We start from the raw sequence: 230,686 nt of genomic DNA, 5'->3' as shown, positions 1-230,686 counted from the left end.
CGAGACGATCAAGCAATGCGGCAACCATGGGTCACTCCTTCAATTTCAAACAGAAAATTCGCACCGTCACACACACGGCGATCCAGGCCTTATTTGTAGCTGGCCCAAGACTTGCCAACAAACGACGATTAGGCGAGATATCATTCCGTTTATTCATGCAAAGAATAAAAAGAGGCGTGCCGTGCTGAACAAAAGACATTTGCCCTCGATCACTGCCCTGCAGTGCTTCGAAGCCGCCACCCGCCACCTGAGCTTTACCCGCGCCGCCGAGGAGCTGAACCTCACCCAGAGCGCCGTGAGCAAACAGGTGGCGCAGTTGGAAGAACTGTTGCAACACCTGCTGTTTCGCCGGGTGCGCCGCCGTTTGCAGATGACTCCGGCAGGCGACCTGTACCTGGTGGAAGTGCGCAAGATCCTCACCCAGGTGGAGATGTCCACCCACTACCTGCGTTCCTACGGCGGCGAGACCGAAGTATTGCGCGTGTCCACGCCCTACACCTTCGGCGCGCGCTGGCTGGTGCCGCGCCTCAAGGGCTGGCGCCTGCGTCACCCGCAGATCCACCTGGACCTGTGCAACGAGCAGGAGCCGGACGAACTGCTGCAAGGCAAGGCCGACATGGCCTTCTACTTCGGCCAGGGCTCACGCCCCGGTACCGAGAGTCTGAAATTGTTCAGCGAAGAGCTGGTACCGGTGTGTGCGCCGGAAAGCCTGCCGGCGCAGCCTTTGAGTGACCCCACGCAACTGAGCGGCCTGGTCCTGCTGCAAAACGCCTCGCGGCCCCAGGGCTGGCATGACTGGTTCGCCAGCCAGGGTTACCAGACCGAACACAGCTACCATGGGCCGCGCTTTGACACCTTCTATATGTGCATTCGGGCGGCGCAGGTGGGCTGCGGCGTGGCCTTGCTGCCGCGCTTCCTGGTGGAAGAGGAACTGGCCGACGGCAAGCTGGTGATCCCCTGGCAGCATGCGATGCCGAGCCAGGACGCGTATTACCTGGCCTACCCGGAGCATTCAGCGGAGGTGCCCAAGGTGCGTGATTTTGTGAAGTGGATGATGGAACAGGTCATTTAGTGCCTGGAATACCGCCATCGGGGGCAAGCCCTCGATGAGGTCAGTGGTCCCACTGAAAAAATCACTGGCAAAACCCCACAGGTCTATGCGCCACTAGCCCCCTTCCTTAATTGTGCGTAAAGGTCGGCGCCCATCGCCGTCCCGTCTGGAGATTCCCGTTATGAGCGAGAGTGTGTTTGCCGATCGCATCGTGCAGAACTTGCTCGACACCGACTTCTACAAGCTGACCATGATGCAGGCGGTGCTGCACAACTACCCCAACGTGGAAGTTGAATGGGAGTTCCGTTGCCGTAACAGCGAAGACCTGCGCCCGTACCTGGCCGAGATCCGCTACCAGATCGAACGTCTTGCCGAGCTGAGCCTGAGCCCCGACCAACTGGGTTTCCTGGAGCGCATCAGCTTCATGAAGCCGGATTTTTTGCGCTTTCTCGGGCTGTTCCGCTTCAACCTGCGCTACGTGCAGACCGGCATCGAGAACGGTGAGCTGTTCATCCGCCTGCGCGGGCCGTGGCTGCATGTGATTCTGTTTGAAGTGCCGATGCTGGCCATCGTCAGCGAAGTGCGTAACCGCTACCGCTACCAGACGGTGATCCTCGAACAGGCCCGCGAGCAGTTGTACCGCAAGTTCGACTGGCTGACCGCCAACGCCAGCAGCGACGAGCTGTCCGAGCTGCAAGTGGCCGACTTCGGCACGCGCCGGCGCTTCTCGTACCGGGTGCAGGAAGAAGTGGTCAGTGTGCTCAAGCATGACTTCCCCGGGCGCTTTGTCGGCACCAGCAACGTGCACCTGGCCCGCGAATTCGACATGAAGCCGCTGGGCACCATGGCCCACGAATGGATCATGGCCCACCAGCAACTCGGCCCACGCCTGATCGACAGCCAGATCGCCGCGCTGGACTGCTGGGTCCGCGAATACCGTGGCCTGCTGGGCATCGCCCTGACCGACTGCATCACCACCGACGCGTTCCTCGGCGACTTCGACTTGTACTTCGCCAAGCTGTTCGACGGCCTGCGCCACGACTCCGGCGACCCGGTGCAGTGGGCGGAAAAAGCCATCGCCCACTACCACAAGCTCGGCATCGAGCCGATGAGCAAGACCCTGGTGTTCTCCGACAGTCTGTCGCTGCCCAAGGCCCTGGAAATATTCCGCGCACTGCGTGGTCGGATCAATGTGAGCTTTGGCATCGGCACCAACCTGACCTGCGACATCCCGGGTGTCGAGCCGATGAGCATCGTGCTTAAAATGACCGCCTGCAATGGCCAGCCCGTCGCGAAGATCTCCGATGAAGCGGGCAAGACCCACTGCACCGACCCGAATTTCGTCGCCTATTTGCGCCACGTTTTCAAAGTACCTGCCCTATCCAGCAAGGAGTGAACCATGCAAGCCGTACAGCGTGAGATTGCGCAGCAGCTCAAGGTCCAAGCGCCGTTCAACGACCAGGCCGCACTTGAGGCCGAGGTTGCCCGTCGCGTGGGGTTTATCCAGGATTGCCTGCGCAATGCCGGGCTCAAGGCGCTGGTGCTGGGCATCAGCGGTGGTGTCGACTCCCTGACCGCCGGCCTGTTGGCCCAACGCGCGGTGAAAGAGCTGCGTGAAAATACCGGTGATGAGGCCTACCGCTTTATCGCGGTGCGCCTGCCCTACGAAACCCAGTTCGACGAAATCGACGCCACGGCCTCGGTGGACTTTATCGAGCCGGACGAGCGCCACACTGTGAACATCGGCCCGGCGGTCAAAGCCCTGGCCAATGAAGTGGCGGCGTTCGAAGGCAAGGCGGCGGTGTCCCGCGATTTCGTGCTGGGCAACACCAAGGCGCGCATGCGCATGGTGGCGCAGTACACCATCGCGGGCGCGACCGGTGGCTTGGTGATCGGCACCGACCATGCGGCGGAAGCGGTGATGGGCTTTTTCACCAAGTTCGGTGATGGGGCCTGCGATTTGGCACCGTTGAGCGGGCTGGTGAAGAACCAGGTGCGTGCGATTGCGCGGTACTTCGGGGCGCCGGAGTCGTTGGTGGAAAAAGTACCGACTGCGGACCTGGAAGACCTGTCGCCGGGCAAGCCGGATGAAGCGTCACATGGCGTGACCTACGCGGAGATCGATGCGTTCCTGCACGGCGAGCCGGTGCGTGAGGAAGCGTTCAGGATTATCTGCGAGACGTATCGCAAGACGGAGCACAAGCGGGTCATGCCGTTTGCGCCGTGAGGTAGGACGCCATCGGGGGCAAGCCCCCTCCCACACTTTGATTTGTGAACACATCCAAATGTGGGAGGGGGCTTGCCCCCGATGAACGGTGATGCGGTGTTACTTGACGGTCACAGTGCCTTTCATCATCGAGATGTGGCCTGGGAACGAGCAGAAGAACGCGTAGTCAGTCCCGGCGGCCAGCTTCGACACATCGAAGGTCACCGAGTCTTTCTCGCCAGCACCGATGATCTTGGTGTGGGCGATGATGCGCGTGTCGCCCTCTTTCAGGTAGTTCTTGTCGATACCGGCGGCCATGCCGTCAGTGGCAACCGGCTGCATGTCGGCGGCGCTGGTCAGCACCCAGTTGTGGCCCATGACGTTTTTCGGCAGGTTGCCGGAGTGCGTCAGCTCGACGGTGAATGTCTTGCAGCTCTTATCGATTTCGATGGCTTTGGTGTTGAAGGACATTTGGTCGGTGGAGTCGACAGTGACCTTGCACTCTGCAGCAAGCAACTGGCCACTTGCCAGAGTCAGCAGGGAAACAGCAACGAGTTTGGCAAACATGTGAATCTCCAAGGCAGGGTTTAAAAAACGCGTAATGCGACAAGGGTGCCTGAAGCAGGCAGAAATTCTTATGACCTGAATCAACAGATTGTATACAACTTTAGGCTATCAGACTTATCGACACAATCAACCAGCCAAAGTGCCGCACGCTGATTATGATCGGCCCATCACCCACTGGAGTCCGAGCCATGCACCTCAATCAACTGTTCAACGGCCTGCTGGCCGCCTACGCCTGCGGTAAGTGAAGGCCAAGCGCACCTTGAAGCTGCTACCATGTCGTCCCAAGGCAGCTGCGCGCCGCCACCCTCACCTTCGACCTTAGAGGATCGCCCATGGCCAAACCTAATTACTCCTTCGCCAAACGTCAGAGAGACTTGGCCAAGGAACAGAAGAAAGAGGAAAAACTGCAACGCAAGAAAGCCGCTGCAGACGAAGAAGCTGGCGCACTGAACCCGGACGCCGATGCTGAAGTAACGAGCGACGAGACCGAAACACCAAAAGATCCGGCTGAATAATTTTCTTTGTGCTGAGCCGGCTGTTCCGGCTCGGCACAATCAACCATCATTCCAGCGGCATCACCGTCACCCGCACCTCCGGGTCATGGCTCCCTCCCCCCAGAATCACCCCCCGCAACGGCGACACATCGGAAAAGTCCCGGCCCCAGGCCAGGGTGATGTGCTCCAGTGCCGGCTGCACATTGTTCGTCGGATCAAAATCCACCCAGCCTGAAACCGGGCAATACACCGAGACCCACGCATGGGACGCATCGGCGCCGATCAGCCGTGGCTGGCCGGGCGGTGGCTGGGTGAGCAGATAGCCACTGATGTAACGCGCCGCCAGGCCTCGGGAGCGCAGGCAGGCGAGCATCAGGTGGGCGAAGTCCTGGCACACGCCGCGACGGCGCTCCAGCACTTCCACCAGCGGCGTGGCCACCTGGGTGGCTTCGGCATCGAAGGTGAATTCGCTGAAGATCTTCTCCATCAATGCCCGCACGCCCAGCAGCAACGGCTTGCCAGGCGGGAAACAGCTTTCGGAGAACTCGACGAAGGTTTTCTTCAAGTGCACGTAGGGCGATTCGAAACGATAGCGGCAGGCTTCGATCAGCTCACCGGACATCGGCTGGCTGCTGTAGGTCAGGCGGTCGCGGGTCTGGTCCCAGGCCGGCGATTGCTGGAAATCCAGCACCGGCCGCGCCAGCACTTCCACGGTCAGCCCGGCATTCACCAGCAGTTCGTCATGGGGCCGCTCGAACGCCAGGCGGGTGATGGGGTTGCCGAACACGTCCAGCTCATCGCGGCGCGACGACGGCTGCGGGCTGATATCCAGTTGCTGCGAGCTGCAACGCTGCCAGGCGCACGTTCGTGGCCACAGGTGCGCCAGCTGCTGGGCCAGGGACACCGGGCTGTCGTAGTGGTAATGGGTATCGTGGAATATCTGGTAGCGCGCACTCATCACACCGACACCGTTTGCTGGCTGACATCATCCACATGGGCAAAATGGCGCAAGGCCAGGCGATCCGACACTTGCCCACTCTCATCGGCCACTGCTTGCAGCAGGTCGGCCAGGCCGTCCAGTGCGGCACGCACGCTGGACTCGCCGAACAATGGGTTCTCCAGGCAGCCCAGGTCGAAGCGCGCCAGGCGCTCCACCAACGGGCCGAGGCCGGTTTCACGCGGCACGCCAAAGTCATCGTTGAGACGGCGCAGGGTGCGGCTCACCAGTTTGAGCTGGAACAGCACCGCATGGGGGTTCTGTTCATCCAGCAGCAACAGATCGAGCACCGGGATCAACTGCGGCACCGCCAGGTAGCGCGAGCGATAGGTGATGCTGCTGTTGCCCAATTCCAACAACCACTCCAAGCCAGCCTGATCGAACACCGCCACGCCGCGCAGGAATGCCGCCAGGCTGCTGCTCAGGAATTGCAGGCGCTCGATGCGCCGGCCCATCATCAAAAAGCGCCAGCCTTCGTCGCGGGTCATGTCGTCCAGGGCGAACCCGGACAGCGCCGCCAGGGACATCACCAGGCGGTTGAGAAAGTCCAGCAATTCGCCAAAATCCGGGGTCTCGCTTTCCAGCTCCAGGGCTTCGCGTTGCAGCTCCACCAGGGCCTGCCAGTTCTCCCGGGACAGCTTGCCGCGCACCTGGGACGCCGCCCACTGCAAGCGTTGCAGGTTGGCGCGCAGGCTCGATGGCCAGTCATCGCCCAATAGTGCGGCCTGCAAGCGCTCCGGTAACTCGCCCTCTTCCGGCAACAGGCGCAGGTTTTCGCCCAGCTCGACGGCGGCCTGCAAGGCCAGTGGATCGTCGCCGTCCACATAACGCGCCAGTACGATGCGCAGCCAGCGCGCACTGTCGTCACAGCGTTCGCAGTAACGGCCGAACCAGAACAGGTTTTCCACTACGCGGGACGGCAGATAAGGGTCGCGGCGTACCAGGTCATGGGCGCCGATTGCGCGTTGCGCGCGCCAATGTTCACCACCGGATGCGCGCTCACCGAGCACCCAGGTGTCCTTGCTGGCGCCGCCGCGTTGCATCGACACCACTTCGGCATCGGCTTCAGCGGCGACCCGTGTCAGGCCGCCGGGCAACACGCGATAACCGTCATCGCTGGCCACGGCGTACACGCGCATGCCGATGGCGCGGTGTTGCAAATGATCATCCTCGGTGTGCCATACCGGCGCCTGGGACAGCTGCGCCAACTCCTGGGCGACGTACGCGTAGGGCCGCGCACGCATGCGCTCGGCCAGGGCTTCGCGCTGTTCTTCATTCAGGTCACGGCCAAATACCGGGGTGAAACTCTGCGACGGAAACGCAGGCTTGATCAGCAGCTCCGGCAGTTTTTCCAGAGCCTCGGCCAGTACCGGCGCTTCACCGCACCACCAGGTGGCGATGGACGGCAGGATCAGTTCTTCGCCAAACAGGAATTCGTTGATCTTCGGCAGGAAACCCAGCAAACCTGGGGACTCCAGCACACCGCTGCCCAAGGCATTGGCCACCAGCACGTTGCCTTGGCGCACCGCATCAAGCAGGCCGGGTACGCCGAGGGCGGAGTCGGTGCGCAGTTCCAGCGGGTCGCAGAAGTCATCATCCAAGCGACGCATGATCGCGTGCACCCGGCGCAGGCCGCTGAGGGTTTTCAGGAACACCGTGCTGTCACGCACGGTGAGATCGCCGCCTTCCACCAGCGGGTAGCCGAGCTGGCGGGCGAGGTAAAGGTGCTCGAAGTAGCTTTCGTTGAACCGGCCCGGCGTGAGCAGCACGATCAACGGCGGCTGGTCATCGCCGGGCGCTTGGCGGGCCAGGGTTTCCTGCAAAGTGCGGAAGAAACCGGTGAGGTGCTGCACCTGCAAGTCGCGGTAAAGATCCGGAAAGGCGCGGGACACGATGGTGCGGTTTTCCAACGCGTAACCGGCGCCAGACGGCGCCTGGGTCCGGTCGGCGGTGACCCACCAGCGGCCATCCGGCGTGCGCGCAAGGTCCACGGCGTACAGGTGCAAAAAGGCACCGTCCGGCGGCTGGATACCCTGGCACGGCCACAGGAAGTTGTTATGCCCGAACACCAGCTCGGCCGGCAGCAAGCCTTGCTTGATCAAGCGTTGCGGACCATACAGGTCGGCAAGCACGGCATTGAGCAAGCGTGCACGCTGGGCGATACCGGCGCACAGGTGCTGCCATTCATCGGCGGCCAGCACATGGGGCAGCAGGTCCAATTCCCAGGGGCGGTCGGCGCCCTTGGGGTCGGCGTAGACATTGTAGGTCACGCCGTTTTCCTGGATCTGCCGGGTCAGCAGCGCCTGGCGCTGGGCCAATTGCGCAGGCGTGCTGCGTTGCAGGTGGTCGAGCAGGCGCTGCCAATGGGCACGCACTGCGCCGCTGTCGTCCAGCAGTTCGTGATAAGTGCCCGCGGTCAGCGGGTAACGGTCGAGCAAGTCGGACATGGAACGCTCGGCAGGGACAAGGGGGCTCAGATTAACTCAAATTCACTGCAATCCACTGTGGGAGGGGGCTTGCCCTCTCCCACACTTAAACAGTGTTCAGTCATTTTTATTGGGGAAACGCCGCATATCCAGGGTCATCGGTAATTCATCGTTGACGGTTACCGTCGGTACGGGAAGCTTGCCGGGGCTATGCCCAAGCCGGAAAAACCGCGCCATCCGCCGGCTCTCCGCCTCATTGGCATTTACCGGCAAGCTGTCGTAATTGCGTCCACCCGGATGGGCAACGTGGTACTGGCAGCCGCCCAACGAGCGCTGCATCCAGGTATCCAGCAGATCGAACACCAAGGGCGCATGCACCGGGATGGTCGGTTGCAGGCAGTTGGCCGGTTGCCAGGCGCGATAACGCACGCCGGCGACAAACTCACCGACGCGCCCGGTCGCCTGCAGCGGCACCGGGATGCCGTTGCAGGTCAGCAGGTAGCGTTGCGGTGGCAGCCCGGTCAACTTGACTTGCAGGCGCTCCAGCGACGAATCCACATAGCGCACCGTACCGCCCACCGCGCCCTCTTCGCCCAGTACATGCCAGGGCTCCAGGGCCTGGCGCAGTTCCAGCTCGATACCGCTGACGGCGTAGTCGCCCACCTTGGGAAAACGGAACTCCAGGTGCGCGGCAAACCACTCGGCGCGCAGCGGGTAGCCGGCTGCGTTGAGCTCGACGATCACATCGGCAAAATCCTGCTCGATAAAGTGCGGCAGCAGGAAACGGTCGTGCAACTCGGTGCCCCAGCGCGCCAGCTTCGACGGTGCATAGGGCTCGCGCCAGAAGCGCGCGACCAACGCACGCAGCAGCAGTTGTTGGGTCAGGCTCATGCGTGCATGGGGCGGCATCTCGAATGCACGCAGTTCCAGCAGGCCCAGGCGGCCGGTAGCGCCATCCGGTGAGTAGAGTTTGTCGATGCAGAATTCGGCGCGGTGAGTGTTGCCGGTCACGTCGATCAGCAGGTTGCGCAGCAGGCGGTCGACCAGCCAGGGCGGGCATTCTTCGCCGGGAGCAGGCATTTGCGCGAAGGCGATTTCCAGCTCATACAGCGCATCGTTGCGCGCCTCGTCCACCCGAGGCGCCTGGGAGGTCGGGCCGATGAACAGGCCGGAAAACAGGTAGGACAACGAAGGATGGTTGTGCCAGTAGCTGATCAAGCTGCGCAGCAGATCGGGGCGACGCAGGAACGGCGAATCCTTGGGCGTGGCGCCACCGAGCACGAAATGGTTACCGCCACCGGTGCCGGTGTGGCGCCCGTCGATCATGAATTTCTCGGTGGTCAGGCGGGTTTGCCGCGCCTCTTCGTAGAGGAACTCGGTGCGCTCCACCAACTCGTCCCAAGAGGCGGATGGCTGCACGTTGACCTCGATCACACCCGGGTCCGGCGTGACGCGAAAGTTGCTCAGGCGCGAATCGGCCGGTGGCTCGTAGCCTTCGAGCAAGACCGGGCAGTGCAGTTCTTCAGCGGTGGCTTCGATGGCCGCCACCAGTTCCAGATAGTCCTCGACGCGCTCCAGCGGCGGCATGAACAGATAGAGCCGCCCTTCCCGCGCTTCGGCGCACAGTGCGGTGCGGGTCAGCCAGTCGGCGGACTCGTCCACCTTGGGCACGCGCTCATCACTCGGCGCAGGTTCGCCATGGCTTTGCAGTTGGGCGGTGGACGGCAGCTCGGGCTGATCCTGGTTAGGGTCCGTCGGGTGCACAAACGGATACTCGGCCGCCGTCACCCACGGCTGCGAAGCCAACGGCAGGCGATAGCCCAGGGGAGAATCTCCCGGCACCAAACGGCAGTGGTTATCGCGCAGGTACCAGCGCCCACTCTGCCAACGATCATTGGCAGGCGTACGCGCCAGCGGCAGTACTTGCCCGATGATTTTATCCAGGCCCTGGGCGAACACCTTGCGCAGGCGTTCGCGCTCCAGCTCATCGCCCAGGCGCGGGTCCTGGGCAGTGACGTTCTGCGGCAGCGCACCTTCGCGCCACAGGTAGTAGAAATTGTCTTCGAAGGCCGGGAACACAAAGCGTGCCGGCAGCTTAAGGCGCTCGGCGACGCTGGCCAGGAAACGCCCGGCCATCACGCCGTCCGCACCGTAATCCTCTCGCTCATCGGCGATCAACGCGCTGTTGTGCCAGATCGGCACGCCGTCACGGCGCCAGTAGCAGTTGAGCGACCAGCGCGGCAGTTGCTCGCCGGGGTACCACTTGCCCTGGCCGAAGTGCACCAGCCCTTTGGGCGCGTAGTGCTTGCGCATGCGCTGGAACAGCTCGGCGGACAGGCGGCGTTTGTCCGGGCCGAGGGCGGCGGTGTTCCATTCGGCGCCGTCGGGATCGTCGATGGAGACAAAGGTCGGCTCGCCGCCCATGGTCAGGCGGACATCGTCCTTGAGCAGGTCGCCATCGATCTGCCGTCCCAGTGCCTGGATCGCCAGCCACTGTTCCTCGGTGTAGGGCTTGGTGACCCGTGGGGCCTCCCAAATCCTCTCTACAGACATTTCGTGGGTGAATTCACACTCGCAGGGTTCCACCAGCCCACTGATCGGCGCGGCAGACGAGGGATCGGGACTACAGGCCAACGGGATATGCCCTTCACCGGCGAACAGCCCGGAGGTGGCGTCCAGGCCGATCCAACCGGCACCGGGCAAATACACTTCGCACCACGCGTGCAGGTCGGTGAAGTCCACTTCGGTGCCGGACGGGCCGTCGAGGGCTTTGACGTCGGCGGTCAACTGGATCAGATAGCCAGACACAAACCGCGCCGCCAAGCCCAGGTTGCGCAGCAATTGCACCAGCAGCCAGGCCGAATCACGGCAGGAGCCGGAGGCGTTTTCCAAGGTGAATTCCGGTGTCTGCACGCCCGGTTCCATGCGGATCAGGTAGCCGATGTCGGCCGCCAGGCGCTGGTTGAGGCCCACCAGGAAATCCACGGCCGGCAACGGCGTACGGTCGATGCCCGCAAGGTACGCGGCGAACTTCGGCGTCAGCGGCAGGGTTTCCAGGTACGGCGCCAGCTCGCGTTGTTCATCGGCGGCATAGCTAAAGGGGATTTTTTCGGCGTAGGGTTCAAGGAAAAAGTCGAACGGGTTGAACACCGCCATCTCGGCAACCAGATCGACCTCGATGCGCAGCTCATCGGTCTTTTCCGGGAACACCAACCGCGCCAGGTAATTGCCCTGGGGGTCTTGCTGCCAATTGATGAAATGCTGCTCGGGCAGCACTTTCAGCGCGTAGGACAGAATCCGCGTGCGGCTATGGGCGGCCGGACGCAACCGTACAATCTGCGGGCCGAGTTCGACAGCACGGTCGTAGCGGTAATGCGTAACGTGGTGCAACGCGACATGAATCGACACGGCGGCCTCCTGCGAGCCAGGGCATGGACACAAAGCGCGCAAGACTTATGCCAGAGCGGCGGTCATTGCGCTTTATCGTGGGACCCGGTGCAGTACAGCACCAAAACGGCGCCAACGGCGATGCTCTGGTGCATGTGACGCACATATTTGTGGCGCAGGTGTGAAGGTGGGTGGGGAATCTACCCAATCAGCCGGTTTTGCGCTTGGCGATCACGGCTTGGCGCAGGTGGCGTATTTCAAGCAGCTTCTGGCGCATCTCTCGTTGAACCTTGCTGTTAAGTGTCAATAATCCGAGCAATGGGAATAAAAGCGCCAACCCATAAAGAATTTTGTGAGGCTGGAATTGAATCATCGGAACTACAAACAGTAGACAGGCGACGTAGATGCCGACCATCACCCACACCCAGGAGGGGCGGCCCCGCAAAATCATAAAGTTGCTATGGACCGTCAACAGAATGAGCAGCGCCCCGGCAGACATGATCTTGAGCCCCACTTGAGCAATGGGCGCATCACGAAAATAGGTGATGAACGCCAACGCCACAGCCAACGCCAAAGAAAAACACGCAGCAAATACGCCGCCCATAAACGCCAGAAAGTATTGCCTGAAAAAGTCGCGTAGCGTCATTAACTCGTTCATTCGTTTATTTCCTCGTACAACCCAATCGCGATGGTATTGACGTTTCCGGAGTACGCGCTCCCGCCAAATCCTACGGTTGCGCCGAGGACGTCTTTGATCTGGGTGGTGGTGCTGTGCTTGAGCTGCGTAGGGGTGAAGCGCTTGGTGAGTTCGCCCGACGCCTGCCGCAATTTGAGCATCTTGGCGGTCAAGCTGGGATGGTTGATGCTCAGCAGCTCTTTCGTCAGCTTGGCTCTTTCCTGGCGATTCAAACCGCGAAGCACATCACGCAGGCTCTTGCCCGTCGATGCTTTGGCAGCCCTGACCAGCTTGACCGTCGTCAGGGCCGAACCGCCTACGCCAGCCAGTGAAACGGCGTCCAGCACAACGGATGCATTCTGGTACCAGCCCTCACTGTCGAGCCAATCGTTTACCTCCGGTTTGGCGACCTCAAGCGCTGTTCGAGCAATGCCGTTAAAGCACTGAAGCGTACTCGCGCCGGCAGCCGCATACCCCACTACAACGATGACGGAACTGGCGCCAGCGCTGAAAGGCACCAGAATGGTTCCACTGGCGATCGCAGCCCAACTGATGACCGCCCCCAAGCAGGAGATTCCGGTATTCACGGCTTCGCCAATCAGTCGCGACTCTCGAGGATTGCTCACGACATGTTGAGCAAACTGTGTTGGCGCAATGTACTTCTGCGCTTCACGTAAAATGATGCGCTTGGGCTTGATGCTGCAGATGGGCTTGAATTCGCGCAGGGTAATGACGTTGAAGTCGGCGTCGATGTATACGACGCCTGCGCCAACGATACCTGGATCGGCGTCGATGGCCGCAAACAGGCGCGGAAGGTTGATCTGGCTTTCGATGCGCTGGCGCGCCATGAACTGCGAGCGGTTGGAGTCCATGCCGATGGAGGCCAGGGGGTTAGCCATAAGTGTTCTTCCTTGAGAATGATGGTGACCAGGCGGGCCCCATCGCGGGCAAGCCCACTCCCACATTTGGAATGCATTCGCCTGTGGGAGTCGGGCTTGCCCGCGATGGCTTTCTAATGGGCGCCACCTTAGCAAACAGGTTACCCAACAGCTAGAAAGCAAAACGCCAGCACGAGGCTGGCGTCTGGCATGTTCAGGCTGCGATCAACGCGGCACGACCGGCTTGCGCGCAGGCTTGCCGCCCTTGCCCTTGGCCGCATCCGCGCGTTCCTTGGCGGCCTGCTTGTTGCGCGCCTGGGCCGCGGCCTTGGCTTGTTCACGCTTGTCCCATGGGTTGCTGCCGTCACTGCCGCGCGGCGGCAGGCCGGTGTGCTGGGTGAGGATCCTGGTGGTGGTTTCCTTGGCGACCTTGTGGCTGCCGGCCGGCGTCGAGTTCTTGCGACGGGCGCTCTGGTAGCTGTCGGTGCTCGGCTGGTGCAACGGGATCAACTGGTCCTTGCCCGGCCCGATCAGGTCGGCGCGGCCCATGCGGGTCAGTGCCTCACGCAGCATCGGCCAGCCTTTCGGGTCGTGGTAGCGCAGGAACGCCTTGTGCAGGCGGCGCTGCTCTTCGCTCTTGACGATGGTTACCGCGTCGCTCTTGTAGGTGACCTTGCGCAGCGGGTTCTTGCCCGAGTGATACATGGCCGTGGCGGTGGCCATCGGCGACGGGTAGAACGCCTGTACCTGGTCGGCGCGGAAGCCGTTGCCCTTGAGCCACAGGGCCAGGTTCATCATGTCTTCATCGGTGGTACCCGGGTGGGCGGCGATGAAGTAAGGAATCAGGTACTGCTCCTTGCCCGCTTCCTTGGTGTACTTCTCGAACATGCGCTTGAACTTGTCATAGCTGCCAATGCCCGGCTTCATCATCTGGTTGAGCGGACCTTCCTCGGTGTGTTCCGGGGCGATCTTGAGGTAGCCGCCGACGTGGTGGGTGACCAGCTCTTTCACGTATTCCGGCGACTCGACGGCCAGGTCGTAGCGCAGGCCGGAGGCGATCAGGATCTTCTTCACACCCGGCAACGCACGGGCGCTGCGGTACAGTTGGATCAACGACGAGTGGTCAGTGTTCAGGTTCGGGCAGATACCGGGGAACACGCACGACGGCTTGCGGCACGCGGATTCGATTTCCGGGCTCTTGCAGGCGATGCGGTACATGTTCGCGGTCGGACCGCCGAGGTCGGAGATCACGCCGGTAAAGCCGGGGACCTTGTCGCGGATCTCTTCGATCTCGCGAATGATCGACTCTTCGGAACGGTTCTGGATGATGCGGCCTTCGTGCTCGGTGATGGAGCAGAAAGTGCAGCCGCCGAAGCAGCCACGCATGATGTTCACCGAGAAGCGGATCATGTCGTAGGCCGGGATTTTTTCCTTGCCGTACGCGGGGTGCGGGACGCGGGCGTACGGCATGCCGAACACGTAGTCCATTTCTTCGGTGGTCATCGGAATGGGTGGCGGGTTGAACCACACGTCCACTTCGCCGTGCTTCTGCACCAAGGCGCGAGCGTTGCCTGGGTTGGTTTCCAGGTGCAGCACGCGGTTGGCGTGGGCGTAGAGCACCGCATCGCCACGGACTTTCTCCACCGATGGCAGGCGGATCACGGTCTTGTCGCGGGTCATCTTGGGGCTGGCCAGGATCTGCACGACCTTGGCTTCTTCCGGATCATCCTGCGGCCCTTTTTCCTGCTCGATGGCGCAGGCCTGGGTGTCCTGGGTGTTGACGTACGGGTTGATGATCTTGTCGATCTTGCCCGGACGGTCGATACGCGTGGAGTCCACTTCGTACCAGCCGGCCGGCGTGTCGCGACGGATGAACGCGGTACCGCGCACATCGGTGATGTCTTCGATCTTGTGGCCCCACGACAGACGCTGGGCGACTTCGACGATGGCGCGCTCGGCGTTGCCGTACAGCAGGATATCGGCGGTGGCGTCGATCAGGATCGAATTGCGCACCCGGTCCTGCCAGTAGTCGTAGTGGGCGATGCGACGCAGGGAGGCTTCGATGCCGCCGAGTACGATCGGCACGTTCTTGTAGGCTTCCTTGCACCGCTGGCTGTACACCAGGCTGGCGCGATCCGGGCGTTTGCCCGCCATGCCGCCTGGGGTGTAGGCGTCGTCGGAGCGGATTTTCTTGTCGGCGGTATAGCGGTTGATCATGGAGTCCATGTTGCCGGCCGCGACGCCGAAGAACAGGTTCGGCTCGCCGAGCTTCATGAAGTCGTCTTTGGACTGCCAGTTCGGCTGGGCAATGATCCCGACGCGGAAGCCCTGGGACTCCAGCAGCCGGCCGATGATCGCCATGCCGAACGACGGATGGTCAACGTAGGCATCACCGGTGACGATGATGATGTCGCAGGAATCCCAGCCAAGCTGATCCATCTCCTCCCTGCTCATCGGCAGGAATGGCGCTGGACCGAAACATTCGGCCCAGTACTTGGGATAGTCAAATAACGGCTTGGCTGTTTGCATGACGGTGACCGGTGTTGAGATGGAAAATCGCGGGCGCGGAATATAGCACAAATTTTGACCAATTCCGACGGCAATGGTCGGCTTTTACCCTGGCATCACTTTTCCCCGGTACTCATAGCCGGATTTGCAGGGGGCAAGGGCCTAATCCGCTAGCCCCATCCCCGGAAACACCCTGGATAGGCTGTCAGGATTCAACCAGCCTTTTCATGGAAACCCAGATGAGCAGTAATCCCGCGCCTCCACTGGTAACACCCGACGCCCACGCCGCCTTCATCCAGACCCAACTCCCCACTTGGCTCACCGACTCCCCCGCAGACACCCGCGCAGCCCTGCGCGCCAACCTGCTCAAGAGCAATCAATCCAGGCACAAGATCCAAGAACTCCTCAGGCAACTGCAAAGCCCCGAGGCGTTCGCTTTTCCGCTGTTTGAGCAGGCGCTGCGCCGCGAATACCTGACGCTGCTGAATGCGAAGACTTCGGTCCTGGTGCGCGAATGGAAAAACCATCACCTGTTCGGGCTGCTACGCACCCACGCACGCACCACTGAACAATCCCTTTTGGAGGCGGCCCTGCAGAACTTCGAGGCTTCGGAAGCAGAGGACGGCGGCATGGAGACCGGGACCGAGCTTTTCAACATCACCCAGGACTCACGATTTCCTTCGTTGATTTCCGCGACGCTCTTCGCCGGTTTTTGCCGCAAACTGGACCTGGGCGGGCAATACCTCAAGCATATTCGCACGGTCATCAGCACCAATCTGTCGGTACGCCGGTTCTTTCGCGAGCACGAACAGCAGCGTTTCAACGTTGCCTTGCACCTGGCCTACCTCAAGAAGAAGATGCCGAAAACCCTTTACGAAGAATTGGTCGAGCTCTCCGAGCGCGGACACCACGTGTCCTTCGACTGCTTTCACCTGACGCTTGGTGGAGTGGTGTTGCCTGACGTCCTGGTCATCGTTGACGTCCGGGCAGAAACCGGACCGCTTCTCTACACACCTGAAGACCCGATCGAGGCACTTCGCCAGCACCCCTCGATGGACGACCTGGAAACTCAACTCGTTAAACGCCTGATGCGACCGGACTACCTGGCCTTCTTCAAGCGGCTGGCCCCAGTGCATCAGCGAGAATCGCTGCTGCATGTAAAGCCCATGTGGATTGATTGGCTGCCCATCGGCTCACCCGGGAAAATCAAGCCAGCGCAGCTGGACAAACCGCTGACCCTGACCAAAATCACCGGCAATCTGTTCCACGCCATCATCCTGCGACGGTTTTCCCAGATAGAAAGCGACGCTTGCGAAGTCGCGGTCCCGACGGCACAGGTTGATGCCATCAGCCGACAAAAACGCCTGCAGTTCTATGCCGACCTGGGTAAATCCCTGCTGTTCTTTGCCGCATCCTTCGTGCCAATCGTCGGGGAGGTTCTGCTGGTCGTTACCGCCGCCCAATTGATCGGCACGGTCTATAACGGCTTTGCCGCCTGGAGCCGGGGCGATAGCCAACAGGCGCTCGACGACCTGCTGGACGTGGTGGATAACGTTGCCATGGCCGTAGCGACCGCCGGCGTGATCAAGGCAGGACGCTTTACGGCGGGCCTCGTGAAAGTTCAGGTACGCAATCAGGGCTGGCGCCTCTGGCACTCTGACTTGGAACCCTACCAACACCCCGCGACATTGCCTGAACACGTGGTTGCCGATAAACAAGGTATCTATCAATACCAACAGCAGTCGTATCTAAAACTGGATGATCACCCCCATGCCATTCAGCGCTCACCCGATGGCACACGATGGGAGTTGTCACACCCCAGCGATCCGCACGCTTATGCACCTCCCCTGTTGAACAACGAAGCCGGCGGCTGGCGCCATGTGCACGAAACGCCAGAGGATTGGGACACGCTCAAACTGATCAAGCGCCTGGGCCCAGATGCGGCCAACATAACCCAACCGTCCGTAGAGCCCATCCTGCTGATCAGCGGGCTGGACAGCACCACATTGCGCCAAGCCCATCAAGAGATGGTGCGCCCTGCCCCCTTGCTATGCGATACGGTTACACACTTCAACCTGGACCAGGAAATCAATGATTTCAACCTGAGCCGTGCCGAGGGCACCTCCGTGACGGCTCACTCGCCGCTGATTCAAGCCCACCTGCTCACCTCGCTGCCCGAATGGCCCGCCACTTACGGGCTGAAGGTGGTCGACCAGCAGCAACAGACCGTGATGCAGTTCGGTCAGGGCAACGTCGAAATCAAGGTCAGCGAAGACCGTTTCAGAAAGGGCGAGTTATTGCATGCCATAGAGGCGCAAATGCCTCAGACCGCGTTCAATAATCTGCTGCCCTCCTCGCCTATCGACTACTTCAGTAAAACCGAAAACCTTGCCCTGAGATTGAGCAAGCAGGCCGCACAGAAAAAACAATGGCTGTTTTCTCAACTCAACGCGGCCAATGAAGCCGCGGTCACACCCACCGAAAAAAGTCTGCGCACACTGATGCCGCAACTGTCCAAACGACATCTTGAAGAGATAGAGCGCACACTCCCAGCAAGCAAACGCCAACGCTTGCAAGCGGGAGACAGCCTGGACCCCGTATCGCTCGAAGAAGCAGACCACTACACAAAGATGGCAAAGGTCGCCCAGCTGCAAGAGAGCATTTTCCTCAATACCTTGCGCAACCGGGAAAGCGTGCAATTGATGCTTTACACACTGGAGCAGATACCCGGTTGGCCTGGGTCGCGCCGGATTGATGTGTATGACGACAGTACCGAGGGGCCGCTTCTGGGGAGTATCGGTAACGCGGATGCCCCTTCGAGCCATACGCTGATCCGCAAAGGCGAGCTATACGCGCTTCACGCCTCACCAGATACCCTCCCCCCCCCACTGACCGATCTGCCTCACGCAATCGAGCAAACACTTTCCCCCTTGGAGCACCGTGCACTGCTGCGCCAATCGGGTGCGGATTCGTTTGAGCAGGCCCTGCACAAATCCGGCAAGTCACTGATGGCCAGCAGCCTTCCGCGTCTGCGCGGCAAGCCCCTTACCCTCGAAACCCGGCCCTCGGCAGGGTTGCCACTCGACCCCTTGTTCGCCGAACCAACCCCTCCGGCCGAACTGACAAGGCTGGCTGACCAGACCTTTCAAGCGCCGCCACTGCCTGACGGAAGTTTTCGCTATTACGTCCAGGACGAGCAGAACTACTACCAGATCAAAAAAGACCCGCAGGGATGGCGACTGGTCGATGCGCGTAGCCGTTTCCGGGCCTATTCGCCCTATCTGCGCAAAAACGCCAACGGGGGTTGGGAAATCGACCCCGCCAAAGGTGGGTTACCGGGCGGAGGGGGCTCGCCTGCGCCATCACTCGAAAGCGTCGACTCCATTGACGGGTATGGGTCGGCACACTCGTCCAATTCTTACGGATCAGCCGAGGAAGGCACTGTAGACGCGCTCTACACTCCTCAGGAATTGGCCTACATGCGCACCGAGCGCAGCTACCAGCACAGCCAGAACTATCGGCGTATTTATGACCGCGCCAACTGTGGCCGCTACCCACTGCGCGATGAAAATGGTCAGCCCATGCGGATCCGACTCATGCAAGTCCAAGGGAAGTCGTTAACGTCCGGCACGGTATTCAGCAAAGACCAGCTGCTGCCCTACATCCGCTGGGAAGGTTATGAAAACGTCGCGCGCCTGTATGAAGACAAGCTTGAGGTTTTACCCTTCACCGCCGCTCATCAAAAATTCCCCCAGGAGGCCGCAATGATCGGCGAAGCCACGGTCATCACGCGGCGCCCGCTGAGCAAGGGCGAAGCGCTGGGCGTGTATGGAGGGGACATCCTGCCGTTTTTCGTGGCGAAGGCGCGCCGAGATCCTTATCTGATGGCCGTCAAGGATGTGAGGCCTGTGTCGCCCCACGCGCTCAACACTCAGCCGGTACTGTCCGGCGACAACGCGTTGTCGAGGATCAATACCATTTTTGAATATGAGGCCGATGTTCCGGTGCGACAGGCCGCCTCGGGCTACAACGTTGAGGCGGCACAATTCAGGGTCCAGGCCCAGGTCGGCAACCGACAGGATCAAATGATACTCACCGGATTATTTGCCAGCGAATCTATTCCCGCCGGCACTGAGTTGCGCTGGAACTACCAATACGACGAAGCCACCATCCGTGCGCTGTTTGCCCGGCCGTAAGGCGCGTTATTCGTCGTCGTCGAAGTTGTAGCTGCCCGGGGCGAGGTTTTCGAAGCGTGTGTACTTGCCGATGAACGCCAGGCGGATAAAGCCGATGGGGCCGTTCCGCTGTTTGCCGATGATGATTTCGGCAATGCCTTTGTGCTCGGTCTCGGGGTGATACACCTCGTCGCGATACACGAACATGATGACGTCGGCGTCCTGCTCGATCGCTCCGGATTCCCGCAAGTCGGAGTTCACCGGGCGCTTGTTGGGGCGTTGCTCCAGGGAACGGTTGAGCTGGGACAGCGCCACCACCGGGCAGTTGAATTCCTTGGCCAGGGCCTTGAGGGACCGGGAGATTTCGGAAATCTCGTTGGTCCGGCTGTCGCCGCTGGAACCGGGGATCTGCATCAACTGCAGGTAGTCGATCATGATCAGGGCGATATCGCCGTGCTCGCGCGCCAGGCGGCGGGTACGCGCACGCATTTCCGAGGGGCTGATACCGGCGGTGTCATCGATGAACAGCTTGCGGTCGTTAAGCAGGTTGACCGCCGAGGTCAGGCGCGGCCAATCGTCGTCTTCCAGTTGGCCGGAACGCACCTTGGTCTGGTCGATACGCCCGAGCGACGAGAGCATCCGCATGATCAGCGATTCGCCTGGCATCTCCAGGGAGTACACCAGCACGGTCTTGTCGCTGCGCAACACCGCGTTTTCCACCAGGTTCATCGCGAAGGTGGTCTTACCCATGGAAGGACGGCCGGCGACGATGATCAAGTCGGAGGGCTGCAGGCCGCTGGTTTTCTCGTCGAGGTCGGTGTAGCCGGTGGAAATACCGGTGATGGCGGCGTCGGTGTTGAACAGGGTGTCGATGCGGTCGATGGCCTTGGTCAACAGCTCGTTGACGCCCACCGGGCCGCCGGTTTTCGGGCGGGCCTCGGCGATCTGGAAGATCTGGCGCTCGGCTTCGTCGAGGATCTCTTCGGCGGTGCGCCCTTCTGGGTTGAAGGCGCTGTCGGCGATCTCGGTGCTGATGCCGATCAGTTGGCGCAACGTGGCGCGCTGGCGAACGATCTGGGCATAGGCCTTGATGTTGGCGACGGACGGCGTGTTCTTCGCCAGTTCGCCCAGGTAGCCGAGGCCGCCGACCTGGGAGGTCTGGCCTTCCTTGTCCAGTTGTTCGGCCAGGGTCACCACGTCGATCGGCGAGTTCTGGTCGGCCAGCTTGGCGATGGCGCGGAAGATCAGGCGGTGGTCATGGCGATAGAAATCACCGTCCGAGACTTGATCCAGCACGCGTTCCCAGGCGTTGTTGTCCAGCATCAAACCACCGAGCACAGCCTGTTCGGCCTCGATGGAATGCGGCGGCACCTTCAGGGCAGCGGTTTGCAGATCGTATTGCTCAGGAGCTGAAATATCGTTCATGGCCACTTGGAATTTGGGGTGTGTAGAAAAACAAAAGGCACGACCTGTAAACAGGATCGTGCCCGATGTTAACCGCCTGGCACGCGAGGTGCCAGCCAGTTAGGTGCGGCTTAAGCTGCTACCACGACAACGCGTACGGTGGCTTCAACTTCGGCGTGCAGGTGCACGGCTACGTCGAATTCGCCTACGTTGCGGATGGTGCCGTTCGGCAGACGAACTTCGCTCTTCTGCACTTCAACGCCGGAGGCGGTCAGTGCATCAGCGATGTCGTGGGTGCCGATCGAACCGAACAGCTTGCCTTCGTCACCGGCGGTGGCAGTGATAGTCACTTCCAGCTCAGCCAGTTGGGCAGCGCGAGTTTCGGCCGAAGCTTTTTTGTCTGCTGCGGCTTTTTCCAGCTCGGCACGACGCTCTTCAAACGCAGCCAGGTTGGCAGCGGTTGCAGCGGTGGCTTTGCCGTATGGCAGCAGGTAGTTACGACCGTAGCCGGCCTTAACGTTCACTTTGTCGCCCAGGTTGCCCAGGTTGGCGACTTTTTCCAGAAGGATCAGTTGCATGTGAAAATCCTCTAACTTTTAACCTTCACCGTTCGCGTTATCGGCGTCTTTCGGCGCCAGACGACCGCGAAAATCAATCAGGCCGTCGACAATGGCCAGAACCACGAGTAACGGATAGATCAGCTGCATGAACAGCACCATTGTTACGTACATCCCCACCAGCCAGAACTTGGCCAGGCGCTTCTGCGCGACCAGCCCGTGAATCAGGGCCAGTCCGGCGAACACCAGCGGTACGCTGCAAAACAGCACCAGCAAGGTGGCTTGTGAACCGAAGTACGGTCCGACCACCATGAGTGCCAGCAGCAACATCGCCGGGCCCACGGGGATTCTGATACTGCGAAATTCGCGACCAAAACCACCCGGGTTGTACAACAACGCCTGCCAATATCGCCCAAGCATCAGGCTCAGCACGCTGACGATCTGCATCATTACCGCCATCAGGCCGATCAGGGCCGGTGCAATCAGTGTCGCAAGACGCGCTCGCTCATCTACCGAAAGCTGCTGGTAGAGTTCCCCGAGGGCCATCGGCAGGACCTTGACGATCTCTTGCGACAGCACCTCGATCTGCGGGCGGAAAGCCGCGTCGATCAACACCGAAAACACCAACCCCACTGCCACGCTGACCAGCAGCGTGCGGGCCCAGGACTCACTTGCGCGCAAAACCAACGCAAGGCTCGACGATCCCAGCAGTACCAGAAGTACCTTGGGTTCGCCCAGTTGCAGCCACCAGATCAAGGCGGCCAGCACTCCCAGGGCCAGGACGCCAAGGGCATCCTGCAAACCGCGCCGCAGCAGCACAAGGCAACCTGCGGCAGCACCCAACCAATACAACAACGGCAATGCTGCACATCCAGCCACTACGAGAGTGGCCTGCACGCGACCGCGCATGATGAACTCAGCTAAGGCGCGCATGCATTCAATCCCTTACTACTTGTCGACTGCCCGGTCTCAGCGGCCGTGGCTGTCGGTGTAGGCCAGCAGGGCCAGGAAGCGGGCGCGCTTGATAGCGGTGGCCAGCTGACGCTGATAACGTGCTTTGGTACCGGTGATACGGCTTGGAACGATTTTGCCGGTCTCGGATACGTAGGCTTTCAGAGTGTTGAGATCTTTGTAATCGATCTCTTTCACGTCTTCAGCGGTGAAGCGGCAGAATTTACGACGACGGAAGAAACGTGCCATTTGATAGGCTCCTTAAAAGGTCCGTGGATTACTCGTCAGCGTTATCGCTGTTGTCGCTGTCATCACTATCAGCGCTATCAGCGCCTTCGTGCTCAGGACGGTCGCGACGCTCACGGCGCTCACTGCGGTTTTCTTCAGCCTTGAGCATCTCGGATTGGCCGGTAACGGCTTCTTCGCGACGGATGACCAGGTTACGGATCACAGCATCGTTGTAGCGGAAGTTGTCTTCCAGCTCGGCCAGGGCCTTGCCAGTGCACTCAACGTTCAGCATCACGTAGTGAGCCTTGTGAACATTGTTGATTGCGTAGGCCAGTTGACGACGGCCCCAATCTTCCAGACGGTGGATTTTGCCGCCGTCTTCTTCGATCAGCTTGGTGTAACGCTCAACCATGCCGCCGACTTGCTCGCTTTGATCCGGGTGGACCAAAAAGATGATTTCGTAATGACGCATGAATGCTCCTTACGGGTTGTAGCCTGCCGCTCAAAAACGGTCAGACAAGGAGTGAATGACACTTATGGATCTTGCCGCAGGGAGGCACCTCGGTGCCCGCCAGGAAGGCAAGGGGCGCAATTGTAGAGAAGGGGGAGGATGCGTGCAAGGTGATTGGTGATTATTTGAACAATCTTCCAGACACCCCAAAAACACTGTGGGAGGGGGCTTGCCCCCGATTACGAAGGATCAGCCACATCATCTGCAACTGACACACCGCTATCGAGGGCAAGACCCCTCCCACATTTTGATCACTTCTTCGTTTTGGCCTTGGCCTTTGCGCCACGCTGGCGCTGGGCTTCGAACAGGCAGACGCCGGTGGCGACCGACACGTTGAGGCTACTGACACTACCGGCCATCGGCAGGTGCACCAGGTAATCACAATGCTCGCGGGTCAGGCGGCGCATACCTTTGCCTTCGGCACCCATGATCAGGATGGTCGGGCCGGTGAGGTCCTGGTCATAAATGCTGACCTCGGCCTCTCCCGCCGTACCCACGACCCACAGGCCGCGCTGCTGGAGCTTCTCCAGGGTGCGCGCCAGGTTGGTCACGGCCACCAGCGGAATCACTTCGGCTGCGCCACACGCGACTTTACGCACCACCGGCGTCAGCGTCGCCGATTTGTCTTTAGGCACGATTACCGCCAGCGCACCGGCAGCGTCCGCCGAGCGCAGGCAGGCGCCGAGGTTGTGCGGGTCGGTCACGCCGTCCAGCACCAGCAACAACGGCGCACCTTCGGTGCGGTCGAGCAGCTCGTCGAGCATCGCCTCGCCCCAGACCTGACTCGGGCTGACATCCGCCACCACGCCCTGGTGAACGCCCTCTACCCACACGTCCATTTCACGACGCTCGGCCTGGCCGATGGCAACCTTGTTTTGCGTGGCCAATTCAACCAGCGCTTGTACGCGCGGCTCGCTGCGCCCTTCCGCCAGCCAGACTTGCTTGACGCGCTTGGGGTGGTGACGCAGCAGTGCTTCTACGGCGTGGACGCCGTAGATTTTTTCCAGACTCATGACTTAGCCTTAGGTTTGCGCGACCCGCCGCTTTTCGCGGGAGCCGAGCCCGCTTTTGGCGGGCCTTTACGGTGTTTACTGGGCTTGCTCGACGGTTTTTCCGCCCCGTGGGACTTTCCCCCAGACGCCGCTTTACCACCGCTTTTGGCTTCATTGAGCAACTGCTGCTTCAACTCACGGCTCTTGCGCAGTTCAGCGTTTTTCGCCGCTGCATCGCTTGGGCGGTAGGCTTCGGGGGCCTTTTCCTTGGTCGATGAACGACGACCGGCCTTGGCTGGCGCAGGTTCGACGGTCGCTGCTTTGGCAGGCGCGGCCTTGCCTTTGCTGGTCGGTTCGCTACCACGCTTTTTACGGCTGCCCGGCGATTCGGCTGGCTTATCGGACATGCCGAAGTCGATCTTGCGTTCGTCGAGATCGACGCGCATGACCTGCACTTCAACGGTATCGCCAAGGCGGAAGCTGCGACCGGTGCGCTCGCCCGCCAGGCGGTGATGCACAGGGTCGAAGTGGTAGTAGTCGCCCGGCAAGGCGGTGACGTGCACCAGGCCTTCGACGTAGATATCGGTCAGCTCCACAAACAGACCGAAGCCGGTCACGGCGGTGATCACACCCGGGAACGATTCGCCTACGCGATCCTTCATGAACTCACACTTGAGCCAGTTCACCACGTCGCGGGTGGCTTCGTCGGCGCGGCGTTCGCTCATGGAGCACTGCTCGCCCAGCTGTTCCAGGGCCGCTTCGTCGTACGGATAGATCCGCGCCTTCGGAATGGTCATGGCACCGGCGCGCTTGACGTGCGGGGTGTTCATCTTGGAATGGATCACGCTGCGGATCGCACGGTGCGTGAGCAGGTCCGGGTAACGGCGGATCGGCGAAGTGAAGTGGGTGTACGCCTCGTAGTTCAGGCCGAAGTGGCCCTGGTTATCCGCGCTGTACACCGCCTGGCTCAGGGAGCGCAGCATGACGGTCTGGATCACGTGGTAATCCGGGCGGTCCTTGATGCTGGCCAGCAGAGCCTGGTAATCCTTCGGCGTCGGGCCGTCCTTGCCTTTGTGCAGGGACAGGCCGAGTTCGCCGAGGAACGCGCGCAGCTTTTCCAGACGCTCCGGCGGCGGGCCGTCGTGCACCCGGTACAACGCAGGGATCTCGTGCTTTTTCAGGAACTCAGCGGTGGCCACGTTGGCCGCCAGCATGCATTCCTCGATCAGCTTGTGCGCATCGTTACGGGTGGTCGGGGTGATCGCGGCGATCTTGCGCTCGGAACCGAAGACAATCCGGGTTTCCTGGGTTTCAAAATCGATCGCGCCTCGGGTGTGACGTGCGCCCAGCAACACCTTGTACAGCGCATAGAGCTGCTTGAGATGCGGCACGACATGGCCGTACTCACCACGCAATGCTTTGGCTTCGCTGGTTTTCGGCTGTTCCAGGATGGTGCTGACCTTGTTGTAGGTCAGGCGCGCCTGGGAATGAATCACCGCTTCATAGAACTGGTAATCGGTCATTTCGCCGGTTTTCGAGATAGTCATCTCGCACACCATGGCCAAACGGTCGACTTTCGGGTTCAGCGAGCACAGCCCGTTGGACAACTCTTCCGGCAGCATCGGAATCACGCGCTCGGGGAAGTACACCGAGTTGCCACGCACCTGGGCTTCGTTGTCCAGGGCCGAACCGATCTTCACGTAGCTGGAGACGTCGGCAATCGCCACGTACAACTTCCAGCCGCCGGAGAACAGACGCAGCTTGCCCGGCTTGGCTTCGCAGTAGACCGCATCGTCGAAGTCGCGGGCGTCTTCGCCGTCGATGGTGACGAACGGCAGATGGCGCAGGTCGATGCGCTTCTCTTTGTCCTTCTCTTCGACTTCCGGCTTGAGCTTGCGCGCTTCTTTCACGACGGCTTCAGGCCAGACGTGAGGAATATCGTAGGTACGCAGCGCGACATCGATTTCCATGCCCGGCGCCATGTAGTTGCCGACCACTTCAATCACATCACCCTGCGGCTGGAAGCGAGGGGTCGGCCAGTGGGTGATCTTCACCTCGACAAACTGGCCAACCTTGGCATTCGCATTGCGGCCCGGGGTGATCAGCACTTCCTGCTGCACCTTCGGGTTATCCGGCACCACAAAACCAATGCCGCCTTCTTCGAAGTAGCGACCGACGATGGTCTCGTGACCACGGGACACCACTTCGACGATCACGCCTTCACGGCGACCGCGACGGTCCAGGCCGGAAACACGCGCCAGGGCACGGTCGCCATCGAACACCAGGCGCATTTGCGCCGGGCTCATGAACAGGTCATCGCTGCCGTCGTCCGGGATCAGGAAGCCGAAGCCGTCACGATGGCCGGCGATGCGGCCGAGGATCAGGTCGAGCTTGTCCACTGGCGCGTAAGTGCCACGGCGGGTGTAGATCAATTGTGCGTCGCGCTCCATGGCGCGCAGGCGGCGGCGCAGGGCTTCGAGCTGGTCTTCGGTGGTCAGACCGAATTCTTCAACCAACTGCTCGCGGCTAGCAGGCGAGCCCCGATCGGCGAGGTGCGCCAGGATCAGTTCGCGGCTAGGAATAGGGTTTTCATATTTTTCCGCTTCACGAGCGGCCTCGGGATCGAGGGACTGCCAATCGGCCATTAGAGAGTTTTCACCTTGTCTATATGCGGGTTAGTTTGGCATACGCGTATTGAAACGGGAAATTTCAGACGTCAACAAGCCTTTTAAAGCCCTTTGCAGCCCGCAACAGGCACCTTGCACGACCACTGGCGAAATTTTCCAGGCTTTTTTCGTGGCGGGGGTTTACAGCTTAAAATCCCCTCCGTATAGTGCGCGCCATCGACGACGGCAACGTTGTTTGATAATGCCCAGGTGGTGAAATTGGTAGACACGCCAGCTTCAGGTGCTGGTGACCTTACGGTCGTGGAAGTTCGAGTCTTCTCCTGGGCACCAAATTCAGATCAAACCCGCGAAAGCGGGTTTTTTCGTTTCAAGGCTCTGATTTTTAACGGAAAACTTGATTTATTTTTTTGAATCAGGGGTTTACAGATCAAAAAGCCCTCCGTATAGTTCGCTCCATCAACAGCGCAAGCGTTGTTGATAATGCCCAGGTGGTGAAATTGGTAGACACGCCAGCTTCAGGTGCTGGTGATCGCAAGGTCGTGGAAGTTCGAGTCTTCTCCTGGGCACCAAATTCAGATCAAACCCGCGAAAGCGGGTTTTTTCGTTTCCGGGGTTTGAAAACTTCCCAGTCGATTTCCGTCTGCGTCCGCACCTGAGAAACTTTATCGTTTATCCTTGCAATGATTTGTTGCACACAAGCGAGGAAAACTTCGGATGACCATCCGCGATACCCGTCTCAAGACATCCCTTCTGCGTGGCCTGACCCTCACCCTGCTCGGCCTGACCTTGCTCTCGCCCACCGCCTATTCCGCCGACAAGGTCTCTCTGACCCTGTACAACGGCCAGCACAAAGAAGTCGGCGATGAACTCGCCAAGGCCTTCGAAGCCAAGACCGGCATCCACGTCAACGTGCGCAAAGGCAGCAGCAACCAGTTGGCCAGCCAAGTCGTCGAAGAAGGCGACCGCTCGCCCGCCGATGTGATCTACACCGAAGAATCGCCTCCGCTGAACAAACTCGGCGAGCAAGGCCTGCTGGCCAGGATCGACGCCAGCACCCTCGACGTATTGCCCAAGGATTATGTTGGCGCCAATGGCGACTGGATGGGCGTGACCGCGCGCACTCGCGTTGTGGCTTTCAACCCGAAGCTGATTGCTGAAAAAGACCTTCCCGAATCGGTACTCGACTTTGCCGGCCCCGAGTGGCAAGGCAAAGTCGGCTTCGTGCCAACCAGCGGCGCGTTCCAGGAACAAGCCGTGGCGATCATCAAGCTGCACGGTCGCGAAGCGGCTGAAGAATGGCTGACCGGCCTGCGCGCCTTCGGCAAGGTGTACAGCAACAACATGGTTGCGCTGAAAGCCGTCGAAAACGGCGAAGTGGCCACCGTGCTGGTGAACAACTACTACTGGTTCGCCCTGAAGAAAGAAAAGACCAATCTGGATTCCCAACTGCACTACTTCACCAATGGCGACGCCGGCGGCTTGATCACCGTGTCTTCCGCTGCCGCGCTGAAATCCAGCAAGCACCCCAAGGAAGCCCAGCAACTGTTGGCGTTCATGGCCAGTGAAGAAGGCCAGCGCGTGATCACCAACACCTCGGCCGAATACCCGCTGCGCAAGGGTATGGAATCCAATCGCGGCCTCAAGCCTTTCAGCGAACTGCAACCGCCGAAAGTCACCCCGGCCGACCTGGGCAACGCCGAAGAAGCCCTCGACCTGGAACGTGACGTTGGCTTGAACTGATGAACCCATCGCTACCCGCCCTGCGGCTCAGCCCAAGGCGCAAACGTCCGTCGATCTGGCTGTTGCTGCCGGTGCTGTTTCTGGTTGGCTTGAGCCTGTTGCCGCTGGCGTACGTCGGCACCAAGGCCTGGCAAGCGGGCTGGGCGGAAGCGGTGCATCTGCTGTGGCGACCTTATGTGTTTGGGTTGCTGCGCAACACCCTGGCGCTGATGGTGGGCGTGACGGCGGGCTGCGCAGTGATCGGCCTGTCCCTCGCCTGGCTGCTGGAGCGCAGCAACCTGCCGGGGCGACGTATCTGGGGCGTGATCCTGTGCCTGCCGTTTGCGGTACCGGCGTTTGTCAGCAGCTTTACCTGGGTGTCGCTGAGCGCCAGTTTCGAAGGGCTCGGTGGCGCCATCCTGGTGATGAGCCTGTCCAAATATCCGCTGGTGTTCTTGCCGGTGGCGGCAACGCTGCGCAATCTTGATCCCGCACTGGAAGAGTCGGCCCGCACCCTGGGACTGAATCGCTGGGGCATCTTTTTTCGTGTCACCTTGCCGCTGTTGTGGCCCTCGCTGCTGGCGGGGGCATTGTTGATCGCGCTGCATATGCTGGTGGAGTTCGGTGCGCTGTCGATCATTGGGTTGCAGACCTTCACCACCGCGATCTACCAGCAGTTCGAGCTGGAATTCAGCAATGCGAATGCTGCAATGCTGTCCGCCGTGCTGCTGGTGATGTGCCTGACGCTGCTGTGGCTGGAGCTGCGCGTGCGTGGCAAGGGCCGGCACGTGCGCATTGGCCAGGGCGCAGCGCGACATGCGGAGCAGGTGCGATTGGGTAAGTGGGCGCCACTGAGCCAGGTTTATTGCCTGGCGCTGGCGATCATCGGCAGCGGGATTCCGCTGGGGATGCTCGGTTATTGGCTGGCGGTGGGCTCTTCTGCCGCGTTCCCGGTAGTAGAGATCGGTGAAGCGTTGCTGTCCTCATTGGCACTGTCCCTCGGAGGCGCCGCGTTGTGCCTGGTACTGGCGGTGCCGGTCGGGTTACTGGTAGTGCGCTACAAAGGCCAACTGGCGGTATGGGCCGAGCGCCTGCCGTACCTGCTGCACGCCCTGCCCGGCCTGGTGATTGCGCTGACCCTGGTGTATTTCGCCCTGCACTACGTGCCGGCGCTGTATCAGACGTCAGCGTTGCTGTTGATTGCTTATGCGTTGCTGTTTTTGCCGCTGGCCCAGGCGCCGATTCGTACGGCTCTGAACAAGGCTGCGCCGCAGCTGGAAGAGGCTGCACGCACGCTGGGCGCCTCGCCGTTCAGTGCGTTTTGCAGAGTGACGTTGCCGATTATTTTCCCGGCATTGGGGGCGGCGTTTGCGCTGGTGTTCCTGGATGCGATGAAGGAATTGACGGCGACGTTGCTGCTCAGTCCGACGGGGCTGAATACCTTGGCGACTGCTGTGTGGGCGCATACCTCGAATATTGAGTTCGCGGCAGCAGCGCCATATGCGGCGCTGTTGATTTTGGTGTCGGGGTTGCCGGTTTATCTGCTGACAACCCGGATGTACCTGAGTCGTTAAGCCCTCAAACGCGCATATTCCCTAGTAACAAATTACAATGGATTTCAGCCATCCGAACGACTATTGTTCCTTCATTTTTTGAAGGTTAGAGATAGATGCCTTACGCCCCAGACATGAGAGCAGCAGCGAGACGACATCTGGAAGCAGCTGACATTCTAGACCCTACTAACCGCAGAGATGTTGCTGGTTACTTGTACGGAATTGCTGCCGAGTGCGGAGTAAAGGCATTGATGCTTGAAATCGGGTTCAGGCCACTCGCGAGCCGTGAAAATGACCCCTTTTTCGCACACTTTCCAACGCTGAAAACGCTACTCAGAAACAAGCTTGAAGGCAGAAATGCCACTGTTTTACGCAGACACGTTCTGAACGACAACTTTTTTTCAGATTGGGATATAACGATGCGCTACAGCAAAGGAAACCAAATCCCAACCAGACTGTTGGATCAGTGGAAAGCGCAGGCCGTTAGCGTAATTGGCTCTATTGGTACCTGAGGATTTATTGATGCGCGTTCACTTCGATGACAGCCTTAGAATACTTGCCACAACAGTGGCTAGACAGCTTGGAGATGAGGCACTTTCTGACGGTGTCGTATTACGCGACACCACCGGCAGATTGGCATTTTTTAGTAACTCGATTTTGTCTCCAGCGACTATCGAGCAACTATCGACATCACTGCGGTCGTCCCTTAAGCACTACGCCCGAGACGATCAACTGGTAGCTGACATTTCGGAATATGGAGTCAGTGATTTATTAATCGAAAACACGATAACTTCCCTTATCATAGAAGGGCGGAAAATTCGCCTAATAGATAGACGTCTGGTTGGAGCGGATTGGCTACGCGCCCCAGCCCCACCTAACTCAGCGCCGCCGCGCTTCGTCTTTTCAAGCATTAAAGGCGGAGTTGGGCGATCGACAGCGCTTGCAGTTGTAGCGGCGGATTTGGCTGCTCGCGGCTTAAAAGTTTTAGCTATAGATTTGGACATTGAGGCTCCAGGGCTCGGCGCTATTCTTCTGAACGATGACACGCTCCCTGAGTTTGGCTTGCTAGATGCCTTAGTTGAAAATGGACTTACAGCACTGGACGAAACTTTCTTGGCCGACTTAGTCAGCCCGTCACCATTGACTGGTAATAACGGCCGAATAGACGTTATACCTGTCTTGGGTCGGCGCTCAATAAATAATCCGTCTGAAGTCCTAGCAAAAATTGCTCGGGCTTACGCCGAGGACATTACCCCCGAAGGACAAGTAATTACGGTTCTTGACCAAATTTCATCACTAATCGACCAGTTTTCTGATCCGCGTCGGTATGACGTTATCCTGGTCGATGCTCGTGCCGGCCTTCACGAAACCACTGCTTCTGCGTTATTAGGTTTAGGGGCGGAAGTATTCCTTTTCGGACTAGATGAGCCACAAACCTTTCAAGGCTTTAGAATTCTACTATCCCATATGGCTAAGTTCACTAACGCCGAGCAATTGCCTGGCTGGCTAAGCCGATTCACAATTATCCAAGGCAAAGCTCCCGCAGAATCGGAGCTTCGCAAAGACTTTGCAGAACGTTGCGAAAGCTTGTTTACTACTATCGGACTAGGGCCTCACCAGAAAAGCCCAATTAACGAGATCAACCATGAGATCAGCGACTTTGATCAGTTGGAGTGGGACGATGAGATTTCCGACGCAGATGTGCTACCAGCTGAAGACCCTAATTATTTCACCCCTTTAGCAATCATCGACGACTCACGATACAAAAGCTTCAATCCTTTAATAAAACGCGACCTAATCGAAAACAGCATCTACAGCTCCTCCTATCAGGAACTACTAGACAAGATAAACAATAGCATCCCTCAGCTCCTGGAATAAAAATGAATCTTTCCCAAGACGACTTTCGAGCACTTCGTAACGCCGTCGCTCAATTCCCAGGCGACGTATCTAATGATGCGGTTGGCGCCCATGTGGCAAAAATTGAGGACCTCTATGCACCAGAAAAACACGCTGTTGCGCTGGATCCAATGATTCCAATTGTTGTGGGATCGCGCGGCAGCGGCAAAAGTTTTTGGTCAAGTGTTCTTGGTCAGACTGAAACACTGAAGGAAGCAGCTATTGCTTATCCCAAGCTAGGCCTCTCTGAACTGATTGTTCGGTTTGGATACACTGGCGTCGGAGGCCCTGATGGCATATCTCATGAAGCGATTGATAAATATGTACCTGCTACCGCTGCGCTCGATGAAGCTAAAGCTTTTTGGTGGGCAACTATTTTAAGTGCAGCGGCTCAGTCAGCAGGAAAGCTTAGTAGCAGACCGGGGAAATTTATCAGTGCTGGAATGGATTGGGAGCTTCGAGAAGATCTGCTCATTGATCATGAGCACCGGCTTCGTGACGAAGGAAAAACTTTACTGATTGTCTATGACGCGCTCGATACCGTAGCACGCACATGGCCGCGGCGACGGCTGCTGACAGAGGCCCTTTTGGAAGTGGTATGGGCTATGCGCGCCTACCGCTCTATTCGCGTCAAACTTTTTTTACGTCCTGACCAGATTGAGGATGATGCACTACGATTCGTAGAACTTCCGAAACTCCGAACTGGGGCAGTCCGCTTGGCGTGGTCTTGGACAGACCTCTATGGCCTTCTGTATTCGCGACTAGCCTCATCAAGTAAGGAAGACACTCGTAAAGCGTTTAACAAGCTACTGACAGCTAATAATCTACCTAAACCCAGCAGGAAATCCATCTTGACTCGGCGGTGGTCTCTGATCCATGACGAGGAAGATCAGAAGAACTTGATGATTGAATTCTCCGGCCCATATATGGGAACTGGTAGCTATGCATTCAAAAAAGGCAGCACCTACGAATGGCCGTTGAGACATACTGCTGACGCCCATGCGGAAGTTACACCAAGAAGCTTCCTGGGACTGATGAATGCGGCAGCGAAATATGGTGTTGCGCCCCTAGACAAGGTTTTAACTCCTGATGGCATCAGACATGGCCTCCGTGAAGCCTCTAAGACACGTGTCGACCAACTGCATCAAGAATTCCCATGGATCAAGGGGGTCCTAGCGCCTCTAGCAGGCCTACTCTTGCCGCAAGATGATCATGCAGTATTTGACGTATGGAGAAAGGCAGGAACTATAAAGACATTAGTTGCAGACGCAAAACGTCACAGCTACCTTCTGCCCTTTAAAAACCAAGAGGCACATAAGGAGGAAGAACTCTCGAAGATGCTTGAAGAGATAGGTGTAATGTATCGGCGGAATGACGGTCGCTTAGATATGCCCGACCTTTTTCGAGTTGCGGCAAAACTATTGAAAAAAGGCGCATTGGCACCATCGCAGCATCGCTAACCCCATAATACTGAGACGATGCCCCCCAGCGCCAATATGCTTCCCTGGAGAACATTTGAATGAGTATGTAGCCAAATTCAAGACTAATTAGCCTGCCCGTCCATCTGGCTATCCACCTAGGCCCTGAACTGCCCAAGGCTCGCCTTCAACTGCGCCGCCAACCCATCCAGCACCTTGCCACTGGCGGTGGTCTCCACCACCGCCTGAGCGGCACGCTCGGCCTGGGCATGGATCACCTCGACCCGGCCGCGCACCGCATGGGCGCCCTGGGCCTGGTGCTCAGCCGCGCGCGTGGCCAAACCAATCGCGGCATGCACCTGCTCCACCGAGGCCTGTACTGTCTGCTGCAAGCGCACGCTGTCACGCAGCACCAGCAAGCCCTCATTCGCCTGACGTCCAGCCTTGCCGATGGTTTCCACCGCCTCCCGCGCGCCTTGCTGCAACGCCACGATATGCGCCTGGATATCGCCGGTGGAGCTTTGGGTCTTGCTCGCCAGAGCGCGCACCTCATCCGCCACCACCGCAAAACCGCGCCCGGTCTCACCGGCACGCGCCGCTTCGATCGCCGCGTTGAGGGCCAGCAGGTTGGTTTGCTCGGCAATACCGTGAATGACGGTCAGCACCACCTCGATCTGCTCGCTTTGCTGGGCGAGGCGCTCGATAACCGTGGAACCGGCCTGCACCTGCCCCGCCAGCGCCTCGATCAAACTGCCGACTTCAGCCGAGGTGCGCGAGTTCTCGTCCGTGGCCTGACGAATATCCACCACCTGTTGCAACGCCGCCTGCATGGCGTGGCTTTCAGCCTGAGCTTCATCTGCCATCTGCGACAGCGCACGCAGACTTTCAGCCACTTCATCACGCTGCAAGCCCGCGGCCGCATCGGCACCGGCGTTGCGCAAGGTCATGGCGCCGATTTCCACACCCGTTCGCTGGGCTACATCCCCCGCCTCACGCACGATGGGCTGCAACTTATCCACAAAGCGATTGACCGCCGAGGCCATGTCGCCGATTTCGTCCTTGCTGCTGATTTGTACGCGCTTGGTGAGGTCGCCCTCGCCCGCGGCCAGATCATCCATGGCCGCGATCAACAGCTTCAAGCGGTTGACCACGCGACGACCCAGCACAACAGCGATCAGCAGCAATACGCCAAGACCGACCAGCGCGAGCCCCATGCCAATGCGCCAGCGCAGGGTGCCGGCAGCGTCCTGGACGGCACTGGTGGTGTTGGCCGTCATTTGGGTGGCTGTGGCTTGCGCAGATTGCAGACGGGCGCCCATGGCCGCAGCACTGTCAGCCGCTGCGCCCTTGAGGCTGTCGCCGACCAGTTGATCACCACTGGCGATCAGCGCCGCGAAACGCTTGTCGAGCGCTTGCAAGTCAGCTTCAACCGCAGCTGTCGAAACCCCCATGCGCACCTTGCCGATCTCTACACCATTCGGGCTGATGGACGCTTCCACGTAGAACACAGAAGGATCATCCTTGGCCGCATCCAGCACTTTATCCAGGGCACGATCACCCTTGCCCTTTTCCAACAACGCCTGGTTGATCGGGTTTTCACGGTTCAGGTAGCGAGTCAGGTGCTCACCTGCCGCGTCGTCATACACCACAAACAGCACGTTGGGATTGCGCTGGGCGCGTCGGGCGAACTCCGACAACGTCGGCACGTCACTGTCCCACATGGCGCGGGGCGCCACTGAGGCGAGCAGCTGTGCCATGTCATTGGCGGAGTCTTTCAGGTCTTTTTCCAGGGTCGCACGCAGTTGCTTCTGCTCTTCCTGCAGGCGAGCCGAGAGCCCAGCGGTCAGACGTTGGCGAGTGCTTGTCGACAAGCTATCGAGACTGGACGTGACTTCCTTGCCAGCCTGGGCCAATTCGCCGGACAGCTTCTGGCTGTCGACACCCAGGCGATTGCCCAGATCAGCCTCCAGTGCTGTGACCGTGCTTCGCGTCAGGGCGACCGCCACCAGTACTTGCACCAAAAGAGCGATACCTAGGGTAACGAACACCGGCCGCAACAGACGGCTTTGTAACAATGAGAGAACGGCAGACATCGGGAATCCCTCCATCACGGGTGCCATTAATTTGATAGCACCGCGAAAGAAAGAACCAAAGCAAGGGTCGTGCCGCTCGGGCGACAGAAACGACAAAGGGCTCCCGAAGGAACCCTTTGCTATTTACATCAACAGCTTATTAAGCGAACGGATGACGCAGAACGATGGTTTCGTTGCGGTCCGGCCCCGTCGAAATAATGTCGATCGGCGCGCCAATCAGCGCTTCAACACGCTTGATGTACGCACGGGCATTCGCCGGCAGCTCTTCCAGGGTCTTGGCGCCCACGGTCGATTCGGTCCAGCCCGGCACTTCTTCGTACACAGGCTGCAGACCTACGTAGCTGTCAGCGTCAGTCGGGGCGACATCTTTACCTTCCGCATCTTTATAACCAGTGCAGATATTGATGGTTTCCAGGCCGTCGAGCACATCCAGCTTGGTCAGGCAGATGCCCGAAATGCTGTTCACGTCGATAGCGCGACGCAGGATAACGGCGTCAAACCAGCCGCAACGACGGGCACGGCCGGTGGTCGCACCAAACTCGTGACCTTGCTTGGCCAGGTGCGCGCCGACTTCGTCGAACAGCTCAGTCGGGAACGGACCCGAACCGACACGGGTGGTGTAGGCCTTGGTGATGCCCAGAATGTAGTCCAGGAACATCGGGCCAACGCCGGAACCCGTCGCCACGCCACCTGCGGTGGTGTTGGAGCTGGTCACGTACGGGTAGGTGCCGTGGTCGATGTCCAGCAGGGAGCCTTGGGCGCCTTCGAACATGATGTCCTTGCCGGCGCGACGCAGGTCGTGCAGCTCGGCGGTCACGTCCAGCATCAGCGGCTTGAGCAGCTCAGCGTATTCCTTGCACTCGGCCAGGGTCTTTTCGAACTCGATGGCCGGCTCTTTGTAGTAACCCACCAGCATGAAGTTGTGGTAATCCACCAGTTCACGCAGCTTGTCTTCGAAGCGTGGCATGTTGAGCAGGTCGCCCACACGCAGGCCACGACGTGCGACCTTGTCTTCGTAGGCCGGGCCGATGCCGCGACCGGTGGTGCCGATCTTCAGCTCGCCACGGGCTTTTTCACGGGCCTGGTCCAGCGCAACGTGGAAGGACAGGATCAGCGGGCAGGACGGGCTGATACGCAGGCGCTCGCGCACCGGTACGCCTTTTTCTTCCAGCTTGGTGATCTCACGCAGCAGGGCATCCGGTGCAACTACTACACCGTTGCCGATCAGGCACTGCACGCCTTCGCGCAATACGCCCGACGGGATCAGGTGCAAGACAGTTTTTTCGCCATCGATGACCAGGGTGTGGCCAGCGTTGTGGCCACCTTGGTAGCGCACTACGGCGGCAGCATGTTCGGTCAGCAGATCAACGATCTTGCCTTTGCCCTCATCACCCCATTGGGTGCCCAGGACTACGACATTCTTACCCATAACACTTGTCCTCATTCGCGCAAACTTGGTGCCGGCGATGGCCGGCAGGAAAACTCAAGAAGCCAGTGGCGATACTTGCCAAAGCCCGTTCTGCAGAATCAATTGCCGGTCGCAGTCCGCTTCACGGGCGGCGGCCAATGGCTGACCAGGCAAGGCCTGGACAACACGCTGACCCTCACTGCGCAACTGGCAAACCTGCTGCCAGAGTGCTGCGTCCGTACTGTCGGGCATCCAGATGCCACCAGACGGCAGCTCGACCTCAGCACGCCCCAGGGTCACCAGGGTTTTCAAATCAGTGGAAAAACCAGTGGCCGGACGCGCACGACCGAAGTCAGCGCCGATATCGTCATAACGACCGCCTTGGGCGATGGCCTGGCCAACACCCGGTACAAATACGGCGAACACCACACCGGTGTGGTAGTGGTAACCGCGCAACTCACCCAGATCAAAGTACAGCGGCAGCTCCGGGAAACGCGCCGATAGCTGCTCGGCAATTGCCAGCACGTCATCCAGTGCCGCCAGTACCGGCGCCGGCGCATTGGCCAGGCGCTCACGGGCTGCCACCAGCACTTCACGGCCGCCACACAGATTCACCAGTGCGCGCAGCATGTCGGCCAGATCGGCAGGCACGCCAGCCGTGAGGGCGATCACTTCATCGATGGCCTTGCGTTGCAGGGCATCGAACAGCTGTTGTTCAACTTCACCAGACAAACCGGCCGCACGGGCCAGGCCACGGTAGATACCTACGTGACCCAGGTCCATGTGGACATCCGGTACGTCGGCCAATTGCAGCATGGCCAGCATCAAGCTGATCACTTCAACGTCGCTGCTTGGGCTGGCATCCCCGTACAACTCGGCGCCCAACTGGATCGGGCTGCGGGACGACGACAACGCACGTGGCTGAGCATGCAGCACGCTACCGGCGTAACACAGGCGGCTCGGGCCTTCTCGGCGCAGGGTGTGCGCATCGATGCGCGCCACTTGCGGCGTGATATCGGCACGGAAGCCCATCTGACGGCCCGACTGCGGGTCGATGACCTTGAAGGTGCGCAGATCCAGGTCCTGGCCCGCGCCGGTCAGCAGGGATTCCAGGTACTCGATATGGGGGGTCACGACAAACTCGTAACCCCAGCTCTGGAACAGATCCAACACCTGGCGGCGCGCTACTTCAATGCGCGCAGCTTCTGGTGGCAGTACTTCTTCGATGCCATCTGGCAGCAGCCAGCGGTCTACCGTTGCCATTACGCCATTCCCCTTTGATCCGGGCGGCCAGCCCTCGGCCGAGCCTTGAGTGAAGCAGAAAACACCCGCCCCCTGCATAAACCACGCGCAAGAGCGACGTGACGAACGGCCTGCAATCGGCCTCGTCGGGCACTTTCCTCGAAAAACCTGTCACGCCTGCCGAATCAAACATGCAGACGCAAAAAAGCCGGGAATTTCCCGGCTGCCGCATCATACACCCGTTTTCTGAAAGGATCACCCCGCCTGGCGTTTTAGCCGCCCGACGGAGTGCTTCCTACACAGTGACGAGCTGATTACTTGGCTTTTTCCAGGTAGCGGAAGAAATCGCTACTTGGGTCCAGCACCATGACGTCGGTTTTGTTCGCGAAGCTTTCACGGTAAGCACGCAGGCTACGGTAGAACGCGTAGAACTCCTGGTCCTGACCGTAGGCCTTGGCGTAGATCGCCGCGGCTTGAGCGTCGCCATCACCACGGGCCTCTTCAGACTCGCGATAGGCTTCAGCCAGCAGTACACGACGCTGACGGTCGGCATCCGCACGGATACCCTCGGCCAACTCGTTACCCTTGGCGCGGTGCTCACGGGCTTCACGTTCACGCTCGGTGCTCATGCGCTCGAACACGCTGCGGTTCACTTCCTTCGGCAGGTCGATAGCCTTGACCCGGACATCGACCACTTCGATGCCCAGCTCTTTTTCCGCCATGGTGTTCAGCGAACGGGTGATGTCAGCCATCAGCGCGTCACGCTCACCGGATACCACCTCGTGCAGGGTGCGCTTACCAAACTGGTCACGCAGGCCCGATTCCAGACGACGCGACAAACGCTCGTCGGCAATCTGCTTGAGGCCGGAGGTCGCGGTGTAGAAGCGCTCGGCATCCTTGACGCGCCACTTGGCGTAGGCGTCAACCATCACGGCTTTCTTTTCCAGGGTCAGGAAGCGCTGTGTCGGTGCATCCAGGGTCATCAGGCGGGCGTCGAACTTGCGTACCTGGTTGACGTAGGGGACTTTCACATGCAGGCCCGGCTGGACATCCGCCTGGACCACGCGACCGAATTGCAGCAGCACCGCACGCTCGGTCTGAGCCACGATGTAGAAGCAGTTCCAGGCAGCGATGACCACGACGACGCCCACAATCAGGGCGGTCAGCGATTTATTGCTCATCAACGACTCTCCCTGGTACGTGTTTGCTGTTGCAGCAAGTCGGCGGCCGCACGGGCGCTCGCTTCGTTGGCAGCGGCATTGGAACCGGTGGACGGTGCGCTGGTGCTGCTACGACCACCTTCGATCATCTTGTCCAGCGGCAGGTACAGCAGGTTGTTCTGCCCACCCTTGCTGCCGGTCACGAGAACCTTGCTGGTGTTGCTGAAGACTTCCTGCATGGTGTCCAGGTACAGACGCTCACGCGTGACTTCCGGCGCCTTGCGGTACTCGGCAACCAGCTTGGTAAAGCGATCCGCCTCACCCTTGGCGCGGGAGACCACTTCGTCGCGGTAACCGTTGGCATCCTCGAGGATGCGCTGGGCCTGACCACGGGCTTCCGGCACGACGCCGTTGGCGTAGGTTTCAGCCTGGTTGCGCGAACGCTGCTCGTCTTCACGGGCGCGGATCACGTCGTCGAAGGCTTCCTGTACTTCACGCGGTGCGGCTGCGCTCTGTACGTTCACCTGGGTGACGGTGATACCGGTGCGGTAGGTGTCGAGGAACCGTTGCAGGCGCTCCTTGATCTCGCTGGCCATCAATTCACGACCTTCGGTCAGCACCTGGTCCATCGCGGTCGAACCCACGACGTGGCGCAGGGCACTTTCGGTGGCGTGTTGCAAGCTGATTTCCGGCTGGTCAACGTTCAGCACGAAGTCCTGCAGGTTGCTGATCTTGTACTGCACGGTCAGCGGCACTTCGACGATGTTCTCGTCTTCGGTCAGCATCTGGCCCTGCTTGGTGTAGGCACGCTCACGCGTGACGTTCTCCATGTACTTCTTGTCGATCGGCGGGAAATAGATGTTCAGGCCCGGTCCGACGGTTTCGTAGTACTTGCCGAAGCGCAGCACCACGGCCTGCTCCTGCTCGTCCACCACGTAAACGGCGCTGTACAGCCAAACGGCCGCCAGCACGACAAGACCCAGGCCCAGCAGGCCATAGCCACCGCCCTTGCTTGTGCGACCGCCGTCGTCACCACCACGTTTTTTCCCACCACCGAACAACCCATTCAGGCTTTCCTGCAGCTTTCGGAAGGCCTCGTCGAGATCTGGTGGCCCCTTGCGGTCGCCATTATTGCGGCGTTTACCACCCCAGGGATCCTGATTATTCGAGTTGCCACCCGGCTCATTCCAAGCCATAGCGCTCTCCATCTGATAAAGCAAAGACGCACCCACGGCGCGCCGACCAATGCTACAGAATGCCTGCCACTGCGGCACAACCGCTTTAGGAGGCTTTTATTGCAAAGTGTGTTGTTCGATGAACTCTGTCGGTACCACGCCTTCACGGCTGACCAGCCGATTCAGCTCCGAGCGCGGCAATCGAACGGCCAGCAAGCTGACACCCTCTTCGTCGTGTTCTTCTTTCTGTACCGCGCCCAACTCGAAAAACTGTGCACGCAGTCGAGCAAAACGCTGGGGCAAGCGCAAGGTGCCAACGAACAAATCGCTGCCGAGCAACTCGGCAATGGCTTGTTCAAGCAACTCAAGACCGCTGCCATCACGCGCCGACAGCCAGACCCGCTGGGGCTTGCCGTTCTCATCGCGCTGGATTTGTGGCTCAACGCCCTCAAGCAAATCGAGTTTGTTATAGACCTCGAGGATCGGCAAGTCCTGGGCGCCAATCTCGCCCAGCACCAGCATCACCTGTTCAATCTGCAACATGCGATCCGGTTCCGCCGCATCGATCACGTGCAACAGCAAGTCGGAATTGCTCGACTCTTCGAGCGTAGACCGAAATGCCTCGACCAGCTTGTGCGGCAAGTGACGAATGAAACCCACGGTATCGGCCAGGACAACCGGCCCCAGGTCGTCAAGATCCAGACGGCGCAGGGTCGGGTCGAGGGTGGCGAACAGTTGGTCGGCCGCATACACGTCCGACTTCGTCACGTTGTTGAACAGTGTGGATTTGCCGGCGTTGGTATAACCCACCAGGGACACGGTCGGGATATCCGCACGGGAACGGCCACGCCGCGATTGCTCGCGCTGGCTGCGCACCTTCTCGAGGCGGCCCTTGATCTGGCGCAGGCGAACCCGCAGCAGGCGTCGGTCGGTTTCGAGCTGGGTTTCACCCGGACCGCGCATACCGATACCGCCACCCTGGCGCTCGAGGTGAGTCCAGCCGCGGACCAGCCGGGTGCTCATGTGGTCAAGCTGGGCCAGTTCGACCTGGAGCTTGCCTTCATGGGTACGGGCGCGCTGGGCGAAAATATCGAGAATCAGACCGGTACGGTCGATCACGCGACACTCGAAGACACGTTCGAGGTTACGTTCCTGACTGGGCGTGAGGATGTGGTTGAAGATCACCAGATCGGCTTCTTCGGCGTGGACCAGGTCGCGCAGTTCCTCGACCTTGCCGCTGCCAATCAGGAATTTGGCGGTTGGCCGATGACGCGGCACGTTAAAAAACGCAACGGTCTCGGCGCCGGCCGAATTTGCCAACTCCTGAAACTCCTGCGGATCTTCGCGCGCCTCAGGGTCCTGTCCATCCAAGTGAACGAGGATCACTCGCTCACCACCACCGTGGCGCTCAAAGAACAAAGGAGACTCCTATCAGGCGTTACCTGCCTCAACATCACCCTGTTCATCACCCGCTGCGCTAGGCAGACGGATTGGACGAACTGGAACGACTGTCGAGATAGCGTGCTTGTAGACCATCTGGCTGACGGTGTTTTTCAGCAGGATCACGAACTGGTCGAACGACTCGATCGTACCTTGCAGCTTGATACCGTTGACCAGATAAATGGAAACCCCCACTTTCTCTTTACGTAAAGTATTCAAGTAAGGGTCTTGTAGCGAATGCCCTTTTGACATGTGCCGCACTCCTTTAAGGATCAATAATAAAAAATCGGAAAATAGATAGCTTATGGCCGTCACACCCCCAAGGATAGACGGCAATTGCAAGGACTCAGCTCAATATGGAGACCGTTCCCAAGTATTTCAAGGCGCGTGACAGATTGTCGCTGTCCAGGCTGTCCAGCCAGTGCAAATCGCTCCAGCTGCGCAACCAGGTGAACTGGCGTTTCGCCAATTGGCGCGTGGCAATGATGCCGCGCTCCTGCATTTCGGCTGACGTCAGCTTGCCATCCAGATGATCCCAGACTTGGCGGTAGCCTACGGCACGTATCGAAGGTAACCCTGGATGCAGGTCACCTCTGGAACGCAGAGCTACGACCTCGTCCACAAACCCCTGTTCCAACATAATTGTGAATCTTTGTGCAATTCGTTCATGCAGCACCTGGCGATTTGCCGGAGCGATGGCCAGATTCGCCACAGTATAGGGCAATTGTGACTGTCCCGAAGCGCCTGCGTCAGCACTTTGCGCACTTTGTTTGCGCCGGTGTTCAGTCATGGTCTGCCCGCTCACACGCCAGACTTCCAGGGCGCGGGTGAGGCGCTGGGGATCATTGGGGTGAATGCGTGCGGCGGAGACCGGGTCGACTGCCGCCAACTGGTCGTGCAGGGCTTGCCAGCCAAGGCGTGCCGCTTCTTCTTCGAGCTCGGCGCGCACCTGGGCGTCGGCCGGGGGCATATCCGCCAGACCTTCCTGCAAAGCCTTGTAGTAGAGCATCGTCCCCCCCACCAGCAGCGGAATATTGCCCCGAGCGGTGATGTCGGCCATGGCGGCGAGTGCATCGGTGCGAAAATCTGCAGCCGAATAGCTCTCGGACGGGTCGATGATGTCGATCAACCGGTGCGGATACTGGGCCAGAAGCTCTTTCGAAGGCTTGGCGGTGCCGATGTCCATGTCCCGGTAAACCAGGGCAGAGTCGACACTGATCAGCTCGCACGGCAACACCTTGGTCAGCTCGATGGCCAGGTCGGTCTTGCCGGCGGCCGTGGGGCCCATCAGGAAGATCGCGGGGGGCAAGGCGCTCATCAACGGCCGCGCAGGAATAGTTTGTCCAGATCGTCCAGGCCCATCTGGGTCCAGGTCGGTCGGCCATGGTTGCATTGCCCGCTGCGCTCGGTGTTTTCCATGTCGCGCAGCAAGCCGTTCATTTCCGGCAGAGCCAGGCGGCGGTTGGCGCGGATGGCGCCGTGGCAGGCCATGGTGCCGAGCAGCTCGTTGATGTGCGCCTGGATGCGGTCACTGGTGCCGTACTCCATCAGGTCAGCCAGCACGTCAGCCACCAGCCGGTTAGCCTCGGCCTGCTTGAGCAGCGCGGGAATCTGGCGGATGGCCAGGGTTTCCGGGCCAAGGCGTTGCAATTCAAAGCCCAGTTTCTGGAACACGCTGTGGTGCTCTTCGGCGCAGTCGGCCTCACGCTGGCTGACTGCCAGGGATTCCGGCACCAGCAGCGGCTGCCCACTGAGGCCTTCGCTGGCCATGGCAATCTTGAGGCGTTCGTACATGATCCGCTCGTGGGCGGCATGCATGTCCACAAGCACCAGGCCGTGGGCGTTCTCCGCCAGGATGTAAATGCCCTTGAGCTGCGCCAAGGCGTAACCCAGCGGCGGAATATCACCACCGCCTTCCGGCAAGGCAACCGGCGCCCCCGGCTCAGCCCCCGGCAGCGGTGCAAAAAACTCGCGATACGCAGCCTGGGCTTCGGCCACCGGCACCGCCGATTGCGGGCGCGGGGTGTATTGGTACTGATAACCCGAGCCGGAGCCAGCATTCGGCGCGGTATACGAAGGTTGCGGCTGTGGCGATTGCAGCAGGTTTGCCGCCAGGCTCATTTCGCCTTGAGGGCCGAACTCACCGGCTTGCGGGCCACTCGGCCGGACCACTGCCGTCACAATCGGTGCGGACAACTGATCATCCGGGCGCACATCCCCCAGGGTGCGGTGCAAGGTGCCATAGAGGAAGTCATGCACCATGCGTCCATCACGGAAGCGCACTTCGTGCTTGGTGGGGTGCACGTTGACATCCACCACCGACGGGTCGACCTCAAAGAACAGCACAAACGTCGGGTGACGCCCGTTGAACAGCACGTCGCGATACGCCTGGCGCACCGCATGGGCCACCAGCTTGTCGCGCACCGCGCGGCCGTTCACGAAGAAATACTGCAAGTCCGCCTGGCTGCGGGAGAACGTCGGCAACCCGACCCAGCCCCACAACCGCAAGCCATTGCGCTCGATTTCAATCGGCAGCGCCTGCTCCAGGAAGCCCGCGCCGCAAATAGCCGACACCCGGCGCGCTCGCGCAGCGTCATCGTTGGCTTCATGCAGGCTAAGGATGGTCTTGCCGTTGTGGCGCAGGTGGAAGGCCACGTCGAAGCGGGCCAGGGCCAAGCGCTTGATGACTTCCTGCAGGTGATCGAATTCGGTTTTCTCGGCCTTGAGAAATTTGCGTCGCGCCGGGGTGTTGAAGAACAGGTCGCGCACTTCCACCGACGTCCCGACAGGGTGCGCCGCCGGCTGGACCCGAGGCGCCATGTCGCGGCCTTCGGTTTCCACTTGCCAGGCCTGCTCGGCGCTGCGGGTGCGGGACGTCAGGGTCAGGCGCGCCACAGAGCTGATGGACGCCAGGGCCTCGCCGCGAAAGCCCAGGCTCATCACCCGCTCAAGGTCTTCCAGGTCGCGAATCTTGCTGGTGGCGTGACGCGCCAGAGCCAGCGGCAGGTCATCGGCGGAAATGCCGCTGCCATCGTCGCGCACGCGCAACAGCTTGACGCCGCCCTGCTCCACATCGACGTCGATGCGCTTGGCGCCGGAGTCGATGCTGTTTTCCAGCAGCTCCTTGATCACCGATGCGGGGCGCTCGACCACCTCGCCTGCCGCAATCTGGTTGGCGAGGCGCGGGCTCAGCAGTTCAATGCGCGACCCGCTGTTCAGGAGTGATTCACTCATTACTGCGCCGCCAATTCAGTGCCAGGGATGGTCAGCACCTGGCCGACCTTCAGTTCATCGGTTTTCAGGTTGTTCGCGCTGCGCAAGGTAGCGGCCGATACCTGGAAACGCACCGCCAGCATGGCCAGGGTGTCGCCCGGCTGCACGCGATGGTCACGCGGGCCCTGGGCGATTTTCCCCGAGTCACGCAGCCAGGCGATGTAGGTGCCCGGCGGCGGGTTCTGCTGGAAGAACTGGCGGATACCTGCACTGATCGAACGCGCCAGTGCCTGCTGGTGACTGGCGCTTGCCAGCTTCGAGGCTTCGTTGGAGTTGGAGATAAACCCGGTTTCCACCAGGATCGAGGGGATATCCGGCGATTTCAGCACCATGAACCCGGCCTGTTCCACACGCTGCTTGTGCAGCGAGGTGACCCGGCCGATGTTGCTCAGGACCTTCTGGCCCACGTTCAAGCTGGACGTCAGCGAAGCGGTCATCGACAGGTCCAGCAGCACGCCGGCGAGCATTTTGTCCTTGTCATCGAGGGACACGTTGCCGGCGCCGCCGATCAGGTCGGAACGGTTTTCACTGTCGGCCAGCCAACGGGCGGTCTCGGACGTAGCACCTCGATCCGACAGGGCAAACACCGAGGCGCCAAACGCGGCGGCCGAAGGCGCGGCGTCGGCGTGGATCGACACAAACAGATCGGCGCCTTTCTTGCGGGCGATTTCGGTACGGCCGCGCAGCGGAATGAAGTAGTCGCCGGTACGCGTCAGCTCGGCGCGGTAGCCCTTCATGCCATTGACCTGGCGCTGCAGTTCGCGGGCGATGGCGAGTACCACGTCTTTCTCATGCTGGCCGCGTGAGCCGGAAGCACCCGGGTCTTCCCCCCCGTGACCGGCGTCAATCACCACGATAATGTCACGCTTGCCGGCCGGGGCCGGTGGCGGCGGTGGCAGCTTGACCTGCGGTTGCGACGGGTTCACCGGCACCGCCGGCACCGTTGCTACGCTCGGGGTCGGCGCAGGCGGCGGCGCGGCATCGGCGGCGTTGTCGAACAGATCGACCACCAGCCGGTTGCCGTACTGGGCGTTGGGCGCCAGGGAGAAGCTTTTCGGGGTCACGACCTTTTTCAGGTCGATGACCACGCGCAAATCGGTCGGCGTACGCTGGGCCGAGCGCATGGCGGTAATCGGGGTGTTGGCGGTGGAGACTTTCAACGGCGCGGCCAGGGTCGCCCCGTTGATGTCGATCACCAGACGATCAGGCGCCGTCAGGGTAAAGACGCTGTGCTGGACCGGGCCAGACAGGTCGAACACCAGTCGCGTGTTATCCGGCGCTCGCCACAGGCGAACACTCTTCACCTGTGAAGCAGCCAGAGCATTGACAGTCATTGCCGCAAGCAACACCCCCACGACAGCAACCAACGCGCGAAAGCGCATACCTAACCCCACCAATTATTTGAATTCCAATGCCAAAGCCGCGCACCACGACTGGCCGCGCACGCTTTGGGGCAACAACTTCAACTGACGTCCATGCTCATGCGGCGTAATGGTAATGGTCAGGTCAGGCTTTGGCAAAAAGCCTGTGCCTTTATCTGGCCACTCGATCAGGCACAGCGCATCTTCGTCGAAGTAATCCCGGATACCCATGTATTCCAGTTCTTCGGGATCGACCAGGCGATAGAGGTCGAAATGGAACGCTCGCACGTCGCCGATTTCGTAGGGCTCTACCAGGGTGAACGTCGGGCTTTTTACCGCCCCCGTGTGGCCCAACCCGCGAATGATCCCCCGGGACAGCGTGGTCTTGCCCGCCCCCAGGTCGCCTTCCAGAAAGATCAGTCCCGCTCCCGCCGTGACCTGGGCGATGCGCTGGCCGAAGGCAACCATGGCCTCTTCATCGACCAGGAAAAGAATTACTTCAGACACGGTGACTGCTCCTCCAGCAATTGACGAATGGCAGGGATCAAGTCACTGGCGGCCAACCCGCGACCGAACGTGCCCTGGCGATCTCCCGCCGTTGCGTGCAACCACACGGCCAGGCAGCTTGCCTCATAGGCTGGCATGCCCTGGGCCAGCAGTGCACCCACCAGGCCGGCCAACACGTCACCCAGCCCTGCCGTGGCCATCGCCGGGTGGCCTTGGTCACAGCGTGAAACACGCCCGTCCGGGCTGGCAATCAAACTGCCTGCGCCCTTGAGAATAGCCACTGCGTTGAATTTCTGGCTCAACGCGCGCGCCACCTTAAGGCGATCGGCCTGAACCTCGGCTGTCGACAGACCCAACAACCGCGCCGCCTCCCCGGGATGCGGTGTGATCACGCAGTTGGCCGGCAAGCTGACGCTGCCGGTGGCGAGTTGATTCAAGGCGTCGGCGTCCCACACCTGCGGCTGGCTGGCGTTGGCGGCGACCGAAAGCAGGCTTTTGCCCCAAGACGCGTCACCGAGCCCAGGCCCGATCACAATGACCGAGATCTTTTCCAGCAGGCCCATCAGTTGGTTGGCCGAGGCGACGCCGACGGTCATGACTTCCGGCAGTCGCGCCAGGGCCGCGGGCACATGCTCCAGGCGCGTCGCCAGGGACACCATGCCCGCGCCGCTGCGCAAGGCGCTTTCGGCACTCAGCAGCGCTGCGCCGCCAAAGCCGCGGTCACCACCGATGACCAGCAAATGGCCGAACCGGCCTTTATGGGCGTCCGGGGAACGCGCAGCGAGTTGCGGCAAATGGCCGTGCAGCAGCGGTTGTACGTCGGTTATTGCGTGTTTTGTCTGCGGCATGCGTCTTCAAGCTCCGATGTCTGGCAGAATTATACCTATCTAACCTGCGGTTTCCCTTGTCTCATGCCTGCCATCACCACCGATCTGCCTGCCCTCGCCCAATCGATCAAAGACTGGGGCCGCGAGCTGGGCTTTCAGCAAGTCGGCATCAGCGGCCTGGACCTGGCCGAGCATGAACAGCACCTGCAACGCTGGCTCGACGCGGGTTACCACGGCGAGATGGACTACATGGGCGCCCATGGCAGCAAACGCTCCCATCCGGATGAGCTGGTGCCCGGCACCTTGCGCGTGGTGTCGCTGCGCATGGATTACCTGCCCGGCGACACACAGATGGCGCAACTGCTGGCCAAGCCGGAAAAAGCCTATATCTCGCGCTACGCCCTGGGCCGCGACTACCACAAGCTGATCCGCAAGCGCGTGCAGCAACTGGCCGACCGTATCCAGGCGCAAATCGGCCCCTTCGGCTTCCGTGCCTTCGTCGACAGCGCACCCGTGCTGGAAAAAGCCATCGCCGAAAAAGCCGGGCTGGGCTGGATCGGCAAGAACACCCTGGTGCTCAATCGCAAGGCCGGCAGCTACTTCTTCCTCAGCGAGCTGTTTGTCGACCTGCCGCTGCCGATCGACGCACCTCATAGCACTGAACATTGCGGGCGCTGCACCGCCTGCCTGGACATCTGCCCCACCAATGCCTTTGTCGGCCCCTACGTGCTGGACGCCCGTCGCTGCATTTCCTACCTGACCATCGAGCTCAAGACCGCAATCCCCGAAGACCTGCGCCCGTTGATCGGCAACCGCGTGTTCGGTTGTGATGACTGTCAGATCGTTTGCCCGTGGAATCGTTTCGCCCGCGCCACGGCCGAAGTCGACTTCAAGCCACGCCACAACCTGGATAACGCCGAACTGGCCGAGTTGTTTATGTGGGATGAGGATAAATTCCTCAGCAGCACCGAAGGTTCACCCCTGCGTCGCGCCGGCTATGAGCGTTGGTTGCGCAACCTGGCGGTAGGCCTGGGCAACGCACCGTCGAGCATTCCGGTGCTGGAAGCCTTGAAGGCGCGGCGCGAATATCCCTCCGAACTGGTGCGCGAACATGTGGAATGGGCGCTGAACCAGCACGCCAACCGCTAATGCACGTCGTCGTTGTAGACGAACTTGGGCATTTCCCAATGGAAACGGATCGCCAGCAAGCGCAGTAGAAAGCCGCTGAACAGCGTCAGCAGGATCGACTGCTCACTGGGCAGTTCCAGATACAGGCACAGCATGTAGAACCAGGCGGCCAGGAACGACACGCTGGCGTACAGCTCACGGCGGAAGATCAGCGGGATATCGTTGCAGAAGATATCCCGCAGGATGCCACCGAAAACGCCGGTGATCACGCCGCTGACCGAGGCCACCAGCATGCCGTGGCCCATCTCCAGGGCGGTCATGCAACCGATCAGGGTGAAGGCCACCAGGCCCAGGGCGTCCAATGCCAGGAACAACGAACGCAGGCGGCGCATCAGCGGGGCGATAAAGATCGTCACCAGCGCGGCGACGGAGGTCAGCACCAGGTATTCCGGGTGCTTGACCCAAGTCAGCGGGTAATGCCCCAGCAACACATCGCGCACCGAACCACCACCCAGTGCCGTCACGCAGGCGATCAGCACGACGCCAAACCAGTCCATGCCACGCCGCCCAGCCGACAGCGCACCGGTCATGGCTTCGGCAGTGATGGCGATGAGGTAGAGCATCAGCAGCATGAGGGCGATCCTTGCAAAACTGTGGCGAGCGGGCTAGCCCCGCGTTGGGCTGCGCAGCAGCCCCAAAGCCGGCAATGATATCTGTTTGGAGAGGTGTGTTGGCAGTATTAGGGCTGCTTCGCAGCCCAACGCGGGGCTAGCCCGCTCGCCACAAAAAACCGGCTCACCCTTGAAGGAATTCAAGCCTTGATGAAATGCTTGCGGTAATGCTGCAACTCGGCAATCGACTCGCGAATATCATCCAGCGCCAGGTGCGTGCTGCCTTTGTGGAAGCTGTCCTTCACTTCCGGCGCCCAGCGCGCCGCCAGCTCTTTAAGCGTGGACACATCCAGGTTGCGGTAGTGGAAGTAGCTTTCCAGCGCTTTCATATGCGTATAAAGGAAGCGGCGATCCTGGCAGATGCTGTTGCCGCAGATCGGCGACTTGCCCTTGGGCACCCATTTTTCCAGGAAGGCGATGGTTTCGGCTTCGGCTTCGGCCATGCTGATGCGGCTGTCACGCACGCGCTGGGTCAGGCCGGAATTACCATGGGTGCGGGTGTTCCACTCGTCCATGGTGGCGAGTACGGCATCGCTGTGGTGGATGGCGATCACCGGACCTTCGGCCAAGGTGTTGAGGTTGCTGTCGGTGACAATGGTCGCCATCTCGATGATGACGTCGGTGTCGGGGTTCAGACCGGTCATTTCCAGATCGATCCAAATCAGGTTCTGTGGGTTTTGCATGGGTTGATTCTCTTGGCACCTTGGCGTAGCTGCGCAGTTTAGCAGGCGGGGCCGTGCTAGACTCGCGACCGTTTTACCCAACCTTTGCATTATCGACACGGAACACCAATGGCCAAACGCCAGCTCAACCGTCGCCAAAACTGGCGCATCGAAAAGATTCAGGGCGAACGCGCCGCGCGCGCCGCCAAACGTGAATCCTCCGCCGTGGAAGCGCTCGAGGGCGGCGACCTCGGCCCTGAACAAACAGGCCTGGTGATCGCGCACTTCGGCGTGCAGGTCGAAGTCGAGGCGCTCGAAGGCGAACTCGCCGGCCAGGTGTTCCGCTGCCACTTGCGCGCCAACCTGCCGGCGCTGGTCACTGGTGACCGGGTTGTGTGGCGTGCTGGCAACCAGGGTATCGGCGTAATCGTCGCCCAACTGCCGCGCACCACCGAACTGCGCCGCCCCGATAGCCGCGGCCAGCTCAAGCCGGTCGCGGCCAACGTCGACATGATCGTGATCGTGTTCGCGCCGCTGCCCGAGCCCCATGCCAACCTGATCGACCGCTACCTGGTGGCGGCCGAACACGCCGGCATCCGCCCGCTGTTGCTGCTGAACAAATTCGACCTGATCGACGAACAGAATGCCCCGGCACTCAACGCCCTGCTGGCGGTCTATCGCACCCTGGGTTACCCGGTGCTGGAGGTTTCGGCGCATCACGGTAATGGCATGGAACAGCTGCAACAGCAGCTGGACGGGCGCATCAGCGTGTTTGTGGGCCAGTCCGGCGTGGGTAAGTCCTCGCTGGTCAACAGCCTGCTGCCGGAAGTCGACACCCGCGTAGGTCCGCTGTCGGAACTGTCCGGCCAGGGCACCCACACCACCACCACCGCGCGGTTATTCCACTTCCCCGGCGGCGGCGAACTGATCGACTCCCCCGGCATCCGCGAATTCGGCCTCGGCCACGTCAGCCGCAGTGATGTGGAAGCGGGCTTCATCGAGTTCAACGACCTGATCGGCACCTGCCGCTTCCGCGACTGCAAACACGACCGCGAACCGGGCTGTGCGTTGCTCAAGGCGCTTGAGGATGGGCGCGTGCAGCAGCAGCGGATGAACAGCTATCGATCGATTATTGCGAGCTTGCCGGAGAGCAGTTACTAAAACCGCCCTGCCTTGATACACATAAAGCACGGCACAGCATTGCCTCGTCCATTGATTTAACGGGGTCTGGCATCAAGAATTCAGGACAACTGGGCGGCCCACCGACACGAGCCAGCCTGAATTCGGAATTCCTGATGCGCATAATTGCTCCGTCACCAGCGCAAGCTGGCAGGAGTCTGGATCCTCTTCGGGGCTGATCCAGCGGCGCAGAAGGGGCGAAGCAAGCTCCATAGAAAGACGCGAGCCACAGGGCGGGAGTACTTCGTACCGCGCCTGCGCACCGATGACATGCGAGGCGTGATCAAAGGCGTCAAAGCCTACCTCCCGCTATGACTGCAAAAGAAAACGCCCCGATCAGTATCGGGGCGTTTTCATGAGTGAAGCAGCTTCGGCAGCTTAAGAACCCGTCTTGGGCACCGTAGGATCCTTCACCCCACCGTCATCAAACAGGTTCAGCTTCTGGCGCAACTCATGCGCCGGCAACGGCTCCTGCCCTGGCGGAATCGCGTTCGGGTCGGCCGGTACTTCACCCGGTGCGCCGGCCCCCGGAGTAGGTTGCGGCGCTGGCGGCTGGTCACCTTCAATCGCACGCTGGGCCTTTTTGGTCAGCACCACGATGTCGATCCGGCGGTTGACCGGGTTGAACGGGTCTTGATGATCAAACAGCTGCGACGAAGCAAAACCCACCACCCGCGCCACCTGCGCATCCGGATAGCTGCCGGCCACCAGCGCACGGCGTGCGGCGTTGGCGCGGTTGGCCGAGAGTTCCCAGTTGCCGAAATCCCCCTGGCCCGCGTAAGGCTTGGCGTCCGTGTGGCCGCTGATGCTGATCTTGTTGGGTACCGCTTTGATGGTATCGGCCATGGCCAGCAGGATGTCTTCGAAGTACGGCTTCAAGCGTGCGCTGCCGGAGTCGAACATCGGCCGGTTGGCGGCGTCGGTGATCTGGATGCGCAGGCCTTCAGGCGTGATTTCGAAGGAGATCTGGTCCTTGAACTTCAGCAGTTGCGGGTTTTCCTCGACCTTGTTCTGCAGCTCCTGCAGCAACAGCTCAAGGCGCTCCTGCTCGACCTGTTCAGCCATCGACTCGACAGTATCGCGCTCGATCGGGATTTTTTCCTGAGGCGCTTCAGTCTTGACTTCGGGGTTGATGGTGCGCTCAGGCGCCAACTGCGGCGAACCGCCCAAGTCGATCACAAAGGGCGTGCCGCTTTCCGAAAAGCCAATCGGGTCCTTGAAGTAACCGGCAATGGCGATCTTCTGTTCAGGCGTGGCGGTGGACATCAGCCAAAGCACCAGGAAGAACGCCATCATCGCCGTCGCAAAGTCGGCGAAGGCGATTTTCCAGGCGCCACCATGGTGCCCCGCAGCGAAGCGCTTGACGCGCTTGATGATTATCGGCTGGTTGTTTTCCATGGCTTAGCGACCGCGAACCGCTTGTTCCAGCTCGGCGAAGCTTGGGCGATGCTTGGGGTAAAGCACTTTGCGACCGAACTCCACCGCCAGCGACGGTGGCATGCCGGAAGCGGAAGCAACCAGGCTGGCCTTGATCGATTCGTACAGGTTCACTTCTTCCTTGGCGTCATGGGCCAGGGAAGTCGCCAGCGGGCCGAAGAAACCATAGGCCGCCAGAATACCGAAGAAGGTACCGACCAGCGCTGCACCCACGTGCATGCCAATAGCGGCCTGGTCGCCCTCACCCAGGGACGCCATGGTCACCACGATACCGAGTACCGCCGCGACGATACCGAAACCCGGCATACCATCGGCGATGCCGGTCACAGCGTGGGAGGGGTGCTCCAGCTCTTCTTTAAGGCTGAACAATTCCATGTCGAACAGGCCTTCCAGCTCATGGGGGGCCATGTTGCCGGAGGACATGATGCGCAGGTAGTCACAGATGTAGGCGGTCATGCGCTCGTCTTTGAGCACGGCCGGGTACTTGGCGAAAATCGGGCTGGCGGCAGCGTCTTCGATATCGGCTTCGATGGCCATCATGCCTTCACGGCGGCTCTTGTTGAGGATCTCGTAGACCAGGCCCAACACCTCCAGGTAGAAGGTATGGGTAAAGCGTGAACCGAACATGCCCAGCGACTTCTTGATCACGTGCATGGTCATGTAGCCGGGGTTGGCCTGCAGGAATGCACCCAGCGCCGCACCGCCGATGATCATCACCTCGAAAGGCTGGATCAGCGCAGCGATTTTACCGTGGGACAGGACGTACCCGCCGAGCACGCTTGCGAAGACGACGATGATGCCGATAATTTTAGCCATAGGAGATGAGTACTTGCGCCGTCGGGTTCATGGACATATTGGGTGTAGCAGAAAACTCTTGTTCTACTTATCGGCAAAACTGCGCCAGACTATAGCCCGTTAAGGCGAAAAGCCAGTTCGGCCCGCTCCGGGCGTGTAGACCGCAAGTGATGATCGCGCCCCAATCATGGCTAATGAAACGACAGTCCCAACTGCAAAACCCAACTCTCTCGCCGCTTGGATCAAGCGCCTGGACGAAGTGCTGCTGCCCGTTCCCCAGGCCAGTCACGACCGTGTGTGCAAAGGCATCCGCGATAACCGCAGTTCATTGCGGGATATTGCCGAACTGATGCAAAGCAGCCCGGCCCTGGTGCTCAGCGTGATGCGCGAGGCCAACAGCCACACCCATGGCAGCCTGGCGGAACCGGCGGAAAACCTGGAAGTGGCGCTCAACCGCCTGGGCCTCAAGCGCGCCGAAGAACTGCTGGCACGCCTGCCCTCGGTGCCGGCCAACGAGATCCCCGTGGCGTTGCGCCAACTGTTGCTGGTCAGCCAGCACGCGTCGCAGCAGGCCAACGGTCTGTTCGGCAGCCGCCTGGCGCGGCTGTGGCAAGACATCCACTGGGGCAGCCTGTTGTTCCTGTCGCCACTGTGGCCGATGGCGGTGGCCTACCCCAAGCTTCTGGAGGAGTGGGAGCTGCGGGTTATCCACAAGGGCCAATCAGCCCGCACGGTCGAGCAGGAACTGTTCGGCGTACGCCTGCTGGACCTTTGCGTCGGCCTGACCGAAGCCTGGCACCTGCCGATCTGGGTGTCCCAGGGCTATAAGTTGCTGATGAGCGAGCAGCGCCTGCTGGTCAAGGCCCTGCATATCGCTCGTGAAGACGACCCGCTGCGCCATCAGCAATTGCTCGACGCTGAACCCAATCTGCGGCGCTGGCTGAACCAGCCGGCCAATACCGTGTTGCTGGCCAACGGCCTGGCGATGTCGGCCCAGGAATCCTGGACCTGCCCGCACACCGAACGCTGGCAGTTGCTCACAGCGCTGTACCTGCAACAACCGTTGGATGAGGTGCAGCAACTAGTCCACCAACAAGCCGTCACCAGTGCCCGTACCACCCTGATGCCCGACCTCTGGCACCCGGCGCTATCGCTGATCTGGCCGTGGCATGTGGCGAAGATCCATCGCGGCCTGCTGCCGGCGCCACCGCCCACCGCCGAGGCCCTGGCCGTGTGGCGCAAGCGCTGCACTGAACTCTTGGTGGAACCGAGCCGCTTTGCCAACGCGATGCACCTGACCACCTGCGCCAAGGAGGCCTTGGTCGCCAGCGGCATGCAACGGGTCATGCTGTTGATGGCCGATCGCGCCATGAGCACCTTGCGCGTGCACCAGGTCGATGGCCTGCCCAAGGACGCCGCCAACTTGAGCCTGGACGTGGTCAACAGCACCTTGCTGCAACGTCTGCTGGAAAAGTCCGCCCAGGTGCGCCTCAACCCCGAAAACCATGCCCAGTTCTCAGCCTTGCTGCCGCCGATCCTGCGCCGCCTGTTCACCGGCGAACACCTGCTGCTGCGTTCCCTGAGCTGCAATGGCAAGGTGGTGATGCTGATGGTGGCCGACCAGGGTGGGGGGCCGTTCTCGGAAACCACCGTGCAGGCCTTCGGCAAAACCGCCCAATGCATCGAAAAAGCCCTGCACTGCTTTACCAACCGCAGTGCCTGATGCTTGCGCTACAATCGCCCTCTTTTATCGCCAACATTTGTGCCCAGGAGACCTCACATGCCTGACTTCTCTGGCTTGCCGCTGGTGATCGAGTCCAGCGACCTGATTGGTCGCCTCGGTGCCGAACACCTGATTCTGGTGGACCTCACCAGCGCTGCCCGCTACGCCGAAGGGCATATCCCCGGCGCGCATTTCGTTGACCCCAAGCGCACCCAACTGGACCAGCCGCCGGCGCCCGGCCTGCTGCCCAGCAAGGCGGACCTGGAAAAACTGTTCGGCGAACTGGGCCACACCCCGGATGCAACCTACGTGGTCTATGACGACGAAGGCGGCGGCTGGGCCGGGCGCTTTATCTGGATGCTCGACGTGATCGGCCACCAGAAATACCACTACCTGGATGGCGGCCTGCTGGCCTGGCTGGAAGAACACCACCCGGTCTCCACCGACGTGCCCGCGCCTGTCGGTGGCCCGGTCAGCCTCACGCTGCACGAAGGCCCCACCGCCACGCGTGAATACCTGCAAAGCCGCCTGGGTGCTGCCGACCTGGGCATCTGGGATGCTCGCGGGCCGCTGGAATACTCCGGCGAGAAGGTCCTCGCTGCCAAAGGCGGGCATATCCCCGGCGCGGTCAACTTCGAATGGACCGCGGGTATGGACAAGGCACGCAACCTGCGTATCCGCCGTGACATGCCGCAGATTCTCGAAGACCTCGGATTGACCAAAGATAAAGAAATCATCACTCACTGCCAGACTCACCACCGCTCTGGCTTCACCTACCTGGTGGCCAAGGCGCTCGGTTATCCGCGAGTCAAAGGTTATGCCGGTTCCTGGGGCGAATGGGGCAACCACCCCGACACCCCCGTCGAGATTTAAGGTTTAAGGACAGTTATGAAAAAGCAGTTGTTTATCCTCAGCCAATACTTGCTGCCGCACCACTTGCTGTCGCGCCTGGCAGGTTGTATCGCCGAGTGCCGCGTGCGCTGGTTCAAGAATGCCTTCACCGCCTGGTTTGCCAAGCGCTATCAAGTGGACATGTCCCAGGCCCTGGTTGAAGACCTGAGCGCCTACGAGCACTTCAACGCCTTCTTCACCCGCGCCCTGAAAGACGGCGCCCGCCCGCTGGATCAAACCCCAGGCGCGGTGCTGAGCCCTGCCGATGGCGCGGTCAGCCAACTGGGCCCGATCGAACATGGCCGCGTATTCCAGGCCAAGGGCCACAGCTTCAGCGTGCTGGAACTGCTGGGTGGCGATGCGGCCGTAGCTGCACCGTTCATGGGCGGCGACTTCGCTACCATCTACCTCTCGCCGAAGGACTACCACCGCGTGCACATGCCGTTGGCCGGCACGCTACGCGAGATGGTCTACATTCCTGGACGCATCTTTTCGGTCAACCAGACCACCGCTGAAAACGTACCCGAGTTGTTCGCACGTAACGAGCGCGTTGCCTGCATCTTCGACACCGAACGCGGCCCGATGGCCGTGGTATTGGTGGGCGCGATGATTGTGGCGTCGATTGAAACCGTATGGGCCGGCTTGGTGACACCGCCAAAGCGCGAGCTGAAAACCTTCCGCTACGACGAAGCTGCACGTGCGCCGATCCACCTGGAAAAAGGTGCCGAGCTGGGGCGCTTCAAGCTGGGATCGACGGCGATTGTGCTGTTCGGGCCGGATCAGGTGAAGTGGGCTGAAGAATTGGCGGCGGGTACGCCAGTGCAGATGGGCCAGGGTATTGCACTGCCAAAAGCCTGATTTGAATTCAGTACAGAGCAAATGTGGGAGGGGGCTTGCCCCCGATTGCGGTGTATCAGCTGAAACATGTGCTTGCTGACACTCTGCTATCGGGGGCAAGCCCCCTCCCACATTTTTAACTGTATTCCTACTGTGAGATCGAGTTACAGCTGACCGTCGCGATCGCGAAAGCCCAGCAGATACAACACACCGTCCAGCCCCAGCGTCGAAATCGCCTGCTTGGCCGATTGCTTTACCAACGGCTTGGCCCGGAACGCCACACCCAACCCGGCAATCGCCAGCATCGGCAAGTCATTCGCCCCGTCGCCGACTGCAATGGTCTGCTCCAGACGCAACCCTTCCTTGTGAGCCAATTCCTTGAGCAGATCCGCTTTGCGCTGCGCGTCGACAATCGGCTCCACCGCCACGCCGGTCACCTTGCCATCCACCACTTCCAGCTCGTTGGCGAACACATAGTCGATACCCAGCCTGGCCTGCAATTGCTTGGCGAAGTAGGTGAAGCCGCCGGACAGAATGGCGGTCTTGTAGCCCAGGCGCTTGAGTTCGGCGAACAGGGTTTCGGCGCCCTCGGTCAGGCGCAGGGAAGCGCCGATGGAGTCCAGCACGCTCACGTCCAGGCCCTTGAGCAGCGCCAGGCGTTCCTTGAAGCTGGCGCGGAAGTCGAGTTCACCGGCCATGGCGCGCTCGGTGATTTGCGACACCTGCTCGCCAACACCCGCGGCCTTGGCCAGCTCGTCGATGACCTCAGCCTCGATGAGAGTCGAGTCCATGTCGAACACTGCCAGGCGGCGGTTGCGGCGGAACAGCGAGTCCTCCTGGAAGGCGATATCGACGTTCAGCTCCTGGGCCACGCTGAGGAACTCGGCACGCAGGGCTTGCGGGTCGGCCGGTTCACCGCGCACGGAGAACTCGATGCAGCCCTTGCCCTTGTCGGCCGGCGTGTCCAATGGCATACGACCCGACAAACGGTCGATATGGTCGATATTCAGGCCATATTGCGCGGTGATGGAGCTGACGCGCTGCAGTTGCTCGGCGGTGACCTTGCGGGTCAGCAGCGTCACGATGTGGCGTTTCTTGCCCTGGCCGGCAACCCATTGCCGGTAATCCTCTTCGGACACCGGAGTGAAACGCACCTGTTGGTCCAGCTTGTAGGCCGTAAACAGGATGTCCTTGAGCACCGAAGACGCCTGCTCGGTGCTCGGGATCTCGACCAGGATGCCGAACGACAGGGTGTCGTGGATCACCGCCTGGCCGATGTCGAGAATGTTCACACCACCCTGGGCCAGAACGCCGGTAATGGCTGCGGTCAGACCCGGGCGGTCTTCCCCAGTGATGTTAATCAGGACAATTTCGCGCAAGGCGCACCCCCAGGCTGGAAAAAAACCGCATTCTACCCACTTTCAGTGACCATCGGGCACAGCCAGCGCTTTGCCGGTCATGGGGCTGTCGCTATACTGCGCGTCAACTTCACGGACCAAGAGCCGAGCGCAAGTGAACCGGCCCACGCCAGTAAAAACCGATAACTTCTTCCTGCTGATCTTCCGGGCACTGCGCCACCGCCGTGTACCGATCGCATTACGCATCGCCAGCCATAACGTGATCCTGGTCGCCCTGGCCCTGGTGATCTACGCCTGCGTGATGGGATTGCAGTTCAAGCAGGCCATGCACGAACAAGCCGACGCCCTGGGCGAGAGCCTGACGACCCAGACCGCCACCTCGGCGACTGAGTTGCTGGTGTCCAACGACATCCTCAGCCTCAACGTACTGCTCAACAACCTGACCAAGAACCCGCTGGTGGCCCACGCCGCCATCTACAGCGTGGACAACCGGATCATGGCCGAAGCCGGGCAACGCCCGAAAAACGGCCTGCTGGGTGAAGCCGAAGGCCTGTATTCGAGCAATATTACGTTTCAGGATGTGAAGGCCGGCCAACTGCGCATCAGCCTCGACATGCAGCAATTCCAGCAGCCGATGACCATCAGCCTGCAAAGCATGGGCATTCTCAGCGCTATCCTCCTGGCCCTGGCCCTGGCTCTGAGCCTGCGCCTGGGACGGCATATCTCTACGCCCTTGATGCAACTGCGCATCTGGCTGCGGGACATCGACGAACATACTCCGGCCACTGATCGCCAGGACGAAATAGGCGACCTCGCTCGCCAGCTGCACGCCAGCTTCGCCCCGGAACCGGTGGTGCGCGAGATTGAGCCCGAGCCTGAGTTCGACGATGAGCCTGAGTTTGAAGTGGAAGACGCCCCGGTCGCAGGCCTCAAACCTGCCACTCGCCAGGCGTTCAAAGCCGAAGAGGACGAGCTGGACGACGAAGACCCGTTCGCCGATCTGCGCGACACCTCGGCCAGCGCCCCGGCCGTCGCCGCCAAACCAGCTCCGGTAAAGAGTGCAGAACCCCAGTACAGCGCCGTTCTGGCGGTGCAACTGGGAGCACAGGATCAACTCCGTCGCCTGCCACGCGCACGCCTGACCGAGTTGCTGGAACGCTACCGTGACTGCCTCGACCAGGCCGCTTCGCTGTACCAGAGCGAATTGCACACCCTGAACGATGGCAGCACGCTGATGCTGTTCCACAGTGAAGACAGCGGTGAAGACTACCTGACCAACGCCATCTGCTGCGGCGAGTTGCTGCGCGCCCTGGGTCATGAATTGCAGATCGAAGTGGCGGACAGCGGCATTACCCTGCAACTGCAGCTTGGCCTGACAGTGGGCGACGATCTGTTCGGCATAAGTCAGATCGACCTGCTGCTCACCGAAATCGCCCAGGACGCCCTGGCCCTGTCCCAACACAGCCGCAACCTGCTGCTGGTGGAGCGCAAGATCAGTGAAGACACGCTGATCCGCCAACGCGCGCGTATCCGCCCGATTGCCAGCCCTGAAGGGGCCAGTTGTGTGGAGCGATTGATGGAGCCGTATCCGTCGATGCTGGAGCGGCAGTTGGCGCGGATGCATGAGACCCGCGCCAAATAAAACGGTAGGACTCATGTGGGAGGGGGCTTGCCCCCGATAGCCGAGTATCAGTTAACACATCATTAACTGAACTACCGCTATCGGGGGCAAGCCCCCTCCCACATTGGGTCCGCAGCCTGGCTCAAATTGCGCACAAACAAAAAGGCCCGCTGAATCAGCGGGCCTTTTTGTTTGTGCGCGATTCAGATCAGAACCTGAACACTTCCATATCCGTACGGATCGGCGTAGCCATCGGCATCTTCGGCTTCTGCGGCTCTGCCGGCCTGGCCTGCGCCGGCGCGCTTTGCTTGCGCGGCGCTTCGGCAATCGGCGGTTGGTTGGCCAATGGCTTGAGCGCCACCGACAACTGCTGCGCCAAATGCTGCAACAACACGCCCTGGGCCTGGACCTGGGACGCAGTGGAACCGGTGTGCTGTTCCTGCAAGTGCACGATACGGTTATCACGCACCTGCCCACGACGGTCGATCAAGCGCCATTGCGCATCAAGGATGGCCGGTTGCGACGTGCCGGAGTCAAGCCGGGTAATGGTCAGCAACACCTGTACATCAGGCGTGAACCCGGAGGGCCCTGGTGCCAGGACCACCCGCTGGCTGTCCAACTGACCCGCCACCTGGCGCAACATCAACTGATTGATATCAGAGGACAAACTCCCCGCCCAACGGCCATCGGTGGAACCTTGCAGGCTTCCATCGTTCTGACGTTGCAGGAGGGTTTCGCGTTGCAGGTAGTCGGCTACGACCACCGGGCCGAGCAGGACGGCCATGCCGGCGGACTGTGCAGGTTGAGCCGGACTTCCGCTGTCCAGCTGGTACAGCGACACCGGTTGGTGTGTGCTGCAACCCGCCAGCCCCAAAAGGCCAGCGAGCATGAAAATAAAAGGAAGGCGTGGAGCAGTCATCATCCCATCCAGGTGGCTGCCACAAGGCGAACCACAATGTAATACTAAAAATAACCTAAATACGCTCGGCCACGCCGGCGCTGGAAAGGCCATATCATCCGTGAATATGCGCCATGACTCCAGCGCCAAAGCATCGATCTACGCGTTAAATCGTAGATCGAGAGCTCTAAAACGCGTTAAACCGGCGCTTCTACCAGCAAGGCATCCACTCGCTGGAAGCCTCGAGGCAGTTTGTTACCACGCCGACCACGTTCACCCTTGTAATGTTCAAGGTCGTCAGGGCGTAGCGACAGCGTACGCTTGCCGGCCTGGAGCACCAGGGTCGCGCCTTCCGGGATCACCGCGATGTCGGTCACGTACTCTTCGCGACTGGCCACCCGCTCGCCGGGAATACCGATGATCTTGTTGCCTTTACCTTTGCCCAACTGCGGCAGGTCGCTGATCTTGAACACCAGCAAACGCCCTTCGGTGGTCACCGACGCCAGCCAGTTGCTCTCACGATCATCCACCGGCCGCGGCAGGATCACCTTGGCGTTGTTGGGCAAGCTCAGCAACGCCTTGCCCGCCTTGTTCTTGGCCTGCAGGTCTTCACCCTTGACCACGAAACCGTAACCCGCGTCGGACGCGATCACATACAGCGCATCGTCGTCCGGCAGCAGCACACATTCGAAATTCGCCCCTGGCGGCGGCGTCAGACGCCCGGTCAACGGCTCGCCCTGTCCCCGTGCGGATGGCAAGGTGTGAGCCGGCACCGAATAACTGCGCCCGGTGGAATCGATAAACACCGCAAACTGGTTGGAACGCCCGGCCGCAGCGGTCTTGAACCCGTCACCGGCCTTGTACGACAGACCAGTGGCGTCAATATCATGCCCCTTGGCGGATCGAACCCAACCCTTTTCCGACAGAACGACAGTAATTTTCTCGTTTGGCAGCAGCTCGGTTTCTGTCAGGGCTTTCGCCTCGGCACGCTGCACAATTGGCGAACGACGGTCGTCACCGTAGGTTTCGGCGTCTTTGATCAGCTCGCTGCGCACCAGTTTCTTCAGCTTGGCCTCACTGCCCAGCAGGGCTTGCAGCTTGGCTTGCTCCTTGAGCAGCGCGTCCTGTTCGTCGCGCAGCTTCATCTCTTCCAGTCGCGCCAATTGACGCAAGCGGGTGTCGAGGATGTAGTCAGCCTGGATCTCGCTCAGCTCGAAACGCGCAATCAACTCGGCTTTCGGGTGCTCGGCGGTACGGATGATGTGGATCACTTCATCCAGGTTGAGGTAGGCAATCAGCAAGCCGTCCAACAGGTGCAGGCGGCGCTCGACCTTGTCGAGGCGGAACTGCAGGCGGCGACGCACGGTCTGCACCCGGAATTCCAGCCACTCCACCAGCAGGTTGCGCAGGTTCTTCAACTGCGGCTTGCCGTCCAGGCCGATGATGTTGACGTTGACCCGGTAACTGGACTCCAGGTCCGTGCTGGCGAACAGATGCTGCATCAACACTTCGTGGTCGACCCGGCTGTTGGTCGGGATGATCACGATGCGGCATGGGTTCTCGTGGTCGGACTCGTCACGCAGGTCGGCCACCTGCGGCAGTTTCGACGGTTTGGCCTGCATCAGCGCGGCGATCTGCTCCAGCACCTTGGCGCCCGACACCTGGTGCGGCAGTGCGGTGACGATAATGTCGCCATCCTCGATGTGGTAAACGGCGCGCATGCGCACCGAGCCCTTGCCGGTTTCGTACATTTTCAGCAGGTCGGCGCGCGGTGTGATGATTTCCGCTTCGGTCGGATAGTCCGGGCCCTGGATGTGCTCGCAGAGCTGTTCAACCGTGGCTTTGGGCTCATCCAGCAAACGCACGCAGGCCGTGGCGACCTCACGCAGGTTGTGCGGCGGTACGTCAGTGGCCATCCCCACCGCAATGCCGGTGGTGCCATTGAGCAGGATATTCGGCAAACGTGCCGGTAACACCAGTGGCTCGTCGAGCGTGCCGTCGAAGTTAGGCCCCCAGTCGGCGGTGCCCTGCCCCAGTTCGCTCAGCAAGACTTCCGAGTAACGCGACAGGCGCGCTTCGGTGTATCGCATGGCAGCGAAGGACTTGGGATCATCCGGCGCACCCCAGTTACCCTGGCCGTCCACCAGCGTGTAGCGATAGCTGAACGGTTGGGCCATCAGCACCATGGCTTCGTAGCACGCCGAGTCGCCGTGGGGATGGAACTTACCGAGTACGTCACCGACGGTACGCGCCGATTTCTTGTGCTTGGAATCAGCGTCCAGGCCCAACTCACTCATGGCGTAGATGATGCGCCGTTGTACGGGCTTCAGGCCGTCGCCGATATGCGGCAAGGCACGGTCCATGATCACGTACATGGAGTAGTTGAGGTAGGCATTTTCGGTGAAGTCAGCCAGCGACCGGCGTTCTACGCCGTCTAAGCTGTCTGCGAGGATGTCACTCATGCGGGCCTCATCATGCTTGGGTATGGCGCAGCGGAAATGCCACGGCACCGGGTCAATTCAAAAAAGTGTTGGCTCATGGCTTGGCGCTCCAGCCACCGACAGGGGCGGCAAAACGATAGACCATGGGGCGTTTTTCACCATCGGCACGTGGGCCGAAATTGTTGTCCAGACCGATCCAGGCGCCATCGGCGTCCACCACCAACGCTTCGGCCAGGCCGTAGGGCTGATCGTAGCGGCGTTGCGGCGTGAGCATCTCGGAAGCAAATGACCAGCATTGCTCGACAGCCCCCGTGACGGCATCGCGGCGGCACAGCTGGTATTGGCTGCTTTCGAGCGTGAACAACTTGCCCTGAAACAGCGCCACATCCGAAAAATTCCTGGCGACCGCCTTGGCCTTTGGCACCTGGGCAGGCTGCATCTCGGTGCCCGCCTCACTCAATAACACGCACGGGCCATCGCAGTCCCACAGGCTTTGCGGACGCTTGATGGAAATCAGGCCACGCCGTTCACGCTCAGCCGCCAGCCAGATCTGATTGCCTTCAGGGTTGATCGCCAGGCCTTCAAACAATGCATTGAAGTGCAGCAACAGGCCGCTGGCCCGGGCCTCACGCACCATGCCCGGCGCGATCCTCAACCAGTCCGGCGCCCCCGTTACCGGCACTTGCAGCACCGCCGCATGGGCTTCGCTGACAATGTAGCGGTTACCGGCGGCATCGCAGGTGATACCTTCAAAATCCAGGTCACCACCGCGAATGAGCGAGGCTGCCTTGGTGCGCGAACGCAACCCCCAGGGCAAGCCAGACTCGGGCACCGGCGGCACGTCGATATTCACGGTTTCGGCCTTCCAAGTCGTCTCGCTTGTATCCAGGCGGTAGATCTGGTCGTCATCACGATCGGAAACCGTCCACAACTCGTTACCGCACAACGCCAGGCCCGACAGGTTGCCGCCGCGCATGCCGTCTACCGGGTGTTCGGACACCAGCTTTAGCTCGGCCGCAGGCGCGGCAGCCACCTGGGCGGCCGCCAAACTGCTCAACATCAGGATCGCCAGGGCGAAACCTGTGCGCATCAGCCCAGAACCTCGGCCAGGTTGCCTTTGGATTCCAGCCAGGACTTGCGGTCCGGCGCGCGTTTCTTCGCCAGCAGCATGTCCATCATTTCCGAGGTGGCGGCGAAATCGTCGCCCAGCGTCAACTGCACCAGGCGCCGGGTGTTCGGGTCCATGGTGGTTTCGCGCAGTTGCGGCGGGTTCATTTCACCCAGGCCTTTGAATCGCGTGACCTGTGGCTTGCCGCGCTTCTTCTCGGCCACCAGGCGGTCGAGGATGCCATCGCGCTCGGCTTCATCCAGGGCATAGTAAATCTCTTTGCCCAGGTCGATGCGGTACAGCGGCGGCATGGCGACGTAGACGTGGCCGGCATCCACCAGCGGGCGGAAGTGCTGGACGAACAGCGCGCACAACAGCGTGGCGATGTGCAGGCCGTCGGAGTCGGCGTCGGCGAGGATGCAGATCTTGCCGTAGCGCAACTGGCTCATGTCCGCCGCGCCCGGGTCTACCCCAATGGCCACGGCGATGTTGTGCACTTCCTGGCTGGCCAGGACTTCGCTGCCATCGACTTCCCAGGTGTTGAGGATCTTGCCGCGCAACGGCAGGATCGCCTGGAACTCCTTGTCCCGCGCTTGCTTGGCGGAACCGCCGGCGGAGTCACCTTCCACCAGGAACAGCTCGGAGCGCATCGGGTCCTGCCCGGCGCAATCGGCCAGTTTGCCGGGCAATGCCGGGCCCTGGGTGATGCGTTTGCGCTCGACCTTCTTGCTGGCCTTCAAGCGACGGCCGGCGTTGTTGATTGCCAGCTCAGCCAGGGCCAGGCCCAGTTCAGGGTGCTCATTGAGCCACAGGCTGAACGCATCCTTGACCACCCCAGAGACAAACGCCGCCGCTTCACGGGACGACAGGCGCTCTTTGGTCTGGCCGGAGAATTGCGGCTCCTGCATCTTCATCGACAGCACGAACGCAATGCGCTCCCACACGTCTTCCGGCGCCAGCTTCACCCCGCGTGGCAGCAGGCTGCGGTATTCGCAGAATTCGCGCATGGCATCGAGCAGGCCCTGGCGTAAACCGTTGACGTGGGTGCCGCCCTGGGCCGTGGGGATCAGGTTGACGTAGCTTTCCTGCACGCTATCGCCGCCCTCGGGCAACCACAACAGCGCCCAGTCCACGGCTTCTTTATTACCGGCCAGGCTGCCGCAGAACGGCTCGTTGGGCAGGCGCTCGAAGTCGCTGACGGAGTCTTCCAGGTACGAACGCAGGCCGTCTTCGTAATGCCACTCGACCTTCTCGCCGGTGCCTTTGTCTTCAAAGGTCACCAGCAGGCCCGGGCACAGCACGGCCTTGGCCTTGAGCACATGCTTGAGGCGGCTGATGGAGAATTTCGGCGAATCGAAGTATTTCGGGTCCGGCGCGAAGTACACGCTGGTGCCGGTGTTGCGCTTGCCAACGGTGCCGATCACTTCCAGGTCGGTGGCTTTGTAGCCATCGGCAAAGGTCATCTGGTACTCGTTGCCGTCGCGCTTGACCTTGACCCGCACCAGCGTGGACAGGGCGTTGACCACGGAAATACCCACACCGTGCAGGCCACCGGAGAACTGGTAGTTCTTGTTGGAGAACTTGCCACCCGCGTGGAGCTTGGTGAGGATCAGCTCGACGCCCGGCACCCCCTCTTCCGGGTGGATGTCCACCGGCATGCCGCGACCATCGTCGGACACTTCCAGGGAGTGGTCAGCGTGGAGAATGACATGCACCGACTTGGCGTGCCCGGCCAAGGCTTCGTCGACGCTGTTGTCGATGACTTCCTGGGCAAGGTGGTTCGGCCGACTGGTGTCGGTGTACATGCCGGGGCGTTTGCGCACCGGGTCGAGGCCCGAGAGGACTTCGATGGCGTCGGCGTTATAAGAGCTAGCGCTGGGAGTGGCCATGGGGTCTCGTCGTGAGTCGTTCGATTAAAAAATGACCTGCGACTTTACAGTGCAGCAAAGTCGAAGGATTGATACTGATCTGCGCCAATACCGGCAAAGCTCAAGATCGCCGGTAATTGCCGGGCGAAACCCTGGTAACCATGGTCGCCGCCGGCCTGGATGCGCAAGGCACAGGCCCGGTAATACTGCTGGGCGAGGCGATAATCCAGGGTTTCATCCCCGGTCTGCAACCACACCTGATACCGCGCGGCGTCCTGGGGCGCCGGCACTTCCAGTTCGGCCAGGGCCGTCACGTGGTCGTGGGTCAGCTCCCAGGTTTCATCGGTGTAGAGGTTCTTCTGGGTGCCCAGGTAACCGTCGAACATCCGATGGGGGCTGACCGCCGGGTTCACCAGCAATGCCTTGAGGCCATGGCGTTCGGCAAGATGGGTTGCATAGTAGCCGCCGAGTGAGCTGCCGACCAGCAGTGGCCGACCCAGTTCGGCAATCGCGGCTTCCAGTTGAGGAATCGCCTGACGGGGATGGTGATGCAGGGCCGGTACACGCAGTTGCCCGGCCAGGCCAAGGTTGTCCATCACGGTGATCAGCTGGCTGGCCTTGTTGGACGCCGGCGCGCTGTTGAAACCGTGGATATACAGGATCGAAGCGGACATGCCGGGCTCTCCATGACTCAGCCAAAGAGGCGCAGTTTACAGGGATCGAAGCCGTGTGTGATGACCTCAGCCCTCAATACACCGAAGATACAATGTGGGAGGGCGCTTGCCCCCGATAGCGGAGTGTCAGGCACTGTTAGATGTGACTGATCCACCGCCATCGGGGGCAAGCGCCCTCCCACAGTCAATAGCCGTTGCTGCCGTAGTCCACGGTAAATTCGAAGCCCTGGACACGCTCCACCCCGGTCTCCAACCGTCCGTCGGCATGCAGGCGCAGCCAGCGGTAGCCCGGTGCCTGTTCACTGACCTTGAAATCCTCGCTACCCGGCGCGAACTGGATGCAGGTGGACGGCGACGCCAGCAGGCGCACGCCGTTGCGCTCGTGGTCGATTTCCTGGTGCACATGCCCCCACAGTACCGCCCTCACCTGCGGGAAACGGTCGAGCACCGCAAACAGGGCCTCCGGGTTGCGCAGGCCAATGGGTTCCATCCAGGCGCAACCAATGGACACCGGATGATGGTGGAAGCACACCAGATGGTGACGGTTCGGCGCTTCGCTCAGGGCCTGGGCGAGCAGTTGCAATTGGCTGTCCTGCAAGTAACCGGGCACAGAGCCGGGTACGGCGGAGTCCAGCAGGGTGACACGCCAATGGCCGATATCGACCACCGGTTCCAGCAAGTCGCTGTGCACGGCGGCGTGGGCCATGATCTGCGGCTCGTCGTGATTGCCAGGAATCCAGCGCGTCGGGGCGCCAATGAGCGCAGTCATATCGCGAAACTGCTGATAAGACTCCAGCGTGCCGTCCTGGGAAATATCCCCCGTAGCCAATAGCAGGTCGATCCGGGGCTGCTGCGCACGCACCAGCTCGATCACCCTTTGCAGGCTGTCACGGGTGTTCATGCCCAACAGCGTGCCATCGGCCTCGGCAAACAGGTGGCTGTCGGACAGTTGCACCAGCAAGGCCGGTGCATCGGGGCTCACGGTGGATACGCTCGGCAAGGCGCTCTCCCAAGGCAATCACAGGAATGGACGTTTGGCGTGATTATGCTGGGGCAGGACACAAAGAGGAAACCCAGGAAGCGGACGCAGTTCACATCTACCGAACGGCTTCGAACTCATGGCCCAGGGCCAGGCAGTGACTCAACCATTCACCGAGGAACACATTCAGTTGTGCTTTCTCGTCGGGCTGGTGCATGAACACGTTGGGGTAAGGATAGATGCTGCGAAAGCGCCGCGCATGTTCGGCGCTGATCACTTCGGCCATGCGTGCGTCGTGGTACACCTGCACTTCCAGCTGCGGCACCGGCAGCCAAGGCAGGCTGTGTTCCTGGCGCACGCGCAGGGTGGTGGTGTACGGGCAGTTGACGATCACTTCCAAGGCCAGCACGCCGAGCATCTGGTCGCCATGGGTCACGCCGATACGCCGCGCCTCGGGGGCGTGGCGCATGTCGGGGAGCAGGCGCATCAGCCGCGCATAGTTGGCCTCGCAGGCGGCTTGCAGCCCGATCAGGTCGACTCGATAACGTTCCCGTGCCTTTACTGCCATAACCCCCTCACTTCCGCGCGATTAAGCGCAAGCCACTGCAGGGCGATAATGCTGGCTGCGTTGGAAATTTTGCCGTCGCGCACCGCTTGCAGGGCATCTTCGAAGGCCCACACGGTGACGCGGATATCTTCAGCTTCTTCTTCCAATCCATGGACGCCCCCCGCACCCGAGCTGTCGCAACGGCCCAGGTACAAGTGGACAAATTCGGTACTGCCACCGGGCGACGGGAAATATTTGGTGATCGGCCACAGCGCGGAGAATGTCAGCCCAGCTTCCTCCTCGGCTTCGCGGTGTGCAACCTCCTCCGGCTCTTCATCCTTGTCGATCAGGCCGGCGACCATCTCTACCAGCCACGGGTTGTCGGTACGCCCCATGGCGCCGACGCGGAACTGCTCGATCAGCACCACTTCATCACGCTGCGGGTCGTAGGGCAGCACGCACACGGCATCATGACGAACAAAGACTTCGCGGTTGATCACCCGGCTCATGCCGCCATCGAACTTCTCGTGGCGCAGTTGCACGCGATCAAGCTTGTAGAAGCCCTGGTAGGCATTGTCGCGCTGAACAATCTCGATTGTGCTCGGCGTCGATTTTGCAAAATCCGTCATATCCCTTCCTCGTTGAGCCTGCGCAATTGGCGCCATCCTAACGCGCTCATGCCTCTGGATGCAGCCCCTTTCCAGTTGCCGGGATAGACGGCGGGCGTCAAACACACTCTAATCAGCTTAGTGGCGAACTGACTGCCGTGCTGGCAGTCGAAGCTCCACAAATTTCGCTCTTATCGATAGACGAAGGACTTACATGTCGCTTTTAAAAATCGCCTCCGTGGCCTGCATCGCAATGACCCTCGGCGCGTGCCAGAGCCTGTTCCAGCCGAGTTACAAAGCCCCGGTGGAAGCCACCCGCGACGCCACCGAGCAAAGCAAGCCGGGCTGCGCCAGCGCCGATTGCCCGCTGGTGAATATCGACACCGTGCACTTTGCCAAGGAACCCAAGCTGGACGCATTGATTGAACAGCGCCTGCTGGAAATGACCCAAAGCGATCCCCTGCCGACGAGCCTGGAGACCTATCGCGAGCAATTCCTGAAAACCGCCGCTCCACGCAACAGCATGTACTTGCAGGCCAAGGTACGTGAACAGCATGACGGCTTGGTGATCATCGAATTGTCCAGCTACCTGGACCAGGGCGCCACCCACGGCGAGCCCGGCCGCGCGTTCATCAACTATTCGCGCCAGCGGCAAAAGGCCCTGACACTCACCGACATGCTGCTGCCCGGCAAGGAAGATGCGTTCTGGAAAGCCGCCCAGGTGGCCCACAACAGCTGGCTGATCAGCACCCGCCTGAGCCTGGAGCCGGAGTATGTGAAGACCTACCCCTTCCAGAAAACCCCGAACGTGGCACTGACCTATGGGGGCGTGATCCTCAAGTACCCTACCAACACCATCGCGCCGTACGCCCTGGGCCACGTCGAATTGCAGATTCCCTACTCACGCCTGGACGGCATCATCCAGCCTGAGCTGGTGCCTGCACGCCGCTGAAGGCTTTAGACAGAATTAACTGCAACAGCCCTGCCAGCACCAGCGCCGGCAGGGTCGCGCCGATGTCCGGATACAGATTGGCCAACAGGTGATACGTCGCGACGCCGCCCAGCCAAGCCAGCAGCGCCGGCCAACGCAGGTTGGCGACAGCGCCCTGGCCACGACGACGCAGGATAAAGTGATCCACCAGCACCACGCCGAACAGCGGCGCGAACACCGAGCCGATCAGCAACAGGAAGTTCTGGTATTGCGCCAACGGTGCAAAGCAGGCGATAAGCGTGCAGATCATGCCGATGGCCAACGCCAGGTGCTCCACCTTAAAACGCAACAGCATGCCGCTGGAAACCGCCGCCGAGTGAATATCGGCAAAGGCATTTTCCGACTCATCCAGCAGGATCAGCAGCAGCGGAATCCCCAGGCCGGCCCCGGCCAGCGCCAGCAACAGCGCATTCACCTCGCCGCTCGGCGCAAACGCCAGGGTGTAGGCCACGCCCAGGCTCATCAGCCAGAAATTACCGATAAAGAACCCCAGCGCCGTGCCGCCGAACACGCTTTTGGCGCGCTTGCCGAAGCGCGAGTAATCGGCGATCAGCGGCAGCCATGACAGCGGCATGGCAATCGCGATATCAACGCCCACCGCGAACGGCATCGAACTGTCACCGGCGTTGGCCCAGAGTGCGGTGAGGTCGGCTTTGGCGAACAGGTTCCAGGTCAGCCACAGGCAGGCGGCGAGCAGCAGCCAGATGCCCCATTTGCGCAGGATCTGACGCACAAACGTCAGTGGACCGCTGACCGCCAGCAAGGTCGCCAGACCGCCGAAGAACAGCGTCCACAGCAATGGGCTGGCCAACAGGCTGCCGTCGCTGAATGCCCGCGCGCCCAACAGGCTCGCGGCGTCACGCATCACGATGATTTCGAACGAGCCCCAGCCGATCAGTTGCAGCAGGTTGAGCAACGCCGGCAGGCTGGCGCCCTTGGCACCCAGGCTGAGCTTGAGCGCGGCCATGGCGGACAGGCCGGTATCGCTGCCGATGACGCCAACGGCGGCCAGCAGCAGGACGCCGACCAGGGTGCCGAGGAAAATCGCCAGCAACGAACCGGACAAGCCCAGGCCCGGCGCCAGCAAGGCGCCGGTCTGCAGGACCATCAGGCCGATGCCGAGGGAGAACCACAGGGAGAACAGGTCGCGGGCGCCGGAGACTCTTTTGTCGCTCGGCACTGAGATATCGGGGGAGTAAGTACTCGGTTGAATGCTCAAGGGTGTTATCTCTGAGGGGCATTTGTTGTTTGCTGGATCGCTATCGGGGGCAAGCTGAACTGGCCTAATGATTTTGGACACTTCAATCGGGCGCTATGATAGCGCCCAAATCTGAGGTGTTTGGATATGCGTAAATCTTATTCGAGTGAGTTCAAGCTCAAGGCTGCCAGCATGGTGCTGGATGAAGGTCAGCCGGTTACCGAGGTCTGTGCCAGCCTGGATATTGGTCCTACTGCTCTGCGCCGTTGGGTCGATCAAGTGCAAAAAGAACGCTTGGGCTCGACTCCGGTGGGAGCCAAGGCAATTACCGCTGATCAACGAGAGATCCAGAGACTCAAAGCCCTGCTCAGGGAGAAAGACCTGGACATTGAAATCTTAAAAAAGGCCAGTGCTCTCCTGCTTTTGGACGCCAAAGATCATTCACGCTGATCGATGAGCTGGACGAGCAGTACGGCGTTAAAAGGTGTTGCCGGGCGTTCGGGGTTAACCGCAGCAGCTTCTATGCCTGGCGCCAGCGCCAGGGCAGAGCAAATCCTGAGCGGGAAAAGCTCAAAGCCGCGCTGGTCAGGCACCACAAGGCGTCGAGAGAGTCGGCGGGCGCACGTACCTTGTCCAAGGAGCTGCAAGCCAAAGGACATCGTGTCGGACGTTACATGGCTCGCAATTTGATGCGCGAGGCTGGCATCGCTAGTCGTCAGCGCAGGCGCCATAAGTACAAGTCGCCGGGCGTGGAGGCCTTGGTGGCGCCGCATGTGCTCAAGCGGAAATTTGATGTGACGGCGGTTAATCAGGTGTGGTGTGGCGACGTAACGTACATCAAGGTCGGCAAGCGTTGGATGTACTTCGCCGCCGTTCTGGATCTGTACGCTCGCAGGATCGTAGGCTGGTCGTTCTCGATGATTTCGGATGCCAACCTGACCTGCGAGGCACTACGCATGGCAGTTGAGCTACGCGGCCATCCCGAGGATGTGTTGTTTCACTCTGACCAAGGTTGCCAGTACACCAGCCATAAATTCCGAAACGCGCTTGTGAAGCATGGGTTTAGGCAAAGTATGAGCCGTAAAGGCGAGTGCTGGGACAACGCCCCGATGGAGCGTTTCTTTGGTAGTTTGAAATCCGAGTGGGTTCCTGAAACGGGCTACAAACTGGAGCATGAGGCCCGGGCAGATGTGCAGCGCTATGTCTCGCGCTACAACATCAGCAGGCCTCACAGCTACAACGACTACCGGTCGCCGGTCGCGAAGGAAAGGTTGGCGGCATGAACCTTAATCGGTGTCCAAGATTACTTGACCAGTTCAAGCCCCCTCCCACAGTTTGAGTCATGTGGGAGGGGGCTTGCCCCCGATAAGGCCGGTACAGACGTCTTGAATCAGACCTTCTTGTAGAGCTGGCTGCCTTCCTGCTTGAACCGCTCCGCCTGCTCCGCCAGGCCCTTGGCCACGTCCACGTCCACCGCTTCAATGCGCTGGTTGGCCGCGTACTCACGCACTTCCTGGGTGATCTTCATCGAGCAGAACTTCGGCCCGCACATCGAGCAGAAGTGCGCGACCTTGGCCGAGTCCTTCGGCAGGGTTTCGTCGTGATAGGAACGCGCGGTGTCGGGGTCAAGGCCAAGGTTGAACTGGTCTTCCCAGCGGAACTCGAAGCGCGCCTTGCTCAAGGCGTTATCGCGGATCTGCGCGCCCGGATGACCTTTGGCGAGGTCCGCCGCGTGGGCGGCGATCTTGTAGGTGATGATCCCGGTCTTCACGTCATCCTTGTTCGGCAGGCCCAGGTGTTCCTTGGGCGTGACGTAGCAGAGCATGGCGCAACCGAACCAGCCGATCATCGCCGCGCCGATGCCGGAGGTGATGTGGTCGTAGCCTGGCGCGATGTCGGTGGTCAGCGGGCCGAGGGTGTAGAACGGCGCTTCGTCGCAGCACTCGAGCTGCTTGTCCATGTTCTCCTTGATCAGCTGCATCGGCACGTGACCAGGGCCTTCGATCATGGTTTGCACGTCGTGCTTCCAGGCGGTCTTGGTCAGTTCGCCCAAGGTTTCCAGCTCACCGAATTGCGCGGCGTCGTTGGCGTCGGCAATCGAACCCGGGCGCAGGCCATCGCCGAGGGAGAAGCTGACGTCGTAGGCCTTCATGATTTCGCAGATTTCGTCGAAATGCGTGTAGGTGAAGTTCTCTTTGTGGTGCGCCAGGCACCACTTGGCCATGATCGAGCCGCCACGGGACACGATGCCGGTGACGCGCTTGGCGGTCAGCGGCACGTAGCGCAGCAACACGCCGGCGTGGATGGTGAAGTAGTCGACGCCCTGCTCGGCCTGTTCGATCAGGGTGTCGCGGAACAGCTCCCAGGTCAGGTCCTCGGCGGCGCCGCCGACTTTTTCAAGGGCCTGGTAGATCGGCACGGTGCCGATCGGCACCGGCGAATTGCGGATGATCCATTCGCGGGTTTCATGAATATGTTTGCCGGTGGACAGGTCCATCACCGTGTCCGAGCCCCAGCGAATGCCCCAGGTCAGTTTGGCCACTTCTTCTTCGATGGACGAACCCAGGGCGCTGTTGCCGATGTTGCCGTTGATCTTCACCAGGAAGTTACGGCCAATGATCATCGGTTCCAGTTCGGTGTGGTTGATGTTGGCCGGGATGATCGCGCGGCCGCGGGCGATTTCTTCGCGCACGAATTCGGGGGTGATGATCTTCGGCACGCTGGCGCCAAAGCTGTGGCCGGCGTGCTGCTGGTCGAGCAGGCCACTGGCGCGGGCTTCTTCGAGCTTCATGTTTTCGCGGATGGCGACGTATTCCATCTCGGCGGTGATGATGCCTTTGCGCGCGTAGTGCATCTGGGTGACGTTGGCGCCGGCCTTGGCACGACGCGGGTTCTTCACATGGGCGAAGCGCAACGCGGTCAACTCGGCGTCGCTGAGGCGCTGTTGGCCGAAGTGCGAGCTGAGGCCCGGCAGGCGCTCGGTGTCGCCACGCGCTTCGATCCACGGCGAGCGCACATCGCCCAGGCCTTTGCGCACATCGATGATCACGTTGGGGTCGGTGTAGGGGCCGGAGGTGTCATACACGGTAACCGGCGCGTTGATCTCACCGCCGAAATCGGTGGGGGTGACGTCCAGGCTGATTTGTCGCATCGGTACACGGATGTCCGGGCGAGTGCCTTCTACGTAGATCTTCTGCGAGCGGGTAAAGGGCTGCACGGAGCCGGAGTCGACTTTGGCCGACTCACTCAAATGCACGGTATTTTTTAATTTTGTAGTCATCACGGGCTCCAATATCCAGGCGGTGGATTATTGTCGGAGCGAACCTGTGACGGACGGACGCACTGGAACCAGTGCTGTGCTTGGCGCACGAGGCTGTTCGATTGTCGAACAACATCCCGGACGAAGCACAAGAGGACTCGCCGGGTGACGAGAAATCTTGTTCCCTACGCAGGCGCTAACCTGATCAGGTTCAACGGGATCCGGTATTTACCGATCTCAGCCTTCCAACAAGGCACCCCGACAAGAACGCGGCCAGTCTAGACCATGCCGTGGGCAAATTGCCAATGGCGGTGCATTCAGCGTGATGAATGGCGTGATTGCGGGATTGTTGCGCCGAGTCAGCACCACTACACTCGGTTGCCGCCACAATGCTTGACGCCAGGAATGGCCGGCCTTAGCCTTGGGCGCTAAATTATCACCGTAATATTCAAACTAGGGATCGCCTCATGCTGCGCAAACTTTCACTGGCTTTTGCCGTGTCTTGTGCGACCAACGGAATGGTCTGGGCAGCTGAAGCGCCCTTGTCCGCCAAAACCGACCTGGTCAGCGTCTACCAGGAAGCGGTGGACAACAACGCCGACCTGGCCGCCGCCCGTGCCCAGTACGGCGCGCAAAAGGAAGTGGTGCCCCAGGCCCGCGCCGGCCTGCTGCCGAACCTGACCGGCGGTGCCGATATCAACAACGTGCGCACCCAGATCGACACCCCGGCCGCCACCGCCAACCGCGATGCGCACTCCTGGCGCGCCACCCTGAGCCAGCCGCTGTTCCGTGCCGACCGCTGGTTCCAGCTGCAAGCCGCCGAGGCCACCAATGAGCAGGCGGCATTGCAACTGTCGGCCACCGAACAGAACCTGATCCTGCAAAGCGCCGAAAGCTATTTTGCCGTGCTGCGCGCCCAGGACAACCTGGCCTCGACCAAGGCCGAAGAAAACGCGTTCAAACGCCAGCTGGACCAGTCCAACGAGCGCTTTGACGTGGGCCTGTCGGACAAGACCGACGTGCTGCAATCCCAGGCCAGCTACGACACCGCCCGCGCCAACCGCATCCTGGCCCAGCGCCAGGTCGAGGATGCGTTCGAAGCGCTGATCACCCTGACCAACCGCCAGTACAACTCGATCCAGGGCATCGTCCACACGCTGCCGGTGCTGCCGCCGCTGCCGAACGACGCCAAGGCCTGGGTCGAAACCGCCGGCCGCCAGAACCTGAACCTGCTGGCCAGCAACTACGCGGTCACTGCCGCCGAAGAAACCCTCAAGCAGCGCAAGGCCGGTCACGCGCCAACCCTGGACGCCGTGGCGCAATATGAGAAAGGCGACAATGACGCCCTCGGTTTCAGCAACCCGAACGCTTTCGGCACGCCGTACCGGGGTGATGTGGAACAGCGCACCATTGGCCTGCGCCTGAGCATCCCGATCTACAGCGGCGGGCTGACCAGCTCGCAGGTGCGTGAGTCCTACTCGCGCCTGGGCCAGACCGAGCAGCAGCGCGAAGGCCTGCGCCGCCAGGTGGTGGAAAACACCCGCAACCTGCACCGCGCGGTGAACACCGACGTGGAGCAGGTACAGGCGCGCCGCCAGTCGATCATCTCCAACCAGAGCGCGGTGGAAGCCACGGAAATCGGCTATCAGGTGGGTACGCGCAATATCGTCGACGTGCTCGACTCACAGCGCCAGCTCTACGCGTCGGTGCGCAACTACAACAACAGTCGCTACGACTACATCCTCGACAACCTGCGCCTGAAGCAGGCGGCCGGCACCTTGAACCCGGGAGACCTGCAGGACCTGGCGCGCTACCTCAAGGCTGACTACAACCCGGACCGCGACTTCCTGCCGCCGGACCTGGCCAAGGCTGCCGCCGAGCAGCTCAAGGCCCGCCCCGGCAACTGAATCCACTGCAACCCCCCTCCCACATTGAGTCAGGTGCTGATTCAGTCAGCCAGCAGTCGACCCAGGCCATCCATTAAACGCTTCAACGCGCCCTGGTTGGCCTGCATCACCCTGAGCCCCGCCTGCGCCATCTTGCGCGCATCCTGCGGCAGTTCGAACAACTGGCGCACGGCTTCGGCCAACCCTTCTGCGTCGTCCACCGCGCGCAACGCCCCGGCTTCACGCATCATCGTGGTGATTTCGAGGAAGTTGAACACATGTGGCCCCATGATCACCGGCAAGGCCAGCGCCGCCGGCTCCAGTGGGTTGTGCCCACCGGTCGCCACCAGGCTGCCGCCTACGAACGCGCTATCGGCCAAGGCGTAGAGAAACAGCAACTCGCCCATGGTGTCGCCGAGCAGTACCGACGTGTTCGCGGTGACGGGTTCGCCACTGGAGCGACGCACCGTGGCAAAACCCTGCTGCTCGCACAGTGCGAACATCGGGCCGAAGCGCTCCTGATGGCGCGGCACCAGAATCAGCAGGGCGTTGGGGTAGCTGTCGAGCAGTCGGCGATGGGCGGCCAGCACCACCTCATCTTCACCTTCATGGGTACTCGCTGCGATCCACACCGGACGCTCGCTGGCACCCCATTGCGCGCGCAACGCGGCGGCGCGCACCGGCAACTGGGGGTCGATGGTCAGGTCGAACTTGATCGAGCCGGTGACTTCGACGGTTTCCGGCCGAGCCCCCAAATCCAGGAAGCGCTGCGCTTCGGCTTGCGTCTGCACAGCGAACAGGCTCATTTCGGCCAACATCGGCGCCGTCAGCCTGGCAAAGCGCCCATAGCCCTTGGCCGAACGCGCCGACAACCGCGCATTGGCCAATGCCACCGGAATCCCGCGCCGGGCGCAGGCGTGGATATGATTGGGCCACAGCTCGGTTTCCATGATCACCGCGAGCTTGGGCTGTACACGATCAAGAAAACGCTTGGCCGCGCACGGCAAGTCATACGGCAAGTAGCAGTGCTGGATTCGCGGTTCATTGGCGAACAACGCCTGGATACGCTCGGAACCGGTCGGCGTCATGCAGGTGACGGTGATCGGCAGCGTCGGATAACGCTCCAGCAACCCGCGCACCATAGGCGCAGCGGCAATGCTTTCGCCCACCGACACGGCGTGCACCCAGATCCCACCCGGCCGCATCACCGGCAAGCCATAGGAGAAGCGCTCGCCGACGCGCTTGGCATAGGCCGGCGCCTTGCGCGCGCGCAGCCACAGACGTAAAGCCACCAAGGGCAGCGCCAGGTAAAACAGACAGCTGTAGAGAGTTCTATTCATGGCGGCGGAGTTTATCGGCTTTTTCAGTCGATCGCCTGCAAGCACTCGGCAAATCGTTTGGCCAGGAAGCGCGCTGCCGGCCCCAGATGTTCGTCGCGCCGCCAGACCAGCTCGACCACCAGGGCCGGCGGCGTCCATTCGCTGTCCAGTTCGACCATCTGTTGCTGGTAGGTCGGGTATTGCACGATATGCCGCGGCAACCAGGCCCAGCCCAGGCCACTCATCAGCCATTCGGCCAGCACGTAGAAACTGTCGGCGCGCCACACCAGCGGGCTGGCGGCTTCGCTGCCGGGGTAGACACTGGTCTGGGTCGACATCAGCAACTGGCGGAACTGCGCCAGGTGCTGGCACGTTACATAGGTTTGCTTGGCCAGCGGGTGATTCACACCGCACACCGTGACCATCTCCACGCTGCCGACCACGCGCCGCTCCAGGGCTTCAGGGATCTGGTCGTGATAGAACAGCAGGCCCAGGTCAGCCTTGCGCTCCACCAGCTTGCGCGCCACATCACCCTGGGCCGCACTGGACAACTGTACCTCCAACAACGGGTACTGCCCGGCCAGTGCCTCAAGACTATCGAGCACTGGCTGGAACAGCATGGCTTCATCCTGGGCCAGGCGCAGGCAGGCCTCTTCACCACGGGTCAATGACAGTGCCCGGCCATTGAGTCGCTCGCACTGGCGCAGCACTTCGCGCGCTTCTTCCAGCAACACACTGCCGGCTTCGGTCAGCCGCGGCTGGCGGCCGCTGCTACGCTCGAACAGGCTGACGCCCAGGTCCGCCTCCAGCATGGCAATCCCATTGCTGACCGCCGATTGAGCCTTGCGCTGCTGGCGCGCCACCGCCGAAAACGAACGCTGCTCGGCGACGCTGACAAACAAACGCATCCGTTCCAGATCCCACTGTACGCTCATGCCTCAACCCATCTCTGATTCGGATAGGTAATGACTTTACCCCATCTGACATAACTCTAAAATGCCGGCCTTAACTGACCGCTTTATCCGAGGACTGCCCCCATGAACGCCGCCTACTGCTATCTGGCTATCGCCATCTGCTCGGAAGTGATCGCCACCGTTTCCATGAAAGCCATCAAGGGCTGGAGCACGCCTATCCCACTGCTGCTGGTGATCGTCGGCTACGGCGTGGCGTTCTGGATGCTGACGCTGGTGGTGCGCACCGTGCCGGTGGGCGTGGCCTACGCGGTGTGGGCTGGAATGGGGATTGTGATGGTCAGCATCGCGGCGTTGTTCATCTACGGGCAGAAGCTGGATATCCCGGCGATGCTGGGGATGGGCCTGATTGTGCTGGGCGTGGTGGTGATCCAGCTGTTCTCGAAAACCGCCGGACACTGACCACTCCTCAACAGCCTGTATACTGCGCCTCTTGTCTTGAACACTGAGGTCGCCCATGCCATCCGTTATTTCCACCGACGTTCTGATTGTCGGCGCCGGGGTTGCCGGCCTCTGGCTGAATGCGCGCCTGCGCCGCCAGGGGTTTTCCACGGTGGTGGTGGAAAACGCCACCTTGGGTGGCGGGCAGAGCGTGAAGTCCCAGGGGATCATTCACGGTGGTGCGAAGTACGCCCTGCACGGCGCGATCACCGGCGCGTCCGAAGCCATTGCCGACATGCCGCGTCGCTGGCGCGAAGCACTGGCGGGTAGCGGTGAGCTGGACCTGCGCGGCGTACGCTTGTTGTCCGAGGCGCATTACCTGTGGTCCCCCGGCACGCTCGCCGGCAACCTCACCAGTTTTTTCGCCAGCAAGGCCGTGCGTGGCCGTGTTGATCAGGTCAAGGGCGACGATTTACCCCCAGCGCTGCAAGACCGCCGCTTCAAGGGCAAGGTCTACCGCCTTGCCGAGTTGGTCATCGATGTACCGAGCCTGATCGAACGCCTGGCCCAACTGGCCGGCGATGGTTTGCTCGCCGGCCAGCACATCGAACCGTTGTTGGAAGGCGACACACTGGTGGGCTTGAAGGTGGACGGTCGCGAGATCCGCGCCCAGCGCATCGTGTTGAGCGCCGGCGCAGGTACGGCGGATCTGCTGACCGCGCTGGGCATCAGCCAGCCGGCCATGCAAAAACGCCCATTGCATATGATCATCGCCAAAGGGCCCGGCCTGAAGCCACTGTATGCCCACTGCCTGGGCGGCGGCACCAAACCGCGCATTACCGTTACCACTCACCCGGCGGCCGATGGCAACTGGGTGTGGTACATGGGCGGCGATATTGCCGAAGCCGATGGTGTGGCGCGCACCCCGCAGGAACAGATTGCTACGGCGCAAAAAGAGCTGGCGCAGTTGCTGCCCTGGATCGACATGAGCCAGACCCAATGGGCGACCCTGCGCGTCGACCGCGCGGAACCCCTGCAATCGGGCCTGACCCGGCCCGACAACGCCTTCATCGCCGAACAAGGCCGTCTGCTGGTGGGCTGGCCGACCAAATTGGCCCTGGCGCCGGACTTCGCCGATCGGGTGATCAACAGCCTGGAGCGTGACGGCATCCGCCCAAGTGTCGGCGAGCCGCTGCCGGACCTGCCACGACCCGCCATCGGCGTGCCTGCCTGGGAGCAACTGTTGCCATGAGCCTGCCCACCCTGCACGACCTGCACCGCCCCCTGGGCAGCACTGGCCTGTTGGTGTCACCCCTGGGCCTGGGCACCGTCAAGCTGGGCCGCGACCAAGGGGTGAAATACCCCAGCGGCTTCCAGATCCCCGGCGACGACGAGGCCCGCATGCTGTTGCGCCAGGCCCGTGAACTGGGCATCAACCTGATCGACACCGCGCCGGCCTATGGCATGAGCGAAGAACGTCTGGGGCCGCTGCTGCGGGGCCAGCGCAAAGACTGGGTGATCGTCAGCAAAGTCGGCGAAGAATTCGAGAATGGCGCGTCCAGCCACGACTTCAGCGCGGCCCACACCCGGATGTCGATCGAGCGCAGCTTGAAACGACTTGAAACCGATTTTATCGACCTGGTGCTGGTGCACTCCGACGGTAACGACCTGCATATCCTCAATGACTGCGAGGTCTACCAGACCCTGGCGGCGCTGAAACAGGAAGGCAAGATCCGTGGTTTCGGCTTTTCCGGCAAGACCGTCGAGGGCGGCGTAAAGGCTCTGGAACAGGGCGATTGCGCGATGGTCACCTACAATCTGAACGAACAGGCCGAGAAAGCCGTCATTGAATATGCGGCGGCCCACGGCAAGGGCATCCTGGTGAAAAAGGCCTTGGCCAGCGGCCACGTCTGCCTGGAGCCGGGAATGGATCCAATTCGCGCCAGTTTCATGTTGTTGTTTGCGCAAACAGGCGTTGCCAGTGCTATTGTCGGGACCATTAATCCGCTGCACCTGGCCCATAACGTGGCGACCGCTGCCCAGGTCATTCGTCAACTCTGATGCCGCCGACGCGGCCGACCCCGTCGCAAGAAGGAGCCGACATGCCGCGAACGCTCATAAGAAAAAACCCCAGCAACTTCAAGACACTGCCGCTGCACGTCGAAGCCACCCCCGAAGGCCTGAGCTACCAGAGCGTCGGCATGCCGCTCAACTTTGCCCAGACCCTGCAACGGCGCAAGCCGGTGGAGGTGGCAGACCCCGAGCGTTTCGCCCTGGAACTGGCCAACCTCGGCGTGTCGGTGCGCCTGACCCTGCATTGGCAAAACAAGGATTACTGGGTGCTGGTGCGCCAGCGCCGCCAGGACCGTGGCGACGTGGTACTCAAGCTGATCTCCGGCTACGTGCCCGCCCATGAGCTGAACCTGCCGCTGCACACCGCCATCCAGGAAATTGCCGAAGAATGCCTGCTGGAGACGCCGGAAGGCTGGCTCGGCGGGCGCTTCAACGACACATGGCTGCCGGCGCCCTACTCCGCCGCCCTGCATTACCGCGAAGCGCTGCCCTTTCGCCTCAGCCCGCTGTCCGGCGCGGCTCGCCCGGTGCGCTGCGCCACCACCCAGTTGATCGAACGCCCGCGCGCCTACGTGCACCTGCCCACGGCATCGCTGCAATTGATCTACGACCTGCGCCTGGAAGTGCCCAAGGAAGCCAAATCCCTGAGCCTGTTCCATGTGGACGAACGCCTCGAAGGCGACCAACTGGTCGCCCGCCTCGACCGTCAACGCCCGGACCTGTACCTGATGCCATTGAAAGACGGCCAGCCCCAGGCTGAGTTGTACACCGTCAAGAAAGACCAGTTGTACCCGGCGAGCACGCGAGGCTTGTACCTGGCGGAGAGCTTCGCCCAGCAGGAAGGCTGGCTGGTTCGTGAGGAGCGGATTCGCTGGAAGGATTGGCTCCGCCAGCAAGGTCTGGCGGAGCCTGAGAAAGAGTCGAAATTGAAACGCCTGGCCCAGCGGGTGCTGCGCAAGATCGTGCCGAAGAAAAAAACCAAGGCCTGACGCAAGCCAGCTCCCACAGTCGATGGCGTTCAGCCTTTGAGCAAGCGCTCCAGGCCCACCTTCAACGGCGTGGGCTCCGGCAGTGTGAAGCTCGCCAGCAACCGCTGGTTGTTCGCCCGCGAATGCCGGATATCGCCGGAGCGTGCCGGCCCGTAAGTCACCGCCGGCAGCTTGCCGACGATGTCTTCCAAGGCCCGCAGCACATCCTTGAGCGTGGTGGTGCGGTTCCAGCCGACATTGATTGCGCCCAGCGGAGCTTCAGGCGCTTCAATAGCCTGCACCAGCAAATCCACCAGGTCCCCCACGTACATGAAGTCGCGGGTTTGCTCGCCATCGCCAAACACGGCAATCGGCACGCCCTGTTGCACGCGCTCGCTGAAGATACTGATCACGCCGGAATACGGCGATGACGGGTCCTGCCGTGGCCCGAAGATATTGAAGAAACGGAAGATCACCGGCTCCAGGCCATGCTGGCGACGGTAGAAGTCGAAGTAGTGCTCGCCGGCCAACTTGTCGGACGCATAGGGCGTGAGCGGCGCCTTGGTGGTCTCTTCGTCGATCGAAGCCCCTTCGCCATTGTTGCCATATACCGCGGCGCTGGAGGCATACACCACACGCTTGACGCCGGCCTTGCGCATGGCTTCGCACACATTCAGGGTGCCGACGAAATTGCTCTGGTGCGTGCTGACCGGGTCATCCACCGAGGCCTGCACCGAGGCCACCGCTGCCAGATGCACCACCGCCGCTGCGCCGACAGCGGCACGGGCGACCCACTCGGCATCGGCAACATCACCTTCCAGCAGTTCGACGCGCGGATTGTCCAACGGCAAGTTACTGCGCTTGCCGGTGGAGAGGTTATCCAGTACCCGCACGCCGTAGCCTTTGGCGAGCAGCGCATCGACCAGGTGCGAGCCGATAAACCCCGCGCCGCCGGTGACAAGAACCTGCTTACTCATTGTTGCGGATCTTCTCGACAATGGCGGTGGTCGAGCTGTTCTCGACCAGGCCCAGCACCTTCACCTTGCCACCGTAGGCGCTGACGATGTCCGCACCCACGACCTGGTCGACAGAGTAGTCGCCGCCCTTGACCAGCACGTCCGGCTTGACCTGGGCCAACAGGTTTTCCGGGGTCGCTTCAGGGAAGCTGATCACCCAGTCCACCGCGCCCAGCCCCGCCAGCACCGCCATGCGCCGGTCGACACTGTTGATCGGACGGCCAGGGCCTTTCAGGCGGCTGACCGACGCATCGTCATTGACCGCGACAATCAGTCGATCCCCCTGGGCACGCGCCTGTTCCAGGTAGGTCACATGGCCGGCGTGCAGGATGTCGAAACAACCGTTGGTGAACACAATGCTTTCGTTGTGGGCGCGGGCATCGTCAATCGCCAGCAGCAATTGCTCGATGGTCAGCACGCCCCGCTCCGAGCCTTCGGAGCGCTGGATTGCACGGCGCAATTCAGGCGCGCTGATGGCAGCAGTACCCAACTTGCCCACCACGATGCCCGCCGCCAGGTTGGCCAGGGCCACGGCGTGGGGCAGTTCTTCACCGGCGGCAATCGAGGCCGCCAGGGTAGAAATCACGGTGTCGCCGGCGCCGGTGACGTCGAATACTTCACGGGCACGTGCCGGCAAGTGCATTGCCGGGTGGCCGGGGCGCAGCAGGGTCATGCCGTGCTCGCCGCGGGTCACCAGCAAGGCGCCGAGGTCGAGGTTGGCCATCAGCCTCGCGCCCTTGGTCACCAGGTCGTGCTCATCGGCGCAACCGCCGACGATGGCTTCGAATTCGCTGAGATTCGGCGTAATCAGGCTGGCTCCGCGATAAATCGAAAAGTCCTTGCCCTTGGGATCGGCCAATACCGGAATGCCCCGGGCCTTGGCGGCCTGGATCAGTTCCTGGTGGTTTTTCAAGGCGCCTTTGCCGTAGTCGGACAACACCAGCACCTTGATGCCTTCCAGCAACTGATCGACCTGACCACTCAAGGCCAGGGCGTCGGTGGCGAAGGGTTCTTCAAAATCGATACGCAGCAATTGCTGGTGACGGCTCATCACCCGCAGCTTGACGATGGTCGGCTGGTGGGCGATGCGCTGGAACAACGCCCGCACGCCGGCACCGCGCAGGCTGTTGGCCAGGCTGTCGGCGGCTTCGTCGTCGCCGGTGACGCCGACCAGCGAGGCCGGGGCGCCGAGCGCGGCAATATTGAGGGCAACGTTGGCAGCGCCACCTGGACGGTCTTCGATTTGCTCGACCTTGACGACCGGCACCGGCGCCTCAGGGGAAATCCGTGAGGTACCACCATGCCAGTAACGGTCGAGCATGACATCGCCGACCACCAAGACAGGGGCTTGATCGAATCGCGGCATGGACAACTTCATGGAGCAACCCACATACAAAATGAACAGGGGCGCGATATTAGCACAGGGTTGTGGGAGGTTTGCGGGAGGGTTTTGCAAGGAGCCGGCTTGCCGGCTCCTACAGGGAGGTTCAGGTGATGTCGGCGGAAATCGGCGCATCCAGGCCCATGGCATGCAGGCGGGCGTAATAGCCGTTCTGTGCCAGCAGCTCACTGTGCGTGCCACGCTCGACAATTCGACCGTCGTCCATCACCAGGATCAGGTCGGCCTTCTCGATGGTGGACAAACGGTGAGCAATCACCAAGGTGGTGCGACCTTGCATGACCTTGTCCAGCGCTGCCTGTATGTGGCGCTCGGACTCGGTGTCGAGGGCCGAGGTGGCCTCGTCGAGAATCAGCAGCGGTGCATTCTTCAGGAGGGCGCGGGCAATCGCCAGGCGCTGGCGCTGGCCGCCGGACAGCAACACACCGTTTTCGCCAACCTGGGTGTCGAAGCCCTTGGGCAACTGGTCGATGAAGTCCTTGGCATTGGCGTCCGCCGCGGCCGCTTCAACGTCCGCCCGAGGCGCACCCGCCAGGTCGCCGTAGGCGATGTTGTTGGTAACCGTGTCGCTGAACAAGGTCACATGCTGGGTCACCTGGGCAATGTGTTTGCGCAGGTTGAGCAGCTTGTAGTCTTCGATCTCGACACCATCCAGCAGGATTTCGCCACTTGCGTGGTGGTAGAAGCGCGGGATCAGGCTGGCCAGGGTCGACTTCCCGCTGCCCGAGCGCCCAACCAGGGCGATCATCTGCCCAGGCTCAGCGGTGAAGCTGATGTCCTTGAGCACATGGCGCTCGGTGCCCGGGTAGGTAAAGTTCAGGTTGCGTACGTCGAGACGACCGCTGACCTTGTCGCGCTCGATGGTGCCGTTGTCGACTTCGACCTCTTCGTCCAACTGTTCAAAAATGCTTTCGGCACCCGCCACGCCCTTCTGGATCGTGGAGCTGACTTCCGAGAGCTGGCGAATCGGCTTGGGCAGCAGGCCGGCCAGGGTGATGTAGGCCACCATGTCACCTGCCGATGCGTCACCGCGAAGATAAAGGACCAGGAACATCAGCACCGCCATCGCGGTGTAGATCACCAGTTGCAGTGCCGGTGTGTAGATCGCCCCGGTGCGGGTCATGCGCAGTTGCTTGTTGGTGTTGCTCTGGCTGGCCTTGAGAAAGCGTTTTTCTTCGTAGACCTCCCCCCCGAAGCTGCGCACCACGCGGTAGCCCTGGATGGTTTCGGAGGCCACGTGGGTCACGTCGCCCATCGCCACCTGGATCTTCTTGCTCTGCTTGCGGAATTTCTTGCTGGCCGTGCTCACCATCACTGCGATCAACGGCAGGATGGCAATCATCACCAGCGTCAGGCGCCAGTTCATGTACAGCAGCGAGGCGAACAGGAAGATCACTGTCATGCCTTCACGAATCACCACTTTGATCGCATCGGTCGCCGCCCCCGTGACCATGGTCACGTTGAAGGTGATGCGAGAAATCAGGTGCCCGGAGTTGTGGTTGTCGAAGTAGCGGTTGGGCAGCGTCAGCAAGTTGTTGAACAACTGCACGCGCAGGTCATGGACCAGGCCCAGGGAAACCTTGGCCAGCAGGTAGTTGCCCAGGAACGAACCCAGGCCCTGCCAGGCGGCGATCAGGATGATCAGCAGCGGCACGGCTTGCAGCAGTTGCAGGTCCCGAAGGAACGGCACGGTAGGGAATAGCACGGCTTCAGGGTTGGAAAGGCCGTCGACGAAGTACTTGAGGATGTACCCCAGCATCGGCTGGGTCGACGCGAAAATCAGAAATCCGACGATACTCAGCGCGAACAAGCCGGCGTAGGGCTTAACGTAACTGAGCAGGCGGAAGTATATTTTCAAGCTCGAAGGGCTTGCGCTCGGACTGGAGTCGGTCATATCACGCGGCGTTTTGAAAAAGGAGGCTGACTTTAGCACAGCTTCTCTGTTGTACTTGCACCCTGCATGACCCTCAAACCGGTTGGCTCCAACCGGCGACATTATATAGCCACTACTTTAAGATGGTCGGCTTTCTCAAATGGAATGGCTTTACTGTATGCACTCCAAGCGCCTGATCTATGGCTCAAATCGCGTTTTTGACTTCCTGGTCCTGTGGATCTTGCCCATTGGCTTGTTGCTGTTGCTGAGTTCGCTGTTCTTCGTATCCAACCGCAACGTGTTGCATCGAATCGTCTACATCCTGTTCAGCGTACCGACGCTCTTCATGTTGTGCATGCGCCCCCGGGAGCTGAAAGAGTTACTGCGCGAGCCCCTGGCGCTCGCCTTTCTGGTCTTCTCCGCATGGGCCTTGACCAGCCTGCTGTGGAGCCCGGAGCCCACCACCGACACCGACTTGTTCAAGCGCCCGCTCAATACCTTCATGTTGTTTGGTGGCTGCGGGCTGTTGCTGCATTACCGCAACGAACTGTTCAAGCCGATCTTCTTCAGTGCGGCGGTAATCGCACTGGTGGTGAGCCTGTGCAACCTGGTGGCGTTCGTCAAAGGCTTCGAACCGGGCATGCGCATGATCGGTGGGCGTGGCGCTCTCGACAATCCGCTGCTCAGTTCTCATCTATTCGGTTTCTTCTGCGTCTACTGGTTGTATGTCTGCATGACCACCCAGCGCCTGAAAGTCCTGTGGTTCAGCGCCCCGGCTCTGGCAGTCATGCTCGCGGCGGTTCTGGCTACAGGCTCGCGTACACCGCTGGTAGCCCTGACACTGACCATCCTGTGGATGACTTTCGTCAGCCGCAACCGCCGCTCGGTCCTGCTGATAGCAAGCCTGGTCCTGGGGGCTGCTGGATTGCTGCTGCTATATCCGGAATCCATTACCGAACGAGGCAGCTCATTTCGCCTTGAACTGTGGGGCATGTCACTGCAACGCATTGCCGAACATCCATGGATCGGCCACAGCTACGACTCCGAGCTCTACCTGACCCTGTCCGACGGCTATCAGCTGCGCGAGCCGCACAGCTTTGCCCTGGGCGTGTTGTATTACGTCGGCATCATCGGCTTTATCCCGTGGATCTTCATGATCGGCTGGGGGCTGTACAAGGGCCTGAAAGAACGCGCCCAGCCACTCTTCATCCTGGCTTCGTCGCTGCTGACCTATGGCATCGGCGCCGGGCTGACCGAAGGGGGTGGCATCCTGTCACGCCCGAAAGAGCACTGGTTCGTGCTGTGGATCCCGCTGGCGATCATTGCCGGCCTGAGCATCGCCCAGCGCCGCCACAGCCTGTTGCGCATGCCGGTACAAGCGATCAGGCCCGCGGCTTTCGATGAGCTGTGCAGCAATGCCCACGTGATCGAAGCCGACGGGCTGGGTCCGAAAGTCCTGCGCCTGGCCGACGGCCGCTTCCTGAAGATCTTCCGTGCGCGCCACTGGTACACCTCGGGCAGCTTCAACCCCTACTCCGAGCGGTTTGCCAGCAACGCCGAGCAATTGCGCACCCTGGGCATCCCCACGCCGCAGATTCTAGGCCTCTATAGCCTGCGCGATGCCAGCACTGCCGTCAGCTACGCGCCACTGCCCGGCCTGACTCTGCGCCAGGCCCTGCAAGGCCTGGACAACAGCCTGCGTGAGTCGCTGATCGAACGTTTCGGTCAGTTCATGGCCAAGCTGCATGAGCGCGGTGTGTACTTCCGCTCGCTGCACCTGGGTAACGTGCTGTTGATGGATGACGGTGAGTTCGCCCTGATCGATATCGCCGACCTGCGCATCTTCCCGTCGCCGCTGCGCAACGCGTTGCGCCAGCGCAACCTGCGCCATATGCAGCGCTACCCACAGGACCGCGCCTGGTTGTTCGAGACACACTTCGAACAGTTGGCCAAAGGTTATGCGTCCGTTGCCAGCCAAGGCGCCACGGCGAAGATCCGCGCGCAAGTGCAGGCATTGACCAGCCCCGCCACCTGATAAAAAAGGCGACTATCACTGCTGATAGTCGCCTTTTTCATACCCCCCGCCGCCTCATTTCCTGAGGGGCGCCAGGTACAACCGCACCAAGCCACGCAAGGTCTTGCGCCCCCAGAACTTCAGCGGGATCTGCTTGAGGATCTCCCGCGCCAGTGGCCGGTCACGATCAGCCGTCTTCAGGAACATCGAGTTCAGGAAGTTATAGCGCACCGCGTCATAGGCCGGATGCTCGCTGAAATGGGCATAGGTCTTGAGAATGTTCTGGATCATGTAGCGATGGTTCTTGTAGGTGTTGCTTGCGTGCTGCCGATACTGCGCCATCACCACGCCGAGCGCGTCAATGGTGTAGCCCGCGGCGGTGATCTTCAATTGGATCAGCAGGTCTTCCAGAGGGATCAATGGGTCGAAGCCACCGACTTCTTCCAGCACTTCGCGGCGAATCAACATGGTCGGTGCCGGCGGGAAGGGCTTGCGGTCCATGAACATGTCGTCGAAATCCAGGCTGCGAAACGGTACGTCGCGGCGCTGCTTTTTCTCCGGGTGCAGGTTGCCGTCACCATCGATCAACTCGATATTGCCAGCGCACATGCCCACCTTCGGCTTCCCTTCCATGTAGGCCACCTGGGTGGCGATGCGGTCCGGCAACATGATGTCATCGGAGCCGAAGGGCGCGATCAGGCTGCCCTTGGCGCGGGCGATGGCACCGTTGAGCGTGGCGGTCAGGCCCTGGTTCTGCTGCACCTGGAAATCAAAGCCGTGCTCGGCCTGCAGGCGCTGGATGCGCTCGACACTGTCATCCTTGGAACCGTCATCCACCACCAGCAGCTCGATGTTAGGGTACGTCTGGCCAAGCACGCTGAGGATGCTCTCCTCGATGTACCGGCCGTGGTTGTAGGACGCGATGATCACCGAGACCAGGGGTTGTTGTGCTGTCATGCTCTACCTACTTCTTTCAAACCGGTTTCGATGAGGTTCAGGTACTTTTGCTGGAACTCGGCCAGGGCGTGGTTTTCTTCCAGATAACGGAATACCTGTTCACCCTTGGCGCGCAATTGCTCGTCGCTCATGGCCAGATAAGTGTCCAGGGCCGCTGTCAGTTGCTCGACATTGCCAGGCTCGTGAGACAAGCCACCCGCCCCTTCCACCAGCGGCAGCATGGCCGGCCCGTTGGAAGCAATCACCGGCAGGCGTCCACTCATGCCTTCGAGCAGGGCCAGGCCCAGGCCCTCAAGCAAGGAGGGCATGGTCCAAATATCGAAGGCGCGTACATATTTGAGGCCATCCTCGCGAAAGCCCAACAAGTGCGCACGGCCAGTGAGGCCAAGGCGCTCGATGTCCGCGCGCAAGTCGGCTTCGGCACGGCCGGAACCAATGATGCCGACTTGAGCGTCAGGGTACTTATCCTTGAGGCGGGCAAACGCTTGCAGCAGGTGCGTATGGCCCTTGATCGGCACCAGTCGCCCCAGTGCGCCGATGACTCGCGCGTCAAGCGACAGCCCGAGCGCCTGGCGCGCCTGCTCGCGCGGCAACTGCAAGGCACTGGCCTGGGGAATATCGATGGCGTTGGTTACGAAAGTGGTGTTCTCGCGGGTAAAGCCGCAGTTGAGGCCGATCAGGTAATCCCTGACTGCCGCCGATACCCCGACAAAACGCCAGGCCGGGCTGACCAGGCGGCGCGTCTGGCGCCGGCGATACGCGCGTTCGTACTCGCCGAAACCGTGGGAGATGCCGATGCACAACGGGATCTTCAACCAACGGTTGAGCGACAGCATCATGTTCACCGACTTGAAGCGGTTACAGATGACCACATCGAATTTCTGCTCACGGCAGTACTTGTAGATTTCCCACATGGCGCCCAGGCGGATGCCTTTGAGGGCCTTCTCGGGAAACTCGAAATACTTGGAATGATCCGCCACGCTCAACGGCTGGCCCGGCTGCGGTCGACCGCTCAGGAAGGCGGACGTCACCTCGAATCGCTCCGTCGGCAACGCCTTGACGATCTGCTCGCCGAGATCAGCGAAATCATTGAGCTTGACGTTGTAGTCAGGCTGCAACTGCAAAACCTTGAAACGAGGCTTCATATCACTCCATGAGGCAATCGGGCTACTGCACGCGGGCAGCCCGACGAAAAAAGTCAATTTCAGTCCTGCTTCAGCACCCAAAGCAGCTCGTGGCGGCGCACGGCCTTGCGGAAAAACTCGTTCTCGCCGTAAGGCGATGGACCACGGCCAGCCAGCCATTGCTGCAACAGGCGACGCACCCGGCGCTTGAACGGTGCACGGGGCTGCAGATCATGCATCATGCCCAGCGCCATGGCCTTGTCCTGCTGCTGGTTCAAGCTGAGCACCCGGCAATAGGGCTCAAGTATCTGGGCGGCATCGAACTGCGGCGGCAAAGCGATGCCGGCGCCTGAATCACCCATGGGCCAACGGTCGTTATCATGCAGATGGTTGGCATAACCAAGCAACGTGGTCGGTTGCCACTCAAGCCCCTGCAGCGCCTGCACCACCGCGGTGTGCGCGCAGATATGGTCAGGGTGGGGGTCGAGCACTGGCGTCGGCAACACAATCACCTCGGGACGCGCCTTGAGCAACACCGCCCGCAGGTCGGCTATCAGGTTGTTCCAGGTCGGCGCACCGTCCACATCCCCCGGCAACGCCAAGGCATTGAACTGGCGGAACAGCCGCGTATCGTCCAACTGCGCTTCGCGCGATGCCTGGGGTTGATCGGGGGCGTCACGCATCGCCGGCAGTTGCAGGCAGAAGTAGCCCAATTGCACGCAGTGCGCCTCGGGCACGCCGGCCCAGCGCGGCACGGCAATGCTGTCCCAGGCGCGCAGGCGCCCTTTGATCCGCGCCGCTTCAGCCTTGGACAAGCCCATTCGCTGATAGTGCTCGGCCTCGATCTCACCCGCGGTCAGGGTCACGATCCAGCTTTCATCCGCCTGGCTGTACAGACCGAAGGCAGCCAGTTCAGCATCATCGGCGTGAGGGGCGATCACCATCACCCGCTGGCGGGCAGGATCTGGCTGGCGAAACACCCACAAGACCGGCTGGCCGATCACGCGACAAAAGCGCCCGCGCAGGCGCAGTTCACCGCCGGCCAATGCCGCCGCCGAACCGGTGAGATTGAGGTAACGTTTGCCGGCAACCCCGCGCTCGAACGCCTGGCGATCGTCCAGAAAATCAACTGCAGGATCAAACAAACGCCCCCAGAGGGTGCTCTTGAGCTGCACTTCGACGATCAGCGTTTCATCGCCAGCCAGCTCGAGCGGTGTCTCTACCAGCAACCTGCCGCCCTCCAGACGCAGCCCGACCTGCTGGCCACTCGACGCAAACCTGTATTGGTAGTCGTCGTTGGGCGAATAAAACAGGTGGTCGGCAAACCAGGCTTCATGGGCCACCCACAGCACGACCACGAGGATCAGCGGCAACCACCAGGCCACCAGCACACCGGTCGCGATCAACAGCAGCAGCCCGACCAGCAGCGCAATGCGTTTATTGCGCCGGTGGCGCTTGAGCAGTTGCTGTTTGCGGCTCATACGCTGAACACCGGCACCGGGTTGCACCAGCGCTCCTTGTACTCGCGGTCGGCACGCCCGAAGGAAAAACGCAGCGGTTTATCCACGGCCCGCGCCTGTTCCCAGGCGCTTTGGGTGTTGAGGAAGCTCAGCACACTGCCGGGGCTGAATGCCCGGGTTTCAGGGTCGACACCGCCATTGACGTACTCGATGCTGATCCACTCCGGCGCCTCGACGCGGTATACCAGTTGTACGGCAATCGGCGCATCGTTGAGAAACAGGACCGAGCCGATCAGGAACTCTTTGAGCAGCTCCAGCACCTCAGCCAGGCGCTCGGCGCCTGTGGCGGCAAAGCCCCAGCGGCGCTGGAACAGATCGCAGTAGATCGCCGCCAGCTCCACACTGGAAAACTCGCTCACCGCCCGCACCACGCCGCCCGCCTCTTCCAGCAGACGCAGTTCGCGGCGCTGGTTGTAGCGAAACTTCTTCGACAGGTCTTCGGGGGTACGCGCCATGGCCAACTGCTCGGCCTGGGACTTGAGGGTGCTGATGCGGCCCTCGTTCAGCGCTGACAGGTAGCGCCCGCGATGGCGCACCGGCAACTGGGCATCGGCAGTGATCGGCAGGATGATCTCGGCATTGCCCAGGTCAAACAGGCCTTTCTTGCCGCTGCGCTTGAGTACGTCCTTGGACAGGGCCAGGTCGCGCCCCCAGGTGGCAATCGCCCCTCGGAGTTCACCGTCCTGTTCCCAGCCCAGGTAACGCACCGGAATCTGCGCCAGGCCCGCCAAGCGCTCGACAACCTGCGGATGGGTTGCAACGCTGCCGCCAAACCGCTGCCAGGCCTGGGCGTAAACCTCGGCCTCGACAGGCGCCCAGCCACGCTCACGCCACGCCTGGAAGCGGTTCAGCATTTAGACCACGGCGTCATAAGGGTCCACGCCGTCCTTGACGACCAGAATGTCTTCCATGATCAGGTATTGCAGGTCGGAGCCGAAGAACATGTTCAGCGCGTCGGTCGGCGAGCAGATCATTGCTTCGCCGCGACGGTTGAGCGAGGTGTTCAGGGACACGCCGTTGCCGGTCAGCACTTCGAGCTCTTTCATCATGTCGTAGTAGCGCGGGTTGTACTCGCGCTTGAGCACCTGGGCGCGGGAGGTGCCATCTTCATGGACCACCTCCGGCACGCGGGTCTTCCACTCTTCGGCCACTTCAAAGGTGAAGGTCATGAAGGGTGCAGGGTGGTCGACCTTGATCATCTGCGGCGCGACGGTGTCGAGCATCGACGGGCAGAAAGGCCTCCAGCGCTCGCGGAACTTGATCTGATGGTTGATGCGGTCCGCCACGCCGGTGGCGCTAGGGCAACCGATGATCGAACGACCGCCGAGTGCACGCGGGCCAAACTCCATGCGGCCCTGGAACCAGGCCACCGGGTTGCCATCGACCATGATCTTGGCGATGCGCTGGGGCATGTTCTCGATCTTGCGCCAGTTCGGCTTGCTCTCGTGCTTGGCGCACGCGGCGATCACGTCTTCGTTGCTGTAGGACGGGCCGAGGTAGACGTGCTCCATCTTCTCCACCGGCACACCCCGGGCGTGGGACACGTAGGCCGCTGCGCCCACGGCAGTACCGGCATCGCCGGAGGCTGGCTGTACGAACAGCTCCTTGACGTCATCACGGGCGATGATTTTCTGGTTCAGCTTGACGTTCAGCGCGCAGCCGCCGGCGAAGGCCAGCTTGCCGGTGTCCTTGAGGATGTCGCCCAGGTAGTGATCGATCATCTGCAGGGCCAGCTTCTCGAACAGCGCCTGCATGCTGGCGGCGTAGTGGATGTACGGCTCGTCGGCGATATCGCCTTCGCGCTTGGGCCCCAGCCACTCGATCAGTTTTGGCGAGAAGTAGAAACCCTTGCCCTTCTCTTTATAACGGCGCAGGCCGATGACGTTGGCGTAGTCGGTATTGATCACCAGCTCGCCGTTCTCGAAGGAGGCCAGGCGCGAGAAATCGTACTTGCTGGCATCGCCATACGGCGCCATGCCCATGACCTTGAACTCACCGTCGAGCATTTCGAAACCGAGGAACTCGGTGATCGCGCCGTACAGGCCGCCCAGGGAGTCCGGATCGTAGAATTCCTTGATCTTGTGGATCTTGCCGTTTTCGCCGTAGCCGAAGAACGTGGTGGCGTACTCACCTTTACCGTCGATCCCGAGGATCGCGGTTTTCTCCTGGAAGCCGGAGCAGTGGTAGGCGCTGGAAGCGTGGGCCAGGTGGTGTTCAACCGGTTCGATCTTGATTTTCTTCGGATCGAAGCCCAGTTGCTCCAGGCACCAGACGATCTTGTTGCGATAGCGCTTGTAGCGACGGTTGCCCATCAGGATCGCATCAAGGGCGCGGTCCGGGGCGTACCAGTAACGCTTGGCGTAATGCCAGCGCGCCTCACCGAACAGGCTGATCGGGGCGAACGGGATCGCCACCACGTCAACGTCGGAAGGCTTGATACCGGCCTGTTCCAGGCAGAACTTCGCCGACTCGTAGGGCATGCGGTTCTTTGCATGTTTGTCGCGTACGAAGCGTTCTTCTTCGGCGGCAGCGATCAGCTTGCCGTCGATATACAAGGCTGCGGAAGGATCATGGCTAAGGGCGCCGGACAGGCCAAGAATCGTCAATGCCACAGGGGTCTAGCCTCTTTTAGTCTGCATGCAGGCGGGTTGCGCCTGAAAAAAGTGTGTTTCCCGCCTGGGCGGGAAACAGCTAAAGGGCGGGATTATAGCGTAAAAGCGAGGGGAAGCTGTTAGCGGCGAGCGTCAAGAGGGATCAGCGGAAGATCTCGATGCTGCCGTCCCGGCTTTGACGGTAAACGGTGTAGGGCAGCACCAGGGTGTCCAGCACGCCGGAGGCGACAAACTCGACCGCGACAAAGGGTAGCATGCTCCCGCCATGGTCGATCAGGCTGTTGTCCTTCAGGCTCTTGTCGGGCGCCGGCTCCCCATTGAGCGTGCAGAACCCGTAGATCACCCCGCTGTAGATGCGCGGCACGTTTTCGCAGTGACTGCGCGAGTCCTTGAGGTTCTGGCTGGTGACCGCGTCGGGTCGGAAGACCGTATTGATGGTTCCGCAGCCCGTCAACACAAGCGATAGCGTACTGCACAAGACTTTCGACCCCATCCTCATGACCCTCTCCTTATGGCCCATCCGCCATTGTTATTGCCAAGGCTGACCACGCTACCATCGCCAAGGTGGGTGACCCAAAGCAGCAACATTGATTTGCAGCGTAGGACGATTCCCAAATGATAAAAATCGCCTGAGCCACTAAACTCGCGCCCCTTTGCGCGTCTACCTCCTATGCGCGCCATGGATTCCGGCTGACTGATGAAAACCCTCGCCCACTTCACCTTGTTGTTGCCTGGCCTGTTGGCCCTGAGCGATGCCGCTCGGGCCGACGACGCCCCGCTGGTACTCGACCCCAGCGTGGTCACCGGCTCGCGCAGCGCCAGCCCGACCTTCGACCTGCCGTACTCGGTGGACGGCATCAGCCGCGAACAGATCAGCGACGGCCAATTGGGCATCAACGCCTCCGAGGCCCTGTCCCGCGTGCCTGGCCTGGTGGTGCAGAACCGCCAGAATTATGCCCAGGACCTGCAGATTTCCTCCCGAGGCTTCGGCGCCCGCTCGGCGTTCGGCGTGCGCGGCATCAAGCTGATTGCCGACGGCATCCCCGCCAGCACCCCGGACGGCCAGGGCCAGGCGGCCACCTTCAACCTCGATACCGCCGAACGCATCGAAGTGCTGCGCGGCCCTGCCGCCACCCTGTATGGCAGCAATGCCGGCGGCGTGATCCAGATGTTCTCCCGCGACGGCGAAGGCCCACCGCGCATCGGCGCCGAGACCCTGGTGGGCAGCGACGGCCTGAACAAGAACCACCTGAACGCCGAAGGCGCGACCAACGGCGCCGGTTTCGTGCTCGACGCTTCGCGCATGGACACCAACGGCTACCGCGACCACAGCAGCGCACGCCGCGACCAGACCTTCGCCAAGCTCAATGTCCAGCCGGATGACGACAGCAAGCTGGCGCTGATCTACAGCAGCCTGGAGCAGAACGGCACCCAGGACCCGCTGGGGCAGACCTGGGCAGCGTACAAGGCTGACCCACGCTCGGTGAGCGCCAACGCGCTGACGTACAACACGCGTAAAAGCATCGATCATCAGCAATTGGGGATGAATTACGAGCGGTACTTCGGCGATGCGACACTGCAGGTGAACGGATATACGGGGCGGCGGAGTGTGATTCAGTATTTGTCGATTCCAAAGGGCACACCCGCCAACGAGCGTGGCGGCGGCGTGGTGCAATTCGACCGCAAGTTCTATGGCGGCAGCGTGCGCTGGATGCAGCCTATTGAAAGCGCACCGGGCGAGCTAATGATCATCTCCGGCCTGGATTTCGATCAAAGCGAAGACAGTCGCCACGGCTACCAGAACTACAGCGGCAACACCCTCGGCGTAAAAGGCCAACTGCGCCGCGATGAAATCGACACCGCCCGCAGTCTCGACCCCTATATCCAGGCCAACTGGGCCCTCGACCGCTGGACCCTGCAAGCCGGCGTCCGGCACAGCACCATGCAGTTGGACGTTGACGACCAGTTCCTCAGCAACGGCGATTCCAGCGGCAACAAGACCTATCAGAAAAATACGCCGTCAATGAGCGTGATGTATGCGTTCACGCCTGAACTGCATGGTTATGTGAGCGCGGGCAAAGGCTTCGAAACACCAACCCAGGCCGAATTGGCCTATGCGCCGGGCAATGTGGAGGGCTTCAACTTCGGCTTGAAACCGTCAGAGAGCACCCAGTACGAAGTGGGATTAAAGGCCCAAGTGAAAAATACCAGGATCAATGCGGCCGTATTCCAGATAACTACAGAAGATGAGTTAGTGGTCGCTCAATCCAAAGACGGCCGCACCAGTTACCAAAACGCCGGCCGCACCCTGCGCCGCGGCTTCGAACTGGGCATCGAAAGCCAGCTCAGCGAGCACTGGAGCGCCAACCTCGCCTACACCCGCCTGCAAGCCACCTACGACAGTGACTTCGTCAGCGGCAACACCGCCGTCGACAAGGGCAACTACCTGCCGGGAGTCCCTCAAACCACGCTGTTCGCAGAACTGAGCTGGAAACCAAGGGACTGGGTCAGCACCGCCCTCGAAGGGATGTACCGCAGCCAGGTCTACGTCGAAGAGACCAACAGCCAACACGCCGCCCCGGCCTACAGCGTATTCAACTGGCGCGCCCGCTTTGAGCAGAAAGTCGAACACTGGACCTTCCACCAGACCCTGCGCCTGGACAACCTGCTCGACCGCCAGTACGTCGGCTCGGTGATCGTCGGCGACGGCAATAACCGCTACTACGAAGCGGCGCCTGGACGTTCGTGGTATGCAGGCGCCGGGGCGGAGTATCGGTTCTGATCAGTTGATATCTCGAGGCAACCGCTGATCAATCAATTGGTACAACGCACTGCTTTCGGGCCAGTTACGCATGAACCGCGCCCGGTCCTTGGCATACGCCGGGGCGAAGCTCGCCTCGGAGCCGTGCTGACACATGGCGTCCAGGTCGATCAGCGACCAGCGGCCCTGGTCCCAGAACAGGTTGTGGCCCTTGAAATCGCCATGGCTGATGCGTTCACGGATCAGCTCGGCGAACAGGTGATCCAGCGCCTGCAGTTCGTTTTCCGGCGCGTCACCATTTTCAACGTACGGTGCGAAGCGCTCGATGATGTCCGGGCCGGGCAGGTATTCGGTGACCAGGTAAGCGCGACGGCGCAACCAGAAGAAGCGTTTTTCCAGCACCGCCAGCGGCTTGGGCGTGGCGATACCGAGGAACGCCAGGCGGTTGCCTTCGCGCCAGGAGTGCCAGGCACGGCTCGGACGCCAGAAGCGTTTGAGCCAGTGGGCGAAGCCCTTGATGTTATAGCGCTTGATCACCAGCGGCCGACCGGCCACCTCGACCTTGGCCACGCTGGCAGCGCCGCCGGTCTTGTACAAATGCCCCTGGTCCAGCAGTGCGTCAGCCTGTTCCAGCACCGGCAGCATGGCCGGTTCCTCTTCCCGCCGGATCGCGCGCAAGGCAAAGGCGCCGCGCACCACGCTGAACAGCGTGCATTCACGGCCGACCTTGCTCAGGAAGTCCTTGAGGCGCCAGGCACTGACCTTACGCACCTGTTTCTCCAGGGCTTCCAGCGGCAGGGCGTGCTCGCCGTTGCTCAGCAAGTAGTACACCAGCAGCTCTTCGGTAAACGGCTCGAGATTCTTCGGCAACTGGGCGAAAAACACCCCGAGGTTTTCCAGCACACGGTTGCGTGAGAGCGGTTTACCCGCTTCTTCGACGCGGATCCCGGCGCCATCGATCAGGTACAGTTTGCCGCCCTGGCGCAGCAGGTTGTCCAGGTGCAGGTCTTCCTGCCATAGGCCCCTGGTGTGCATCTGCGCAATGGCACCCAGCGCTTCGGCCAGCACGGCGGTTTGTTCGTCAGCCAGCGGCGGCAGGTCTTCGACGGCCTGCCAGGCAGCGGCCAGGCTTTCGGCGCCCTCGATGAACTCGAACAGCAGCCAGCCGCCCTCGCCTTCCTGCAAGCCATCGGCCAGCAGCAACGGCGTGGTCAGGCCTTGCTCGGCGAGCAGGCGCACGCCGCTGAGTTCACGCTGAAAGTGCCGCGCCGCCTTGCTGCCCACCAGTAACTTGGCCAAAACCGGACGACCGCGCCAGACCGCCGCCCCCACATAACGCTCGCCCGGCAGCACACGCAACAGGCTCAGTAGTTGCAACTGGCCCGGGCCGGCCGCATCGGCCAGTTCGAGGGTCAGTGGCAGCTCGGGGTTACGGCCGGCGGCTTTCAGCTCGGACAGACGCATCAACGGTTTTCCTTGTGACTACGGCGCGCGGTCAGTTTCTGCAGCCAGCTGGTGACCAGCGCGCTGTCCTTCGGTTGATCAAGATAGGCGGCCAACAGTTGGCGTACCTGTTCATCCGACCACTGCGGTGCACGTCGCAACAACGGCTCCAGGTCCTTGACCCGATCGCGCCAGCCGAACAGCAGCGGGCGGGTTTTCTCAAGGTCGATCAACTGCGCGGCATAGCCGTCGCCGGTGGCCTGCATAAAAATATGCTTGGGATAAAAACAGCCATGCACCTGGCCGACGCTGTGCAACCGGCGTGCAAGCTGACCGCAGGCCAGCAGGATCGCGTGGTGCTGGGCGTCGCTCAATTGAGGCCACTGCCCCAGCAGCGAATCCAGGTCATTCCAGCCGTCCAGGGCACGGGTCAGCAGCATGGCGCGATGCTCGCCGCCCACCTTGCGCTCGCCGTAGAAAGCCGCCTGCAAGGCAGGGATGCCGAGCTTGCGGTAACGACTGATATTGCGGAACTCGCGGGAGAAACTCGGCTCGCCAAAGGGACGGTGCAGGCTGCGCGTCAGGTAGTTGCTCTGACGCTTGAGATAATAACCGTGGCCGTCCAGCTCCAGACGAAACACGCTGCTCCAGCCGCCGCGACTGGTGTTGGGTTCATCCACTGCATCCAGTTGTTTGGCCCACAGGGCGTCGAACGTCGCCAAGCCGTTGCGCTCCAGCAGCGCCCGGTCTTCAGCCGCCAGGAAATCACTCATTCACGTCCCTCGAAAAACTTCACCACGTGGCGAATACGCTGTTTGTCCGCTGCACTCAGGTGTCGGCGCTGACGGTATTGCATGTAGAAACGCAGGCGCTGGGTGGCGGACAAGTGATACTTGGCCACCTTGTCCAGGCAGGCCAGGTCTTTGGTGATGCGGTACTTAAGCCAGAACCCGCGCCAGAAATCGCCGTTGGGGCAGTCGATCAGGTACAGGGTCTGCTGGTCATCGATCAACAGGTTGCGCCACTTCAAGTCGTTATGGGTAAAGCGATGATCGTGCATGGTGCGTGTGTATTCGGCGAGCTGACGGCTCACCGCGTCGACCCACTTGGGGTCGCGCAGGCGCGCATCGTTGCGCTCGGCCAATACCGAGAGGTCTTCGGTCTTCGGCAGCTCGCGGGTGATCATCGCCCCACGATCATAGGCCAGGCCCTTTCGCTCCAGCCCCCAGGCAACCACATCAGCGGTGGGAATACCCCATTTGGCGAAACGCTTGAGGTTCTGCCATTCGGACTTGACCCGCGGCTTGCCCAGGTAGCGCCGCAGCCCTTTGCCAGCACCGATGTAGCGCTTGACGTAATAGTTGACCCCGCCACGCTCCACGCGGATCACTTCCGACAGCGGATCGCGGGTCAGGCGCTCGCCTTGCAGGGCGAAGACCGCTTCGAGGTTGCCGAAATCATCCGCCAGGCTGGCGTACGCAGGTTCCAGGTTCCAACCCGCCATCAGATCGCATCCCCATAACGCAGCTTGCGCGCATAGAGCTTGTCGGCCTTGCGCTGCATCAGGCTCAGTGACGCCGATTGCTCAGCGAGGATCTGGCGCAGCGGCTGGCGGAAGTAGCCCTTGAGGAAACGCAGCTTGTCGCGACGGGTGAGGCCGATATCCAGCGCCGAGTAGTACAGCGCGGACAGGTCCTTGTCGCGCCAGCGCAGCGGCAGATGGGCACGCAGTTGAGCGCGGTGCAGGTCGATCACCGACAGCTTGATGTTGTTCGCATCGATGGGCCTGGCGGTGTCCAGCAGGAAGTGGCACAGGTAGCAGTCGCGGTGGTTTACGCCACCCCGGTGCATATCACCAACCATGCGCGCCAGCTCGGCCGTGAGGGCATGACGCAACGCGGGCGCAGGCGGTTCGGCGACCCAATTGATCGTGACGTCTTCGAGGCTGAGGGTCGGCGCCAGCTCTTCGGTGATGATGAACGAATGCTGGTCCGCCGGGTTGCTGCCCTTCTCGCCGAAAGCCACGCCGGTCATGGTCGGCACGCCGAGTGCCTGGAGTCGATGAATCGCCGCCCATTCAAGGCCTGCGCCCAGCACCGGCAGCTTGGCGGTAATCAGGTTCTTGAAGATTTCGCCCCAGCCGATGCCACGGTGGATCTTCACGAAATACGGACGGCCATCCACCACGGTGCGCAGCGTGCGGCGCGCCGCAAGCTCACGGAATACCTGGCCTTGCAGTTTCTCGACTTCGGCAAAGGCATCAAGCCCGGCCCACAATGTCTTGAACGGTTCGGCAAGAATCAACTTCATCGTTTTGGCTCCGCCAGAATCACATCCGCAGCGCGCTGCGGCATGCTGTAAAGGTCGGCCGTCTCAGCGAAGGCCAGGCCATTGCGGCTCCAGGCCGCGCGCTGTGCAGTGTCGGTGAGCATGTGCGTCAGGTACTGGTTGAGCTGCGCTTGTTCAAACGGCTCATCCAGTACCAGGCCACTGTCGGCCTCGGTAATGTAGTGGGCATACCCACATACTGCCGAGACCAGCACCGGCAACCCGGCCACCAGGGCTTCGAGCAAGACGGTGCCGGTGTTTTCGTTGTACGCCGGGTGAATCAACAGGTCGGCGCCCAGCAGGAAACGCGGGATATCGCTGCGGCCCTTGAGGAACTGCACGTTATCGCCCAAGCCCAAGGTGGCGCTTTGCAGTTGGAATACCTTGGGGTCGTCCTGGCCGATCACAAACAGGCGCGTGCGTTTTTTCAATTCAGGCGGCAACGCGGCCACGGCCTTGAGGCTGCGGTCGACGCCCTTGGTCTTGAAGCCCGAGCCGATCTGCACCAGCAGCAACTCGTCGTCGCCGAGGTTGAATTCCTTGCGGAAACCCTCACGGATTTCGGCGGCATTCGGCGGTGCGCGGCGGTCCTGGGCAATGCCCGGTGGCAGCAGGTGGAAGCGCTCCACCGGGGTGTCGTAATGCTTGATGAACAGCGGCTGCTGCACTTCGGAAATCATCAGGACTTCGGTCTTGGCGTCCTTGGCGAACACTGCGCGCTCGTACTCGGCGAAGTGCTTGTAGCGGCCGAAATAGCGGTACAGCGAGTGGCGCAGGTTTTGCGCCTTGTCTTCAAAGCAACCGTCGGCGGCGTAGTACACGTCCAGGTTGGGCATTTTGTTGAAGCCGACCAGGCGGTCAACCGGGCGCTTGGCCAGGTCTGCGGCCATCCAGGCGCTGAGCTTTTCATTGCGCCGATGGTTGAAGAACGCCTTGACCGGCGCCACCAGCACTTCGAAGCCGGGCGGGATGTCGCCTTCCCAGATCAGCGTGTACACACGAATCTGATGACCGCGCTGCTGGCACTCCAGGGCGATGCGCATGAAGTCGCGCTGCAGGCCACCGAAGGGGAAATATTTGTACAGCACAAAAGCCAGTTGCATCAGTGCAGCTCCTCAGCCAATAACAACGTGCTCAGTCGGCTTGCCACACGCTCTGGGTTCAGGCGCGTGAAGCACAGGGGCGACTCGCGCTTGAGGTCGAACCGACGCAGGTCGTCGGCCGTCGGTTGATAGGTACATTGCTTTTGCAGGCACGGCGCGCAGGGGAAGTCGCTGGCCAGATGAATCTGGCGCTTGCCGTAGGCACCGGTGAGGCCGGGGTTGGTCGGGCCGAACAGGGAGATGGTCGGCACATCCAGCGCGGCGGCCAGGTGGCCGAGACCGGTGTCCACTGCCACACAGGCGCGAGCGCCGGCCAATACACGAGCCACACCGGCCAGGTTCAGCTTGGGCAGCACCTCGGCGTTTTGCAGGCCCTGGGCCAGGCGTTCGGCACGGGCTTTTTCGGCGGCGTTACCCCAGGGCAATTTCACGTCGACGCCCAGGCGGCCCATGCGCTCGGCCAGCTCGCGCCAGTAGGCTTCGGGCCAGTGCTTGGTGTCCCAGGTGGTGCCGTGCAACAGCAGCACAAAAGGTTTTTTCGGCGGCAGGCCCAGGAGCTTTTCAGTGCTCAGGCCGTAGTCGCCCAGGCCTTTGGGCAGGTCATATCCGAGCGCCACGGCGAATAACTGGCGCAGACGCTCCACCGCGTGTTGCCCTCGCGCAACGGCGAGGCGTCGCGAATAGAAACGCGCGGCCATCGGCTCGCGGGCGGAGTTTCTGTCGAAACCCGCGACGGGCGCACGCACATAACGGGTCAGCCAGGCGCTTTTCAGCAGGCCCTGGGCGTCGATCACCAGATCGTATTTGGTCGACTGGACTTGCTGCTTGAAGCGCCGCCATTCGCCACTCTTGATGGTTTGCCAGATGTTTTTGCGCCAGCGACGGATCGCCACCGGGATCACCTTGTCGACCGCCGGGTGCCAGGTGGGAATCTCGGCAAAGCCTTCTTCCACTACCCAGTCGAATTGAATGCCGGGGATCGCCCGCGCCGCGTCGGTCAGCGCCGGCAAGGCGTGGATCACGTCGCCCAGGGATGAGGTCTTGATTACCAGTATGCGCAAACTATCGGACCTCGACCGCAGAGCCCTGCAACCGCTGCAAGGCCTCGTTCACCGGCTGTGGCAACAACTGGCGCATGCAATTGTAGTGGCCGAAACGGCAGGTACGGTCAAAACACGGGCTGCACTCCAGGCCCAGGCGCACCACTTCGACCTGATCGGCCAAGGGCGGCGTGAAGCCCGGCGAGGTGGAGCCATACACCGCCACCAGCGGGCGGTTCAGCGCAGCGGCCACGTGCATCAGGCCGGAGTCGTTGGACACCACCGAATCGGCGCAGGACAGCAGGTCGATGGCCTCGGCCAGGGACGTGTCGCCACTGAGGTTCACTGCCTCTTCACGCAGGCCGGGGATCAGGCGCTGACGAATATCTTCACCTACCGGATGGTCCTTCTTCGAACCGAACAGCCACACCTGCCAGCCTTCGCGGATCTTCGCCTCGGCCACCTTCGCGTAATGCTCCGACGGCCAGCGCTTGGACTCGCCAAACTCGGCGCCGGGGCACAAGGCCAACACCGGCCGGTCCAGGGTCAGGCCGAACTTGGCCAGGGCCGCGTCGCGGCTCAGCGGATCGATCTGCAGGCTCGGGCGCGGATACGGCTTGGGCAACTCGGCACCCGGCTCATAGGCCAGGGCCATGAAGCGTTCGATCATCAGCGGGTAGCGGGCTTTGTCCAGCGTGCGCACGTCATTGAGCAGCACGTAGCGGAACTCGCCGCGCCAGCCGGTGCGCTTGGGGATACCGGCAAAATACGGCACCAGCGCCGACTTGAGCGAGTTGGGCAGCAGGATCGCCTGGTCGTACTCACCCGCCAGGGACTTGCCGATGCGACGGCGGGTTGCCAGCTCCAGGGCACCGTGGCCGAGCGGGAAGCTCAAGGCCTTGCGCACCTCGGGCATGCGCTCAAGGATCGGCCGGCTCCACTCGGGGGCGAGCACGTCGATCTGGCAGTCCGGGTAACGCACGCGCAGGCACTGGAAGAGTGTCTGCGCCATCACCATGTCACCGACCCAACTGGGCCCAACGATCAGAATATTCATGTAGTTTCCACAAACGATGCGGGGAGGCTTATGCCTCCCCGCCGTAATAGTGTTTCAGCTCAGCCCCAGCGCCTGCCAGATTCGCATTACCTGGCGCCGTTCGTCGGCAAACTGATCCCCGGCCACTGTACCGGCCTCGTTCTGCAAGGCCTGGCGGTGCGCGGCGGATCGGTAGGCCTTATACACCTCACGCAGCAGATGGGCATCGGCGGCGGGCATCAAGCCTACCTGCTCCAGGCCTTCCAGAATGCGGATATTGTCGGTGTAGCGCAGCAACGATGGATGTTGCGCAGACCACGCCAAAGCCGCGTATTGCACCATAAATTCAATATCGACGATACCTCCGGCGTCCTGCTTGAGGTCGAACAGCACCGTGGCTTCGAAGGCATTGGCGCCGGTGCCGGCCGCCGTGCCCTTGGTGCCCAGGTTGTCACGCATCTTGGCGCGCATCTCGCTGACCTCCTGGCGCAGCTTCGCCAGGTCCCGCTCCTGCCCCAATACCTTAGCCCGTACCCGCTCGAACGCCTGGCCCACATCCTGGCTGCCCACCAGCACCCGCGCACGGATCAGGGCCTGATGCTCCCAGGTCCAGGCTTCATTTTGTTGATAGCGCTCAAACGCCCCCAGCGAACTCACCAACAAACCGGATGCGCCGGAAGGTCGCAGGCGCATGTCCACTTCATACAACTGGCCCGAGTTGGTCTGGGTGGTCAGCAGGTGGATGATGCGCTGGCCCAGGCGCGTGAAGAACTGCGCACCGTCGATAGGCTTGGCGCCATCGGTTTCCGCCTGGGGATCACCGTCGTGGATAAACACCAGGTCCAGGTCCGAACCATGCCCGAGTTCTATACCGCCGACTTTCCCATAACCGACAATGATAAACCCAGGATCGCACAGGGTGCCGTCCAACCGCTGCGGCGAGCCATGGCGCGCCACGGTCTGGCGCCAGGCCAGGGCCAGCACTTGTTCGAGGATGGCCTCGGCGAGCCAGGTCAGGTAGTCGCTGACTTTCATCAGCGGCAGGCTACCGGCGATCTCCGAGGCCGCCACGCGCAGGCGGTGGGCCAGCTTGAAGTGCCGCAGTGCTTCCATCTGTTGCTCAAGGTCATCTTCGGGGATGCGTGTAAGACGCTCGCGCAGTTCGGCGGCCAGTTCCGGCGCCAGCGGTGGCTTGAACAGGCGGCCTTCGTTGAGCAATTCGTCGAGCAACAGCGGGAAACGGGTGATCTGCTCGGCGATCCACGGGCTGGCGGCGCACAGGGTCAGCAGGCGGCGCAGGGCATCGGGGTTTTCCGTGAGCAGCACCAGATAAGCGGAACGCCGGGCGACGGCTTCCACCAGCGGCAACACGCGCTCCAGCACCAGGTCCGGGTTGGCGTGCTCGACCGCCTGGGCAAGCAGGCGCGGTATAAAAGCATCCAACCGTTCGCGCCCCAAACGCTGCATGGCACGCAGTTGCGGGCTGTTGCGAAGGCCGGCCAACGCCTTGAGCGCCTTGGCCGCGTCGGTAAAACCACCTTCGGCCAACTGACGGCAGGCCGCCTCTTCATCCTGGGATTCCTCCCAAAGCGGCAACCACTCACCGCCCACCACCAACTCGCTTTCTTCGCCCTCTTCTTCATCCGGATCGGCGATCACCTGGCGGAAGTGCCAGTCCACCCGACCGCGCCAGTACATCAGGCGCTCGTGGAAAGCGTCCCAATCGGCAAAGCCCAACATAAAGGCAATGCGCGCCTGGTCTTCGGGGCTGTCCGGAAGCATTTGTGTCTGGCGATCGGCAATCGCCTGGATCGCGTGCTCGGTGTAACGCAGGAATTCGTAGCCATTGCGCAATTCGGCAATCACCGCCGGCGGCAGGTAACCCTGGCCTTCCAGGGTGCCGAGCACCTTGAGCAGCGGGCGCTGTTGCAGGCTCAGGTCGCGGCCGCCGTGGATCAACTGGAACGCCTGGGCGATAAACTCCACTTCGCGGATGCCGCCCGAGCCCAGCTTGATGTTGTCGGCCATGCCTTTGCGCCGTACTTCCTGCTGAATCAACTGCTTCATCGTGCGCAGCGCTTCGATGGCGGAGAAGTCCAGGTAGCGGCGATAGACGAACGGCCGCAGCATGTCGAGCAGTTGTGCACCGGCCACCTGGTCGCCGGCCACGACCCGCGCCTTGATCATGGCGTAGCGTTCCCAGTCACGGCCCTGATCCTGGTAATACTGCTCCAGCGCGTTGAAGCTCAGTACCAGCGCACCGGCCGAGCCGTAGGGACGCAGGCGCATGTCGACGCGAAACACAAAGCCGTCAACGGTGATCGGGTCGAGGGCCTTGATCAGTTTCTGACCAAGGCGGATAAAGAACTCCTGGTTATCCAGGGCGCGCTTCACACCTACCGTCTCGCCACCTTCCGGGTAGGCGAAGATCAAGTCGATATCCGACGACAGGTTCAACTCCACCGCACCGAGCTTGCCCATGCCGAGGATCACCATGTGCTGCGGCTCGCCGCTGCGCCGCCCGGTGGGCGTGCCGAACTGTACGCAGTGGCGTTGGTACAGCCACTGGTAGGCCTGGTCGATGCAGGCGTCGGCCATGTCGGAAAGGTCGCGGCAGGTTTGCACCAGGTCGGCCTGGCGGGTCAGGTCGCGCCAGATGATGCGCACTTGCTGGCGCGTGCGCTGGCGACGCAGCACACGGCCGAGTTCATCTTCTGTTTCGACTTGTTGCACGGCGCCAGCAATCTGCCCGCACAGCTCGCCGGGCGCAAAACCCCGGTCCAATTCGCCCCAGGCGGCCAGTTCGAGCAACATCAAAGGGTCACGAACACTCTGTTCAATGACGAAATCACTGGCGGCGCACACGCGGGCGAAGTCGGCCCACCGTTGCGGCGTCCACGCAGAAAGTCCATGATCGTCGTCCAGCGCGGCCACTGCGTCACGAAATGACTGCTCGGCCCGCTGGGCTTTTGGCAAGAGAATGGCCGGTAGTTGGGCCAGTGTTGGAAGGCTCATGGTCTATCCTTGATCGGCGTGTAATTGGCTACGTGTTGTGAACGCAAGGACCACGCTCTATGAAGGACTGTCGAACAAAGGTTAGAAATAGCTGAAATTAATTTCATTTTGGCAGCCAACATCAAGCTTTCACCTTTTCTTGTTCGCAAAAGATCAACAATAACGATTATGCTCACCAGCCAGACCGAGCCATACGCTCAGTCTTGTGTAGTTTTACTACTCGTATATACATTCGAAAGGCTGAAATGGCCGACGATTTGTAGTAAAACTACAGGACGCCGAAGCAACCTTCGGCCATCCAAGAATTTATGTCGTCTGCCCACAAGGCCAGTCGCAAACTTCAGGCAACCGATTCTGGTAGCCTTTCCGCCCTGGAGCAAGCCATGCAAGACCTCGATCCCGTCGAAACCCAGGAATGGCTGGACGCCCTGGAATCGGTTCTCGACAAAGAAGGCGAAGACCGTGCTCACTACCTGATGACCCGTATGGGCGAACTCGCGACCCGCAGCGGCTCGCAACTGCCTTACGCCATCACTACGCCATACCGCAACACCATCCCCGTTACCCACGAAGCACGCATGCCTGGCGACCTGTTCATGGAACGCCGCATTCGCTCGCTGGTACGCTGGAACGCCATGGCGATGGTAATGCGCACGAACTTGAAAGATTCGGACCTGGGCGGTCACATCTCCAGCTTCGCTTCCAGCGCAACCCTGTATGACATCGGCTTCAACTACTTCTTCCAGGCCCCGACCGACGAACACGGCGGCGACCTGATCTACTTCCAGGGCCACACCTCGCCAGGCGTCTACGCCCGTGCGTTCATGGAAGGCCGCATCAGCGAAGAACACATGAACAACTTCCGCCAGGAAGTGGACGGTAACGGCCTGTCGTCGTACCCGCACCCTTGGCTGATGCCTGAGTTCTGGCAGTTCCCGACCGTTTCCATGGGCCTGGGCCCGATCCAGGCGATCTACCAGGCACGCTTCATGAAGTACCTGGAAGCCCGTGGCTTCATCCCTGAAGGCAAGCAGAAAGTCTGGTGCTTCCTGGGCGACGGCGAGTGCGACGAGCCGGAATCCCTGGGCGCCATCTCCCTGGCCGGCCGCGAGAAGCTGGACAACCTGATCTTCGTCATCAACTGCAACCTGCAGCGCCTCGACGGCCCGGTTCGCGGCAACGGCAAGATCATCCAGGAACTCGAAGGCGTATTCCGCGGCGCCCAGTGGAACGTGACCAAAGTCATCTGGGGCCGTTTCTGGGACCCACTGCTGGCCAAGGACGTCGACGGTATCCTGCAGCGTCGCATGGACGAAGTCATCGACGGCGAGTACCAGAACTACAAGGCCAAGGACGGCGCGTTCGTCCGCGAACACTTCTTCAACACGCCTGAACTCAAGGCGATGGTTGCCGACCTGTCCGACGACGAGATCTGGAAACTCAACCGTGGCGGCCACGACCCGTACAAGGTCTATGCGGCGTACCACGAAGCGGTCAACCACAAAGAACAACCGACTGTCATCCTGGCCAAGACCATCAAAGGTTATGGCACCGGTGCCGGCGAAGCGAAGAACACCGCGCACAACACCAAGAAAGTCGATGTCGACAGCCTGAAGTTGTTCCGCGACCGCTTCGACATCCCGGTCAAGGACGAAGAACTGGAAAACCTGCCGTTCTTCAAGCCGGAGCCGAACAGCGCCGAAGCCCGCTACCTGGCCGAGCGCCGCGCCGCACTGGGTGGTTTCGTGCCACAGCGTCGCGCCAACAGCTTCAGCGTACCGACGCCGGACCTGAGCACCCTCAAGGCTATCCTTGACGGCTCGGGCGACCGTGAAATCTCCACCACCATGGCCTTCGTGCGGATCCTCGCGCAGCTGGTCAAGGACAAGGACATCGGCCCGCGCATCGTCCCGATAATTCCGGACGAAGCCCGTACCTTCGGTATGGAAGGCATGTTCCGTCAGTTGGGCATCTACTCCTCCGTCGGCCAGCTCTACGAGCCAGTCGATAAAGACCAGGTGATGTTCTACAAGGAAGACAAGAAGGGCCAGATCCTCGAAGAAGGCATCAACGAAGCGGGCGCAATGAGCTCCTTCATCGCTGCCGGTACTTCGTACTCCAGCCACAACCAGCCGATGCTGCCGTTCTACATCTTCTATTCGATGTTCGGCTTCCAGCGTATCGGCGACCTGGCCTGGGCAGCAGGCGACAGCCGTACCCGTGGTTTCCTGATCGGCGGCACCGCCGGTCGTACCACGCTGAACGGCGAAGGCCTGCAACACGAAGACGGTCACAGCCACATCCTGGCTGCCACCATCCCGAACTGCCGCACCTTTGATCCAACCTACGGCTACGAGCTGGCGGTGATCATCCAGGACGGCATGAAGAAGATGACCGAAGAGCAGCAGGACGTTTTCTACTACATCACCGTGATGAACGAGTCCTACCAGCAGCCAGCCATGCCGGCCGGCGTGGAAGAAGGCATCATCAAGGGCATGTACCTGCTCGAAGAAGACACCAAGGAAGCAGCGCACCACGTACAACTGATGGGCTCCGGCACCATCCTGCGCGAAGTGCGTGAAGCGGCCAAGATCCTGCGTGACGAGTTCAACGTCGGCGCCGACGTATGGAGCGTGACCAGCTTCAACGAACTGCGTCGCGATGGCCTGGCCGTAGAGCGTCACAACCGCCTGCACCCTGGCCAGAAGCCACAGCGCACCTTCGTTGAAGAGTGCCTGACCGGCCGTAAAGGCCCGGTGATCGCTTCGACCGACTACATGAAACTGTTTGCTGAACAAATTCGCCAGTGGGTCCCGTCCAAGGAATTCAAAGTCCTGGGCACCGACGGTTTCGGCCGCAGTGACAGCCGCAAGAAGCTGCGTCACTTCTTCGAAGTTGACCGTCACTTCGTGGTGTTGGCAGCCCTGGAAGCCTTGGCTGACCGTGGTGAGATCGAACCGAAGGTGGTGGCTGACGCTATCGTCAAGTTCGGGATCAACCCGGAAAAACGCAACCCACTGGACTGCTGAGGAGACTTTTTGTGAGCGAACTCATTCGCGTACCTGACATCGGCAGCGGTGAAGGTGAAGTAATCGAGCTGTTTGTGAAGGTCGGCGACACCGTCGAAGCCGACCAGAGCATCCTGACCCTGGAATCGGACAAGGCGAGCATGGAAATCCCTGCTCCCAAGGCCGGCGTGGTCAAGAGCCTGAAAGTGAAGCTGGGCGACCGCCTGAAAGAAGGCGACGAACTGCTGGAGCTGGAAATCGAAGGTGCCGCTGATGCGGCCCCTGCGCCGGCGGCCCCTGCTGCCGCCGCTGCACCTGCGCCTGCTGCTGAAAAACCTGCCGAAGCGCCTGCCGCTGCGGCTGCCGCACCTGCCGCCGCCACTGTCCAGGACATTCACGTCCCGGACATCGGTTCGTCGGGCAAGGCCAAGATCATCGAGCTGCTGGTCAAGGTCGGCGACACCGTCGAAGCCGACCAGTCGCTGATCACCCTGGAGTCCGACAAAGCCTCCATGGAAATCCCTTCGCCGGCTGCCGGCGTGGTGGAAAGCATTGCGGTCAAGCTGGAAGACGAAGTCGGCACCGGTGACTTCATCCTCAAGCTGAAAGTACAAGGCGCTGCGCCTGCCGCCGCCCCGGCCGCTGCTCCAGCCGCCAAGGCTGAAGCCGCACCGGCTGCCGCTGCACCTGCACCTGCACCTGCTGCAAAAGTCGAGGCCGCTCCGGCCGCTGCTGCTGCCGCACCTGCGCCAAGCGGTGCCAAGGTTCACGCCGGCCCCGCCGTGCGTCAACTGGCCCGTGAGTTCGGCGTTGAGCTGAGCGCTGTGGCGGCCACTGGCCCTCACGGTCGCGTGTTGAAGGAAGACGTGCAGGTTTACGTCAAGGCCATGATGCAGAAAGCCAAGGAAGCGCCAGCTGCTGGTGGCGCTACCGGTGGTTCGGGCATTCCGCCGATCCGCACCGTGGACTTCAGCCGCTTCGGCGAAGTAGAAGAAGTGCCGATGACCCGCCTGATGCAAATCGGCGCGGCCGGCCTGCACGCCAGCTGGCTGAACATCCCGCACGTGACGCAGTTCGACCAGGCCGACATCACCGACCTGGAAGCTTTCCGCGTTGCGCAGAAAGCCGTGGCCGAAAAAGCCGGCGTGAAACTGACCGTGCTGCCGCTGCTGCTCAAGGCCTGTGCCTACCTGCTCAGGGAGCTGCCGGACTTCAACAGTTCGCTGGCGCCAAGCGGCAAGGCGATCATCCGCAAGAAGTACGTGCACATCGGTTTCGCGGTGGACACCCCGGATGGCCTGCTGGTACCGGTGATCAAGAACGTCGACCAGAAGAGCCTGCTGCAACTCGCAGCCGAAGCCGCCGCGCTGGCTGCCAAGGCCCGCGACAAGAAGCTCACCCCGGACGACATGCAGGGCGCATGCTTCACCATCTCCAGCCTCGGTCACATTGGCGGTACTGGCTTTACGCCAATCGTCAACGCGCCGGAAGTGGCGATCCTGGGTGTGTCCAAGGCGACTATCCAGCCGGTCTGGGACGGTAAAGCGTTCCAGCCGAAGCTGATGCTGCCGCTGTCGCTGTCCTACGATCACCGTGTGATCAACGGCGCCGCCGCTGCGCGCTTCACCCAGCGTCTGGGCCAAGTGCTGAACGATATCCGCACGATCTTGCTGTAAACCGTCACGGCCTCCTCTTCACTGAGGAGGCCTGGCTGTATCGATTTTCGAGCGCCACGCTCGTACCTCAACCCCGCCACTTGGCGGGGCTTTTTTTGCCGGCTTTCAGGCAGGAAACTGGACATACAAGACAGGTTTGTACACCTTCCATCACCTCGATTGCAGAAATCCCTTCCGCAGCCGATAACCCCGTTATAGCACTTAGCCTTCATCCTCTCTTGTCAGCCCGCGCCGCATGATGCAACCTTGCCGCAGGCAACAGAAAAGAGGGCGTGAGCCCGGCGCCGTGCGCGTTATTTCAAGTGAGTCTCCCCCATGAAAAGCCAGCCCGATGTCGCCCGAATGGCGGCCGAGGTAGTGACGCAGTTACCGGTGCCTTCGCGCCTCGGTATGCTGCGTTTCGAGCGGCTTAATGAGGCAAGCTGGGCCCTGCTTTACCTCGACCCCAATTGCGAGCGCCAATTCGGCCTGCCGGCGGTCGAGCTGTGCGCGCTGATCGGCACCCCGTACGCCAGCCTGATGGAGCCTCAGGCGCGCTATCAACTGCATGACATCATCCAGCAGCAACTGAACCAGAGCCCGCACTACCTGGTGCGCTATACCCTGCACACCAGCGACGGCCCGCTGAGCCTGCTGGAAATGGGCGAAGCCTACAAACAACACAATCGCCACCTGCTGCGCGGCTACCTGATGGTGGTCGACGGCCTGTTCAGTGAAATCCCCACTGCCGTGCCCACGGCAGACCTGGAGAACCAGAACAGCCGCCTGCAGATCGCCCTGGAACTCAACCAGCGGGCCCAGCAGGAACAGTTGCAGCACCTTGAGCGGGTGCGCGCCCAACAGGAGTTGATCCTGCTGCTGGCCCGCCAGCGCTACACCACTAACAATTCGCTGCAGGAAGCCGCCGAGCTGATCACCCGCAGCGCCTGCGATATCTACCAGATCGACTGCGCCAGCATCTGGAACCTTGAAGGCCAGCGCCTGGTGCCGATCTCCGCCTACCACCGCGCAGACGGGCAGCATCACTTGCCCGAGCCTATCGACGCCAGCTGCTTCCCGGACTACCTGGAAGCCTTGCACTCCAGCCGGGCCATCGACGCCACCAACGCACTGCGCGACCCGCGCACCCGAGAAATGGCCGACAGCCTGCGCGACAAAGACATCCACGCGATGCTTGACGCGAGCATTCGCGTCGATGGCCATGTGGTGGGCGTGCTGTGCCTGGAGCAAAGCGGCAGCACCCGCGCCTGGCAGGCCGATGAAATCGCCTTTGCCGGCGAGCTGGCCGACCAGTTCGCCCAGGTGATCAACAACCACAATCGCCGCACCGCCACCAGCGCCCTGCACCTGTTCCAGCGTGCCGTGGAACAAAGCGCCAACGCCTTTCTGCTGGTCAACTGCGATGGTGTCGTGGAGTACGTCAACCCAAGCTTTACTGCAATCACCCAGTACAGCGCCGAAGAGGTTCACGGCCACCGCCTGGCCCAATTGCCGGCGCTGGAGAACCTCAGCGAATTGCTGTTCGACGCCCCCTCGAGCCTGGCCAAAAGCAACAGCTGGCAGGGCGAATTCAAGAGCCGGCGCAAGAACCTGGAGCCCTACTGGGGCCAGCTGTCGATTTCCAAGGTGTATGGCGACAACCGTGAGCTGACGCACTACATCGGCATCTACGAAGACATTACCCAGACCAAGCTGGCCCAGCAGCGTATCGAGCGCCTGGCCTACACGGACAACCTGACCAACCTGGGCAATCGCCCGGCGTTCATCCGCAACCTCGATGAACGCTTCGCCCGTGACAGCGACAGCCCGATCAGCCTGCTGCTGGTGGACATCGACAACTTCAAGCGCATCAACGACAGCCTAGGCCACCAGACCGGTGACAAGCTGCTGATCAGCCTGGCCCGGCGCCTGCGCAACAGCCTGAGCACCGGTGGCAGCCTGGCGCGCTTTGCCAGCAACGAGTTTGCGGTGCTGCTCGACGACACCGACCTGGAAAGTGGCCAGTTGGTGGCCAGCCAATTGCTCGCGACCCTCGACAAGCCGATGTTCGTCGACAACCAGTTGATCAGCGTCACCGGCTCCGTGGGCCTGGCCTGCGCGCCACTGCATGGCCGCGACCCGCAGACCCTGATGCGTAACGCCGGCCTCGCCCTGCACAAGGCCAAGGCCAACGGCAAACATCAGGTGCAGATCTTTACCGAAGCGCTGAATGCCGAGGCCAGCTACAAGCTGTTCGTCGAGAACAACCTGCGCCGCGCCCTCACCCAGAACGAGCTGGACGTGTTCTACCAGCCCAAGCTGTGCCTGCGCAGTGGCCGTCTGCTGGGCATGGAAGCGCTATTGCGCTGGAACCATCCGGAAAAAGGCATGATCCGCCCTGACCAATTCATCAGCGTGGCTGAAGAAACCGGCCTGATTATCCCCATCGGCAAATGGATCGCGCGCCAGGCCTGTCGCATGAGCCGTCAGTTGACCGCCGCTGGCATGGGCAACTTGCAGGTGGCGATCAACCTGTCACCCAAGCAGTTTTCCGATCCGGACCTTGTGGCCTCGATCGCCACGATCCTCAAGGAAGAAAAACTGCCGGCCAACCTGCTGGAGCTGGAACTGACCGAAGGCCTGCTACTGGAAGCCACCGAAGACACGCGCCTGCAGCTTGATCAATTGAAGAGCTTCGGCCTGACCCTGGCCATGGACGACTTCGGCACCGGTTACTCGTCGTTGAGTTACTTGAAAAAATTCCCCATCGACATCATCAAGATCGACCGCAGCTTCATCCACGAAATCCCGGACAACCAGGACGACATGGAAATCACCTCGGCGGTGATCGCCATGGCCCACAACCTCAAGCTAAAGGTGGTGGCCGAGGGCATCGAAACCGCCGAGCAACTGGCGTTTCTGCGCCGGCACCGTTGCGATGTGGGCCAGGGCTACCTGTTCGACCGGCCGATCCCCGGCGCCGAGCTGCTGGCGATGCTGAAACGCTACCCGCGCGGCCCTATCGCCTGACAGCGCTGTAACACTCGGGCACACTGGCGGTCTCAATCTTTATTGCTAACTCAACCTGACGAGAGGACTGATCATGGTCTTGCGCTCGGAAATTCTGGTGAACAAAAACGTGCTGCCCACTCAAGAACAAGCTCTGCCTGGCCGTGAAACCCCGATGGCATTGCCGGAGACGCACTTCGTCAATGGCAACCCGCTGCTCGGACCGTTCCTCGATGACGTCGGCTTTGCAATCTTCGGCCTGGGCTGCTTCTGGGGTGCCGAGCGTCGGTTCTGGCAGCGCGATGGCGTGGTCAGCACTGTGGTCGGTTACGCCGGTGGCTACACGCCCAACCCGACCTATGAAGAAGTCTGCTCGGGCCTGACCGGCCACAGCGAAGTGGTGCTGGTGGTGTATGACCAGGCCAAAGTGAAATACGAAGACTTGTTGAAAATGTTCTGGGAACTGCACAACCCCACCCAGGGCATGCGCCAGGGCAATGACATCGGCAGCCAGTACCGCTCAGTGATTTATGCCACCACGCCGGAACAACTGGCGGCGGCGCAGGCCAGCGCCAAGGCGTATCAAGCCGAACTGACCAAGGCCGGCCTGGGTGCGATTACCACCGAAATCGAAGAGGCACCGACGGTGTACTTCGCCGAGGCGTATCACCAGCAGTACCTGGCGAAGAATCCGCAGGGCTATTGCGGGATTGGTGGCACCGGTGTGACCTGCCCGATCTAAAGCCGACACGGGTAAAATGTGGGAGGGGGCTTGCCCTAATGCCAGTCAGTTAAGGAGGAACACTGTAACTGTGGCGAGCGGGCTCGCCCCGCGTTGGGCTGCGCAGCAGCCCCAATAAGAGCACTGCAGTGTGCCAGACAGCTCCGGGGCTATGTTTTGGGGCTGCTTCGCAGCCCAACGCGGGGCAAGCCCGCTCGCCACAGGTGACTGGTTGCCCGTTCTGTCCCTTAACTGACCGGCATTGGGGCTTGCCCCCTGCCATATTGTTTCTAACCAGGCGTGGTTACTCAGCGATGAGCCAATCCATCTGCCATCCGCCCTGGGTCTGCCCAAGCTTCCTGGACAGCCACGGCAGCAGCTCACGCAGCTCCTCTTCCAGCCCCCACGGCGGGTTGGCGATGGCCAGGCCCGAGCCAGTCAGGGTGTTGGGGGTGTCCAACGGATGCACCAGTAACTCCACTCGCAGCAACTTCGGCGCGCCGGTGCCGGCCAGGTCCTGGTAGAAACGACGCAACATGCGCTGGTCCTTCACCGGGTACCAGATGGCCGCGACGGTCTGGCGCATGCGGCCCACGGCTTCCTTGAGGGAGGCGGCGCAGCGTTGCATCTCGTCGAGCTTTTCGAACGGCGGGTCGATCAGCATCAGCGCGCGCTTTTCCGGCACCGGCAACAGCGCACGCGGTACGTGCCAACCTTCGCCCAGGTGCACTTTGACGCGGCGGTCGCCCTTCATGTTGTCCTTGAGCAACACGCCGTCTTCCGGGTGTTTCTCATTGAGCAGCACGCGGTCCTGAGGGCGCGTCAGGCGCCGCGCCAGCTCGGGCGAACCAGGGTAGTAGCGCAACTCGCCATCCGGGTTCATCTCATGCAGCACGCGCATGTAATCGGCGGTCAACGGCGGCAGGTCGCTTGCACCCCACAGGCGGGCGATGCCTTCCAGGTATTCACCGGTGCGGTTGGCCTGGTCGCCCTGCAGGTCGTACAGACCGATCCCAGCATGGGTGTCGAGGTAGGCGAACGGCTGCTCCTTGCGCGACATCAGGGCAATGAGGCGGGTCAAGGTCAGGTGTTTGAAGACATCGGCGTGGTTGCCGGCGTGAAAGGCGTGACGATAATTCATGGTTGCTCCTGCGCAGGGGGCGAAGTTTACCTTTTACGCAAGCGTTGGTGCAGGGCAACGTGCCGGGCGGTGCTTATATCGAAAAGACAGGCTTTCACCTGAAAAAAGTCTAAATATCAATGATGACTCGGACTTATTGTGGCGATCCATACTCCAGGGAGGTCCATCACCCTCATGAAAGACGCCACCATCGCACTGCACCACGGCTTCAAGTCGGACCCGACCACCAAGGCTGTTGCTGTGCCGATCTACCAGAATGTTGCCTTCGAATTCGACAACGCCCAGCACGGCGCCGACCTGTTCAACCTGGACGTGCCCGGCAATATCTACACGCGGATCATGAACCCCACCAACGACGTGCTGGAGCAACGCATCGCCGCGCTCGAAGGCGGTATCGCAGGCCTGGCGGTGTCGGCCGGCAGCGCGGCGATCCACTACGCGATCCAGACGCTCACCCGCGCCGGGGACAATATCGTCACCACCCCGCAACTCTACGGCGGCACCTACACCTTGTTCGCGCACTTGCTGCCCAGCTTCGGCGTCGATGTTCGCTTTGCCCGGGATGACTGCGCCGAAGCCATCGCCGAGCTGATCGACGACAACACCAAGCTGGTGTACTGCGAAAGCATCGGCAACCCGGCGGGAAACATCGTCGACCTGGAAGCCCTGGCCAACGTCGCACACGCGCGCGGCGTGCCGCTGGTGGTGGATAACACCGTGGCCACACCGATCCTGTGCAAACCCATCCGGTTCGGCGCCGATATCGTGGTGCACTCGGTGACCAAGTACATCGGCGGCCACGGCAACTCCCTGGGCGGCGTGATCGTCGACAGCGGCAACTTCCCCTGGACCGACTACCCGCAGAAATTCCCCGGGCTCAACAACCCCGAGCCCGCCTATCACGGCGTGGTCTACACCGAGAAATTCGGCCCGGCCGCCTTCATCGCTCGCGCCCGCACCGTTCCACTGCGCAACACCGGCGCGGCACTGGCCCCGATGAACGCCTTCCTGCTGCTGCAAGGCCTGGAAACCCTGGCCCTGCGCATGGAGCGCCATACTGAAAACGCCCTGAAGGTCGCACAGTTCCTGCAAGGCCATGCCGAGGTAGAGTGGGTCAGCTACGCAGGCCTGCCGGACCACCCGCACCACGAACTGGCGCGGAAGTACTTGCAAGGCAAACCGTCAGCAATCCTTTCATTTGGCTTGAAGGGCGGCTATGAGGCCGGCGTGCGCTTCTATGACGCACTGCGCATCTTCAAGCGCCTGGTGAACATCGGCGATGCCAAATCCCTGGCCTGCCACCCGGCCTCCACCACCCACCGGCAGATGAACGAGCAAGAACAGGCCAAGGCCGGCGTGAAGCCGGAGATGATTCGCCTGTCGGTGGGCATCGAGGCCATTGAAGACCTGATCGAGGATTTGCAGCAGGCGCTGGGCTCAACTCAGCTCTGAGGCCAGGTAATCAGCCAGCGCTTCATGGCTGATACCCGATTGACGCGCAAAGTAGGCGACCTTGTGCTGCAAGGTCGCCGGCGCAAAAGCGGTGTAGAGGTCGGGTCGCTGCTCTTCGAGCCACTGCAACAGGTTACCGACCAGGGTTTGCGGCGATTGCTCCGCCAAGTGCTCCAGCAAAGGTACCGGCACTCGCCACCATGGGCTGGCTTTGGCGGCAGTGACCGGGCCAGTCGCAACAGTCAGCGATTGGCCATTAATGAGGTATCGCGGGAACACCGGCAACAGCTCTTCACCGCAGCGCTGAATGATCGGCAGAAACTGCGCGCCATCCCAAAAGCGCAAAAATACCTCTTGCCCATCGGCCAGGTACACCTTGGTCAGGCTTTGCAGGTGTGCGACCACCACGTCCAACGGGCAGGACGATACGGCCAGCCACCCCCAATCCGTGGTGTCTGTGGCGGCAGCCCACTCCAGGAACGCGCTACCTGGATCGACGATGCCTACATAGGGCATCACCTCCTCCCAGGTCGCATAGGCCGTACTGGCCCAAACGGGATGCAAAGGCGCTCCGCCGGCCAGCGTTCGCCACGCATTCAAGGGCTGGACGTCGCTGGCAGCGCCGAGTACTGCGAAGATCTTTTCACCAGCAAGCAAGGGTTGAAGCATCGACGTAGAGTCCTTCTGGGTGGAGGTCAGGTGAGATTGCACTGGCCGTTCCTGCATCGTTCGCACTCTTCGCAAAACGGTGCACTGCGTTTCAGGCTGGCGACCTGCACACGGGACAGCGGAGCCGGGATCACTGCCAACAATTTTTCCTTCACCCCCGGCATCAACGGCGCCGCTACTGCAGCGGGCGCCCCGCCAGGCTGGATCGGCACGCTGCTGAAAATGCCACCGGCAGACAGGGTGATCGACTGCCCACCCGCCTGAATCGTGACGGTCGCGCCTGCGTCGATGACGATGCTTTGTCCTGCGCCTATCTGGATGGTCTGCCCGGCCCGGACCTGGTGCGAACCGCCCACCACCAGATGGTCGTCCTGCTTGAGGTCGGTCAGGCGGTTGCCATGATTTATCCGCTGTTCCTCGCCCTGCACTTCATGGTGCGATTCGCCGTCCACCGTCACCCGATGGTCATGCAGCACATGTTGCGTCCAATCCCGCTGGGCACGCAGATAGATTTCCTCGGCCCCCTTACGATCCTCGATGCGTAGCTCGTTGTAGCCACCACCCCCAGGGCTGCTCTGGCTGCGCAAGATGCTTCGGGTCTTGTCCGCCGGCAAATCAAGGGGCACCTGTGTTGCCGCATTAGGCAGGCAACCCATCACCAATGGCATATCCGGGTCGCCATTGACGAAGCCCACCAGAACTTCCATGCCGACCCGCGGAATCAACACCGAACCATAACGATCATGAGCCCAACCGCTGGCAACCCTCAGCCAGCAGCTGGACTGATCGTTGTGTTCACCGTTGCGGTCCCAGGCAAACTGCACCTTGACCCGGCCGTACTCGTCACAATGGATTTCACTGTCGGCTGGCCCCGTTACCACTGCGTTCTGGTAACCCGATATGGGCGGCCGCGACATCAGGAGCGGTGTTCGAAACAGCACGTCCCAGGGCGTTACGACAAATTCATTGCTGTAGCCTTGGGAGGATTCATCGCCGTACCCTTCAGGGGCAGATTCCTCAAGCACCTGAGGCTGCCGCCCTGTATGGTGCAACTGAGTGACCAGCCACAAATCATTCCACTCCTGGCGAGGGTGCCCAGCCATCTTCAGGAACTGTCCGGTGACCAACGCCGGCTGGTCGCTATGGCCGCTGGCCTGGCAGTAATCGCTGCGATGACGCTCCAACATGCGTTGCGCCAGGTACTTGCCGCGCTCACGATCCACGAAGTGCCCTGGGTAACGCTGTTCGTTCAGAGTCGGTTGCTGCTTGCTGGAGACTGCGCTTTCCAACGTCAGGTTCGGCTTTTTGAAGTCGTAGTCCCGCAGATTCACCTCACTGGTGCGGGTCTTCAGCCGCAGAATAAAGCGCTTGATCGCAGGCCCATCGGCCACCATCCCGGAGCCGGGTGAATACGGCGTGACGTGATCCGGCTGCGAGAACACACTCTGATCGTCGCCAAACACCAACAGGTGGCGCTCGGGGCTGTGCTGGAAGTGATAGTGAATGCCCCATTCGACACACAAGCGTTGAATGAACTCCAGATCGGTTTCGCCGAACTGAACACAATACTCACACTCGGGGTACTTGCCGCTCAGATGAAACGCGAAGGCATCAGCCTTGATTGCCTGGGCTTCCAATACCTGCGCAATGATCTGGGGCACTGTTTGTTTCTGGAAGATCCGCTGATGCGTGCTGTGCTCCAGATAAGCCAGCTGCGGCACCAGAGTGATCTGATAGCGCGTAAGACGCCTGCCCGAATCGCCTTGTGCGACCCGATACACCAGGCCATGAATGCCATGGCCATTGGCATCAAACCCCAGGAACGCCTGGCTGTGCAGCAGGCTCTCAAGGTCCAGGTCGGGTTGCTCGCTGACCAACTCCAGGTCAAAGCGAAAAGGCAGGCTGATGAACTCAGTCCCCATGAACCCGTGGACCTTGAACTCACTGGGCTCCCCATTGAGGGACAGGGTAAAGGCACTCTGATTGGCAGGAGCTAACATCCGGTGTTTCTCTGCAAGGGGTAAGGGGCCGATTCTGCATCACGGCTGCCCTCTGCCGAGCACGCGCCAGACAAATCAGTAAAACCCTACAAAAACGCGTACGAATTCTCTCTGGGTCGGCGTAAAGCACACGCAAAAAAAGGCCCGCTATCCATAGGAAGCGGGCCTCTCTTTCAACTCATCAGGCGCTTAAGGCCCGGCGAATTACTTGTTGAGGTTGTAGTCTTTTTCCGCCGCATCAAAACGCTCGACCATACCTGCAGTCGGTGCGCCCATCTTGCTCACGACGTAGATCGCGAGGCTGGCGAAGATGAAACCTGGGATGATTTCGTACAGGCCCAGCAGCTCAAAGTGTTTCCACACGATCACGGTGATCGCGCCGACCAGGATACCGGCCAGTGCGCCGTTGCGGGTCATGCCTTTCCAGATCACCGAGATCAGCACCACAGGACCGAACGCGGCGCCGAAACCGGCCCAGGCGTAGCTCACCAGGCCCAGTACGCGGTTGTTCGGGTTGGCGGCCAGGCCGATAGCGACCAGGGCCACCAGCAGCACCATGGCACGACCGACCCACACCAGCTCAACCTGGGAGGCGGTCTTGCGCAGGAAGGTTTTGTAGAAGTCTTCGGTCAGGGCGCTGGAGCACACCAGCAATTGGCAGCTCAGGGTACTCATCACGGCAGCCAGGATGGCCGACAGCAACACGCCGGCAATCCATGGGTTGAACAGCAGCTTGGCCAGCTCAATGAATACACGTTCGTGGTTTTCAGTCACAGGACCGGCCACTTCCGGATGGGCCGAGAAGTAGGCAATACCGAAGAAGCCCACCGCCACGGTGCCGCCCAGGCACAGGATCATCCAGGTCATGGAGATACGACGCGCCTTGGCAATCGACTTCACCGAATCCGCCGCCATGAAGCGCGCCAGGATATGCGGCTGGCCGAAGTAACCCAGGCCCCAGCCCATCAGTGAAATGATGCCGATGAAGGTGGTGTTTTTCAGCATGTTGAAGTTGTCAGGGTTCTTGGCTTCGATGGCCAGGAAAGTGGTGTCGACGCCACCAGTGGCCAGCAGCACGATGATCGGCGTGAGGATCAGCGCGAAAATCATCAGGGTGGCCTGTACGGTGTCAGTCCAGCTCACGGCCAGGAAACCACCGACGAAGGTGTAGGCAATGGTCGCTGCGGCACCGGCCCAAAGGGCGGTCTCGTAGGACATGCCGAAAGTGCTTTCGAACAAGCGGGCACCGGCCACGATGCCGGAAGCGCAGTAAATGGTGAAGAACACCAGGATCACCACGGCGGAGATGATCCGCAGCAGGCCGCTTTTATCTTCGAAACGGCTGGAGAAGTAATCCGGCAGGGTCAGGGCGTCACCGTTGTGCTCGGTCTGGACCCGCAGGCGACCGGCGACGAACAGCCAGTTGAGGTAGGCACCGACGATCAGGCCGATGGCGATCCAGCTTTCCGACAGGCCGGACATGTAGATCGCGCCCGGCAGGCCCATCAACAACCAGCCGCTCATGTCGGAAGCACCGGCCGACAAGGCTGTCACCACGCTACCGAGGCTGCGACCGCCCAGGATGTAGTCGGAAAGGTTGTTGGTGGAGCGATAGGCCATGAAGCCGATCAGCACCATTGCTGCGATGTAGATCACGAACGTGATCAGAGTTGGATTACTAACGCTCATAAGAGTGACGCCCTGGCTTTGTTTTTATGTAGCGGCGGTCTGTCAGACGACCACCCACTGGAAGTAGGTAGACGTAGCTGCGTGCCGCGCATTTATGACTGACGTTTCCCCAGGAAAGCCGCCAGCCGATGAACCAAACCTCAGAGGTGGTTGCACCTTGGGCGCGAATGCTATTCAACAAAGCAAATAAGGTGCAACCAGTTTCGCGAGAATAAGTTGCACCTTGATGTTAAATGCGCAAAACACCTCGTTTTTGCTCCTTTTTGGAGCAAGAACAGCCGATCTCAGAAGCAAACGCACCAAGGCGAAGCGGATTCCGTCGAAGGCCGGTTTTTTTCCCGATCACGATCGAAAAAATCATGAAGAAAATGGGTTGCACCCGGTTGCACCTCAGCATGCGCAAAGCTAATCTTGCCGCCAGCTGATGCCACTCGGTAGTGGCACCCATGAGGATAAGAAAATGGCTACGACCACCCTTGGGGTCAAACTTGACGACCCGACCCGCGAGCGCCTCAAGGCCGCCGCGACCTCCATTGATCGCACGCCTCACTGGCTGATCAAGCAGGCGATTTTCAATTACCTGGAGAAACTGGAGGGTGGTGCAACCCTGACCGAACTCAATGGTTTGAGCAGCAAGGACGCCGACGACGCGGGCGAGGTCCAGACCGACCACGCCCACCAGTGCTTCCTCGAATTCGCCGAAAGCATCCTGCCGCAATCCGTGCTGCGTGCGTCGATCACTGCCGCTTACCGTCGCCCCGAGCCGGAAGTGGTGCCGATGCTGATCGAACAGGCCCGCCTGCCGGCGCCGATGGCCGAAGCCACCAACAAGCTCGCCGCCTCGATTGCCGAAAAACTGCGTAACCAGAAGAGCGCCGGCGGCCGTGCCGGGATTGTCCAGGGCCTGCTGCAAGAGTTTTCCCTGTCGTCCCAGGAAGGCGTTGCCCTGATGTGCCTGGCCGAAGCGCTGCTGCGCATCCCGGACAAGGGCACCCGCGACGCGCTGATCCGCGACAAGATCAGCACCGGCAACTGGCAGCCGCACTTGGGCAACAGCCCGTCGCTGTTCGTCAACGCCGCCACCTGGGGCCTGCTGCTGACCGGCAAACTGGTCGCCACCCACAATGAAGCCGGCCTCACCTCGTCCCTGAGCCGCATCATCGGCAAGAGCGGCGAGCCGATGATCCGCAAGGGCGTCGACATGGCCATGCGCCTGATGGGCGAACAGTTCGTCACCGGCGAAACCATCGCCGAAGCCCTGGCCAATGCGAGTAAGTTCGAAGCCAAAGGCTTCCGCTATTCCTACGACATGCTCGGTGAAGCCGCGCTCACCGAACACGATGCCCAGAAGTACCTGGCCTCGTACGAACAAGCCATCCACTCCATCGGCAAAGCCTCCCACGGCCGTGGGATTTATGAAGGCCCGGGCATTTCCATCAAGCTGTCGGCGCTGCACCCGCGCTACAGCCGTGCGCAGTATGAGCGCGTGATGGATGAGCTGTACCCGCGCCTGCTGTCCCTGACCCTGCTGGCCAAGCAATACGACATCGGTTTGAACATCGACGCCGAAGAAGCCGACCGCCTGGAGCTGTCCCTGGACCTGCTCGAACGCCTGTGCTTCGAGCCTCAACTGACTGGCTGGAACGGCATCGGTTTCGTGATCCAGGCCTACCAGAAGCGTTGCCCGTATGTGATCGACTACGTCATCGACCTGGCGCGCCGCAGCCGCCACCGCCTGATGATCCGCCTGGTAAAAGGCGCGTACTGGGACAGCGAAATCAAGCGCGCCCAGGTCGAAGGCCTGGAAGGCTACCCGGTGTACACCCGCAAGGTGTACACCGACGTGTCCTACATCGCCTGCGCACGCAAACTGCTGTCGGTACCGGAAGTCATCTACCCGCAGTTCGCCACGCACAACGCCCACACGCTTTCGGCCATCTACCATATCGCCGGTCAGAACTATTACCCCGGCCAGTACGAGTTCCAGTGCCTGCACGGCATGGGTGAGCCACTGTACGAGCAGGTTGTAGGCAAGGTTGCCGATGGCAAGCTGAACCGTCCGTGCCGCGTGTATGCACCGGTCGGCACCCACGAAACGCTGCTGGCCTACCTGGTCCGTCGCCTGCTGGAAAACGGCGCGAACACTTCGTTCGTCAACCGTATTGCCGACCAATCCATCTCGATCCAGGAGCTGGTGGCCGATCCGGTGGCCAGCATCGAGCAAATGGCCACGCTGGAAGGCGGCTTCGGCCTGCCGCACCCGCGCATTCCATTGCCACGTGACCTGTACGGCAGCGACCGCGCCAACTCGGCCGGTATCGACCTGGCCAACGAACATCGCCTGGCATCGCTGTCCTGCGCCCTTCTCGCCACCGCTCACAACAACTGGAAAGCCACGCCGATGCTCGGTTGCACCTCCAGCGAGCAAGCAGCGGCGCCGGTGCTCAACCCGTCCGACCTGCGTGATGTAGTCGGTCATGTGCAAGAAGCCACCGTCGAAGATGTCGACAACGCCATCCAGTGCGCAATCAGTGCCGGTCCGATCTGGCAGGCCACCCCGCCCGCCGAACGCGCCGCGATCCTGGAGCGCGCCGCCGACCTGATGGAGGGCGAGATCCAGCCGCTGATGGGCCTGCTGGCCCGCGAAGCCGGCAAGACCTTCGCCAACGCCATTGCCGAAGTGCGTGAAGCCGTGGACTTCCTGCGCTACTACGCGGTGCAGGCACGCAACGACTTCACCAACGACGCCCACCGCCCACTGGGCCCGGTGGTCTGCATCAGCCCGTGGAACTTCCCACTGGCCATCTTCAGCGGCCAAGTCGCCGCCGCATTGGCCGCCGGCAACCCGGTACTGGCCAAGCCGGCCGAACAAACTCCGCTGGTCGCCGCGCAAGCCGTGCGCATCCTGTTGGAAGCCGGTATTCCGGAAGGCGTGCTGCAACTGCTGCCGGGCCAGGGCGAAACCGTGGGTGCCCGCCTGGTGGGGGATGATCGCGTCAAAGGCGTGATGTTCACCGGCTCCACCGAAGTGGCGCGCCTGCTGCAACGCAACGTCGCCGGCCGCCTGGATGCCCAGGGCCGTCCGATCCCGTTGATCGCCGAAACCGGCGGCCAGAACGCGATGATCGTCGACTCCTCGGCGCTGACCGAACAAGTCGTGATCGACGTGGTGTCTTCGGCCTTCGACAGCGCCGGCCAGCGTTGCTCGGCCCTGCGCGTACTGTGCCTGCAGGAAGATTCAGCAGACCGTGTGATCGAAATGCTCAAGGGCGCCATGGCTGAATGCCGCCTGGGCAACCCGGAGCGCCTGTCGGTGGATATCGGCCCGGTGATCGACGCCGAAGCCAAGGCCGGCATCGAGAAACACATCCAGGCCATGCGCGACAAAGGCCGCAACGTATACCAGGTGGCGATTGCCGATGGTGAAGAGATCAAGCGCGGCACCTTCGTGATGCCAACCCTGATCGAACTGGAAAGCTTCGACGAGCTGCAACGCGAGATCTTCGGTCCGGTGCTGCACGTGGTGCGCTACAAGCGTAAAGAGATCGACCAGCTCATCGGCCAGATCAACGCTTCCGGCTACGGCCTGACCCTGGGCGTGCACACCCGTATCGACGAGACCATCGCCAAGGTGATCGACAACGTCAATGCCGGTAACGTCTATGTGAACCGCAACATCGTCGGTGCCGTGGTTGGCGTACAACCGTTCGGCGGCGAAGGCCTGTCGGGCACTGGTCCAAAAGCCGGTGGTCCGCTGTACCTGTACCGCCTGCTGTCGACCCGTCCTACGGATGCGATCGAGCAATCCTTCGTACGCTGCGACGCACTGGCCGCACCGGATGTTCGTTTGCGCGACGCCATGAGCCAACCGCTGACGGCCCTCAAAACCTGGGCCGACAGCAACCAGTTCAGCGAACTCAGCGCCCTGTGCAGCCAGTTCGCCGCGCAATCGCAAAGCGGTATCACCCGCCAACTGGCCGGCCCGACCGGCGAGCGCAACAGTTACGCCATCCTGCCCCGCGAGCACGTTCTGTGCCTGGCGGACGTGGAAGGTGATCTGTTGACGCAACTGGCGGCAGTGCTGGCCGTGGGCGGTTCGGCGGTATGGCCGGAATCTGACCTGACCAAAGCCTTGTTCCCACGCCTGCCGAAGGAGATTCAGGCGAAGATCAAGCGCGTGGCCGACTGGACCAAGGACGAAGTGGTGTTCGATGCGGTATTGCACCACGGTGATTCCGACCAGTTGCGCGCGGTGTGCCAGCAAGTGGCACAGCGTGGTGGCGCGATTGTCGGGGTGCATGGTTTGTCCCAGGGCGAGACGGCGATTGCGCTGGAGCGTTTGGTGATTGAGCGGGCGTTGAGTGTTAACACTGCTGCGGCGGGTGGCAACGCCAGCCTGATGACCATCGGCTAACCCTGACGAAACACGGCCAAAATGTGGGAGGGGGCTTGCCCTCGATAGCAGTGGATCAGTCACCTGTGTATTGACTGAAGCGCCGCAATCGGGGGCAAGCCCCCTCCCACATGGCCTGCACCCTACCTCCCACCCGCGTTTTGCCTCTGCATCACCCAAATCAATGTTGCTATCCAGCCTCTATTCGCGCACTTAGACTCAGGCCAATTCCTCCAAAGGTAATCCGCCATGTCCGAGACGCTGCTCAGTTCCCGCAATCTGGCTTTCGAGCTGTACGAAGTCCTCGATGCCGAGGGCCTGACCCAGCGCGAGCGGTTTGCCGAGCACAATCGCGAAACCTTCGACGCGGCCATCAGCACCGCCCGCAGCATTGCGGAAAAATACTTCGCGCCCCACAACCGCAAGAACGACGAGAACGAACCGCGCTACGAAGACGGCAAGGCCATTCTGATTCCGGAGGTCAAACCGGCGGTGGATGCGTTCCTTGAAGCCGGTTTCCTCAACGCAGCACGCAGTTTCGAAGCCGGTGGCATGCAACTGCCCACCCTGTTGTCACAAGCCTGTTTCGCGCACTTCCAATCGGCGAACGCCGCGTCCACGTCCTACCCGTTCCTGACCATGGGCGCCGCCAACCTGATCGAAAGCTTCGGCACCGACGATCAGAAACAACGCTTCCTGCAACCGATGATCGACGGCCGTTTCTTCGGCACCATGGCACTGACTGAACCCCATGCAGGTTCATCGCTGTCGGATATTCGCACCCGCGCAGAACCAGCGGCTGACGGCACCTATCGCCTCAAGGGCAACAAGATCTTTATTTCCGGCGGCGATCACCCGCTGTCGGAAAACATCGTGCACATGGTGCTGGCCAAGCTGCCGGACGCGCCCGCCGGGGTGAAGGGCATTTCGCTGTTTATCGTGCCCAAGTTCCTGGTCAACGACGATGGCAGCCTGGGCGAGCGCAACGATGTGTTGCTGGCCGGTCTGTTCCACAAGATGGGCTGGCGCGGCACCACCTCCACGGCGTTGAATTTCGGCGATAACGGCAACTGTGTCGGTTATCTGGTGGGTAAACCGCACCAGGGGTTGAGCTGCATGTTCCAGATGATGAACGAGGCACGCATCGGCGTGGGCATGGGCGCGGTAATGCTTGGCTACGCCGGCTACCTCTATTCCCTGGAGTACGCCCGCGAACGCCCTCAAGGTCGCCTGCCCGACAGCAAGGATCCTACAACCGCACCGGTCTCGATCATCCAGCACGCCGACATCAAGCGCATGCTGCTCACACAAAAATCCTATGTGGAAGGCGCCTTCGACCTGGGCCTCTACGCCGCACGCCTGTTCGACGACACCACCACCCTGGAAACCGAAGACGCGCGCAAACAGGCCCATGAACTGCTGGACCTGCTGACCCCCATCGTCAAATCCTGGCCGTCGGAGTTCTGCCTCAAGGCCAACGAACTGGCGATCCAGATTCTCGGCGGCCACGGCTACACCCGTGAATACCCGGTGGAGCAGTACTACCGTGATAACCGCCTGAACCCGATCCATGAAGGCACCCATGGCATTCAGTCCCTGGATTTGCTGGGGCGAAAGCTGGCGCAGAATGGCGGCGCGGGCTTGAAGCAACTCATCAGGTTGATCGCCGAAACCGGCGCCCGTGCGCAGCAATATCCAAGCCTCACTGCACTGAGGGAACCGCTGGAACAACTGGTGAACCGCCTGCAAGGCGTGACCATCGGCCTGCTGACGGATCTCGCCCAGGGCAAGGTCAACAGCAGCCTGGCGAACTCGGCGCTGTACTTGAAGGTGTTCGGACATACGGTGATTGGCTGGCGCTGGCTGGAACAGGCAATTCGCGCCGAAGAAGGCTTGGCCAAGGGCAATGCGGCCGATGTGGCCTTCTACAAAGGCAAGCTCCGGGCTGCCCGGTACTTCCTGACCTGGGAAGTACCGGGCTGCCATCATGAACTGGCGATTCTGGAGGCACGCGATGACACGTGCCTCGGTATGCAGGAGGAGTGGTTCTAAGGCGTTCCGATCGCCTTGGAAATCACATCGACCGTGGCGCTGACTTGCTCTTGGTAACGGTCGAGTTCCTGCTGGTGAGCCTGCTGCATTTCGATCTGCTCGGCGCACAGGTTCAGCGCCGCCAGCACCAGTAATTTGTCACCGATCAGGGTCGGGTACTTTTTCTTGGTGGTGGCCAGGGAGGCCTTGAGCAGGGTCACGGCGTGCATCAGGGTCTTATCTTCCCCAGGCGGGGCCTTGATCGAGTAATCCTCTCCGAGAATCGAAACGACCTTTATCCCTTCACTCATGCGCTGACAGGCCCTGCACTCACACGCTCAACCAGCGCCTGGATACGGGCGGCGGTGGCGCCGTGCTTCTCTTCCTGTTCCATCAGGCTCAGTTGCAGGCTGTCGTTCTCATCCTTGGCGCGGGCCAGTTCGGCCTTGAGGGATTCATTGCTGCCCAGCAGGTCCTGATTCTGTTGTACGAGGTCGCTTACGAGTTGTTCCAATTGGCTGAGGGATGCTTCTAACATTTTGATTTCTCTGGCTTTTCAAAGGGCGGTGACGATAAAGAAAATTCACCTCGGATGCCAGGGTTATCCCCGGCGCGCGGCCCGTTTTTTAAGGGCCGGGCCGCACTTTCGAGCCTTAGTGACTGCATTTACCGGATCTGGTTCCTGAATCAGTCAAACCCCTCGTCAGGTGCGACAAAACCGCACACGCCCCTTTAGACTTTAGTCGTACGACCGATAGAGAGGCACACCCCGTCTCACGGCCGCACGGATCGCGCTTCTCCCCCCAGGATTCCCGCATGTCGCTTCGTAATATGAATATCGCTCCGAGGGCCTTCCTCGGCTTCGCGTTTATTGGTGCGTTGATGTTGTTTCTCGGTGTGTTCGCCCTGAATCAGATGAGCAAGATCCGCGCTGCCACCGAAGACATCACCCTGTCCAGCGTGCCAAGCATTCGTGCCCTGGATGAGTTCACCCAACTGACCCTGCGCCTGCGGGTGCTGTCGTACCGCCTGCTGACCAACCGTGAACCGGATGTGCAACAGAAAACCCTGGAAGCCTTCGAGCTGCGCAACCAGCAGATCCGCACCGCCCAGGGCATCTACGAAAAACTGATCGAGAGCGGTGAGGAGCGTTCGACCTATGACGAGTACGTACGCCTGCTCGGCCAGTACCACCAGATTGAAGAGCGCATGAAGAGCCTGTCACGGGCCAATCAAGTGGAAGAACTGCGCAGCCTGCTCAACACCGAATTGCTCAGCAACTCCGAGCAAGTCAACGCCGTGCTCACGCGGCTGCTGGACCTCAACAACACGATGGCCCTGACCACCAATAAGGATGCCGAGGACCAATACAACATGGCCTTCAACCTGGTGGTAAGCCTGTTGGTGGTCGCCACGCTGCTGACCCTGCTGTTTGCCTGGCTGTTGACCCGCAGCATCACACTGCCCATCTCCCAGGCATTGGAAGCTGCGGAAGAAGTGGCCGAAGGCAACCTGACCCGCCCGATCAAGGTCGACGGCAACGACGAAGCCGGGCGCCTGCTGGCAGCCATGGCCAAGATGCAGGACAAGCTGCGCGACACCCTGCAACGCATCGCCGGTTCCGCCACCCAGTTGGCATCGGCCGCCGAAGAGTTGAACGCGGTCACCGACGAAAGCGCCCGTGGCCTGACCCAGCAAAACAATGAAATCGAACAAGCCGCCACGGCGGTGAATGAAATGACCAGTGCCGTCGAAGAAGTTGCTCGCAATGCGGTGAGCACCTCCGAAGCGTCGCGCAACGCCACCACCTCCGCCGGTGATGGCCGTGATCTGGTGCAGGAAACGGTCGGCGCCATCGAGCGCATGAGCGCCGACGTGCAAGCCACCGCGACCCTGATTGGCGACCTGGCCAATGAGTCCCGCGATATCGGCAAGGTACTCGACGTGATCCGTGGCCTGGCCGACCAGACTAACCTGCTGGCCCTGAACGCGGCGATTGAAGCCGCGCGTGCCGGTGAAGCCGGTCGCGGCTTTGCGGTAGTGGCCGATGAGGTGCGGGCCCTGGCCCATCGCACACAGCAGTCGACCAGCGAAATCGAGCGGATGATCGGCAGTATCCAGGCCGGCACCGAGCACGCGGTGGATTCGATGCGCAACAGCACCGAACGCGCCGAATCGACGCTGAACATCGCCAAAGGTGCCGGGATGTCACTGGATACCATCAACACCGCAATCGTCGAGATCAACGAGCGCAACCTGGTGATCGCCAGCGCGGCGGAAGAGCAGGCGCAGGTGGCGCGGGAAGTGGACCGCAACCTGGTGAACATCCGCGATTTGTCGGTGCAGTCGGCCACCGGCGCCAGCCAGACAAGCGCGGCGAGCAGTGAACTGTCGCGCCTGGCAGTGGACCTGAACGGCATGGTCGGCCGCTTCCGCCTCTGACTGAAACAACTGGGTCAAAACTGCGGGAGTGGGCTTGCCCCCTCCCACATTTGATCGCTGTGAATCTGGAAAAGCTTTTTGACAGCGCAGCAATTCAACAGGTTAGAATCGCTGGCACGCAGACTGCATGGTCAGTTTGCGCCCTGTCTTGTTTGCCCATGGAGTACTGCCTTTGAATGCGACGACCATCAACAGCCTGTTCCTGATCGGCGCGTTGCTGGTAAGTGCGAGCATTCTAGTGAGTTCTCTTTCGTCCCGCCTGGGCATCCCGATCCTGGTGATCATCCTGGCCGTGGGCATGGTCGCCGGCGTCGACGGCGGCGGCATCATCTTCGACAACTACCCGACCGCCTACCTGGTGGGCAACCTCGCCCTGGCCGTGATCCTGCTTGATGGCGGTTTGCGCACGCGGGTGGCGAGTTTCCGCGTGGCACTCTGGCCGGCGTTGTCGCTGGCCACGGTGGGGGTGTTGATTACCACCGGCCTCACCGGCATGGCCGCGGCCTGGCTGTTTGACCTCAATATCATCCAGGGCTTGCTGATTGGTGCGATTGTCGGCTCGACGGACGCCGCAGCCGTGTTCTCGCTGCTCGGCGGCAAAGGCCTGAACGAACGGGTCACCGCCAGCCTGGAGATCGAATCCGGCAGCAACGACCCGATGGCGGTGTTTCTCACGGTCACCCTGATCGACATGCTCGCCAGCGGCCAGACCGGCCTGCACTGGAGCCTGCTGACGCACCTGGTGCGCGAATTCGGCATCGGCGGCATCGTCGGCCTGGGCGGCGGCTGGTTGATGTTGCAGATGGTCAACCGCATCAACCTGGCCACCGGCCTGTACCCGATCCTGGTGATCGCCGGTGGCCTGTTCGTATTTGCCGTGACCAACGCCCTGCACGGCAGCGGCTTCCTCGCCGTGTACCTGTGCGGCCTGGTGATAGGCAACCGCCCGGTGCGCAGCCGTCATGGCATTCTGCATATGCTCGACGGCATGGCCTGGCTGGCGCAGATCGGCATGTTCCTGGTGCTGGGCCTGCTGGTCACGCCCCATGACTTGCTGCCGATTGCGTTGCCGGCCCTGGGCCTGGCGCTGTGGATGATCCTGTTTGCACGGCCGCTGTCGGTGATGGTTGGCCTGCTGCCCTTCAAGGCGTTCCATGGCCGCGAAAAAGCCTTTATCGCCTGGGTCGGGTTGCGCGGCGCGGTGCCGATCATTCTGGCGGTGTTCCCGCTGATGGCCGGACTGCCCCATGCGCAGCTGTACTTCAACCTGGCGTTCTTTATCGTACTGGTGTCACTGCTGGTGCAGGGCACGAGCCTACCGTGGGTCGCCAAGCTGCTCAAGGTCACCGTCCCGCCGGACCCGGCGCCGATTTCCCGCGCGGCGCTGGAAGTGCACGTCACCAGCGAATGGGAGCTGTTCGTCTACCGCCTGGGCGCGGAAAAATGGTGCATCGGTGCCGCCCTGCGCGAGCTGAAAATGCCCGAAGGCACGCGGATTGCCGCGCTGTTCCGTGGCCAGCAACTGCTCCATCCGTCGGGTAGTACCGTGCTGGAAGTCGGCGACTTGCTCTGCGTGATCGGCCACGAACACAACCTGCCAGCCCTGGGCAAACTGTTCAGCCAGGCTCCGCAACGCGGGCTGGATCTGCGCTTCTTCGGCGACTTCGTGCTGGAAGGCGACGCCCAGCTGGGCGCGGTGTCGGCCTTGTACGGCCTGAAGCTGGAGGGCATCGACCCGGACATGCCGCTGAGCAGCTTCATCACCCAGAAAGTCGGGGGCGCGCCCATCGTCGGCGACCAGGTGGAGTGGAACAACACCATCTGGACCGTTGCGGTCATGGACGGGAACAAGATCGGCAAAGTGGGCGTCAGATTCCCCGAAGGAAGTCGCCCGGGCCCCGGACTCTTCCTCTAAACTGCGGGGCGATGACGCCCCCGATTCTTCACCTTGCACGACCGGTCTCTATGCCAACCTTGCGCACTCTTCTCGCCACTGCCCTGCTGAGCCTGACCCTGTGTGTCGGCGTCGTCCACGCCGCCGACCCGCCCAGCGCCGAGGCTATCCAGCAAACCCTGGACAAGCTGCCCGACCGCAAGCTGCCCGACGCCGACATGAAGGCGCTGCAGACCATCCTGCAGCAGACCCTGACGTACCTGGGCAACAAACAGGATTACGAGCAGCGCCTGGCCGACCTCAAGCGCCAACTGGAAGACGCCCCGCGCCAGACCACCGAGAACCAGCGCGAACTGACCCGGCTCAAGGCAACCAAAGTCATCCCGGTCGCCCAGCGCTACGCCAGCCTGCCGGTGCCACAGCTTGAACAGTTGCTGGTGCAGCGCAGCACCCAGCAAGGCGACCTGCAAAAAGAACTGGCCGATGCCAACAGCCTGTCCATCGCCGCCCAGACCCGTCCTGAGCGCGCCCAGACCGAAATCAGCAACAGCCAGACGCGCATTCTGCAGATCAACTCGACCCTCAAGGCCGGTAAAGACAACGGCAAGACCCTCAGCGCCGACCAGCGCAACCAGCTCAACGCCGAACTTGCGGCCCTCAACGCGCTGATCCCCCTGCGCCGCCAGGAACTGGCTGGCAACAGCCAGCTGCAAGACCTGGGCAACAGCCAGCATGACCTGGTGATGGAAAAGACCGCACGCCTGGAACAAGAGATCCAGGACCTGCAGACTCTGATCAACCAGAAGCGCCTGGCCCAGTCCCAGCAGACCGTGACCCAGCAGTCCATCGAAGCGCAAAAGGCCGGTGGCAGCAGCCTGCTGGCCACGGAAAGCGCGGCCAACCTGAAGCTGTCCGACTACCTGCTCAAAAGTACCGACCGCCTCAACGACCTGACGCAGAAGAACCTGCAGACCAAGCAGCAACTGGACACCGTGACCCAGAGCGACTCGGCCCTGGACGAGCAGATCAACGTGCTCAAGGGCAGCCTGCTGCTGTCAAAGATCCTCTACAAGCAAAAGCAGGCCCTGCCGCGCCTCACCGTGGACCGCGACCTGGCGGACGACATCGCCAACATTCGCCTGTACCAGTTCGAGGTCAACCAGCAGCGCGAGCTGATCAGCTCGCCCAGCGCCTATGTGGATAACCTGCTGGCGAACCAGGCGCCGGAGGATGTCACCCCGCAGCTGCGCCGCACCTTGCTCGAATTGGCGATCACCCGCAGCGACCTGCTGGAGCGCCTGAGCCGTGAACTGAGCGCGCTGCTCAACGAATCCATCACGTTGCAACTGAACCAGAAACAACTGCTTAGCACCGCCACCACCCTGCGCGCGACGCTGGATGAGCAGATGTTCTGGATTCCCAGCAACAAGCCGCTGGATACCGAATGGCTGGAAACCGTCCCCGCGCACCTGAGCAAGCAAGTCGCCACCCTGCCCTGGGCGTCCAGCGTCAGCGAACTGTATGACGGCCTGACCCAACGCCCGCTGCTGTTCCTGCCCCTGCTGCTGTTGATCGGCGCGTTGCTGTGGCGTCGTAAAAACCTGTACCAGCGCCTGAACAAGGTGCACCTGGACATCGGCCACTTCAAGCGCGACAGCCAGTGGCACACGCCCCAGGCCATCCTGATCAACATCCTGCTGGCGATGCCGGTGTCCCTCGGCCTTGCGCTGTGCGGGTATGCGCTGCAAATCGACGCCCGTGGGCAAAACGCCAACCTCGGTTCAGCCCTGTTGCAGATCGCTCAGGCCTGGCTGGTGTTCTACACCGCCTATCGCATCCTGGCGCCCGGTGGCGTGGCCGAACTGCACTTTCGCTGGGAAAAGCCCCAGGTCGAATTCCTGCAAGGCTGGGTGCGCAAACTCGGGCTGGTGGTATTGGCCCTGGTGGCCGTGGTCGCCATCGCTGAACACCAACCCGCGGCGCTGGCCGACGACGTGCTGGGCATCGGCGTGGTGCTGACCTGCTACGCGCTGATGGCCTGGCTGCTGGGCCGCCTGTTGCTCAACAGCCCTACGCACGAAAAGGCTTCGCTGTTTCGCAAGGCCGTGGGCCTGTTGTTTACCGCGCTGCCCATCGCGCTGTTTATCGCCGTGTGCTTCGGCTACTACTACACCGCACTCAAGCTCAGCGACCGGCTGATCAATACCCTGTACCTGCTGATGTTCTGGCTGGTGATCGAAGCCACCTTCGTCCGTGGCCTGGGCGTTGCCGCCCGGCGCCTGGCCTATGCGCGCGCCCTGGCCAAACGCCAGGCCGCCAAGGAAGCCGGCGACGGCGAAGCGGTGATCGAAGAACCGACCCTGGACATCGAGCAGGTCAACGAGCAGTCCATGCGCCTGATTCGCCTGGCATTGCTCGGCGGTTTTATCGCCGCGCTGTATTGGGTGTGGGCGGACCTGATCTCGGTATTTTCCTACCTGGATAACGTCACGCTGTACGAATACACCAGCGGCACAGGTGCGAATATCAGCATGGTGCCCATCAGCATCGGCGACTTGCTCGGCGCGCTGATCATCATCGGCATTACCTTCGCGCTCGCGCGCAACTTGCCGGGTTTGCTCGAAGTATTGGTGCTGTCCAAACTGGACCTGGCCCAGGGCAGCGCCTACGCGACTACCACGCTGTTGTCCTACGTGATTGCCGGCGTCGGTTTCGTCTCCACCCTGTCGACCCTCGGCGTGAGCTGGGACAAGTTGCAATGGCTGGTGGCGGCGCTGTCGGTGGGCCTGGGCTTTGGTATGCAGGAGATCTTCGCCAACTTCATCTCCGGCATCATGATCCTGTTCGAACGCCCGGTGCGCATCGGCGACACCATCACCATCGGCAACCTGTCGGGCACGGTGAGCAAGATCCGCATCCGCGCCACGACGATCACCGACTTTGACCGCAAGGACATCATTGTCCCGAACAAAACGTTCATTACCGGACAACTGATCAACTGGTCACTGACCGACACCATTACCCGCGTCACCCTCAAGCTCGGCGTGGACTACGGCTCCGACCTGGACCGCGTGAAGGAACTGCTGCTCAAGGCCGCCCGCGAGAACCCGCGGGTACTCAAGGAGCCGGAACCCCATGTGTACTTCCTCAACTTCGGCGAAAGCACCCTCGACCATGAACTGCGCATGCACGTGCGCGACCTGGGCGACCGCAACCCGGTGATCGACGAAGTGAACCGCTTTATCAATCGCGAGTTCAAGAAAGAGCACATCAACATCTCGTTCCGCCAGATGGAGGTCTATCTCAAGAACCTCCACGGCCAGGAATACAAACTGGTGGAAGTCGACACCCCGGCCAAGCCCGCCAATGACGGCGGCGTGCAGGAACCACCACCGAGCAAACTCGACTAACCGCGCTATCCCCAGCAGAATGCTCGGACATTCTGCTGGAGATGGCCGGTGAAAGCCCTCGACGAACTGACCTTCGACAACCGCTTCGCACGCCTGGGCGATGCGTTCTCAACCCACGTATTGCCCGAGCCCCTCGACGCACCGCGCCTGGTCGTGGCGAGCGAGGCCGCCATGGCCCTGCTCGACCTGGACCCCGCCGTTGCCGAAACACCGGTGTTCGCCGAACTGTTCGGCGGGCACAAACTGTGGGCCGAGGCAGAGCCGCGGGCGATGGTCTATTCCGGGCATCAGTTCGGCGGCTACACCCCGCAATTGGGTGACGGCCGTGGGTTGTTGCTGGGCGAGGTGTACAACGAGGCGGGCGAGCATTGGGACCTGCACCTCAAGGGCGCCGGCATGACGCCTTACTCACGCATGGGCGATGGGCGTGCCGTGCTACGCTCGTCGATCCGCGAATTCCTCGCGTCCGAAGCGCTGCATGCGCTGGGCATCCCCAGCAGCCGCGCGCTGTGCGTGATCGGTTCCGACACCCCGGTGTGGCGCGAAAAACAGGAACGCGGCGCGATGGTGTTGCGCATGGCGCACAGCCATATCCGCTTCGGGCATTTCGAATACTTCTACTACACCAAGAAACCCGAGCAGCAGGCGCAACTGGCCGAACACGTGCTCAACCTGCACTACCCCGAATGCCGCGAACAGCCCGAGCCGTACCTGGCGATGTTCCGCGAAATCGTCGAGCGCAATGCCGAGCTGATCGCCAAATGGCAGGCGTATGGCTTCTGCCACGGGGTGATGAACACCGACAACATGTCGATCCTCGGTATCACCTTCGACTTCGGACCGTTTGCATTCCTGGACGACTTTGACGCGCACTTCATCTGCAACCACTCGGATCACGAAGGGCGCTATTCCTTCAGTAATCAGGTGCCGATCGGGCAGTGGAACTTGAGTGCATTGGCGCAGGCGCTGACACCGTTTATCAGCGTCGATGCGTTGAAGGAAGCACTTGGGTTGTATCTGCCGCTTTATCAAGCGAACTACCTGGACCTGATGCGCCGCCGCTTGGGGCTGACCACCGCCGAAGACGATGACCAGCAACTGGTCGAGCGTTTACTGAAGCTGATGCAAAACAGCGGCGTGGATTACACCCTGTTCTTCCGGCGCCTGGGGGATGAATCGGCGGCGTTGGCCGTAGCGCGGCTGCGCGATGACTTTGTCGACCTGGCCGGGTTTGATGCCTGGGCCGAGCAGTACAAGGCGCGCGTTGAGCGGGATGGGGAGTTCAGCGAAGAACAACGCCGTGCGCGGATGCATGCGGTGAACCCGCTGTATATCCTGCGCAACTACCTGGCGCAGAACGCCATCGTTGCCGCCGAATCCGGGGATTACAGCGAAGTGCGGCGGTTGCATGCGGTGCTTTCCAAGCCGTTTGAGGAGCAAGCGGGGATGGAGCAGTACGCACAGCGGCCGCCGGATTGGGGGAAGCATTTGGAGATTAGTTGTTCGTCATAGGAGGCCTATCCAGAAGATCGCCCACCGCCGTGATCGTGATCAGATGAACATATCCACAGGGACCTTGAAGAACTCCGCCAGCCAACGAATCTGCCGAACGTTCAGCTGGCGTTTTCCACTCAGGATTTCTGAGACAACCGACTGAGCGCCGACACCAGGCAGGTCACTTTGCGTCAAGCCATGCTCCTGCATCATTGAACGCAATACATCGACACCGCTCGCCTCAGGTATTGGCCAATGCTCTAAGTCATAGGCCTCAACCCAATCACCGATGATATCGACCAGCCCCATCAGCGGATGGGTTTCATCGTCCCCCACGATATCCAGCAATTCGTCGAGCGCCTCTACCAACACATCGTAATCAGCCTCGGTTTTCGGCTTACGCAACAAGGGGGACACGAACTGCCAATGCTCGGCGACTTGCTCGATCAATACACTCATTTTTCCCATTACTCCTTCCACTTACCCTTGTCGTATTCACGATGGTCCAAAACATGCCGGATGTAGAGACGCTGCATTCGATAGCGCACGATGGCAATAAGGCGGAGCTTGTTGCCTGCGATATTGAACACATGCAGCGCCCCCACTTTATCCACAGCAGGGAAAACTGCTCTCAACGTCGCAAAGTCTTCAGGGTTGATGACTTTGACCTTCCGATGCCACTCATCCAGAGCACTGGCTGAGTGAGGCCATTTTTCCTTGGCATTTCGTATTTGCTTCGCACTGATCACTCGCATGCAACATCCCTATCGCATCTTGCTATGAAGGTTAAACTCGAACGCTGACTATCGCAATTTGCTATAGAGTCGATCGGACCGGTGGTGCTTTGTCGAACACGCTTTCACAGCCTAGGTAGGTATGCCCAACCAGCACGCAAAAATCTGTGAGCATATGCAACGCCGCTTCATAACTTGATAACACCTGCGTCCGGCTCCACATTGAACTTCACTGACTGCTTTCATTGGAGCCCCACCATGCCCGAACCTCTTGTCATCCCCTGCCCCCACTGCAACGGCCTCAACCGCATCCCCGGTGAACGCCTGGGTGATGCGCCCAAATGCGGGCGCTGCAAGCAGCCGGTTTTATTGAACAAGCCGTTTGAGTTGAAGCAAGGCGACTACGCCAGTCAAATCAAGGGCGATTTGCCATTGCTGGTGGATGTGTGGGCGGACTGGTGTGGGCCGTGTAAGTCGTTTGCGCCGGTGTTCGAGCAGGCGGCCGGGCAGTTGGCGGGCAAGTGCCGGTTGGCCAAGCTGGACAGCGAGGCCAATCAGCAGTTGTCGGCACAGTTGGGGATTCGCTCGATTCCCAGTTTGATTCTGTTCAAGAACGGCCGCGAAGTGGCGCGCCAGAGTGGGGCGCTTGCGTTGCCGCAATTGATGAGCTGGTTGCGTAGCCAAGGCGTGTAACTCGGCCTTGGAAACCACCCATCCCCCTCCCACAGGGGTTTTGTGTTGTCTTTTGGATCACGCGTTTTCCAGCAGGTTATGCAACTCTACAAACTGCTGCGTCAGCTTGTGCCGTGGGTCCAGATGGATCAGCGGCTTGCTCTCCTGGTGCGACTCACGCATGCGCACGGAGCTGGCCAAGTACACCGGCAGCACCGGCAACCCTTCTGCAATCAACTCATCCAGCATCTGCTGCGGCAGGCTCGCCCGGGCCTGGAACTGATTGACCACGATGCCTTCCACTTCGAGGTCCTCGTTGTGGTCTTCCTTCAACTCTTCGATCTCCGCCAGCAGACCATACAGGGCCTGGCGCGAGAAGCTGTCGCAATCGAAGGGGATCAGCACGCGATCAGCGGCAATCAGCGCTGAAACCGCATAAAAATTCAGTGCTGGAGGCGTATCCAGGTAAATCCGGTCGTAATCTTCACTCAGCTCATCCAGCAGCTTTCGCAGCTTGTTGATCTTGTGCTTGGCCTCGAGCTTGGGCTGCAGGTCCGCCAGTTCTGCGGTTGCGGTGATCACGTGCAGGTTGTCGAAGGGGGTCTCGTAGATATCCACTCGGTTTTTCTTCGAAAACGGCCCGGAAGACAGGGTTTGCTTGAAGAATTCGGCAATACCCATGGGGATATCGTCGCCGGTCAGCCCAGTGAGGTATTGGGTTGAATTGGCTTGCGCATCGAGGTCCACCAACAGGGTTCGATAACCTTCGCTGGCGCTGACTGCCGCCAGGTTGCAGGCAATGCTGGACTTGCCAACGCCACCTTTTTGATTGAACACCACACGCCGCATGGAAAAACCTCCGTGTATCAATGAATGTCCGAGTGTAGAGGGCAAAAGCGCCTGTTAGCTACCTCGTTCATCCATGCACTGCTGCATCACGATGCCATTGGCACGATAGCTGTCATACACAGCCCACAGATTAAAAAGAACGGTCCGACAATCCATCCAGTCCTTGGGTAAAGGACAATCTGTCAATTCTTTCCACTATTTTGTAATCGACCGTGCACAATTCTTTACCAAAGTTTGCTAGAACCCCACGGCACCGGGATAATGCGCGCCATTCGGCTATTGTTCCCTGTCCCGGTATTCGGGGCCAAAAGTCGCACATGGAAGCCCGCAGGGGCGGGACAACTTCTCAGTGATCACTTTCAACATCGCCCAATGGCGCGCCTGGGCCCCCGGGCTCGATAGCGTGGATGACTGGCGCGCCTGGTGTCAGGCGCCGGCGTTGCTGCCCGCAAGTGATGCAGCCCCTGATGTCTCGTTCCTGCCAGCCATGCAACGCCGCCGCCTGAGCAGGCTGGCGCGCATGGCGTTCAGCGTGGGTTGGCCACTGGCCGAAGGCCTGCAGGACCTGCCGCTGGTGTTTATCTCCCGGCATGGCGAAACCCCGCGCACCCTTGACATCCTCAGCGACCTGGCCAGCGAACAACCGCTGTCGCCAACCCAGTTCAGCCTGTCGGTGCACAATGCGGTGATTGGCCTTTGGTCGATCCTGCGCAATGAAACCAGCGAAATGACCGCCCTCGCCGCCGCCGGCGATGGCCTGGAGCACGGCATGCTCGAAGCCGCCGCGCTGCTCAACGAAGGTGCGACGGCGGTTTTACTGGTGATAACCGAAGAGCAGGCGCCCGAAGCCTATGCCAGCTGGATCGTCGACGTGCCCTTCCCCTACGCCCTCGGTCTGCTGCTGACGCCGGGCGACGAGTGGCAACTGGAACTCGGTACCGGCACTGTCCAACCCACTCAAACCCAGTGGCCCCACGCCCTGAATCTGCTGCGCACCCTGCTCACCGAACAGGTCGCCTGCCAACATGCCTGGAAGAACCGCGTATGGAACTGGCAACGCAAGCCCTGAATGACAAACCACGAGACGCCTATTACTGGCGTCTGTTCGCCACCGCCGCCAGCTTTGCGCTGTTCGGTTTCGGCGGGTTGTGCCTGCGTTTACTGGTGTTTCCGTTGCTCAGTTGCCTGCCAGGGGACGCTGCAAAGCACCGCAGCCGCGCCCGTCACACGATCAGTTGGCTGTTCTGGTTCTTTATCCGCCTGATGCAACGCGTCGGCGTGCTGACCTACAGCGTCGAAGGCGCCGAAAAGCTCGGTCGCCCGGGCCAGATGATCATCGCCAACCACCCATCGCTGATCGACGTGGTATTCCTGATCGGCCTGGTGCGCCAGGCCAATTGCGTGGTCAAACAGAGCCTGTGGCAGAACCCGTTCACCCGCGGCCCGGTGCGCGACGCCGGTTATATCAGCAACGACGGCAGTGCCGAGATGCTCGATGCTGCCGCAGACGCCCTGCGCAGCGGCCAGACCCTGATCATCTTTCCCGAGGGCACCCGCACCACACCCGGCGCGGCGCCTGCCTTTCATCGTGGCGGTGCCGCCATTGCACTGCGGGGTGCGACAATCATCACCCCCGTGGTGATCAAGGTCAGCCCGACCACGCTGACCAAGGCCGAACCCTGGTATCGCATCCCTAAATGCCGCGTGCACTTCAGTTTGCGGGTGGGTGCCGATATAGAACCACAGGCGTTCGCAACACTGGGGCCCGCGCCCCAGGCCTCACGCAAGCTCAACGATTACCTGCATCACTATTTTATTAAGGAGCTCGCCGAAGATGAGCGACCAACACCGCCTTGAGCACGACATAAAGGCGCTGATCATCGAGGCCCTGGGCCTGGAAGATATCAGCGTCGACGATATCGGCAGCGATCAGACCCTGTTCGGCGAAGGCCTCGGCCTGGATTCGGTAGATGCCCTGGAACTGGGCCTGGCGATCCAGAAAAAGTACGGCATCAAGATCGATGCCGACGCCAAGGACACCCGCAATCACTTCACCAACGTGGCCAGCCTTGCGGCGTTCGTCACGGCCAGACAGGCAGCTTGAGACCGGACCATGCAAACTCGTGACGATATTTTCAACACCCTGCGCGATGCCTTGGTGGAACTGTTCGAACTGCCGCCGGAACGCGTCACCCTGGACGCCAACCTGTACCAGGACCTGGAAATCGACAGCATCGATGCCGTCGACTTGATCGACCATATCAAGCGCCAGACCGGCAAGAAGATCGCCGCCGAGGAATTCAAGGCTGTGCGCACCGTGAACGACGTGGTTGAGGCGGTGTACCGTCTGGTCACGCCTGCCGCATGAGCCGGCTGATCGGCCTTGGCCTGTTGCTGGCGGGGCTGCTGTACCCCTTTGCGGTGTATTACGGCACCGAACACTTCGCCCCGTGGCAATTCGGTCTGCTGCTCGGCAGTCTGTGGCTGCTGCGCGCGCTGACCGGTGCACGACGCCCGGGCAGCCGCTGGATGGCGCTGGCGGTGATCGTGTTCTGCCTGTTGCTGGCCTGGTTCGACAACCCCCGCCTGCTGCGCTGGTACCCGAGCCTGGTCAGCGCGTTCATGCTGGCGCTGTTCGGCCTGAGCCTCAAATATGGCCCGCCGATGGTCGAGCGCCTGGCGCGCATGACCGACCCGGTGCTGGCGCCGCATGCCATCGTGTACACCCGCCAGGTCACCGTGGTGTGGAGTGTGTTTTTTCTGTGTAATGGCCTGCTCGCCGCGGCCCTCACCCTGTGGGCACCGCTGAGCTGGTGGACGTTGTACAACGGCCTGATCGCCTACGGGCTGATGGGGCTGTTGTTTGCCGTGGAATGGCTGGTACGACAAAGGGTTCGAGGCCGCGTATGAATGGGTTGAAACTTGAGCACGTGCTGCTTGAGCCGCTGGAACAGCGTCCGGTTACCACCGAACCTGCCATGAATCACGCCCAACTGTGGGCATACTCCCTGAGCCTGGCGGCGGGCCTGCAAGCCCGCGGCATCCAGCGACTGGCCGTGTACCTGGAAGATGCCGGCCTGCTGGCGATTGCCCTGCTGGGTGCCTGGCGGGCCGGAGTCAGCGTACTGCTGCCCGCCGACCTGCAACCTCAGACCCGCCAACGCTGGGATGAAGCCGTCGATGCCTGGCTGACCGAAGCGGCTGACCTTGAGTCGCTGTATGCGGCGCCATTGAGCGCTGCCGCACTTGACCTGGACGCTTGCCAACTGAGCCTGTGCACCTCCGGCTCCAGCGGCGAACCCAAGCGCATCGACAAGACCCTGCGTCAACTGGCCAACGAGGTCGAGGCCCTGGAAACCCTGTGGGGCCAGGACCTCAAGGACGCCTGCATCATCGGCAGCGTCGCCACCCAACACATCTACGGTTTGCTGTTCCGCGTCCTGTGGCCGCTGTGCGCCGGCCGTACCTTTGTGCGCAAGCAACTGGCATTCCCTGAAGACATGCAGCGCGCCAGTCGCGAGCATGCGCACTTTGCCTGGGTTGCCAGCCCGGCACTGCTCAAGCGCATGGGCGATAACCTCGACTGGCCGGCGCTGAGCAGCGTGTCGCGGGTGTTTTCGTCCGGCGGCGCGTTGCCGGTGGACGCCGCCGGCAGCCTGTACGACCGCTTGCAACAATGGCCGACCGAGATTCTCGGCAGCTCGGAAACCGGCGGCATCGCCTGGCGCCAAGGCGCACAGCCTTGGCAGCCGTTTACCGACGTGCAACTGAGCCAGGATGCCGACGGTGCCCTGCGCATTGCATCGCCTTACCTGCCTGAGGGGCATGTCGAACAGACCGCCGACGCCGCACGCATCCATGCCGATGGCCGTTTCGAACTGCTCGGCCGCCTGGACCGCATCGTCAAGCTGGAAGAAAAACGCATCTCCCTGCCCATGCTGGAACACGCGTTGATGACCCACCCGTGGGTCGCCGACACCCGCCTGGGCGTAGTCCAGGAAAATCGCGCCTCACTTGGTGCGCTGGTGGTGTTGAGCGCCGAAGGCCTGCATACCTTGCGCAATCAAGGCCGCCGGACCGTCACCCAAACCCTGCGCCAACACCTGAGCCAGCACTGCGAAGCCCTGGCCCTGCCGCGTCGTTGGCGATTGCTGAGGCAGCTGCCGCTGAACAGCCAAGGCAAACTGCCTCAGGCCGACATCGAGGCACTGCTGCTGGCACCCCGGCCCAAGGCACCGGAAGTATTGGAGCGCGTCGAAGCCAACGGCGAATGGACCGTGCAACTGAGCGTCCCGCCAGACCTGGCCTATTTCAGCGGCCACTTCCCGGTCACGCCGGTGCTGCCGGGCGTGGTGCAAGTCGAGTGGGCGTTCAACCTGGGCCAACAACTGCTCGATTTGCCACCGAGTTTTGCGGGTATGGAAGTGCTCAAGTTTCAGCAATTAGTGCGCCCAGGCGATGGGATCGAACTGCACCTGCGCTTTGACCCGGAACGCGGCAAATTGTATTTCGCCTATCGCAACGGCGTAGCGGCCTGCTCCAGCGGACGCATTCAATTGGTGGCATCCAATGCATGACCCCTGCGCCCTGATCCCGGTCTACAACCACGAAGCCGCCGTGCCGGCCGTGGTCCGCAGCCTGCTGGACAGCGGCCTGCCCTGCCTGTTGGTGGATGACGGCAGCAGCCCGGCGTGCGCAGCGGTATTGGCGCAACTGGCAACCCTGGACAACGTCACCCTGCTGACCTTGCCGAACAACCAGGGCAAAGGCGGCGCAGTGATGGCCGGCTTTCGCGAAGCCGCACGCCTGGGTTTCAGCCACGCCCTGCAAGTCGACGCCGACGGCCAGCATGACCTGCGCGAAGTCGAGACCTTTATCGACACCTCGCGCCGGCACCCCGATGCGATTATCTGCGGCTATCCCGAATACGACGACAGCGTGCCCAAAGGCCGCCTGTACGCGCGCTACCTGACCCACGTGTGGGTGTGGATCAACACCTTGTCGTTGCAGATCCGCGACTCGATGTGCGGCTTTCGCGTGTACCCGCTGGCACCGGTGCTGGCGCTGATGGACTCGGCCTACATCGGCACGCGCATGGACTTCGACTCCGACATTCTGGTACGCCTGGCCTGGCGCAACCAACCGATGCGCTGGCTGCCGACCCAGGTGCATTACCCGGCCGATGGCCTGTCGCACTTCCGCCTGTTCCGCGACAACGTACGCATCTCGGCCATGCACACCCGGCTGTTCTTCGGCATGCTGATCCGCGCGCCGATGATCCTGTGGCGGCGGTGGCAGGCATGAGCGACAGCAGCAAACACTGGGCCGACCGCGAGGAGCGCGGCAGCTATTGGCTGATGAAACTCACCGCCTTCGCCGCCAAGGTCCTTGGTCGTCGACTGCTGAGCCCGGTGTTGTACGGCATCGTCCTGTACTTCTTCCTGTTCGGCCGCACCGCCCGACAGAGCGCCTGGCAATACCAGCAGCGCCTGGCCGACTGGAGCGGGCGTGACGAACTGCGCCCTACCCACTGGAAAGTCTTCGGCCAGTTCATGGCTTTTGCCGACTCGTTGCTCGACAAGCTCGACGTGTGGAACGGCAAGCTGCGCCTGGAGCAGATCGAAATCAACGACCCTGCGCAATTGCGCGGGCAACTGCGGGGCGAGCGCGGGCAGATGCTGGTGGGCGCGCACCTGGGCAATCTCGAAGTGTGCCGGGCGCTGGCCGAGATCGGTGAACAGGTCACCATGAACGTGCTGGTGCACACCAAGCACGCCGAACAATTCAACCGCCTGTTGGGCGAGGCCGGGGCGACGCACTTGCGCCTGATCCAGGTCAGCGAGCTGGACCCGGCCACCATGCTGCTGCTCAGCCAGCGCCTGGATGACGGCGAGTGGCTGGCCATCGCCGGCGACCGCGTGCCGCTGCACGGTGGGCGCACGGTGCGTGTGGACTTCCTCGGCCACGACGCCGCCTTCCCCCAAGGCCCGTGGCTGCTGGCCGGCCTGCTCAAATGCCCGGTGAACCTGTTGATGTGCCTCAAGCACGGCAGCCGCTATCGCCTGAGCATCGAGCCGTTTACGCCGCTGATCGAATGGAAACGCACCACCCGCGAGCAGGTCATAGCCCTGTGGACCGCACGCTACGCCGCACGCCTGGGCGAGTTCTGCCTGGAAGCGCCCCGACAATGGTTCAACTTTTACCCTTTCTGGAAGACCGATGACCACGCATCTTGAGCCGGTAACCTTTGGCGAACGCCCTTTGCGCATCGAAGACGTGCTGGCCCTGGCCAACCGTCAGGCGCCTACGCAGTTGCAGGATGACCCCGCGTATCGCCAGCGCATCGCCAAGGGCGCACAGTTCCTCGACTCGCTGCTGGACAAGGAAGGCGTGATCTACGGCGTGACCACCGGCTACGGCGACTCCTGCGTGGTGGCGGTGCCCTTGCAGCACGTCGAAGCGCTGCCGCGTCATCTGTACACCTTCCACGGTTGCGGCCTGGGCAAGTTGCTCGACGCCCAGGCCACCCGGGCGGTGCTGGCTGCACGTTTGCAGTCGCTGTGCCACGGCGTATCCGGCGTGCGCGTGGAGCTGCTGGAGCGCCTGCATGCGTTCCTCGAACACGACGTGCTGCCGCTGATCCCGGAAGAAGGCTCGGTGGGCGCCAGCGGTGACCTGACGCCCCTGTCCTACGTGGCCGCAACCCTGTCCGGCGAACGTGAAGTGATGTTCCGTGGCGAACGCCGCCAGGCCGCCGACGTGCACCGCGAACTGGGCTGGGACCCGCTGGTGCTGCGCCCCAAGGAAGCCCTGGCACTGATGAACGGCACCGCCGTGATGACCGGCCTGGCGTGCCTGGCCTTCGCCCGCGCCGACTACCTGCTGCAACTGGCCACGCGCATCACCGCGCTGAACGTGGTGGCGCTGCAAGGCAACCCGGAACACTTCGACGAGCGGCTGTTCGCCGCCAAGCCGCACCCGGGGCAGATGCAAGTCGCCGCCTGGCTGCGCAAGGACCTGGCCATCGATGCGCCGACCGCGCCACTGCACCGTCTGCAGGACCGTTACTCACTGCGCTGCGCGCCCCACGTCCTCGGCGTGTTGGCCGACAGCCTGAACTGGCTGCGTTCGTTCATCGAGATCGAGCTGAACAGCGCCAACGACAACCCGATCATCGACGCCGAAGAAGAACGCGTGCTGCACGGCGGGCACTTCTACGGCGGGCATATCGCCTTTGCCATGGACAGCCTCAAGACCCTGGTGGCCAACGTCGCCGACCTGCTCGACCGCCAGCTCGCACTGTTGGTGGACGTGCGCTACAACCACGGCCTGCCGAGCAACCTGTCCGGCGCGCCGGCTGACCGCGCCATGATCAACCACGGCTTCAAGGCGGTGCAGATCGGCACCAGCGCCTGGACCGCCGAAGCCCTGAAAAACACCATGCCCGCCAGCGTGTTCTCGCGCTCCACCGAGTGCCACAACCAGGACAAGGTGAGCATGGGCACCATCGCCGCCCGCGATGCGATCCGCGTGCTGGAGCTGACCGAACAGGTCGCCGCCGCGACCTTGCTCGCCGCCAACCAGGGCGTGTGGCTGCGGGCCCAGGCCGAGGATGCGCGGCCGCTGCCACCGGCCTTGGCCGCCATGCACGCGGATCTGGCCAAGGACTTCCCGCCGGTCATCGAAGACCGCGCCCTGGAAGGCGAACTGCGCCTGTGCCTGCAACGCATCGCCGAACAACACTGGAGGCTGCATGCGTAACCCTGGCGTGCTGCATTGCGACACTGAAATCCTCGTGCCATTTTTTGACGTCGACACCATGAACGTCGTGTGGCACGGGCATTACGTGAAGTATCTGGAGGTGGCGCGTTGCGCGCTGCTGGACAAACTCGGCCACAACTACGCGACGATGCTCGAATCGGGCTATGCCTGGCCGGTGATCGACCTGCAACTGCGCTACGTGCGCGGCGCCGTGTTCGGCCAGACCATCAACGTACGCGCCAGCCTGGTGGAGTGGGAGAACCGCTTGAAGGTCAACTACCTGATCACCGACCTCGCCAGCGGCGAGCGTTTGACCCGCGCCAGCACCGTGCAAGTCGCGGTGGAAATCGCCACGCGCGAGATGCAACTGGCCTCCCCCAAAGTCTTCACCGACGCCGTCGAAAGGGCCCTGAAATGAAATCCCATATGGGAGGGGGCTTACCCCCGACGGACTTCAACGATAACGCGATCCGCCGGACACTACGCAGCGCCCTCAGGCTCATCGCGGGCAAGCCCGCTGCCACATTTTTGATCGGGTTGTTCCTGAGCTTCAGTGCACATGCTTTTGACTTGCAACAACTCAGCGACCAACTGGCCAAACCCTCGGTGATCCACGGCAACTTCACCCAGGAAAAACACCTGCGTGCCCTGCCCCAGCCCTTGGTCAGCAAAGGCACCTTCGTGCTCGCCAAGGACCATGGCCTGCTGTGGCTGCTGAAAACGCCACTGCAACAGGACTACCGCATCAGCGCCCAGGGCATTGCCCGTCGCGACGCCAATGGTTGGCAACTGCTGCCGAACAAGAGCGCCGGTGCCGAACAAAATCGGCTGTTCCTCGCCGTACTGCAGGGCGACAGCAGCGGCCTGCAACGTGACTTCGAATTGAAGCTGCAAGGCGAGGCCAAGCAGTGGAAGTTGACCCTGATCCCGCGCTCGCTGTTGCTCAAGCAAGTCTTCACCCAGATCAACATCGACGGCGGCGACCTGGTGCAAACCATCGAGCTGCTGGAAACCCAGGGCGACAGCACCTTGCTGCGCATGCAAGACAGCCATGCCGACCTGCCCCTGAGTGAAGCGGAGCAACACGACTTTGCCCAGTGAGCGCCTGCTGCCGCGCCTGTTCCTGATCCTGCTGGTGGCCGTGCTGGCCCTGGCCGGCTGGCAGTGGCGCCACGGTGCGCCGCTGTCGGCCAACCTGATGGAACTGGTGCCGGGCAACACCCCGGATGCGCTGGAACAGCAAGCCGAACAACGCATGCAGGAGCCGCTGAACCGCGAAATGCTGGTGCTGGTGGGGCATGCCGACCGCCAGCAAGCCGTGGCCGTGGCGCAACAGTTGGGCGAGCGCTGGCAGGCCAGCGGGCTATTCGAAAAAGTGCAGTGGAACCTGCAAGCCGACTTGCCGGCACTGCGCGAGCAATTGCTGCGTGGCCGCCTGGCGATGCTGTCAGCCAAGGACCGCGAGCAACTGATCGAGCATCCCGATGCGTTTATCCAGCAACGCGTACAGGCGCTGTTCGACCCCTTCACCGGATTCAGCCTGGTGCCGAGCCAGGATGACTGGCTGGGCCTGACCGGGCGTATCCAGAACAGCCAGCCGCAACACGGCTCGGTGCAACTGGATATCGGCAGCGGCGCATTGATCGCCGATGCCGACGGCAAAAGCTGGGTGCTGCTGCGGGCACGCACCACCGGCAATGCCTTCGACATGAAACTGCCGTTGCAGGTGGCGGATCTGCTCCAGGCGAGCCGCGAGCAAGCTGGTCAGCAAGGCGCGCAGTTGCTCGCCGCCAGCGGTTTGTTGTACGCCGCCAATGGTCAACAGCAGGCCACGCGGGAGATCACCTGGGTCGGCGGCGGCGCTACCGTTGGCATCCTGTTGTTGCTGTTGCTCGCCTTCCGCCGCTGGCGCGTGCTGCTGGCCTTTGTGCCGGTGCTGGTGGGCATGCTGTTTGGCGCGGTGGCCTGTGTGGCGCTGTTCGGCCATATGCATGTGATGACCTTGGTACTCGGTTCCAGCCTGATCGGCGTGGCGGTGGATTACCCGCTGCACTACCTGTCGAAGAGCTGGAGCCTGCAGCCGTGGCGCAGTTGGCCGGCGTTGCGCATCACCTTGCCGGGTTTGAGCCTGAGCCTGGCCACCAGTTGCATCGGCTACCTGGCGCTGGCCTGGACGCCGTTCCCGGCGCTGACCCAGATTGCGGTGTTCTCCGCGGCGGGACTGGTCGGTGCGTACCTGTCCGCCGTGTGCCTGCTGCCAGCGCTGCTCAAGGGCGTCGAACTGCGCCCGGCGCAATGGCCGCTGCGCGTCGCGCAATGCCTGTGGCTAGTGCGCGAATCGCTGCTCAAGCGCGTGCCGAGCCCGGCATTGCTGGCGCTGGTGCTGCTGTTTTGCGCCGGCGGCCTGTGGCACTTGAACAGCAAGAACGATATCCGCCAGTGGATCGGCGCGCCGCCGCAGCTGCTGCAAGAAGCCCAGGCCGTGGCGCGGATCACCGGGTTCCAACCTACCAGCCAGTTTTTCCTGGTGCGTGCAGACAACCAGCAACAGCTGTTGGAGCGTCAACACGCGTTGGGCCAACGCCTAGATCAGCTGGTGAACATGGATAAGCTCCAGGGCTACCTGGCGCTCGATCAACTGGTCAGCCTGCCCGCCGAACAGCAACAACTGCGCGACGCACTGAACGCACTGCCGCAACACTGGCAGCCGCTGCTGGACCTCGGCGTGCCCGCCAGTGCCCTGCAAGCCGAAGTCGCCCAGTTGCAAGCACTGCCCACCCAAGACATCGACGCCGCGCTGAAAGGCCCGCTGGCCGAGCCTTGGGGCACGCTGTGGCTCGGGCCGGTGGACGGCGGCGTGGCGGCGATGGTCAGCCTGCAAGGCTTGAACAACCCCGCGCTGCTGCGCGTGCAAGCGCTGGATCTGCCCGGCGTGCAGTTGGTCGACCGCCTGGGCGACTTGAACCGGGTGTTTGCCGACACCCAGATCAGCGCCGCTGAATTGAAGTTGATGTCCTGCGTCTTGATCGTCCTGCTGCTGATCCTGCCGTTCGGTTTCGGCGGGGCCTTGCGCATCGTCGCCCTGCCATTGCTGGCGGCGCTGTGCAGCCTGGCCAGCCTCGGTTGGCTGGGCCAGCCGCTGACGCTGTTCAGCCTGTTCGGCCTGCTGCTGGTCACGGCCATCAGCGTGGACTACGCAATCCTGATGCGCGAACAGATAGGCGGTCCTGCGGTCAGTCTTCTCGGCACATTGCTGGCGGCGCTGACGACCTGGTTGTCGTTTGGCCTGCTGGCCGTATCAAGTACGCCAGCGGTGAGCAATTTCGGCTTATCGGTCAGCCTGGGCCTGGCATTCAGCTTTATGCTGGCACCCTGGGCCGGGCGGCAGAAGCACGCCTTATGAATGTAATTATCGCCAATGTGGCAAGGAGCCCTCGTGCCCACAGTTGAAATGGAACGTCGCCAGGTGGTGGTGATCGGTGCCGGTCCATCCGGGGCTATCGCCGCCGCGCTGTTAAAGCGCAAAGGGCATGATGTATTGATCATCGAGCGCCAGCATTTTCCACGGTTCTCGATTGGCGAAAGCCTGCTGTCGCACTGCATCGACTTTATCGAAGAAGCCGGCATGCTCGACGCCGTGCAGGCGGCAGGTTTCCAGGTGAAGACCGGCGCCGCGTTTGCCTGGGGCGAGCGCTACAGCGCGTTTGATTTCGGCGACACCTTCAGCAACGGCAAACCGACCACTTTCCAGGTGCAGCGCGGCGAGTTCGACAAGTTGCTGGCCGATCAGGCAGCCAAGCAAGGCGTGGATATCCGCTACGGCGAAACCATCGTCGGCGTGGACTTCAAGGGCGAGTCGCGCTACCTGCATGTACGCAGGGAGAACGGCAGCGAGTACCACCTCAAGGCCAAGTTCGTGCTCGATGCCAGTGGCTACGGCCGGGTGTTGCCGCGCCTGCTGGAGCTGGATCTGCCGTCGGACTTTCCGGTGCGCCAGGCGGTGTTCACCCACATCGAAGATCGCATCGAACACCCAGGTTTCGACCGCAGCAAGATCCTGGTGACCACACACCCGACCCAGCGTGATATCTGGTTCTGGACCATCCCGTTCAGCAACGGCCGCTGCTCGGTGGGCGTGGTCGCTGCCAAGCAGCATTTCGACGGTCGTGACAGTGACCTCGACGCCTGCCTGCGCGGCTTCATCGATGAAACCCCGAGCCTGGCCGGTGTGCTGCAAAACGCCGTATGGGATACGCCGGCGCGGACCATCGGCGGCTACGCGGCCAACGTCAAAGCCCTGCACGGGCCTGGCTTTGCGCTGCTGGGCAACGCGGCGGAATTTCTCGACCCGGTGTTTTCTTCGGGCGTGACCATCGCCATGCGTTCGGCGAGCATGGCGGCCGGCGTGCTGCATCGTCAGCTCAACGGCGAAACCGTAGACTGGCAGACAGAGTTTGCCGAACCGTTGAAGCGCGGTGTCGATACGTTCCGCTGCTACGTCGAAGGCTGGTACGCCGGGACGTTCCAGGATGTGATCTTCCATCCGGGCAGTTCGCCGGAGATTCGCCGGATGATCGCGTCGATCCTCGCCGGTTATGCGTGGGATGAGCGCAACCCGTTTGTGAGTGAGCCCAAGCGACGCTTGCGGATGTTGTCGGAAATTTGCGCAGGGGACGCCGCGTGAGCAGTCAGTATTTGAGTAAGAACTACGTCGAAGAAACCAGGTTCGGCTTCTGGTTCCTGCGCAGCCACACCTGGCAGCACCATGTGTTGCGCGTGGCGATCAACGACCTGCGCAGCCTGTTCACCGAACCACTGCCACAAGCGCCGGTGCTGCTGGACGCCGGTTGCGGCCAGGGCAAATCCTTCAAGCTGTTGCAGCAGGTGTTCGCCCCGAAGCGCCTGATCGGTCTTGACGCGGACCTGCACAGCCTGGAACTGAGCCGTGAAGAAGCGGCGCGCCAGGGCCTGGCCATCGAGCTGATCGGCAGTGACTGCGCCACCCTGCAGGTGCCGGACGACAGCGTGGACATCCTGTTCTGCCACCAGACCTTCCACCACTTGGTAGAGCAGCATCGCGCACTCAAGGAGTTCTACCGCGTGCTCAAGCCAGGCGGTTACTTGCTGTTTGCCGAGTCCACCGAAGCCTATATCGACACCTGGGTGATCCGCTGGCTGTTCCGCCACCCGATGCATGTGCAGAAAAGCGCCGAAGAATACCTGGAGATGCTCCGCGAACAGGGCTTTGAGTTCGGCCCGCAAAACATCTCGTACCCGTACTTGTGGTGGAGCCGCTCCAGCGACTTCGGCCTGCTGGAACGCTGGGGCCTGCGCAAGGCACCGCCGGTGGGGCAACGCGAAGAAACCCTGGTCAACTGCGTGGCACGCAAACCACTGGCGAGTGCCAACCCATGATGCGCTGGCTGTTGATCGGTTGCCTGTTGCTGCTGGGCGCCTGTGCCAGCCAGGCGCCGTTGCCCGAGAAAATCCCGGCCCTGGCCTTGCCGCTGCAACTGCATGTGCAACGCCTGGCTGACGGCCAGAGCCAGGACTGGCTGCTGGTGATCCAGCGCGAAGGCGGCGGCATTCGTTGGTCGATGATGGACCCCCTGGGCATTCCCCAGGCCCGGCAAAAGCTGATCGATGGCGAGTGGCAAGCCGATGGTTTGCTGCCGCCCAACCCCCAGGCACGCGAGCTGTTTGCCGCGCTGCTGTTTGCGCTGACCTCGGCGGATGACGTGCGTACGCTGTACCCCAGCGCGCAGGCGATGGATTTGACGCGCACCCTGCCGGGCCATTGGCAGATCGTGTACCAGTCTTCCGAGGTGTTCAGCGTAAATATGACTGGCCAACCCTTGAGCTACCGCATCACACCGCTAGGAGCGGCACGATGACCGCCTACCTGAACGCCCTGGGCGTGATTTGCGCCCTTGGCCGTGGCCAGGCGGAGGTCAGCCGCAGCCTGTTTGCCGGTGACTGCTCCGGCATGCGCGCCGAAAGCGGCTGGGTCCCGGACCGTGTGCTGCCGGTGGCCGGTGTGCACGGCGAACTGGCAACCATCCCCGCTGAGCTGGGCCAGCAAAGCAGCCGTAATAACCAGTTGCTGCTGGAAGCGGCGTTGCAGATCGAGGGCGAGATCCGCCAGGCGATCCACACCTACGGCGCCTCACGGGTCGGCATCGTGCTCGGCACCAGCACCTCGGGTATCGATGAAGCCAGTCGCGGTATTGCCCATTACCTGCGCGAACACCAGTTCCCCGGCGATTACGATTACCGGCAGCAGGAACTCAGCGCCCCGGCGAACTTCCTCGCCGACTGGCTGCAACTGAGCGGCCCGGCCTATGTGATCTCCACCGCCTGCACCTCCAGCGCGCGCGCATTGATGAGCGCCCAGCGCCTGCTGGACCTGGGCGTGTGCGATGCAGTGATCTGCGGCGGCGTCGACAGCCTGTGCAAGCTCACGCTAAACGGGTTCAGTGCCTTGGAAGCGGTGTCGAACGAACGCTGCAACCCGTTTTCGGTGAACCGTAACGGCATCAATATCGGCGAAGCGGCCGTGCTGTTCCTGATGAGCAAGGTGCCTGCCCCCATCGCCCTGCTGGGCAGCGGCGCCAGTTGCGATGCGCACCATATTTCCGCGCCGGAACCCACCGGCAAAGGTGCATTGCAGGCGATGCGCAAGGCCCTGGCCAGCGCGAAATTGCAGCCCGGGCAGATCGGCTATCTGAACCTGCACGGCACCGCCACCCAGCATAACGATGCGATGGAAAGCCTGGCGGTCGCCAGCCTGTTCCCGCACGGCGTGGCCTGCTCGTCGACCAAACCCCTGAGCGGGCATACCCTGGGCGCTGCCGGTGCGCTGGAAGCGGCGTTCTGCTGGTTGAGCCTGGTCCATCACCGGGTGCCGCCGCATGTCTGGGATGGCCAGGCCGACCCGGCACTGCCCGCCTTGCACTGGGCGCAAGCCGCAGAGCCCTTGGAAAAACGCTGCCTGATGAGCAACTCGTTTGCCTTCGGCGGTAACAATGTCAGCCTGATTATTGGAGAGGCCCCATGATCGATTGGCCACTCGCCGAACTGCTGCCCCATGCGGGCGACATGATCCTGATCGACCAGGTGCTGTCGTTCGATGAAGAGCAGGTCCACACCCGCACCACAATCAAGCCAGGCGGCCTGTTCAACCGCGCTGACGGCAGCCTGCCGGCCTGGGTCGGCATCGAGTTGATGGCGCAAAGCGTCGCCGCCTACGCCGGTTGCCACGCGCGCCAGAAAGGTGAAGCGGTGGAACTGGGTTTCCTGCTCGGCACGCGCAAGTTCGAATGCAACGTGGAACACTTTCCGGCAGGCGCCGAGCTGAGCATCCACGGCCTGCGTTCCCTGGAAGACGACAATGGCATGGGTGTGTTCGAATGCCACCTGACCGGTGACGGTATCCAGGCGAGCGCCCGCTTGAATGTATTTCGACCGCCCCAGGCGGCCAATTATTTAGATGAATCGAAGGACGTAACGCCATGACTGAATCCGTACTGGTCACCGGCTCCAGCCGTGGCATCGGCCGCGCTATTGCACTGCGCCTGGCCCAGGCCGGGCATGACCTCGTGCTGCACTGCCGCAGCGGGCGTAGCGACGCCGATGCGGTGCAGGCCGAGGTTGAAGCCCTGGGCCGCAAGGCGCGGGTGCTGCAGTTCGATGTGGCGGATCGTGCGCTGTGCAAGGAAATTCTCGAGGCCGATGTGGAGCAACATGGCGCCTACTACGGCGTGGTGCTCAATGCCGGCCTGACCCGTGACGGCGCATTCCCGGCCCTGTCGGAGGAGGACTGGGACGTGGTGATGCGCACTAACCTGGACGGTTTCTACAACGTGCTGCACCCGGTGATGATGCCGATGATTCGTCGTCGCGCGGCTGGGCGTATCGTGTGCATCACGTCGGTTTCCGGTTTGATCGGCAACCGTGGCCAGGTCAACTACAGCGCGTCCAAAGCCGGCCTGATCGGCGCGGCCAAGGCCCTGGCCATCGAGCTGGGCAAGCGCAAGATCACCGTCAACTGCGTCGCCCCCGGCTTGATCGACACGGCGATGCTGGATGAAAACGTACCGGTGGAAGAGCTGATGAAAATGATCCCGGCGCAGCGCATGGGCACGCCGGAAGAAGTCGCCGGTGCGGTGAACTTCCTGATGTCGGCCGAAGCCGGCTATATCACGCGCCAGGTCCTGGCCGTGAATGGAGGCTTGTGCTGATGAAGCGCGTCGTCGTCACCGGCATGGCCGGCATGACCTCCCTGGGTAGCGATTGGGCGAGCATTTCGGCCAACTTCCGCGCCAACCGCAGTGGCATCCGGCGCATGGACGAGTGGGACCGCTTCACTGAATTGAACACGCGCCTGGCCGGGCCGATCGACGACTTCGTCGTGCCGGCCCATTGGACGCGCAAGCAACTGCGCAGCATGGGCCGCGTCTCGCGTCTGGCGGTGTGGGCGGCGGAGCAGGCGTTGCAGGACGCCGGTTTGCTCGGTGACGAGTCGATCAAGGACGGACGCATGGGCGTGGCTTGCGGCTCGTCCACCGGCAGCACGGACGAGATCAAGGCGTTCGGCAATATGCTGCTGAACTCGGTGGCCGAGGGGCTGAATGCCAACTCCTACGTGCGCATGATGCCGCACACCACGGCGGCGAATATCAGCATCTTCTTTGGCCTGACCGGGCGGCTGATCCCCACGTCCAGCGCATGCACCAGCGGCAGCCAGGGCATCGGCTATGCCTATGAGGCGATCAAGTTCGGCCGCCTGCCCCTGATGCTCGCCGGCGGTGCCGAAGAGCTGTGCCCGACCGAAGCCATGGTGTTCGACGCGCTCTACGCCACCAGCCTGAAAAACGACGCCCCGCAAACCAGCCCACGCCCCTATGACAGTGGCCGCGATGGCCTGGTGATCGGTGAAGGCGGCGGCATGCTGGTGCTCGAAGAACTGGAACATGCGCTGGCGCGCGGTGCGCATATCCATGCCGAGATTGTCGGCTTCGGCAGCAATGCCGACGGTCAGCACACCACCCGCCCGGAGCAGAAAACCATGCGCCGCGCCATGGAGCTGGCCCTGGAAGATGCCGGGCTTGAGCCGTCCGCGATCGGCTACGTGAACGGGCATGGCACGGCCACCGACCAAGGCGACATCGCCGAAACCCTGGCCACCAGCAGCCTGTTCGGCACCCGCATGCCCATCAGTTCGCAGAAGAGTTTCCTCGGCCACACCCTCGGCGCGTGCGGCGCGCTGGAGTCGTGGTTCAGCATCGAGATGATGAACCGCGACCAGTACGTGCACACCTTCAACCTGGACACCGTCGACCCGCAATGCGGCGAGCTGGATTACCTGCAGGGTGACTTCCGCGAGATGCACCACGACTACGTGATGAACAACAACTTTGCCTTTGGCGGCGTCAACACCTCGCTGATTTTCCGCCGCTGGGCCTGACTCTTTAATCGATTGGAGAAAACGGAATGTCTTCCTTGCTACGCGTTACCTTGATCACCCTGGCCCTGCTGGTCAGCGCAGGCTGCACCAGCAAACCGATCCTCAATACCCAGCACGACCTGCCGGCCAACGCCCAGGTCAGCGAAGAAAAAATGAAAACGGTGATCGTCAACGCCCTGCAAAAGCGCGAATGGACGGTACAACGCCTCAGCCCGCAACTGGTGCAGGCCGAAATCACTGTGCGTAACCAGTACTACGCCGCCATCGACATCCGCTACACCCGCAACAGCTACGCCATCACCTACCGCGACAGCCGCGAACTGGGCTACAAGGATGGCAAGATCCATCGCAACTACAACCGTTGGGTGAACAATCTGGATAGCGATATCATGGCGGGCTTGCGCAGCAATGGCGTGAATGAGGCAGGGTCGGCGGCGCAGTTGTTTGAGCAAACCGGCACCACCAAGTAAAACGAATTCAGGCTCTACAGAAACGACAAAGGGCGCCTTTCGGCGCCCTCTTCACAAACAGGTTGGCTTGTCATCGCCGCTTCCTGCCTGGCTCTGCGATTGCTGGTTGCCCAGGATCCTCAGAGTCTCACAAGCCCCTTTCGGGAACGTGGGCAGTATGCCTGAAAACAACTTTACGGCAACCTGTGGCAAAGTGCCGACTCTGCGAATCTTTCCCGCGAATCGCTAAGCAGCTTGCGTTACCTGATATGTGAGCACGTCTACACCCAGGCCTTGCGTGTCAACAACTCCACAAACGCCTCTGCCATCGGCGTCTGCGCGCCTTTGCGTTGCACCAGCCACACTGCCGTCATCGCCTCCTGATCCAGCAGCGTGCGATACACCACACCATCGATCCGAATGCGCTGGTAGGACGCCGGCAGTACCGACACGCCCAAGCCCGCCGCCACTAGGCCGATGATGGTCATCGCCTCCCCGGCCTCCTGGGCAAAGTGCGGGCTGAAGCCAGCATCACGCGCCAGGTTGAGCAACTGGGCATAGAGGCCGCTGCCGTAAGTGCGCGGGAAAAACACAAACGGCTCCTGTGCCAATTGCGCCAGGTGCAAACCACGCTCGCTGCCCGCCACCAACGGGTGACCAGCACTCAACACCGCCACCAAGGGTTCGCGCATCAACTCGACCACGCTCAAGGAATCCGGCAAGGGCAGTGGCCGCATCAAGCCCACCTGGATCGACTCATCCACCAGTGACTCGGCCACTTCGGTGCTGCTCATCTCCTGCAGGTTCAGATGCACCGCCGGGAACGCCTGGCGAAACGCAAAGATCGCCTGGGGAATGCTGGAATTGAACGGCGCCGACGAGGTGAAGCCAATCTTCAGTTCGCCCAGCTCACCCAACTGCGCCCGGCGCGCTACGTCCGCCGCCTTGTCCACCTGCGCCAGCACCAGCCGCGCCTCTTGCAGGAACAACCGCCCCGCTTCACTCAGTTCGACCCGACGATTGGTACGCTCAAACAACCGCGCCCCCACTTCCTGCTCCAGCGCCTGGATCTGCTGGCTCAGCGGCGGCTGCGAAATGCCCAGCACCTGCGCGGCCCGGCCGAAATGCAGTTCCTCGGCGACGGCGATGAAGTACCGCAAGTGACGCAATTCCATGCAAGCCTCATTAGGTCGTTAAAGCTATCAAACAGGTCGAACAATATATTGGAAAGAATCATTAGGGAGCTATATTCTTTTTTGCATTGCCTGTCCTGGCACGCTCTTCCTCCCCGAGGTCCCCGTGAAAGCTGTTGTTGCTCCACTCGCTCAAGACGTACCGCCCACCGCCCTGGATGAGGTGGTGGCCCAGCTCAATGACGCGTACATCGAAAAAGGCACGCCGATGTTCATGCGCACGGTGCTGGCGTTGTTTTCCGGCGGGTTCGCCACCTTTGCGTTGTTGTATTGCGTGCAGCCGATGATGCCGGCGCTGTCCCAGGAGTTTTCCATCAATGCGGCACAAAGCAGCCTGATCCTGTCGGTGGCCACGGCGATGCTCGCATGTGGTTTGTTGATCACCGGGCCGATTTCCGACCGCCTGGGGCGCAAGCCGGTGATGGTCTCCGCGTTGTTCTGCGCCGCGCTGGCGACCATCGCCAGCGGCCTTATGCCGACCTGGGAAGGCATCCTGCTGATGCGTGCACTGGTGGGTCTGTCGCTCAGCGGCCTGGCCGCCGTAGCCATGACCTACCTGAGCGAAGAGATCCACCCGCAGCACATCGGCCTGGCCATGGGCTTGTACATCGGCGGTAACGCGATTGGCGGCATGAGCGGGCGGCTGATCATCGGCGTGTTGATCGACTTCGTCAGTTGGCACACCGCCATGCTGATTATTGGCGGTCTGGCGCTGATCGCCGCCACGGTGTTCTGGAAGATCCTCCCCGAATCACGCAACTTCCGCGCTACCAGCCTCAAGCCCCGCAGCCTGGTGGACGGCTTTGTCATGCATTTCAAGGACGCCGGCCTGCCGTGGCTGTTCCTCGAAGCGTTCCTGTTGATGGGCGCGTTCGTGACCATGTTCAACTACATCGGCTATCGCCTGCTGGCCGATCCTTATGACCTGAGCCAAGCCGTGGTCGGCCTGCTGTCGCTGGTGTACCTCTCGGGCATCTACAGCTCGGCGAAAATCGGCTCCCTGGCTGACCGCCTCGGCCGCCGTCGCGTGCTGTGGGGCACCATCGTGCTGATGCTGGCCGGCATGGCCCTGACCTTGTTCACCCCCCTGTGGCTGGTGGTGCCGGGCATGCTGATCTTCACCTTCGGCTTCTTCGGCGCCCACTCGGTGGCCAGCAGCTGGATCGGCCGCCGCGCGGTGAGGGCCAAGGGGCAAGCGTCGTCGCTGTACCTGTTCTGCTACTACGTGGGGTCGAGTATTGCCGGGACGGCAGGCGGGTTCTTCTGGCACTTCGCCGGGTGGAACGGGATCGGCGCGTTTATCGTGGCGCTGTTGATCGGGGCGTTGCTGGTGGCGTTGAAGTTGGCAAAGTTGCCGCCGTTGGGGCAAGCGAAGGCCTGAGTTTCTCTGGCTTTTAATGTGGGAGGGGGCTACACCCCGATGAGGGTAGATCAGTCATAGTTGTACTGACTGGTACACCGCCATCGGGGGCAAGCCCCCTCCCACATTTGTTTTGCGTGTTATTCGTGATACTGCGCCGACAGCTCATGCACCGCGCGCAGGAACGCACCCGCATGCTCCGGATTCACTTCCGGGGTGATGCCATGGCCGAGGTTGAACACGTGCCCGGTGCCTTTGCCGTAGCTGGCCAGGATGCGGCCAACTTCGGTGCGGATGGCTTCAGGCTTGGCGTACAGCACGGTCGGGTCCATGTTGCCTTGCAGCGCGACGCGGTTGCCCACGCGCTGGCGGGCTTCGCCAATGTCGCAGGTCCAGTCCAGGCCCAACGCATCGGCACCAGCGCCGGCAATGCTTTCCAGCCACAGGCCGCCACCCTTGGTGAACATGATTACCGGCACTTTGCGGCCTTCGTGTTCGCGGATCAGGCCGCTGACGATTTTGCGCATGTAGGCCAGGGAGAACTCCTGGTACGCCGCCGCCGACAGGTTGCCGCCCCAGGTGTCGAAGATCTGCACGGCTTGCGCGCCGGCCATGATCTGGCCGTTGAGGTAGGAGGTGACCGACTGTGCCAGCTTGTCCAGCAGCAGGTGCATGGCTTGCGGGTTGTCGTAGAGCATGGCCTTGGTCTTGCGGAAGTCTTTCGACGAGCCGCCTTCGACCATGTAGGTGGCCAGGGTCCAGGGGCTGCCGGAGAAGCCGATCAACGGCACGCGGCCGTTAAGCTCGCGGCGGATGGTGCTGACGGCGTCCATCACGTAACCGAGGTCTTTGTGGGGGTCTGGAATCGGCAGGGCCTCGATATCGGCCAGGGTGCTGACGACTTTCTTGAAACGCGGGCCTTCGCCGGTCTCGAAGTACAGGCCCTGGCCCATGGCGTCAGGGATGGTGAGGATGTCGGAAAAAAGGATGGCCGCGTCCAATTGTGGATAGCGGTCCAGCGGCTGCATCGTGACTTCGCAGGCGAACTCCGGGTTCATGCACAGGCTCATGAAATCGCCGGCGTTGGCGCGACTGGCGCGGTATTCCGGCAGGTAGCGACCGGCCTGGCGCATCATCCACACAGGGGTGACGTCCACGGGTTGCTTGAGCAGGGCACGAAGGAAACGGTCGTTCTTGAGGGCAGTCATGTCGGCATCCGCAAAAAAAGTGCGGGCATTTTCTCAGAGCCAGACGCAAAAGGCACGGTATGAGCCGTGCCTTTTGTCTATCGGGTCAATTTGTCGCGGACATGAAAGCGCTGCAAAAATAAATGTGGGAGGGGGCTTGCCCCCGATTGCAGTGTGTCAGTCCCAGTATCTGTAACTGAACCACCGCTATCGGGGGCAAGCCCCCTCCGACATTTTTGACCGCATTTCAGCCTGAACGAGATTAGACGTTCAGGTAATCCAGGATCCCTTCGGCGGCATTGCGGCCTTCGAAGATCGCGGTTACCACCAGGTCAGAACCGCGCACCATGTCGCCACCGGCGAAGATCTTCGGGTTGCTGGTCTGGTGCTTGTACTGGCCTTGTTCCGGGGCCACGACGCGGCCCTGGCTGTCGGTCTGGATCTGGAACTGCTCGAACCACGGCGCCGGGCTTGGGCGGAAGCCGAAGGCGATGACCACGGCATCGGCCGGGATGATCTCTTCGGAACCCGGGATCGGCTCGGGGCTGCGACGGCCACGGGCGTCCGGTTCGCCGAGACGGGTCTCGACAACCTTCACACCCTCGACACGCTCTTCACCGACGATTGCAATAGGCTGGCGGTTGTAGAGGAATTTCACGCCTTCTTCCTTGGCGTTCTTCACCTCTTTGCGCGAGCCCGGCATGTTGGCTTCGTCCCGACGATAGGCACAGGTTACCGACTTGGCGCCCTGGCGGATCGAGGTGCGGTTGCAGTCCATCGCGGTGTCACCACCGCCGAGCACCACGACCTTCTTGCCTTTCATGTCGACGAAGTCTTCCGGCGACTTTTCAAAGCCCAGGTTGCGGTTGACGTTGGCGATCAGGAAATCGAGCGCGTCATAAACGCCCGGCAGGTCCTCACCGGCGAAACCGCCCTTCATGTAGGTGTAGGTGCCCATGCCCATGAACACGGCATCGTATTCTTCGAGCAGTTGCTCCATGGTGATGTCCTTGCCGACTTCGGTATTGAGGCGGAACTCGATACCCATGCCGGTGAACACTTCACGACGGTTGCTCAGGACGGTTTTTTCCAACTTGAACTCGGGGATGCCGAAGGTCAGCAGGCCGCCGATTTCCGGGTTCTTGTCGAACACCACCGGGGTCACGCCGCCACGTACCAGCACGTCGGCACAGCCCAGGCCCGCCGGGCCGGCGCCGATGATCGCGACGCGCTTGCCGGTCGGCTTGACCTTGGACATATCCGGGCGCCAGCCCATGGCGAACGCGGTGTCGGTGATGTACTTCTCCACCGAACCGATGGTCACCGCGCCGAAGCCGTCGTTGAGGGTGCAGGCACCCTCGCACAGACGGTCCTGCGGGCACACCCGGCCGCAGACTTCCGGCAGGGTATTGGTCTGGTGCGACAGCTCGGCGGCAGCGAGGATGTTGCCCTCGGCCACCAACTTGAGCCAGTTGGGAATGAAGTTGTGCACCGGGCACTTCCATTCGCAATACGGGTTACCGCACCCCAGGCAGCGGTGGGCCTGGTCGGCCGAGTGCTGGGGTTTGAAGGGTTCGTAGATTTCCACGAACTCTTTCTTGCGTTGACGCAACAGTTTCTTCTTCGGATCTTTGCGCCCGACATCGATGAACTGGAAGTCGTTATTCAGACGTTCAGCCATGTTAAAACCTCATCAAACTCTTCAGGCGCATATCACTGCGGGTTGGCACGGATGCTGGAAAGCAACGATTTCAGGTTGGCAGCCTTGGGCTTGACCAGCCAGAAACGACGCAGGTAATCATCGAGGTTTTCGGCGAGGTTACGACCCCATTCGCTGCCGGTTTCCTCGACGTACTCGTCCAGCACGTGCTGCAAGTGGTTCCGGTAGGACTCCATGGCTTCGCCGCTGATCCGCTGGATCTCGACCAACTCGTGGTTGACCTTGTCGACGAAGGTGTTGTCCTGGTCGAGCACGTAGGCGAAACCGCCGGTCATGCCCGAACCGAAGTTGTAACCGGTCTTGCCCAGTACCGCGACAAAGCCCCCGGTCATGTACTCGCAGCAGTGATCGCCAGTGCCTTCCACCACGGTGTGGGCTCCGGAGTTACGCACGGCGAAACGCTCACCGGCAGTACCGGCAGCGAACAGCTTGCCACCGGTGGCGCCGTACAAGCAGGTGTTGCCGATGATGGCACTGTCCTGGGTCTTGTACACGCTGCCTTTAGGCGGAACGATCACCAGCTTGCCGCCGGTCATGCCCTTGCCCACGTAGTCGTTGGCGTCGCCTTCCAGGTACATGTGCAAGCCACCGGCGTTCCATACGCCGAAGCTCTGCCCAGCAGTGCCCTTGAAGCGGAAAGTGATCGGCGCTTTCGCCATGCCCTGGTTACCGTGCTTGCGCGCGATTTCGCCGGAGATGCGTGCACCGATGGAACGGTCGCAGTTGCAGATATCCAGGGCGAACTCGCCACCGCTGGCGTCGTTGATCGAGGAACCGGCCATGTCGACCATCTTCTCGGCCAACAGGCCTTTGTCGAACGGTGGATTACGGTCCACGCCGCAGAACTGCGGTTTGTCGGCCGGGATATGATCGCTGCCCAACAGCGGCGTCAGGTCCAGGTGGTTCTGCTTGGCGGTCTGGCCTTCGAGGACTTCCAGCAGATCGGTACGGCCGATCAGCTCTTCCAGCGAACGCACGCCCAGCTTGGCCAGCCACTCACGGGTCTCTTCGGCGACGTAGGTGAAGAAATTCACCACCATGTCGACGGTGCCGATGTAGTGATCCTTGCGCAGCTTCTCGTTCTGAGTGGCGACACCGGTGGCGCAGTTGTTCAGGTGGCAGATGCGCAGGTATTTGCAGCCCAGGGCGATCATCGGTGCAGTGCCAAAGCCAAAGCTCTCCGCACCGAGGATCGCGGCCTTGATCACGTCGAGGCCGGTTTTCAGGCCGCCGTCGGTCTGCACGCGCACCTTGCCACGCAGGTCGTTGCCGCGCAGGGTCTGGTGGGTTTCGGCCAGGCCGAGTTCCCACGGCGCGCCGGCGTACTTGATGGAAGTCAGCGGCGAAGCGCCGGTGCCGCCGTCGTAGCCAGAGATGGTGATCAGGTCGGCATAGGCCTTGGCCACACCGGCGGCGATAGTGCCCACGCCGGCTTCCGCCACCAGCTTCACCGAGACCAGCGCCTGCGGGTTGACTTGTTTCAAGTCGAAAATCAGCTGCGACAAGTCTTCGATCGAATAGATGTCGTGGTGCGGCGGCGGCGAGATCAGGGTCACGCCCGGCACTGCATAACGCAGCTTGGCGATCAGACCGTTGACCTTGCCGCCTGGCAGCTGGCCGCCTTCACCGGGCTTGGCGCCCTGGGCCACCTTGATCTGCAGCACTTCGGCGTTGACCAGGTATTCCGGGGTTACACCGAAACGGCCGGTGGCGACCTGCTTGATTTTCGAGCTCTTGATGGTGCCGTAGCGCGCCGGGTCTTCACCGCCTTCGCCGGAGTTGGAACGCGCGCCCAGGCGGTTCATGGCTTCGGCCAGGGCTTCGTGAGCCTCGGGCGACAACGCGCCCAGGGAGATACCGGCGGAGTCGAAGCGCTTGAGGATCGATTCCAGCGGCTCGACTTCGGCGATGTCCATCGGCGTGTCCAGGGTCTTCACCTTGAACAGGTCACGGATCATCGACACCGGGCGGTTGTCCACCAGCGAGGTGTATGCCTTGAACTTGGCGTAGTCGCCCTGCTGCACGGCGGCTTGCAGGGTGTTGACTACGTCCGGGTTATACGCGTGGTATTCGCCACCGTGCACGAACTTGAGCAGGCCGCCTTGCTGGATCGGCTTGCGCGCACTCCAGGCTTCGGCTGCCAGGGCTTTCTGTTCAGCTTCGATATCGACGAAACGTGCGCCCTTGATGCGACTTGGCACTCCCCGGAAGCTCAGCTCGCAGACTTCTTCGGACAGGCCGATGGCTTCGAACAGTTGCGCACCGCGATAAGACGTAACGGTGGAGATGCCCATCTTCGACAGGATCTTCAGCAGGCCTTTGGTGATGCCCTTGCGGTAGTTCTTGAACACCTCATAGAGGTCGCCCAGCACTTCACCGGTACGGATCAGGTCACCCAGCACTTCGTACGCAAGGAACGGGTACACCGCCGAGGCGCCGAAACCGATCAACACCGCAAAGTGATGCGGGTCGCGGGCGGTGGCGGTTTCGACAAGGATGTTGGAGTCGCAACGCAGGCCTTTCTCGGTCAGGCGGTGGTGCACCGCGCCAGTCGCCAGCGAGGCGTGGATCGGCAGCTTGCCCGGCGCGATGTGGCGGTCGGTCAGTACGATCTGGGTACGACCAGCACGCACGGCTTCTTCGGCCTGGTCGGCGACGTTGCGCACTGCGGCTTCAAGGCCGAGGCTCTCGTCGTAGTTCAGGTCGATGATCTGGCGGTCAAAGCCCGGGCGCTCCAGGGTCATCAGCGAGCGCCACTTGGCCGGAGACACGACCGGCGAGCTGAGGATCACGCGGGAGGCGTGCTCAGGCGACTCCTGGAAGATGTTGCGCTCGGCACCGAGGCACACCTCCAGGGACATCACGATAGCTTCGCGCAGCGGGTCGATAGGCGGGTTGGTCACCTGGGCGAACTGCTGGCGGAAATAGTCGTACGGCGTACGCACGCGCTGGGACAGCACGGCCATCGGCGTGTCATCGCCCATGGAGCCAACCGCCTCGTAGCCTTGCTCACCGAGCGGACGCAGCACCTGGTCGCGCTCTTCGAACGTGACCTGGTACATCTTCATGTATTGCTTGAGTTGGTCCACGTCGTAGAACGCCGAACCATGGTCGTTGTCTTCCATGGTCGCCTGGATGCGCAGGGCGTTCTTGCGCAGCCATTGCTTGTACGGGTGACGGGACTTCAAGCGGTTGTCGATGGCGTCGGTGTCGAGGATCTGCCCGGTTTCGGTGTCCACGGCCAGGATCTGGCCCGGCCCCACGCGGCCTTTGGCGATGACGTCTTCGGGCTTGTAGTCCCACACGCCGATTTCCGAAGCCAGGGTGATGAAACCGTTGGTAGTGGTGACCCAACGCGCCGGGCGCAGACCGTTACGGTCGAGCAGGCATACCGCATAGCGACCGTCGGTCATGACCACGCCGGCCGGGCCGTCCCACGGTTCCATGTGCATCGAGTTGTACTCGTAGAATGCACGCAGGTCCGGGTCCATGGTCTCGACGTTCTGCCACGCTGGCGGAATGATCATGCGCACGCCACGGAACAGGTCGATGCCGCCGGTGACCATCAGTTCGAGCATGTTGTCCATGCTGGAGGAGTCGGAACCCACGCGGTTGACCAGCGGGCCGAGCTCTTCCAGGTCCATCAAATCGTTGGCGAACTTGGTGCGACGGGCCACGGCCCAGTTGCGGTTGCCGGTGATGGTGTTGATCTCGCCGTTGTGGGCGAGGAAGCGGAATGGCTGGGCCAGCGGCCATTTCGGCAGGGTGTTGGTGGAGAAGCGCTGGTGGAACACGCAGATTGCGGTCTGCAGGCGCTCATCGCTCAGGTCTGGATAGAAGGCGGTGAGGTCCGCCGGCATCATCAGGCCTTTATAAATGATGGTCTTGTGGGAAAAGCTGCAGATGTAGTGGTCGGTGTCGGCGGCATTGGCAACGGACGAGCGGCGACGCGACGTGAACAGCTTGATCGCCATGTCCTGGTCGCTCAGGCCGTCCCCGGCGATGAACACTTGCTCGATCTGCGGCAGGCGCTCGAGGGCCAGGCGGCCGAGCACGCTGGTGTCGATCGGCACTTTGCGCCAGCCGACGAGTTGCAGGCCGGCAGCCAGGATCTCGCGGTTCATGTTCTCGCGAGCGGCTTCGGCTTTGACCGGGTCCTGGTTGAAAAACACCATGCCCACGGCGTACTGCTTGGGCAGGTCGACCGCAAATTGTTCTTTTGCGACAGCGCGCAGGAACAGGTCGGGCTTTTGAATCAGCAAGCCGCAGCCGTCACCAGTCTTGCCGTCGGCGTTGATCCCACCGCGGTGGGTCATGCAGGTCAGGGCCTCGATGGCCGTTTGCAAAAGGGTATGACTGGGCTCGCCCTGCATATGGGCTATCAGGCCGAAACCGCAGTTATCCTTGAATTCATCGGGTTGGTACAGACCTGCTTTCATAGACACTTTCTCACCAGGCTGCCTCTTATTCCGAGGCAAATTTCTTTTCAATTCAACCGGTTACCTTCCACGCCGAACGTACGCCGGCTTAGCGGGGGCAAAAGGGAGGTCATTGTACACACCGACACAGACGCTCACAAATTTAGCGACGAAATGTCGCAAATCTATGTCGCATTTATGAAAGGTTTAAAGCGATATGCTGTGCTAGTCAAAACTTTTTTAATTCTGACCGTTACGACTCAAAAGCCACTGTGACGCAGACACCACAAAGCGCGCGGTCTCTAGAGACAGCACGCACTTGTGGTTTTTTTGAGGTGCCGGGAGGGCGGCCTGGGTAAGGCCGCCGAATCTTCAGCGAGTTGTTGCCAGTTCTTGTTGAACGCTGGCAACAGTGCGAGGCCAAGGTTTACCAGCCTGAACCTTCGCTGGCAAGGCCTTGATGGCAGAATCAGCCGCTGCACGGCTGGAGAAACTGCCATAGGTGATCACGTAGAGAGGCTTGCCGTTGAGCACTTTCTTGAAATAACGGTACTCGCCGCCCTGCTCTTTCACGAACGCCTGGGCGTTGGCTTCGGAGCTGGTGCCGAGGATCTGCACCACGAAGTTGCCGGAAGGCTGGCTGCCATACCAGCCGCTACCTGCAGCACCGGCCTTGGCAACGGTGGCGGCCGGTTTTTCAGCAGGCTTGGCAGCCGGGGCCGGAGCGGGCTTGGCGGCTGGCGCTGGCGCAACAGGTTTGGTCACAGGCGCAGGCTTGGCGGTTGCAACAGTCGGTGCCGGCGTTGGTTTTGCCACTGGCTGACCGGCTGGGACGCCCGCAGGTGGTGCAGTGGTCGTGACGGTCGGCGGTGTTGCGCTGGAACCTTCCACCGGCACGCCGTCATCACCTTCGGAGATACCACCAGCTTCTTCGGCGAGCGGGCCGCGCATGACAGGTTGGCCAACCATCGGCAGGTTGGTCGGTTGCCCGGAATTGGCGAACTCGACGTTTGGCGTGGGTTTGCCCAGTGGCAACTGCGCCTGTTCGGTTGGCGCGCCGGCCGTAGTCGGTGCCTTGCTGCGGCCTGGAATCAACCAGGCGGCGGCGACAGCGACCACGACAACGGCGGAAATAGCCAATACGTGTTTCTTAGGCATAGTGAACCCCATCTTTGGACGCTTGACCGCTGTGCGGCTGGCAATCATGGCTTCGATCATGGCATCGCGGGCAACCTGGTTGATGGTGCCAGGCCAGCCGTCGGAGCTTTCGTGAATATCAGAGATCTGTTGAGCGGAGAAAAGTTCGATACCCGCGCCCGCGCCTTCCAGGCGTTGAGCCAGGTATTCGCGGGTTTCTTCCTCTTCGTACGGCTGCAGTTCGATGACGTGGAACAGCTCCTGATCACCGCTGATCTGCTCCAGCTCGGCAATCAGCGACGACTCACCAAACAGGAACACGTGGGGGCGACCTTCCGGCGTACCGGCTGCCAGCGCCAGCAGCGCTTCGAGGGCGGATTCGTCGAGCTGTTCGGCGTCATCCACCAGCAGGTAGACTTCCTGGCCGGTCAGGCCCAGTTGTACCACTTGCTTGAGGATTGCGTTCGGCTCGGCAGTCGCCACGTCCAGCGCCTGGGCGACCTGGCGCAACACGCCCGCCGCATCACCGGCACCACGGGCCGACACCACCACGCTCTGCACCGACTGCTTGTTAGTGCTGGCCACCAGGGCCTGGCGCAGCAAGGTTTTGCCGCTGCCCAAAGGGCCGGTCACGACCAGCAGCAATTGGCTGTAGCGCGCGAGGTGATGCAACTGGCCGAGCACTGGTTTGCGCTGGGCCGGGAAAAATTTGAAACCAGGCACCCGTGGAGCAAAAGGGTCGTGGCTTAACTGGTAATGGCCGAGGAACGCCTCGTCGGCATGCAAACTAGTCATCGGGATCTTATTAACCTTTAAGCTGGGCCAGGGCGCGGTAATCCGCTCCCAGCGTGGCCTGTAAAATCTCTTTCGGATAATCGTCGGTCACCACCGCTTCGCCCATGTGGCGCAGCAGCACCAGTCGCAGTCGACCGTCGATCACTTTCTTGTCTATTGCCATATGTTCGAGGAAATCTGCCTCGGTCATCTCTTCAGGCGGAATCACCGGCAAACCGGCGCGCTGGAACAGGCGGATGCCACGGTCACGCTCCTGGGCACTGATCCAGCCCAGGCGCTGCGACATCTCCAGTGCCATCACGGTGCCAGCCGCAACGGCTTCCCCATGCAACCACACACCATAGCCCATGTGGGTTTCGATCGCATGGCCGAAGGTGTGACCCAGGTTCAAGGTGGCCCGTACGCCGGACTCCCGTTCGTCGGCATTCACCACGAGTGCCTTGGCGGCACAGGATCGGGAAATGGCTTCGGTGAGGGCCGCCTGGTCGAGATTGCGCAAGGCGTCGACGTGCTCTTCCAGCCAGGTCAGGAACGGTTCGTCGCAGATCAGCCCGTACTTGATGACTTCCGCCAGACCCGCCGACAGCTCACGCGGCGGCAAGGTGTTGAGAGTCGCGGTGTCGATCAGCACGGCTTGCGGCTGGTAGAACGCGCCCACCATATTCTTGCCCAGCGGGTGGTTGATGCCGGTCTTGCCGCCCACCGACGAATCCACCTGGGACAGCAGGGTGGTCGGCACCTGGATAAAGTCCACGCCACGCTGGTAGCAGGCCGCTGCAAAGCCGGCCATGTCGCCGATCACACCGCCGCCCAGGGCGATCACGGTAGTACGGCGGTCATGACGTGCAGTCAGCAGGCCATCAAAGATCAGTTGCAGGGTTTCCCAGTTCTTATGGGCCTCGCCGTCGGGCAGGATCACAGAAATAACGGAGTACGCCGCGAGGCTGCGGCTCAGACGCTCAAGATACAGCGGCGCGACCGTTTCATTGGAGATGATCGCCACTTGCCGCCCGGCAATATGCGGTGCGAGCAACTCGGGCTGGTCCAACAGACCTTCGCCAATATGGATCGGGTAGCTTCGCTCGCCTAGATCGACCTTAAGTGTCTGCATGTGTCCCCGCGTTGAAGATGTATTGACGACCGGTAACGCCAAACACTGACGCTGCCTGATGGCTCTACGCCACACCTTGGGAGGTGTTGGCGCGCCGCCGAGAATAGCGCATTTCGGGCCTGGCTTTAACGGGGTGGCAGCCGTTGCAGGCGCTCAAGAATGTCGAGGACCACCATCCGGGGTGGCCGCTCATCGGTTTCCACCACCAGATCGGCAATTTCCCGATACAGCGGATCGCGCAGCGCCAGCAAATCCCGCAGGGTTTTCTCCGGATTGGCCGTGCGCAGTAACGGGCGATTGCGATCACGGGCGGTGCGGCCCACTTGCTGCTCGACCGACGCATGCAGGTAGACCACGCGGCCACCGGCATGCAGCGCGCGACGGTTCTCGTCACGCATCACCGCGCCACCACCGGTCGCCAATACCACGCCATCGCAGCCGCACAGCTCGGCAATCATCGCCTGCTCGCGGTCACGAAAGCCCAGTTCGCCTTCCTTATCGAAGATCCATGGGATATTGGCACCCGTGCGCAATTCAATTTCCTTGTCGGAATCTTTGAACGGCAGGCGCAGCTCTTTGGCCAGCAAACGGCCGATGGTGCTTTTTCCAGCGCCCATCGGTCCTACAAGAATCAAATTTCGCACAGAATCAACGACTCACAGCAATCGCCTGGTTATTCATAATACGCGGAGTCAGGAATACCAGCAGCTCGGATTTTTTCTCCGCCAGCACATCGCGCCGGAAAAGGCGGCCAAGATACGGCACATCGCCCAAAAATGGCACTTTATCTACCACTTTGCTTTGGGTATTGGAGAAAACCCCGCCGATGACAATGGTCTCGCCATCCTTGACCAGTACCTTGGCGTTGACCTCGTTTTTCTTGATCGGCGGCACGTCGTTGAGTTTATTGAGATAGTCGGGCTCATCCTTGGTGACTTTCACCTCCATGATCACGCGGTCGTCAGGGGTGATTTGCGGGGTGACCTCCAGCGACAGCGAGGCCTCCTTGAACGACACCGAGGTGGCGCCGCTGGAGCTGGATTCCTGGTAGGGAATCTCGGTGCCCTTGAGGATGCGTGCGGTTTCCTTGTCGGACGTGACCACCTTGGGTTGCGAGACGATTTCGCCGTTACCGGTTTTCTCCATGGCGGTGAGCTCCAGGTCCAGCAGCAGGTTGTCGGTGATAAAGGCGATGCCCAAGCCCGAGGTGCCGTTGAATGTCCCCAAGTCCACGAAAGGTGAACTGGGTGGGTTTTCCGGCGGCTCCGCGCCTTCAGGCAGAGGTTTGGGAATGCCACCCGCGCCCCAGTTGCCGCGAGTGAGCCGCCCACCCCAGCGCGCGCCCAGGCTTTTGTCATAATCGACATTCGCCTCGACAATCCGTGCCTCGATCATGACCTGGCGCACCGGCACATCCAGTTGCGCCACGATCCTGCGCAGTTCCTCCAGCCGCTCGCCAGTCTGATAGGCGATGATGTTGTTGGTGCGATCATCCACCGCCACCGAGCCACGCTCATCGGTGACACCCTCAAGGCCCGTGACTGACTGAAACAACTTGGCCAGGTCCGCCGCCTTGGCGTAATTGACCTGCAGCAGCTCCCGACGCAACGGCGCCAGTTCGGCCATTTGCTTGCGCGACTCCAGCGTCAGCAGCTCACGCGCGGCCAACTCCTCGGCGGGCGCGACCAGCAACACACCGGCCTTTACCCGCTTATCCAGGCCCTTGGCTTGCAGCACCAGGTCCAACGCCTGATCCCAAGGCACATCCTTAAGACGCAGGGTGATCGAGCCCTGCACATCGTCGCTGGCAACCAGATTGAGGCCCGCCACATCGGCAATCTGCTGCAGCGCGGTGCGCAACTCGATGCTCTGGAAGTTGAGGTTCAGCTTGTCGCCGGTGTAAGCGCTCGACGTGGCGCTGCCAGGCGGTGGCAACTGGATCAGGTCTACACGATTGGGCACAGCAACAGCCATCGGCGCCGTGAACGCTATCCATAGCGCCACACCGAAGGACAAGAAAATCCTTTTCATTGATTCGATTCCGTTATGAGTTGACGTTCAACACCAGGGTTCGCGGGCGCTCCAGCCATGCACCCTGACCATCAGGAAACAGCTCGACCAGCTCTATGTGACGCTCATGGATGGCCGTGACCCGGCCATGGTCCGGCCCCACATAGTCACCGACCGCCAGGCGATGCACCGTGGAGGCCGCACGCAGCAAGGCGAAAACCTGCGACCCGCGGGACAGCGTGCCGACCATTTCGAACTGGTCCAGCGCAAGGCTTTCCAGGGCTGCGCGTGGCCGGGCGAGATCTGGCGCACGGGCCGGCCGCCCAGGTAGGTGATCGACCTGAACGGCAAGCCGCTGAAAAGGGTCGCGCAGCCCGCAAGCCTCGTAGACAAAGGGCTGCCCTTGGCGGGCCTGACCGCCTCCCCCGCCGCCCGGCTGCCAGTAGCTCTTGACCAGCAGATCAAGGCGCAGCAGCTTGCCATCCCGCCGCAGGACCACATCGTGCACCGTCGCGATTCGCGCCAGACCACCCAAGCTACTCAGGAACGTCGCCAGGTCGTGGTAAGCCCCTGCCACGCCGACCTGTACCGGCTGCTCGTGATAGTACGGCTGGGACTGTTCGTCCAACGGCGTGACACTCTCGACCACCAGACCATTGGCCAATGCCAAGTGCGCGATGTCTTCCAGCAAGCCGGGCATTTCGGATTTGCCCGGCAACGCCCGGAAAAGCTCATCGGCTTTCGCCTGCATCAATTGGAGCTGCTGCGTGCGCGCCTCAAGGGGGGCAGCCATGGCCGTCTTTTGAGCGACTTGCTGTTGCAGGGCCACTTCCCGCACCTCGACCTGGCTTAGCCGCTGACGCGACGGGCTCAGGTACACAAGGTCACCCACCACAAATATCAGGCTCGCCAGCGCACAGCCCAACAGGGCCTTGCCAGGTAGGGGCCATTTTGCAGCGTTGTGAGTGAGTGCAGAAAGATTGAGCCTCAACGGGCTCAAGGTCGCGCCTCGGAAGGCTCGCCCTGTCGCACCATCAACTGGAATTCGTTGTTGCCACGCGCGCCCTCGGTTCGCACCTGTTGCAACCGCGTGGAGTGGGCGCCTTGCGCAGCCTCCAGGCGACGCATCAGTTGGGCGATATCCTGACTCGACTCGGCACTGCCGCTGATACTCACCGTATCGCCCTTCGCCACCACTTCATGCAGATGGACACCGTCGGGTACTGCGCGCGCCAACTGATCCAACAATTGCGCACCGGACGAGCGGGAGTCGTGCAGGTCCTGCACAACCTTCATGCGCTGCGCCAACTGCTGGCTTTGCTCCTGCAGGTCATCGATGGTCTTGATGCGCGAATCCAGGCCGGTGATTTGCTTGCCCAGATGGTCATTACGGGTCACTTGCCGGTCAATGGCCTGGTCGATCACCTGGTCCGCCAGCCATACGGCTGCGAGCGCCGCGCAGGCGAACGCCAGCAGACACGCCAGCAGGTACTTGCGTCGCCGCTCCGCCAGCGCCTGGCGCCAAGGCAAAAGGTTGATTCGTGTCTTCAAGCGAAACTCCTCAGGGCCAACCCGCAAGCAATTCCCATCCCGTGGGCGTCCACGGCCCATTGTGCACCATCGACTCGATGGCCCGGCGTGAAGCTGGCGAAATCCTGACTGCATGCGCGCGCCAATGCAAACGCTTCGACATCGACCACCCTCGGCACCAGCCCGGCCAGCGCCAGAACCGCCTCCCGTGCCTCGACGTGTTCCTTCAGGCACGCCGCCAGCAGCACCTCGACACGACCTGGGTCCAGGGCGGTCGGCCCGCGCACTTGAAAGTCGATGGCCACGTCATCCAATGGATAAGGAATGTACTGGTCTGCCTCCATCTGGATCATCCAGGCCATCTCATCGTCGGTGAGCCCAGCCTCCATCTCGATTATGCGCGTGATCACCGAGGGCCCGGATACCGCAGCGGCAGCACCACGGACCGACGTTGCCATTCGCGACAACGCACTGCGCAAGGTGCGTCCCACGCCTTCGAGATCCAGGAATGTGCCGTCGACCACCGAGCGTACCGGCAATGCCTGGGTGACATAGGCCCGAATGTGGTAACCCGTGATTGAACGGCCCAGCTCCACCAGCCGGATTGCCGTGTCATTGATGTCGACGCCCAGCAGGGTATCGAGTTTTCCCGTGAAAAATCCTTTTCCCATAAAACTCCCTAAAGCTTTGCCTGTCATACCGCCTGATTGCCGCCGGGGGTCATGCATTCGGTCGACTTGTTGAGCAGGTGCGAATGACGCCCCAAGTCGAAAAATGCTTTAATGCCCAGCGTTTTTTGCCGCTTTTTATCTGCAGCTCGGGTCGATCCATCGATTGCCATGCAAGCCCCGACGCCTAACCCATTCTTTTCTCTGGAAATCCAAAAGCCTTGATTCGTCTGCTGAAGTTTTTCGGGTACTCCATTGTCGCCATCGTTTGCGGGCTGCTGCTCGTGCTCAGCGGGGCCTACCTCTACCTTAGTCCGGGTTTGCCCTCCGTAGAGGCTCTCAGAAGTATCCAGTTGCAGATTCCTTTGCGGGTCTACAGCAGCGATGAAAAACTGATCGCGGAGTTCGGCGAAATGCGCCGCACACCGATCCGTTTTGCCGATATTCCACCCAATTTCATCAGCGCCCTGCTCTCGGCCGAGGACGATAATTTTGCCAACCACTATGGCGTCGACCCCAGCAGCCTGGTGCGTGCGGCCACGCAATTGGTAAAAAGCGGACACATTCAATCCGGCGGCAGCACCATCACCATGCAGGTGGCGAAGAACTTCTTCCTGACCAGCGAGCGCAGCTTTTCGCGCAAGGCCACCGAGATTCTCCTGGCGCTGCAAATCGAACGCCAGTTGACCAAGGATGAGATCCTTGAGCTGTACGTGAACAAGATCTACCTGGGCAACCGCGCCTACGGGATCGAGGCGGCCTCGCAGGTCTACTATGGCAAGTCCATCCGTGACGCCAGCCTGGCGCAGATGGCCATGATCGCCGGCCTGCCCAAGGCGCCCTCACGCTTCAACCCACTGGCCAACCCGGCGCGCAGCAAAGAGCGCCGCGACTGGATCCTGGGGCGCATGTACAAGCTGGGCAAGATCGACCAGGCCGCTTACGAAAGCGCCATCGCCGAGCCGTTGAATGCCAGCTACCACGTGCCGACGCCGGAAGTGAACGCCCCTTACATCGCCGAAATGGCGCGCGCCGAGATGGTCGGCCGCTACGGCAGCGAGGCGTATACCGAAGGTTTCCGCGTGACCACCACCGTGCCGAGCGACTTGCAGGATATCGCCAATAATTCGGTGCATTCCGGCCTGATCACCTATGACCAGCGTCACGGCTACCGTGGCCCCGAATCACGCCTGCCGGGCAAGACCCTGAGCGCATGGACCACCGAGCTGGGCAAACAGCGTGCGATCAGCGGCCTGGAGCCGGCCATCGTCACCCAAGTGAAAAAAGATGGCGTGCAGGTCCTGACCCGCACCGGCGAAGCCCATGTGGCGTGGGACAGCATGAAGTGGGCGCGCCCGTTCCTGAACACCAACAGCATGGGCCCGATGCCCAAGCAACCGTCGGACGTGGCGCAGGTGGGCGATTTGATCCGCGTACAACGCCAGAAGGACGACAGCCTCAAGTTCAGCCAGGTGCCGCTGGCCCAGGGCGCACTGGTGTCGCTGGACCCGCAGAACGGTGCAATCCGTGCCCTGGTCGGTGGCTTCGCGTTCGAGCAGAGCAACTACAACCGCGCGACCCAGGCCAAGCGCCAACCGGGCTCGAGCTTCAAGCCGTTCATCTACAGCGCCGCGCTGGACAACGGCTACACCGCCGCCAGCCTGGTCAACGATGCACCCATCGTGTTTGTCGACGAGTACCTGGACAAGGTCTGGCGCCCGAAGAACGACACCAACACCTTCCTAGGCCCGATCCGCATCCGCGAAGCGCTGTACAAGTCGCGCAACCTGGTGTCGATCCGCTTGCTGCAGGCAATGGGCGTGGGCAAGACCATCGATTACATGACGCGCTTCGGTTTCGCCAAGTCAGACCTGCCGCCCAACCTGTCCCTCGCCCTGGGCACCGCGACCCTCACACCGATGGAAATCGCCACCGGCTGGAGCACCTTTGCCAACGGCGGCTACAAGATCACACCGTACCTGATCGACAAGATCGAAAGCCGCAACGGCGACACCCTGTTCACCGCCAACCCACCACGCGTGCCGGGTGACGTGGTCAACGGCGTGGCAGCGACGGATGGCCTGGCAGCACCGAGCAATGGCGGCATCACCATCGAGCCGACCCCAGGCACGACGCAGGCCGCCAACGGTACCCCGGCGGAGCCACAGGCGCCGGCAGTTGCCGAGCGTATTGTCGACGGCCGTACCACTTATATTCTCAACAGCATCCTGGAAGATGTGATCAAGAAGGGGACCGGCCGCCGCGCCCTGGCGCTGAACCGGCCAGACATCGCCGGCAAGACCGGTACCACCAACGAATCCAAGGACGCCTGGTTCTCCGGCTACAACGCCGACTACGTGACCACCGTGTGGACCGGCTATGACCAGCCGGAAAGCCTGGGTCGCCGCGAGTTCGGTGGCACCGTCGCACTGCCGATCTGGATGAGCTACATGGGCGCAGCCTTGAAGGACAAGCCGCCGCACACCCAGCCGGAGCCGGAAGGCATCCTCAGCCTGCGCATCGACCCGATCAGTGGCCGTGCGGCCTCGCCAAGCACACCGAATGCGTACTTCGAACTGTTCAAGAGCGAAGACACGCCGCCGTCGGTCAATGAGCTGGGCAATGGCGTTGCACCGGGTAGCCCGCTGCCGGCGGATGAGGCGGCGCCGATCGATCTGTTCTAGTGAGATTTATGGCCTGAAACAGATTCAATGTGGGAGCGGGCTTGCCCGCGATTGCGGTGTGTCAGGCGCCACATGAGCTGATTGATCCATCGCTATCGCGGGCAAGCCCGCTCCCACACTTGGGTCTCCACAAGGCCCAAGTGAATCGCCACAAAAAAGCCCCGACTCGCGAGAGCCGGGGCTTTTTGTGGGTGCGCTACAACGGCTTAGCCGTTGAACACATCATCCACGCTTTTCAGCGGGTAGTGCTTCGGATACGGCAGGGTGGCCACGCCGGTCTCGATGGCGGCCTTGGCCACGGCATCGGAGATCAGGGTGATCAGGCGCTTGTCCATTGGTTTCGGGATGATGTACTCACGACCGAATTCCAGCTTGGCGCCACCGTAGGCGTCGCACACGTCCTGAGGCACCGGCAGCTTGGCCAGTTCACGCAGGGCATTGGCGGCAGCCACTTTCATCTCTTCGTTGATGCGCTTGGCGCGAACATCCAGGGCGCCACGGAAGATGAACGGGAAGCCCAGTACGTTGTTGACCTGGTTCGGGTAGTCCGAACGGCCGGTGGCCATGATCACGTCGCTGCGGGTGGCGTGAGCCAGTTCCGGCGAGATCTCCGGGTCCGGGTTGGAGCAGGCGAACACGATCGGGTTGGCCGCCATGGACTTGAGGCCTTCGGCGCTCAGCAGGTTCGGGCCGGACAGGCCGACGAACACGTCTGCACCGTCGAGGGCGTCAGCCAGGGTGCGCTTGTCGGTGGCGTGGGCAAACATCGCCTTGTACTGGTTCAGGTCGGTACGCTCGGACTGGACCACGCCCTTGCTGTCGACCATGAAGATGTTTTCCAGCTTGGCGCCCATGCTCACCAGCAACTTCATGCAGGAGATGGCCGCAGCGCCGGCGCCCAGGCAGACGATCTGCGCGTCAGCCAGGGTCTTGCCGGCGATTTCCAGGGCGTTGATCATGCCGGCCGCGGTAACGATCGCGGTGCCGTGCTGGTCATCGTGGAATACCGGAATGTCGCACTGTTCGATCAGGGCCTTTTCGATCTCGAAGCACTCAGGTGCCTTGATGTCTTCCAGGTTGATGCCACCGAAGGTGATGGAAATGCGCTTGACCGTGTCGATGAAAGCCTGCGGGCTTTCGGAGTCGACTTCGATGTCGAAAACGTCGATGCCGGCAAAGCGCTTGAACAGCACGCCCTTGCCTTCCATGACTGGCTTGGAGGCCAATGGACCGAGGTTGCCCAGGCCGAGAATCGCGGTGCCATCGGAAATCACTGCAACCAGGTTGCCTTTGCCGGTGTACTTGTACGCCAGTTCGGGGTCGCGGGCGATTTCACGTACGGGCTCGGCAACACCAGGGCTGTAGGCCAGCGACAGGTCGCGGGCGGTGGCAGTGGCCTTGGTGAGCTCTACACTCAGCTTTCCTGGACGAGGATGGGCATGATATTCGAGAGCGGCAGTTTTCAAATCAGACATATCGGCATTCCGCTTTTACTGTTGGTCGACGGACCGCCGAGGATACGCGTGTCGCAAAGTCCCTACAAGACTGGGTAGTCACAGGTGTCAAGGCCCCAAAGCGCCGTACTTTGGTCTAAGGCCACGGGATACAAGGGGTTAACTGTTCACAATCGAATAAAAAAATGTCTACAATTTTTTATTAATCAGCCAATTTGAGCATGCTGGGGTCGGTCAGCGGCAGCAACCAACGTGCCTGGCCGTTTTTCCGGCCACCCCGTTTGGATCGATCCTGCACCCAGCCACGGGCTTCGACTGCCCTGCCTTGCAGACCACTGAGCAATACGGAGTCGAACCGGCGGGCGAGTTCGGGTGCAATGCGTAATACCAGTGAACCCTGCAACTCGATCCAGATTCCACCACGATTGCGTTCGACCTTGCTCACTCGGCCGCTGACCAGGGCGAAGCCGGACTGCTTGAGTTGCGCCACGCCTTGCACGGGTGACGGCTGCCATACGCCCAAACGCGCGTCACGGGCGCTGTCCTCCGCAGCTTTCTGGCAAGCGACAAGATCGACATTGGGCGCGACCCCCACCTGAAACCCCAGGCCTTCGGCCAGCAGTTGCGCCTCAAGGTTCTTTCCATCAGCGCTGTAGAGGTGGGCCAAGGTACGGCCGTAGCGGTCCTTGCTCTCGCGCCCCGGCACCAAGCCAACCCGGCCGCCGCTGGCCTCAACCAACACCTGCAAACGCTGGCGGGCCGCGACGGCGTAGGGCTCGTCGGAGCGGCCTTGCTTGCCGGTTTCCGGGGCATTGAGACCGATCATCCGCACACTGCGGCCATCCTTCAGGCGCACGGTGTCGCCATCCACCACGCGTTGCACCTCCACCCGGGCCAAGGCGGACGGCGCGGGGCACGACACGTCGGCCTGGGCGACTGAAAGCCAAATCCCAGGCACAAAAAAGGCGCCCACACGGGACGCCTTTTTCAACAGCTGGCAAAAGCCCATAAGGCTTTTGAGCCTTACTCTGCTGGAGTAGCAGCAGGCTTCTTGCCGAAAGCACCAAAGCGATCTGCGAAGCGCTGTACACGGCCGCCGGTGTCCAGAGTTTTCTGCTTACCGGTGTAGAACGGGTGGCACTCGTTGCATACGTCAGTACCCAGTGGCTTGCACAGGTTCGAACGGGTTTCGAACTTGTTGCCGCAGCTGCAGGTGACTTCGATGGTTTCGTACGCTGGATGGATATCGGCTTTCATGGCACTTCCTCGGGCTAGCGTGCCGCCACTCGACACTATTGTCGAATACCGCACGTAATTAGGCCGCGGATTCTACCAGACCTTTTCAATCACGCAAGCTGCACATCTGGCTGAAAACCTCCTTTCATCAGAAAACCGTGGCATACCCAAGCTCTCCCGGCTCTGCTAGGCTCCCGCCCCTGCGCCACCGCCTGCCTTTATATGAGACTCCTCGCGTGCCCGACGCCATTCTGCGCCTCGCCCTGCCTTCGCCCCTGCGCCGCCTGTTCGATTACCGGGCGCCGGCCGGCGTACTGCGGGCGCAGTTGCAACCGGGCATGCGTGTGCGTGTGCCGTTCGGGCGGCGTGAGATGATCGGCATTCTGGTTGAAGTCACCGACCACAGCGAAGTGCCGGCCGAAAAACTCAAGCCCGCGCTGGCCATTCTCGACACCACCCCTCCACTGCCACCCGCGCTGTTCAAGCTGTGCCTGTGGACCGCTCAGTATTACCAGCACAGCCTGGGCGATACGTTGAGCTGGGCCTTGCCGGTGCTGCTGCGCCAGGGCGAACTGGCCGAAGCGCGTCAGGAGCGCTTCTGGTCGATGGTGCCCGGCGCGCGCCTCGACGACCCGCGCATCGCCCGTGCCCCACGCCAACGTGAAGCACTGGCCACGCTGGCGCAGCATCCCCATGGCGTGGCTCATCAACTGCTGAGCAAGCTGATGCTGAGCAAAGACAGCCTCGACCTGCTGCTTGCAAAAGGCCTGGTACAGGTGGAAATCCGCAAGCACGCCCCTGACGCCCGCCACGAACACTGGCTGGCCCAGCCGGAATTGCCGCTGAACCCCGAGCAACGCGCCGCCTACGAAGCGATCCGAGCAGGCTTCGACAGTTTCCACGCTTTCCTGCTGGCCGGCGTCACGGGCAGCGGCAAGACCGAAGTCTATTTGCAGTTGATCCGCGAAACCCTGCAAGCCGGCAAACAGGCGCTGGTGCTGATCCCCGAGATCAACCTCGGCCCGCAGACCCTGGCGCGCTTCGAGCAGCGTTTCAATGCGCGTATCGCGCTGGTGCATTCGGCGGTCAACGACCGCGAGCGCCTGGAGTCCTGGCTGGCAGCGCGGGATGGCGAGGCCGACATTATTATCGGCACCCGTTCGGCGCTGTTCACCCCGATGAAAAACCCCGGGCTGATTATCATCGACGAGGAACACGACGGCTCCTATAAACAGCAGGAAGGCCTGCGCTACCACGCCCGCGACCTGGCGCTGGTGCGCGCTCGCCAGGAAGACATCCCGATTGTGCTGGGCTCGGCCACGCCGTCCCTGGAAAGCCTGCACAACGCCTACACCGGCCGTTACGGCCTCTTGCGCCTCAACGAACGGGCGGGCGGCGCCAAGCAACCACGTTTCCTGCGCCTGGACGTCAAAAGCCGCCCGCTGGACAGCGGTATTTCCGGGCCAATGCAACAAGCCATCGGCCAGACCCTCGCCGCTGGCCAGCAGGTGCTGGTGTTCCTCAATCGGCGCGGCTTTGCGCCGACGCTGCTGTGCCATGACTGCGGCTGGATGTCCGAGTGCGAGCGCTGCGACGCGCGCATGACGGTGCACCAGCGCCACGGCGAACTGCGCTGCCACCACTGCGGCCATGTGGAGCGGGTGCCGCGCCATTGCCCGCAGTGCGGCAAAGTCGACCTGCGACCGGTCGGCGCAGGCACCGAGCGCGCCGAGGAACGCCTGGGCATCCTGTTCCCGGATTACCCGGTGCTGCGGGTCGACCGTGACAGCACGTCGCGCAAAGACGCGATGAACCAGCTGTTCGCCACCATCCAGAAAGGCCAGCCGTGCATCCTCATCGGCACGCAGATGCTTGCCAAGGGGCATCACTTTCCACGGGTGACCCTGGTGTCGATCCTGGATGCGGACGGTGGGCTGTTCTCCGGGGATTTCCGTGCCAGCGAGCGCATGGCGCAGTTGATCGTGCAGGTTGCGGGCCGCGCAGGGCGTGCCGAGGAGCCAGGCCGAGTGATTATCCAGACGCACCTGGCCGACCATCCGCTGCTGATCCAGCTCACCGAGCAAGGCTACTTCGCCTTCGCCGAACAGGCCCTGAGCGAACGTCGCGCCGCCGGCCTGCCGCCGTTTTCCCACCTGGCACTGCTACGCGCCGAAGCGCACAAGCCGGGGCAGGCCGAAGATTTCCTGGATGAAGCGTGCAGCGCGGCCGAACGTTTGCTTGGCGAACCAGGTCTGAGCGGCATCGAACTGCTCGGCCCGGTGCCTGCGCCCATGGAGCGCCGCGCCGGGCGCTATCGCGCTCAGCTACTCTTGCAGGCAACCTCCCGCGCACCGCTGCATCGGCTATTAAGTAGCTGGTTGCTTGCCCTGGAGCAAATGCCCAGCGGCCGGCAAGTGCGATGGTCGTTGGACGTAGACCCGGTAGATTTGTATTAACCCTGGCCACAGGTCCCGCGAAGGTTGGCAAGCCCGCCCTCGCCACGGATAATGCCCAGTTTTTCCACCTGCGCATCGCGCGCCGCCGCTTGCGGTCGAAAGAGAACACCATGAAAGACACCATTCGCCAGCTGATCCAACAAGCCCTCACCCAACTCGTCAACGAAGGTGTGTTGCCTGAAGGCCTGTCGCCGGCGATCCAGGTGGAAAACACCCGCGACAAGACCCACGGTGACTTCGCCAGCAACATTGCGATGATGCTGTCCAAGCCGGCCGGCATGAAACCGCGCGACCTGGCGGAAAAAATCATCGCCGCGCTGCCGGCCGACGAAAGCGTCACCAAGGCCGAAATCGCCGGCCCCGGTTTTATCAACTTCTTCCAGAACACCCAGGCCCTGGCTTCGCGCCTGGATGCAGCCCTGGCCGACGCCAGGATCGGCGTGCTCAAGGCCGGCCCGCTGCAGCGCGTGGTCATCGACCTGTCGGCACCGAACCTGGCCAAAGAGATGCACGTGGGCCACCTGCGCTCCACCATCATCGGCGATGGCGTGGCGCGGGTGCTGGAGTTCCTCGGCGACAGCGTGATCCGTCAGAACCACGTGGGCGACTGGGGCACCCAGTTCGGCATGCTGATGGCTTACCTGCAAGAAAACCCGATCACCAGCAACGAGCTGTCGGACCTGGAAAACTTCTACCGCGCCGCCAAGAAGCGCTTCGACGAATCCGAAGAGTTCGCCGACCGCGCCCGTGGCCTGGTGGTCAAACTGCAAGCCGGTGACGAGGAATGCCTGGCGCTGTGGAACCGTTTCCGTGAGATCTCGCTGTCGCACTGCCAGGAAATCTACGATCTGCTCAACGTCAAGCTGACCATGGCCGACGTGATGGGCGAAAGCGCCTACAACGACGACCTGATCAACGTGGTCAACGACCTCAAGGCCCAGGGCCTGCTGGTGGAGAGCAACGGCGCGCAATGCGTGTTCCTCGAAGAATTCAAGACCGCCGACGGCGAGCCGCTGCCGGTGATCATCGTCAAGGCCGATGGCGGCTACCTGTATGCCACCACCGACCTGGCGGCCGTGCGCTACCGCAGTGGGGTGCTCAAGGCCGACCGTGCGCTGTATTTCGTCGACCAGCGCCAGGCCCTGCACTTCCAGCAAGTGTTCGAAGTGGCACGCCGCGCGGGCTTCGTCACCCACCCGATGCACATGGAACACATGGGCTTCGGCACCATGAACGGCGCCGATGGCCGCCCGTTCAAGACCCGTGACGGCGGCACCGTGAAGCTGATCGACCTGCTGACCGAAGCCCAGGAACGTGCCTACAACCTGGTGAAGGAAAAGAACCCGGAACTGGCCGAGGCCGACCTGCGCAACATCGCCCGCGTGGTAGGCATTGGTGCGGTGAAATACGCCGACCTGTCCAAGCACCGCACCAGCGACTACAGCTTCAACTTCGAGCTGATGCTCAACTTCGAAGGCAACACCGCACCGTACCTGCTTTACGCCTACACCCGCGTGGCCGGCGTGTTCCGCAAGCTGGGCAAGGACTTCAGCGAAGTTGAAGGGCACATCGTGCTGGACGCCCCGCACGAGCAGGAACTGGCCGCCAAGCTGGCGCAATTCGGCGAAGTGCTGAACAGCGTCGGCGAAAAAGGCACCCCGCACATCCTGTGCACCTACCTGTACGAAGTCGCCGGCCTCTTCTCCAGCTTCTACGAGAACTGCCCGATCCTGACTGCCGACGACGAAGCCCAGAAGCAAAGCCGCCTGCGCCTCGCCGCCCTGGCTGGACGGACCCTCAAGCAAGGCCTGGAACTGTTGGGCCTGGAAACACTGGAGCGTATGTAAGTTGGCTGCCAAGAAAAAACCTGCACCCAAGCGCGGCGCCAGCCGCTATCAGGCCCCGGCGAAGAAGCCGATCCCGGGCTGGTTGTGGATGGCGATCGGCCTCACCGTCGGCGCGTTTATCGTATTCCTGATGAAACTGGATCCGGGCAAGGGCGATGACGTCAAACGGGTCAAGCAGGAGCAACAGAAGGCCACGAAAATGGCTGAAGCCAACAAGACTGCGCCGAGCCCGACCGCTCCGGTAAAGCCGAAGTACGACTTCTACACGCTGTTGCCCGAATCGGAAGTGATCGTGCCGCCGGACGCCGTGCCGGAGAAAACCCTGCCGACGCCGCAAGTGCCGACCACCCCGGTCACCCCGGCGGAAGCCGCTAAAATCGACACAGCGCGCGCCCAGGCCGCATTGGCCGGGATCACCCCGCCGCCAGCACCGCCGGTGGCCGAAACCAAGGCCGCGCCAGTGACCAAGTTCTTCCTGCAAGCGGGCTCGTTCCCCAAACAGGCGGATGCGGACCGCGTGCGGGCGCAGATCATTCTGCTGGGCCAGTCGGTGACGGTGGAGTCCGGCACTGTGAAGGATGCGACCTGGTATCGCGTACTGGTAGGACCGTTCAGCAACCGTGAACAGCTGACCGTGGCGCAAAAGCAATTGGCCGGCGCGGGTTTTAGCAACCTGTTGTTACAACAACGCCAGAGCCGCTGACCTTCAGCCAACCTGGATCAAATGTGGGAAGGGGGCTTGTCCCCTCCCACATTTGGTTTTGCAGCGCTGTGGATGTGTGTCAGACCCTTGAGCACCACTCGTCCGCCATAACCCCCTATGGTTGAAATCCCCTCCGCCACCCCCATATGAGTTTCCATCAGGGCATTTTCGCCCCGCTGCGTGGAGACTCTCCCCTTGACCACCATCGTTTCAGTACGTCGCCACGGCAAAGTCGTCATGGGCGGCGACGGCCAGGTTTCCCTGGGTAATACCGTGATGAAAGGCAACGCCAAGAAAGTGCGTCGCCTGTACCACGGCCAGGTTCTCGCGGGCTTTGCCGGCGCTACCGCCGACGCCTTCACCCTTTTCGAACGTTTCGAAGGCCAGTTGGAAAAACACCAGGGCCACCTCGTGCGCGCCGCAGTCGAACTCGCCAAAGAATGGCGCACCGACCGCTCCCTCAGCCGTCTGGAAGCCATGCTGGCCGTCGCCAACAAAGACGCGTCCCTGATCATCACCGGCAACGGCGATGTGGTTGAGCCCGAACATGGCCTGATCGCCATGGGTTCCGGCGGTGGCTACGCCCAGGCGGCAGCCAGCGCACTGTTGAAGAAAACCGACCTGTCGGCCCGCGAAATCGTCGAGACTGCCCTGGGCATCGCCGGCGATATCTGCGTGTTCACCAACCACAACTTCACCATTGAGGAGCAGGACCTCGCCGAGTAAGCCGTAGGCTTATTCCCGCTTGAGGCCGCCAAACATTATGTCCATGACTCCCCGCGAAATCGTCCATGAACTCAACCGCCATATCATCGGCCAGGACGATGCCAAGCGCGCCGTAGCCATCGCGCTGCGTAACCGCTGGCGCCGGATGCAACTGCCCGAAGAACTGCGCGTTGAAGTAACGCCAAAGAACATCCTGATGATCGGCCCGACCGGCGTCGGCAAAACCGAGATCGCCCGTCGCCTGGCCAAGCTGGCCAACGCGCCGTTCATCAAGGTAGAAGCCACCAAGTTCACCGAAGTGGGCTATGTGGGCCGTGACGTCGAGTCGATCATTCGTGACCTGGCCGACGCAGCCCTGAAAATGCTGCGCGAACAGGAAATGACCAAGGTCAGCCATCGCGCCGAAGACGCCGCCGAAGAACGCATCCTCGACGCCTTGCTGCCACCGGCACGCATGGGTTTCAACGAAGACGCCGCACCGGCCTCGGACTCCAACACCCGCCAGCTGTTCCGCAAGCGCCTGCGTGAAGGCCAGCTGGACGACAAGGAAATCGAGATCGAAGTCGCCGAAGTGTCCGGCGTCGACATCTCTGCCCCGCCTGGCATGGAAGAGATGACCAGTCAGTTGCAGAACCTGTTCGCCAACATGGGCAAGGGCAAGAAGAAAAGCCGCAAGCTCAAGGTGAAGGAAGCGCTGAAACTGGTGCGCGACGAAGAAGCCGGGCGCCTGGTGAATGAGGAAGAACTCAAGGCCAAGGCCCTGGAGGCGGTCGAGCAGCATGGCATCGTGTTTATCGACGAGATCGACAAGGTGGCCAAGCGCGGTAACTCCGGCGGCGTCGATGTGTCCCGTGAAGGCGTACAGCGCGACCTGCTGCCGCTGATCGAAGGTTGCACCGTGAACACCAAGCTGGGCATGGTCAAGACCGACCACATCCTGTTTATCGCCTCCGGTGCGTTCCACCTGAGCAAGCCAAGCGACCTGGTGCCGGAGCTGCAAGGCCGCCTGCCGATTCGCGTGGAGTTGAAGGCGCTGACCCCGGGCGACTTCGAACGCATCCTCAGCGAGCCGCACGCCTCGCTCACCGAGCAGTACCGTGAACTGCTGAAAACCGAAGGCTTGGGCATCGAGTTCCAGCCAGACGGCATCAAGCGCCTGGCGGAGATCGCCTGGCAGGTCAACGAGAAGACCGAGAACATCGGCGCCCGTCGCCTGCACACCTTGCTGGAGCGGCTGCTGGAGGAAGTGTCTTTCAGTGCCGGCGACCTGGCCGGTGCGCAGAATGGCGAAGTGATCAAGATCGACACGGCTTACGTCAACAGCCACTTGGGCGAATTGGCGCAAAACGAAGACTTGTCGCGCTATATTCTGTAAGCCTCACACAGAATCGCTTCACTTGAATGTGGGAGGGGGCTTGCCCCCGATGGCGGTCTGTCAGACAACTATGTACTGACTGACACACTGCTATCGGGGGCAAGCCCCCTCCTACATTTTGAGGCCGGTTCCATCAGGATTATTGCCAATGTCGAAGTTTCCCACTGCTGTAAACCTGCACAAAACCTCCAACACCCTAGGCCTCACCTACGGGCCTGACGAGGTGTACCAACTTCCTGCCGAACTGTTGCGCACCCACTCGCCTTCCGCCGAGGTCCAGGGCCACGGTAAGCCGATCCTGCAATTCGGCAAGCTCAACGTGAAGCTGATCAAGATCGAACCGGCCGGCCAGTACGCACTGAAATTGACCTTTGACGACGGGCATGACAGTGGACTGTTCACCTGGGACTACCTCTATCAGTTGGCCGTGCGTCAGGACGCGCTGTGGGCCGACTATCTTGCCGAACTCAAAGCCGCCGGCAAAACCCGCGACCCGAGCGAGTCGGTCGTACGGCTGATGCTCTAGCTCAGGCGTCTTGCTCTTTAGAGCGCATTTTCTAATTTCATCTGCTTGAATGCCCTGTCGCGTGGCCAACGATTGGCCCGCTTGCGAAAAAAATTAAACTCGGGTAACCAATGGAACTGGCAAGTTCCCTGCATTTGACGATGTGGTATCAACGGTCACCCGAGTCGCAGTACCAGGCTTGTGTTGTGTATCGAAACTGGGTGCGCAGCGGTCCCCGGTACTCGTCTTTCGGACAATGGAGCGTCGTAGATGAGTAACAAGAACAACGATGACTTGAAACGCCAGGCCTCGGAAAACACTCTGGGGCTCAACCCGATCATCGCGTTACGTAAAAAGGATTTACTCGCCTCGGCGAAGATGGTGCTGACCCAAGCCATCAAGCAACCGTTGCACAGCGTCAAGCACGTCGCCCATTTTGGCGTTGAACTGAAGAATGTGATGTTTGGCAAATCCGCGCTGGTGCCGGAAAGCGATGACCGTCGTTTCACCGACCCGGCCTGGAGCCAGAACCCGCTCTACAAGCGCTACCTGCAAACCTACCTGGCGTGGCGCAAGGAACTGCACGACTGGATCGGCGACAGCAACCTGTCGGAACAGGACATCAGCCGTGGCCACTTCGTGATCAACCTGATGACCGAAGCTATGGCCCCCACCAACAGCGCGGCCAACCCGGCGGCGGTCAAGCGTTTCTTTGAAACCGGCGGCAAGAGCCTGCTCGACGGCCTGTCCCACCTGGCCAAGGACATGGTGCACAACGGCGGCATGCCCAGCCAGGTCAACATGGGCGCCTTTGAAGTGGGCAAGACCCTGGGCACCACCGAAGGCGCGGTGGTGTTTCGCAATGACGTGCTGGAGTTGATCCAGTACAAGCCGATCACCGAACAGGTGCACGAACGCCCGCTGCTGGTGGTGCCGCCGCAGATCAACAAATTCTATGTATTCGACCTGAGCCCGGAGAAGAGCCTGGCGCGCTTTTGCCTGCGCAACGGCCAGCAGACGTTCATCGTCAGCTGGCGCAACCCGACCAAGGCGCAGCGCGAGTGGGGCCTGTCGACCTATATCGAAGCGCTCAAGGAAGCCGTCGATGTGGTCACCGCGATCACCGGCAGCAAAGACGTGAATATGCTCGGCGCCTGCTCCGGCGGCATCACCTGCACCGCCCTCTTGGGCCACTACGCGGCGCTGGGGGAGAAGAAGGTCAACGCCCTGACCCTGCTGGTGAGCGTGCTGGACACCACGCTGGACACCCAGGTGGCGCTGTTCGTCGACGAGCAGACCCTGGAGGCGGCCAAGCGCCATTCCTACCAGGCCGGCGTGCTCGAAGGCCGCGACATGGCCAAGGTGTTCGCCTGGATGCGCCCCAATGACCTGATCTGGAACTACTGGGTGAACAACTACCTGCTGGGCAACGAGCCGCCGGTGTTCGACATCCTGTTCTGGAACAACGACACCACGCGCTTGCCGGCGGCGTTCCACGGCGATCTGATCGAACTGTTCAAGAACAACCCACTGGTGCGCGCCAACGCACTGGAAGTGTGCGGCACGCCCATCGACCTGAAGCAGGTCACCGCCGATATCTATTCATTGGCGGGCACCAACGATCACATTACGCCGTGGCAATCCTGCTACAAGTCGGCGCAGCTGTTTGGTGGCAAGGTCGAGTTCGTGCTGTCGAGCAGCGGGCATATCCAGAGCATCCTCAACCCGCCGGGCAACCCCAAGGCGCGCTACCAGACCAGCGATGGCCTGGCGGGCAAGCCGCTTGAGTGGCAGGAGAATGCGACCAAGCATACGGATTCGTGGTGGCTGCATTGGCAGGCATGGCAGGCGGAGCGAGCGGGTAAGTTGAAAAAGGCGCCTACGAGTTTGGGTAACAAAACCTACGCCGCAGCAGAGGCGGCGCCCGGCACCTACGTACACGAACGCTAAATTGAAATGCATTCAAATGTGGGAGGGGGCTTGCCCCGTCCCACATTGACCGCATTCCGGCTGTAACACTTCACAGGGTTTGAGCATGCCGCAACCGTTCATCTTTCGTACCATCGACCTGGATGGCCAGACCATCCGCACGGCGGTACGCCCGGGCAAGCCTCACTTGACGCCGCTGCTGATCTTCAATGGCATCGGCGCCAACCTTGAGTTGGTGTTTCCGTTCGTCCAGGCGCTGGACCCGGACCTGGAAGTGATCGCCTTCGATGTGCCCGGCGTGGGCGGTTCGTCGACACCCAATCGACCGTACCGCTTTCCCGGTTTGGCCAAACTCACCGCGCGTATGCTCGATTACCTGGACTATGGCCAGGTGAATGCCGTTGGCGTGTCCTGGGGCGGCGCGCTGGCGCAGCAGTTTGCCTATGACTACCCGGAGCGGTGCAAAAAGTTGATCCTCGCAGCCACGGCGGCGGGTGCAGTGATGGTGCCGGGCAAGCCAAAAGTGCTGTGGCTGATGGCCAGCCCGCGCCGCTACATCCAGCCGTCCCACGTGGTGCGCATCGCGCCGATGATCTACGGCGGTTCGTTCCGCCGCGATTCGAAACTGGCCGCCGAACACGCCAGCAAAGTGCGCTCGGCCGGCAAGCTCGGCTACTACTGGCAACTGTTCGCCGGGTTGGGCTGGACCAGCATCCACTGGCTGCACAAGATCCGCCAGCCCACCCTGGTGCTGGCGGGGGACGATGACCCGCTGATCCCGCTGATCAACATGCGCATGCTCGCCTGGCGCATTCCCAATGCACAGTTGCACATCATCGATGACGGCCACCTGTTCCTGATCACCCGGGCCGAAGCCGTGGCGCCGATCATCATGAAGTTTCTTGAAGAGGAGCGCATGCGCGCGGTGATTCATCCGCGACCGGCCGTGTAAGGACCACACCGCCGCGCAACTTGCCAGGAACCGACTATGGTTCTGAATTGGCGTGCCTGTTTGATGGCTTGACGAAGGAGTGTTGGCTCATGCGAGAAAGACCCGTGACGAACCCGGCGCCCACACCCGCCGCGTTCATCAACGCGCAAAATGCGATCACCGGCCTGCGCGGCCGGGATTTGCTGTCGACGCTGCGCAGCGTGGCTGCCCATGGCCTGCGCAACCCGGTGCATACCGTTCGGCATGCCTGGGCGCTGAGCGGGCAACTGGGCCGCGTACTGCTCGGTGAAACCGTGCACGAACCCAACCCCAACGACAGCCGCTTCAACGACCCCACCTGGAAGCTAAGCCCCCTGTACCGCCGCAGCCTGCAGGCCTATCTGAGCTGGCAGAAGCAGACACGTCACTGGATCGATGACAGCACCCTCAGCGACGATGACCGGGCCCGTGCGCACTTTGCCTTCTCATTGCTCAACGATGCGGTCTCGCCGTCCAACACCCTGCTCAATCCGTTGGCGGTCAAGGAGCTGCTCAACTCCGGCGGCAACAGCGTGGTGCGCGGGGTGACCAACCTGGTCGAAGACCTGCTGCACAACAATGGCCTGCCACGCCAGGTGAGCAAGCACGCTTTCGAAGTGGGCAAGACGGTCGCCACCACCCCCGGTTCGGTGGTGTTTCGCAATGAGCTGCTGGAGCTGATCCAGTACAAGCCCATGAGCGAAAAACAGTACGCCAAGCCGCTGCTGGTCGTGCCGCCGCAAATCAACAAGTTCTACATTTTCGACCTGAGCCCGGCCAACAGCTTTGTGCAGTACGCCCTGAAAAACGGCCTGCAGACCTTCATGGTCAGCTGGCGCAATCCGGATGTGCGGCATCGCGAATGGGGCCTTTCCACCTATGTCGCCGCGCTGGAGGAAGCACTCAACGTCTGTCGCGCGATCAGCGGCGCCCGCGAGGTCAACCTGATAGGCGCCTGCGCCGGCGGCCTGACCATCGCCGCGCTGCAAGGCCACCTACAGGCCAAGCGCCAGCTGCGCCGCATCTCCAGCGCAAGTTACCTGGTGAGCCTGCTGGACAGCCAGATCGACAGCCCCGCCACCCTTTTCGCCGACGAGCAGACCCTGGAAGCCGCCAAGCGTCGCTCCTACCAGCAAGGCGTGCTCGACGGCCGCGACATGGCCAAGGTATTTGCCTGGATGCGCCCCAATGACCTGATCTGGAACTACTGGATCAACAATTACCTGCTGGGCAAGGAGCCACCGGCCTTCGACATCCTGTACTGGAACAACGACAACACGCGCCTGCCCGCCGCCTTGCACGGCGACCTGCTGGACTTCTTCAAGCACAACCCACTGAGCCATCCGGGCGGCCTGGAAGTGTGTGGCACGCCCATCGATTTGCAGAAGGTCACGGTGGACAGTTTCAGCGTGGCCGGCATCAACGACCACATCACGCCGTGGGATGCGGTGTATCGCTCCACTCAGTTGCTGGGCGGCGAGCGGCGCTTCGTGCTGTCCAACAGCGGGCATATCCAGAGCATTCTCAACCCGCCGGGCAACCCCAAGGCCAACTACGTCGAGAACCTCAAGCTGAGCAGCGACCCACGCGCCTGGTATTACGACGCCAACCACGTCGAAGGCAGCTGGTGGCCGCGTTGGCTGGAATGGATCCAACAGCGTTCCGGCGTACAACGCGAAACCCTCACCGCCCTGGGCAACCAGAATTACCCACCGATGGAAGCGGCACCGGGCACTTACGTGCGCGTGCGCTGAGCTCAACGATCACCTTAAGAAGACTGGATGAAGACCCGCGACCGTATCCTTGAATGCGCCCTGCAACTGTTCAACCAGAAGGGCGAACCCAACGTGTCGACCATGGAGGTGGCCAATGAAATGGGGATCAGCCCCGGCAACCTCTACTACCACTTCCATGGCAAGGAGCCGCTGGTCCTGGGGCTGTTCGAGCGTTTCCAGAATGAGCTGGCGCCCCTGCTGGACCCACCGCCAGACGCGCAATTGGAAGCCGAGGATTACTGGCTGTTCTTGCACTTGATTGTCGAGCGCATGGCGCATTATCGGTTTCTGTTTCAGGACCTGTCGAATCTGGCAGGGCGCCTGCCGAAGCTGGCCAAGGGCATTCGCAACCTGCTGACGGCGCTGAAACGGACCCTGGCGTCATTGCTGGCGCGGTTGAAGACGGCAGGACAACTGGTCAGTAGCACCCAGGCCCTGGGGCAACTGGTGGAGCAGATCACCATGACCTTGCTGTTCTCCCTGGATTACCAACGGATTCTCGATCGTGAAGGCGAAGTACAGGTGGTGGTTTACCAGATCATGATGCTGGTGGCGCCCCATCTGCTATCGCCGGCACGCCAGACAACTGAGCAATTGGCCCTGCGTTATCTGGACAGGCCGATTTAAATACTCGCGCAAGTCAAACATTCAAACCACGCGGCGTTAATCAGGACGACCAAACTGCTTGGTAAACATAAAAAGCTCACTGTCAGTCCTGATACCCAACTTCCGATACGCCGACTGTTTTTGTGTACTGATAGTACTCGCGCTACGCGAAAACTTTGCCGCAATTGAATTCACGGACATTCCGTCCAGAAAACAACGCAGGACCTCCTGTTCCCTGGGGGTCAAGGCGCCGCTCAATCGTACCGGCAGTGCATTTTCAAGTGTCGACTTGATATTCTCCCGTGCCAGAACAGACTCTCCCTCCCGCAGCACCGACAACATGCAACGCTGCAGGTAAATCCGCCCCTGGGCGACAGTCCGAATAGCCACGATCAATTCCGTGAGGTGTTCGGTCTTGCCCAGCACTCCAAAGCTCCCGGCCTTCAACGCCAGTATCACCGTTGCGCGCGTGCAGCGGGATGACACAACGAGCACCTTGCAACGTTTGAAACGCCTGCCCAGCATCTGGATCAGGCCGAGGCCATCGATGTCTGACGGCCCCAGTGTAAAGTCCATCACCACCACATCCGCAGGTTGTTGGCCGAGCGCATCAAGCAACTCCCTGGATGTGCCGAAGGACCCGATGACCTCCAGGTCGGGCTCTTTGCGCAGGCCCAGTTCAATTCCCTGCCGAACCATTTCATGATTATCCAGCAACATGATGGTGTGCATTTCAGACACCCGGAAGTTCGCTCAAGTAAGTAAAAATTAGTACACATATGCTCGTTGCACGAACAGTGTATAGCGCAGCCTTTTTCGTGAATCAATCCATCAAAAACAGCCAACATGCGCCTGACAAGTTATTCCTACATACATGTCTTACATTGAAACCCTACAGACACCACCACATACAATTGTTTTAATTAAAATTTTAGACTTCGAATATTTACGAGATAAATCTCGTGACCTGTCGATAGGCAAAAATAACGTTCCCAGCCAAATTACTGCCACCTGCCATTCGGTAAAAAAACGAAACAAATTACCGATGCAACACTTCAATGTGTGGCGGGTTACTCAGATAACTCACGATTGGGAACACTATGAAAGTCAACGTTTTCTCTACCCTCGCCGTAGTACTCGCCTTAGCCGCGGCGGTTTCGCAGCCGGCACAGGCTGCCAACGACGGAACCATCAACTTCACCGGGTTGGTGAGCGATACGACTTGCACCATTGAAGGCGCAGCGCCAGGCACCGGCGCCGTGGTCAAAGACGTCAACCTCGGTGGCGTGTCCGCCGCACGCCTGCAGAAACCGGGTGATCGCGCCAACCTGACCGGCTTCACCATCCGCATAGGCGCACCTGGCGAAGGTGGCTGCACCAACGGACGCACCGCAATGGTTGCATTCGACCCTACCAGCCCGGCCATTGATGTGGCGACCGGGCGCTTGAACATCGACGGCTACGATGACCCGTCCGACACCACCAACGCCAAGAACGTACAGGTTGAGGTGACCAACCGTAATGGCACTCCGATCAACGTTTACACGGAAAAATCCGAAGGTGTGGTCATCGCCGACAACCAGGCTGTCATCCCATTGGCCGCACAGATGTACGCCAGTGGTGCCGCGACTGAAGGTACTGTCAAGACCCGCGTCGGCTTCATGGTCGTGTACGCCGATTGATAGAAAAGCAGGCCCGCTCTGGCGGGCCTTGCGCGCAACGGGCCTGCCGCCGCCAGGCAGGCCCACCCGCTTGATTCGAAGAGAGCTTTGAGCATGAAAAAGCTGGCCTGCCTCGTGCTTTACACCTGTGGTGTTGTGGGGTTATTGCTGCAAGCAGTTCCCGCCCGGGCCGGGGTCATTATGCATGGCACCCGCGTGATCTATCCCGCTGACCAGCAGGAAGTGGTGGTACGCCTGGAGAACAAAGGTGACCGTCCAGCGCTGGTACAAGCCTGGCTGGACACGGGCGATATCCGCTCGACGCCCGCGACGGTACGCACGCCATTTACCCTGTCGCCACCGATTTTCCGCATTGAGCCCCACCAGCAGCAGGCGCTGCGGCTGCGCTATGCCGGAGCGGCCGCAGCCCCCGATCGCGAAAGCCTCTACTGGCTGAATGTGCTGGAAGTACCACCGCTTACCGCCGGTACCGAACAAGGCAACCAGATCGAACTGGCATTTCGGACTCGCTTGCGTGTGTTCCTGCGACCACAGGCATTGCCCTACTCCGTAGCCAGTGCTGCGTCAAAGCTGCAATGGAAACTGGTCGCACATGAGCATGGCTACGCCCTGCAAGCCACCAACCCCACGCCATATCATGTTTCCCTGAGTTCGGTGGATTTGCTGAACGGAGGAAAACGATTCACTAAAGCACCAAACAAAGAGGCCAACGACAGCCTGATGATGCCGTGCGGCGACGTGAAACTGTTTGTACTGCCATTGTTGCGCGAATACCCCACCGGCGCGCTGAACGTCGAATTCACCGCCGTCAGCGACTTCGGTGCCCGCGTGCGCCACTCGGCAAGCGTCACACAGCCAGGCGCCAGGCGATCAAAACCATGAATGCCATTTTCACTTCACACTGGGTGGCCCGTCTCATTGCATTGACACTTGCGCTGTCTGGTGCCGCCGCCGGGCACGCCAGTGTGGTCATTGGCACCACTCGGATCATCTACCCGCAGCGCGACAAGGAGGTGACGGTCAGGCTCGAAAGCAAGAACCAGGCACCCGTGCTGGTCCAAGTCTGGCTGGACAGCGGTGACGAACACTCGACCCCGGATAGGGCCACGGTGCCGTTTATCGCCACGCCGCCGATCTTTCGCATGGATCCAGGCAAGCAGCAGGTCGTACGCCTGGCGTACACGGGCGACACCTTGCCCACCGAACAGGAAAGTCTGTTCTGGCTCAACCTGTTGGAGGTGCCCGCGCACTCCCAGGAGGCCAATCAGTTGCAACTGGCCTTCCGCTCGCGGATCAAGCTGTTTTTCCGACCGTCGAACCTGCCTTCCGGGGTCGACGCGGCGCCGGGAAAACTGCAATGGCGGCGTGAATCGACCGCGCAAGGCCAGGTACTGGAGGTCTATAACCCCACGCCTTACTACGTAACCTTCGAACAGGTCGAGTTGCTGGAGTCCCGGCAGCGCCATCCACGCAAGGCCGCGTCTTCAGGTGCTGGAAACATGGTGGCGCCGGGTGATCGCACGCGCTTCGAACTGCCCAGCCTCAAAACCCCGCCAGGCAGCGCCGCCACCGTGGAGTTCCAGACACTCGACGACTACGGAGTGCGCAATACCCACAGTGCCCGGGTCTCGACATGACCCCGAGAGCTGCCTAGCGCCGTATTGGCCCGCCCCCCGCTACTGACCTCACTGCACACGTTCGTTTGATGCCCGGTTTTCAGGGTAGGGCTTCCCATTGCCCGAATTCGGACAGCCCCTATTTTTTGGAAGTGGTACACATGAGTTTTGTCACCCGCGCCAGTTTAAGAAACTGGCCTTTTGCGCGTCATCAATTGATGCTTGCGACGCGCTGCCTTTTACTGATGAGCAGCGCCTATGCTGTGGGCGCCCAAGGTGTCGAGAATGTCAGGTTCAACCCGGCCTTCTTCCCGGATGGGGTTGGCGGCCAACAAGTCGACATAGGCAAATTCAGCCAGGGTAACGTCGTGCTGCCCGGCAGCTACCGCACCGACGTTTATCTCAATGGCCAATGGATTGGGCGCGAAAGCCTCACGTTTGTCGCGGTAAAGGGCCGAGATTCCGCACAGATGTGCCTGGAGCGGGATGTCGTGCTCAGGTTTGGCATCGACTTGGACGCGGCACAAGCTCAACCCACCGAAGCCAGACAAACGCCCACTCCCGCGTTTGCACCCTGCGAAGACATCTCAACCTACCTGCCGGGAAGCACCGGTCAATTCGACTCGGGCGAAAACCGCCTGACCCTGCAGGTTCCTCAGATCTACCTGGCACGTAAAGCGCGCGGTTATGTCGACCCCAGGCACTGGGACGGCGGGGTCGATGCGGCTTTCGTGCGCTACAACGCCAACACCTTTGAGACCCGCACAAATGGCCGCTCCGTCGACGCTCATTACCTGGGCCTGAATACGGGGCTCAATCTGGGAGACTGGCACTGGCGCCACAGCGGCAGCTTCAGCCAGACCGATACCTCCTCGGGCTATCAGCGCAGCAGCACCTATGTGCAGCGCGAGTTGAGCCCGCTGCGATCACAGATGATGCTCGGCGAGATCTATACCCCAGGCGAACTGTTCGACAGCGTGCGCCTGCGTGGCGCCAGCCTGTTCAGCGATGATCGGATGCTGCCGGACTCTCAGACCGGGTTCGCCCCGGTCGTGCGCGGCATCGCCGAGACCAATGCACGGGTTACCGTGCGCCAACGGGGCGTGTTGTTGGATGAAGTGTCGGTCGCTCCTGGCCCGTTCGTGCTCAACGATTTGTTTCCTACCGGTTATGGCGGCGACTTGACCGTCACGGTGACCGAGGCAGATGGCCGTCGACGCGAATTCATAGTGCCATTCGCCGCCAACGCCAATCTGCTGCGCACTGGCCACAGCCGCTATTCCCTTAGCGTCGGCAGGATGGATGAAATCGGCCTGCGCCACCCCCCAAGGCTCGTACAAGCCACTTACCAGCACGGCCTCAGTAACCTGGTGACCGGCTACACCGGGACGGTGGCAGGTGACGACTACTTGTCGCAATTGCTGGGCGCGGCATTCAATACCCCGTATGGCGCGCTCTCCCTTGACCTGACCCACTCAGATGCAACATTACCGGGCCACGGTTCACGCCAGGGGCAAAGCGTGCAGCTGCGCTACAGCAAGAACTTCACCGACACCGGCACCCACTTTGCCCTCGGCGCCTACCGATACTCCACGCAAGGCTTTCTGAGCATCGCCGACGCCGCACGGGTTCGCGACCTCGCCATCGGCGGGCACAACTTGGATAACGTATCGCGTCTGCGCGACAGGATGGACATCAGCCTCAATCAAAGCTTGAGCAACGGCACGGTCTACCTGACCGGATCCTCGCAAAACTACTGGAACCGCAACAGCGGCAACCTGACCTTTACCACCGGTTACAGCGGCAACTGGAAGGGCCTGCGCTACACCCTCAGCGCCCAGCGCACCAAGGATCTGCTGAGCGAGCGGGTCGACAAGCAAGTGGAACTGACCCTGAGCCTGCCCTTAGGCAGCGACGCTCGCTCCCCCACCCTGACCACCACTGTCTATCGCGGCGATCAAAGCAGCGGTGAACGGATGAACCTCGGCGGCACCCTGGGCGAGCGCGGCCAATTCAGCTACGGAGTAGGGGGTAGCCGTACGCAGGGCCGCAGTAATTCGGTCTCTGCCGACATGAAATACCAGACCAGCCACGGCGTGCTGTCGGCAGGGTTCGGCCAGAGCAACGCCTACCGCGCAACGTCCCTGGGCATGACCGGCGGCATCGTCGCTCACGCAGGTGGTGTGATTTTCGCACCGGAACTGGGCGAAACCATTGGCATTGTCCAGGCCCCAGGCGCACAAGGTGCGCGGATCAATGGCAATCACGGCGCCCAGGTCGGCAAGGGCGGGTATGCCGTGGTGCCGTACCTCACACCTTATCGCCAGAACGTGGTCGAGTTGGACCCCAAGGACCTGTCTGTAGATGTGGAACTCAAGAGCGCCGCGCAAAACGTCGCCCCCCGTGCAGGCTCGGTGGTGAAACTGCACTTCGACACCGTCAGCGGCCAAGCCTTATTGATCTCTGCATTACGCAAGGATGGCAGCCTGCTGCCCTTCGGTTCCGATGTGTTCGACGAGAATGGCGACAGCGTCGGCGTGGTCGGCCAGGGTGGCAAAGCCTTTGCGCGCGTACCGCGCTCCCAGGGGGTGCTGGCGGTGAAGTGGGGCTCCGAGGGAAACGCTTCCTGCCGGCTTCGTTACGACGTCAGTGGACAACAGGGCGCCAACCGCTTGCTTCAGGTGGACGCAGGTGCATGCCAATGACTGCGGCCCGCCGTTCATCCCGTGTTTACACAGCCACTTTTCACGATGGACTGAAGATGAAACATCACCTCCCCTTCCTGGCGGCACTACTGGCCCTGGGCACATCGATCACTGCACAGGCGGCCTGTGACAGGTACCCGGATGCAACGCTGACCCTCAATACGGCCACGACAATCAGCGTGCCGGACAGCATTCCTGTCGGCGGCGTGATCCTGCGACAGGCGTTCAACGGCACATCACCCGGCTTCACAACCCATTGCTGGGGGCAGACGCTGAGGACGATTACCGGGCGCTACGCACGCGATCTGTACCCCGGCACACTCATCTATCGCACTGAGGTACCCGGTATCGGTATCACGGTGTCGATGACATGGGCCGATGGCGGGCCGGCAAACTTCGGGCTCTCCAGTCAGAGCACCGTTATGTACCCTGGAAAAGTCCAAAGCTTCACCTCGGCGCAAGTCACGTTCTACAAGATGGGCACAGTGGCAGACGGGACCATACCCAGTGGGAGCCTCTGGGAGGACAGGTGGCATAACGTCCCGGAAAGTTTTCGATTGGTGTTCGGCAACGCCATACGTTTCATCCGGGCTCCCGCCACTTGTGACCTCGCCGCCGGGGACGTCAACCGCCTGATCACACTTGCCCCGATCAATGTCGGCGATTTGAAAGACGCACCGTACGCCGGCGTTCAGAACTTCGATCTCACCGCCAATTGCACCGACGCTGGCAGCGTCACCTTTCGTTTTACCGGGACGCCCGCGCCAGACAACACCGCACTGTTCGCCAATACGGGCACCGCCCAAGGCATAGGGCTGTGGCTCTACTCACGCATCAATGGCGTGCCTCAGACCATCAGCGTCAATGACCAGCGCACGGTGACGGTGTCCGGTGATCGGGCGGTCTTGCCGCTCAGCGCCGCGTACCACAAAAACGGCAGGGTCAGCCCAGGCACTCTGGCTAGTACCGCCACCGTCAGCATTACCTACAACTAACTGAAACCCGAGGAAAACCCGATGTACCTTCGAAGCATTCCCCTGCTGATGGCCATGATTGGCGGACTCGTCAGCCTCACCGCCCACGCCGCGACTACCGGCACCTTGAGTTTCGCCGGACAAGTCAACGCCGGCACCTGCAACCTGGCAGCGGGCGACGAAAATCGGAACATTACGTTGCCAACGATCAAGATTTCCGACCTGGACGCGAGCCCCTCCGCCGGCCAGCTCGACTTCGAGGTTACCGCCGACTGCGAATCGGATATCCGTAACGTGATCTTCCTATTTGCCGGAACACCCGCCGTGGGCAACGGCGAGTTATTTGCCAATACCGGCGGCTCAAAAGGCACTGCGCTGTGGCTGACACATCGCGCGCCCACCCTTTCGACCATCCCCGCCAATGGCACCCCTGAGCAGCGCAGCCGAACTGTGGCGACGAACGGCAACAAGGCCGTACTTCCCCTCGCGGCGGCTTACCATAAGACCGGTGAAGCCATCACTCAGGGCAGCCTGGTCAGCGCGGTCACCGTTTCCATCACTTACAACTGACGAACCGGCCTTAAGGGCGCAAAAAAATGCCCGACCTTCGTAGGCCGGGCATTTTTCGTCTCCTGGAAAAAATCAGGACTGACTGGATGGCGTCGGGGTTACCGGCGTTGCAGTCGGGGTCGCAGCAGCAGGGGTCGGCGCGGACACCGAGTTGGCTGTGGAGGCGGTTGGCGCAGTAGCAGGCTTGGCAACAGCTGGCTTCGGTGCTGCTGGTTTTTTCGCTACCGCAGGCTTCTTCGCGGTGGCTGGTTTTGCCGCTGGCTTGGCAGCCGGTTTTGCGGCGGCCGGCTTGGCGGCAGGTTTTGCCGCGGCGGGCTTGGCAGCGGGTTTGGCCGCTGCGGTTTTGGTCGCTGGCTTGGCGGCAGGTTTTGCAGCAGCCTTGGCTGCGGGTTTAGCCGCTGGTTTAGCGGCTGGCTTGGCAGCAGCTTTCGCAGCGACAGGCTTGGCAGCGGGTTTGGCTGCAGCAGTTTTGGCGGCTGGCTTCGCAGCAGCCTTGGCCGCTGGTTTGGCGGCCGGCTTGGCGGCGGCTTTTACCAGAGGCTTGGCGGCAGTTTTCGCAGCCGGTTTGGCCGCTGCTGTTTTAGCGGCAGGCTTGGCAGCAGGTTTGGCGGCTGCGGTTTTCGCCGGAGCCACTTTGGCGCCGGTGAGTTTTTCAATTTGCCTGGTCAGGGTATCGACCTTGCTGTGCAGCGTTTTGAGTTCAGCTTTACTCGGCACGCCCAGTCGCGAAACGGCACTGGCGAGGCGCTTGTCGAAAGTCTGTTCCAACTTCTCCCAAGTGTCAGCAATGCTGGATTTGGCAGAGCCGGCAGTTGCCTTGGCCGCTTCAACTTTTTTTCCAACCGTGGTTTTGGTCAACTTCTCGGCCTTCTCGCCGTCCTTGACCAAAGTCTCGAAGTATTTGCCGCCGTCACTGCTAACCTTCGAGTACGCGCCTAAACCAGCAAGCCAGATCTTACGGGAATATTTTTCAATTTCCCCGACCCACGAGCTGCCTTCTTTCTGAGTAGTCTTTTTAACAGCCATCCCGATGTCTCCTTAGTGTTTACGCGCGACACGTTCTAGCAATGTCGTCAGCTCTTCGAGCTTAGCAGAGAGTGTCTCAACGTCATGTTTAGACGCAATGCCGATTCGATTCAAGGCACTGGCAACGCGAGTATCAAAAGCTTTTTCAACTTTATCCAGCTGAACTTCTACCAGACCTTTGACTGCGGAGACATTACTCTTTACTTGGTCAATCTGACTGTTGGCGGCCTCAAGTTGTTCAACTGCAACTTTTTTGCCTTTGCTTTCAACATGTTGCCCAGTTTTAACCAGCTCTTTGAAGTACCCGCCGCCCTCGCTTCCGACCTTGGCGTAAGCACCCAGACCTGCCAACCAAATCTTGCGGGCGTAGGACTTGACCTCGCTCAGGGTGGTGGTCTGGGCGTCGATTTTTTTCTTCAGGATAACTTTGGCCATGGTGCACCTCACGCAGAATAGGGGGGAGGAACGGCCCACAGGAGTTGAGGGCTTGGGCACAAAGTAGGCGGGAAAATTAGAATCGGCACCCTAAGAACAATGGGATCACGCCAGCGCCTTATCCAGGGCCTTTTCGATTTCGGACTTGATGGTGCCACTCATGGCCGACATCAACAGCCCCAGCTCCACATCAATGCGCAGCGAATCCTCAGCGACTAATACCGTGCCTTTAACCCCCGAACGCTTGAGATTCAAGGTATCGCCGGACCACGACGGCTCCAGGCCGTATTGCTCCTTGAGTTTGTGCGCCAACTTGTCGGCCTTTGCCCGCGCGCCCTCTTTACCCAGGGAATGTGCACGCTCAACAGTTATACGGGCCATTGCAATGACTCCTCTTTATAGGGACTTGGATACCTTCGATGCGGCAAAAGGTCTCGCTGACCGCCCATCTTACCGTCAGCCTTGCCAAGACAAAGCAGGCCTTGGGGATTATCATGTCCCGCATTCTCTTTTGGTGACAGCGATATGACTGATCAGCGCAAAGGCAGCGATGCCGAACCCACCACTCACTTCGGCTTCAAGAACGTCCCGGAAAGCCAAAAAGCGGAAAAAGTCGCTGAGGTGTTCCACTCCGTGGCAGCCAAGTACGACTTGATGAACGACGTGCTGTCGGGCGGCATGCACCGCCTGTGGAAGCGGTTCACCATCGAGTTGTCGGGCGTTCGCCCCGGCAACCGCGTACTGGACATCGCCGGCGGCACGGGCGATCTGGCGGCCAAGTTCTCCAAGCTCGTCGGCCCGACCGGCCAGGTGGTGCTGGCCGACATCAACAGTTCGATGCTCAAGGTCGGTCGCGATCGCCTGCTGGATAAAGGCGTGGCCGGCAATATCGAGTTCGTCCAGGCGGATGCCGAGAAGCTGCCATTCCCGGACAACCATTTCGACTGCGTGACTATCGCCTTCGGCCTGCGCAACGTGACCCATAAGGAAGACGCGATCCGCTCGATGCTGCGCGTACTCAAGCCGGGTGGCCGCCTGTTGGTGCTGGAGTTCTCCAAGCCGACCAATGCGGTGATGTCCAAGGTCTACGACACCTACTCGTTCGCCTTCATGCCACTGGTGGGCAAGCTGGTGCTCAATGACCCGGACAGCTATCGCTACCTGGCCGAATCGATCCGCATGCACCCCGACCAGGAAACCCTGAAGTCGATGATGGTAGAGGCCGGTTTCGACCGCGTGACCTACCACAACATGACCTCGGGTATCGTCGCCCTGCATCGCGGCATCAAGCCCTGATGCTGATCAAAGGCCTTCTCGCCAGCGTTGAACACGGCCTCAACCGTGTGCTGCGCCTGGACAGCACCGCCCTGGCACGGCTTGCGCACCTCAACGGTAAAGTCATTGCCGTCGATTGCCGCAGCCCCCGCTTGCAGCTGTTTATCCTGCCCAGCGATGAAGGCCTGATGCTTGCGACCCAGTGGGCCGCCGACGCCGACTGCACGCTGCGTGCGCCGGCATCGAGCCTGTTGCACCTGGCCCTGAGCCGCAACAAGACCGCCATCCTGCACAGCGCCGAAGTCGAGCTGGAGGGCGACAGCTCGGTGCTGATGGACCTCGCCGCCATCCTGCAGGACCTGGAACTGGACTGGGAATACGAACTGTCGCGCTGGATCGGCCCCGTCGCCACCCAGTTGATCAGCGGACACCTGCGCAGCCGTTCGCGCTGGTACCAGCAAGGGTTCGCCAGCCTCAACCAGAACCTCGCCGAATACCTGAGCGAAGAATCGCGCACCCTGGTCGGGGAGCGGGAAGCGCAAGCGCGCTTTCGTGAACTCGACAAGGCCAAAATCGACCTGGAACGCCTTGAGGCGCGCTTCGAGCGCCTGAGCCGCTCCCTTGATCCAAGCGATAACGCATGAAGCTGCTCGCCGTCCGCCGTTTGTTTCGTATCCAGCGCGTCGTAATCCGCTACCGCCTCGATGACCTGCTGTTCGCCCTGCCCCTGCCGTGGTTCCTGCTCGCCGTGCGCTATGTGCTGCCATGGCGCTGGTTCCCGCGCAAACAGCTGGAACTCAGCAGAGGCGCGCGCCTGCGCCTGGCCTTGCAGGACCTGGGGCCGATCTTCATCAAGTTCGGGCAGATCCTCTCGACCCGCCGCGACCTGCTGCCCGAAGACATCGCCGACGAGCTGATGCTGCTGCAGGACCGCGTGCCGCCGTTCGACTCCCAGCAATCGATGAAGCTCATCGAAGCGCAACTGGGCAAGAAGATCCGCGACGTGTTCAGCCGTTTCGACGTCGACCCGCTGGCCTCGGCCTCGGTCGCCCAGGTGCACGCCGCGCAACTCAAGACCGGCGAAGAAGTGGTGGTGAAGGTGATCCGCCCCGGCCTCAAGCCGATCATCGGCCAGGACTTGGCGTGGCTGTTCATCCTCGCCCGCGCTGCCGAGCGTTTCAGCGCCGACGCACGCCTGCTGCACCCGGTGGACGTGGTCGCCGACTACGAAAAAACCATCTACGACGAACTCGACCTGCTGCGCGAAGCGGCCAACGCCAGCCAGCTCAAGCGCAACTTCGAAGGCTCGCCGCTGCTGTACGTGCCGCAAGTGTACTGGGACTGGTGCCGCCCGAAAGTACTGGTGATGGAGCGCATCTATGGCGTGCAGGTCACCGACCTCGCGACCCTGGCCGACCAGCGCACCGACATGAAGATGCTTGCCGAGCGTGGCGTGGAGATCTTCTTCACCCAGGTGTTCCGCGACAGTTTCTTCCACGCCGACATGCACCCGGGCAACATCTTCGTGAGCACGGTCAACCCGTGGAGCCCGCAGTACATCGCGATCGACTGCGGCATCGTCGGCAGCCTGACTCCGGAAGACCAGGACTACCTGGCGCGCAACCTGTTCGCCTTCTTCAAGCGCGACTACCGCCGTGTGGCGCAATTGCACATCGACTCGGGTTGGGTGCCGGCCGAGACCAAGCTCAACGAGTTCGAAGCGGCGATCCGCACGGTGTGCGAGCCAATCTTCGAAAAACCGTTAAAAGATATTTCCTTCGGCCAGGTGCTGATGCGCCTGTTCCAGACCGCGCGGCGCTTCAATATGGAAGTGCAGCCACAATTGGTGCTATTGCAGAAAACCCTGCTGAACATCGAAGGCCTGGGCCGCCAGCTGTACCCGGACCTCGACCTGTGGAACACCGCACAGCCGTTCCTCGAACGCTGGATGCGCGAGCGTATGAGCCCGAAAACCATGCTCGGCAACCTGCACAGCCAGATGGAGCAACTGCCGCATCTGGCCAACATGACCCGCGACCTTTTGGAGCGCATGTCCCAACCCCACGCCAAGGACCCGTCGCCGCCCTGGAAGAAGCCCAAGGACGACTGGTTCCTGCGCCTGCTGGGCGCCGCGCATCTGGTCGGCGGAGTCATGCTCGCCATTGGTGGCCCGCTGAACCCACTGGGCCACTGGCCGGCCGGCATCATGGTCGCCGTGGGTGTTTATCTGATCGTGCGTCGATAGCCAATCCGGTTATACACTGTCGCAAATTGCCGGAGCTGAACATGAAAGACTGGCTGGACGAGATCAAGTGGGACAGTGACGGCCTGGTGCCGGCCATTGCCCAGGACTACAAGACCGGGCGCGTGCTGATGATGGCCTGGATGAACCGCGAGGCCCTGAGCCTCACCGCCACTGAGCAGCGTGCCATCTACTGGTCACGCTCGCGTGGCAAACTGTGGCGCAAGGGCGAAGAGTCCGGGCACGTGCAGACCCTGCACGAGATGCGCATCGACTGCGACGCCGACGTGGTGATCCTGATGGTCGAGCAGATCGGCGACATCGCCTGCCACACCGGCCGTCACAGCTGCTTCTATCGCGTGTTCGAGAACGGCGAATGGAAAGTCGTGGAGCCGGTGCTCAAAGACCCGCACGCTATCTACTCGGCAGGACACTAGACATGAGCGATACCCTGAACCGTGTGGCCCAGGTGCTGGAAGACCGCAAAGGCGCGGACGCCGACAGCTCCTACGTCGCCAGCCTGTACCACAAGGGCCTGAACAAGATTCTGGAAAAACTTGGCGAAGAGTCCATCGAGACCATCATCGCCGCCAAGGATGCGCAGCTCAGCGGCGACTGCAGCGATGTCATCTACGAGACCGCCGACCTGTGGTTCCATAGCCTGGTCATGCTCGCCCAACTGGGGCAGCACCCACAGGCTGTGCTGGATGAACTGGACCGTCGCTTCGGCTTGTCCGGGCACGCCGAGAAGGCCTCGCGCCCGTCCGCCTGAATAACCAAGACTAGAGGATACGCAGCATGGGCATTTTTGACTGGAAACACTGGATCGTCATTCTGGTGGTCGTGGTACTGGTATTCGGCACCAAGAAACTCAAGAACCTGGGCACCGATGTGGGCGAGTCGATCAAGGGCTTCCGTAAAGCCATGAACGACGACGAAAAGCCGGCCGACCCTGCCGTCAACCCCGTGCCTCCGGCGCAGCCTGTGCACCCGCAGGCTACCCAGCCAATCAGCGAGCGTCGTACTTTCGACGTACAGGCTGAGAAAGTCGAAGAGCCGACCCGCAAAGACTCGTGAGCACTGACTAATGTTTGGTATCAGCTTCTCTGAACTGCTGCTCGTCGGCCTCGTGGCCCTGCTGGTATTGGGGCCGGAACGCCTGCCCGGTGCAGCGCGCACGGCCGGCCTGTGGATCGGGCGCCTGAAACGCAGTTTCAACGCCATCAAACAGGAAGTTGAACGGGAAATCGGCGCCGACGAGATCCGCCGGCAACTGCACAACGAGCACATCCTCTCGTTGGAGCAGGAAGCCCGCAAGATTCTGTCGCCCGTGCAGGAGCCTGCCAAACCGGTCGAACCTGCGGCTCAAAACAGCATCGCGCCGTCCGTTGAAGCCGCTCCCGTGGCACCCTCCGCGCCAACCGAGCCTGCGCCGACGCCTGTCGCGTCGCCCGCGCCCCATGACCCTACATTGCCGCCGCGAGCCCCATGAGCGCTGATAAACCGGAAAACGACCAGCACATGCCGCTGGTCTCGCACCTCACCGAGCTGCGTACCCGCCTGCTGCGTTGCGTAGCGGCCATCTTCATCATCTTTGCCGGGTTGTTCGCCTTTACCCAGCAGATCTACACCTTTGTCTCCACGCCGCTGCGCCAGTACCTGCCGGCCGGCGCGACGATGATCGCCACCGATGTGTCGTCGCCGTTCCTCACGCCGCTGAAGCTGACCATGATGGTCTCGCTGTTCCTGGCGATCCCGGTGATCCTGCACCAGATCTGGGGCTTCATCGCGCCGGGCCTGTACAAGCACGAGAAACGCATCGCGGTGCCGTTATTGGTGTCGAGCATCCTGCTGTTCTACACCGGCATGGCGTTCGCCTACTTCCTGGTGTTCCCGCTGATCTTCAAGTTCTTCGCCGCCGCCACCCCGGCCGGTGTGGAAATGATGACCGACATCACCAGCTACCTCGACTTCGTGATGACGTTGTTCTTCGCCTTTGGCGTGGCCTTCGAAATTCCGGTGGCCGTGGTGCTGCTGGTATGGATCGGCGTGGTCAACGTGGCGTACCTGAAGAAGATTCGCCCGTACGTGATCATCGGCTGCTTCGTGGTCGGCATGATCCTCACGCCGCCGGACATCTTCTCCCAGACCCTGCTGGCCGTGCCGATGTGGATGCTGTTCGAGATCGGCATCCTGTTCAGCAGCCTGATCAGCAAGCGCGGCGAACACCCGGACGACCAGCGCGACGACGACCAGCCGCCAGCGACCCAGCCGTGAACCTGTTGCTGCTGGAGGAGGCCGACTTCATCGCGGCCGACCGCGTGGTGCTGCGTGATCGGCGCCTGGTGCACATGCAGGAAGTCCACCGCGCCGCCGTAGGCGACAACCTGCGCGTCGGCCGCATCGGCGGGTTGATGGGCAATGCCCAACTGCTGCGCCTGGAGGCCAGTGAAGCCGAGTTGCATGTGAGCTTCGACCAACCGCCGCCGGCCAAACTGCCGCTGACCCTGCTGCTGGCCCTGCCGCGCCCGAAGATGCTGCGCCGAGTGCTGCAGACCGTAGCGGCCATGGGCGTGCCCAAAGTAGTGCTGGTCAACAGTTACCGGGTCGAGAAGAGCTTCTGGCAAACCCCCTTCCTGGAGCCCGAGGCGATTCGCGAGCAATTGATCCTCGGCCTGGAACAGGCGCGGGACACGGTGCTGCCCGAGATCATTATCGAGAAGCGCTTCAAGCCGTTTGTCGAAGACCACCTGCCGGCACTGGTTGAAGGCACCCTGGGCCTGGTCGGTCATCCTGGCGACTACCCAGCCTGCCCCCGCGGCCTCGACGAGCCAGTGACTCTGGCGATTGGTCCCGAGGGCGGCTGGATTCCCTACGAAGTGGACCTGCTGGCCAAGGCCGGCTTGCAGCCGGTACAACTCGGCGCCCGCATCCTGCGCGTCGAAACCGCCGTCACCGCCCTGCTCGCCCGCCTCTTCTGACCGCCCTGAGCCCCCTCCCACACGGGTACAGCTTCACTACAGAATTGCGCATGCCGGCCGATACCCTTTGAATAAGTCCAAGCCTTGTTCCAGGGGAGTTCGCAGCATGTATCGTTGGTTAGCCGAAAAGCTGGGGAATGTCAGCGTCAAAACCAAACTCGGCGTGGGCTTCGGCCTGGTATTGCTGCTCACGCTGATGATCACCTTCACCGGTTGGACCGGCTTGGGGGATGTCACCAGTCGCGGTGACAAGCTGGGTTATATCTCCAGCCTCAACGGGCTGACCAAGGACTTGCGCCTGGCGCGCCTGGACTTCGAAATGCGTCGCGGCGAACAAGGCACGGACGCGGTCAACGGCTTGATCGCCAAACTGGACAGCGGCCTCAAAACCGCCGCCGACCTGATCGAGCAACCCGCCGACAAGGCCCTGGTGGAACAGCAACAGGATGCCCTGAACCAATACAAAAAAGCCTTTGGCGCCATGGTCCAGGCCGGGCTCAAGCGTGAAGGTGCGCGCAGCAGGCTGGGCGACACCGCCGACAACGCCGTGGCCAAGGTCAGTGAGGTGGAAAAATCCCTGCTGCAAGGCGATAGCGTCACCCAGTTCAACAGCGTGGTCGACCTGAGCAAACTGATCCAGCAAGCGCGCTTCCAAGTGCGTGGCTACACCTACAGCGGCAAGGTCGAGGCCGAGCAACCGGCCCTGGATGCCATCGACAATGCCCTGAAGAAAATCACCGAACTCGAAGGACAACTGCCCGCGCAGTACCAGGCCAACCTGCAGGAGGCCAGCACTTCGCTGCAAGCCTACCGCGCTGCCGTCAGCCAGTACCGCGACTCACAGACGGCCGCCGCTGCCGCGCTGAAAATCATGAGCGCCCAGGGCGACACTCTGCAGAGCCACAGCGAACAACTCACCACGTCGCAAACCGTGGTGCGCGACACCGATGCCGCACATGCCAAACAACTGTTGCTGCTGGCGACCGTGCTGGCGTTGATCTTCGGCCTGGTGGCCGCCTGGGCAATCACCCGCCAGATCATTCTTCCGCTGAACCAGACGCTGCAGGTGGCCGAACGCGTGGCCTCCGGCGACCTCAGCCACAACCTCACTTCCGTGCGCCAGGATGAACTGGGCCAGTTGCAACGCGCCATGCAAAGCATGACCGTCGGCCTGCGGGAGCTGATCGGCGGGATCAGCGAGGGTGTCACCCAGATCGCCAGCGCCGCCGAGCAGCTGTCGGCCGTGACCGAACAGACCAGTGCCGGCGTCAACAGCCAGAAGGTCGAGACCGACCAGGTCGCCACCGCCATGAACGAAATGGCCGCCACCGTGCAGGAAGTCGCGCGCAACGCCGAGGAAGCCTCTGAAGCGGCCGTGGCCGCCGATCAACAGGCCCGTGAGGGTGACAAGGTGGTGGGTGAAGCCATCGCCCAGATCGAACGCCTGGCCACCGAGGTGGGCAACTCCACCGTTGCCATGGGCGACCTGAAGCGTGAAAGCGACAAGATCGGCAGCGTGCTTGATGTGATCAAGTCCGTTGCCCAGCAAACCAACCTGCTGGCCCTCAACGCCGCGATTGAGGCCGCACGTGCCGGGGAAGCCGGGCGAGGCTTCGCCGTGGTGGCGGATGAGGTGCGCAGCCTGGCCCAGCGTACACAGAAGTCCACCGAAGAGATCGAAGAGCTGATCGTCGGCCTGCAGAGCGGCACCCAGCAGGTCGCGACCATCATGGACAACAGCCGTGGCCTCACTGACAGCAGCGTCGAGCTGACCCGTCGTGCCGGCAGCGCGTTGGCGAGCATCACGCGCACGGTCTCGACCATCCAGGCGATGAACTCGCAGATTGCCACTGCCGCAGAACAGCAAAGTGCGGTGGCTGAGGAGATCAACCGCAGCGTATTGAACGTGCGCGATGTGTCGGAACAAACCTCTTCGGCCAGTGAAGAAACCGCCGCCTCCAGTGCCGAGCTCGCACGCCTGGGCATTTACCTGCAGACACTGGTGGGGCGCTTCCGCATCTAATCAGCACCTTGTGAAATTTCCTACGCGGTTATCAGCCCAGCAATACTCCGAATCGAATTAGCGTTTCTTTTGTCGCGAAACGCTTTTTCAGATTTGGAGGTTCACCATGCTTCCTCTACTGACCCGTTGGCTGGTCAATGCCAGCGTCCGCCTCAAGCTCGCCCTGGGGTTTGGCCAGGTGCTCATGCTCAGCTTCGCCATCGCCGTGGCCGGCTGGCAAGCCCTGAATGCGGTGTTGTTCCGCTCAGGCAACCTGACTGCCTTGAGCCAACTGTCGGTTGTTGCTGAAGCCATGCGTGCGGACCGTATCGTGTACCGGACCCTGGCGGACACGGCCAGCCTGGACAAAATGAAGAGGCAAGTCGTTCAGATCGATGAGCACCTCGGCTTCCTGTCAACCCATCTGAAAGACCCAGCCGACTTGCAGCGCGTCCAGGAAGCGGAACGCCTGTCGGCCAGCTTCAAGGCGGCGCTGGTGGAGCTGCCGCCGTTGGTCCAGGCGCGCGAGAACTTGCGCTCCCCCCTCCACGCCACAGCACTCCAGGCCAGCGACACGCTTGTACAACTGGCCAGCGAACTGCCTGACCAGCAGGACCAGCAGGCACTGGATGCCATCGAGAACCTGCGCCAGGCTATGGAGCAAGCCGAGGACCGCGCCCGCAGCCCCGCCTGGGCGGAGGAATCGCTGCAAGCCTATGCCGAAGCCGTCGGCCAGGCCCTCGATGCCCTGGACATTGCCCAAGCGGCGGTGACAGACCTGCCGATCGATTCCACCTTGCTTAAAACCGACCTGGCGAACTATCGCGCGCAGTTGACCAAGCTCAAGGACGCTCAGCTCACCACCGAAACTGCGCAGGGGCGGTTTGAAACGCAGCTCAACCAGTTGCTTGAACACAGCGAAGCGGTGAGCAATAGCCAGATTCTCAAGCGCGGCAAGGAAGCCGACGACACCCGGACACTGCTCATCAGCGTCACGGTGGCTGCCCTGCTGCTCGGTGCCCTCGCAGCCTGGTGGATCGCCCGCCAGATCGCCGTGCCGCTACGCCAGGTGCTGGTGTCTGCCAACCGCATCGCCCAGGGCGATCTCAGCCATGACATCCAAGTGGAACGCCGCGATGAGTTGGGGCAATTGCAGCGAACTATCAGTGACATGAACCGCAACCTGCGCAGCCTGATCAGCGGCATCGGCGACAGCGCCCGCCAGGTCGCCAGCGCCGCCACACAGCTGTCGGCCGTTACCGAACACAGTCACACCGGCATCAACCACCAAAAAGACGAAACCGATCAAGTGGCCACCGCCATGAACGAAATGCTCGCCACCACACAGGAAGTTGCCCGGCACGCCGAGCAAGCCTCGGTCGCGGCGAACGAAGCCGATCTGCAAGCCAGCGCCGGGGAGAAGGTGGTGACCCAGGCCGTTGAGCAGATAAGCCAACTGGCAGATGAGATGGCCCTCGCGGGCCGGGCGATGCTGGCGTTACAGCAAGAAAGCCAGAAGATCGGCAGTGTGCTGGACGTGATCAAATCGGTGTCCCAGCAGACCAACCTGCTGGCGCTGAACGCCGCCATCGAAGCCGCACGCGCGGGCACGGCCGGCGAAGGCTTTGCGGTGGTGGCCGATGAAGTACGCAGCCTTGCACAGCGCACCCAGGAATCGGCCGAAGAAATCGAAGGACTGATCCAGGGGTTGCAGACCGGCACCCAGCAAGTCGCCGACATCATGGACAGCAGCCGCAGCCTGACCGACTACAGTGTCGGGCTGACCCGCGACGCAGGTGACGCCTTGGCGGCGATTGCGCGCACGGTCTCGGTGATCCAGGAAATGAACCCGCAGATTGCCGCGGCGGCCGAACAGCAAAGTGCAGTGGCTGAAGAGATCAATCGCAGCGTGTTGAAGGTGCGGGATGTATCGGAACAGACCGCCGCCGCCAGCGAGGAAACGGCGGCGGCGAGCGTCCAACTGACCAAACTGAGCCTGGACTTGCAGACGCTGGTCGGCAAATTCAGGCTCTGAGCCTTACAGAACCTGGCGCAGGAACGCCTGGGCCCGTGGGTCTTTGGGTGCATCGAAGAACTCGGCCGGGGCGGCATCTTCGAGCAACTTGCCATGGTCGAAGAACAGCACGCGATCGGCCACCTCACGGGCAAAGCCCATTTCGTGGGTGACGCAGACCATGGTCATGCCTTCCAGGGCCAGGGTCTTCATCACGTCCAATACTTCGCCGACCATTTCCGGGTCCAGCGCCGAAGTGGGTTCGTCGAACAGCATCACCTTGGGCTCCATCGCCAGGGCCCGGGCAATCGCAACCCGTTGCTGCTGGCCGCCGGACAGGCGTGACGGAAACTCATTGGCCTTCTGTGCAATACCGACCTTTTCCAGCAGCGCCAGGGCCTTGGCCTCGCGCTCCTGCTTGCCACGCTTGCGCACGACTTTTTGCGCCAGGCACAGGTTCTCCAGCACGGTCATGTGGGGGAACAGGTTGAAGTGCTGGAACACCATGCCGACTTCACGGCGATAGGCGTTCACATCGGTCTTCGGATCAGCCAATTGCAAGCCGTCGATGCTCACTGAGCCGGAATCGAACTCTTCCAGGCCGTTAAGGCAACGCAGGAAGGTGGACTTGCCGGAACCGGAGGGGCCGATCACCACCAGCACTTCGCCCTTGGCCACATGCGTGGTGACGTGGTCCACCGCGCGGACCACGTGGCCACGGGTGTCGAAGACTTTTACCAGATCGCGGACTTCAATCACTTTGTGCGAGCCTCCGCTCAAGCCGGCTGGCCATTTTCGACAGCGGCAGGTTGATCAGCAGGTACAGGCCTGCAACACAGAACAGGATTTCAAACGGTGAGAACGAGGTGGTGATGACTTCACGACCGCTCTTGAGCAGCTCGGTAATCGCGATCACCGACACCAGGGACGTGTCCTTCACCAGGCTGATAAATTGCCCGGCCAACGGCGGCAGCACACGCTTGAACGCCTGCGGCAATACCACGTGGCGCATCGACTGACTGGCACTCAGGCCCAGGGAACGGGCAGCTTCGTTCTGGCCACGGGTGATGGACTGCACGCCGGCGCGGACGATTTCCGCCACGTAGGCACCGGTAAACAACGACAGCGCCGCGATGCCGGCAAACTCCCGGGACAGGTTGAGCACCGTGCCGATAAAGAAATAGAAAATGAAGATCTGCACCAACAGCGGCGTACCACGTACCAGTTCGACGTAGATCGTCGACAGATCCCGCAGGGTCGGGTTGCTGGACAAGCGACACAAACCAGTCGCCAGCCCGATCGCCAAACCGAGGATGCCGGACACCACCGACAACCACAGCGTGGTCCACAAGCCCCACATCAACGGGCCCAACGCCCACTGCCGGGTCACGCCGACCACATCGCCTTCAGCCACATCGTCGCCACGGGCCACCTGCAGGCTGTTGTCGGCCACGGTCAGCTTTTGCTCGGCGCCCGCGTCGTTGCGCAGGGTCACCTCGGCTACATCGCCTTTGCGTACCAGCTCGACCACGGTGGAGATGTCAGCGGCACGCTGGGACGTTTCGGCCTGGTAGGCGAAGTATTGCGGTACACGGTTCCAACGCCACTCGTAGGACATCAGCGAAGTGGCGTAGTACAAGGCGCCGGCCAGGCCGACCAGCACGACCACGGTCAGCAGGTGCCAGGGCCATTGGGCTTTTTTCTGTTTCATTTCACTTTCCGCGATTTGTGTTGCCTGTGAGGCCGCCATCGCGGGCAAGCCCCCTCCCACATGTTGATGTGTGAACACCGTCAAATGTAGGAGCTGGCTTGCCTGCGATACAGGCAACTCGGTCTGAAGCGTTATTCCATGTCCTTGAGCCACTCGGAGCTCTTGAACCACTTGTCATGGATGCGATCGTAGGTGCCGTCGTTACGGATCTGGTGCAGGAAGTTGTTGATGAAGTTGATGCTGTCGTAGTCGCCCTTCTTCAAACCAAACGCCAGCGGTTCGAAGGTGAAGGGTTCTTCCAGGAACACCAGCTTGCCGTTACCGACTTTCTTCTCGGCGACCACGTTGTACGGCGCGTCATACACAAAGGCATCGGCCTTGCCGTTGACCACGTCCAGCACGCCTTCCTGCTCGTTGTCGTAGCCGTGGTACTTGGCCTTGGAGATCAGCTTCTTGGCGACCATTTCACCGGTGGTGCCCAGCTTGGAGGTGAGGCGGTATTTCTCGTCGTTCAGGTCTTTGTAGGACTTGACGGTGCCTTCCAGCTCCTTGCGGATCAGCAGGGTCTGGCCGACCACGATGAAGGGTTCGCTGAAGTTCAGGCGCAGGTTGCGTTCCTGGGTCAGGGTCATGCCGCTGCCGATCATGTCGAACTTGCCGGTCAGGAAGGCCGGGATGATGCCGTCGTAGCCGGTGGAGACCAGCTCCAGCTTGACGCCCATGGATTTGGCCATGGCCTTGAGGATGTCGACTTCGAAACCGATGATTTCGCCGCGTTTGTCTGTCATTTCGAACGGCATGTAGGTCGGGTCCATGCCGACCTTCAGCGTACCGCGCTTGACGGCATCGTCGATCGCGCCGGCCTGGGCCGCATTGGCCGCGACCAGCGCGGTGACGCCGAGCAGCAGCATCGAAAGATACTTTTTCATCATCAAGTCCCCTGAACCATTCTTGTAAGGTCGGCGCGCAAAAGGGCTGCACCATTTCGGGGTGCGATCCTAACCCACTCGTCTGCCGTCACAAAGGTTTCACGGCTATTTGTTGTCGGCGTATGTCGGAAAAGCCCCACAACGCTGCAGCAAAGCGCAGGGGTAGACACTCGCGCAGACAGCCCGGGCAACGGATTGATATGTAAGCAGTTATGACTTTCAGTCGATTTCCACCATCCAGTCGGTGTCTTTAAACCACTTGTCGTGCAAGCGATCATAGGTCCCGTCCTGCGCCACCTGATTGAGGAAATGGTTGATCCAGTTGAGGCTGTCGAAATCACCCTTTTTCAAGCCGAACGCCAGGGGTTCGAAGGTGAAGGGTTGTTCCAGCGCCAACAGCGTGTGGTTTTCCGGGCGGCTCAGGGCGATCAGGTTGTAGGGGGCGTCATGAATAAAGGCGTCAGCCTTGCCCTGCACCACCTGGCGCACCCCTTCCTCGGGCGTGGCAAAACTGCTGATCCGAGCCGCCCCCAGGAACCGTCGGGCCGCCGCCTCGCCCGTGGTGCCTTCGGTGGCAGCAATTCGGTAGCTGGCGTCGTCAAGGTCTTCGACAACGTTGACCTTGCCCGCAAGGCTTGGGTGCAACAACACCGACTGACCAACGACGATGAACGAATCGCTGAAATTCAATTTGAGGTTACGTTCCTGAGTGACGGTCATGCCGCTGCCGATCAGGTCGAATTTCTTCGCCAAAAGCCCCGTAACCAGTTCGGTGTAGGGCACCGCGACCAGCTCAAGCTCGACCCCGAGGGCCTGGCTCATGACCTTGAGCAGGTCGATTTCAAAACCGACGATGCGCCCCTGATTATCGGTCATTTCGAAGGGCACGTAAGTGGGTGTAGTGCCGACTTTCAGCACGCCGCGCCGAACGGCGTCATCGATTGCACCGGCCTGGGCCAGGCCCATGTGAATGAAAGCGACAGCGCCGATCAGCAGCGCCGAACCATACCGTTTGATCATGAATCCCCCGCACCAAGTCAAATTCGGGGGCGATGCTAACGCAGCCACGCGCACGGCAATACGCCTCGAACCAGGGTCTTTTGTTTCGAAAAAACAAGGGGTTAGCACAAAGAAGGAAGAACCGGGAAACGCTGTAGGATCAGCGCTTGAAGCACCCCCGAGGTGACCCCTCGGGGGTATCCGAATCAGGCCGGTTGGGCCTGGGACGACAGGGGTTTCAGCGGCAGCAACGGTGCATGCGGATCTGCCTTGATCGAGTCCCGCCAGGCGGCGAGCCACTCGGCGTGACCTTCGCTCCAGACCTGCTCGTGCAGGCGGGCCAAGGCGACCGGGTCACTGAGCAACGCCAGGCGCTCGCCGTTGTTGAGGCCGGCAGGGCCGACTTTCAACGCGTGGCGCACACGTTCGGTACGCAGGTACTCGATCGGTTCGGCCTGGGCGTGACGCGAGGTTGCCAAGGCGCAAGCCAAAGCGTTCTGCTGCGGGTCGACCACCGAGCGCACAAAGCCGTCATTCAGCGCGTGCCAGCGGTTTTCGTGGGTGTACTTGTCGGTGGACAGCAGGGCTTGCGGCGGGTTGTATTCTTCAGGGATCAGGAACAGGCTCTCGTCGCGAGACTTGAGGCCCAGCCCGACACGGCTGGAAATCACCGATACCGGGATCGACAGCATCAGCGAACCGACGATCGGCACCAGCCACCACAGGAAACTCGGGTTCAACCACACCACCAGCAGCGCCCACAGGAAGCCCAGCACGGTTTGCGGACCGTGACGCTTGACCGCTTCGCTCCACGGGGTGGAGTCGTCGTCACGTTGCGGCGAGTTCCAGGTTGCCGCCCAGCCGAGGAATGCGGCGAGCACGAAGCGGGTGTGGAAGATCATCCGCACCGGCGCCAGCAGCATGGAGAACAGCATCTCCAGCAGCATCGACAAGGTCACTTTGAACTTGCCACCGAACTCTTTCGCGCCCTTGGCCCAGATCAGGATGATGCTCAGCAGTTTGGGCAGGAACAGCAGCACGATGGTGGTGGAGAACAGCGCTACCGCCTTGTCCGGATGCCATTGCGGCCACAGCGGGTACAACTGACGGGGTGCCATGAAGTACTGCGGCTCCATCAATGTGTTCACCGCCAGCAGGGCCGTGGACAGCACCAGGAACAGGAACCACAACGGCGCCGACAGGTAGGACATCACACCGGTCAGGAACACCGCACGGTGCACCGGGTGCATGCCTTTGACGAGGAACAGGCGGAAGTTCATCAGGTTACCGTGGCACCAGCGACGGTCACGCTTGAGTTCATCCAGCAGGTTCGGCGGCAGTTCTTCATAGCTGCCCGGCAGGTCGTAGGCAATCCACACGCCCCAGCCGGCACGGCGCATCAGCGCAGCTTCTACGAAGTCGTGGGACAGGATGGAACCGGCGAACGCGCCCTTGCCCGGCAATGGCGCCAGGGCACAGTGCTCGATGAACGGCTTCATGCGGATGATCGCGTTGTGACCCCAGTAGTGGGATTCACCCAACTGCCAGAAGTGCAGGCCGGCGGTGAACAGCGGGCCGTACACACGGGTGGCGAACTGCTGCATGCGCGCGTACAGGGTGTCCATGCCCGACGCACGCGGCGCGGTCTGGATAATCCCGGCATCCGGCGTGGCTTCCATCAGGCGCACCAGGCTGGTCAGGCATTCGCCGCTCATCACGCTGTCGGCGTCGAGCACGACCATGTATTTGTAGTCACCGCCCCAGCGACGGCAGAAGTCGTCGAGGTTGCCGCTTTTACGTTTGACGCGACGGCGACGACGGCGATAGAAGATCTTGCCGAAACCACCGGCTTCGCGGCACACGTCAAGCCAGGCTTGCTGTTCGGCGATGCAGATGTCGGCCTCGTTACTGTCGCTGAGCACGAAGAAGTCGAAGCGATCCAGGTCACCGGTGGCGGCGACTGACTCGAACGTGGCGCGCAGGCCTGCAAACACCCGGGGCACGTCTTCGTTGCAGATCGGCATCACCAGCGCGGTGCGGGCGTCTTTCGGGATCGGCTCGTCGCCGGCACTTTTACCGGAGATGCGGTATTTATCATGACCGGTGAGCAATTCCAGGAAGCCCATCAACGCAGTCCAGAAACCGGCCGACACCCAGCAGAACAAGATGCCGAACATGATCAGGATGCTGGTTTGCAGGGCGTACGGCAGTACCTGGGTCGCGGTTTGCAGCAGGGTCTGGTTGCGGATCTCGTCGAAGTCAACCAGCGACCAGCCCTGGTAAGGCATGATGCCTTTCATGTACCAGCCGGCGACGAGGGTCTGGCCGATCATCAGCACCAGCAGGATGTAGCGGCGGATCGAACCGACGGTACGCCAGCGGGCAGCCGGCAATACGCGCTCGTCCTTCGGCGGGGCCGGCGGGTTGCTGCGCCCGGTGATACGGCGCCAGCCACGCACCAGGATATTGGTGCGCCACGGCTCCGGGACCACGCGAGTGCGACGGATCGGCGGGGTGGCCTTGAGGCACACGCGGCCTTCGGCATCGAGGGCCAGCATTTCGGCGTCCTGCAGCTCTTCGGCGGTGCTGAGGGTCAACCGCGTGCCAACCGACGCCTGGGCGGCGTCGATGGGCGCGTCGAAGGTCTTCGACGACAAGCGCTCGTGCAACTCGCTGAAGGAGGTGCAGCCCGCCAGTTCGGCGCGCTGCTCAGCGGTCATGGGCAGATGCGCCAGATACTCGGAGAGGGTCTCTGGCTGGATTTGAGAATTACTCATCGGCAGGCAACTGATAGCTCCAGGTTTCGGTCAGGACTTGTTCGGTCTTGATCGGCTCCGGCGTGGCTGGGGCAGCTTCTGGCTGCTTGGCTTCCTTGTCTTTGGCATCTTTCCTGGCCTGCTTCTCGTGTTGCTTGGCCAGGACCTTGTCGGCCTTGAGCACGTGGCTCGTGTCCTGCTCAGGGGCCGGAGGCGGAACGTCCTGCACCAGCGCTGCGCGCATTTCGGTCGGCTTGCCTGCGTCCTTGATCTTCATGCGCAGGGTCAGGCGCCAGCCTTTGGTGTGCTCGTTGTAGCGCACGCTGTTTTCAACCAGTTCGGCGTTGTCGCTGACGCTCACCTGGCTGCGCACTGCGGCATCCGGCGGCAGGGCCTTGAGGGACGGGCCCTCGAAGTCCACCAGGTAGGCCACGCTGCCATCCGGCTGGCGGATCAGGTTCGATTGCTTCACGTCACCGGTGGAACGCAGGGTCTGCTTGACCCAGGCGCTGTCGGCCGGGTGCAGGGCTTTTTCGTCCATGGTCCAGTGCAGGCGGTAGGAAACGTCCAGCGGCTGGCCCACCTCCGGCAGTTTTTCCGGGCTCCAGAAGGCAACGATGTTGTCGTTGGTTTCATCGGCCGTCGGGATCTCTACCAGGTTGACAGTGCCTTTGCCCCAGTCGCCTTCAGGCTCGATCCAGGCGCTTGGGCGCTTGTCGTAGTTGTCGTCCAGGTCTTCGTAGTGGCTGAAGTCGCGACCGCGCTGCAGCAGGCCGAAACCTCTCGGGTTCTCGACGGTGAAGTTGCTGACCGACAGGTGTTTAGGGTTGTTCAGTGGGCGCCAGATCCACTCGCCGTTGCCGGCATGGATCGACAGGCCGCTGGAATCGTGCAGCTCACGACGGTAGTTGAGCACCTTGGACGGCTGGTTCGCACCGAACAGGTACATGCTGGTCAACGGGGCAACGCCCAGCTTGCTGACCTTGTCGCGCAGGAACATCTGGGATTTCACATCGACAATGGTGTCGGTGCCCGGACGCAGGATCAGACGGTAAGCACCGGTAGCCCGTGGGGAGTCCAACAGGGCGAAGATCACCAGTTGTTTCTCACCCGGTTTTGGACGCTCGATCCAGAACTCGGTGAAGCGCGGGAATTCTTCGCCGGACGGCAATGCCGTGTCGATCGCCATGCCTCGGGCGGACAAGCCATAGGCCTGGCCCTTGCCGACCACGCGGAAGTAGCTCGCGCCCAGCATGGTCATGATTTCGTCTTGCTTGTCGGCCTTGTTGATCGGGTACAGCACACGGAAGCCGGCATAACCCAGCTGTTCGGTGGCCTTGGGATCAAACTTCACGTCGCCGAAATCGAAGCGCGTCGGGTCGTACTTGATTTCCTGGACGCTGTCGGCGGTGACTTCGTTGATTTTCACCGGTGTATCGAAATGCATACCCTGGTGATAGAAGGACAGCTTGAACGGGGTGTTCTGATCAGCCCACTCGGCTTTTTCGTTGCGGAAACGAATCTTCTGGTAGTCCGCGAATTTCATTTCGCGGAATTCATTCGGCAGATTGCTGCGCGGAGCTTCGTATTTCTGTCCGGCCAGCTCTTTTGCCTTGGCCGACACATCATCCAGACTGAATGCCCACAGTTGACCCGCGCCGAACAGGCAAAACAGGGCGGAGCCCGTCACCAGTGCGTTTCGTAACCGTTTGGCAGACAATTTTGGTGCATTACAGGGACTAACAATCACGAGCAACCCTCGCCGAAAACAGATCAAAAAACCAACGGCCAGCTATCTATATGCCAGGTTGGCGAGCATTGTTCCGACTCCCCGGGGGCAAAATGATTCCCCATTGGTTGTCGGACAAGTCTCTACCTAAGTCAAAAATGGACCAAACAACGCTGATCCCCGTAGCGCGCGATTATCTAGTAGCCCGCGAGACAACGCATCAGGGACAACGAAGTATTTGTAGCGAAACCCTGCGTTTTTAGGCATTAAAAGTCGTTTTTAATACATTCACGTCTGCAAGAGGAAGGTCACAGGGCCATCATTGACCAAATGCACCTGCATATCGGCGCCAAAACGCCCCGACGCCACCCTGCCATGCAATTGTTGCGCTTGTAACAGCAAGTGATCAAAAAGCGCCGCTCCCAGGGCCGGCGGGGCTGCTGTGGAGAAGCTCGGCCGCAGCCCGCTCTTGGTATCTGCCGCCAGGGTGAACTGCGACACCAGCAACAAACCGCCGTCGATATCCTTCAACGACAGGTTCATCTTGTCTTGGTCATCGCTGAACACCCGGTAGTTCAGCAGCTTGTGCAGCAGTTTATCGGCACTCTGCGGCGTATCCGTAGGCTCGACGGCCACCAGCACCAGCAACCCCTGGTCGATAGCGCCGACGATTTCGCCCGCGACCTCCACCCGGGCGCCTCTCACCCGTTGCAACAGGCCCTTCATGCTTCTTCAGGCGGCAGATCGAGCAAGCGACGTGCCATTTGGCTGGTCGCACGCACCAGGGCATCGGTGATGCCGGGTTCGGACGCCGCATGGCCGGCTTCGCGGATCACCTGCAGCTCACTGTTGGGCCACGCCTGGTGTAACTCCCAGGCGTTATCCAATGGGCAGATCATATCGTAGCGCCCGTGAATGATTACGCCAGGCAGATGGGCGATCTTGTGCATATCGCGGATCAACTGGTTGGGCTCAAGGAACGAGTTGTTGGTGAAGTAGTGGCACTCGATTCGCGCAATGGACAGCGCGCGTTGCGGTTCGGAAAAACGCTCCACATGCTGCGGGCTCGGGCACAGGCCCAGCATGCGCCCTTCCCAGCCGGACCAGGCCTTGGCCGCGTGCATCTGGGCGATCTGGTCGTTGCCGGTAAGACGCTTGTGGTAGGCCGCAATCATGTCGTGGCGCTCTTCCGCCGGGATCGGTGCAAGGTAGTCCTGCCAGTAATCCGGGAACAGGCGGCTCGCGCCCTCCTGGTAGAACCAATGGATGTCCTGCGGCCGGGCCAGGAAAATGCCGCGCACGATCAGGCCATGCACGCGTTCCGGGTGGGTTTGCGCGTAGGCGAGGGACAGGGTCGAGCCCCAGGAACCGCCGAACAGCACCCATTTGTCGATGCCCAGGTGCTCGCGGATGCGCTCAAGGTCGGCGACCAGGTCCCAGGTGGTGTTGTTTTCCAGACTGGCGCGCGGGGTGGAGCGACCGCAACCACGCTGGTCGAAGGTGACGATGCGGTACAGGTTCGGGTCGAAATAGCAGCGGCTCTGTGCATCGCAACCGGAACCAGGGCCACCATGGATGAATACGACGGGCAAGCCTTCGGGGGAGCCACTTTCATCGACGTACAGGGTGTGGGTGTCATCGACTGCCAGATCGTGCCGGGCGTAGGGTTTGATCTGCGGGTACCAAGTCTGCATTGCGCGCTCCGTAGGGGGTCGGGTTCATCCCTGGGGGGACGTCTTTTATTTTGCCGTCTGGCACTATAAACCCGAATTGTGCAATGAGCATGTCCTAGAGCGCTTAGACCTGTGTCAGCCCTTCGCTCCCCAGGTAATCCAGCAGGAAATCGTAGAGCCGGTCCACCTCCGGCACGTGCCGCCGCGCCCTCAGGCAGCCGTGCACCAGGCCTTTGCCCGGATACAGCACGGTGCTCACACCCGCCGCTTGCAGGCGCTCGGCGTACAGCATGCCGTCATCGCGCAGCGGGTCGAACTGGGCCACGGCGATGAGCGCCCTGGGCAAACCGCTGAAGTCATTGGCCAGCAGCGGCATGGCATAGGGCGTGGGCTTGCCGCAGCCCTGCAGGTACAACGTCAGGTAACTGTCAGTGTCGGCGCTGCTGAGCAAGGGGGCATCCGCGCAGTCGCGCCTCGACGGCAAGTCAGGCGGGCCGCCCAGCCCCGGGTAAATCAGCACCTGGGCCAGCGGCAGTGGCTGCCGGTCGTCGCGCAACCCCAGGCACAACGCCGCGGCCAGGTTGCCGCCCGCGCTGTCGCCGATCACCACCAGACGTTGCAGGTTGATGGCATGCGGCCCCTGCCCCGCCTGGATCGCCTGCCACACGGCGCGGCAATCCTGATAGGCAGCGGGGAACGGATGCTCCGGCGCCAGCCGGTAGTCGATGGCGATCACCAGCACCTGCAAGGTACTGGCCAGTTCGAAACAGATGAAATCGTGGGAGTCCAGCCCACCGACCACCCAACCACCACCGTGCATATAAAGGAGGCACGGCCAGCCATCCAGGGGCGTGGGGGCAGTGGGCAGATAGCTGCGCACACTCACGCCAGCCAGGGAAAAATCCGAAATCGTCAGCCCCTCGGGCAACGGCGGGGTAAACGCCTGGCACATGCGGTCGTAGCCGTTGCGCAACCCAGCCAGCGACGTGTCTTCGCTGGTGAAGGACTCCGTCTTCTCCACAAACGCCGCCAGCTCAGGCGAAATCGGGTACCCACTCATTTAAGGCTCGCCTGCACCGCCGCCACACCATCGCCGCCATCAAACGCCTTTACCCCGGCCAGCCAGCGCTGCAAATCCTCGGGGTGGTCGCGCAGCCATTGTCTGGCCACATCCTGCGGCGACTGGCGTTCCATGATCGGCACCATCAGTTGGCTTTCCTGGGCGGCGGTGAAGGTAAGGTTCTCCAACAGGCGGTTGGCGTTGGGGCAACGCTCGGCAAAGTCCGGCGCGGTGACGGTGGACACGGTGGCACGGCCTTCGTCGGGGCCGAACACGTCTTCGCTGCCGGTGAGGTAGGCCATTTTCATGTTGATGTTCATCGGGTGCGGGTTCCAACCGACGAACACCACGAACTCCTTGCGATTCACCGCGCGCTGCACGGCGGCCAGCATGCCCGCCTCACCCGAGGCCACCAGCTTGAAGCCGCCCAGGCCGAAACGATTGGTGTCGATCATTTTCTGTATATCGGTATTCGCGCCGCTGCCCGGCTCGATGCCATAGATCTTGCCGCCCAGTTTGTCCTTGAATCGGGCGATGTCGGCAAAGGTCTTCAAGCCTGCGTCGGCTACGTACTGCGGCACGGCCAGGGTGGCCTGGGCGTCGGCGAGGCTCGGGGTGTCGAAAACCTTGACCTGCCTGGCCGCCAGGAACGGCGCAATGTTGTTGTCCATCGCGGGTTTCCAGTAGCCGAGGAAGATGTCCAGGCGCTTGTCGCGGATGCCGGCGAAGATGATCTGCTGCACCGCGCTGGTCTGCTTGCTGTCGTAGCCCAGGCCATTGAGCAGCACGTCGGCCATGCCCGAGGTGGCGATCACGTCGGTCCAACTGACCACGCCCATGCGGATGCTTTTGCAGGAGGTCGGTTCGGCGGCCATGGCGTGTGCACTGAGCAGTGCGACACAGGTGAGGGGCAACAACAGTTTTTTCATGGGTGAGCACTCACTCGGCTGTTTTTATTAAACAACCTTACGCAGTGAGCATGCATTCAACACGAACTGTGGCGACCGGCAGTTGCACTGGGGCGACGGTGAGACCGCCATCGGGGGCAAGTCCCCTCCCACATTTGACTGGGTTCACCAATCAAAAGGTGGGAGGGGGCTTGCCCCCCGATAGCTATTCCAGCAGCACCCCAATTCACCGATAGCGCGCTTGCCCCCAGCCCAATACCCCCTCCAGCAATTGCTTCAACACCACCCGCGTCGGTTCGGCCAAATCAGGGCGGTACCGAAACGGCTCAACCTCTTCCATATAAGTGCTCTGGCACAACTCCAACTGCACCGCGTGGACATCCTGAGCCGGATCGCCGTAATGCCGGGTGATGTGGCCGCCCTTGAAGCGCCCGTTCAGTACATGGGAGTACTGCGGGTGCGCGGCGCAAATGGCTTCCAATTGGCTGGCCAATTCGGGATCACACGCGGCGCCATTGAAAGTGCCAAGGTTGAAGTCCGGCAGCTTGCCGTCGAACAGGTGCGGGATCACCGAGCGGATCGAGTGCGCATCGAACAGCAAGGCATAGCCGAACTCGGCCTTGAGGCGCGCCAGTTCTTCTTGCAGGGCACGGTGGTACGGCCCCCAGATTTTCTGGAGGTAGCTGACGCGTTCCTCCGGGGACGGCTCCAGCCCTTCGCGGAACAACGGCACGCCGTCGAACAGCGTTGCCGGGTACAGCCCGGTGGTCGCGCCGGCGTACAGCGGCTTGTCGTCGGATGGCCGGTTCAGGTCGATGACAAACCGCGAGTATTCGGCGGCCAGGGTGCTGGCGCCCAGCTCTTCGGCGAAGTCATACAGCGCAGGAATGTGCCAATCGGTATCCGGCAGGCTTCGCGCCTCGGGGATCAACCCGGCTTCGACCGCAGGCGTCAGGCGCAGACCGGCATGGGGCATGCTGATCAGCAGCGGCACGCGGCCTTGTTTGAAGTTCAGAACCTTATCCACAAGCAGTACTCCTCACACAGTGACGTCGACGCCATGGCGCACGACGCGTTTATCCAGCTCGCCACCCAGCCAGTAGGCGAGGTCGGCGGGGCGATCGATTTGCCAGGCGACAAAATCCGCGACCTTGCCCACTTCCAGGGAGCCGTGGGTGTCGCCCATGCCTAATGCGGTAGCCGCATGTTGCGTGGCACCGGCCAGGGCTTCTTCCGGGGTCATGCGGAACAGGGTGCAGGCCATGTTCAGCATCAGGCGCACCGACAGCGCCGGCGAGGTGCCGGGGTTGAGGTCGCTGGCGATGGCGATCTTCACGCCGTGTTTGCGCAGGGCGTCCATCGGCGGCAACTGGGTTTCGCGCAGGAAGTAGAACGCGCCCGGCAGCAACACCGCGACGGTGCCGGAGGCGGCCATGGCGATGGCGTCTGCTTCGGTCATGAACTCCAAGTGATCCGCCGACAGCGCCTGGTAACGCGCGGCCAGGCTGGAGCCGTGCAGTGACGAAAGCTGCTCGGCGTGCAGCTTCACCGGCAAGCCCAGTTGCTGGGCGACCTTGAAGACCCGCTCCACCTGCTCGGTGGAAAACGCCAGGTATTCACAGAACGCATCCACCGCGTCCACCAGCCCTTCCGCGGCCAGGGCCGGCAGCATCTCGGCGCAGATGTGCTCGATGTAATCGTCGGCGCGGTCCTTGTACTCCGGCGGCAACGCGTGGGCCGCCAGGCATGTGGCGCGCACGCTGACCGGCAGCGCTTCACCGAGGCGACGGGCCACACGCAGCATCTTGCGTTCGTTGGCCAGGTCCAGGCCGTAGCCGGACTTGATCTCCACGCTGGTGACACCGTCCCGTAGCAGACTGCGCAGGCGTTTTTCAGCACTGGCAAACAGCTCATCTTCGGTTGCGGCGCGAGTGGCGCGCACCGTGCTGGCAATACCGCCGCCCTTGGCCGCGATCTCGGCGTAGCTCACGCCTTCGAGACGCTGCTCGAATTCGCCGCTGCGGTTACCGCCGAACACCGTGTGGGTGTGGCAGTCGATCAGCCCGGGGGTGACCCACGCGCCATGCAGGTCATGCACCTGGGCGTAATCCGCCGTCGGTGCCTGGCTGCGGGGGCCGATCCACTCGATGAGTGAACCCGCGGTGACCATGGCGGCATCCTCGATGATCGAGTATTTGCCCTGGGCCATGGTTGCGATATGGCAGTGTTGCCAAAGCGTTTTCATCAACGCCTCCCTGGATTAACGATGAGACAAAGCCGGGTCGTAATGGACCTTGGCCGCTTGACCGGCAGCGGGTTTGACCCACAGCAGGTAGGCAAGCACCAACAGCACGATCCATACGGCGCCGACCAGCAAGGCAGCCTGGGTGTCCGGGAAGTAACCCAGCACACCAAACACGAATAGCATGAACACGATGGCGGCCGCCGGCGCATAGGGCCAGAACGGCACCGGGAATTTCAGCTCCTCGACTTGCTGCTTGTTCATCGAGCGGCGCATGGCGACCTGGGTGAACAGGATCATCAGCCACACCCAAACGGTGGCGAAGGTGGCAATCGAGGCGATCAGCAGGAATACGTTTTCCGGGATCAGGTAGTTGAGCACCACGCCACCGAGCAAGGCTGCGCCCATCACTACTACGGTCATCCATGGCACACCGTGTTTTGACAACTGCGCAAAGCCTTTGGGCGCCTGCCCTTGCTGGGCCAGGCCGTACATCATGCGGCCGGCGCCGAAGATGTCGCTGTTGATGGCCGAGACGGCGGCCGAGATCACCACGATATTGAGGAGGGTCGCCGCCGAGCCGATGCCCAGGTTGCTGAAGATCTGCACGAACGGGCTGCCCTGGCTGCCGATCTGCGGCCACGGATAGATGGCCATCAGCACGAACAGGGTCAGCACGTAGAACAACAGGATGCGCAGTGGCACTGCGTTGATCGCCTTGGGGATCACACGTTGCGGATCCTTGGCTTCGCCAGCGGTGATGCCGATGATTTCGATGCCGCCGAAGGCAAACATCACCACCGCGAACGAGGCGATCAGGCCACCAATGCCATTGGGCATGAAGCCGCCGTGGGCCCACAGGTTGCTGAGGCCACTGGCCTGGGCCTCACCGGCGGAATGGATGCCGAACAGCAGGATGCCGAAACCGCCGAGGATCATCGCGACGATGGCGCCGACCTTGAGCAGCGACAGCCAGAACTCCATTTCGCCAAACACCTTGACGTTGCACAGGTTCAGGCCGCCGATCAGGAACACGATGCCGAGCACCCAGACCCAACGCGCAACCTCGGGAAACCAGAAGCCCATGTAGATGCCAAACGCGGTGACGTCGGCCAGGCACACAATGATCATTTCAAACGCGTAGGTCCAACCGAGGACAAACCCGGCCATGGGGCCCAGGTAGGTGCTGGCGTACTGGCCGAAGGAACCGGCGACCGGGTTGTGCACGGCCATTTCGCCGAGGGCGCGCATCACCATGAACACGGCGGCGCCGCCGATCAGGTAGGCCAGCAGCACAGCGGGGCCGGCCATCTGGATAGCCGAGGCGGAGCCATAGAACAACCCGGTGCCGATCGCGGAACCGAGTGCCATGAAGCGAATATGTCGGGCGCTGAGCCCGCGTTTCAAACCTTTTTCTTGCTGGTGCATTTCTCGTCCTTAATTATTTTTATCCTGAGAAAATTTTGCGCTGCGAACGCTCAACTGTGGGAGCTGGCTTGCCTGCGATGACGGTGTATCAGTCACCAACTTTTTAACTGACAGATAGCTATCGCAGGCAAGCCAGCTCCCACCTGGATCTGCGTAAGCCTTAGAGACTCGGCAGCAGCTTGGCCGGCACCAGCTCATTCAGGCAGCGAGTGGCGAGCAGTTCGCTGGCGGCGTTGATGTCCGGCGCGAAAAAGCGGTCCTTGTCGTAGAACGCCACTTTGCTGCGCAGGATGCCACGCGCCTTTTCCAGCTTCGGTGAAGTTTTCAGGCCTTCGCGCAGGTCCAGGCCCTGGCACGCGGCCAGCCACTCAACCGCGAGAATGCCACGGGTGTTCTCAGCCATTTCCCACAGGCGTTTGCCCGCAGCCGGGGCCATCGACACGTGGTCTTCCTGGTTGGCGGAGGTCGGCAGGCTATCGACGCTATGGGGATGAGACAACGCCTTGTTCTCGCTGGCGAGCGCGGCAGCGGTCACCTGGGCGATCATGAAACCGGAGTTCACACCGCCATTGCCCACCAGGAACGGCGGCAGTTGCGACATGTGCTTGTCCATCATCAACGAGATACGGCGCTCACTCAGGGAGCCGATTTCGGCGATGGCCAGCGCCATGTTGTCGGCCGCCATGGCCACCGGTTCGGCGTGGAAGTTGCCACCGGAAATCACGTCGCCTTCAGCGGCAAACACCAGCGGGTTGTCCGACACGGCATTGGCCTCGACCACCAGCACTTCAGCGGCCTGGCGGAACTGGGTCAGGCAGGCGCCCATGACTTGTGGCTGGCAGCGCAGCGAGTACGGGTCTTGCACCTTGTCGCAGTTCTGGTGCGACTGGGACACCTGGCTGCTTTCGCCGAGCAGGTCGCGGTAGGCCGCCGCCGCGTCGATCTGGCCGCGCTGGCCGCGAGCCGCGTGGATACGGGCGTCGAACGGCGAACGCGAACCCAGCACCGCTTCCACGGTGAGGCCGCCGCAGGCCAGGGCGCCGGCGAACAGGTCTTCACCTTCGAACAGGCCACGCAGTGCATAAGCCGTCGACACCTGCGTGCCGTTGAGCAGCGCCAGGCCTTCTTTGGCGGCAAGGGTCAGCGGCGTGAGGCCGGCGACTTTGAGCGCGTCGGTCGCTTCCAGCCACTCGCCTTTGTAGCGTGCCTTGCCTTCGCCCAGCAGCACCAGGGACATGTGCGCCAACGGCGCCAGGTCGCCGGAGGCACCCACCGAACCTTTCAGCGGAATATGCGGGTATACCTCGGCGTTGATCAGCGCGATCAGCGCGTCGATCACCTGGCGGCGGATGCCGGAGAAACCACGGCTCAGACTGTTGACCTTGAGCACCATGACCAGCCGCACCAGCGCATCGCTGATCGGCTCACCGACGCCGGCGGCGTGGGACAGCACCAGGGAACGCTGGAGGTTTTCCAGGTCTTCGCTGGCGATGCGGGTCGAGGCCAGCAGGCCGAAACCGGTGTTGATGCCGTAGGCGGTGCGGTTCTCGGCGAGAATCTGCTCCACGCAGGCCACACTGGCGTCGATCTGCGCCGTAGCGCTGTCATCCAGACTGAGGGTTACCGGCTGCTGGTAGATGGCTCGCAGTTGGGCAAGGCTCAGTTGGCCTGGAATCAGGTTTAGCGCAGTCACATTCATACTCCTTCTGAATTGTTCTTTTAAAAGTGCACATTCGGTAAATCGGTGTTTTTCAGCAGCTGAGCGGCGGCGGCAATGTCCGGCGCCAGCCAGCGGTCCTGTTCATAGGCCGGGACGACTTCACGCAACAACCGCCAGGCACGGTCGGTGCCGGCGCCGAAACGTTGTTCCTTGAGAAACTCGAACGCCTGGGCCGCCAACAAGTACTCGATGGCGAGAATCTGGGTCACGTTGGCCAGCACCTGGTGCAGCTTGAGCGCGGCATTGGTGCCCATGC

190 protein-coding genes, 2 tRNA genes, 3 pseudogenes and 1 riboswitch (2 of these 196 only partly in view) are annotated in these 230,686 nt (G+C 61.5%); of the genes and pseudogenes, 91 read left to right on the top strand and 104 right to left on the bottom strand.

Annotation, left to right across the window (positions count from 1 at the left end):
- On the bottom strand, nucleotides 1–28 hold the 5' end (the start) of the coding sequence (locus K5K89_RS03690) for an aldehyde dehydrogenase family protein (protein WP_058423442.1). 1,463 nt of this gene lie to the left of the window's left edge; only the first 28 of its 1,491 coding nucleotides appear in the window; the start codon lies at nucleotides 26–28; the stop codon falls past the left edge of the window.
- Between the two features lie 153 nt (nucleotides 29–181).
- Between K5K89_RS03690 and K5K89_RS03685 the strand changes: the two genes are divergently transcribed.
- From K5K89_RS03685 to nadE, 3 genes are all read left to right on the top strand, one after another.
- A complete protein-coding gene (locus K5K89_RS03685; RefSeq protein WP_071491656.1) occupies nucleotides 182–1,072 on the top strand; it encodes a LysR family transcriptional regulator in 891 nt (296 codons plus the stop codon).
- 160 nt (nucleotides 1,073–1,232) lie between these two features.
- The gene (gene pncB, locus K5K89_RS03680) at nucleotides 1,233–2,447 is read left to right on the top strand and encodes a nicotinate phosphoribosyltransferase (RefSeq protein WP_065900159.1); all 1,215 of its coding nucleotides are present in this window, start codon (nucleotides 1,233–1,235) and stop codon (nucleotides 2,445–2,447) included.
- Between the two features lie 3 nt (nucleotides 2,448–2,450).
- Complete coding sequence (gene nadE, locus K5K89_RS03675) at nucleotides 2,451–3,278, top strand: ammonia-dependent NAD(+) synthetase (RefSeq protein WP_071491657.1); 828 nt, start codon at nucleotides 2,451–2,453, stop codon at nucleotides 3,276–3,278.
- A gap of 99 nt (nucleotides 3,279–3,377) precedes the next feature.
- On the opposite strand, the gene azu is transcribed toward nadE, so the two are convergent.
- Nucleotides 3,378–3,824 (bottom strand): azurin, encoded by a 447-nt coding sequence (gene azu, locus K5K89_RS03670; protein WP_222540871.1) that lies wholly within the window; start codon nucleotides 3,822–3,824, stop codon nucleotides 3,378–3,380.
- 332 nt (nucleotides 3,825–4,156) lie between these two features.
- Between azu and K5K89_RS03665 the strand changes: the two genes are divergently transcribed.
- Complete coding sequence (locus tag K5K89_RS03665) at nucleotides 4,157–4,339, top strand: hypothetical protein (protein WP_034105670.1); 183 nt, start codon at nucleotides 4,157–4,159, stop codon at nucleotides 4,337–4,339.
- Between the two features lie 46 nt (nucleotides 4,340–4,385).
- Here the strand turns inward: K5K89_RS03665 and K5K89_RS03660 are convergent, their stop codons facing one another.
- The 6 genes from K5K89_RS03660 to K5K89_RS03635 form a co-directional block, all read right to left on the bottom strand.
- Nucleotides 4,386–5,276, bottom strand: coding sequence for a transglutaminase N-terminal domain-containing protein (locus K5K89_RS03660; protein ID WP_222540870.1), 891 nt, complete (start codon nucleotides 5,274–5,276; stop codon nucleotides 4,386–4,388).
- Nucleotides 5,276–7,762, bottom strand: a complete 2,487-nt coding sequence (locus K5K89_RS03655) for a circularly permuted type 2 ATP-grasp protein (RefSeq protein WP_222540869.1) — start codon at nucleotides 7,760–7,762, stop codon at nucleotides 5,276–5,278. Before K5K89_RS03655 ends, K5K89_RS03660 begins: the two co-directional genes overlap by 1 nt.
- Before the next feature lie 96 nt (nucleotides 7,763–7,858).
- Nucleotides 7,859–11,149 carry a DUF2126 domain-containing protein gene (locus tag K5K89_RS03650; RefSeq protein ID WP_222540868.1) on the bottom strand — a complete coding sequence of 1,097 codons (3,291 nt, stop codon included), beginning with the start codon at nucleotides 11,147–11,149 and terminating at the stop codon, nucleotides 7,859–7,861.
- A gap of 187 nt (nucleotides 11,150–11,336) precedes the next feature.
- Entirely contained in the window at nucleotides 11,337–11,786 is a 450-nt protein-coding gene (locus tag K5K89_RS03645) for a hypothetical protein (RefSeq protein ID WP_222540867.1), read from the bottom strand.
- Complete coding sequence (locus K5K89_RS03640; RefSeq protein ID WP_071491664.1) at nucleotides 11,783–12,703, bottom strand: NAD synthetase; 921 nt, start codon at nucleotides 12,701–12,703, stop codon at nucleotides 11,783–11,785. Before K5K89_RS03640 ends, K5K89_RS03645 begins: the two co-directional genes overlap by 4 nt.
- A 204-nt stretch (nucleotides 12,704–12,907) precedes the next feature.
- Nucleotides 12,908–15,211: a YgiQ family radical SAM protein gene (locus K5K89_RS03635; protein ID WP_071491665.1), complete on the bottom strand. Its 2,304-nt coding sequence runs from the start codon at nucleotides 15,209–15,211 to the stop codon at nucleotides 12,908–12,910.
- Nucleotides 15,212–15,417: 206 nt separating this feature from the next.
- Here K5K89_RS03635 and K5K89_RS03630 point away from each other — a divergent pair, with 206 nt between their 5' ends.
- Nucleotides 15,418–19,386, top strand: a complete 3,969-nt coding sequence (locus K5K89_RS03630) for a dermonecrotic toxin domain-containing protein (protein ID WP_261400915.1) — start codon at nucleotides 15,418–15,420, stop codon at nucleotides 19,384–19,386.
- Between the two features lie 6 nt (nucleotides 19,387–19,392).
- On the opposite strand, the gene dnaB is transcribed toward K5K89_RS03630, so the two are convergent.
- The 7 genes from dnaB to rnr form a co-directional block, all read right to left on the bottom strand.
- Nucleotides 19,393–20,790: a replicative DNA helicase gene (gene dnaB, locus K5K89_RS03625; RefSeq protein WP_071491667.1), complete on the bottom strand. Its 1,398-nt coding sequence runs from the start codon at nucleotides 20,788–20,790 to the stop codon at nucleotides 19,393–19,395.
- A gap of 110 nt (nucleotides 20,791–20,900) precedes the next feature.
- Nucleotides 20,901–21,347 (bottom strand): 50S ribosomal protein L9, encoded by a 447-nt coding sequence (gene rplI, locus K5K89_RS03620; RefSeq protein ID WP_003171376.1) that lies wholly within the window; start codon nucleotides 21,345–21,347, stop codon nucleotides 20,901–20,903.
- An 18-nt stretch (nucleotides 21,348–21,365) separates the two neighbouring features.
- Complete coding sequence (locus K5K89_RS03615) at nucleotides 21,366–22,259, bottom strand: hypothetical protein (protein WP_071491668.1); 894 nt, start codon at nucleotides 22,257–22,259, stop codon at nucleotides 21,366–21,368.
- A gap of 36 nt (nucleotides 22,260–22,295) precedes the next feature.
- The gene (gene rpsR, locus K5K89_RS03610) at nucleotides 22,296–22,526 is read right to left on the bottom strand and encodes a 30S ribosomal protein S18 (RefSeq protein WP_002551829.1); all 231 of its coding nucleotides are present in this window, start codon (nucleotides 22,524–22,526) and stop codon (nucleotides 22,296–22,298) included.
- 28 nt (nucleotides 22,527–22,554) lie between these two features.
- A complete protein-coding gene (gene rpsF, locus K5K89_RS03605; protein ID WP_003236224.1) occupies nucleotides 22,555–22,977 on the bottom strand; it encodes a 30S ribosomal protein S6 in 423 nt (140 codons plus the stop codon).
- A gap of 290 nt (nucleotides 22,978–23,267) precedes the next feature.
- Nucleotides 23,268–24,029, bottom strand: coding sequence for a 23S rRNA (guanosine(2251)-2'-O)-methyltransferase RlmB (rlmB, locus tag K5K89_RS03600; RefSeq protein WP_092246628.1), 762 nt, complete (start codon nucleotides 24,027–24,029; stop codon nucleotides 23,268–23,270).
- Nucleotides 24,026–26,653, bottom strand: a complete 2,628-nt coding sequence (rnr, locus tag K5K89_RS03595) for a ribonuclease R (protein ID WP_071491670.1) — start codon at nucleotides 26,651–26,653, stop codon at nucleotides 24,026–24,028. Before rnr ends, rlmB begins: the two co-directional genes overlap by 4 nt.
- Before the next feature lie 225 nt (nucleotides 26,654–26,878).
- On the opposite strand from rnr, the gene K5K89_RS03590 reads away from it, so the two are divergent.
- The 7 genes from K5K89_RS03590 to K5K89_RS03560 all read left to right on the top strand — a co-directional run bounded on the left by K5K89_RS03590 (nucleotide 26,879) and on the right by K5K89_RS03560 (nucleotide 33,263).
- Nucleotides 26,879–26,965 (top strand) — tRNA-Leu (locus K5K89_RS03590).
- Nucleotides 26,966–27,117: 152 nt separating this feature from the next.
- A tRNA-Leu gene (locus K5K89_RS03585) sits at nucleotides 27,118–27,204 on the top strand.
- Between the two features lie 145 nt (nucleotides 27,205–27,349).
- Entirely contained in the window at nucleotides 27,350–28,375 is a 1,026-nt protein-coding gene (locus K5K89_RS03580) for an extracellular solute-binding protein (RefSeq protein WP_071491673.1), read from the top strand.
- Nucleotides 28,375–29,928 carry an ABC transporter permease gene (locus K5K89_RS03575; protein ID WP_222540866.1) on the top strand — a complete coding sequence of 518 codons (1,554 nt, stop codon included), beginning with the start codon at nucleotides 28,375–28,377 and terminating at the stop codon, nucleotides 29,926–29,928. The genes K5K89_RS03580 and K5K89_RS03575 overlap by 1 nt, the downstream gene beginning before the upstream one ends.
- 95 nt (nucleotides 29,929–30,023) lie before the next feature.
- Nucleotides 30,024–30,419: a hypothetical protein gene (locus K5K89_RS03570; RefSeq protein ID WP_147467444.1), complete on the top strand. Its 396-nt coding sequence runs from the start codon at nucleotides 30,024–30,026 to the stop codon at nucleotides 30,417–30,419.
- Between the two features lie 10 nt (nucleotides 30,420–30,429).
- Complete coding sequence (locus tag K5K89_RS03565) at nucleotides 30,430–31,785, top strand: MinD/ParA family protein (protein ID WP_058423457.1); 1,356 nt, start codon at nucleotides 30,430–30,432, stop codon at nucleotides 31,783–31,785.
- A 2-nt stretch (nucleotides 31,786–31,787) separates the two neighbouring features.
- On the top strand, nucleotides 31,788–33,263 hold the full coding sequence (locus tag K5K89_RS03560; protein WP_058423458.1) for a hypothetical protein: 1,476 nt from the start codon (nucleotides 31,788–31,790) through the stop codon (nucleotides 33,261–33,263).
- 116 nt (nucleotides 33,264–33,379) lie between these two features.
- Here the strand turns inward: K5K89_RS03560 and K5K89_RS03555 are convergent, their stop codons facing one another.
- The 12 genes from K5K89_RS03555 to K5K89_RS03500 form a co-directional block, all read right to left on the bottom strand.
- Nucleotides 33,380–35,314 (bottom strand): methyl-accepting chemotaxis protein, encoded by a 1,935-nt coding sequence (locus K5K89_RS03555; RefSeq protein ID WP_071491675.1) that lies wholly within the window; start codon nucleotides 35,312–35,314, stop codon nucleotides 33,380–33,382.
- Nucleotides 35,315–35,453: 139 nt separating this feature from the next.
- Nucleotides 35,454–36,743 carry an adenylosuccinate synthase gene (locus K5K89_RS03550; protein WP_071491676.1) on the bottom strand — a complete coding sequence of 430 codons (1,290 nt, stop codon included), beginning with the start codon at nucleotides 36,741–36,743 and terminating at the stop codon, nucleotides 35,454–35,456.
- A 54-nt stretch (nucleotides 36,744–36,797) separates the two neighbouring features.
- Nucleotides 36,798–37,985 (bottom strand): ATP phosphoribosyltransferase regulatory subunit, encoded by a 1,188-nt coding sequence (locus K5K89_RS03545; protein WP_016972601.1) that lies wholly within the window; start codon nucleotides 37,983–37,985, stop codon nucleotides 36,798–36,800.
- A 293-nt stretch (nucleotides 37,986–38,278) separates the two neighbouring features.
- On the bottom strand, nucleotides 38,279–39,145 hold the full coding sequence (hflC, locus tag K5K89_RS03540; RefSeq protein ID WP_025857365.1) for a protease modulator HflC: 867 nt from the start codon (nucleotides 39,143–39,145) through the stop codon (nucleotides 38,279–38,281).
- A complete protein-coding gene (gene hflK, locus K5K89_RS03535; RefSeq protein ID WP_028615515.1) occupies nucleotides 39,145–40,320 on the bottom strand; it encodes an FtsH protease activity modulator HflK in 1,176 nt (391 codons plus the stop codon). The genes hflC and hflK overlap by 1 nt, the downstream gene beginning before the upstream one ends.
- 96 nt (nucleotides 40,321–40,416) lie before the next feature.
- Nucleotides 40,417–41,718: a ribosome rescue GTPase HflX gene (gene hflX / locus K5K89_RS03530; protein WP_222540865.1), complete on the bottom strand. Its 1,302-nt coding sequence runs from the start codon at nucleotides 41,716–41,718 to the stop codon at nucleotides 40,417–40,419.
- Nucleotides 41,719–41,730: 12 nt separating this feature from the next.
- On the bottom strand, nucleotides 41,731–41,991 hold the full coding sequence (gene hfq / locus K5K89_RS03525; protein WP_058423463.1) for an RNA chaperone Hfq: 261 nt from the start codon (nucleotides 41,989–41,991) through the stop codon (nucleotides 41,731–41,733).
- Nucleotides 41,992–42,085: 94 nt separating this feature from the next.
- Nucleotides 42,086–43,057 (bottom strand): tRNA (adenosine(37)-N6)-dimethylallyltransferase MiaA, encoded by a 972-nt coding sequence (miaA, locus tag K5K89_RS03520; RefSeq protein ID WP_071491678.1) that lies wholly within the window; start codon nucleotides 43,055–43,057, stop codon nucleotides 42,086–42,088.
- A complete protein-coding gene (mutL, locus tag K5K89_RS03515; RefSeq protein WP_071491679.1) occupies nucleotides 43,057–44,973 on the bottom strand; it encodes a DNA mismatch repair endonuclease MutL in 1,917 nt (638 codons plus the stop codon). The genes miaA and mutL overlap by 1 nt, the downstream gene beginning before the upstream one ends.
- Nucleotides 44,973–46,394, bottom strand: a complete 1,422-nt coding sequence (locus K5K89_RS03510; protein WP_025857370.1) for an N-acetylmuramoyl-L-alanine amidase — start codon at nucleotides 46,392–46,394, stop codon at nucleotides 44,973–44,975. Before K5K89_RS03510 ends, mutL begins: the two co-directional genes overlap by 1 nt.
- Nucleotides 46,395–46,409: 15 nt before the next feature.
- Nucleotides 46,410–46,880, bottom strand: a complete 471-nt coding sequence (tsaE, locus tag K5K89_RS03505; RefSeq protein ID WP_071491680.1) for a tRNA (adenosine(37)-N6)-threonylcarbamoyltransferase complex ATPase subunit type 1 TsaE — start codon at nucleotides 46,878–46,880, stop codon at nucleotides 46,410–46,412.
- Nucleotides 46,868–47,728, bottom strand: coding sequence for an NAD(P)H-hydrate dehydratase (locus K5K89_RS03500; protein WP_071491681.1), 861 nt, complete (start codon nucleotides 47,726–47,728; stop codon nucleotides 46,868–46,870). The genes tsaE and K5K89_RS03500 overlap by 13 nt, the downstream gene beginning before the upstream one ends.
- A 63-nt stretch (nucleotides 47,729–47,791) precedes the next feature.
- Between K5K89_RS03500 and queG the strand changes: the two genes are divergently transcribed.
- Nucleotides 47,792–48,856, top strand: a complete 1,065-nt coding sequence (gene queG / locus K5K89_RS03495) for a tRNA epoxyqueuosine(34) reductase QueG (protein WP_071491682.1) — start codon at nucleotides 47,792–47,794, stop codon at nucleotides 48,854–48,856.
- On the opposite strand, the gene K5K89_RS03490 is transcribed toward queG, so the two are convergent.
- Together K5K89_RS03490 and orn are read right to left on the bottom strand one after the other, a co-directional pair.
- Nucleotides 48,853–49,467 carry a trimeric intracellular cation channel family protein gene (locus K5K89_RS03490; RefSeq protein WP_058423469.1) on the bottom strand — a complete coding sequence of 205 codons (615 nt, stop codon included), beginning with the start codon at nucleotides 49,465–49,467 and terminating at the stop codon, nucleotides 48,853–48,855. The two genes, queG and K5K89_RS03490, sit on opposite strands and share 4 nt — an antisense overlap.
- A 179-nt stretch (nucleotides 49,468–49,646) precedes the next feature.
- Nucleotides 49,647–50,189 (bottom strand): oligoribonuclease, encoded by a 543-nt coding sequence (orn, locus tag K5K89_RS03485; RefSeq protein ID WP_010213620.1) that lies wholly within the window; start codon nucleotides 50,187–50,189, stop codon nucleotides 49,647–49,649.
- Nucleotides 50,190–50,297: 108 nt separating this feature from the next.
- Here orn and rsgA point away from each other — a divergent pair, with 108 nt between their 5' ends.
- Nucleotides 50,298–51,329 (top strand): small ribosomal subunit biogenesis GTPase RsgA, encoded by a 1,032-nt coding sequence (rsgA, locus tag K5K89_RS03480; RefSeq protein WP_071491684.1) that lies wholly within the window; start codon nucleotides 50,298–50,300, stop codon nucleotides 51,327–51,329.
- Between the two features lie 396 nt (nucleotides 51,330–51,725).
- On the opposite strand, the gene motB is transcribed toward rsgA, so the two are convergent.
- Nucleotides 51,726–52,745, bottom strand: coding sequence for a flagellar motor protein MotB (motB, locus tag K5K89_RS03475; protein WP_071491685.1), 1,020 nt, complete (start codon nucleotides 52,743–52,745; stop codon nucleotides 51,726–51,728).
- A 3-nt stretch (nucleotides 52,746–52,748) separates the two neighbouring features.
- Nucleotides 52,749–53,600 carry a flagellar motor stator protein MotA gene (motA, locus tag K5K89_RS03470; protein ID WP_058423471.1) on the bottom strand — a complete coding sequence of 284 codons (852 nt, stop codon included), beginning with the start codon at nucleotides 53,598–53,600 and terminating at the stop codon, nucleotides 52,749–52,751.
- A gap of 166 nt (nucleotides 53,601–53,766) precedes the next feature.
- On the opposite strand from motA, the gene K5K89_RS03465 reads away from it, so the two are divergent.
- The 3 genes from K5K89_RS03465 to asd are packed head-to-tail and all read left to right on the top strand — an operon-like array spanning nucleotide 53,767 to nucleotide 57,051.
- A complete protein-coding gene (locus tag K5K89_RS03465) occupies nucleotides 53,767–55,302 on the top strand; it encodes an HDOD domain-containing protein (RefSeq protein ID WP_071491686.1) in 1,536 nt (511 codons plus the stop codon).
- Between the two features lie 57 nt (nucleotides 55,303–55,359).
- Nucleotides 55,360–56,175 carry a rhodanese-like domain-containing protein gene (locus tag K5K89_RS03460; RefSeq protein ID WP_222540864.1) on the top strand — a complete coding sequence of 272 codons (816 nt, stop codon included), beginning with the start codon at nucleotides 55,360–55,362 and terminating at the stop codon, nucleotides 56,173–56,175.
- Nucleotides 56,176–56,190: 15 nt separating this feature from the next.
- Nucleotides 56,191–57,051, top strand: coding sequence for an archaetidylserine decarboxylase (gene asd, locus K5K89_RS03455; protein ID WP_093121281.1), 861 nt, complete (start codon nucleotides 56,191–56,193; stop codon nucleotides 57,049–57,051).
- 143 nt (nucleotides 57,052–57,194) lie between these two features.
- On the opposite strand, the gene serB is transcribed toward asd, so the two are convergent.
- Nucleotides 57,195–58,409, bottom strand: coding sequence for a phosphoserine phosphatase SerB (serB, locus tag K5K89_RS03450; protein ID WP_071491689.1), 1,215 nt, complete (start codon nucleotides 58,407–58,409; stop codon nucleotides 57,195–57,197).
- 133 nt (nucleotides 58,410–58,542) lie between these two features.
- Here serB and K5K89_RS03445 point away from each other — a divergent pair, with 133 nt between their 5' ends.
- Nucleotides 58,543–60,030 carry an AhpA/YtjB family protein gene (locus K5K89_RS03445; protein WP_071491690.1) on the top strand — a complete coding sequence of 496 codons (1,488 nt, stop codon included), beginning with the start codon at nucleotides 58,543–58,545 and terminating at the stop codon, nucleotides 60,028–60,030.
- Between the two features lie 187 nt (nucleotides 60,031–60,217).
- On the opposite strand, the gene K5K89_RS03440 is transcribed toward K5K89_RS03445, so the two are convergent.
- From K5K89_RS03440 to K5K89_RS03405, 8 genes are all read right to left on the bottom strand, one after another.
- Complete coding sequence (locus tag K5K89_RS03440) at nucleotides 60,218–60,928, bottom strand: membrane integrity-associated transporter subunit PqiC (RefSeq protein WP_071491691.1); 711 nt, start codon at nucleotides 60,926–60,928, stop codon at nucleotides 60,218–60,220.
- Nucleotides 60,929–61,104: 176 nt separating this feature from the next.
- On the bottom strand, nucleotides 61,105–63,369 hold the full coding sequence (parC, locus tag K5K89_RS03435; RefSeq protein ID WP_058423478.1) for a DNA topoisomerase IV subunit A: 2,265 nt from the start codon (nucleotides 63,367–63,369) through the stop codon (nucleotides 61,105–61,107).
- A gap of 73 nt (nucleotides 63,370–63,442) precedes the next feature.
- Entirely contained in the window at nucleotides 63,443–64,438 is a 996-nt protein-coding gene (locus K5K89_RS03430; RefSeq protein ID WP_071491692.1) for an esterase-like activity of phytase family protein, read from the bottom strand.
- The gene (parE, locus tag K5K89_RS03425; protein WP_071491693.1) at nucleotides 64,438–66,345 is read right to left on the bottom strand and encodes a DNA topoisomerase IV subunit B; all 1,908 of its coding nucleotides are present in this window, start codon (nucleotides 66,343–66,345) and stop codon (nucleotides 64,438–64,440) included. Before parE ends, K5K89_RS03430 begins: the two co-directional genes overlap by 1 nt.
- A 44-nt stretch (nucleotides 66,346–66,389) precedes the next feature.
- Nucleotides 66,390–66,998, bottom strand: a complete 609-nt coding sequence (locus K5K89_RS03420; RefSeq protein ID WP_071491694.1) for a YqiA/YcfP family alpha/beta fold hydrolase — start codon at nucleotides 66,996–66,998, stop codon at nucleotides 66,390–66,392.
- Between the two features lie 184 nt (nucleotides 66,999–67,182).
- Entirely contained in the window at nucleotides 67,183–67,998 is an 816-nt protein-coding gene (gene cpdA, locus K5K89_RS03415) for a 3',5'-cyclic-AMP phosphodiesterase (RefSeq protein WP_222540863.1), read from the bottom strand.
- 97 nt (nucleotides 67,999–68,095) lie between these two features.
- On the bottom strand, nucleotides 68,096–68,545 hold the full coding sequence (locus K5K89_RS03410; RefSeq protein WP_012721893.1) for a DUF1249 domain-containing protein: 450 nt from the start codon (nucleotides 68,543–68,545) through the stop codon (nucleotides 68,096–68,098).
- Nucleotides 68,536–69,153 (bottom strand): NUDIX domain-containing protein, encoded by a 618-nt coding sequence (locus K5K89_RS03405; RefSeq protein WP_058423483.1) that lies wholly within the window; start codon nucleotides 69,151–69,153, stop codon nucleotides 68,536–68,538. Before K5K89_RS03405 ends, K5K89_RS03410 begins: the two co-directional genes overlap by 10 nt.
- 193 nt (nucleotides 69,154–69,346) lie before the next feature.
- On the opposite strand from K5K89_RS03405, the gene K5K89_RS03400 reads away from it, so the two are divergent.
- Nucleotides 69,347–70,084: an RsiV family protein gene (locus K5K89_RS03400; protein WP_071491696.1), complete on the top strand. Its 738-nt coding sequence runs from the start codon at nucleotides 69,347–69,349 to the stop codon at nucleotides 70,082–70,084.
- On the opposite strand, the gene cytX is transcribed toward K5K89_RS03400, so the two are convergent.
- The gene (cytX, locus tag K5K89_RS03395) at nucleotides 70,050–71,342 is read right to left on the bottom strand and encodes a putative hydroxymethylpyrimidine transporter CytX (RefSeq protein ID WP_222540862.1); all 1,293 of its coding nucleotides are present in this window, start codon (nucleotides 71,340–71,342) and stop codon (nucleotides 70,050–70,052) included. The two genes, K5K89_RS03400 and cytX, sit on opposite strands and share 35 nt — an antisense overlap.
- 126 nt (nucleotides 71,343–71,468) lie before the next feature.
- Here cytX and K5K89_RS28860 point away from each other — a divergent pair, with 126 nt between their 5' ends.
- The gene (locus K5K89_RS28860) at nucleotides 71,469–71,771 is read left to right on the top strand and encodes a transposase (protein ID WP_014717988.1); all 303 of its coding nucleotides are present in this window, start codon (nucleotides 71,469–71,471) and stop codon (nucleotides 71,769–71,771) included.
- A complete protein-coding gene (locus tag K5K89_RS03390) occupies nucleotides 71,768–72,604 on the top strand; it encodes an IS3 family transposase (protein WP_071489093.1) in 837 nt (278 codons plus the stop codon). Before K5K89_RS28860 ends, K5K89_RS03390 begins: the two co-directional genes overlap by 4 nt.
- A gap of 107 nt (nucleotides 72,605–72,711) precedes the next feature.
- On the opposite strand, the gene thiC is transcribed toward K5K89_RS03390, so the two are convergent.
- The gene (gene thiC / locus K5K89_RS03385) at nucleotides 72,712–74,601 is read right to left on the bottom strand and encodes a phosphomethylpyrimidine synthase ThiC (RefSeq protein WP_071492292.1); all 1,890 of its coding nucleotides are present in this window, start codon (nucleotides 74,599–74,601) and stop codon (nucleotides 72,712–72,714) included.
- Between the two features lie 144 nt (nucleotides 74,602–74,745).
- Nucleotides 74,746–74,851, bottom strand: a riboswitch (TPP riboswitch).
- 196 nt (nucleotides 74,852–75,047) lie between these two features.
- Here thiC and K5K89_RS03380 point away from each other — a divergent pair.
- Entirely contained in the window at nucleotides 75,048–76,487 is a 1,440-nt protein-coding gene (locus K5K89_RS03380; protein WP_071492293.1) for a TolC family outer membrane protein, read from the top strand.
- A 41-nt stretch (nucleotides 76,488–76,528) separates the two neighbouring features.
- Here K5K89_RS03380 and waaA read toward each other — a convergent pair whose 3' ends face one another.
- Together waaA and K5K89_RS03370 are read right to left on the bottom strand one after the other, a co-directional pair.
- Nucleotides 76,529–77,806, bottom strand: coding sequence for a lipid IV(A) 3-deoxy-D-manno-octulosonic acid transferase (waaA, locus tag K5K89_RS03375; RefSeq protein WP_222540861.1), 1,278 nt, complete (start codon nucleotides 77,804–77,806; stop codon nucleotides 76,529–76,531).
- A 23-nt stretch (nucleotides 77,807–77,829) separates the two neighbouring features.
- Nucleotides 77,830–78,720: a LysR family transcriptional regulator gene (locus K5K89_RS03370; RefSeq protein WP_071492295.1), complete on the bottom strand. Its 891-nt coding sequence runs from the start codon at nucleotides 78,718–78,720 to the stop codon at nucleotides 77,830–77,832.
- A 102-nt stretch (nucleotides 78,721–78,822) separates the two neighbouring features.
- On the opposite strand from K5K89_RS03370, the gene K5K89_RS03365 reads away from it, so the two are divergent.
- The 4 genes from K5K89_RS03365 to K5K89_RS03350 are packed head-to-tail and all read left to right on the top strand — an operon-like array spanning nucleotide 78,823 to nucleotide 82,199.
- Nucleotides 78,823–79,158 carry a DMT family transporter gene (locus tag K5K89_RS03365; RefSeq protein WP_012721885.1) on the top strand — a complete coding sequence of 112 codons (336 nt, stop codon included), beginning with the start codon at nucleotides 78,823–78,825 and terminating at the stop codon, nucleotides 79,156–79,158.
- Nucleotides 79,159–79,213: 55 nt separating this feature from the next.
- The gene (locus K5K89_RS03360) at nucleotides 79,214–80,389 is read left to right on the top strand and encodes an NAD(P)/FAD-dependent oxidoreductase (RefSeq protein WP_222540860.1); all 1,176 of its coding nucleotides are present in this window, start codon (nucleotides 79,214–79,216) and stop codon (nucleotides 80,387–80,389) included.
- A complete protein-coding gene (locus K5K89_RS03355; protein WP_071492297.1) occupies nucleotides 80,386–81,198 on the top strand; it encodes an aldo/keto reductase in 813 nt (270 codons plus the stop codon). The genes K5K89_RS03360 and K5K89_RS03355 overlap by 4 nt, the downstream gene beginning before the upstream one ends.
- 41 nt (nucleotides 81,199–81,239) lie before the next feature.
- Nucleotides 81,240–82,199 (top strand): metal ABC transporter ATPase, encoded by a 960-nt coding sequence (locus tag K5K89_RS03350; RefSeq protein ID WP_071492298.1) that lies wholly within the window; start codon nucleotides 81,240–81,242, stop codon nucleotides 82,197–82,199.
- 29 nt (nucleotides 82,200–82,228) lie between these two features.
- Here K5K89_RS03350 and K5K89_RS03345 read toward each other — a convergent pair whose 3' ends face one another.
- The 3 genes from K5K89_RS03345 to msbA all read right to left on the bottom strand — a co-directional run bounded on the left by K5K89_RS03345 (nucleotide 82,229) and on the right by msbA (nucleotide 86,487).
- Nucleotides 82,229–83,155 carry an NAD-dependent epimerase/dehydratase family protein gene (locus tag K5K89_RS03345; RefSeq protein ID WP_071492299.1) on the bottom strand — a complete coding sequence of 309 codons (927 nt, stop codon included), beginning with the start codon at nucleotides 83,153–83,155 and terminating at the stop codon, nucleotides 82,229–82,231.
- On the bottom strand, nucleotides 83,148–84,572 hold the full coding sequence (hldE, locus tag K5K89_RS03340; RefSeq protein ID WP_222540859.1) for a bifunctional D-glycero-beta-D-manno-heptose-7-phosphate kinase/D-glycero-beta-D-manno-heptose 1-phosphate adenylyltransferase HldE: 1,425 nt from the start codon (nucleotides 84,570–84,572) through the stop codon (nucleotides 83,148–83,150). Before hldE ends, K5K89_RS03345 begins: the two co-directional genes overlap by 8 nt.
- Nucleotides 84,573–84,681: 109 nt before the next feature.
- Nucleotides 84,682–86,487 (bottom strand): lipid A export permease/ATP-binding protein MsbA, encoded by a 1,806-nt coding sequence (gene msbA / locus K5K89_RS03335; protein WP_025858101.1) that lies wholly within the window; start codon nucleotides 86,485–86,487, stop codon nucleotides 84,682–84,684.
- Nucleotides 86,488–86,644: 157 nt separating this feature from the next.
- On the opposite strand from msbA, the gene K5K89_RS03330 reads away from it, so the two are divergent.
- Entirely contained in the window at nucleotides 86,645–88,501 is a 1,857-nt protein-coding gene (locus K5K89_RS03330) for a bifunctional O-antigen ligase/aminoglycoside phosphotransferase family protein (RefSeq protein ID WP_222540858.1), read from the top strand.
- Nucleotides 88,502–88,555: 54 nt separating this feature from the next.
- Here K5K89_RS03330 and K5K89_RS03325 read toward each other — a convergent pair whose 3' ends face one another.
- The 6 genes from K5K89_RS03325 to K5K89_RS03300 form a co-directional block, all read right to left on the bottom strand.
- Nucleotides 88,556–89,437: a glycosyltransferase gene (locus tag K5K89_RS03325; protein WP_092246568.1), complete on the bottom strand. Its 882-nt coding sequence runs from the start codon at nucleotides 89,435–89,437 to the stop codon at nucleotides 88,556–88,558.
- Nucleotides 89,434–90,582, bottom strand: coding sequence for a glycosyltransferase (locus K5K89_RS03320; protein ID WP_093528575.1), 1,149 nt, complete (start codon nucleotides 90,580–90,582; stop codon nucleotides 89,434–89,436). Before K5K89_RS03320 ends, K5K89_RS03325 begins: the two co-directional genes overlap by 4 nt.
- Before the next feature lie 59 nt (nucleotides 90,583–90,641).
- Nucleotides 90,642–92,042, bottom strand: a complete 1,401-nt coding sequence (locus tag K5K89_RS03315) for a PIG-L deacetylase family protein (RefSeq protein ID WP_222540857.1) — start codon at nucleotides 92,040–92,042, stop codon at nucleotides 90,642–90,644.
- Nucleotides 92,039–92,935 carry an antimicrobial resistance protein Mig-14 gene (locus tag K5K89_RS03310; RefSeq protein ID WP_222540856.1) on the bottom strand — a complete coding sequence of 299 codons (897 nt, stop codon included), beginning with the start codon at nucleotides 92,933–92,935 and terminating at the stop codon, nucleotides 92,039–92,041. The genes K5K89_RS03315 and K5K89_RS03310 overlap by 4 nt, the downstream gene beginning before the upstream one ends.
- On the bottom strand, nucleotides 92,936–94,693 hold the full coding sequence (locus K5K89_RS03305; RefSeq protein ID WP_034095562.1) for a carbamoyltransferase: 1,758 nt from the start codon (nucleotides 94,691–94,693) through the stop codon (nucleotides 92,936–92,938).
- A gap of 142 nt (nucleotides 94,694–94,835) precedes the next feature.
- Entirely contained in the window at nucleotides 94,836–95,192 is a 357-nt protein-coding gene (locus K5K89_RS03300; protein ID WP_071492312.1) for a YceK/YidQ family lipoprotein, read from the bottom strand.
- A 198-nt stretch (nucleotides 95,193–95,390) separates the two neighbouring features.
- Between K5K89_RS03300 and K5K89_RS03295 the strand changes: the two genes are divergently transcribed.
- The gene (locus K5K89_RS03295) at nucleotides 95,391–97,475 is read left to right on the top strand and encodes a TonB-dependent receptor family protein (RefSeq protein WP_222540855.1); all 2,085 of its coding nucleotides are present in this window, start codon (nucleotides 95,391–95,393) and stop codon (nucleotides 97,473–97,475) included.
- Here K5K89_RS03295 and K5K89_RS03290 read toward each other — a convergent pair whose 3' ends face one another.
- Genes K5K89_RS03290 through glnE form a run of 8 tightly spaced genes read right to left on the bottom strand, consistent with a single transcriptional unit; the run spans nucleotide 97,476 to nucleotide 107,419 of the window.
- Nucleotides 97,476–98,918, bottom strand: a complete 1,443-nt coding sequence (locus K5K89_RS03290) for a lipopolysaccharide kinase InaA family protein (RefSeq protein WP_222540854.1) — start codon at nucleotides 98,916–98,918, stop codon at nucleotides 97,476–97,478. It abuts the gene before it with no gap.
- Nucleotides 98,918–99,670: a lipopolysaccharide kinase InaA family protein gene (locus K5K89_RS03285; protein WP_092246547.1), complete on the bottom strand. Its 753-nt coding sequence runs from the start codon at nucleotides 99,668–99,670 to the stop codon at nucleotides 98,918–98,920. Before K5K89_RS03285 ends, K5K89_RS03290 begins: the two co-directional genes overlap by 1 nt.
- Entirely contained in the window at nucleotides 99,667–100,401 is a 735-nt protein-coding gene (locus K5K89_RS03280; protein WP_093121300.1) for a lipopolysaccharide kinase InaA family protein, read from the bottom strand. The genes K5K89_RS03285 and K5K89_RS03280 overlap by 4 nt, the downstream gene beginning before the upstream one ends.
- The gene (gene rfaP / locus K5K89_RS03275; protein WP_071492317.1) at nucleotides 100,401–101,207 is read right to left on the bottom strand and encodes a lipopolysaccharide core heptose(I) kinase RfaP; all 807 of its coding nucleotides are present in this window, start codon (nucleotides 101,205–101,207) and stop codon (nucleotides 100,401–100,403) included. The genes K5K89_RS03280 and rfaP overlap by 1 nt, the downstream gene beginning before the upstream one ends.
- Entirely contained in the window at nucleotides 101,204–102,328 is a 1,125-nt protein-coding gene (locus K5K89_RS03270; protein WP_071492318.1) for a glycosyltransferase family 4 protein, read from the bottom strand. Before K5K89_RS03270 ends, rfaP begins: the two co-directional genes overlap by 4 nt.
- Nucleotides 102,328–103,389 (bottom strand): lipopolysaccharide heptosyltransferase I, encoded by a 1,062-nt coding sequence (gene waaC, locus K5K89_RS03265; protein WP_222540853.1) that lies wholly within the window; start codon nucleotides 103,387–103,389, stop codon nucleotides 102,328–102,330. The genes K5K89_RS03270 and waaC overlap by 1 nt, the downstream gene beginning before the upstream one ends.
- A gap of 1 nt (nucleotide 103,390) precedes the next feature.
- A complete protein-coding gene (waaF, locus tag K5K89_RS03260) occupies nucleotides 103,391–104,425 on the bottom strand; it encodes a lipopolysaccharide heptosyltransferase II (protein WP_071492320.1) in 1,035 nt (344 codons plus the stop codon).
- Between the two features lie 54 nt (nucleotides 104,426–104,479).
- The gene (gene glnE, locus K5K89_RS03255; protein WP_222540852.1) at nucleotides 104,480–107,419 is read right to left on the bottom strand and encodes a bifunctional [glutamate--ammonia ligase]-adenylyl-L-tyrosine phosphorylase/[glutamate--ammonia-ligase] adenylyltransferase; all 2,940 of its coding nucleotides are present in this window, start codon (nucleotides 107,417–107,419) and stop codon (nucleotides 104,480–104,482) included.
- A 383-nt stretch (nucleotides 107,420–107,802) separates the two neighbouring features.
- Here glnE and aceE point away from each other — a divergent pair, with 383 nt between their 5' ends.
- The 4 genes from aceE to msrA all read left to right on the top strand — a co-directional run bounded on the left by aceE (nucleotide 107,803) and on the right by msrA (nucleotide 115,833).
- Nucleotides 107,803–110,448 (top strand): pyruvate dehydrogenase (acetyl-transferring), homodimeric type, encoded by a 2,646-nt coding sequence (aceE, locus tag K5K89_RS03250; RefSeq protein WP_071492322.1) that lies wholly within the window; start codon nucleotides 107,803–107,805, stop codon nucleotides 110,446–110,448.
- Nucleotides 110,449–110,459: 11 nt separating this feature from the next.
- Nucleotides 110,460–112,103 (top strand): dihydrolipoyllysine-residue acetyltransferase, encoded by a 1,644-nt coding sequence (aceF, locus tag K5K89_RS03245; protein WP_222540851.1) that lies wholly within the window; start codon nucleotides 110,460–110,462, stop codon nucleotides 112,101–112,103.
- Between the two features lie 315 nt (nucleotides 112,104–112,418).
- A complete protein-coding gene (locus K5K89_RS03240) occupies nucleotides 112,419–115,112 on the top strand; it encodes a putative bifunctional diguanylate cyclase/phosphodiesterase (protein ID WP_071492324.1) in 2,694 nt (897 codons plus the stop codon).
- A 73-nt stretch (nucleotides 115,113–115,185) separates the two neighbouring features.
- Nucleotides 115,186–115,833: a peptide-methionine (S)-S-oxide reductase MsrA gene (gene msrA, locus K5K89_RS03235; RefSeq protein WP_071492325.1), complete on the top strand. Its 648-nt coding sequence runs from the start codon at nucleotides 115,186–115,188 to the stop codon at nucleotides 115,831–115,833.
- A 283-nt stretch (nucleotides 115,834–116,116) separates the two neighbouring features.
- Here msrA and K5K89_RS03230 read toward each other — a convergent pair whose 3' ends face one another.
- The gene (locus tag K5K89_RS03230; RefSeq protein WP_071492326.1) at nucleotides 116,117–116,953 is read right to left on the bottom strand and encodes a 23S rRNA (adenine(2030)-N(6))-methyltransferase RlmJ; all 837 of its coding nucleotides are present in this window, start codon (nucleotides 116,951–116,953) and stop codon (nucleotides 116,117–116,119) included.
- Between the two features lie 174 nt (nucleotides 116,954–117,127).
- Between K5K89_RS03230 and K5K89_RS03225 the strand changes: the two genes are divergently transcribed.
- On the top strand, nucleotides 117,128–118,405 hold the full coding sequence (locus K5K89_RS03225; RefSeq protein ID WP_071492327.1) for an O-acetylhomoserine aminocarboxypropyltransferase/cysteine synthase family protein: 1,278 nt from the start codon (nucleotides 117,128–117,130) through the stop codon (nucleotides 118,403–118,405).
- Here the strand turns inward: K5K89_RS03225 and K5K89_RS03220 are convergent.
- The 3 genes from K5K89_RS03220 to putP all read right to left on the bottom strand — a co-directional run bounded on the left by K5K89_RS03220 (nucleotide 118,391) and on the right by putP (nucleotide 122,763).
- Entirely contained in the window at nucleotides 118,391–119,074 is a 684-nt protein-coding gene (locus K5K89_RS03220) for a DUF4123 domain-containing protein (protein ID WP_222541678.1), read from the bottom strand. The two genes, K5K89_RS03225 and K5K89_RS03220, sit on opposite strands and share 15 nt — an antisense overlap.
- A gap of 26 nt (nucleotides 119,075–119,100) precedes the next feature.
- Nucleotides 119,101–121,074 (bottom strand): type VI secretion system tip protein VgrG, encoded by a 1,974-nt coding sequence (locus K5K89_RS03215; RefSeq protein ID WP_222540850.1) that lies wholly within the window; start codon nucleotides 121,072–121,074, stop codon nucleotides 119,101–119,103.
- A gap of 204 nt (nucleotides 121,075–121,278) precedes the next feature.
- Nucleotides 121,279–122,763 (bottom strand): sodium/proline symporter PutP, encoded by a 1,485-nt coding sequence (gene putP / locus K5K89_RS03210; protein ID WP_071492330.1) that lies wholly within the window; start codon nucleotides 122,761–122,763, stop codon nucleotides 121,279–121,281.
- Between the two features lie 460 nt (nucleotides 122,764–123,223).
- Here putP and putA point away from each other — a divergent pair, with 460 nt between their 5' ends.
- Both putA and K5K89_RS03200 read left to right on the top strand, forming a co-directional pair.
- A complete protein-coding gene (putA, locus tag K5K89_RS03205) occupies nucleotides 123,224–127,177 on the top strand; it encodes a trifunctional transcriptional regulator/proline dehydrogenase/L-glutamate gamma-semialdehyde dehydrogenase (RefSeq protein ID WP_222540849.1) in 3,954 nt (1,317 codons plus the stop codon).
- Nucleotides 127,178–127,405: 228 nt separating this feature from the next.
- Entirely contained in the window at nucleotides 127,406–129,208 is a 1,803-nt protein-coding gene (locus K5K89_RS03200) for an acyl-CoA dehydrogenase (protein WP_071492332.1), read from the top strand.
- On the opposite strand, the gene K5K89_RS03195 is transcribed toward K5K89_RS03200, so the two are convergent.
- Together K5K89_RS03195 and K5K89_RS03190 are read right to left on the bottom strand one after the other, a co-directional pair.
- Nucleotides 129,205–129,498, bottom strand: coding sequence for a cell division protein ZapA (locus tag K5K89_RS03195; protein WP_071492333.1), 294 nt, complete (start codon nucleotides 129,496–129,498; stop codon nucleotides 129,205–129,207). The two genes, K5K89_RS03200 and K5K89_RS03195, sit on opposite strands and share 4 nt — an antisense overlap.
- On the bottom strand, nucleotides 129,495–129,725 hold the full coding sequence (locus K5K89_RS03190) for a hypothetical protein (protein ID WP_058423524.1): 231 nt from the start codon (nucleotides 129,723–129,725) through the stop codon (nucleotides 129,495–129,497). The genes K5K89_RS03195 and K5K89_RS03190 overlap by 4 nt, the downstream gene beginning before the upstream one ends.
- Before the next feature lie 278 nt (nucleotides 129,726–130,003).
- Between K5K89_RS03190 and K5K89_RS28855 the strand changes: the two are divergent.
- The 5 genes and pseudogenes from K5K89_RS28855 to selO form a co-directional block, all read left to right on the top strand.
- A pseudogene (locus K5K89_RS28855) lies at nucleotides 130,004–130,774 on the top strand (MCP four helix bundle domain-containing protein); the annotation flags it as partial.
- A complete protein-coding gene (locus K5K89_RS28850; protein ID WP_371322042.1) occupies nucleotides 130,757–131,629 on the top strand; it encodes a methyl-accepting chemotaxis protein in 873 nt (290 codons plus the stop codon). The pseudogene K5K89_RS28855 and the gene K5K89_RS28850, both read left to right, overlap by 18 nt.
- 172 nt (nucleotides 131,630–131,801) lie before the next feature.
- The gene (locus K5K89_RS03180) at nucleotides 131,802–133,544 is read left to right on the top strand and encodes a potassium/proton antiporter (RefSeq protein ID WP_058423526.1); all 1,743 of its coding nucleotides are present in this window, start codon (nucleotides 131,802–131,804) and stop codon (nucleotides 133,542–133,544) included.
- A 50-nt stretch (nucleotides 133,545–133,594) separates the two neighbouring features.
- Nucleotides 133,595–136,933 (top strand): mechanosensitive channel MscK, encoded by a 3,339-nt coding sequence (mscK, locus tag K5K89_RS03175; protein WP_071492335.1) that lies wholly within the window; start codon nucleotides 133,595–133,597, stop codon nucleotides 136,931–136,933.
- 48 nt (nucleotides 136,934–136,981) lie between these two features.
- Nucleotides 136,982–138,445 carry a protein adenylyltransferase SelO gene (gene selO / locus K5K89_RS03170; RefSeq protein ID WP_222540847.1) on the top strand — a complete coding sequence of 488 codons (1,464 nt, stop codon included), beginning with the start codon at nucleotides 136,982–136,984 and terminating at the stop codon, nucleotides 138,443–138,445.
- A 39-nt stretch (nucleotides 138,446–138,484) separates the two neighbouring features.
- Here selO and K5K89_RS03165 read toward each other — a convergent pair whose 3' ends face one another.
- Both K5K89_RS03165 and K5K89_RS03160 read right to left on the bottom strand, forming a co-directional pair.
- Nucleotides 138,485–138,886, bottom strand: coding sequence for a type II toxin-antitoxin system HigA family antitoxin (locus tag K5K89_RS03165; protein ID WP_038846491.1), 402 nt, complete (start codon nucleotides 138,884–138,886; stop codon nucleotides 138,485–138,487).
- Between the two features lie 8 nt (nucleotides 138,887–138,894).
- A complete protein-coding gene (locus K5K89_RS03160) occupies nucleotides 138,895–139,182 on the bottom strand; it encodes a type II toxin-antitoxin system HigB family toxin (RefSeq protein ID WP_071492337.1) in 288 nt (95 codons plus the stop codon).
- Between the two features lie 237 nt (nucleotides 139,183–139,419).
- On the opposite strand from K5K89_RS03160, the gene trxC reads away from it, so the two are divergent.
- The gene (trxC, locus tag K5K89_RS03155) at nucleotides 139,420–139,854 is read left to right on the top strand and encodes a thioredoxin TrxC (RefSeq protein WP_222540846.1); all 435 of its coding nucleotides are present in this window, start codon (nucleotides 139,420–139,422) and stop codon (nucleotides 139,852–139,854) included.
- A gap of 57 nt (nucleotides 139,855–139,911) precedes the next feature.
- Here trxC and K5K89_RS03150 read toward each other — a convergent pair whose 3' ends face one another.
- Nucleotides 139,912–140,682: a ParA family protein gene (locus K5K89_RS03150; RefSeq protein WP_071492339.1), complete on the bottom strand. Its 771-nt coding sequence runs from the start codon at nucleotides 140,680–140,682 to the stop codon at nucleotides 139,912–139,914.
- Nucleotides 140,683–141,031: 349 nt separating this feature from the next.
- Here K5K89_RS03150 and K5K89_RS03145 point away from each other — a divergent pair, with 349 nt between their 5' ends.
- Genes K5K89_RS03145 through K5K89_RS03050 form a run of 20 tightly spaced genes read left to right on the top strand, consistent with a single transcriptional unit; the run spans nucleotide 141,032 to nucleotide 158,379 of the window.
- Nucleotides 141,032–141,751, top strand: a complete 720-nt coding sequence (locus tag K5K89_RS03145; RefSeq protein ID WP_092246490.1) for a beta-ketoacyl synthase chain length factor — start codon at nucleotides 141,032–141,034, stop codon at nucleotides 141,749–141,751.
- Nucleotides 141,727–142,539, top strand: a complete 813-nt coding sequence (locus tag K5K89_RS03140) for a lysophospholipid acyltransferase family protein (RefSeq protein ID WP_071492341.1) — start codon at nucleotides 141,727–141,729, stop codon at nucleotides 142,537–142,539. Before K5K89_RS03145 ends, K5K89_RS03140 begins: the two co-directional genes overlap by 25 nt.
- Entirely contained in the window at nucleotides 142,517–142,786 is a 270-nt protein-coding gene (locus K5K89_RS03135) for a phosphopantetheine-binding protein (RefSeq protein ID WP_071492342.1), read from the top strand. The genes K5K89_RS03140 and K5K89_RS03135 overlap by 23 nt, the downstream gene beginning before the upstream one ends.
- A 9-nt stretch (nucleotides 142,787–142,795) precedes the next feature.
- Nucleotides 142,796–143,050 (top strand): acyl carrier protein, encoded by a 255-nt coding sequence (locus K5K89_RS03130; RefSeq protein WP_016979215.1) that lies wholly within the window; start codon nucleotides 142,796–142,798, stop codon nucleotides 143,048–143,050.
- The gene (locus tag K5K89_RS03125) at nucleotides 143,047–143,592 is read left to right on the top strand and encodes a hypothetical protein (protein ID WP_071492343.1); all 546 of its coding nucleotides are present in this window, start codon (nucleotides 143,047–143,049) and stop codon (nucleotides 143,590–143,592) included. Before K5K89_RS03130 ends, K5K89_RS03125 begins: the two co-directional genes overlap by 4 nt.
- Nucleotides 143,589–145,259: an acyl-CoA synthetase family protein gene (locus tag K5K89_RS03120; RefSeq protein ID WP_222540845.1), complete on the top strand. Its 1,671-nt coding sequence runs from the start codon at nucleotides 143,589–143,591 to the stop codon at nucleotides 145,257–145,259. The genes K5K89_RS03125 and K5K89_RS03120 overlap by 4 nt, the downstream gene beginning before the upstream one ends.
- Nucleotides 145,252–145,986, top strand: coding sequence for a glycosyltransferase family 2 protein (locus K5K89_RS03115; protein ID WP_071492345.1), 735 nt, complete (start codon nucleotides 145,252–145,254; stop codon nucleotides 145,984–145,986). Before K5K89_RS03120 ends, K5K89_RS03115 begins: the two co-directional genes overlap by 8 nt.
- Nucleotides 145,983–146,918: a glycosyl transferase gene (locus K5K89_RS03110; RefSeq protein WP_092246475.1), complete on the top strand. Its 936-nt coding sequence runs from the start codon at nucleotides 145,983–145,985 to the stop codon at nucleotides 146,916–146,918. The genes K5K89_RS03115 and K5K89_RS03110 overlap by 4 nt, the downstream gene beginning before the upstream one ends.
- Nucleotides 146,902–148,443 carry a histidine ammonia-lyase gene (gene hutH / locus K5K89_RS03105; RefSeq protein ID WP_071492347.1) on the top strand — a complete coding sequence of 514 codons (1,542 nt, stop codon included), beginning with the start codon at nucleotides 146,902–146,904 and terminating at the stop codon, nucleotides 148,441–148,443. The genes K5K89_RS03110 and hutH (K5K89_RS03105) overlap by 17 nt, the downstream gene beginning before the upstream one ends.
- Nucleotides 148,436–148,861: an acyl-CoA thioesterase gene (locus K5K89_RS03100; RefSeq protein ID WP_222540844.1), complete on the top strand. Its 426-nt coding sequence runs from the start codon at nucleotides 148,436–148,438 to the stop codon at nucleotides 148,859–148,861. Before hutH (K5K89_RS03105) ends, K5K89_RS03100 begins: the two co-directional genes overlap by 8 nt.
- Before the next feature lie 8 nt (nucleotides 148,862–148,869).
- Entirely contained in the window at nucleotides 148,870–149,544 is a 675-nt protein-coding gene (locus K5K89_RS03095) for an outer membrane lipoprotein carrier protein LolA (RefSeq protein ID WP_409996325.1), read from the top strand.
- Nucleotides 149,534–151,846, top strand: coding sequence for an MMPL family transporter (locus tag K5K89_RS03090; protein ID WP_222540842.1), 2,313 nt, complete (start codon nucleotides 149,534–149,536; stop codon nucleotides 151,844–151,846). Before K5K89_RS03095 ends, K5K89_RS03090 begins: the two co-directional genes overlap by 11 nt.
- Nucleotides 151,847–151,879: 33 nt before the next feature.
- Nucleotides 151,880–153,127 (top strand): NAD(P)/FAD-dependent oxidoreductase, encoded by a 1,248-nt coding sequence (locus tag K5K89_RS03085; protein ID WP_071492351.1) that lies wholly within the window; start codon nucleotides 151,880–151,882, stop codon nucleotides 153,125–153,127.
- Complete coding sequence (locus K5K89_RS03080; protein ID WP_222540841.1) at nucleotides 153,124–153,858, top strand: class I SAM-dependent methyltransferase; 735 nt, start codon at nucleotides 153,124–153,126, stop codon at nucleotides 153,856–153,858. Before K5K89_RS03085 ends, K5K89_RS03080 begins: the two co-directional genes overlap by 4 nt.
- The gene (locus K5K89_RS03075) at nucleotides 153,855–154,337 is read left to right on the top strand and encodes a hypothetical protein (RefSeq protein ID WP_222540840.1); all 483 of its coding nucleotides are present in this window, start codon (nucleotides 153,855–153,857) and stop codon (nucleotides 154,335–154,337) included. The genes K5K89_RS03080 and K5K89_RS03075 overlap by 4 nt, the downstream gene beginning before the upstream one ends.
- Nucleotides 154,334–155,500, top strand: coding sequence for a beta-ketoacyl-[acyl-carrier-protein] synthase family protein (locus tag K5K89_RS03070; protein WP_071492354.1), 1,167 nt, complete (start codon nucleotides 154,334–154,336; stop codon nucleotides 155,498–155,500). Before K5K89_RS03075 ends, K5K89_RS03070 begins: the two co-directional genes overlap by 4 nt.
- Complete coding sequence (locus K5K89_RS03065) at nucleotides 155,497–155,958, top strand: hotdog family protein (protein ID WP_092246447.1); 462 nt, start codon at nucleotides 155,497–155,499, stop codon at nucleotides 155,956–155,958. Before K5K89_RS03070 ends, K5K89_RS03065 begins: the two co-directional genes overlap by 4 nt.
- Nucleotides 155,955–156,683, top strand: a complete 729-nt coding sequence (gene fabG, locus K5K89_RS03060) for a 3-oxoacyl-ACP reductase FabG (protein WP_071492356.1) — start codon at nucleotides 155,955–155,957, stop codon at nucleotides 156,681–156,683. The genes K5K89_RS03065 and fabG overlap by 4 nt, the downstream gene beginning before the upstream one ends.
- A complete protein-coding gene (locus tag K5K89_RS03055; protein WP_071492357.1) occupies nucleotides 156,683–157,909 on the top strand; it encodes a beta-ketoacyl-ACP synthase in 1,227 nt (408 codons plus the stop codon). The genes fabG and K5K89_RS03055 overlap by 1 nt, the downstream gene beginning before the upstream one ends.
- A 26-nt stretch (nucleotides 157,910–157,935) precedes the next feature.
- Nucleotides 157,936–158,379: a hypothetical protein gene (locus K5K89_RS03050; protein WP_071492358.1), complete on the top strand. Its 444-nt coding sequence runs from the start codon at nucleotides 157,936–157,938 to the stop codon at nucleotides 158,377–158,379.
- 260 nt (nucleotides 158,380–158,639) lie between these two features.
- Here the strand turns inward: K5K89_RS03050 and K5K89_RS03045 are convergent, their stop codons facing one another.
- On the bottom strand, nucleotides 158,640–159,533 hold the full coding sequence (locus K5K89_RS03045; RefSeq protein WP_222540839.1) for a LysR family transcriptional regulator: 894 nt from the start codon (nucleotides 159,531–159,533) through the stop codon (nucleotides 158,640–158,642).
- Between the two features lie 172 nt (nucleotides 159,534–159,705).
- On the opposite strand from K5K89_RS03045, the gene K5K89_RS03040 reads away from it, so the two are divergent.
- Complete coding sequence (locus tag K5K89_RS03040; protein WP_409996324.1) at nucleotides 159,706–160,932, top strand: MFS transporter; 1,227 nt, start codon at nucleotides 159,706–159,708, stop codon at nucleotides 160,930–160,932.
- Nucleotides 160,933–161,051: 119 nt separating this feature from the next.
- Here K5K89_RS03040 and hemE read toward each other — a convergent pair whose 3' ends face one another.
- The 11 genes and pseudogenes from hemE to K5K89_RS02985 form a co-directional block, all read right to left on the bottom strand.
- On the bottom strand, nucleotides 161,052–162,119 hold the full coding sequence (gene hemE / locus K5K89_RS03035) for a uroporphyrinogen decarboxylase (protein WP_222540838.1): 1,068 nt from the start codon (nucleotides 162,117–162,119) through the stop codon (nucleotides 161,052–161,054).
- A 241-nt stretch (nucleotides 162,120–162,360) separates the two neighbouring features.
- The gene (locus tag K5K89_RS03030) at nucleotides 162,361–163,779 is read right to left on the bottom strand and encodes an FAD-dependent oxidoreductase (protein WP_071492362.1); all 1,419 of its coding nucleotides are present in this window, start codon (nucleotides 163,777–163,779) and stop codon (nucleotides 162,361–162,363) included.
- Between the two features lie 32 nt (nucleotides 163,780–163,811).
- Nucleotides 163,812–168,257: a glutamate synthase large subunit gene (gene gltB / locus K5K89_RS03025; protein ID WP_222540837.1), complete on the bottom strand. Its 4,446-nt coding sequence runs from the start codon at nucleotides 168,255–168,257 to the stop codon at nucleotides 163,812–163,814.
- Between the two features lie 351 nt (nucleotides 168,258–168,608).
- Complete coding sequence (locus tag K5K89_RS03020) at nucleotides 168,609–170,168, bottom strand: SPOR domain-containing protein (protein ID WP_222540836.1); 1,560 nt, start codon at nucleotides 170,166–170,168, stop codon at nucleotides 168,609–168,611.
- A 10-nt stretch (nucleotides 170,169–170,178) separates the two neighbouring features.
- Nucleotides 170,179–171,279: a 3-dehydroquinate synthase gene (aroB, locus tag K5K89_RS03015; RefSeq protein WP_021492321.1), complete on the bottom strand. Its 1,101-nt coding sequence runs from the start codon at nucleotides 171,277–171,279 to the stop codon at nucleotides 170,179–170,181.
- Between the two features lie 125 nt (nucleotides 171,280–171,404).
- A complete protein-coding gene (aroK, locus tag K5K89_RS03010) occupies nucleotides 171,405–171,923 on the bottom strand; it encodes a shikimate kinase AroK (RefSeq protein ID WP_003171222.1) in 519 nt (172 codons plus the stop codon).
- Between the two features lie 4 nt (nucleotides 171,924–171,927).
- A pseudogene (locus tag K5K89_RS03005) lies at nucleotides 171,928–173,184 on the bottom strand (type IV pilus secretin PilQ); the annotation flags it as partial.
- 139 nt (nucleotides 173,185–173,323) lie between these two features.
- Nucleotides 173,324–174,289 (bottom strand): pilus assembly protein PilP, encoded by a 966-nt coding sequence (locus tag K5K89_RS03000; RefSeq protein WP_222540835.1) that lies wholly within the window; start codon nucleotides 174,287–174,289, stop codon nucleotides 173,324–173,326.
- On the bottom strand, nucleotides 174,286–174,840 hold the full coding sequence (locus tag K5K89_RS02995) for a PilN domain-containing protein (RefSeq protein ID WP_222540834.1): 555 nt from the start codon (nucleotides 174,838–174,840) through the stop codon (nucleotides 174,286–174,288). Before K5K89_RS02995 ends, K5K89_RS03000 begins: the two co-directional genes overlap by 4 nt.
- A complete protein-coding gene (gene pilM / locus K5K89_RS02990) occupies nucleotides 174,837–175,490 on the bottom strand; it encodes a type IV pilus assembly protein PilM (protein WP_093121363.1) in 654 nt (217 codons plus the stop codon). The genes K5K89_RS02995 and pilM overlap by 4 nt, the downstream gene beginning before the upstream one ends.
- A 23-nt stretch (nucleotides 175,491–175,513) precedes the next feature.
- A complete protein-coding gene (locus tag K5K89_RS02985; protein ID WP_222540833.1) occupies nucleotides 175,514–175,660 on the bottom strand; it encodes a hypothetical protein in 147 nt (48 codons plus the stop codon).
- Between the two features lie 51 nt (nucleotides 175,661–175,711).
- On the opposite strand from K5K89_RS02985, the gene K5K89_RS02980 reads away from it, so the two are divergent.
- Complete coding sequence (locus K5K89_RS02980; protein WP_371322039.1) at nucleotides 175,712–178,171, top strand: penicillin-binding protein 1A; 2,460 nt, start codon at nucleotides 175,712–175,714, stop codon at nucleotides 178,169–178,171.
- A gap of 206 nt (nucleotides 178,172–178,377) precedes the next feature.
- Here the strand turns inward: K5K89_RS02980 and K5K89_RS02975 are convergent, their stop codons facing one another.
- The 3 genes from K5K89_RS02975 to rpmE form a co-directional block, all read right to left on the bottom strand.
- A complete protein-coding gene (locus K5K89_RS02975; RefSeq protein ID WP_071492370.1) occupies nucleotides 178,378–179,646 on the bottom strand; it encodes a malic enzyme-like NAD(P)-binding protein in 1,269 nt (422 codons plus the stop codon).
- 181 nt (nucleotides 179,647–179,827) lie between these two features.
- Nucleotides 179,828–180,634 carry a thermonuclease family protein gene (locus tag K5K89_RS02970; RefSeq protein WP_222540831.1) on the bottom strand — a complete coding sequence of 269 codons (807 nt, stop codon included), beginning with the start codon at nucleotides 180,632–180,634 and terminating at the stop codon, nucleotides 179,828–179,830.
- Between the two features lie 14 nt (nucleotides 180,635–180,648).
- Nucleotides 180,649–180,882, bottom strand: coding sequence for a 50S ribosomal protein L31 (gene rpmE, locus K5K89_RS02965; protein ID WP_005784030.1), 234 nt, complete (start codon nucleotides 180,880–180,882; stop codon nucleotides 180,649–180,651).
- Nucleotides 180,883–181,097: 215 nt separating this feature from the next.
- Here rpmE and K5K89_RS02960 point away from each other — a divergent pair, with 215 nt between their 5' ends.
- The 10 genes from K5K89_RS02960 (at nucleotide 181,098) to K5K89_RS02915 (ending at nucleotide 193,774) form a co-directional block, all read left to right on the top strand.
- The gene (locus tag K5K89_RS02960) at nucleotides 181,098–183,317 is read left to right on the top strand and encodes a primosomal protein N' (RefSeq protein WP_222540830.1); all 2,220 of its coding nucleotides are present in this window, start codon (nucleotides 181,098–181,100) and stop codon (nucleotides 183,315–183,317) included.
- Between the two features lie 110 nt (nucleotides 183,318–183,427).
- Nucleotides 183,428–185,164: an arginine--tRNA ligase gene (argS, locus tag K5K89_RS02955; RefSeq protein WP_092246395.1), complete on the top strand. Its 1,737-nt coding sequence runs from the start codon at nucleotides 183,428–183,430 to the stop codon at nucleotides 185,162–185,164.
- Between the two features lies 1 nt (nucleotide 185,165).
- Entirely contained in the window at nucleotides 185,166–185,867 is a 702-nt protein-coding gene (locus K5K89_RS02950) for an SPOR domain-containing protein (RefSeq protein WP_025858692.1), read from the top strand.
- 195 nt (nucleotides 185,868–186,062) lie between these two features.
- The gene (gene hslV, locus K5K89_RS02945) at nucleotides 186,063–186,593 is read left to right on the top strand and encodes an ATP-dependent protease subunit HslV (RefSeq protein ID WP_010563201.1); all 531 of its coding nucleotides are present in this window, start codon (nucleotides 186,063–186,065) and stop codon (nucleotides 186,591–186,593) included.
- A 37-nt stretch (nucleotides 186,594–186,630) separates the two neighbouring features.
- Entirely contained in the window at nucleotides 186,631–187,968 is a 1,338-nt protein-coding gene (gene hslU / locus K5K89_RS02940; RefSeq protein ID WP_093121373.1) for an ATP-dependent protease ATPase subunit HslU, read from the top strand.
- A 148-nt stretch (nucleotides 187,969–188,116) separates the two neighbouring features.
- Entirely contained in the window at nucleotides 188,117–188,494 is a 378-nt protein-coding gene (locus K5K89_RS02935; RefSeq protein ID WP_071492374.1) for a gamma-butyrobetaine hydroxylase-like domain-containing protein, read from the top strand.
- A gap of 249 nt (nucleotides 188,495–188,743) precedes the next feature.
- Nucleotides 188,744–190,423, top strand: a complete 1,680-nt coding sequence (phaC, locus tag K5K89_RS02930; protein ID WP_071492375.1) for a class II poly(R)-hydroxyalkanoic acid synthase — start codon at nucleotides 188,744–188,746, stop codon at nucleotides 190,421–190,423.
- A gap of 85 nt (nucleotides 190,424–190,508) precedes the next feature.
- Nucleotides 190,509–191,354, top strand: coding sequence for a poly(3-hydroxyalkanoate) depolymerase (gene phaZ, locus K5K89_RS02925; RefSeq protein WP_016979176.1), 846 nt, complete (start codon nucleotides 190,509–190,511; stop codon nucleotides 191,352–191,354).
- Between the two features lie 89 nt (nucleotides 191,355–191,443).
- Nucleotides 191,444–193,126: a class II poly(R)-hydroxyalkanoic acid synthase gene (gene phaC / locus K5K89_RS02920; protein WP_222540829.1), complete on the top strand. Its 1,683-nt coding sequence runs from the start codon at nucleotides 191,444–191,446 to the stop codon at nucleotides 193,124–193,126.
- 27 nt (nucleotides 193,127–193,153) lie between these two features.
- Nucleotides 193,154–193,774 (top strand): TetR/AcrR family transcriptional regulator, encoded by a 621-nt coding sequence (locus K5K89_RS02915; protein WP_071492378.1) that lies wholly within the window; start codon nucleotides 193,154–193,156, stop codon nucleotides 193,772–193,774.
- Nucleotides 193,775–193,810: 36 nt separating this feature from the next.
- On the opposite strand, the gene K5K89_RS02910 is transcribed toward K5K89_RS02915, so the two are convergent.
- The gene (locus K5K89_RS02910) at nucleotides 193,811–194,485 is read right to left on the bottom strand and encodes a response regulator transcription factor (protein WP_231999479.1); all 675 of its coding nucleotides are present in this window, start codon (nucleotides 194,483–194,485) and stop codon (nucleotides 193,811–193,813) included.
- A 368-nt stretch (nucleotides 194,486–194,853) separates the two neighbouring features.
- On the opposite strand from K5K89_RS02910, the gene K5K89_RS02905 reads away from it, so the two are divergent.
- The 6 genes from K5K89_RS02905 (at nucleotide 194,854) to K5K89_RS02880 (ending at nucleotide 201,300) form a co-directional block, all read left to right on the top strand.
- Nucleotides 194,854–195,435 (top strand): fimbrial protein, encoded by a 582-nt coding sequence (locus K5K89_RS02905; RefSeq protein ID WP_071492379.1) that lies wholly within the window; start codon nucleotides 194,854–194,856, stop codon nucleotides 195,433–195,435.
- A 93-nt stretch (nucleotides 195,436–195,528) separates the two neighbouring features.
- Nucleotides 195,529–196,317: a fimbria/pilus periplasmic chaperone gene (locus K5K89_RS02900; protein ID WP_222540828.1), complete on the top strand. Its 789-nt coding sequence runs from the start codon at nucleotides 195,529–195,531 to the stop codon at nucleotides 196,315–196,317.
- Nucleotides 196,314–197,072, top strand: a complete 759-nt coding sequence (locus tag K5K89_RS02895) for a molecular chaperone (protein WP_071492381.1) — start codon at nucleotides 196,314–196,316, stop codon at nucleotides 197,070–197,072. The genes K5K89_RS02900 and K5K89_RS02895 overlap by 4 nt, the downstream gene beginning before the upstream one ends.
- A 140-nt stretch (nucleotides 197,073–197,212) precedes the next feature.
- Nucleotides 197,213–199,756: a fimbria/pilus outer membrane usher protein gene (locus tag K5K89_RS02890; protein WP_222540827.1), complete on the top strand. Its 2,544-nt coding sequence runs from the start codon at nucleotides 197,213–197,215 to the stop codon at nucleotides 199,754–199,756.
- The gene (locus K5K89_RS02885) at nucleotides 199,753–200,751 is read left to right on the top strand and encodes a fimbrial protein (protein WP_261400898.1); all 999 of its coding nucleotides are present in this window, start codon (nucleotides 199,753–199,755) and stop codon (nucleotides 200,749–200,751) included. The genes K5K89_RS02890 and K5K89_RS02885 overlap by 4 nt, the downstream gene beginning before the upstream one ends.
- A gap of 21 nt (nucleotides 200,752–200,772) precedes the next feature.
- Nucleotides 200,773–201,300 (top strand): fimbrial protein, encoded by a 528-nt coding sequence (locus K5K89_RS02880; protein WP_071492384.1) that lies wholly within the window; start codon nucleotides 200,773–200,775, stop codon nucleotides 201,298–201,300.
- 72 nt (nucleotides 201,301–201,372) lie between these two features.
- Here the strand turns inward: K5K89_RS02880 and K5K89_RS02875 are convergent, their stop codons facing one another.
- The 3 genes from K5K89_RS02875 to K5K89_RS02865 all read right to left on the bottom strand — a co-directional run bounded on the left by K5K89_RS02875 (nucleotide 201,373) and on the right by K5K89_RS02865 (nucleotide 203,142).
- On the bottom strand, nucleotides 201,373–202,326 hold the full coding sequence (locus K5K89_RS02875) for a phasin family protein (protein ID WP_222540826.1): 954 nt from the start codon (nucleotides 202,324–202,326) through the stop codon (nucleotides 201,373–201,375).
- A 12-nt stretch (nucleotides 202,327–202,338) separates the two neighbouring features.
- Nucleotides 202,339–202,761, bottom strand: a complete 423-nt coding sequence (locus K5K89_RS02870; protein WP_222540825.1) for a phasin family protein — start codon at nucleotides 202,759–202,761, stop codon at nucleotides 202,339–202,341.
- A 105-nt stretch (nucleotides 202,762–202,866) separates the two neighbouring features.
- Nucleotides 202,867–203,142, bottom strand: a complete 276-nt coding sequence (locus K5K89_RS02865) for a polyhydroxyalkanoic acid system family protein (RefSeq protein WP_071492386.1) — start codon at nucleotides 203,140–203,142, stop codon at nucleotides 202,867–202,869.
- Between the two features lie 144 nt (nucleotides 203,143–203,286).
- Here K5K89_RS02865 and ubiE point away from each other — a divergent pair, with 144 nt between their 5' ends.
- From ubiE to K5K89_RS02810, 12 genes and pseudogenes are all read left to right on the top strand, one after another.
- A complete protein-coding gene (gene ubiE / locus K5K89_RS02860) occupies nucleotides 203,287–204,057 on the top strand; it encodes a bifunctional demethylmenaquinone methyltransferase/2-methoxy-6-polyprenyl-1,4-benzoquinol methylase UbiE (RefSeq protein WP_016972732.1) in 771 nt (256 codons plus the stop codon).
- The gene (locus K5K89_RS02855; RefSeq protein ID WP_071492387.1) at nucleotides 204,057–204,680 is read left to right on the top strand and encodes an SCP2 domain-containing protein; all 624 of its coding nucleotides are present in this window, start codon (nucleotides 204,057–204,059) and stop codon (nucleotides 204,678–204,680) included. Before ubiE ends, K5K89_RS02855 begins: the two co-directional genes overlap by 1 nt.
- Complete coding sequence (gene ubiB / locus K5K89_RS02850; protein WP_222540824.1) at nucleotides 204,677–206,281, top strand: ubiquinone biosynthesis regulatory protein kinase UbiB; 1,605 nt, start codon at nucleotides 204,677–204,679, stop codon at nucleotides 206,279–206,281. Before K5K89_RS02855 ends, ubiB begins: the two co-directional genes overlap by 4 nt.
- A 41-nt stretch (nucleotides 206,282–206,322) precedes the next feature.
- Entirely contained in the window at nucleotides 206,323–206,715 is a 393-nt protein-coding gene (gene hisI, locus K5K89_RS02845; RefSeq protein WP_058423690.1) for a phosphoribosyl-AMP cyclohydrolase, read from the top strand.
- A gap of 2 nt (nucleotides 206,716–206,717) precedes the next feature.
- A complete protein-coding gene (locus tag K5K89_RS02840; protein WP_071492389.1) occupies nucleotides 206,718–207,050 on the top strand; it encodes a phosphoribosyl-ATP diphosphatase in 333 nt (110 codons plus the stop codon).
- 26 nt (nucleotides 207,051–207,076) lie between these two features.
- Complete coding sequence (locus K5K89_RS02835) at nucleotides 207,077–207,355, top strand: twin-arginine translocase TatA/TatE family subunit (RefSeq protein WP_071492390.1); 279 nt, start codon at nucleotides 207,077–207,079, stop codon at nucleotides 207,353–207,355.
- Nucleotides 207,356–207,365: 10 nt separating this feature from the next.
- Nucleotides 207,366–207,770, top strand: coding sequence for a Sec-independent protein translocase protein TatB (tatB, locus tag K5K89_RS02830; RefSeq protein WP_222540823.1), 405 nt, complete (start codon nucleotides 207,366–207,368; stop codon nucleotides 207,768–207,770).
- Entirely contained in the window at nucleotides 207,767–208,555 is a 789-nt protein-coding gene (gene tatC / locus K5K89_RS02825; protein ID WP_058423693.1) for a twin-arginine translocase subunit TatC, read from the top strand. The genes tatB and tatC overlap by 4 nt, the downstream gene beginning before the upstream one ends.
- Nucleotides 208,552–209,259 carry a 16S rRNA (uracil(1498)-N(3))-methyltransferase gene (locus K5K89_RS02820; protein ID WP_222540822.1) on the top strand — a complete coding sequence of 236 codons (708 nt, stop codon included), beginning with the start codon at nucleotides 208,552–208,554 and terminating at the stop codon, nucleotides 209,257–209,259. The genes tatC and K5K89_RS02820 overlap by 4 nt, the downstream gene beginning before the upstream one ends.
- Before the next feature lie 106 nt (nucleotides 209,260–209,365).
- Nucleotides 209,366–210,424: pseudogene (locus tag K5K89_RS28845) on the top strand (methyl-accepting chemotaxis protein); the annotation flags it as partial.
- Nucleotides 210,410–211,282, top strand: a complete 873-nt coding sequence (locus K5K89_RS28840) for a methyl-accepting chemotaxis protein (RefSeq protein ID WP_371322038.1) — start codon at nucleotides 210,410–210,412, stop codon at nucleotides 211,280–211,282. The pseudogene K5K89_RS28845 and the gene K5K89_RS28840, both read left to right, overlap by 15 nt.
- 106 nt (nucleotides 211,283–211,388) lie before the next feature.
- Nucleotides 211,389–213,296 (top strand): methyl-accepting chemotaxis protein, encoded by a 1,908-nt coding sequence (locus K5K89_RS02810; RefSeq protein WP_222540821.1) that lies wholly within the window; start codon nucleotides 211,389–211,391, stop codon nucleotides 213,294–213,296.
- 3 nt (nucleotides 213,297–213,299) lie between these two features.
- On the opposite strand, the gene K5K89_RS02805 is transcribed toward K5K89_RS02810, so the two are convergent.
- The 15 genes from K5K89_RS02805 to hutH (K5K89_RS02735) all read right to left on the bottom strand — a co-directional run.
- Nucleotides 213,300–214,034 carry an amino acid ABC transporter ATP-binding protein gene (locus K5K89_RS02805; protein ID WP_071492395.1) on the bottom strand — a complete coding sequence of 245 codons (735 nt, stop codon included), beginning with the start codon at nucleotides 214,032–214,034 and terminating at the stop codon, nucleotides 213,300–213,302.
- Nucleotides 214,027–214,986 (bottom strand): amino acid ABC transporter permease, encoded by a 960-nt coding sequence (locus K5K89_RS02800; protein WP_071492396.1) that lies wholly within the window; start codon nucleotides 214,984–214,986, stop codon nucleotides 214,027–214,029. Before K5K89_RS02800 ends, K5K89_RS02805 begins: the two co-directional genes overlap by 8 nt.
- Before the next feature lie 131 nt (nucleotides 214,987–215,117).
- Nucleotides 215,118–215,915: a transporter substrate-binding domain-containing protein gene (locus K5K89_RS02795; RefSeq protein WP_071492533.1), complete on the bottom strand. Its 798-nt coding sequence runs from the start codon at nucleotides 215,913–215,915 to the stop codon at nucleotides 215,118–215,120.
- A gap of 219 nt (nucleotides 215,916–216,134) precedes the next feature.
- On the bottom strand, nucleotides 216,135–216,935 hold the full coding sequence (locus tag K5K89_RS02790; RefSeq protein WP_222540820.1) for a transporter substrate-binding domain-containing protein: 801 nt from the start codon (nucleotides 216,933–216,935) through the stop codon (nucleotides 216,135–216,137).
- Nucleotides 216,936–217,120: 185 nt separating this feature from the next.
- Entirely contained in the window at nucleotides 217,121–219,691 is a 2,571-nt protein-coding gene (mdoH, locus tag K5K89_RS02785) for a glucans biosynthesis glucosyltransferase MdoH (protein ID WP_071492398.1), read from the bottom strand.
- Nucleotides 219,684–221,420, bottom strand: coding sequence for a glucan biosynthesis protein G (locus K5K89_RS02780; RefSeq protein ID WP_071492534.1), 1,737 nt, complete (start codon nucleotides 221,418–221,420; stop codon nucleotides 219,684–219,686). Before K5K89_RS02780 ends, mdoH begins: the two co-directional genes overlap by 8 nt.
- A 267-nt stretch (nucleotides 221,421–221,687) precedes the next feature.
- Nucleotides 221,688–222,125 carry a D-aminoacyl-tRNA deacylase gene (gene dtd / locus K5K89_RS02775; RefSeq protein WP_222540819.1) on the bottom strand — a complete coding sequence of 146 codons (438 nt, stop codon included), beginning with the start codon at nucleotides 222,123–222,125 and terminating at the stop codon, nucleotides 221,688–221,690.
- Complete coding sequence (gene pip / locus K5K89_RS02770) at nucleotides 222,122–223,093, bottom strand: prolyl aminopeptidase (RefSeq protein ID WP_071492400.1); 972 nt, start codon at nucleotides 223,091–223,093, stop codon at nucleotides 222,122–222,124. Before pip ends, dtd begins: the two co-directional genes overlap by 4 nt.
- Nucleotides 223,094–223,196: 103 nt before the next feature.
- A complete protein-coding gene (locus K5K89_RS02765; protein ID WP_222540818.1) occupies nucleotides 223,197–224,132 on the bottom strand; it encodes an alpha/beta hydrolase in 936 nt (311 codons plus the stop codon).
- Nucleotides 224,129–225,061, bottom strand: coding sequence for a choline ABC transporter substrate-binding protein (locus tag K5K89_RS02760; protein ID WP_222540817.1), 933 nt, complete (start codon nucleotides 225,059–225,061; stop codon nucleotides 224,129–224,131). The genes K5K89_RS02765 and K5K89_RS02760 overlap by 4 nt, the downstream gene beginning before the upstream one ends.
- Before the next feature lie 205 nt (nucleotides 225,062–225,266).
- A complete protein-coding gene (hutG, locus tag K5K89_RS02755; protein ID WP_222540816.1) occupies nucleotides 225,267–226,067 on the bottom strand; it encodes an N-formylglutamate deformylase in 801 nt (266 codons plus the stop codon).
- Nucleotides 226,068–226,079: 12 nt separating this feature from the next.
- Nucleotides 226,080–227,285, bottom strand: coding sequence for an imidazolonepropionase (gene hutI, locus K5K89_RS02750; RefSeq protein WP_071492404.1), 1,206 nt, complete (start codon nucleotides 227,283–227,285; stop codon nucleotides 226,080–226,082).
- 15 nt (nucleotides 227,286–227,300) lie between these two features.
- Nucleotides 227,301–228,710, bottom strand: coding sequence for an amino acid permease (locus K5K89_RS02745; protein WP_071492405.1), 1,410 nt, complete (start codon nucleotides 228,708–228,710; stop codon nucleotides 227,301–227,303).
- Between the two features lie 160 nt (nucleotides 228,711–228,870).
- Complete coding sequence (gene hutH, locus K5K89_RS02740; RefSeq protein WP_222540815.1) at nucleotides 228,871–230,409, bottom strand: histidine ammonia-lyase; 1,539 nt, start codon at nucleotides 230,407–230,409, stop codon at nucleotides 228,871–228,873.
- Between the two features lie 20 nt (nucleotides 230,410–230,429).
- Nucleotides 230,430–230,686, bottom strand: partial view of a histidine ammonia-lyase gene (gene hutH / locus K5K89_RS02735; protein WP_222540814.1) — the final stretch only. The gene runs 1,255 nt beyond the window's last position; only the last 257 of its 1,512 coding nucleotides appear in the window; its start codon lies beyond the right edge, outside the window; it ends in the stop codon at nucleotides 230,430–230,432.

It is taken from the genome of Pseudomonas sp. DR208 (genome assembly GCF_019823005.1).
In the GTDB taxonomy this organism is placed as follows: domain Bacteria; phylum Pseudomonadota; class Gammaproteobacteria; order Pseudomonadales; family Pseudomonadaceae; genus Aquipseudomonas; species Aquipseudomonas extremorientalis.
This window is presented reverse-complemented; position numbering and strand designations above follow the sequence as displayed.

Bases quoted from the DNA above. Each gene is read 5' to 3' on its own strand.
- miaA (WP_071491678.1), bottom strand. From the start codon at position 43,057: ATGAGCGCCTTGCCCCCCGCGATCTTCCTGATGGGCCCCACGGCCGCC.
- K5K89_RS03295 (WP_222540855.1), top strand. From the start codon at position 95,391: ATGAAAACCCTCGCCCACTTCACCTTGTTGTTGCCTGGCCTGTTGGCC.
- K5K89_RS02915 (WP_071492378.1), top strand. From the start codon at position 193,154: ATGAAGACCCGCGACCGTATCCTTGAATGCGCCCTGCAACTGTTCAAC.
- dtd (WP_222540819.1), bottom strand. From the start codon at position 222,125: ATGAAGGGCCTGTTGCAACGGGTGAGAGGCGCCCGGGTGGAGGTCGCG.
- rpmE (WP_005784030.1), bottom strand. From the start codon at position 180,882: ATGAAAGCCGATATCCATCCAGCGTACGAAACCATCGAAGTCACCTGC.
- K5K89_RS03220 (WP_222541678.1), bottom strand. From the start codon at position 119,074: ATGCTTCAACCCTTGCTTGCTGGTGAAAAGATCTTCGCAGTACTCGGC.
- orn (WP_010213620.1), bottom strand. From the start codon at position 50,189: ATGCAAAACCCACAGAACCTGATTTGGATCGATCTGGAAATGACCGGT.
- K5K89_RS03465 (WP_071491686.1), top strand. From the start codon at position 53,767: ATGGCTAATGAAACGACAGTCCCAACTGCAAAACCCAACTCTCTCGCC.
- K5K89_RS03110 (WP_092246475.1), top strand. From the start codon at position 145,983: ATGAGCGACAGCAGCAAACACTGGGCCGACCGCGAGGAGCGCGGCAGC.
- parC (WP_058423478.1), bottom strand. From the start codon at position 63,369: ATGAGTGACATCCTCGCAGACAGCTTAGACGGCGTAGAACGCCGGTCG.
- K5K89_RS03580 (WP_071491673.1), top strand. From the start codon at position 27,350: ATGACCATCCGCGATACCCGTCTCAAGACATCCCTTCTGCGTGGCCTG.
- K5K89_RS02935 (WP_071492374.1), top strand. From the start codon at position 188,117: ATGTCGAAGTTTCCCACTGCTGTAAACCTGCACAAAACCTCCAACACC.
- K5K89_RS02865 (WP_071492386.1), bottom strand. From the start codon at position 203,142: ATGGCCCGTATAACTGTTGAGCGTGCACATTCCCTGGGTAAAGAGGGC.
- rplI (WP_003171376.1), bottom strand. From the start codon at position 21,347: ATGCAACTGATCCTTCTGGAAAAAGTCGCCAACCTGGGCAACCTGGGC.
- K5K89_RS03560 (WP_058423458.1), top strand. From the start codon at position 31,788: ATGAATCTTTCCCAAGACGACTTTCGAGCACTTCGTAACGCCGTCGCT.
- K5K89_RS03020 (WP_222540836.1), bottom strand. From the start codon at position 170,168: ATGACTAGTTTGCATGCCGACGAGGCGTTCCTCGGCCATTACCAGTTA.
- pilM (WP_093121363.1), bottom strand. From the start codon at position 175,490: ATGGGAAAAGGATTTTTCACGGGAAAACTCGATACCCTGCTGGGCGTC.
- K5K89_RS03400 (WP_071491696.1), top strand. From the start codon at position 69,347: ATGTCGCTTTTAAAAATCGCCTCCGTGGCCTGCATCGCAATGACCCTC.
- K5K89_RS03655 (WP_222540869.1), bottom strand. From the start codon at position 7,762: ATGTCCGACTTGCTCGACCGTTACCCGCTGACCGCGGGCACTTATCAC.
- K5K89_RS03630 (WP_261400915.1), top strand. From the start codon at position 15,418: ATGGAAACCCAGATGAGCAGTAATCCCGCGCCTCCACTGGTAACACCC.
- K5K89_RS03270 (WP_071492318.1), bottom strand. From the start codon at position 102,328: ATGCAACTGGCTTTTGTGCTGTACAAATATTTCCCCTTCGGTGGCCTG.
- hldE (WP_222540859.1), bottom strand. From the start codon at position 84,572: ATGAAGTTGTCCATGCCGCGATTCGATCAAGCCCCTGTCTTGGTGGTC.
- msrA (WP_071492325.1), top strand. From the start codon at position 115,186: ATGGTCTTGCGCTCGGAAATTCTGGTGAACAAAAACGTGCTGCCCACT.
- tatB (WP_222540823.1), top strand. From the start codon at position 207,366: ATGTTTGGTATCAGCTTCTCTGAACTGCTGCTCGTCGGCCTCGTGGCC.
- K5K89_RS03490 (WP_058423469.1), bottom strand. From the start codon at position 49,467: ATGCTGCTGATGCTCTACCTCATCGCCATCACTGCCGAAGCCATGACC.
- azu (WP_222540871.1), bottom strand. From the start codon at position 3,824: ATGTTTGCCAAACTCGTTGCTGTTTCCCTGCTGACTCTGGCAAGTGGC.
- K5K89_RS02835 (WP_071492390.1), top strand. From the start codon at position 207,077: ATGGGCATTTTTGACTGGAAACACTGGATCGTCATTCTGGTGGTCGTG.
- putP (WP_071492330.1), bottom strand. From the start codon at position 122,763: ATGAGCGTTAGTAATCCAACTCTGATCACGTTCGTGATCTACATCGCA.
- dnaB (WP_071491667.1), bottom strand. From the start codon at position 20,790: ATGAACGATATTTCAGCTCCTGAGCAATACGATCTGCAAACCGCTGCC.
- mscK (WP_071492335.1), top strand. From the start codon at position 133,595: ATGCCAACCTTGCGCACTCTTCTCGCCACTGCCCTGCTGAGCCTGACC.
- K5K89_RS03360 (WP_222540860.1), top strand. From the start codon at position 79,214: ATGCCATCCGTTATTTCCACCGACGTTCTGATTGTCGGCGCCGGGGTT.
- K5K89_RS03365 (WP_012721885.1), top strand. From the start codon at position 78,823: ATGAACGCCGCCTACTGCTATCTGGCTATCGCCATCTGCTCGGAAGTG.
- putA (WP_222540849.1), top strand. From the start codon at position 123,224: ATGGCTACGACCACCCTTGGGGTCAAACTTGACGACCCGACCCGCGAG.
- K5K89_RS03215 (WP_222540850.1), bottom strand. From the start codon at position 121,074: ATGTTAGCTCCTGCCAATCAGAGTGCCTTTACCCTGTCCCTCAATGGG.
- K5K89_RS02985 (WP_222540833.1), bottom strand. From the start codon at position 175,660: ATGGCAATCGATGGATCGACCCGAGCTGCAGATAAAAAGCGGCAAAAA.
- K5K89_RS03160 (WP_071492337.1), bottom strand. From the start codon at position 139,182: ATGCGAGTGATCAGTGCGAAGCAAATACGAAATGCCAAGGAAAAATGG.
- K5K89_RS03440 (WP_071491691.1), bottom strand. From the start codon at position 60,928: ATGACTGCTCCACGCCTTCCTTTTATTTTCATGCTCGCTGGCCTTTTG.
- phaC (WP_222540829.1), top strand. From the start codon at position 191,444: ATGCGAGAAAGACCCGTGACGAACCCGGCGCCCACACCCGCCGCGTTC.
- argS (WP_092246395.1), top strand. From the start codon at position 183,428: ATGAAAGACACCATTCGCCAGCTGATCCAACAAGCCCTCACCCAACTC.
- ubiE (WP_016972732.1), top strand. From the start codon at position 203,287: ATGACTGATCAGCGCAAAGGCAGCGATGCCGAACCCACCACTCACTTC.
- K5K89_RS02970 (WP_222540831.1), bottom strand. From the start codon at position 180,634: ATGGGCTTTTGCCAGCTGTTGAAAAAGGCGTCCCGTGTGGGCGCCTTT.
- K5K89_RS03195 (WP_071492333.1), bottom strand. From the start codon at position 129,498: ATGAGTGAAGGGATAAAGGTCGTTTCGATTCTCGGAGAGGATTACTCG.
- K5K89_RS02870 (WP_222540825.1), bottom strand. From the start codon at position 202,761: ATGGCCAAAGTTATCCTGAAGAAAAAAATCGACGCCCAGACCACCACC.
- K5K89_RS03460 (WP_222540864.1), top strand. From the start codon at position 55,360: ATGCCTGACTTCTCTGGCTTGCCGCTGGTGATCGAGTCCAGCGACCTG.
- K5K89_RS03150 (WP_071492339.1), bottom strand. From the start codon at position 140,682: ATGCGGCGTGTGGTGTTCAATCAAAAAGGTGGCGTTGGCAAGTCCAGC.
- K5K89_RS02760 (WP_222540817.1), bottom strand. From the start codon at position 225,061: ATGAAAAAACTGTTGTTGCCCCTCACCTGTGTCGCACTGCTCAGTGCA.
- K5K89_RS02795 (WP_071492533.1), bottom strand. From the start codon at position 215,915: ATGAAAAAGTATCTTTCGATGCTGCTGCTCGGCGTCACCGCGCTGGTC.
- K5K89_RS03075 (WP_222540840.1), top strand. From the start codon at position 153,855: ATGATGCGCTGGCTGTTGATCGGTTGCCTGTTGCTGCTGGGCGCCTGT.
- K5K89_RS03510 (WP_025857370.1), bottom strand. From the start codon at position 46,394: ATGCGCTTTCGCGCGTTGGTTGCTGTCGTGGGGGTGTTGCTTGCGGCA.
- K5K89_RS03615 (WP_071491668.1), bottom strand. From the start codon at position 22,259: ATGCGCGCCTTAGCTGAGTTCATCATGCGCGGTCGCGTGCAGGCCACT.
- K5K89_RS03130 (WP_016979215.1), top strand. From the start codon at position 142,796: ATGCAAACTCGTGACGATATTTTCAACACCCTGCGCGATGCCTTGGTG.
- K5K89_RS03190 (WP_058423524.1), bottom strand. From the start codon at position 129,725: ATGTTAGAAGCATCCCTCAGCCAATTGGAACAACTCGTAAGCGACCTC.
- K5K89_RS03660 (WP_222540870.1), bottom strand. From the start codon at position 5,276: ATGAGTGCGCGCTACCAGATATTCCACGATACCCATTACCACTACGAC.
- K5K89_RS03325 (WP_092246568.1), bottom strand. From the start codon at position 89,437: ATGACAGCACAACAACCCCTGGTCTCGGTGATCATCGCGTCCTACAAC.
- asd (WP_093121281.1), top strand. From the start codon at position 56,191: ATGAAAAAGCAGTTGTTTATCCTCAGCCAATACTTGCTGCCGCACCAC.
- hslU (WP_093121373.1), top strand. From the start codon at position 186,631: ATGTCCATGACTCCCCGCGAAATCGTCCATGAACTCAACCGCCATATC.
- pip (WP_071492400.1), bottom strand. From the start codon at position 223,093: ATGCAGACTTGGTACCCGCAGATCAAACCCTACGCCCGGCACGATCTG.
- mdoH (WP_071492398.1), bottom strand. From the start codon at position 219,691: ATGAGTAATTCTCAAATCCAGCCAGAGACCCTCTCCGAGTATCTGGCG.
- K5K89_RS03380 (WP_071492293.1), top strand. From the start codon at position 75,048: ATGCTGCGCAAACTTTCACTGGCTTTTGCCGTGTCTTGTGCGACCAAC.
- K5K89_RS02840 (WP_071492389.1), top strand. From the start codon at position 206,718: ATGAGCGATACCCTGAACCGTGTGGCCCAGGTGCTGGAAGACCGCAAA.
- phaC (WP_071492375.1), top strand. From the start codon at position 188,744: ATGAGTAACAAGAACAACGATGACTTGAAACGCCAGGCCTCGGAAAAC.
- K5K89_RS03555 (WP_071491675.1), bottom strand. From the start codon at position 35,314: ATGTCTGCCGTTCTCTCATTGTTACAAAGCCGTCTGTTGCGGCCGGTG.
- K5K89_RS03575 (WP_222540866.1), top strand. From the start codon at position 28,375: ATGAACCCATCGCTACCCGCCCTGCGGCTCAGCCCAAGGCGCAAACGT.
- hflK (WP_028615515.1), bottom strand. From the start codon at position 40,320: ATGGCTTGGAATGAGCCGGGTGGCAACTCGAATAATCAGGATCCCTGG.
- K5K89_RS03405 (WP_058423483.1), bottom strand. From the start codon at position 69,153: ATGACGGATTTTGCAAAATCGACGCCGAGCACAATCGAGATTGTTCAG.
- K5K89_RS03050 (WP_071492358.1), top strand. From the start codon at position 157,936: ATGTCTTCCTTGCTACGCGTTACCTTGATCACCCTGGCCCTGCTGGTC.
- rsgA (WP_071491684.1), top strand. From the start codon at position 50,298: ATGGCCAAACGCCAGCTCAACCGTCGCCAAAACTGGCGCATCGAAAAG.
- K5K89_RS02765 (WP_222540818.1), bottom strand. From the start codon at position 224,132: ATGAGTGGGTACCCGATTTCGCCTGAGCTGGCGGCGTTTGTGGAGAAG.
- K5K89_RS03565 (WP_058423457.1), top strand. From the start codon at position 30,430: ATGCGCGTTCACTTCGATGACAGCCTTAGAATACTTGCCACAACAGTG.
- rpsR (WP_002551829.1), bottom strand. From the start codon at position 22,526: ATGGCACGTTTCTTCCGTCGTCGTAAATTCTGCCGCTTCACCGCTGAA.
- K5K89_RS03285 (WP_092246547.1), bottom strand. From the start codon at position 99,670: ATGAGTGATTTCCTGGCGGCTGAAGACCGGGCGCTGCTGGAGCGCAAC.
- K5K89_RS03370 (WP_071492295.1), bottom strand. From the start codon at position 78,720: ATGAGCGTACAGTGGGATCTGGAACGGATGCGTTTGTTTGTCAGCGTC.
- K5K89_RS03125 (WP_071492343.1), top strand. From the start codon at position 143,047: ATGAGCCGGCTGATCGGCCTTGGCCTGTTGCTGGCGGGGCTGCTGTAC.
- K5K89_RS03320 (WP_093528575.1), bottom strand. From the start codon at position 90,582: ATGAAGCCTCGTTTCAAGGTTTTGCAGTTGCAGCCTGACTACAACGTC.
- rnr (WP_071491670.1), bottom strand. From the start codon at position 26,653: ATGGCCGATTGGCAGTCCCTCGATCCCGAGGCCGCTCGTGAAGCGGAA.
- K5K89_RS02800 (WP_071492396.1), bottom strand. From the start codon at position 214,986: ATGAAACAGAAAAAAGCCCAATGGCCCTGGCACCTGCTGACCGTGGTC.
- K5K89_RS03665 (WP_034105670.1), top strand. From the start codon at position 4,157: ATGGCCAAACCTAATTACTCCTTCGCCAAACGTCAGAGAGACTTGGCC.
- glnE (WP_222540852.1), bottom strand. From the start codon at position 107,419: ATGAGCCTTCCAACACTGGCCCAACTACCGGCCATTCTCTTGCCAAAA.
- K5K89_RS28860 (WP_014717988.1), top strand. From the start codon at position 71,469: ATGCGTAAATCTTATTCGAGTGAGTTCAAGCTCAAGGCTGCCAGCATG.
- thiC (WP_071492292.1), bottom strand. From the start codon at position 74,601: ATGACTACAAAATTAAAAAATACCGTGCATTTGAGTGAGTCGGCCAAA.
- K5K89_RS02895 (WP_071492381.1), top strand. From the start codon at position 196,314: ATGAATGCCATTTTCACTTCACACTGGGTGGCCCGTCTCATTGCATTG.
- waaF (WP_071492320.1), bottom strand. From the start codon at position 104,425: ATGAATATTCTGATCGTTGGGCCCAGTTGGGTCGGTGACATGGTGATG.
- trxC (WP_222540846.1), top strand. From the start codon at position 139,420: ATGCCCGAACCTCTTGTCATCCCCTGCCCCCACTGCAACGGCCTCAAC.
- rlmB (WP_092246628.1), bottom strand. From the start codon at position 24,029: ATGAGTCTGGAAAAAATCTACGGCGTCCACGCCGTAGAAGCACTGCTG.
- K5K89_RS02880 (WP_071492384.1), top strand. From the start codon at position 200,773: ATGTACCTTCGAAGCATTCCCCTGCTGATGGCCATGATTGGCGGACTC.
- K5K89_RS02975 (WP_071492370.1), bottom strand. From the start codon at position 179,646: ATGTCTGATTTGAAAACTGCCGCTCTCGAATATCATGCCCATCCTCGT.
- K5K89_RS03315 (WP_222540857.1), bottom strand. From the start codon at position 92,042: ATGAGCCGCAAACAGCAACTGCTCAAGCGCCACCGGCGCAATAAACGC.
- K5K89_RS03165 (WP_038846491.1), bottom strand. From the start codon at position 138,886: ATGAGTGTATTGATCGAGCAAGTCGCCGAGCATTGGCAGTTCGTGTCC.
- K5K89_RS02905 (WP_071492379.1), top strand. From the start codon at position 194,854: ATGAAAGTCAACGTTTTCTCTACCCTCGCCGTAGTACTCGCCTTAGCC.
- K5K89_RS03240 (WP_071492324.1), top strand. From the start codon at position 112,419: ATGAAAAGCCAGCCCGATGTCGCCCGAATGGCGGCCGAGGTAGTGACG.
- K5K89_RS03280 (WP_093121300.1), bottom strand. From the start codon at position 100,401: ATGGCGGGTTGGAACCTGGAACCTGCGTACGCCAGCCTGGCGGATGAT.
- K5K89_RS03310 (WP_222540856.1), bottom strand. From the start codon at position 92,935: ATGCTGAACCGCTTCCAGGCGTGGCGTGAGCGTGGCTGGGCGCCTGTC.
- hisI (WP_058423690.1), top strand. From the start codon at position 206,323: ATGAAAGACTGGCTGGACGAGATCAAGTGGGACAGTGACGGCCTGGTG.
- K5K89_RS03355 (WP_071492297.1), top strand. From the start codon at position 80,386: ATGAGCCTGCCCACCCTGCACGACCTGCACCGCCCCCTGGGCAGCACT.
- K5K89_RS03300 (WP_071492312.1), bottom strand. From the start codon at position 95,192: ATGAGGATGGGGTCGAAAGTCTTGTGCAGTACGCTATCGCTTGTGTTG.
- K5K89_RS03120 (WP_222540845.1), top strand. From the start codon at position 143,589: ATGAATGGGTTGAAACTTGAGCACGTGCTGCTTGAGCCGCTGGAACAG.
- hemE (WP_222540838.1), bottom strand. From the start codon at position 162,119: ATGACTGCCCTCAAGAACGACCGTTTCCTTCGTGCCCTGCTCAAGCAA.
- K5K89_RS03545 (WP_016972601.1), bottom strand. From the start codon at position 37,985: ATGGCAACGGTAGACCGCTGGCTGCTGCCAGATGGCATCGAAGAAGTA.
- K5K89_RS03645 (WP_222540867.1), bottom strand. From the start codon at position 11,786: ATGAACGAGTTAATGACGCTACGCGACTTTTTCAGGCAATACTTTCTG.
- aceE (WP_071492322.1), top strand. From the start codon at position 107,803: ATGCAAGACCTCGATCCCGTCGAAACCCAGGAATGGCTGGACGCCCTG.
- hflC (WP_025857365.1), bottom strand. From the start codon at position 39,145: ATGAGCAATAAATCGCTGACCGCCCTGATTGTGGGCGTCGTCGTGGTC.
- motA (WP_058423471.1), bottom strand. From the start codon at position 53,600: ATGGCTAAAATTATCGGCATCATCGTCGTCTTCGCAAGCGTGCTCGGC.
- gltB (WP_222540837.1), bottom strand. From the start codon at position 168,257: ATGAAAGCAGGTCTGTACCAACCCGATGAATTCAAGGATAACTGCGGT.
- hutI (WP_071492404.1), bottom strand. From the start codon at position 227,285: ATGAAAACGCTTTGGCAACACTGCCATATCGCAACCATGGCCCAGGGC.
- K5K89_RS03200 (WP_071492332.1), top strand. From the start codon at position 127,406: ATGTCCGAGACGCTGCTCAGTTCCCGCAATCTGGCTTTCGAGCTGTAC.
- K5K89_RS03065 (WP_092246447.1), top strand. From the start codon at position 155,497: ATGATCGATTGGCCACTCGCCGAACTGCTGCCCCATGCGGGCGACATG.
- K5K89_RS03045 (WP_222540839.1), bottom strand. From the start codon at position 159,533: ATGGAATTGCGTCACTTGCGGTACTTCATCGCCGTCGCCGAGGAACTG.
- K5K89_RS03135 (WP_071492342.1), top strand. From the start codon at position 142,517: ATGAGCGACCAACACCGCCTTGAGCACGACATAAAGGCGCTGATCATC.
- K5K89_RS03115 (WP_071492345.1), top strand. From the start codon at position 145,252: ATGCATGACCCCTGCGCCCTGATCCCGGTCTACAACCACGAAGCCGCC.
- K5K89_RS03140 (WP_071492341.1), top strand. From the start codon at position 141,727: ATGGAACTGGCAACGCAAGCCCTGAATGACAAACCACGAGACGCCTAT.
- hutH (WP_071492347.1), top strand. From the start codon at position 146,902: ATGACCACGCATCTTGAGCCGGTAACCTTTGGCGAACGCCCTTTGCGC.
- K5K89_RS02790 (WP_222540820.1), bottom strand. From the start codon at position 216,935: ATGATCAAACGGTATGGTTCGGCGCTGCTGATCGGCGCTGTCGCTTTC.
- ubiB (WP_222540824.1), top strand. From the start codon at position 204,677: ATGAAGCTGCTCGCCGTCCGCCGTTTGTTTCGTATCCAGCGCGTCGTA.
- K5K89_RS02810 (WP_222540821.1), top strand. From the start codon at position 211,389: ATGCTTCCTCTACTGACCCGTTGGCTGGTCAATGCCAGCGTCCGCCTC.
- K5K89_RS03570 (WP_147467444.1), top strand. From the start codon at position 30,024: ATGCCTTACGCCCCAGACATGAGAGCAGCAGCGAGACGACATCTGGAA.
- K5K89_RS03500 (WP_071491681.1), bottom strand. From the start codon at position 47,728: ATGCCGCAGACAAAACACGCAATAACCGACGTACAACCGCTGCTGCAC.
- fabG (WP_071492356.1), top strand. From the start codon at position 155,955: ATGACTGAATCCGTACTGGTCACCGGCTCCAGCCGTGGCATCGGCCGC.
- aroB (WP_021492321.1), bottom strand. From the start codon at position 171,279: ATGCAGACACTTAAGGTCGATCTAGGCGAGCGAAGCTACCCGATCCAT.
- K5K89_RS03030 (WP_071492362.1), bottom strand. From the start codon at position 163,779: ATGGCTGAACGTCTGAATAACGACTTCCAGTTCATCGATGTCGGGCGC.
- hutH (WP_222540815.1), bottom strand. From the start codon at position 230,409: ATGAATGTGACTGCGCTAAACCTGATTCCAGGCCAACTGAGCCTTGCC.
- K5K89_RS03230 (WP_071492326.1), bottom strand. From the start codon at position 116,953: ATGAATTATCGTCACGCCTTTCACGCCGGCAACCACGCCGATGTCTTC.
- K5K89_RS02855 (WP_071492387.1), top strand. From the start codon at position 204,057: ATGCTGATCAAAGGCCTTCTCGCCAGCGTTGAACACGGCCTCAACCGT.
- K5K89_RS02890 (WP_222540827.1), top strand. From the start codon at position 197,213: ATGAGTTTTGTCACCCGCGCCAGTTTAAGAAACTGGCCTTTTGCGCGT.
- waaA (WP_222540861.1), bottom strand. From the start codon at position 77,806: ATGAATAGAACTCTCTACAGCTGTCTGTTTTACCTGGCGCTGCCCTTG.
- K5K89_RS03225 (WP_071492327.1), top strand. From the start codon at position 117,128: ATGAAAGACGCCACCATCGCACTGCACCACGGCTTCAAGTCGGACCCG.
- nadE (WP_071491657.1), top strand. From the start codon at position 2,451: ATGCAAGCCGTACAGCGTGAGATTGCGCAGCAGCTCAAGGTCCAAGCG.
- msbA (WP_025858101.1), bottom strand. From the start codon at position 86,487: ATGACCGACTCCAGTCCGAGCGCAAGCCCTTCGAGCTTGAAAATATAC.
- K5K89_RS03345 (WP_071492299.1), bottom strand. From the start codon at position 83,155: ATGAGTAAGCAGGTTCTTGTCACCGGCGGCGCGGGGTTTATCGGCTCG.
- K5K89_RS03550 (WP_071491676.1), bottom strand. From the start codon at position 36,743: ATGGGTAAGAATGTCGTAGTCCTGGGCACCCAATGGGGTGATGAGGGC.
- mutL (WP_071491679.1), bottom strand. From the start codon at position 44,973: ATGAGTGAATCACTCCTGAACAGCGGGTCGCGCATTGAACTGCTGAGC.
- K5K89_RS03330 (WP_222540858.1), top strand. From the start codon at position 86,645: ATGCACTCCAAGCGCCTGATCTATGGCTCAAATCGCGTTTTTGACTTC.
- K5K89_RS02900 (WP_222540828.1), top strand. From the start codon at position 195,529: ATGAAAAAGCTGGCCTGCCTCGTGCTTTACACCTGTGGTGTTGTGGGG.
- K5K89_RS03290 (WP_222540854.1), bottom strand. From the start codon at position 98,918: ATGCGTCTGTCCGAGCTGAAAGCCGCCGGCCGTAACCCCGAGCTGCCA.
- K5K89_RS28850 (WP_371322042.1), top strand. From the start codon at position 130,757: ATGGCCAAGATGCAGGACAAGCTGCGCGACACCCTGCAACGCATCGCC.
- K5K89_RS28840 (WP_371322038.1), top strand. From the start codon at position 210,410: ATGCAAAGCATGACCGTCGGCCTGCGGGAGCTGATCGGCGGGATCAGC.
- pncB (WP_065900159.1), top strand. From the start codon at position 1,233: ATGAGCGAGAGTGTGTTTGCCGATCGCATCGTGCAGAACTTGCTCGAC.
- rpsF (WP_003236224.1), bottom strand. From the start codon at position 22,977: ATGCGTCATTACGAAATCATCTTTTTGGTCCACCCGGATCAAAGCGAG.
- K5K89_RS03095 (WP_409996325.1), top strand. From the start codon at position 148,870: ATGGGAGGGGGCTTACCCCCGACGGACTTCAACGATAACGCGATCCGC.
- K5K89_RS02875 (WP_222540826.1), bottom strand. From the start codon at position 202,326: ATGGCTGTTAAAAAGACTACTCAGAAAGAAGGCAGCTCGTGGGTCGGG.
- hfq (WP_058423463.1), bottom strand. From the start codon at position 41,991: ATGTCAAAAGGGCATTCGCTACAAGACCCTTACTTGAATACTTTACGT.
- queG (WP_071491682.1), top strand. From the start codon at position 47,792: ATGCCTGCCATCACCACCGATCTGCCTGCCCTCGCCCAATCGATCAAA.
- K5K89_RS02885 (WP_261400898.1), top strand. From the start codon at position 199,753: ATGACTGCGGCCCGCCGTTCATCCCGTGTTTACACAGCCACTTTTCAC.
- tatC (WP_058423693.1), top strand. From the start codon at position 207,767: ATGAGCGCTGATAAACCGGAAAACGACCAGCACATGCCGCTGGTCTCG.
- K5K89_RS03350 (WP_071492298.1), top strand. From the start codon at position 81,240: ATGCCGCGAACGCTCATAAGAAAAAACCCCAGCAACTTCAAGACACTG.
- K5K89_RS03430 (WP_071491692.1), bottom strand. From the start codon at position 64,438: ATGCGCACAGGTTTCGCCCTGGCGATCCTGATGTTGAGCAGTTTGGCG.
- K5K89_RS03410 (WP_012721893.1), bottom strand. From the start codon at position 68,545: ATGGCAGTAAAGGCACGGGAACGTTATCGAGTCGACCTGATCGGGCTG.
- K5K89_RS03070 (WP_071492354.1), top strand. From the start codon at position 154,334: ATGACCGCCTACCTGAACGCCCTGGGCGTGATTTGCGCCCTTGGCCGT.
- phaZ (WP_016979176.1), top strand. From the start codon at position 190,509: ATGCCGCAACCGTTCATCTTTCGTACCATCGACCTGGATGGCCAGACC.
- rfaP (WP_071492317.1), bottom strand. From the start codon at position 101,207: ATGAAGTTGATTCTTGCCGAACCGTTCAAGACATTGTGGGCCGGGCTT.
- parE (WP_071491693.1), bottom strand. From the start codon at position 66,345: ATGGCCACTCCCAGCGCTAGCTCTTATAACGCCGACGCCATCGAAGTC.
- K5K89_RS03055 (WP_071492357.1), top strand. From the start codon at position 156,683: ATGAAGCGCGTCGTCGTCACCGGCATGGCCGGCATGACCTCCCTGGGT.
- motB (WP_071491685.1), bottom strand. From the start codon at position 52,745: ATGGAAAACAACCAGCCGATAATCATCAAGCGCGTCAAGCGCTTCGCT.
- K5K89_RS03635 (WP_071491665.1), bottom strand. From the start codon at position 15,211: ATGCAAACAGCCAAGCCGTTATTTGACTATCCCAAGTACTGGGCCGAA.
- K5K89_RS02910 (WP_231999479.1), bottom strand. From the start codon at position 194,485: ATGCACACCATCATGTTGCTGGATAATCATGAAATGGTTCGGCAGGGA.
- K5K89_RS03420 (WP_071491694.1), bottom strand. From the start codon at position 66,998: ATGTCCGCTTCGATCCTGTATATCCACGGTTTCAACAGCGCGCCGGCG.
- K5K89_RS03640 (WP_071491664.1), bottom strand. From the start codon at position 12,703: ATGGCTAACCCCCTGGCCTCCATCGGCATGGACTCCAACCGCTCGCAG.
- K5K89_RS02745 (WP_071492405.1), bottom strand. From the start codon at position 228,710: ATGCACCAGCAAGAAAAAGGTTTGAAACGCGGGCTCAGCGCCCGACAT.
- K5K89_RS03100 (WP_222540844.1), top strand. From the start codon at position 148,436: ATGCGTAACCCTGGCGTGCTGCATTGCGACACTGAAATCCTCGTGCCA.